The sequence below is a fragment of the Mycobacterium sp. pV006 genome (assembly GCF_041287115.1).
Classification (GTDB): Bacteria; Actinomycetota; Actinomycetes; order Mycobacteriales; family Mycobacteriaceae; genus Mycobacterium.
Genome location: NZ_JBGGKT010000004.1, coordinates 114918 through 341344, shown reverse-complemented (window position 1 = coordinate 341344; position 226427 = coordinate 114918). Strand labels below are relative to the sequence as shown.

Sequence of the window (226427 nt, the reverse complement as noted above, 5' to 3'; positions counted from 1 at the left end):
CCTGCCCGCAACACCGGCACCAGCAGCGGCGGGTTGGCCAGCCGCGCGCCGGCGGTCTCCACCAACGGCGTACGCACCGACACGATGTCGACCGGCAACTCGCGCGTCGCCTCGTAGACGAGCATCAAGGTCAGGTCGCGCAATGCCGCGCGGAACGCCGCGTTGTCGGTGCGCTCGTCACGCAGCGTCGTCAGCCGCGCTGCGGCCAAAGGGTGGTCGACCACGCGGACATCCATGACTGCCGACCTTAACGGGAACCGGGACGAGGGTCGCAGCGTCCTAACGATATGTCTGCGCGCTTGATCGTCGATCCCGACCTCGTCCGCGGTTACGGCACGGCCTCGTCCGGTCAGGCCGTCGACCTGCACGACGTCGCCCGCCGATTGTCGGGCCTCGGCAGCGGTTGCGGCGACACGTTGGGCCCCGTCGGGGCGGGGTTCCTCGCAGCATTGACACGGGCGGCGGCCGACGAGGCCACCGCGCTCACCGCACTGAGCGGCGCACTGACCGGAGCGCACGGCGCCGCCCACGCCGCCGCCGCGGCGTACGAGAGCAGTGACGCGGCCGCCGGCACGCACCTCGCCGGGTTCTGGTGATGCCGACCCCGCTCGTCACCGCGCTGTCGGCACCTATCCGGCGGGTACAGTCCCTGGTCGGGCCGGGTTGGTCGGGCGACCCCGCCGCCGACCCGGGTGCGGTGCTCGGCGGTGTGCGCACGATGCTCACCGACATCGCCGACGACGCCCAGCGCGCCTGGCGGGACGTCGACGCCGGTTGGTCGGGCGGCGGGGCGCAGGCGGCGGCGCAGTTCGCCGCCTCCACCGCGGCCGCGCTGGACGGGGCTGCTGAACGGGCGGGCCGGTTGGGTGCCACCGCGGATCGCGCCGCCGCCGCGGTGGCAGGGGCGCGTCGTCGATTGCAGGACCTCATCGAGGAGTTCGAGGCGACCGCGAGCGCGCTAGAACCCAGGCTCGACTCGCCGGGGGTCGCCAAACAACTGCTGGCCGCGGCGCGTGATGCGCTGGCCCGTGCCATCGCGATCGTCGAGGAACTGCAGACCGAACTCGACGCGCAGACCTCAGCGGTCTCGGCGACCGCTGCGCCTCCGAGCGCGGCGACCACCCCGGCGAGCTGGCCCGGTGCGGCAGGCATGGGCGGTGGCGGTGCTCCGATGGGATCGCCCGGCGGGGGCGTGCCGCCGGCGTCCGGCGGTGGGCTCGCCGAGCTCGCCTCCCTCGTCCGGCCCGACGGTCTCGACACCCCCGAGGCCGCGGAGTTCGGCGACGGCGTGGCTGTTCGCCTGCCCGACGGCACCGTGGTGACGGCGCCCAACCCCGTCGCCGCCGCGGCGGTCCGTCACGCGTTGACCCAGCTCGGCGTGCCGTATCAATGGGGCGGCACCACGCCGGGGGTCGGGCTGGACTGCAGCGGCCTGACCCAGTGGGCGTACGGCCAAGCCGGTCTGGGCATCCCCCGGCTGGCCCAGGAGCAGGACATCGGCGCGGCAATCAGCGCGGCCGACGTCCGTCCCGGCGACCTCGCCGTATGGGATGGACACGTCGCCATGATCGTCGGGAACAACACCATGATCGAGGCCGGCGACCCGGTCCAGCTGTCCCCGATCCGGACCGCCAATCTCGGGCAGGGATTCCAGGGATTCTGGCGGCCGACGGCGTAATAGTTTGCCCGGCGAAGGCGCGCCCGGCGCGAAATCACAACCGTGAAGTTTGCCGGCGGCAATCGGTGCCGCGCGGACGGCGAGTCAAACATCCGCCTATAACCGCCCTACCATGAGGTTCGCCGCGCGGAGACCCGACTCCGCACGAGATCCCCCGCCGGGGGGAGTTTGTCTGATCAGCGGCATGGACATACTTACAGCGAACTTTCGTGAGCTGGGGAGGGCCATGGACCAGCGTGACGCCACAAGCGGACGTCTGCTGATCGATGCCAGAGACGCGGATCAGGCCGAAGAACAGATCACAGCGACCTTCGGGACCTTCCGCGTCAGGACGATGACTCCCAGCCGCGACACCCGTATCCGCGTCTGGCGCACCTACGCGGGGTCGCTCGGCGTGGACGACGTCGAATACACCTACGACGTCACCTACGACATGGATCCGCCCGACGAGATCCTGTTGTGCCGGGTCGTCGGCGGAGTATTCGAGGAGACACATCGCGGGCAGCCGACTCGCCGACACGGCCCCGGGTCCGCCGTCGCGTTCGGCGCCATCCCGCACCCGCTGGTCGGTCGCCTCGACAAGGCCCGCTACCACATGATCGGCGTCCCCAGACGAGCGCTCTCGCAGGTCGCGGGCGATCATCCGGACTGCGACGCGGTACGGCTGACCAGCACCGCGCCGGTGTCGGCCAGCGCCAACCAGCACCTGATCGACGTCGTCGACCACATCCGCCACGGCCTGGTGAGCAATCCGACCGCCGCGCAACAGCCCCTGGTCATCAGCACGCTCGAGCAGTACCTGGCGGCCAGCATGCTCGCCGCGTTTCCGCACACCCGGGCCTGTGCCGTGAGCGAAGCCAACGACCACGACAAGGTGCGCCGAGCGATCGCCTTCATCGACGACAACGCCCACCGCGCCATCTCGATGGCGGATGTGGCCCATGCGGCCCGCACCTCGGCGGCCACTCTGGACACGGCAATCCGCAGACATCTCGGCTGTTCCCCGATGCAGCACCTGCGCCAGGTCCGACTGGCCCGCGCGCACGAGGACCTCGTGGCGGCCGACCCGACCACGACCTCCGTCGCCGACATCGCGCGGAAGTGGGGATTCTGGCGGCTGAGCTCGTTCAGCGCGCACTACCGCCGCGAGTACCGAAACACCCCCGAAAGCACCCTGGAACGCTAGGCGCGCCGGTCAGTTGCCGGACGCCGTGGCCTCGATCGTTAGGCTGTGCGCCATGGCTGACATCGTGCCGATCGGGCTGAGGCTGACCAAGGGCGACGTGTACACGTTGTGGGCGCCGCGGTGGCGCGCCGACGGTGACGAGTGGGAGGCGTTCCTGGGCAAGGACGAGGACCTCTACGTGTTCGACTCGGTCGCCGACCTGGTCGCGTTCGTGCGCACCAACACCGACAACGACCTGGCCGATCACCCCGCCTGGGAGAAGCTGACGACGCAGAACGCGCACCGGCTGTCCCCGACCGAAGAGCACACCCACGACCTGGCGGCCTTCGAGGAGATCTTGTCGGCGAAGCCCACCGAGGAAGGCGTGCGCACACTGCACGGCTCGCTGGCGGTGGTGTCGTCGATCGGTTCGGTGTGCGAGCTGCCCGCGGTCACGAAGTTCTTCAACGGCAACCCGGTGCTGGGCACCGTCGGTGGCGGGGTCGAGGCGTTCGGCGGCCGGGCCGGACGCAAGCGCTGGGCCGAGATCGAGAAGATCATCGCCCGCGGCTGGGACAACGTCGTGGCAGCGATCGACGAGATCGTCACCACGCCGGAGGTCGACGCCGCCGCCGTGCGCCAGGCGCAGGAGGAACTCGACGGCCCGGCGCCCGAGCCCGAGGACGACTTCGACGACGTGGTGATCGACGACATCGTCGACACCGACGAGGAATCCGCCGAACTCGCCGCTGCCGCCGAGCAGAAGGTGCTGGGCAGCGACGAGGACTTCTGGGCGCGCGTCGGCATCGACCCGGTGCGAATCATGACCAGCGCCGGCTCGTACTTCACGCTGCGCTGCTACCTCAACGACCAGCCGATCTTCTTGGGCCGCAACGGCCGCATCAGCGTCTTCGGCTCGGAGCGCACGCTGGCGCGCTACCTGGCCGACGAGCACGATCACGACCTGTCCGATCTGGCCACCTACGACGACATCCGCACGGCGGCCACCGATGGGTCGTTGCGCGTCGACGTCACCGACGACAACGTCTACGTGCTCACCGACATCGCCGACGACCTCGCCGACGGGCCCGACACGCTCGACCGCGACCAGCTCGAGCTGGCGGTGGAGCTGCTGCGTGACATCGGCGACTACGCCGAAGACCCCAGCGTCGCGGCCAAGTTGTCCGCCGACGCACCGCTGGGTCACGTAATCGCCTACGCGCTGGACCCCGCGTCGGTGTCGCGGCCGAACCCGCCCTACGCGCAGGCCGTCACCGAGTGGGAGTCGCTGGAGCGCTTCGTGGAGTCCCGCCTGCGCCAGGAGTAGGCCTCTCCGACTCCGTTGCGCGAGCGCGCGTGTTTGTTGGTAGACACGCCGCTTCGCGTCAGCAGTTTCGTCGCCCTCGACGGGCGCGAGCGCGCGCAAAGCGCCCACGAAAGGCGGCGCGTCGGGGCGCAGACACGCTCCCTCGCGCTACAGGGTGAGGTGGCCACTCAGCCGATCAGGACGGCGTAGCGGGGCTTGATGACCTCGTCGATGATGGCCAGGCGCTCAGGGAACGGGATGAACGCCGACTTCATGGCGTTGATGGTGAACCGCTCCAGGTCACTCCAGCCGTAGCCGAACGCCTCGACCAGTCGCAGCATCTCCTGGCTCATCGTGGTGTCGCTGATCAACCGGTTGTCGGTGTTGACGGTGACCCGGAACCGCAGCCGAGCCAGCAGGTCGAACGGATGGTGGGCGATGTCGGGTACCGCGCCGGTCTGCACGTTGGAGCTCGGGCACATCTCGAACGGAATCCGCTTGTCCCGCAACAGAGAAGCCAGCCGTCCCAGCTGGGGGGTGCCGTCGGCGTCGGCGGTGATGTCGTCGACGATGCGCACGCCGTGGCCGAGTCGGTCGGCGCCGCAGTACGCGATGGCTTCGTGGATCGACGGCAGCCCGAATGCCTCACCGGCGTGAATGGTGAAGCGGGCGTTGTTGCTGCGCATGTACTCGAATGCGTCGAGGTGGCGGGTCGGCGGGTGCCCGGCCTCGGCGCCGGCGATGTCGAAGCCCACCACGCCCTGGTCGCGGAATCGCACCGCCAGCGCGGCGATTTCGCGGGAGCGCGCGGCGTGCCGCATCGCGGTCACCAGGCACCGCACGGTGATGGAGCGTCCGTCGGCCGCCGCGGCCTTCTCGCCCGCGGCGAACCCGGCCAGGACGGCGTCGACCACGGCGTCCAACGACAGCCCACCGTCGATGTGCAGTTCGGGTGCAAACCGCACCTCGGCGTAGACGACGTTGTCGGCGGCCAAGTCTTCGACGCATTCGTAGGCGACGCGGTGCAGCGCGTCGGCGGTCTGCATCACCCCGACGGTGTGCGCGAACGGCTCGAGGTAGCGCTCCAAAGATCCGCTGTGTGCCGCGGTGCGGAAGAACGTCGCCAGGTCGTCGACGTTGTCGGCGGGTAACGCGTCATAGCCGGTCTCCTCGGCCAACTCCAGCACGGTGGCCGGGCGCAGCCCGCCGTCGAGATGGTCGTGGAGCAGGGCCTTGGGAGCCTTGCCGATGGTCTCCAGGGTCAACGGGGTCGTCACGTCGAAACCTCCTCACTCACTGATTCGGTCGATGATGAGCGGCCGTGACGGCGGAGCGTGGTCGCCGACGGCCCAGGCGCCGTCGAGCTCCGACAGTGCCGCACCGAATCGCTGCGGCGTGTCGGTGTAGAGGGTGAATAGCGGCTCGCCGGCCGCTACGGGTTCGCCCGGTCGGCGGTGGATGTGCAGTCCGGCGCCGTACTGCACGCGCTGGCCCGGCTCGGAACGGCCCGCTCCGAGCCGCCACACGGCCAGCCCCACCGCCATCGCATCGATGTCTTCCATGGTGCCATCTCGCGGGGCGAGGACGGTTTCGCTGTGCGCGCCCACCGGCAGCGGCTGCTCCAGGTCACCTCCCTGCGCGGCGATCAGACGCCGGAACGCGTCCATGGCCGTCCCGTCGCGCAGCGTCTCGGCCGGGTCCACGGCGTCGAGTCCGGCCGCGTCGAGCATCTCGCGGGCCAGCGTCACCGTCAGCTCCACCACGTCGGACGGGCCGCCGCCCGCGAGCACCTCCAGCGATTCGGCGACCTCGACCGCGTTGCCCACGGCGCGGCCCAGGGGGACGCTCATGTCGGTGAGCACGGCGCGGGTCTGTACGCCGTGGGCGGTGCCGAGATCGACCATGGTGCGGGCCAGCTCGCGGGCCTCGGCCTCGGACTTCAGGAATGCTCCCGAGCCGACCTTGGTGTCGAGCACCAGCGCGCCGACGCCCTCGGCGATCTTCTTGCTCATCACCGAGCTCGCGATCAGGGGCAGCGACTCGGTGGTGGCGGTGACGTCGCGCAGGGCGTAGATCTTGCGGTCGGCGGGGGCCAGGTCGCCGGCGGCGAAGATCGCCGCCCCGATGTCGGAGAGTTGTTGACGGATCTCCGATCTGGATAGCTCCGCGGTGAATCCGGGGATGGCCTCCAATTTGTCGAGGGTGCCGCCGGTGTGGCCGAGTCCGCGTCCCGCGGCCTGCGGGACCGCTCCCCCGCATGCCATCACCACGGGTATCAGCGGGATGGTGATCTTGTCGCCGACGCCGCCGGTGGAGTGTTTGTCCACCAACCTCAAGGCTCGCCCGTCGCGGCCCAGGTCGCTGAAGTCGAACCGGTCCCCGGAGGCGATCATCGCCGCGGTCCACCGCGCGATCTCCGCGCTCGTCATGCCGCGCAGGAAGATCGCCATCAGCAGCGCGGACATCTGAGCTTCGGCGATGCGGTCGTGGGTGTAGGCGTCGATCACCCAGTCGATGGCGGCGTCGGAGAGGATGCCGCCGTCGCGTTTGGTCCGGATGACGGTGGGCGCGTCGAACGGCCCGTTGGACAGGGTCGCGTCGAACGGCCCATCAGGCGGGGTCGCGTCGAACGGCCCGTCAGATGTGGCGTGGGTCACGGTGTTTCCCGACGATCTGCGCGCGCGAGGTCGTCGGGACCGAACGCATCGGGTAGCAGGTCCCCCAGGCGGCGCGGGCCCGCCGGATGGTCGATCAGGAGGTCTGGTCCGCCGTGCTCATAGAGCACCTGGCGACAGCGTCCACAGGGCATCAGCACCTGCGCGTCGGGCCCCACACAAGCCAGCGCGACCAGGCGTCCGCCGCCGGTCGAAAACAGGGCGCAGACCACTGCGCACTCGGCACAGAGACCTAGGCCATATGAGACATTTTCCACATTGCATCCGGTCACGATTCGGTCATCGTCGACCAGCGCCGCCGCCCCCACCCGGAACCCTGAGTACGGCGCGTAGGCATGTCCAGAGACATCGATCGCCTTGCGGCGCAACACATCCCAGTCGACATCGCGGGTCATCTCACACCGTCCGAATCGCGTCTGAATCCATTCCGCACACCCCGTCACACAACCCGGACTCTGGATAGGGCACCCTAACTTCGCCCTGCTTACCGGGCCATTCGGCTCCACGCTAGTTCGTTCGGCAGTACAAAGGGGATTAGAGTCGCCCCGAGGTTTTTTGGGGCTGCGGTCCAGCACGCCGTGCCCCACGCGTCCACCGATGGCGTTGGAGGTCACATGAGTACGGCGACATCAGCTGATACCGGCATACCGGCGCCGCGATCCAAACAGCGACGCCGGACGCTGTATCGCGGTGACCCCGCCATGTGGTCGTGGGTGCTGCACCGGATCTCGGGTGCGACGATCTTCTTCTTCCTGTTCGTCCACGTGCTCGACACCGCCCTGGTGCGGGTCAGCCCGCAGGCTTACAACGAGATCATCGAGACCTACAAGACGCCGATCGTCGGGCTGATGGAGATCGGCCTCGTCGGCGCGGTCCTCTTCCATGCCCTCAACGGCATCCGGGTGATCCTGATCGACTTCTGGTCCGAAGGCCCGCGCTACCAGCGCCAGATGCTCTGGGTGGTGGCCGGGGTCTTCCTCACCGTCCTGATCGCCTCCGTCGGCGTCATCGGCATGCACATGTGGGAGCGTTTCCTATGACCGCACCGGCAGCAGACAACAAGCGGGGCCCGGAGGCCCCGGTGCTGCAGCGCAGCCACGACCGGCCGCCCGGCCTGGACAACCCCCGCGCGCCCCGTCGGGCCGGCGGCATGCCCAACTTCGAGAAGTACGCATGGTTGTTCATGCGGTTCTCCGGGATCGTGCTGGTCTTCCTGGCGCTCGGACACCTGTTCATCATGTTGATGTGGGAGAACGGCGTGTACCGCATCGACTTCAACTATGTGGCCGAGCGCTGGTCGTCGCCGTTCTGGCAGACCTGGGACCTGCTCCTGCTGTGGCTGGCCCAGCTGCACGGCGGTAACGGGATGCGCACGATCATCGCCGACTACACCCGCAAAGACTCCACGAAGTTCTGGCTCAACGCGCTGCTGGCGCTGTCGATGATCTTCACGCTGGTGCTGGGCACCTACGTGCTGCTGACCTTCGACGCCACCATCAGCTGAGGTTTGCAGGGAGAGCACTGATGATTCACGAACATCGCTACGACGTCGTCATTGTCGGCGCCGGCGGCGCCGGGATGCGGGCGGCCGTGGAAGCCGGACCGCGGGTGCGCACCGCTGTGCTGACCAAGCTCTACCCGACGCGGTCGCACACCGGCGCAGCCCAGGGCGGCATGTGCGCGGCCCTGGCCAACGTCGAGGAAGACAACTGGGAGTGGCACACCTTCGACACCGTCAAGGGCGGCGACTACCTGGCCGACCAGGACGCCGTCGAGATCATGGCCAAAGAGGCCATCGATGCGGTGCTCGACCTCGAGAAGATGGGGATGCCGTTCAACCGCACCCCCGAGGGCCGCATCGACCAGCGCCGTTTCGGCGGGCACACCCGCGACCACGGCAAGGCCCCGGTGCGCCGTGCGTGCTACGCCGCCGACCGCACCGGGCACATGATCCTGCAGACGCTGTACCAGAACTGTGTGAAGCACGACGTCGAGTTCTTCAACGAGTTCTACGCGCTCGACATCACGCTGACCGAGACCGCCGGCGGTCCGGTCGCCACCGGGGTCGTCGCCTACGAGCTGGCCACCGGCGACATCCACGTCTTCCACGCCAAGGCGATCGTCTTCGCCACCGGCGGGTCGGGCCGGATGTACAAGACCACCTCCAACGCCCACACGCTGACCGGTGACGGGCTGGGCATCATCTTCCGCAAGGGACTTCCCCTGGAGGACATGGAGTTCCACCAGTTCCACCCGACGGGTCTCGCCGGCCTGGGCATCCTGATCTCCGAGGCGGTGCGCGGCGAGGGTGGCCGGCTGCTCAACGGCGAGGGTGAACGCTTCATGGAGCGGTACGCGCCGACGATCGTCGACCTGGCACCGCGCGACATCATCGCGCGCTCGATGGTGCTCGAGGTCCTCGAGGGCCGCGGCGCCGGCCCGAACAAGGACTACGTCTACATCGACGTCCGCCACCTCGGCGAGGACGTGCTCGAGGCCAAGCTGCCCGACATCACCGAGTTCGCCCGCACCTACCTGGGTGTCGACCCGGTCAAGGAACTCGTGCCCGTGTATCCGACCTGCCACTACGTCATGGGCGGCATCCCCACGACGGTCAACGGGCAGGTGCTGTCGGACAACACGACGATCGTCCCGGGCCTCTACGCCGCCGGCGAGTGCGCCTGTGTGTCGGTGCACGGCGCCAACCGGCTGGGCACCAACTCGCTGCTCGACATCAACGTGTTCGGCCGCCGCGCCGGCATCGCCGCCGCGAACTACGCGCTCGGACATGACTTCGTCGAGCTGCCGGAGAACCCGGCGGGCATGGTGACCGGCTGGGTGAGCGACATCCTGGGCGAGCACGGCCACGAGCGCGTCGCCGACATCCGCGGCGCGCTGCAGCAGTCGATGGACAACAACGCCGCGGTGTTCCGCACCGAGGAGACACTCAAGCAGGCGCTGACCGACATCCACGCACTCAAGGAGTGCTACTCCCGAATCACGGTGCAGGACAAGGGCAAGCGCTACAACAGCGACCTGCTCGAGGCGATCGAGCTGGGCTTCCTGCTCGAGCTGGCCGAGGTGACGGTCGTGGGTGCGTTGAACCGCAAGGAATCCCGCGGCGGCCACGCCCGCGAGGACTACCCCAACCGCGACGACACCAACTACATGCGTCACACCATGGCCTACAAGCAGGGTTCGGACCTGTTGAGTGACATCCGCCTGGACTACAAGCCCGTCGTCATGACGCGTTACGAGCCGATGGAACGGAAGTACTGATGAGCGCGCCTGTTCTGGACAAGCAAGACACCCCGCCCGTGCCCGAGGGCGCGGTGATGGTGACGCTGAAGATCGCCCGCTTCAACCCCGAGGATCCGGATTCGGCCGGCTGGCAGAGCTTCCGGGTGCCGTGCCTGCCGACCGACCGGCTGCTGAACCTGCTGCACTACGTCAAGTGGTACCTCGACGGCACGTTGACGTTCCGCCGGTCCTGCGCGCACGGCGTGTGCGGCTCGGATGCCATGCGGATCAACGGCGTCAACCGGTTGGCGTGCAAGGTGCTGATGCGCGACATGCTGCCGAAGAACCCGAACAAGCAGTTGACCATCACCATCGAGCCGATCCGCGGGCTGCCCGTGGAGAAGGACCTCGTGGTGGACATGGAGCCGTTCTTCGACGCGTACAAGGCGATCAAGCCGTACCTGATTACCTCGGGCAACGAGCCGACGCGCGAACGCATCCAGAGCCAGACCGACCGCGCGCGCTACGACGACACCACCAAGTGCATCCTGTGCGCCTGCTGCACCACGTCGTGCCCGGTGTACTGGAGCGAAGGGTCGTACTTCGGTCCCGCGGCGATCGTCAACGCCCACCGCTTCATCTTCGACTCGCGCGACGAGGCGGCGGCCGAGCGCCTGGACATCCTCAACGACGTCGACGGGGTGTGGCGCTGCCGCACCACCTTCAACTGCACCGAGGCGTGCCCGCGTGGCATCCAGGTGACCAAGGCGATCCAGGAGGTCAAGCGCGCGTTGATGTTCGCGCGCTGAGCATCCCTGCGCCGAGATGCACTTTCGGCGGGGTCAGGCGGTTTCGTCCGCTTTCTCGGGTTCGTCCGCTTTCTCGGGTTCGTCCGTGTTCTCGGGTTCGTCCGTGTTCTCGCCGGCCCGGATGCTGACCTGCTCGAAGTAGTACCGCAAGACGACCGCCGCCGCGGCTACCACCGGTACCGCCAGGAAGGCGCCGATCACGCCGAACGTGGTGGCGCCCAGTGTCACGGCGAGCAGGACGATGACCGCGTGCAGCTTCATCGACCGCGACTGCAGCCACGGCTGCAGGACGTTACCTTCGAGTTGTTGCACCGCCAGGATGATGCCCAGGATTATCAACGCGTTGACCGGGCCGTTGGCCACCAGGGCCACGAGCACGGCCAAGCCGCCGGCGACGAAAGCACCGACAATCGGCACGAAACCACCGATGAACGTGATGATCGCCAACGCGTAAGCCAGCGGCACACCCATGATGACCAACCCGATGCCGATCAGCACGGCGTCGACGAGGCTGACCAAAGCCTGGGTGCGGATGAATCCGCCGAGGGTCTTCCACACCCGTTCCAACACCTCGGCCACGTGCGGCGCGGCCGGCATGCCCACGGTGCGACGCAGCCAGGGCAGGAACGCCGAGCCGTCTTTGAGGAAGAAGAACGTCACCACCACGGTGGTGAAGAACGTGACAAGCGCCGACGTCGCCGCGCCCACACCGGTGAATACACCCGACGCGATCTGCGCGCTGCTGGAATTCAGCGTATCGGTGATCGCTGCGACAGCGGAATCCAGTTGCGCTTCGCTGATATTCAGAGGCGGACCGTCGAGCCAGTCGCGCACCTTCACCACACCTGCGCTGGCCTGCTGGGCCAACTCGGTGGATTGTTCGACGATCGCCGGGGCCACGGCGGCGATCAAGCCCGCGATGACACCGGCTGCGATCACCAGAGCCAGCAGGACCGCGGGGGCCGGTGGCACCCCTCTGCTGCGTAGCCAGCGCACCGGCGGCCACAGCACCGTGCACAGGATCAGCGCCAGCAGTATCGGCAGCAGGATCACCCAGGTCTTGCCGATCACCCATGCCAGCACCCAGAGCCCCGCGGCCACCGCAATCGATTGCAGGGCGACGGTTGCGCTCGCTGTGAGGTGCTCGCGGTAGATGGAACCACGGCTCGGGCCAGACTCGGTCTCGTCCACCGCCCTTTTCTACCCGTCTTCGCCCAGATTGCATCCAGCGCGTCGAAAACACGCAGTTGACGCGCGTGGAATGCGATTTCGGCGGGTCAGGAGCGCAGCTCGTAGAGGCGCTCGGCGTAGGCCAGGTCGTCACGCCACAGGCGGGTGGCCGCCTGACTCATCAGCGGACGGATCAACGGTGCGGCGACCAGCCCCTTCCCGAAATGCGGCCGGTCGGAATGCGCCACTACGGCCTCCACCACCGCCGAGCGTGCGCGACCGTCGCGGCCCACCCCGATCGGGGTGGCGTGGGTTTCCACCACACTCCCCTTGCCCTCGCCGTCGACGATGCGCATCACCACGGTGCGCGGGGTGGGCGCAGTGAACTCGGCGACGACAGGAACGCCGAGGCGACCCATCCGGAACGTCACCTCGACGACGAACTTGTCTTCGTCGTCGGGCATGTCGTCTTCGGCCGGGGGTGCGCTGAGCACCCGCAATTGGGTGAACGAGTACGGATGAAACCACGCTCCGTGCCACGGATCGAGACGGTTGGCGACGATGTCCTGCGGTTCGCACACCCCTTCGAGCCGGGTGACTGCGGCCAGTGACGGTTGCGGTGGACGCGACATCGCGGGTGGCTCGTCGGTGGGTTCCTGCCCGCCGACATCGTCGAGACGCACCCAGCACAGCACGCCGTCGTCGAAGGCGGGCAGCGGTTTCCAGGCGCCGTGGCGCTGCTCACCGAGGCGCAGCCCATGCCAGGGGCAGACCAGGGTGCCGCACTCCACCGGAGCTTGCGCGAGGTCGGCGCCGAGGTGCGGGCAGGCACGCGGAGCGACCAGCAGCTTCCCGTCGGCACCGCGCCACGCCACCAGTTCGCGGCCGCCGACCGAGGTACCGAGAGCCTTGGTGGTGATCGAGGAGCTTGCCGCGAAAGTGAACCAGTTGCCACCCGGCCGGCGCTGGGCGCGCTGCAGCGCCGAGCGAATCACCGCCGGGTTGGCGTCCTGGTAGGAGGGAGTCTGCGCCGACCAATCGACCGACGGGATGACTTGAAACGGAATCGCTTTCGCGAGCCGCTTACGCCATTGACTCACCGGCGCTCACCACCGAGCGCGGCCAGCCGCCGCAGAAAAGACGACCGGCCTTGGTTGGGCACGGTGTACAGGGCGTGCCCGGCCAGTCCGAAACCGGAGAGCAGTTCGTTGGCCGCGGTCCAGCCGGTGGTCGCGGCGCGTTCCATCAGTGCCACGGGAAGGTCGATCCGGATACCGTCACCGGCGAGTTTGACGCGCGGATCCGGGGTGGCCACCGTCGGCCGGTTCGCGAAGTCGCCGGGTGCGAATCGGGGGCAGTCCTGGCGGCGAAGAACCCGCTGATCGATGATCTTCGCGTCGGCGGTTTCGGGATAGATCTCCTGCATCCGCTTGATCAGCCCCGTGATGACGGTGTCATCGGTGTCGGCGACCGAGTACGCGTGCAGCTCGACCACAGAGCCTCCCGTGCGGGCCGCCCAGTCGGCTGCTTCACGTTCGTAGCGTTCCAGCACGCTGATATTGTCCAACGGCTCACGGCCCCCTGTCCCGACAAACTCGGCACGATCTGGTCGCACCGGCCGGTCCAGCCACACCCGCAGCACCACAAAGGGAGGCGCCATCCCCATCCCCTCAACCCGGTCCCGCCACGGGCCATCCCCCAGCGCGGGTGACTCCGCGACCACGCTCTGCAGCCCGCCGACGTCGGTGGCCAGCACCGCACCATCGGCGACGATCTCGCCGGCCGAGCTGTGCACCGTGACCTGTTCCCCCGTCGTCAACGCGTGCGCCTCCACACCTGTGTGGAAGCGGACGCCCAGCGCGGCCAGGTACTCGCGCAGCGGATTCCACAGCGCCACATCGAAGTTCGCGTTCGCGACATCGAAGACCAGCCCTTCGCTGGAACCCAGGAAGTAGATGTGGAACATCGTCACCAGCTCACCTGCCGACAGCTTGTCCGGACGGGAGAAGAAGCTGCGCGCGAACACCTCGAACGCGAGATGCCGTGCCGCTTCCGGGAACCGGATGTCGCGCAGGAACGTCGCCGCGTCGCGGTGGTCGAGTTGCTCGTAGGTTTCGGGAACCGACACCGTCGCCAGCGGTGCGGCGGCCTTGGCGTCCATGCGGACCATGTCGCGCAACCGGAACGTCGGGCTGCGCAGCGCGAAAGCGAGCGCGTTCAGCGGCGGGGTCTGCGGGAGTCCCTTGAAGGTGTCGCGGCGGCCCTCGCCGTCGATCAGCGGATAGTCGTCGACCGGCGTGAGCGCCGACAGGGTCGGATCGCTGCGCTGCAGCAGCGCCCGCAGGTTGTAGTACTGGCGAAAGAAGGCGTGGAATCCGCGGTTCATCGCCGTGGTGGAACCGTCGGCCAACGTGTCCGACCAGCCGCCGACGCGTCCACCCAGATACTCGCAGCGCTCCACGACGTCGACGCCGACGCCGCGTTCGGCCAGCCCGGTCGCCGCGGCCAGCCCGGCGATCCCCCCACCGACCACCACCACGCGAGGCTGCGTGCCGTCCGCGGGCACCGAGGTCATCCCGGGTTGTCCCGGCCAGCGCTGCCGACGTCGGTCAGTCATCGCACAATCCCCTTGCCTTCCTTGATGTCAGACACTTCCGAAGCGGATCCTGTTCGCCCAGGCCTTCCCGAGACCGGCGACCGCGACGGCCAGCCGGCGCGGCTTGCCGACCGTCGCCCGCCGGCCGAAGATCTCAAAGTCGATGGCCTCGATGCGGTCCAGAATCTCCGAGTACAACGTCAGCGCCGCTGCAACGCACGGCCGTGAGCACGGCGCCAGCACGTCGATCCCCGGGCGCGCGTCGTCGTACACCTTGCGCGTGATCGCGTGCTGCTCGGCCAGCGCCGTCCGGACGCGGGCATCGACCCGGCCCTCCCGCTGACACCATTGCAACCTGTCGCGGTCCACGCCGTGGGCAGCCAGTTCGTCGGCCGGGAGATAGACCCGCCCCCGGTCCAGATCCTCGTCGATGTCCCGCAGAAAGTTGGTCAGCTGGAACGCCTTTCCCAGCGCAGCAGCATACGTCGCGGCCTCCTCGCGCGGACCGACCGTGCCCAGCACGGGAAGCATCTGCAGACCGATGACCTCAGCCGACCCGTACATGTAGCGCTCCAACGACTTCCGGTCAGGATAATCGGTGACGGTGAGATCCATCCGCATCGATGCCAGGAAGTCGTCAAACAGATCCCAGCTGATGTCGTACTTGCGGGCCGTGTCCACCACCGCGGTCAACGTCGGGTGGTCGGCGGGCTCGTGCTGAACGAGGCTGGCGAACAACCGTTTCGACAACTGTTGCAGCTCGTCGGCGCGCTGCTCGACGTCACGGTCGTCGAAATCGTCGAGGATGTCGTCGGCGCCGCGAGCGAACCCGTAGAGCGCATGCACTGCCGGGCGCTGTCGTGGTGTCAGCAGCCGCGTCGCCAAGAAGAACGTCTTCCCATGCGCCGCGTTGACTTCGCGGCAGTGCCGGTAGGCCTCGCGTAGTGACGGTTCCCGGACACCGGCCGCGTCGAGCTCTGAGCTGATCATCAACGGTGGACCTCCGTGTGCGAGCGGACAGCGGTGAGCCCGGTGATCCGGTCGGCGGCGAGCCGGCCGGACAGAATCGCGGTCGGCACACCGACCCCGGGCACGGTCGAGGAGCCCGCCAACACGACGTTGTCGATGCCGCGGACGGTGTTGGCCGGACGGAACGGTCCGGTCTGAGAGAAAGTGTGTGCCAACGCGAATGGGCTACCGGCCGCCATTCCCTGTCGCCCCCAGTCGGCTGGATTGACCACATGCAGGATCTCGGCGTCGTCACCGACACCGGGCATCCGGGCGCGCACCGCGTCGAGCATCTGCTCGGTGTACTGTGCGCCCGTCACGTCCCAGTCGACCGTGCCCACGTCGGTGTTGGGGGCCGGTGCCAGCACATAGAGCAAGTCGCGTCCGGCGGGGGCCAGCGACGGGTCGCCGGCGGTGGGACGCGTCACCAGCAGCGACGGATCCCGCATCACCCGTCCGTCGTCGATGATGTCGCGGAACGTGTCCTTCCAGGCGTCGCCGAACAGGATGGTGTGATGACCCGCCCGGTCCCCGACCGCTGCGCATCCGACGTGCGCGACGACGGCCGACGGTGCCGCTTTGATCTTCAGCGGTCGACGCGGGGTGCGGCGCAGCAGCCGGTAGGTGTCGGGCAGCTCGGTGGTCAGCACCACGGTGTCGGCGTCGTACCGTTCCCCGGTTGCGGTGCGCACACCGCTGACGCGGGAGCCGCTGAACTCGAGCTCGGAAACCGGTGCGTCGTAGACGAAGTCGACCCCAGTGCGGGCCGCGGCTGCGGCCATCGCGTCAGGTAGGGCCCGCATACCACCCTGCGGGAAATAGACCCCGGCGACGGTGTCCATGTAGGCGATCACCGCGTACACGGCCAGCGCGCTCTGCGGCGGCACCCCGGCATAGAGCGCCTGGAAGGTGAACACCCGCAGCAGTCGCTCGTCCTGGATGAATCGGCGCACCACGGGTTCCCAACGCCGGAACGCGCCGAGCGCCACCAGCTTCGCCAGCTGGGGGGTCAGCAGCGAGAGCGGGGAGTCGAAGTTGTTGGCGATGAAGCCGTCGAACTCCGTGTGGTAGAGCTGCGTGAGCCATTCCCGCAGCCGTAGGTACCCGTCGGCTTCCGCGCGGCCGGCGAATCGTTCGATCTCGGTGGCCATCGCTGCCCCGTCGGTGTGCACCGCGAGTTCACTGCCGTCGGCGAACTTCGCACGGTAGGCGGGGTGAACCTGCTGCAGGGCAAGGTAATCGGAGAGGGAGCCGCCGACGGCGGCGAATGCCTCGTCGATGATGTCGGGCATGGTCAGCACCGTGGGCCCGGTGTCGATGCGGTAGCCGTTGATGTCGGCGCGGCCGACGCGGCCGCCGGGGTGGCTTCCGCGTTCCAAGACGGTGACGCGGCGTCCGCGGCCGGCCAGCTGCATCGCCGCCGACAGACCCGAGAGTCCCGCACCGACGACGACGACGCGGTCGGTCTTTCCGGTGACGGTGCGCATCACGCCGCCCGCTGGGTGCAGGCGACGGCCATCTCGGCCAGCGCGGCCCGGGGCAGACCCGGGATGTCGACCTGATCGAGGAACGCCATCGCGCGCCGGTGCCGTTCGGCGATCTGCTCCTCGATCCACTGCACCGCGCCGCTGGCGACTATCAGCGTCCGCCAGCGCTCGATGGCCGCGGCGTCGAGCTCGGTCGCGCTCATCAGGTCGGCGAGCTGGCCGCGCAACCCGGGACCGGCCAACTCGTAGGCGGCGACGATGACGCTGGTGGCCTTGCCCGCCTCCATGTCGGTGTGCGCGGACTTTCCGGTCATCGAGGGGCTGCCGAACACGCCCAGGATGTCGTCGCGCAGTTGGAACGCCTCACCGATCGCCGCTCCGTAGCCGGACAACGCCAGCAGCACGTCCGGGTCACAACCGGCCATCGCGGCACCCATCTCGAGCGGACGCCGCACCGTGTAGTTACCCGACTTACGCCGCAGCACGTCGAACACCTCGTCGAGGGTCGGGAACGCGTGGGCACTGTTGACCAGGTCGGCGAACTGGCCGATGGCAAGTTCGACACGCATGTCGTCATAGCGCGCCCACACCCGTGACAACGCCTCGTCTCCGATGCCGCTGGTGCGCAGCATCTGCGCGGCCCACACCAGGCACAGGTCTCCGAGGAGGATCGCCGCCGATTCACCGAACCGCTCCGCCGAGCCGCCCAGCCGGTGCTCGCGGTGCCAGCGGGTGAACACCACATGCGCCGCCGGCCGTGCCCGCCGCAATGGGGAGGCGTCCATCACGTCGTCCTGGATCAGGGCGAAGGCGTGCAGCAATTCGAGGCTGGCCGACGCGCGCAGCGCTGCGTCGTCCTCGGCGGCGCCGCACAGCCACCCGAGATACATGTAGGTGGAGCGCACATACTTGCCGCCCTCGACGAAGTCGCTCAGCAGCCCGGGTGCGACGTCGACGTGGGCGTCGCCAAGCCGCTCGACACAACCGTGGTGGACGAAGTCGAGGAGATGGCTGCGCACCGCCGACCGCACGTCGTCGCGCCAGACCGCCAGCGCCGGGGCGTCGGCCTCCGGCCACCGGTTGGGAGCGGCGACTGCCGCTCGCGTCCACTCACCGCTGTTCAAAGGCTGCTCCTTCTGGTCGCGCCGCCCGTGGGCAGTCCCTCGTGTCTGCCCTGTCTTCGGAGCGACCGGCGCAGCGGATGGGTTGAACTTCCAGACCGTCTTGCGCTGGTCATGTCACGCCCGGACCGCTCCGATCAAGCGCGCTCCTATCGAGGGCGCTCAAGGGGGCGCATACCCACTTCGGTGGGTTTTGCACGTCGGGAGTCGGTGCACACCCGCCGCGCGCGAAAGTGCCCTCACGGTCGCGTCGAGACCCCGGTGACGACGCTGCGTGCACGCTCGCGCCGCGGTGTCGGCCATCTCATTCGGGCGCAGCCCCCGCGTCTCAGACATAGCAACATCCCGCCCCGCGACATCCACGTCAGCAAACATCTAATTGATCTTGATTAGGCGTTTGCCGATCCCGCGCGAATTGCAGTCTGAGCCGTAAATTACCGCCAGTACTGCGTTTTCCAGCACCTACCCTCGAACGGCACTGGTACCCGGTTTCAAATTTCATCAGCAAATCCGGATGCCATTACCTAGCATCGGTTCGGCCAGTTCGGCCAACATCTTCTATAGGGAGACCGCTGTGGGTTATGCGAGGTACGTCGGACACATCGGCGCGTTGGCGGTCCTGCTCGGGATCGGCACCGCCATCGCCGGCCCGCCGCAGCGGAAACCTCGTCGAGCCAACCCCGCCGCTCGACGTCCTCGGAGTCCCCGGCCGGCGAATCATCTGATCGCACAATCTCCGACGCAGCCGACGACGAGGGTGCTCGAGTCCCCGACCATGAGGACCAATCGACCGACGACCTCGACCAAGAGCTGGCCGAGGACCTGGACGATGCACTCGAGGAGGGGCTCGACAGTGACGAGGGCGTCGGCGACAGCGATCCCGAGGTGGAAACCGACGAAGCCGGCGATGTCGAACCTCGCGATCAGGACGTCCTCGACCCGGGAACCACGGATGACGACGTCACCGGCACCGGGGGCTCCCGCAGCGAAACAACCGCCACCCCGGACCACGCCGAGGAGCCCGCGCCGACGCGCGAAGACCCGGGAGCCGACGACAGCGCCGCGGTCAGCGCTGCCCTGTCCGCGGAGAAATCCCCGACGCCGGTGTCGCGGAACGAATCACCGCCGGCCGCCACCGTCGCCGTGACTGGCGCCGACTCCTCACCCGGTGCTCCCGCCCCGGCCCCACTGGTGCGGCAGCCGATCACGCCGATCGGCGCACTGATCGGTGCCCCCTTCGCGCTGATCAACATCGCCGTCGACGCGCTCAACATGCTGTTCACACCGCAACCCACCACACCTGGCGACCCGCCGATCCTCTGGGGTGTGCTGGCTTTCGTGCAACGCGAGATCCAGCGGACGTTCTTCAACAGCTCACCGCACGCGGTCGCGGACAGCGCAACCACCAGCGAGGACGCGCCGACCACGATCTCGGTGCTGGACAACGACACCGACCTGAACAGCGATGTGCTGACGATCAAGGAGTACACGCAGCCCGTCAACGGCACAGTCGTCCTCAACGCTGATGGCACCTTCGTGTACACCCCGAACGCCGACTTCAACGGAATCGACACCTTCACCTACACCGTCTCCGACGCCGCGAGTCCCTGGCATGTCCACAACCTGGTGAGCGTGCTGTTCCACGGCACGCACGCGTCGAAAACCACAGTCACCGTCACGGTGAGCGCCGTCAACGACGCCCCCACGATGAACCCGGACAGACCCGAAACCGATGCAGTCACCGGCGTGGTGAGGGCAGCTCTGCACGCCGAAGACGTCGACGGCGACCCCCTGACCTACGAACTCAGCACGCCGTCCCACGGCACGGTCACCGTGATCGACGGCGCATTCGTCTACACCCCGACACCAGAGGCCCGGTCGGCAGCCGCCCAGGGCGGAGCTGCGACGGACACCTTCACCATCACCGTCAGCGACGGCAACGGCGGTGCGGTGAGCCAGGATTTCACCGTCGCGGTCACCCCGAACATCGACAACATCACGATCGAAATGCGCTGGGCCGCAACGCCACGTGATCTGGACTCGCACCTGTTGGGTCCCGGCGTCGACGGGGTCCGGCCGTTCCACATCTACTACGCCAACAGAAACATCCATCAAGCCGACGGCACGCTGGCAGTCGATCTCGCCGCCGACGATCGGGACGGATTCGGACCCGAGTTGACCACGATCTACACGCGCACGCCGGGCGACTACCTCTTCTACGTCTACCAGTGGAGCAACGACGCCGAACTGTGGACCTCCGAAGCCACCGTCACAGTGCGCGACTCGGTCAGCGGAATCAACTCGACGTTCACCGTCTCCGACCAGGTGACCAACCGCTACTGGTCGGTGTTCACCCTCACCATCTCCGACACCGGCCTGGCGACAGTCACTGCTGTCGACACGTACGGCGATGTTGCGCCCACCCTGCCGTCTTCGGCGCCGGTCGCACTCTGACCGGGCGTCAGCGTTTCGCGAAAACCGTGCGGTGCCAGTCCTTCTCCGCCACCCCGGTGATGTCGCTCATCACGTGCTTGATCGACAGGTACTCCTCGAGTGAGTACTGACTCATGTCCTTGCCGAAGCCGGACGCGCCGAACCCGCCGTGGGGCATCTCGGAGATGATCGGGATGTGGTCGTTGATCCACACGCAGCCGGCGTGAATCTCGCGCGACGCGCGCTGGGCGCGGTACACATCGCGGGTCCAGGCCGAGGCCGCCAGCCCGTACTGAGTGTCGTTGGCCTGCCGCAGCGCATCGTCGTCGTCGACGAACGGGCGCACCGTCAGCACGGGCCCGAAGATCTCGTCACGCCACACTTCCGAGGACTCGGCCACGTCGGCGATCACCGTCGGCCGGTAGAAGAAGCCGGGTCCGTCGGACGCCACCCCGCCACAAACGATCCGGCCGCCCTCTCCCGGCGCCCGCGCCACCATGCCGGCGACCTTGTTCCGGTGTGCGGCCGAAATCAGCGGTCCCAGATCGGTATCCGGATCCTGCGGATCACCGACGACGATCGCCGAAAATAGCTCGGCCACCCCGGCGACGAAGTCGTCGTACAGATCCGCGGCGACGATCGCGCGCGTGGCCGCGGTGCAGTCCTGCCCGGTGTTGATCAGCGCACCGGCGACCGCGCCCTGGATGGCCGCGTCGAGGTCGGCGTCGTCGAAGACCACGAACGGCGCCTTGCCGCCGAGCTCGAGCTGCGTCCGGTGCCCGTGCACCGCGGCGGCGGCCATCACGCGACGGCCCACCGGCGTGGACCCGGTGAACGTCACCATGTCGACGTCGGCGTGCCCGGCCAGCGCGGCACCGACGTCGCTGCCGGACCCCGTCACCACGTTGAGCACCCCGGGCGGCAATCCCGCCTCCGACGCCAGCCGCGCCAACGTCAACGTGGTCAGTGGCGTGATCTCGGCGGGTTTGATCACCACGCTGCATCCAGCAGCCAACGCGGGCAACACCTTCCACACCGCCATCTGCAACGGGTAGTTCCACGGCGTGATGGTTGCCACTACCCCGACGGCCTCGCGGCGGATCGAGGACGTGTGATCACCGGAGTACTCCGCGGACGCCTTGCCTTCGAGATGTCGTGCGGCTCCGGCGAAGAACTCGATGTTGTCCACGCTGCCGGGTACGTCGAACTCTTCTGCCAGCCGCACCGGCTTGCCGCACTGGGCCACCTCTTCGGCCACCAACTCGTCGGACGCCTCGTCGGCCAGCCGGGCCAGTTTGGCCAGCACCGCGGAACGCTCCGCCGGCGTCGCGCTGGCCCATCCGGCGAAGGCCGCACGCGCCGAGGCCACCGCACGATCCACGTCGCCGGGATGCGCCAGCGCGTACTCCGCAACAGTCTGGCCGTCGGCGGGGTTGATCACCGCGTGCGTCGGACCGGCCGTGGATACCGGTGCGCCGTCGATCCAACTGCTTGCCATACCCATGGGCCCACGCTATATCGACGCGTCTATCTCGGCTACGCATTACGCGACCGCCAGAGCGGTATACGCCTGATTTCATGGTTGTGGTTGCCTGCTACGACGGATTCCGTGCACAATCTCTGAATGGCCAACCCCGGGGTCCCGCACGCCGTCGGCCCGGTGTCTTTCCGGGTGAACACCTCCCGACCCGGCGCTGCGTTCCCGCTCGACGACCTGTCCAAGGCGATCATCGAGAAACTCCAGCAGGACGGTCGACGCTCCTACGCCGGCATCGGCAAGGCCGTCGGGCTGTCCGAGGCCGCCGTGCGGCAACGCGTGCAGCGGATGGTCGACGCGGGGGTGATGCAGATCGTCGCCGTCACCGATCCCATGCAACTCGGGTTCGCCCGGCAGGCGATGATCGGGATCAAGTGCACCGGCGACACCACCGTGATCGCCGAGAAGCTGGCCCGGATCGACGCCGTCGATTACGTGGTGCTGACCGCCGGGTCCTTCGACGCGATCGCCGAAGTGGTCTGTGAGGACGACGACCATCTGCTCGAGCTGCTGAACACCCAGATCCGTGCCCTACCGGGAGTGATATCCACAGAGACCCTGGTCTATCTGAAACTTGTCAAGCAGCAATACAACTGGGGCACCCGATGAGCATCGTTTCCGAAACGCCCGACACGTCGGCCTCCGATTTGTCGGCCAAGGCCAACCGGCACCTGTGGGGCCATTTCGCCCGCCACGGAGCCGGGATCACCCCGCCGATCATCACCCGCGGCGAGGGCGTACACATCTGGGATGACAAGGGCCGCAAGTACATCGACGGCCTGTCCGGATTGTTCGTGGTCCAAGTCGGCCACGGCCGCCGCGAGCTCGCCGAAGCCGCCGCCAAACAAGCCGAACAGCTGGCGTTCTTCCCGTTGTGGTCCTATGCCACCCCGACCGCGGTCGAACTCGCCGAACGCATCGCCGGCTATGCACCCGGTGACCTCAACCGGGTGTTCTTCACCACGGGAGGCGGCGAAGCCGTCGAAAGCGCATGGAAACTGGCCAAGCAGTTCTTCAAGCTGACCGGGAAACCCGGTAAGCACAAGGTGGTTTCGCGGGCGATCGCCTACCACGGCACCCCTCAGGGCGCGCTGTCGATCACCGGGATCCCGGCGTTCAAGGCCCCGTTCGAACCGCTGGTGCCGGGCGGGTTCCGCGCGCCCAACACCAACTTCTACCGCGCTCCGGAACCGTATGCGCACGACGAGAAGGTCTTCGGCGAGTACTGCGCCAACCGCATCGCCGAGGCCATCGAGTTCGAAGGACCGGACACCGTCGCCGCGGTGTTCCTCGAGCCCGTGCAGAACGCCGGCGGTTGCTTCCCGCCTCCCCCCGGCTATTTCGAACGCGTCCGCGAGATCTGCGACGAGTACGACGTGCTGATGGTCTCCGACGAGGTGATCTGCGCATTCGGCCGCATCGGGTCGATGTTCGCGTGTGACGACTTCAACTACACGCCGGACATCATCACCTGCGCGAAGGGGCTGACGTCGGGCTATTCCCCGATCGGCGCGATGATCGCCCACGACCGGTTGTTCGAACCGTTCAACGACGGCGCCACGGTGTTCGGTCACGGGTACACGTTCGGCGGGCATCCGGTGTCGTCGGCGGTGGCGCTGGCCAACCTCGACATCTTCGAACGCGAGGGCCTCAACGACCACGTCAAGGAGATGGCGCCGGCATTCCGGGCGACACTCGAGAAGCTCTACGACCTGCCGATCGTCGGCGATGTGCGCGGCGAGGGTTTCTTCTACGGCATCGAGCTGGTCAAGGACAAGGCGACCAAAGAGACGTTCGACGACGAGGAGTCCGAACGACTGCTGCGCGGATTCCTGACGCCCGCACTGTGGGACGCCGGTCTGTACTGCCGCGCCGACGACCGCGGGGACCCGGTCGTGCAGCTGGCCCCACCGCTGATCAGTGGTCAGGCAGAGTTCGACGCGATCTACGACGTACTGCGCGGGGTGCTCACCGAGGCGTCACAGCGCCTGTAGCCGGTGTTTGCCGGGACTGCCGCGGGCGTGACCGATTCAGCGATTCTGGCGCGTGGGATGCGAGCTCGGCGAGGCGCCACCGGAGGCAGCCATCCTCGACAGGTAGGCCGGGTGGCGCTTCATCGCCTCGTCGAACCGGGCCCGACGGCGCGCGCAGTGCGATTGCATGTCGATGACGGTGGCGCCAGCGTTGTCTGTAGTCATGTCGTCGACCTTCCGGACGGGTGACTCTCAGCATGCGGGGCATACCTGAGGATTGGCGCGGGAATCGCCATGCGCTTGCTGAGAAGTGCCCAAGCTCACACCCGCGCAAACATCAGGAACTTTGCAGAGTCAGCACGCTGATGTCGGCCGGCGCACCCACCCGCAGCGGCGGTCCCCAGAAACCGGCGCCGCGGGTCACGTAGAGCTGGGTGTCGCGCACCGTCGACAGCCCGGCCAGCGCGGGCTGCGCCAGATCGACGGCATAGTGGAACGGCCACATCTGGCCGCCGTGGGTGTGCCCGGAGATCTGCAGATCCACGCCGCGATCGGCCGCCTCGCCGACCTGCACGGGCTGGTGCGCCAGCAGGACGGTCGGGCTGTCGCCGCTCACACCGCGCAGCGCCCTCTGCAGGTCGGGCGGATCCGAATGCTCCCGCCCGGCCAGGTCATTGACGCCCGCCAGGTCGAACGACGCAGGACCGCGCGAGATCCGGGTGTGCTCGTTGCGCAGCAGCTGCATCCCGAGCCGCTCGAGCTCGCGCAACCACTCCGCGGTGTCCTCGACGAAGTACTCATGGTTGCCGGTGACGAAGAACGTGCCCTCGCGGGACACGAGATCGCGCAGCGGCGCGGCGGCAGATCCCAGTTCTGCCACCGTGCCGTCGACCAGATCGCCGACCACCGCGACGAGATCAGGCTCGGTCTCGTTGATCATCCGGACGAGCCGTTCGGTGTGCGCGCGGCCGAGCAGTGGACCGAGGTGGATGTCGGAGACCACCGCGATGCGGAAGCCGTCGAACGCCGGATTCAGGCGCGGCAACCGCACCGGGACGCGCAGCGTCTGCGGCGGACCCAACGCGTTGACCAGGCCGGTGCCCACCAATCCCGCCGTCGCGGTGCCTGCCGCGACCGCGGCCACCCGGGAGAGGAAGACCCGGCGGTCCGGTGATTCCGGCTCTTCCGGCGGCCGGCGCCTGTGCCACAGCCGGCGCGCCAGGCGCACCGGTTCGAGCGCCAGCAGCGTCAGGAACAGGTACGCCACCACGCCGAACCACAGATAGCCCGGCCAGGCCAGCCAACGCGATGCGGTGACGTCCACGGCCCGCGGCACGATCAGCGCTGCGAACAACAACACCAGCAGCCCGACGAGCAGCAACGAACAGTAGATGCGGATCCGCCCCGGTGCGGTGGTGTCCTTGACCATTCGGTTCCACACGTAGAGGTGCATGAGGCCGAGGATCGATCCGAGAATCACGATGAACATGGGTCATCACAGCCTAGAGGCGCCGAGATTGCTCCCAGCGTGGGCATACCACGCGTTTGACGCGCGTGGAATGCGATTTCGGCGGGAGGGCCGGGACGCCGCGTGGCTCCCCGGAATCACCCCGCGGATCGCCTAATCTGCGCACACGATGGGCACTTTCCGGAGGATCGCCACCCGCGCGGCGGCGCTGCTGGCCGCACCGATGACCGCGGCGCTGCTGACCACCGCGCCGACCGCGATCGCCGACCCCGGCGCTGCGCCGGATGCGTGTCTGTACCGGGAGACCACACCACCGGCGGTCGACGCCTCCGAGGTGCCCAAGCCCGGCGATCCGCCTCCGGCCCCGATCCCGGTGCCGGCCGAACCCATGGGCGGCGAAGCGCTGGCCGGGTGCGGCGTGATCACCGCACCCGGGACACCGCCTGCGCCCGCGGAGGTTTCGGCCGAAGCGTGGCTGTTGGCCGACCTCGACAGCGGTGACGTCATCGCCGCCCGCGACCCGCACGGCCGGCACCGTCCGGCGAGCGTCATCAAGGTGCTCACCGCGATGCAGGCCATCCGGGATCTGCCGCTGCACAAGGTCGTGCCCGGCACCGCCGAGGACGCTGCCCAGGAGGGCACCAAGGTCGGTGTCGGCGAGGGCGGCTTCTACTCGATCAACGACCTGCTCCACGGCCTGCTGATGTACTCCGGCAACGACGCCGCGTTCGCCCTGGCCCGCCAGATGGGCGGCATGGAGGCCGCACTGGGCAAGCTCAACGGGCTGGCGCACAAACTCGGCGCCCAGGACACCCGGGTGGCGACCCCGTCCGGGCTGGACGGACCCGGAATGAGTACGTCGGCCTACGACGTCGGGCTGTTCTACCGGTACGCCTGGCACAACCCGGTGTTCAGCAACATCGTCGCCACCCGTTCGTTCACCTTCCCCGGCCGCGGCGAAGGCACCTACCCCATCGAGAACGACAACAGGCTGCTCCAGCACTATCCGGGTGCGCTCGGCGGTAAGACGGGCTTCACCGACGACGCCGGGCAGACCTTCGTGGGCGCGGCCGAGCGAGACGGTCGACGACTGGTCGCGGTACTGCTGCGCGGTACCCGCCAACCGATCGCGCCGTGGGAGCAGGCAGCGCGCCTGCTCGACTACGGATTCTCGGTGCCGCCGGGAACCAAGGTCGGCACCCTTGTCGACCCCGACCCTTCGCTGGGGGGACCCGTCGCCGAGGAGACCGCGGCCACCACGACCAAGGCGAACGCGGTGCTCACCGACGTCGACGCCATGCCCGTGCGTGTCGGCGTGGGCGTGATCGGATCGATCATCGTGTTCAGTTTGATCATGGGCGCACGAGCGCTCAACCGCCGTCCGCATCGCGGCTGACGGGTCGGCGCTTCAGGCGCGAAAGACCCGACGCCGTCACCGCACCGACCAGAGCGGCTGCGGCTGCCTGCCACGGCGCGAGACCGGGACGGGTGATCGGGCGGTTGCGGATGACCGCCGGGGCCGGCGCGGGTACCGGCGCCTCCCGCATGTTCTCCGGCATCGTGGCGGCCCACGCGGTGGCGAACAAGATCAGACGACTCGTGATGTAGGCGAACACCATCAGACCCAGCACCGGTCCGAACGTCGCACCCGCAGGACCGGTCACCACCGACCGCAGGTAGATCGCGGCCACCAACTTGAAGATCTCGAAGCCGACCGCGGCGATCAGCCCCGCCCGCACACTGCTGCGGAAACTCACCGACTCGCGGGGCAGCCGGGCGATCAGGAACGTGAACAGCAGCCACGACACCAACAGCGACACCACCGCGGATACCACCCGCAGCACCAGCGTCAACCCCGGAGCGTCGGCCAAACCGAACCACTCCAACACGTTTCGCATCACCGACATGTTGGCCAGCGCGGTCAGCGACAGCGTCAGCACGATCGCGACGAACACCGACAACAGCGCCAACAGGTCGGAGATCTTCGTGCGCACGAAGCCCGACCGGTCGTCACGGAACAGACCCCACATCTGACTCAGGGCCTCGCGAAGATTGGCCATTCACCCCAACCCGGCCCACGCCGCGGTGGCCAAGCCGATCAGACCGACCGAGGCGCGGGAATCGATCGCCGAGTCCATCAGCTCGACGAGTTGCTGGCCCATGTCACCACTGACCGCTGCGCGGATCCGGTCCTGCAGACCGGCCTCCAGTTCGGGCTGGCTGGCCAGCACGAAACCGCCGGCGGCGTAGAAGTCGCCCTTGGAGTCGGTGTAACGCTGCTGGGCGCGCATCACGTGGTCGAACCACGGCATCCGGGCCCGCCACCGGTCGATGAGCCCCGGCTTGTCGCCGGTTTCGGACGGATCCTCCGGGGTGGCCATCCGTCCTCCTCGCTGGCTAGTCCGTCACGCGCGCTCGCGGTGCCAAGAACCCTAGCCGGTCATATACCCTGCGCAACGTCTGTCCAGACACTTCGCGTGCCCGCGCAGCACCCGCAGCCAGCACACTCTCCAATTCGGCGGGGTCGCCGAGCAACTCGTCGACCCGGCTCTTGATCGGCGTGACGAACTCGACCACCGCCTCGGCGGTCTCCTTCTTCAGGTCGCCGTACCCGCGGCCCGCGTAGCCCTCGACCAGGGCGTCGATACCGACACCGGTGACGGCCGACTGGATGGTCAGCAGGTTGGAGATGCCGGGCTTGGCGTCGGGATCGAACCGAATCTCGCGTTCGCTGTCGGTCACCGCCGATCGAATCTTCTTGGCCGTCTTGGCCGGATCGTCGAGCAGGCTGATCAGGCCCGCGTCGGTGGCCGCGGACTTGCTCATCTTGGCGGTGGGATCGGCGAGGTCGTAGATTTTGGCGGTGGCCTTCGGGATCATCGCCTCGGGCACCACGAACGTCTCGGGGAAACGGCTGTTGATGCGTTGGGCCACGTCGCGCGCCAGCTCGAGGTGCTGCCGCTGGTCCTCGCCGACCGGCACCAGTTCGGTGTCGTAGAGCAGGACGTCGGCGGCCATCAGGACCGGGTAGGTGAACAAGCCCACCGTGGTGGCGTCGGCGCCCTGTTTCTGCGACTTGTCCTTGAACTGCGTCATCCGCGACGCCTGACCGAATCCCGTGAAACAGCCCAGGACCCAGGCCAATTCGGCGTGCGCCGGAACGTGGCTCTGTACGAACACCGTCGCCCGGGCGGGATCCACACCCAGGGCGAGGTACTGCGCGGCGGTGGCCAGGGTGCGGCGGCGCAGCGTCTCGGGGTCCTGGGAGACGGTGATCGCGTGCAGGTCCACCACGCAGAAGTACGCGTCGTTGTCGTCCTGCAGAGCCACCCATTGGGCCACCGCGCCCAGTGCGTTGCCGAGGTGCAGGGAATCCGAGGTGGGTTGCGCGCCGGAGAACACGACGGGCCGGGTTGTCTCGCTCATGGTGACATCCAGTTTTTCATGCGCCGTTTTCTAGCTGCCGCCGTACTCGACGGTGACCGGGCAGTGATCCGACCAGCGCAGCTCGTAGGCCTTGGGGCGCTCGGTACGCACCGAAACCACCCGCGCGGCCAAACCCGGTGTGGCCAACTGGTAGTCGATGCGCCAGCCGGCGTCGTTGTCGAACGCCTTGCCGCGCCAGGACCACCACGCGTACGGACCGGCCTCGTCGGGATGGGCCCGGCGCACCACGTCGACCCAGCCCGCGGCCAACAGGTCCGACACCCACTGCCGCTCCTGAGGCAGGAACCCGGACTTCTTGAGGTTGCCCTTCCAGTTCTTGATGTCGTTCTCGGTGTGGGCGATGTTCCAGTCTCCGCAGAGCACTGCGTCCCGTCCGCCGGCGACCGCGACTGTCATCAGCTCGGCCATTCGGGCACCGAGGGCGGTCATGAACCGCTCCTTCTCCACCTGCCGCTCGGTGTCGGCCTCGCCGGTGGGGACGTACACGCTGCCCACCGTGACACCCGCGGTGTCGACTTCCAGGTAGCGACCGTGCAGTGCGAATTCGTCGTCATCGCAACCGATCCGGACGGCATCGAATGGTGTACGGGACAGCACCGCGACACCGTTGCGGCCCTTGATGTGCGGTGCCGCCGAGGCCAGGTGCCACCCGTCGGCCAGCGCGGGAGCCAACGCATCGGCCAACTGTTCGTCGTCGGCGCGGGTCTCCTGCAGACACACCACATCGGCCACGGTGTCGTCCAGCCACGCCAGGAGACCGAGGTTCTCCGCGGAGCGCTGCTTGACGGCGGCCCGGACGCCGTTGACGTTGACGGTGCTCACCGTGATCGCACTCATGAGGCCCGACCCTAGAACACCCCATTCTTGCGGTACCGCCGGTATCACCTTACTGTCGGCCGCATGGCTGAACGCGAACCGATCCACAGCGGTTCGGGAGAACCGATCCTGCTGCTGCACCCGTTCCTGTGCTCCCAGAACGTGTGGCGCAAGGTTGCCGCGCAGCTGACCGACACCGGCCGCTTCGAGGTGTACGCCCCGACGATGGTCGGCCACCACGGCGGACGCCGCTCCGACACCTGGCTGCTCGACACACACATCCTCGTCGACGACATCGAGCGCCGCATGGACGAACTGGGCTGGAAGACCGCCCACATCGTCGGCAACTCGCTGGGCGGCTGGGTCGGCTTCGAGCTCGAACGCCGCGGCCGCGCCCGCACCATGACGGCGATCGGGCCGGCCGGCGGCTGGTCGCAGCATTCGCTGACCAAGTACGAGACCGTGCTCAAGTTCATCCTCGGTGGTCCCGTGCTGATCGCGGCCCGTCTGGTCGGCCCGCGCATCCTCAAGCTGCCCGGCGCGCGGCGCCTGGCGACGCTGCCGGTCAGCGGCCCGGCCGACGGCCCGGATGACGAGGACCTGCACGACCTGGTCATCGACGCCACCCACTGCAGCGCCTACCTGCAGCTCCTGGTCAAGACGCTGCGGCTGCCCGGCCTGCTCGAGCTGGCCAACCTGAGCGCCCCTACCCAGCTGGTGTTCTGCGAGAAGGACCGCGTGTTCCCGACCCCGCGCGGCAACCGGTACTTCCTGCAGCACTGCCCGTCGGACACCAAGGTGGTCCGCCTCGACGGCTACGGACACATCCCGATGCTCGAGGCCCCGGGCGTGATCGCCGATCTGATCACCTCGTTCGTCGACGAGCACACGACGCCGAACACCAGCGCAGCCGGCCACTGAAAATCCTCTGACCTGCGCCGACGCCGACCCACTGGCAGGGTTCGGAGGTCGTGCGATAACCTTCGAGTCGGTCATGAGCGCCAGCGTCAAGCCCCGGCTCGCTGGCCGGCAACCCTCCACTCGCGGTGGGGTGCCCCGGGTGATGACCAGGTTGAGTAGCCGCCCACGGCTATAAGGCAAGCGCGGGTCCGCCATGAAACGGGCCCCCAGTTTCATGGAGGAGCGCCCTGATGACGCAACCCGATCCCAGCTCCAACTGGGCATTCGAGACCAAGCAGGTCCACGCCGGGCAGACCCCGGACGCCACCACCAACGCGCGGGCGTTGCCCATCTACCAGACCACCAGCTACGCCTTCCGCGACACCGATCACGCGGCGGCGCTGTTCGGTCTGGCCGAGACGGGCAACATCTACACCCGCATCATGAACCCGACGACCGATGTCGTCGAGCAGCGCATCGCGGCGCTGGAAGGTGGGGTGGCCGCCCTGTTCCTGTCGTCCGGCCAGGCGGCCGAGACGCTGGCGATCCTGAACGTGGCCGGCGTCGGTGACCACGTGGTGTCCTCACCGCGGCTCTACGGCGGCACCTACAACCTCTTCCACTACACGCTGCCCAAGCTCGGCATCGAGGTCAGCTTCGTCGATAATCCCGACGACCCCGACTCCTGGCGTGCTGCGGCCCGGCCCACCACCAAGGCGTTCTTCGCCGAGTCGATCTCCAACCCGCAGATCGACGTGCTCGACATCCCGACCGTCTCCGGCGTCGCCCACGAGGTCGGCGTGCCGTTGATCGTCGACAACACCATCGCGACCCCGTACCTGATCCAACCGCTGAGCCACGGCGCCGACATCGTCGTCCACTCGGCCACCAAGTACCTCGGCGGCCACGGCACCGCGATCGCCGGAGTGATCGTCGACGGCGGCACCTTCGACTGGACCAACGGCCGTTTCCCGGGCTTCACCGAGCCCGACCCCTCCTACAACGGCGTGGTCTTCGCCGAGTTGGGGCCCCCCGCCTACGCACTCAAAGCGCGGGTGCAGTTGCTGCGGGACATCGGCGCGTCGGCGTCCCCCTTCAACGCGTTCCTCATCGCCCAGGGCCTGGAGACGTTGAGCCTGCGCATGGAACGCCACGTCGCCAACGCCGAGCGGGTGGCGACCTTCCTGCACGACCACCCCGCGGTGCTGTCGGTGAACTACGCGGGGCTGCCGTCCTCGCCGTGGCACGATCTGGCAAAGAAGTTGGCGCCCAAGGGAACCGGCGCGGTACTGGCGTTCGAATTGGCCGGTGGCGTGGAAGCGGGCAAGGCGTTCGTCAACGCGCTGACACTGCACAGCCACGTCGCCAACATCGGTGACGTGCGCTCGCTGGTGATCCACCCCGCCTCGACCACGCATGCGCAGCTGTCCCCCGAGGAGCAGCTGTCCAGCGGTGTCACGCCGGGACTGGTGCGCCTGGCGGTCGGCATCGAAGGCATCGACGACATCATCGCGGACCTCGAGCAGGGTTTCGCCGCGGCCGGACCGCTTCTCGGCGGTTCCGACACCGCGGCGTCGTCCTGAGAGGCGTGTGACGTGACAATTGTGGACGTGATCACCGAGCGCGCGACGCTGCCTCCGGAAGGCGAGGTCGGCGTCGTCGACATCGGCGCACTGACCCTGGAGAACGGCACCGTCCTCGAGGACGTGTCGATCGCGGTACAACGCTGGGGTGAGCTCTCCCCCAACCGGGACAACGTCGTCGTCGTGCTGCACGCACTGACCGGCGACTCGCACATCACCGGCCCGGCCGGTCCGGACCACCCGACCCCGGGATGGTGGGACGGCATCGCCGGACCGGGTGCCCCCATCGACACCGACCGCTGGTGCGCGATCTCGACCAACGCGCTGGGCGGCTGCCGCGGCTCCACCGGGCCGAGTTCGCCGGCCCCGGACGGAAAGCCTTACGGCTCACGGTTTCCCGTCATCTCGATCCGCGACCAGGTGGCCGCCGACATCGCCGTGCTGGAACGGCTCGGCATCTCCGAGGTGGCCGCGGTGATGGGCGGGTCGATGGGCGGCGCCCGCGCACTGGAGTGGATCGTCACGCATCCGCAGCGGGTGCGCGCGGCGCTGGTGCTCGCCGTCGGCGCGCGCGCCACAGCCGACCAGATCGGCACCCAGAGCACCCAGGTGGCCGCGATCAAGGCCGACCCGAACTGGCTCGGCGGGGATTATCACGGCTCCGGGGACAGCCCCGGCGCGGGACTTCAGATCGCCCGGCGCATCGCGCATCTCACCTATCGCGGCGAGGAGGAACTCGACGAGCGCTTCGCCAACGCGACCCAGGGCGACGAGGACCCCTGCTCCGGAGGGCGCTACGCGGTCCAGAGCTATCTCGAGCATCAGGGCCGGAAGTTGTTGCAGCGCTTCGATGCCGGCACCTATGTCGCTCTGACCGACGCGTTGTCCAACCATGACGTCGGGCGTGGACGCGGCGGCGTCGAGGCGGCACTGCGGTCCTGCCCGGTCCCGACCGTCGTCGGCGGCATCACCTCCGACCGGCTCTACCCCCTGCGGTTGCAGGCCGAACTCGCCGAGCTGCTACCCGCCTGCGACGGTCTGGATGTCGTGGATTCCAAGTACGGGCACGATGGTTTCCTGCTCGAGTTCGACGCGGTGGGTCAGCTGATCCGGCGCACGTTGGACCTGGCATCGCGGTGAACGAACGCTCGCTGTCGTTCGGCGCCGAGGCCGCGGCGTACGAGCGCGGACGACCGTCCTACCCGCCGGAGGCCATCGACTGGCTGCTGCCGCAAGGGGCGCGCGACGTCCTGGACCTCGGCGCGGGGACCGGCAAGCTGACCACCCGCCTCGTCGAGCGTGGTCTCGGCGTGGTGGCCGTCGACCCCATCCCCGAGATGCTCGAGGTGCTCAGTTCGTCGCTGCCCGAGATCCCGGCGCTACTGGGGACCGCCGAGGACATCCCGCTGCCCGACGCCAGCGTCGACGCGGTGCTGGTGGCCCAGGCTTGGCACTGGTTCGACCCGCAACGCGCGATCAAAGAGGTCGCACGGGTGCTGCGGCCCGGCGGGCGGCTCGGGTTGGTGTGGAACAACCGCGACGAACGTCTGGGCTGGGTCAAGGATCTGGGCGACATCATCGGACACGAGGTCGATCCGTTCAGCCAGACCGTGGACCTGCCCGCGCCGTTCACCGCGATCGAGCGCCATCAGGTGGAGTGGACCAACTACCTGACCCCGCAGGCGTTGATCGACCTGGTCGCCTCGCGCAGCTACTGCATCACCTCGCCGGAGCGGGTGCGCACCCGCACCCTCGAGCAGGTGCGCGAACTGCTGGCCACCCATCCGGCACTCGCCCAGAACAGTGGCTTGGCGTTGCCGTATATCACGGTGTGTATCCGCGCGACGCTGGGTTGAGCCTGTTCGCTCGCGAGAGTGCACTCACGGTCGCGATAGCGGGCCTTTCACAACCGTGCGTGCACTTTCGCCAGCGCGGGGGTCAGCCAACGCGAAGAGCCGTGCCCAGTGCGCCGCCGTGAGGTCCTTGGGCAGAGCGCCCGCGAGCCCCTCTCGGCGAAGCCACGACGTGACGCCGGGACGGCTCCGGCGTCCACACACCGCCGACAAGATGGGTACCAGACCGCGTCCCCTGCCGGTGAACACCGCATGCACGAAACCTTGATACCGATCGCGATCCCGCCGGTGCACCAACGGATCCGCGCGACGCGCCATGACCATCAGCCCGCCGTCGACCGTGGGCCGCGGACGGAATGCCGACGCCGGCACCCGGCACTCGAGGCGGAAGTCGACCCAGGGCCACCACTGCGCGGTCATCATCGTCGCACCGCCGATCCCGGCACGGCGCCGCGCGACCTCCCACTGCACCAGCAGCACCGCGTCGGTCCAGTGCGGCGCGTGCAGCAGGCGACGCAGCATGGCGGTGGTCAAGTGGAAAGGCAGGTTGCCGACGACGACGTAGGGGTGCCGCGGCAGGTGCCAGCGCAGGACGTCGCCCTCGACGATCGATGTCGACGGCTTGGCGCGAGCCTGCAACCACCGGACATGGCGCGGGTCGATCTCGACCGCGGTGAGCGGACGGTCGAGATCCTGCAACGAGAACGTGAGAGCGCCGCGGCCGGGACCGATTTCAACGATAGGGCCGGACGTGGCGGCGACCAAGCCGACGATGCGGTCGCGGGTCGCGGGGTCGATGAGGAAATTCTGGCCGTGCTCGTGCCGGCCATCGCTGTAGATGGGCATGAGGAAGCTCCGCGGGATCGGCTGACGGGACGATCGACGCGGCGGAGCGCGGTAGAGGAGTGCGGTCCGCCGCTAGCTGCGGCGGATCCGCATCACTGCGATGTTGAAGTCACCCACGCCGCCATCGTGGCCGATCGAATGTCGCGGATCCACTGAATTTCTCGCGAGCGTGCGCTCAGGGTCGAAATCGCGGCGTTTTCACAACCCTGGATGCACTTTCGCGAGAGCGACGCTCAGCTGGTGCCCAACGGGTCGATGGTCCACGCGATGTAGAACATCGCGGCGCTGACCGACGCCGTGGTCACGAAATCCACGGTGCGCGACCGCACCGCCAGCAGGCCGGCCCGCTCGTCGGGCAGGGCCAATCGCAGCCCGGCCGCGACGGCCACACCGACGGCCATCACCAACGCCCCGCGTCGCCAGAAGCCCGCCGCCACCAGGGCGAAGGCCGCCAGCAGGAGCAGCGCGACGACCAGGATCGGCCACTGCGCAGCGCAGACCCTGCGGACGAACTGGCTGACGGTCACAACCCGGCCAGCACCTCGGCGCGCTCGACCACGTTGGTCAGCAGGAAGGCCCGCGTCAGCGGTCCGACCCCGCCCGGGTTCGGCGACACATGGCCGGCGACGTCCCACACGTCGGGCGCCACGTCGCCGACGAGCTTGCCGTTCTCGTCGCGGCTGACCCCGACGTCGACGACAGCCGCACCCGGGCGGACCATCTCGGCGGTCACCATGTGCGGCACCCCGGCCGCCGCCACGATGATGTCGGCCTCACGGGTGATCTGCGGCAGATGCCGGGTGGCGGTGTGGCACAACGTGACCGTGGCGTTCTCGGAACGACGGGTCAGCAACAGCCCGAGCGGTCGGCCGACGGTGACGCCGCGACCGATCACCACCACATGGGCGCCGGCGATCTCGACGCCGAAGCGGCGCAGCAGGTGCACGATGCCACGCGGCGTGCACGGCAGCGGGGCCGGCTCGTTGAGGACCAGCCGGCCGAGGTTGGTCGGATGCAGACCGTCGGCGTCCTTGCCCGGATCGACGCGCTCCAGTGCGGCGTTCTCGTTCAGATGCTTGGGCAGCGGCAATTGCACGATGTAGCCCGTGCAGTCCGGATTGGTGTTGAGCTCATCGATCGTGGCCTCCAGATCGGCCTGCGTGATGTCGCCCGGCAGGTCCCGGCGGATGGAGGTGATGCCCACCTTCGCGCAGTCGGAGTGCTTGCCGCGCACGTAGGCCTGCGATCCCGGATCGTCGCCGACGAGCACGGTGCCCAGCCCGGGCGTACGCCCGGCATGCACGAGACGCGCGACGCGCTCCTTGAGGTCGACGAAGATCTCGTCACGCGTGGTCTTACCGTCCAAAGTGATCGCACCCACGGGGTTCATTCTGACAGCAGGCATGGGAAGCTCTCGTTATGACAGCCCCGCACGATGTTTTCGCTCCTGCCAAGCTCGGGCCGTTGACTCTGCGCAACCGGATCATCAAAGCCGCGACGTTCGAGGCGGCGACCCCGAACGCGGTGGTCACCGACGACCTGATCACCTATCACCGGCTGCCCGCCGCCGGCGGGGTCGGCATGACCACGGTCGCCTACTGCGCGGTGGCCCCGGGTGGCCGCACCGATGGATGGCAGATCTGGATGCGTCCCGAAGCGGTGCCCGGGCTGCGGCGGCTCACCGACGCGATCCACAACGAGGGCGCGGCGATCAGCGCCCAGATCGGGCACGCCGGGCCGGTGGCCAACGCCCGCACCAACAAGGCGCGCGCCCTGGCGCCGATCCGCTTCTTCAATCCGCTGTCTATGCGGTTCGCGAAGAAGGCCACCCGCGCCGACATCGAAGAGGTGACCGAGCAGCATGCCAACGCCGCGCGGCTGGCCATCGAGTCCGGGTTCGACGCGGTGGAGATCCACCTCGGCCACAATTACCTCGCCAGTTCGTTCCTGTCGCCGCTGATCAACCGGCGCACCGACGAGTTCGGGGGCTCGCTGGAGAACCGCGCCAAGGTGGCCCGCGGCGTGGTCCGCGCCGTGCGCCGCGCGGTCGGCGACCGGATCGCGGTGACGGCGAAGATGAACATGTCCGACGGCGTGCCCGGCGGCATCACCTTGGAGGAATCGCTGCAGACCGCCAAGTGGCTGGAAGAGGACGGCGGACTGGACGCGCTGGAGCTCACGGCGGGCAGCTCGCTGCTCAACCCGATGTTCCTGTTCCGTGGCGGCGCCCCGGTCAAGGAGTTCTCGAAGGCGTTCAAGCCGCCGCTGTCGTGGGGGATCCGCATGACCGGCAAGAAGTTCATGCGCGAGTACCCGTACCACGAGGCCTACCTGATGCGCGATGCGAAGAAGTTCCGCGACGAGCTGACCATGCCGTTGATCCTGCTCGGCGGCATCACCAACCGCCAGACCATGGACAAGGCGATGGCCGAGGGGTTCGACTTCGTCGCGATGGGGCGCGCGCTGCTGGCCGAACCCGACCTGCTCAACCGCATCCAGGCCGACTCCACGGTCCAGTCCATCTGCGACCACTGCAACCTGTGTATGCCGACGATCTACAGCCACACCTACTGCGTGCGCACCGGGTCGCCGGGCACACAACCGGTCAATTCGGGGCGATGAGCGCCCGCGCGCAGTCCTCGACGATCTCGTCGGCGCGGGCCGGCACCGTCTGACGCGGACGTGCGCGTCGCACCATCGCCAACGGCACGTCGATCAGCGCGGCGCTGACCCGGTTGACATCCTCGCCGAGTTCGCCGAAGCACTTACGGATCCTGCGCTGCAACCGTTTCCGCCGGTTGACCAGGGTGTCCGGCCAGTCGCCGAGTTCGAGCTGCGCCGGCCCGGTCAGCAACACCTGAGCCTCGGCCGGGTGCTCCCGGCACCAGGCCAGCACGTGCCGGGCACCGTCGATGCAGCGTTGTCGCGCGTCGCCGGAATCGCCGAGCGCGACGAACAGATCGGTGTAGAAGCGTTCCTCGGTGCGCATCCAGAGTTCTCCGCAGAGCGCGGCCCGCGACGGGAAGCGGTGATACACCGAACCGCTGGGCGCACCGCATGCCCGCGCGACCGCCGACATCGTGACCGCCGCGGGGCCGTCGCCGGCGAGCAGTCCCGCAGCGGCGTCAAGCAGGTCATCGACGGAATATCGGGCAGGCCGCGGCATTGCTCCACCCTAAAGTAGAGATTGATCTCTAAAATGCGGATCTTCGACCGGCAGACCCCCGAACGCCTGCGATCCGGGAACCGATTCCCCTTGGTCACAGCATGTTTGACCACTCCGCGCACTGGTCCACATCACGGGCGTGTCGCAATTCGGGCGACAACTCGATAACGGTGCGGCAACAGATCACCGCCGAGGCGGGGAGCGCCGGGCCCCTGTAGCCGGCTACCGATAGAGTTGCCGACGATGTTTAATGTCGCCGCCGGAGCGGCTCCGTGACCCGCCCAGGATCCCCCGCGCTGACGGTTCGGTACGACGGATCCACCCGCACCTTCGCGGCCGGCAACGACGTCGTCGTCGGCCGCGATCTGCGCGCCGACGTCCGGATCGCCCACCCCCTGATCTCGCGCGCCCACCTGGTGCTGCGTTCCGAGCAGGGCCGGTGGATCGCCATCGACAACGGCAGCCTCAACGGCATGTACCTCAACGGTCGTCGGGTGCCTGCGGCCGACATCACCGACGGCCAGCAGCTCTACCTCGGCAACCCCGACGGGCCGCGGCTGACCTTCGAGGTCGGCCGCCATCAGGGTTCGGCCGGCACCCCGCCGACGACCGCGGTCCCGGTGCCGGCCCGCAGTGCGTCCTGGCCCAGTCAGCCCACCCACACACGGCCGGCGCCGCCGCGGCCTCCGCAGCCGGCCCACGGGTACCCCCCGACCGGCCCGATCAGCCATCCGCCCAGCGTGCCGCCGCGCCCGCCGCGGCCCGCGCCGACGCCGATCAGCTCACCCGACCTGGAATCGGCCACGGTCATGGGTCCGGCCGCGGCACCACGGTCCGGGGACGGCAACCTCGCGACGAGCATGCTGCGGATCCTGCGCCCCGGCCGACCGGCCGAGGCGCCGGCCGGTGCGATCAAGATCGGTCGTGCCAGTGACAACGACATCGTCATCCCCGACGTGCTGGCCTCCCGCCACCACGCCACGCTGGTGCCCACGCCCGGCGGTCCCGGCGCCGCGGAGATCCGCGACAACCGCAGCATCAACGGCACATTCGTCAACGGTGTGCGCGTCGAGGTCGCGACGCTGTCCGACGGAGACACCGTCACCATCGGCAACGTCGACCTCGTCTTCCGGGGCGGCACGCTGGTCCGGCGCACCGAGACCGCCGCCGACACCGCCACCGGCGGCCTCGAGGTGCACGGCATCACCTGGACCATCGAGAACAACAAGACGCTGCTCGACAACATCTCCATGTCCGCGCGTCCGGGCACGCTGACGGCGATCATCGGGCCGTCGGGCGCCGGCAAGTCGACGTTCGCGCGGCTGGTCGCGGGCTACACGCACCCGACCACCGGACAGGTCGCGTTCGAGGGCCACAACGTGCACGCCGAGTACGCGTCGCTGCGTTCCCGAATCGGCATGGTCCCCCAGGACGACGTCGTGCACGGCCAGCTGACCGTGCGACAAGCCCTCATGTACGCCGCGGAACTGCGGCTGCCGCCGGACACCACCAAGGCCGACCGCGAACAGGTCGTCCATGAGGTGCTCGAGGAACTCGAGATGACCAAGCACCTCGACACCCGCGTCGACAAGCTCTCCGGCGGCCAGCGCAAACGCGCGTCGGTCGCCCTGGAGCTGCTGACCGGCCCGTCCCTGCTGATCCTCGACGAGCCGACCTCGGGTCTGGATCCCGCACTCGACCGCCAGGTCATGACGATGCTGCGGCAGCTCGCCGACGCCGGCCGCGTCGTGCTGGTGGTCACCCACTCGCTGACCTACCTCGACGTGTGCGATCAGGTCCTGCTGTTGGCGCCCGGCGGCAAGACCGCGTTCTACGGTCCGCCGGAGCAGATCGGCCCGTCGATGGGCACCACCAACTGGGCAGACATCTTCAGCTCGGTGGCCGGCGACCCCGACGGGGCGCATCAGCGCTATCTCACCCAGCACGGCCCGCCACCGCCGGTCCCCGCCGCGCAGACGCCGGCCGATCTCGGCACGCCCACCAGAACCAGCCTGACGCGGCAGCTGTCGACGATCGCACGGCGCCAGATCAGGCTGGTGGTGTCCGATCGCGGCTACTTCGCGTTCCTGATGATGCTTCCGTTCATCATGGGCGTGCTGTCGTTGTCGGTGCCCGGCGACGTCGGGTTCGGAGTGCCGGTGCCGGCCATCCAGGGCGGCGCGGCACCCAACGAACCGGGTCAGATCCTGGTGATGCTCAACGTCGGCGCCATCTTCATGGGCACCGCCTTGACCATCCGCGCGCTGATCGGCGAACGCGCCATCTTCCGGCGCGAACAGGCCGTCGGATTGTCCACCTCGGCCTACCTGTTGGCGAAGGTGGCGGTCTTCACCGTCTTCGCCGTCATCCAGTCCGCGATCGTCACGGTCATCGCGATCCTCGGGAAGGGCTTCGGCCCCGGCGCGGTGGAGCGGGGGGCGGTGTTCGGCAGCCCCAGCTTCGAGTTGTTCGTCGACATCGCGGTCACCTGCGTGGCCGCGGCGATGGTCGGGTTGGCGCTCTCGGCGCTGGCCCGCTCCGCCGAGCAGATCATGCCGCTCCTGGTCGTGGCGATCATGAGCCAGCTGGTGTTCTCCGGCGGCATGATCCCGGTGACCGACCGGGTCGTGCTCGACCAGATGTCGTGGGTGACGCCGGCGCGGTGGGGGTTCGCCGCGTCCGCGTCGACGGTCGATCTGATCCGGCTGGTGCCGGGTCCGCTCACCCCGCAGGACCGGCACTGGGAGCACACGTCCGGAGCCTGGTTGTTCGACATGGCGATGCTGGCGCTGATCAGCGTGTTCTATCTGGCGTTCGTGCGCTGGCGGATCCGCCTCAACGCATCCTGAGCCGGGGCCGCAATCGGCGGGGGCACCAATTTGTCGAAATCTTTCGGCATGATGTGCCAGATTTCGTAAGCTCGGCGCACGCGCCGAAGGGGGGTAGCGGGGCTGTGTCTGACGACGACGCACACGACAGGGCGCTCAACGCTGCGCTCGAGGAGTTGCAACAGTGGGGGGTCGAGCGGTTCAGCGTCGAAGGTGTGGCGCACCGCGGGCACCTCGACACGGCCTACCTACGCGAACATTGGGGTTCGGAGAGCGGACTGATCGTCGAGGCGCTGGCCAGCTACTCCCAGCGGATGATCTCGCCTCCCGACACCGGGTCCCTGCACGGCGACCTGACCGAACTGGCGCTGTCGCTGGCGAACTACCTCAACGACCCCGTCGGCCGCCGGATCGCCCGGATGTTCGTGATCGACAGCAAGACCCAGGCCGCCGACATGCACACCCGGTCCGCGTTCTACGCGATGCGCCGCGAGGTGATCGAGGTGATGTTCCGACGTGCGGCAGAGCGCGGGGAGTTGCGGGAGGACGTCAAACCTGTGGTCGCACTGCAGTTGTTGACGTCGCCCCTACACACCTTCGCGCTCTACCGCGACGGCCCGGTCGACCCGGCCTACTGCCGTATGGTCGCCGACCTGGTCACCCGGGCCATCTCCGTCTAGTCCAGCAGCCAATCGTTGGGCGAGAAGAGTTCGCAGTGCACCCGCTCGGCGGTGATGCCCTTGCCCAGCAGCTGCGCCCGCACCGCGTGCACGAAACCGTTGCCGCCGCACAGGTACACCTGCACGTCGTCGGCGATGTCGACGTCGGCGACGTTCATCAGGCCCGCGTGGGCACCGTCGGTCCCGGCGGTCAGGCCGTCCTCGTACCAGACGTCCAGCGTGGCGTTCGGCAGTTGCTCGACGAGCTCGAACTGCCGCTCGCGTAGCGGGTGGCTCTGGTCGCTGCGGTCGGCGTGCAGCACCTGCACCCGGGCCTGCGGCGCACGCGCCGCGAGGTGCTCCAGGAAGCCGATCATCGGCGTGATCCCGATACCGGCCGAGATCAGCACCAGCGGCGCGGCACCGTCCGGGGCAGGCAGGTCACCGAACGGGACGGTGACGTCGAGGACGTCGCCGACGCAGACGTTGGCGGCGATCCAGTTCGACACCTCACCGGCGGGCTGGTCCCCCACCGCGGCGACCGGCCGGACGGCGAACGTCAGCTCTCCGTTCCCGGCGACGTTGACCAGGCTGTACTGACGCAGCTGTCGAGCACCGTCGGTCATCGTCACACCGACCGAAACATACTGTCCGGGCAGGAAATCCGGGAAGGGCTGACCCGACGGCACGACGGTGATCAGCACCGCGCCGGACGGATCGTCCACGCGGGCCTTCACCCGCGCCCGGCGGTAGACGTCACCGTCGGACACCCCCGCGGCCCGGTACAGATCGCGCTCCAGCGCGATCAGCGTGTCGGCCATGATCCAGTACACCCGGTCCCAGGCCGCGGCCACATCGGCGGTCACGGTCTCGGCACCCAGCACGGTCACGATCGCGGCGAACAGGTGCTCGTGCACGATCGAGTACTGGTCGGCGGTGATGCCCAGGGAGGCGTGCTTGTGACCGATGCGCGAGAGCAGTTCGGCCGGGTGCGGCAACTCGGGATCGACGAGGTGCGTCGCGAACGTCGCGATCGATGCCGCCAGGGCGCGCTGCTGGGCGCCTTGGGCCTGATTGCCGCGATTGAACAGGTTGCGCAGCAGCTCCGGATGGGCGGCGAACATCCCGCGGTAGAACTCGGTGGTGATCTCGTCGATGTGCGCCCCGATCAGTGGCAGCGTCGCGGACACCACCTCGGCATGTGCGGGCTCCAACTCCACGGGAGTGGCGATGACGGTCATCAGGGGTTCCTTTCCATTGGCGGGGTAGAGCTCGGGGAATTCAGGGGCAGCAACGCCAACGCCGGGCTACGCGCCAGGTCGACGACGGTGTGCCGGTCCAGCTCGCGGTAGAACGCCTCCTTGGCGTCGGCCAGCGCGTGACGCAGCCGGCAGGCGGCCACCAGCGGGCACGGGTCGGGACCGCCGCACTCGATGACCTCGCGGTCTCCTTCGAGGCGACGAACCAGCCAACCGACCGACGCGTTGCGACCGGCGTCGGTGAGCGTCAGCCCTCCGGCCCGGCCCCGACGCGCCGAGACCATGCCTAGCTCGACGAGCCGGGACACGGCCTTGGCGACGTGGTTCTCCGATGCGGCGGCCCCGGCGGCGATCGACCTCGTGGTGATGCGTTGTCCGGCCGACTCCCCGGCGGCCAGCAGCATCATGGCGCGGAGGCCGAGGTCGGTGAACCGGGTGAGCTGCACAAACAGAACGCTAGTAATTGCGCATCGCGGATGCGACTTTTGCGGCTGTGGGGTCTAACACCTCATCGGGTGCGGTTTTTCAACCAGCCTTTTTGGGTTTTCAAGTACCCGAAATGTCGAGCGCATGGGCTGCGGCGAACGCCAGTGCCTGCCCCACGTCGACCTTGGCGCCGCGCACCCGCGCGGTGGTCCACAGCGATGCGTCCACCCGTGCGCCGCGCAGATCGGCCTCGTCGAAGCGCGCGTCGGTGACCCGCGCACCGGTCAGGTCCGCGCCCGCGAGAACCGCCTGGCGAAGGTCGGCGCCGACGAGGTTGGTCTCGCGGAACCGGCACCCCGACACGTCGGCCTTGCGCAGATCCGCTCCGCCGAGGGATGCGAGCGTGAAATCCACCTCGACCAGCGTCAACGGCCGCAACCGACAATCGGTGAACGTCGAACCGAGAAAGGTGCAGTGCCGGAACACGCTGTGCCACAGAGTGGTCCGCCGGAACGTGCAATTGCGAAATGCCGACCCCGAGTGCTCGGACTCCGAGAAGTCGGCACCGGAGAAATCACACTCGGTGAACACCACGCGCTCGGTGCGAAGACGGCTGAGGTCCTCGTCGCGGAAATCGTGACCGGTGTACTCGCGGTCAGTCTGGACGGGGTCCACTGCCTGTCAACCACTTCGCCGGGACGTACACACCGACCGTGATGCCGGACTCGGGCTTCCCGGCGACGGTGCTGCGCAGCCGCACCACGAAACCGTGCAGGGCTGCCAGCCGTCCGACGACGAAGAAACCCATGTGGCGGGCGGTGTACGGGTTGACCTCTCCCCCGGCCTGCAACCGCGTGTTGGTGACCCGCACATCGGATTCGGTCATGCCACTGCCGGTGTCGCTGACCTCGACCACCAGTCCGCCGTTGTTGGTGTGCACCGCCGACACCCGGACCTGTGACTGCGGTGGCGAGTACCGCAACGCGTTGTCGAGAAGTTCGGCGAGGATGTGCATCAGGTCGCCGGCGACCCGGCCGGCCACCATGGTCTCGGGCAGCCCGACGACCACGCGATCGAACTCCTCGACCTCGGCCGCCGCCGCGCGCACCAGTGCCGTCAACGCCACCGGGTCGTCCTGTTCGCGCGGAATCCGTGCGCCGGCCAGGACCAGCAGATTCGCGGCGTTACGCCGCATGCGGGCCGCGAGGTGGTCGACGCGACGCAGATCGGCACGTCGGTCGGGGTCGGGTTCCGCGCGCAGCAATTCGTCGAGTAGGCCCCGCTGTTCGTCGATCAGCGCCCGGTTGCGCCGCGACAGGGTCTCGAACATGTCGGTGACCTGCACCTGTAGACGGGCCTGCTGACCGGCCAGGGTCACCGCCTGCTCGTGAAGTTCACTGACCGCTTGGGCGACCTGGCCGATCTCCTCGGAGGTGTGCGGCGGGATGGGCTGCACCGTCGGGGTTTTCCCGCCGGCGCGGACCTGCTCGAGTTGGCGGGCGAGGTCCTCGCGTGCCACCTTCAGCGCGCTGTCCCGCAGCAGATGCAGCGGGCGCACCAGCGACCGCGCGACCAGCGCCACGACCAGCAGGGTGACCAGGATGGCGGCGCCGACCACGACGGCGTCGCGCACGGTTTCGGCGTCGGATTCGGCGGCGGTCAGCCCCTCGTAGATCCGTAGCCCGCCCAGCACAACGGCCAACAGCAGAGGAACGCTGACGATGGCGAGCACCTTGGCCCGTACCGGCCAGTTGGACAGCATGATGAACTTCCTGCAGGACAAACCGCCCGGGCGGGGCGAACGACTCGACGAGTATGTCAGGTCCGCGGCAGCAGCCTGCGGTAGCGTAGGAACCACGCGCGACACCGAAGCCCAGCTCAGGAGGTAGCAGTGACGAGTCCGACCGGCCCGAACACACCCATCGGCGGACAGGAGTCGGCCGACCGCCGCGTCATCGCGTCATTCGCGAAGTACGTGGACGCTCAACGCCTCGTGGATCGGATGTCCGACGACGGCTTCCCGGTCGAGCACGTCCGGATCATCGGGGACGGTCTACGCACCGTCGAACAGATCACCGGGCGCGTCAACAAGGGCCGGGCCGCGCTGGCCGGCGCGGCCAGCGGCGCGTGGTTCGGCCTGTTCGTCGGCCTGCTGCTGGCGATCTTCACGGTGGGACCGGCGTGGATCGTGACGATTCTGGTGACGCTGGTGATCGGCACCTTCTGGGGTGCGGTGTTCGGCTTCGTCGCGCACCTGGCCACCGGCGGGCAACGGGACTTCTCCAGCGTGCAGTCGCTGGAGGCCCAGCGTTACGACGTCTGCGTGTCCACCGAGTACGCGCAGCAGGCGCAGCGCTACGTCACCGCGGGCTGAGCGCGGCGCAGGATCGCCACCAGGAAGTCGGCGTCGTCGGTGAACGGGCGCAGATCCCACGTCGACAACAGCAGATCCGGCGTCAGGCCGGCGGCGGCGACGTCGTCGAAGAACTCGGAGAACGGGTAGTCGCGGCCGGCGCCGAAACCGATGACGGCGCGCCCGTCGTCGGCCAGATGCGCGCCCAGCCGGGTCAGCACCGCGACCCGGGTGCTCGGCGCCAGGAACGTCATGACGTTGCCGGCCGACACGATCACGTCGAACGGCTCTGGCAGGCCGCGGGCCGGCAGGTCCAGCTCGGCCAGATCACCGACCAGCCAGCGCGGTCCCGGATGGTCCTGCTCGGCGGCTTCGATCAGCGCCGGGTCGACGTCGACGCCGACCACGTCGTGACCTTGGGTGGCCAGGTAGCCGCCGATGCGTCCGGGGCCGCACCCGGCGTCGAGGATGCGCGACCCGCGCGGCACCATCGCGTCGACGAGGCGGGCTTCGCCGACCAGGTCGGCGCCGTCGCGCGCCATCGCCCGGAATCGTTCGATGTACCACTGCGAATGCCCGGGATCGGCTTCGACCTTGCGCATCCACTGGCTCTGCTCGACCATGCGAGCATTGTCCCCTGTGTTCAAGGTGATGTTCTATTCGCCGCGGATCGCGCCCAATACCGGCAACGCGATCCGGATGGTCGCCGGCAGCGGATGCGAGTTGCATCTGGTCGAACCGCTGGGCTTCGACCTGTCCGAGCCGAAGCTGCGTCGCGCAGGGCTGGACTATCACGACCTCGCGTCGGTGTTCGTGCATCCCGACCTGCCGACCGCGTGGGCGGCGGTGACGCCGGCGCGGGTCTATGCGTTCACCGCGCACGCCGGGACGTCGTTCGCCGACGTCGCGTATCAACCGGGTGATGTCCTGCTGTTCGGACCCGAGCCCACCGGGCTCGACACCGAGACGCTGGCCGACCCGCACGTCACCGCGCAGGTGCGCATCCCGATGATCAGCGGACGCCGCTCACTGAACCTGTCCAACGCCGCGGCCGTTGCGGTCTACGAGGCGTGGCGTCAGCACGGCTACGCCGGCGGAGTGTGAGGACTTACCAGCTGTTCCAGTGGGTCACCTGCTCGGCGGGTAGCCGCTTGGCCTTCTTGAAGTCGGTGCCCTTGGTGTAGGCGATCGGGAAAAGGCCGGCCTGGCTGTAGTTGTCGTACGGGATTCCCAGGATCTCGGCGGCCTGGCGCTCCCCGTCGCCGAGCAGATGCAGCGTGGTCCACGCCGAGCCCAGGCCACGCGAGCGCAGCGCCAGCATGAAACTCCACACCGCCGGCAGCAGCGAACCCCAGTAGCCGGCGCTCTGACCTGAGGGGGTCTCGGTGGGCTTGCCCTCCAGGCACGGGATCAGCATCACCGGTACCTCGTGGAAATGGTCGTTGAGATAACGCGCGGAGTCCTCGACGCGGGGCCGCTGTTCGTCGCGGATGTCACCGGTGGTCGGCTTCTCCAGGTTCAGGTACGGGGTCGCGTTGGTGCGGTAGATCTCGGCCAGCGCCTGCTTTTTCTGCGGGTCCTCGACGAACACCCATTGCCAGCCCTGGTTGTTGGAGCCGGTCGGCGCCTGCAGCGCGATGTCGAGGCACTCCATCAGAACCTCGCGTGGCACCGGCTTGTCGAAGTCGAGTCGCTTGCGCACCGAACGGGTGGTGGTCAGCACTTCGTCTGCAGTCAGGTTCAGCGTCATTTTTCCGACATTACCTGCGCTTGGTGTTCCCTTGTCCCGCGAGCGCGCGTGTTTGTCCGTCGACACACCGGCAAAATATGACAGTTTGCGAACGTTCGCTGGGAATCGAAACATGTGCTGGCACAACTTGTATCGGCGAGCGAGCTCAAACTGTCGGTGGATCGCGGCGTGTCGGGGCGCAAACGCGCGCGCTCGCTAAAACAACCGGGGGTGGGTGAGAAACCGGCGGGCCCGGGGTATCCGTCGGTGTGCTGAACATCAAAGAAGTTGTCTCACAAGGACTGGAGTTCGCCGGCTCGGTCGTCGGGTTGCGTTGGGGTACCGAGGAGCCCCGGTTCACCGTGCTCGACACCGTCGACCGCGATGGGGTCCGCATCGAGATCCGCCGGTATGCCGACCGCATCGCCGCCGAGACCACGGTGTCGGCCGACGAGGACACCGCCCGCACCATCGGGTTCCGGCGGCTGGCCAACTACATCTTCGGTGGCAACGACGGCGGCAACCGGATCGCGATGACCGCTCCGGTCACCCAGCGCTCGGGTCAGAAGATCGCGATGACCGCGCCGGTGACCCAACAGGCCGACGGCGGACCGTCGACGATCCGCTTCTTCATGCCCTCGAAGTGGACGATGGACACCCTGCCCACCCCCGACGACGAGCGGGTCACGCTGGTCGAGGTGCCCGGCGAGACCGTGGCGGTGCTGCGGTTCACCGGTGATCGCAGTCCGGCCGAGGTGGCCCGCCGGTCGAACCAGCTACGCGAGGCCTTGCGCGGCAGCGGTTACGAGCTGACCGGTGAGCCGATGGCCTGGTTCTACGACCCGCCTTTCACGCTGCCGTTCCGTCGCCGCAACGAGGTCGTCGGGGTGGTGACGAGCACGCGCTGACGCGCGACGAGAGCGCGCAAAATGCTGTCGTGGCCCGGCGCGCCGACCCGCAGACGCGCGCGCTCGCGGTGCAACTCGGCGGTGCAACTCGCCGGTGCAAGGCGGCTAGCGGAAGTCGCGCGACTTCGAGGCCACCTGCATCCGCAGCGGGCCCAGGCGGTCGGCGACCACGGTCACCGCGCCGGTGGCGTTCTGCACCACACCGCGCACCACCAGCGCCGACGCGGTCTGCGCGAGCTTTCGGTGCCGAGACCACACCCCCGGGGTGCACAGCACGTTGACCATCCCGGTCTCGTCCTCGAGGTTGACGAACGTCACTCCCTGGGCGGTGGCCGGTCGCTGGCGATGGGTCACCGCGCCGGCCACCAGCACCCGGGTGCCGTCGGGAACGGACAGCAGCCGGTCGGCGGGCACCACCCCCATCGCCGCCAGATCCTCGCGCAGGAACTGCGTCGGGAAGCGGTCGGGTGACACCCCGGTGGCCCACACGTCGGCCACGGTCAACTCCAACTCGCTCATACCGGGCAACGCCGGGACATGCGACGAGCTGCCGACGCCGGGCAGCCGGTCCGGCCGCTCGGACGCCGCCGCTCCCGCAGCCCACAACCCCTCGCGGCGGGTGATGCCGAAGCAACCCAGCGCCCCCGCGGTGGCCAGCGCCTCGGTCTGCGGCACCGTCAGCTGCACCCGAGCGGTCAGGTCGAGCAGAGAGGTGTACTCCCCGTGTGCTTTTCGTTCCTCGACCAGCCGTTCGGCCAGGTCGGTACCGATGTGGCGGACGCTGCCCAGCCCCAGCCGCACGTCCAGACCGTCGTTCTCCAGGGTGGCGTAGGACAGGCTGGCGTTGACGTCCGGGCCGTGCACGGTCACCCCGTGGCGGCGTGCGTCGGCGACCAGCGACTGCGGTGAGTAGAACCCCATCGGCTGCGCCCGCAGCAGCGCGGCGCAGAACGCCGCCGGATGGTGCAGCTTGAACCACGACGAGTAGAACACCAGCGACGCGAAGCTCAGCGAATGGCTCTCCGGGAAACCGAAATTGGCGAACGCCTCCAGTTTCTCGTAGATCCGTTCGGCCACCTCGCCGGTGATGCCGTGCAACTCGGCCATCCCCTGGAAGAACCGGTTGCGCAGCCGGCGCATCTTCTCCGTCGAGCGCTTGGAGCCCATCGCGCGGCGCAGCTGGTCGGCCTCGACCGCGGAGAACCCGGCGCAGTCCACGGCGACCTGCATCAGCTGTTCCTGAAACAGCGGCACCCCCAACGTTTTCCGGAGCGCCGGCTCCATCGACGGATGCTCGTAGGTGACGGCCTCCTCCCCGTTGCGACGCTTGATGTACGGGTGCACCGAGCCGCCCTGGATCGGCCCCGGGCGGATCAGCGCGACCTCGACCACCAGGTCGTAGAACACCCGCGGCTTCAACCGGGGCAGCGTGGCCATCTGCGCGCGGGACTCCACCTGGAACACCCCGACCGAATCCGCGCGCTGCAGCATCTCGTACACCGCGGGTTCGGACAGGTCCAGTTTGGCCAGATCGACCTCGATGCCCTTGTGCTCGCGCACCAGGTCGATGGCGTAGTGCAGCGCCGAGAGCATGCCCAGACCCAGCATGTCGAACTTCACCAAACCGATTGCCGCGCAGTCGTCTTTGTCCCACTGCAGCACACTGCGGTTCTCCATGCGCGCCCACTCCACCGGGCACACGTCGGCGATGGGCCGGTCACAGATCACCATGCCGCCGGAATGGATTCCCATGTGGCGGGGCAGGTTCGAGATCTGTTGGGCCAGTTCGATGACCTGTTCGGGGATCCCCTCGGTATGGGTCGCATCGGTCAGCCGGCCCCACTGGCTGAACTGTTTGCTCCACGCGTCCTGCTGCCCTTGCGAATACCCCAGCGCGCGCGCCATGTCACGCACCGCGCTGCGTCCGCGGTAGGTGATCACGTTGGCGACCTGGGCGGCGTACTCGCGGCCGTAGCGCTGGTAGACGTATTGGATGGCCTTCTCGCGCAGGTCGGATTCGATGTCGATGTCGATGTCGGGTGGCCCGTCGCGCGCCGGTGACAGGAACCGTTCGAACAGCAGCTCGTTGGCCACCGGGTCGACGTTGGTGACCTTCAGTGCGTAGCAGACCGCGGAGTTGGCCGCCGAGCCTCGGCCCTGCGACAGGATGTTGTTCTCCCGGCAGAACCGGGTGATGTCGTGCACCACCAGGAAGTAGCCCGGGAAGTTCAGTTGTTCGATGATCCGCAGCTCGTGCTCGATCTGCGCGTACGCCCGGGGCGCATGTGCGGGCGGCCCGTAGCGTTCCCGAGCCCCGGTCATCACCAGATGCCGCAGCCAGCTGTTCTCGGTGTGCCCGGCGGGCACCTCGAACGGCGGCAGCTGCGGGGCGATCAGCGACAGCGCGAACGCGCACTGCTCGCCGAGGTCGGCGGCTGCGGTGACCACCTGCGGGCAGTGCGCGAACAGCCGCGCCATCTCGTCTCCCGAGCGCAGATGCGCACCCCCGAGTGGGGCGAGGTACCCGGCGGCCTCGTCGATCGAGTTGCGGGCCCGGATCGCCGCCATGGCCGCGGCCAGCCGCCCCCTGCTCGGTTCGGCGAAGTGCGCGGCGGTGGTGGCCACCACGGTCAACCCGAACCGGGCCGCCAACCCCGCCAGAACGGCGTTGCGTTCGTCGTCGAGCGGATGGCCGTGCCGGGTGAGCTCCACGGTGACGCGGTCGCGGCCGAACCGGTCCACCAGGTCGGCCAACGCCTTCTCGGCGGCTTCTGCGCCGCCCCGCTCGAGCGCCTGACGGACGTGTCCCTTGCGGCACCCGGTGAGGATCTGCCAGTGCCCGCCGGCCGCCTCGGTCAGCGCGTCGTAGTCGTAACGCAGCACCCCTTTCTCGCCGCCGGCCAGGTGCGCTGCCGCCAGCTGCCGCGACAGCCGCCGATAACCTTCCGGCCCGCGGGCCAGCACCAGCAGGTGCGGCCCAGGCGGATCGGGATCCTCGGTGCGGCTGCCTCCGCCCAGTGACAGCTCGGCGCCGAACACCGTGGCCATGTCCAGCTCCCGGGCCGCTTCGGCGAACCGCACCACCCCGTAGAGACCGTCGTGGTCGGTCAGGGCGATCGCCTTCAGGCCCAGCCGCGCGGCCTCCTCCACCAGCTCCTCAGGCGTGCTGGCGCCGTCGAGGAAGCTGTACGCCGAATGGGCGTGCAACTCGGCGTACGGCACCGTCGAGCCCTGCCGGGGCCCGTCCACCGGTTCGTACCGGCCACGTTTCCGCGACCAGGCGGGACTGTCCCCGCCGTCGCCGATCGGTTCGCGCTGGGAATCTATCGGCCAGCCGGCCCGGCGCGGCTTGCCCGTCAGCACCCGCTCCATTTCGCCCCAGCTCGGTGGGCCCGTGTGCCAACTCACCCACCTAGGATATCGAACATGTGTTCGACAAGGGAAGCGTCAGGCGCTGTGGTCCTCGTCGGGCCAGCCGCCCCCATCGTCGCCGTTGCCGTCCCCGTCCTCCAGGTTCGGCCGCAGCACGTAGCGCACCTGATTACCGCCGGCCATGCGCGCCTGCTCGATGGCCTGGGTCGCGATCCCGATGAGCTTGTCGAGCACCTCGTCGGGCGGCTCGGCGGCCAGCGGCGGCAGCGGCGTGCACACCACACCGATGCTGGCGGTCAGCTTCTGCGGCGTCGCGGCGATGGCGCCGCGAATCCGCTCGACCAGCGGAGAGGCATCAGCGGTGGTGAACGAGTCGGCGACCAGGAAGTCGTCGTCGGAGACGTGCGCGACGATCGCGTTGTGGCGCACCGTCTCCCGCAGCGCCTGGCCGACCGTCACCCGCGCACGGTTCCCGCCGCGCGAGCCCGACAGCCCGAGCAACAGCGAGAAGCTGTCGATGTTGACGGCCACCACCACGAGGTACTTGTCGTCGCTGCGACTGCGCGAGGCCAGCAACGTGGCCACATCCCGGTAGAACGCATCGCGGTGCCGCAACCCGGTGAGCTGTTCGATGTCGGCGTGATCGGCGTCGGGTTCGACCAGTCTGACCACCAACCGGAACGAATACGCGACGAACATGTTGACCAGCACCACGAACACCGCCGCGGTCAGCGCCAGCGCCAGGTGGTCTTCGGCCAGACGCAGGAACAGCACCACGGTCACCGCGCCCAAAACCACCCAGGCGACGGCCAACAGCCTCGCCGTGTGGAAGGACACGACGTAGACGCTGATCAGCACGAAGACCGTCAAGCTGAGGAAGCCGAACAGCGGATCGGTCGCGCTCAGGGCCGTGGTCGCGACGACGACGCACCCCACACCCGCGCACACCAACGACTGCAGACGGTTGGGCCAGCGGTCCCTCAACCACATGCCCGCCGACCCGAACGCGGCTACCGCCACGACCCCCGCGAAGATCTTCGACGGCAGAGTCGGCGAGGCCTGACCGCTGTAGATGAGCGCCAGCGGTACCAGCCCGAACAGCGCCAGACTGGCGGCGATCAGCCGACTTCCGGTGGTCTGCATGCCACGGGCAGCCAGGGCCGCAGTGAACCAGTAGTACTGATCGGTACGCCAAAGCTCTGGCCGGACGATGTCGGCCACCGAATCGCGCAAACGGTCCATCTCTCGCCTATCCCCGGTCAAGGCATCACCAGGCCAGATCAACGGGCCCCGACTCTGCCGAAGGCTACCAGCCCAGCAAAGACTTCTCGGCAGTTCAGCCGACGAACTCCGCTTCGCCGTCGTCAAGAACCAGCCGCGCGTCGCCGTCGCCCCGCGGGTCGAGGGCCTCGGTTCGGAAAACGGCACGACCCGCACCCGTCCGCCAGATCGAAGTCCGCAGCGTATCCCCGGGAAAGACGGGTGCGCTGAACCGGGCCGCGACCGTGGTCACCTTGGTGGCATCCCCGCCGCCCAGTTCCGAGACCAACGCCCGCCCCGCGACGCCGTAGGTGCACAGGCCATGCAGGATCGGCTTCGGGAATCCCGCCAGCGCAGCGAACCACGGGTCGCTGTGCAGCGGGTTGCGATCCCCGGACAGCCGGTAGATGAGGGCCTGGTCCTCGCGGGTGGGCAACTCGACCGTGGCGTCGGGGGTGCGCTCGGGGATCTCCGGGGCTGCCGGCCGTTGTCCCGGCTGCCCGCCGAACCCGCCCTCGCCGCGGATCACCAACGTGGTCAGGGTCTCGGCCAGTGTCTGGCCGGACTCGGGATCGGTGCCGGTGCCCTTGAGCATCACGACGGCGTTCTTGCCGGGTCCCTTGTCCTGGATGTCGGCCACCTCGGCCACGACGCTGAGCCGACCGGCGGGTGGCAACGGGGCATGCACCCGGATGCTCTGCGAACCGTGCAGCAACCGACTGAAGTCGAAGCTGCCGATCATCGTGGCCGCGGCGAACGGCGAGCACGCGATCACGGCGTAGGTGGGCAGCACCTGCTGGGCGACGTCGTGGCTGTTCTCCGTCGTCAGCGCGAGATCCTCGATGCCCGCGCCGACCCCGAGCGCGTAGAGCAGGGTGTCGCGGTCGGTCCACTCGAACAGTTGCGGCTCGGTCTGGGCGCCGATGGCGTGGGGATCGATGGGCATGCGCGTGAGAGTAGCGCCCTGCACCGGCTCCCTCTAGGAGGCGACCATGTCATCCCAGTTGGTCGACAGATATTCCAGAAACCGCGGCCCGACCAATTCGGCGACCAGGTGCTCGGCCGGCACCGGATGGGAGACGGCCCGAAAACCGGGATCGGACAGGACCCGCCGGGCGAAGTCGTGATGCAGAATTCCCGCCGTCCCGATCAACACGAAATCAGCTCCCCGAGACAGACATTCGCGCGCGGTGGCGCCGGTGAAGATCTTTCCTGCCACGCCGACGCGGGTGTCACCGCGGGGAAGGTCGGTGAACAGGTCGATGAGCTGATCGCCGGTGTAGCCGGGCTCGTGCGGCTCCTTGAACACATCCCACAGGGATAGATCCAGGTAGTCGAGCAGGCCGGACGCGAGCACCTCCTCGGCCAGCGCGCGCGACTCGTCCAGCACGATGCCGTACCGCTCGGGCGACAATCGAAGTCCCAGTTGGAAGTCCGCCGACGTCGCCGCGCGGATCCCGGCGACGATCTCGTGGATGACGCGGAACCGGTTCTCCCGTGATCCGCCATACCGGTCGGTGCGCTGGTTGTTGCGGCCGTCCAGGAACTGCGCGAGCAGGTAGCCGTGCGCGCCGTGGATCTCGGCACCGTCGAAACCGGCCTTCTCGGCGCGGACCGCCGCCTCGACGAAATCCTGGACCACCTGTTCGACGCCCGCGGTGGTGAGCGCGGTCGCGCCTCGCCGCGGGTCGTCCCACACCCCGACGACGGGCCGCCCGGTCAACGCCGTTTCGGCGCGGCGCCCACCGTGTTGCAACTGGATCACCGAGACCGCGCCGCCCGCGCGCAGTCCGGCAGCGAGGCGGCGCAGACCGGGGAGGTGGTCGTCGTCGCTGATGCCCAGCTGGCCCGGAAAGGTTCGCCCGGCCGGTTCGACATACGCCGCGGCGGTCATCACCATGCCGAATCCGCCGCGGGCGCGCGCGACCAGCCAATCGTACTCGTCGTCGTGGACCGACCCGTCGACGTTGCTCTGGAGATTGGTCAGCGGTGCCAGCGCCAGTCTGTTGGCCCAGCTCGGCCCGTGTGCGAAGTCCAGCGAATCGGATAAGTCGGTCACGGGGCACATGCTCTCAGGGGCGCGCTCGATCGGATGATGGGGGCGACGGTTGACCTTTGTCCGACAACGCGTGAGCATGGCAGGAATGCGCTATGTCGTGACCGGCGGTACCGGATTCATCGGCCGTCACCTGGTCTCTCGGCTGCTGACCCTGCCGGACACCGAAACCGTCCACGTCCTGGTTCGCCGCGGCTCGCTGAGCCGGTTCGAACGACTGGCCCGGGACTGGGATGACCGGGTCGAGGCCCTCGTCGGCGACCTGACCGCCCGGGAGTTCGGCCTCTCCGCGGACACCCTGGAGCTCGTCGGAACAGTGGACCATGTCGTGCACTGCGCGGCGGTCTACGACCTGACCGCCCCGGCGCGAAAACACCGGGAGGCCAACGTCGACGGCACCCGCACGGTCATCGCGCTGGCACAGCGCTGGAACGCCACGCTGCACCACGTGTCGTCGATCGCGGTGGCCGGCACCCATCGAGGGGTCTTCACCGAGGACCACTTCGACGTCGGGCAGAAGCTGCCGACCCCGTACCACCGCACCAAGTTCGAAGCCGAGCAGTTGGTCCGGTCGACGACGGATCTGAGGTTCCGGATTTACCGACCGGCCATCGTCGTCGGTGACTCCCGAACCGGGGAGATGGACAAGGTCGACGGGCCGTACTACTTCTTTGGACTGCTGGCCAGGATGGCTGCGCTGCCGCGCGTCACACCGATGTTCGTTCCCGACGCGGGCCGCACCAACATCGTCCCGGTCGACTATGTCGTCGACGCGCTGACCGCGTTGATGCGCCGTCCCGGCCACGACGGGCAGACCTTCCATCTGACCGCCCCGGAGTCGATCAGCCTGCGCGAGATCTACCGCGGCGTCGCCCCCGCCGCCGGGTTGCCGCCGGTGGTCGGTTCGCTGCCGCGGGCGGTGACCACCCCGGTGCTGCGGGCCCGGGGACCGGCCAAGGCGATGCGCAACGTCGCGGCCACCCAGCTCGGGGTGCCCGGAGAAGTCCTCGACGTGGTCGAGCTCGCCCCGACGTTCACGTGCGACCGCACCACAGAAGCGTTGCGCGACACCGATATCCGGGTGCCGGACTTCGCGTCCTACGCTCCCCGACTGTGGCGGTACTGGGCCGAGCACCTCGACCCCGACCGGGCCCGCCGCGACGATCCGGCCGGACCGCTGGTGGGCAAGCACGTGATCATCACCGGCGCGTCCAGCGGGATCGGCAGGTCCTCGGCCGTCGCCGTCGCCGCACGGGGCGCCACGGTGTTCGCGCTGGCCCGCGACGGGCAGGCACTCGACGAGCTGATCGCCGAGATCCGCGCCGCCGGCGGCGACGCGCACGCGTTCACGTGCGACGTGACCGACTCCGAGACCGTCGAGCACACCGTCAAGGACATCCTGGGCCGGTTCGGCCACGTCGACTACCTGGTGAACAACGCCGGCCGGTCGATTCGCCGCTCGGTCTACTCCTCGACCGATCGTCTGCACGACTACGAGCGGGTGATGGCGGTCAACTACTTCGGCGCGGTGCGCATGGTGCTGGCGCTGCTCCCGCACTGGCGCGAACGCCGATTCGGTCATGTGGTCAACGTGTCCTCGGCGGGCGCGCAGGCACACAACCCGCGCTACAGCGCCTACATCCCGAGCAAGGCGGCGCTGGACGCGTTCGCCCATGTGGTCGGCGCCGAAACCCTGTCCGACCACATCACGTTCACCACGATCCACATGCCGCTGGTGGCCACCCCGATGATCGAACCGTCCGGGCGGTTGAACCCGGCCCCGGCGATCTCGCCCGAGCACGCGGCGGCGATGGTGGTGCGCGCGCTGGTCGAGAAGCCGGTGCGCATCGACACCCCGATCGGCACGTTCGCCGACTTCGGCACCTATCTGACCCCGAAGCTCGCGCGTCGCTTCCTGCATCAGCTGTCACTGGGCTATCCCGACTCTCCGGCGGCCCGCGGCGAGATCGAGGACCAAGCGGACCGGCCGCAGACCCCGCCGCCTGCCCGCCCGAGCCTCACTGTGCCGGCGCTGCGGATCCCGCGCCCGGTCAAGCGGGCGGTGCGGCTGCTGCCCGGCGTGCATTGGTGAGCGCGGGACGGCACCCCGTCTTCGTCGACGTCGACACCGGGGTGGACGACGCGATGGCGCTGGTGTACCTGTTCGGCAGTCCGGAAGCCGACGTGGTCGGCATCGCTTCGACCGCGGGCAACGTTGGTGTGCACCAGGTTTGCGAGAACAACCTGGGGCTGCTGCAGCTGTGCGGGCGGACCGACGTGCCGGTGTCGAAGGGCTCGGAGAGCCCGTTGAGCACGCCGTTGCGCACCGCTGAGGACACCCACGGCCCGCAGGGTCTCGGGTATGCGCAGTTGCCCGCCCCTACGGCGGAGCTGACGACCTACGATGCGGCGCAGGCCTGGGTGCGCGCCGCCCGCGCGTATCCCGGTGAACTCGTTGCGACGGCAGTCGGTCCGTTGACCAACCTGGCGCTGGCGTTGCGCATCGAGCCCGAACTGCCGCGGTTGATCAAACGGCTGGTGATCATGGGCGGCGCGTTCGACTACCGCGGCAACACCACCCCGGTGGCCGAATGGAACGTCAGCGTCGACCCCGAAGCCGCCGCCGAGGTGTTCGCGGGATTCTCCGACGCAGACGAGCCGCCGATCGTGTTGGGCCTCAACCTGACCGAGAACGTCATGATGACCCCGGAGCTGATGAGTGCGCTGGCCGATGCCGCCGGAGCGTCGTCGTCGCCGATGTCCGAGCACGACGAGCGAGGAACCCGGTCGACCGCGAGCCACCCGTTGATCCGGGTGCTCGAGGACGCGATGCGGTTCTACTTCGAGTTCCATCACGACTGCGGCGAGGGCTATCTGGCGCATCTGCACGACCCGTTGGCTGCGGCGGTGGCGTTGGACCCGGAGCTGGTGACCTGCCGGGCCGCCCCGGTGGACGTCGAGTTGACCGGCACCCTGACCCGCGGCATGACGATCGCCGACTGGAGCCGACGATGGGGCCGGGAACCCAACGCGCGCATCGGGGTTGCGGTGGACCCGCGCGTGTTCTTCGACCGGTTCATCGCGCGGGTGGGTGGGTTCGCCGCGCAGCTGCCTCACTCGTAGGCCCCCTCGAGGTACCAATGGCGCTGCCGGTAACACAGCAGCAGCGCCTGCGGAGGGTCGGCGCCGACGAGGACCTGTACGCGTGCCGCTCGGCCGCCCTTTGCCTGCGAGGGGTCCCACCACCGTTCGTCGACCGGCCACGGGCCTGCCCACCAGGACACCCGGCCCGAGCGTCCCGGCGCGGTCAACCGGAACGGGTCGGCGGAGAACAATCCCCGCGCCGTGACCCGCACCGGCGCCCCCTCGGCATCGAAGACCTCGATCGGGTCGTCGAGCAGCACCGCCGGGGACGGTTCAGGCAGTTGACCGGGCCACGGCTGACGCGGATCGGCCTGGGGCGCAAGCTCATCGCCGAGTGCGGTGAAGGTGATGCGTTCGGCGGGGCCGCGGCCTCCGCTGAGCACCGGGACCCGCACGGCGTCCGGGCCGAGCAGCCCCTGAACCCGCACCAGCGCACGCCGCGCCCGCAGCCGGTCCTCCTCGCCGAGCCCGCCCCACAGCGGCAGCTGCAGGGCCTCGGCCGACACCACCTCGACCGGACGCAGCCGCAACACCGTGATCGGCGCCCCGGGCCGGTCCTGCGGGTTGCGCCGGTTCAGCCAGCCGTCGAGCTGCCAGCGCACCCGGTCGGCGGTGGCGTCCTCGGTCAGCGGCTCGGCGCACCGCCACACCCGTTCCAGCTCCCGCCCGTCGGCGGTGACGGCGTGGATGGCCAGGCGGGTGCAGCCCACCCCGGCCGCGGCCAGACTGCGGTGCAGGATGCCGGCCAGCGACCGTCCCGCGAACGCCGCCGCATCCACCCGGTCGATGGGCGGATCGCACTCCAGCACCGCGTCGAGGTCCTCCTCCGGTTCCCGCCCCGACGGACCTCGGGCGGACTCACCGCAGGCCACCCGGTGCGCGATCACCGCGTCGGCGCCGAACCGGGACGCGACATCGCTTCGGGACAGCGCCGCGAACTGCCCCAGCGTGCGGATACCGAGGCGCCACAACAGGTCTGAGAGGTCTTCCCTGGAGGCGGACGACAGGCTGGGTTCGGTGGCCAGCTGGCGGATCGACAACGGCGCCAGGAACTCCGCGTCGCCGCCGGCCGTGATGATGCGGCCGGCCCGCGCGGCGAACACCGCTGTGGGCAGCTGGTCGGCGATGCCGACCTGGCATTCGGCGCCGGCCGCGGCGACCGCGTCGACCAGACGTTCGGCGGCAAGCTGCTCGGAACCGAAGTATCGGGCGGCCCCGCGCACCGTCAGCACCAGCAGCCCGGGGCGCAGCACCTCGGCGCGCGGAACCAGTTCGTCGACCGCCGCGGTCACGCGCTCGAAGTGCCGGGCATCGCGGGTGTGGTCGGCGGTGACCACGTGCAATTCCGGGCAGCGGGCCTGCGCCTCCCGCCGGCGCAGCCCGCGGCGGACCCCGACCGCGCGTGCGGCCGCCGAACAGGCGATGACGCGGTTGGCCAACGTGACCGCCACCGGGACGGTAGGGGGCAGCTCCGCGGCAGCCGCCGCGGCGACCGCCGGCCAGTCCATGCACCACAACGCGAGGACCCTGCTCTGCGCCATCGGCCGCTCAGCTGCCCACGACGCGGGCCGGACCCGCGAGACGTCCCCGCGCACGCGTGGTCAACCGCACCCGGCTGATCCGACCGCACCCGGGAATGGGCTGTCCGCCACGGCCGCCGGTGATCTCGTAGCCACTGACCCGGGCCTCCAATCGGGCGGAGGCTCCCTGCCAGTCCCCGTCGGCGACCAGCAGAGTGCACCCGCGCTGGCGGGCGCGGGCGACCAATGCCCGGGCCCGCGTGGCCGGTACGCACCGGCCACCCAACCCGAGCACCACCAGGTCCATGCCGTCCATCAGCACGGCAGCCACCTCGACCGGGTCGGCCCCCGGTTCGGGGATGACCGCGATGCGACTGAGATCGGCCCCCATCTCGACGGCGGCCAGGAGGCCGACGTCGGGTTGGCCGATGATCGCGACGTGCCCGCCCGCGGCGGTGACCGCAGCCACGAGGCCCAGTTGCAGAGAGCGGGCCCCCGACACGACGGCGACAGTGCCGCGCGGCAACGATGCCGGAAGCACCTCCGCCAGCGGTTCCGGTAGAGAATCGGGGTCCGCCAGCAAAGTTTCCGAGACAGGCGCAGGGTCTGCCGACGGTTCGATGGGCCGCCGGCCCACACCCACCTTGCCGGACACCGACGCCATCTGCTTGCGCAGCTGTTCGACCTGTTCAGCGCGTTTGATCGGACAGCGGTTCAGCGCTTTTGCAGTGGTCACAGCAGCACCTTTCACCTCACCCGAATCATCTGTTATCGAAAATTTGTTCGATGTCGCCAGTAAACACCTGCCCTCCGACAGACGTCAACCAGAATCACGACGCCATCACCGAAATGTGACATTGACAAATGTCATCATTGAGAGTTGTATCCGGGCATGGCCATCGACATGGACGCGATGTTGGCGAAGATCAAGGACCGGCAGTGGGCACTGGCCGACATCGACTGGGACGCCCCGGGCGCCGAACGCATCACCGACGAACAACGCCCCAAGCTCAAGGCCTTCATGGCCGACCTGTGCTGGATCGAGAACATCGGCGCCCGCGGATTCGCGGCGCTGGCCAAGAAGGCACCGACACCGACCATCGCCGAGATCTACCGCTACTTTCACGCCGAGGAACAACGGCACGCCAATGCCGAACTGGCACTGATGAAGCGGTGGGGCATGCTCGACGAGGTGACCGAAGGCGGGCGGCCCGCAATGCCCGAACCCAACGTCAACATCCGGCTTGCGATGGACTGGCTGGACACCTACGCCGACGACATGTCGCTGTCCATCCTGGGCACGGTCATCCCGATGCTCGAGGTCGCCCTCGACGGCGCCCTGCTGAAGTTCCTCCTCGAGGAGGTCGACGACCCCGTCTGCCACCAGGTGTTCGAGAAGATCAACAACGACGAATCCCGGCATATCGCCGTGGATTTCGCGGTGCTCGACATGATCGGCCACGCCGACCTGCGCCGGTTGGCCATCGAGTTCGTCGGCAATGTCGCCACCCCCGGCCTGATCATCGGCGCGGTGATGTACATCCCGCTGCTCAACCGCCTCCGCAACGAGATCGTCGCCATGGGCCTGGAACCGGAGCGCCTCTACAACGCCGTCAAACGGTTCGGCGCGCTGGGCGAACGCGGTGAACACACCCACCGGGTTCCGACCTACCGGGTGCTCAAACGCCACGCGGCGATGGTCGTCAACCCCCACCACCCGTATCACCTGCTGGCCAACTCGATGGTGTGGATGTCCGAACGCTATCCTCGGTCGTTGCTGCGGCCCATCCCCAGCTGGTTCAAGGAGCTCACCCACGAGCCGGCGGCCTGAGACATGGCCGGCGGCAAGCGTGTTCACGACACCCTGATCGTCGGTGCCGGCCTGAGCGGGCTCGGCAGCGCGATCAGACTCCGGGAGTCCGGGATCACCGACCTGGTGATCGTCGAGCGCAGCGACCGGGTGGGTGGCACCTGGCGCGACACCACCTATCCCGGTGCGGCCTGCGATATTCCGTCACTGCTGTACTCGTTCTCGTTCGCCCCGAACCCGAACTGGTCCCGGACCTATCCGTCGGCGGCGGAGATCTACGACTACATCGAAAACCTCACCGACGCGTACGGATTGCGTCCGCTGATCCGATTCGGCACCGAGATCACCGGACTGGACTTCGACGAGCGCACCGGGGTGTGGACCGCGAAGACCGGTCGCCGCAGAACCATCCGTGCCCGCACCGTGGTGCTGGCCACCGGACCGCTGGCCGACCACACCTGGCCGGACATCCGCGGCATCGACACCTTCACCGGACACAAGATCCACAGCGCCGCTTGGGATCACGACTACGATTTCTCCGGAAAGCGGGTCGCGGTGATCGGCACCGGCGCCAGCGCCGTGCAGATCGTTCCCGAACTGGTCAAGAGCGCACAATTCGTCAAGGTGTTCCAGCGGACACCCGGTTGGGTGTTGCCGCGTATCGACGCGCCACTGCCCGCGCCGGCCCGCGCGCTGTTCGCCAAAGTCCCGTTCACCCAGGACCTTCTGCGCCAGGCGCTGTACTGGGGTCACGAAGCGGGCGCCGCGGGACTGGTGTGGGACACCCCCATCAGTCGGCTGTTCGCCGAAGTCGGCAAGGCCCACCTCCGCGCCCAGGTCAAAGATCCGTGGCTGCGCCGCCAACTCACCCCGGACTTCACCCCGGGATGCAAGCGCACCCTCGTCTCCGGCGACTACTACCCTGCGCTGCAACGGGACAACTGCAAACTGATCACCTGGCCCATCGCCACCCTCAGTCCGGCAGGGATCCGCACCAGCGACGGCATCGAGCACCATCTCGACGCCATCGTGTTCGCCACCGGATACGACGTACACCTGACCGGGCCGCCGTTCCCGGTCACCGGGATCGGCGGTCGCTCGCTGCAGCAGGACTGGGCCCACCACGCCGAGGCCTACAAGAGCATCAACGTCCACGGCTACCCGAACCTGTTCGTCCTGACCGGGCCGAACTCCGGGCCCGGCCACAACTCGCTGCTGGTCTATGTGGAAGCGCAGATCGCCTACACCGTCACCGCGATCACCACGCTGCTGCACCGAGATCTGCGCTACCTCGACGTGCGCGCCGAGGCGCAACGCCGGTACAACGACCGACTGCAGACCGACCTGGCGAAGACGACGTTCATGTCGGGCTGCCGCAGTTGGTATCTCACCGCCGACGGACACAATGCGGCGATGTATCCCGGGTTGGCCACCCAGTATCGTCGACAGATGCTCGACTTCCGATCCGAGGACTACACCGCGGTGGCCCGAGACGCACGCGCGCGTGCGACGTCGACGGCCTGAGATGTCCGGACCGATCCAGACCATCCTGCGGCGCATCCGCCGCGGTTCGCGCGACGTCGTCGAAAACGCGGTGTCCCAACTGTTCGACGCCGCGGTACAACCGCACGGCTCCGCCGATTCCGGCGAGTACCGCATCGACGAACTCGCCCGGCTGGCCGGCACCACCACCCGCAACATCCGCGTCTACCGGGACCGTGGTCTGCTGCACCCGCCGCTGCGGGTCGGCCGCATCGCGCTGTTCAACGACACCCATCTGACGCGGCTGCGGCTGATCACGTCGCTGTTGGACCGCGGCTACAACATCGCCCACGTCAAGGAGATGCTCTCGGCGTGGGAACAGGGCAAGGACCTCGGCGACATGCTCGGCCTCGAGTCGGCGATCGCGGGCAGCTGGGCCACCGAGAAACCACAGCGCATGTCGTTGAGCGCGGCCCAGCAGCGGATCGACGACCCCGCCGGGTTCGACCGCCTGGTGTCCCTCGGCATCATCCGTGTCGACGACGCCGGCTCCGCCACGATCGTGCGTCCCACGCTGGTGGAGGCGTTCACCGAGATCCGGGAGCACGGCGTGGCCCTGGACAAGCTCATCGATCTGCACGAGCAGGTCACCCCGCTGCTCGATCAGATCAGCGCGATCCTGGTCCAGGCCGGCCTCGAGGAAGTCATCGACAAGATCAATCCCGGAGCCGCGGTTCCCGACGACGTCGAAGTCGCCGAGCTGATCACCACTTTGGTGCGTTTCCGCACCCAGGCCGTCACCGCCGTCGGCGCCACGCTGGCGTTCTCCGTCGAGTCGGCCGTCGAGACGGTGGTCGCGCAGTTGCTCGGTGACCTGATCGAAAAGCAGTCCGCGGCAGGCGAATAGGCCGCGTTACTCCCACTCGATGGTGCCCGGCGGCTTGCTGGTGATGTCGAGTACCACGCGGTTGACTTCCCGCACCTCGTTGGTGATACGCGTCGAGATCCGTTCCAGCACTTCGTAGGGCACCCGGGTCCAGTCCGCGGTCATCGCGTCCTCACTGGAAACCGGTCGCAGCACGATCGGGTGACCGTAGGTCCGTCCGTCGCCCTGCACCCCGACGGAACGGACGTCGGCGAGCAGTACCACCGGGCACTGCCAGATCTGGTGATCCAGACCCGCTGCGGTCAGCTCCTCACGGGCGATCGCATCGGCGCGACGCAACGTCTCGAGCCGGTCGGCGGTGACCTCACCGACGATCCGGATCCCCAGTCCCGGCCCCGGGAACGGTTGCCGCGCAACGATTTCCTCCGGAAGTCCGAGCTCACGCCCCACGGCGCGCACCTCGTCTTTGAACAACAGCCGCAACGGTTCGACGAGGGTGAACTTCAGGTCGGCGGGCAGGCCGCCGACGTTGTGGTGGCTCTTGATGTTCGCGGTGCCCGATCCGCCACCGGATTCGACGACGTCGGGGTACAGCGTGCCCTGCACCAGGAATTCCACGTCGCCGCCGGACACGTCGACGGCGTCGCGCACGGCACCTTCGAACGCCCGGATGAACTCGCGTCCGATGATCTTGCGTTTACCTTCGGGGTTGGTCACCCCCGACAGCGCCTCGAGGAAGCGGTCGGCCACGTCGACGGTGACCAGCTTCGCGCCGGTGGCCGAGACGAAGTCACGCTGCACCTGCGCCCGCTCCCCCGACCGCAGGAGCCCGTGATCGACGAACACACACGTCAGGCGGTCGCCGATGGCGCGCTGCACCAACGCGGCCGCCACGGCAGAGTCGACACCGCCGGAGAGCCCGCAGATCGCGCGGCCGTCCCCGATCTGGGCACGCACCTGTTCGATGAGCGCGTCGGCGATGTTGGCCGGCGTCCAGGTGGCGTCGATCCCGGCGAACTCGTGCAGGAAACGGCTGAGCACCTGCTGACCGTGCGGGCTGTGCATCACCTCGGGGTGGTACTGCACGCCGGCCAGTCGCCGGTCGCGGTTCTCGAACGCCGCGACCGGGGCACCGGAACTGGTGGCCACCACGTCGAAGCCGGCCGGCGCCTCGGTGACCGCGTCGCCGTGGCTCATCCACACCGGCTGCGTCTCGGGGAGATCCGAATGCAGTTGTCCGCCGGTGACTCTGAGTTCGGTGCGGCCGTACTCACTGGTACCGGTCTGGGCGACCGTGCCGCCGAGCGCCTGTGCCATGGCCTGGAATCCGTAGCAGATCCCGAACACCGGGATGTCGAGATCGAACACCGCGGGATCCAGTTGCGGCGCGCCGTCGGCGTACACGCTGGCCGGCCCGCCGGAGAGCACGAGGGCGCGGGGGTTGCGCGCCTTGATCTCGTCGATTCCCGCCGTGTGCGGGACGACCTCGGAGAAGACCCGCGCTTCCCGGACGCGACGGGCGATCAGCTGGGCGTATTGCGCGCCGAAGTCGACAACCAGGACGGGGCGGGGGGTTGCAGCATCCACCCGGTCAGTTTAGTGAGGAGGCGATGTGTGTGGTCACCGGTGCGCCCACGACCCGGGCCGGCCGTCACCCCCCGAAGACGGCTGTCGCACCAGCGGTGACGCTCCCGGTGATTACATCCCCCGACGCAGCAACGGTATCGGCCCTACACCCAGGCCGTCTGTCACCCGAACGTACGAACCCGCCTCACAGATCGTTGAGGCTCAGGATCCCGTCCTCGATAGCCCGTGCCAGCAGCGCCGACTTGGTCGGCGCGGGCCGGCCCACACTCGCATACTTCGCCCGCGCGCGCTGCAGGTGGGTACGCACCGTGGTCGGCGCGATGAACAGGCGTTTGGCGACGAGTTCTTTGCTCTCGGTCTGGAACCACGCCACCAGAACCTGTTTCTCCCGCTCGGTCAACTTGATGCGGCCCAGCGTGGTGTCGTTCAACAGCGCCTTGCCCATCCGGGGCCCGACATACGGGGTGCCGGAGTGGGCGGCGTGCACCGCCTCGATGAGGTGCAACTTGCCTTCGGACTTGGTCAGATAGGTCACCGCGCCCAGCTCCAGGCACGTCAGGATCACCTCGTCGGCGGTGATGTGGCTGTACACGATCACCCGGGTGTCGCCGTCGCAGAGCCGCCGCAACGCGTCGAAGTCGGGCCGGTTGCCCTCGATCTGCAGATCCAGCAGCACCACATCGGCGGTGACATCGGCGTCGGCGAGGAACTGCGCGGGTCCCGGATAGCTGCCGACCACCTCGATCGGCGGATCGGCGTCGGCGCACCAGGCCTGCACACCGGCGTGCACCACGTCGTGATCGTCGATGATCACGATGCGGACCGTTTCCCCCCGCGCCATTCCCCACCCTCCCCAAACGGACATCCCGGTGTCGTCGCGCGTATTCAACCGCAGTCGGCACCGGCCCGCGACCGTTATCCCACCACACGTGACACGTGTCTCGGCAAAGTCGGAGACTCCGCGTCCCGATGTGATTGTGTTGCTACGAACTGCCGTTTCGTCGCTTCGCCTGTCGCCACTCCCCGTCGTCAGCGACGGGATAACGTATCGCCGAGGGAGCATCGACGACGGCGGGGGGACCGTGGCGACGTACGGCACGACCGATGCGTTCGGACGGCAGATGTCGGCGCGCGCAGCCACGGTCGGATTGCTGATGCGCAACTCGGTCAACGTGGGTGTGTCGTTGATCGCGCTGGCCGACCCGGGTTCCGGCGCCTCGCCCTTCGGGCGGGTGCTGCTGGCGGTGCTCGCGGCGTGGTCTGCCTATCGGCTCTGCACCCGGTCCCGGGCCGCCGGATGGTTGGCCGTGGATTACGTGTTGGTGCTGGCGATCTGCGCGAGTCTGCCGTTGTTGGTGGCCGACCCGGGATTTCACCTGTCCAACAGCGCTCCCCAGGCGATCGCCGGGACCGCGGTGGTGAGCATCTCGGTATCGGTGGCCCCGCGCGTGAGCTTGGTGCTGACCCTCGGTGTCGCGGCGTGCTACGCCGTCGGCACCGCAGGCGTGACCGGTTGGCAGGACGTCTCGTCGGTGACCGCGCTGTACTACTTCGCGTTGCAGTGGGCGACGGCGTCGGTGATCCGCCTCATGCTCCTGGGCGTGGCCACGACGGTGGATCAGGTACGCACCGACCGCGAGAACGCCGACCTCGCTCGGCAGGTCAACGACGCGGTCCGCGACTACGAGCACGAACAGGTCGCCCTGCTGCACGACACCGCGGCCTCCACGCTGCTCATGGTCGGACACGGCACGGCCCTGGACCCCCAGCGAGTGGCGGCACAGGCCCGCCGCGATCTGGCCCTGCTCCGCGAGAAGACGTGGGCGGCGCCGCCACCCTGGGTCAATCTCGTCGGCGCGTTGCGGCAATGCGCCGAACATCTCACGACTCCGGTGGAATTCGACGGACACGACCGGCTCTGGCTGCCGGGGCGCACGGCGCAACCGGTGATCGCGGCCGCCCGCGAGGTGATGACCAACGTGGACCGCCACGCCGGCGCCGACCGGCTGCGGATCACGGTGTCGGACACCATGGTCCGCCTGAGTGACGACGGCCGCGGGTTCGACGCCGACGCGCCCTCGTCCCGGCACGGGTTGCGCGAATCGGTGCTGGGCCGGATGCAACGATCGGGCGGTCACGCACGGATCACCTCCCGGCCGCAGCGCGGAACGACCGTGGAACTCTCCTGGCTCACCCAGCAACCCGACGATCGGCGCGGTGAGACCGACGCGCTGGTCGTGCCGGCCCGTACCCGGTACGGGTTGGCGCTGACGGCCTACGCGGTGATCAACCTGCTGGTCACCGTGCCGCCGGCCGCGGCGGCCACGTCCCCGGGTCTCAACACCGCCCTCGGCATCCTGGCCGCGGTGGCCGCATCGGCCGCGGTTCCGTCGATCGTATGGGGCCGAACGCGTTTGATCGGGCCGGCCGCGGCCGCTCTGCTGGTCGTCGCCGTCGTCCAACCGTTGTCGGTGCACGGCGGCTCGGTCCTCGGATATGCCCACTGGGCCCAGAGTGGGATCGGCTGGTGCGTGCTGCCGCTGTTGCTGTCCCTCCCCGTCCGGATGGGCGCGGCCATCCTGGTGGGGTACTGGGTGGTCGGCAATGCGGTGGTGCTGTGGCAGGACCCGACGGGGGCGGCGCTGGTCAACATCGGGTTGGGCACCGCGAGCATCCTCGGAGTCCAGCTGTTCGCGCTGGTGTTCAACGACCTGATGCGTCAGGCCGCCACGGCCGCCCAGTCCGAGACCCGGGCCCATCACGACATCCTGGCCCGCGAACGCGTGGCCGCGGCCCTGCGTGTCGAATACCAGCGCCGCTACGCCGACATCGTCGATCGCGTGGTTCCGCTGCTGGAGTCGTTGGCGTGCGCGCAGGTGATCGACGCGGACACCCGATCGCGCGCGCGGGCCGAATGCCGCCGTCTGCGAGCGTTGTTCGAGCAGACCGGTACCTTCGCCCATCCGCTGATGCAGGCGATCCGTCCCCTCGTCGATGCGGCCGAAGGCCGCGACATCGACGTGACGGTCGACGTCATCGGGTCGCTGCCCGACGTGGACGACACGCACATCGACGCGGTGACAGCCGCTGTGGCGGGCCTTCTCGACCACGCCGAAAGCCGTGCGCGCGTGGTGGTGTCATGCACCGGGCAGGTACTGGAGGTCAGCGTCGTCTGCGACCGCGGCACCGCCACCGACGATCATCTCCACGACGGCGCCGATATGGTGGTCGACGAAGATCACGTGTGGTGCCTGATCCGCCGGCCACTGGAACCCCGACCCGCCGGTCAGCCCGCCGACGTGGCGGATTCGATCGGCAGGTGACGCAGCGCCCCGGGTGCGTCGGCGGGCACCACCGGGTGCGCCGGCGGGACAGGCGCCAGACGCCGGTAGGGCTCGCCCTGCGCGGGCCGCAGATCCTGCTCACCCTTGTTCGGCCACAGCGACGCGGCCCGTTCGGCCTGCGCGGTGATCGAAAGCGACGGATTCACACCGAGATTGGCCGAGATCGCCGCACCGTCGACCACCGACAGCGTCGGGTAGTTGTACACCCGGTGATACGGGTCGATGACGCCGGTCTCGGCGCTGTCACCGATGGCCGCGCCGCCGAGGAAGTGCGCGGTCAACGGAATGTTGAACAACTCTCCCCACGTGCCGCCGGCCACGCCGTCGATCTTCTTGGCGATCCGGCGGGTCACCTCGTTGCCGACCGGGATCCACGACGGATTCGGCTCACCGTGGCCCTGGGTGCTGCGGTAGCGGCGGAAACCCAGCCGGGTGCGCTGAGTGAATGTGGTGATCGAGTTGTCGAGGTTCTGCATCACCAGCGCGATCATGGTGCGCTCGCTCCAACGGCGCGGGTTGAGCAGGCGCAGTGTGCCTTTCGGATCCTCGCGCGCAATGTGGAAGATCTGGCGCCAGCGGGGCACGTCGGTGCCCTCGGGTCCGGCGCCGTCGGTCATCAGGGTCTGCAGCAGCCCCATGGCGTTGGATCCCTTGCCGTAGCGCACCGGCTCGACGTGGGTGTCCGAGGTCGGGTGGATCGACGAGGTGATCGCCACCCCGCGGGTCAGGTCGAGGTCGTCACCCACCTTCAGCCGGCCTGCGCCGACGATCGACTCCGAGTTGGTCCGGGTGAGCACCCCGAGCCGGTCCGAGATGTCGGGCAGGCGACCCGTATCGCGCATCTTGAACAGCAGCTTCTGGGTGCCGTAGGTGCCGGCGGCAAGGACGACGTGCTGGGCGGTGAACGTGGGCCGGTGCCGGCGTAGCAGGCTGCCGGTGCGCACGGTGCGCACCTGCCAGACGCCGTCGGCGCGTTCGCTGAAGTCGGTGACCGTGGTCATCGCCAGCACCTGCGCCCCGGCGCTCTCGGCCAGCGCGAGGTAGTTCTTCAGCAGGGTGTTCTTCGCACCGAAGCGGCACCCCGTCATGCACGATCCGCACTCGATGCAGCCGGTGCGGGCCGGTCCAGCACCGCCGAAGTACGGGTCGGGCACCGTCTTGCCGGGAGTCTTGGTTCCGTCGGGACCGAAGAACACCCCGACGGGGGTGGGCACCCACGTGTGGCCGACGCCCATGTCCTCGGCGACCTCCTTGAGAACACGGTCGGCGTCGGTGAACGTGGGGTTGGTGACCACGCCGAGCATCCGCTGCGCCTGGTCGTAGTGCGGCAGCAACTCGTCGCGCCAGTTGGTGATGTCGCGCCACTGCGGATCGTTGAAGAACGGGTCGGACGGCACATAGAGCGTGTTGGCGTAGTTCAGCGAACCGCCGCCGACGCCCGCTCCGGCGAGGATCATCACGTTGTCGAGCAGGTGGATGCGTTGGATGCCGTACATCCCGAACTGCGGCGCCCACAGGAACTTGCGCAGATCCCACGACGTCTTGGCGAACTCGTGGTCGGCGAAACGCTGCCCGGCCTCCAGCACGAGCACGCGGTAGCCCTTCTCGGTGAGCCGCAACGCGGTCACACTCCCGCCGAACCCCGAGCCGATGACGATGACGTCGTAGTCAGTCTTCATCTGACCAGTATGAACTTACCGCCGGGTAACTTGCCACTGCCTTGGGCGAACTCACCAGACGATAGGGTCGGGCACTGTGGTCAACGGAATGACGACGCGTGAGGCCAAGCGGCTGCAGACCCGCGAGCGACTGCTCGGCGCCGCGATCGCGGAGTTCAAACGCGCGGGCATGGCCGAGGCGGACGTCGCCACGATCGTGTCGGCCGCCGGGGTGGCCCACGGCACCTTCTTCTTCCACTTCCCCACCAAGGAACACGTGCTGCTCGAACTCGAGCACCGCGAGGAGGCGCGGATCGCCAAACGGTTCGCGACCTTCACCAAGACCACCGATGACCTGCCCGCGGCGCTGCAGGAGGCGGTGCGCCTGATCCTCGGCCTGGAGCGCCGACTCGGTGTGGTGTTGTTCAAAGACTTTCTGGCGCTGCATTTCTCACCCACCCGACCACCGACCGCCGTGAGCGGCGACAACGGGGAAAGCGACGATCATCCGCTGATCGTGCTGGTCGCCGAGCAGATCGAGCAGGCCCGGCAGCGCGGTGAGATCGGCGAAGACGTCACGCCGATGAACAGCGCGATCTACTTCCTGCTGGGGCTCTACGCGCTGCTGATCACCGTCGACGACTCACAGGCCCGCAAGAGACTGATCGACGACTACCTGGTCCGCACGCTGCGCAGCCTGCAGCCGGCGGTCAACTCCCGACGGTGAGCCCGACCTTCTGGAACTCCTTGAGGTCGCAGTAGCCGGCCTTGGCCATCGAGCGGCGCAGCCCGCCGACGAGGTTCAGGGACCCGAACGGGTCGTCGGACGGACCGTTGAGCACCTGGTCGAGCGACGGGCGCTCCCCCGCGGCGATCTGCAGCAGCGCCCCGCGTGGCAGCGACGGGTGCGCCGCGGCCGCCGGCCAGAACCAGCCGCCGCCGAGCGCCTCGGCCGCCGAGGCCAGCGGGGTGCCGAGCACGACGGCGTCGGCGCCGCACGCGATGGCCTTGGCCAGGTCACCCGAGGTGTGCATGTCTCCGTCGGCGAGCACGTGCACGTAGCGGCCGCCGGTCTCGTCGAGGTACTCGCGCCGCGCCGCGGCCGCGTCGGCGATCGCGGTGGCCATCGGCACGCTGATGCCCAGCACCTCGTCCGACGTCGTCGCCCCCTCGGTCGAGCCGTAGCCGACGATGACGCCGGCCGCGCCGGTGCGCATCAGGTGCAGCGCGGTGCGGTGGTCCAGCACGCCGCCGGCGACGACCGGGATGTCGAGTTCGGAGATGAACGTCTTGAGGTTGAGCGGCTCGCTGTTCTGCGCCACCCGCTCGGCGGAGATGATGGTGCCCTGGATGACCAGCAGCTCCACCCCCGCCGACACCAGCGCGGGGGTCAGGGCACGCGCGTTCTGCGGGCTGACGCGCACCGCGGTGGTGACGCCGGCCTCGCGGATACGCGCGACCGCGGCGCCCAGCAGTTCGGGATCCAGCGGCGCGGCGTGCAGCTGCTGCAGCAGCCGGGTGGACGCCGACGGGTCGGCGTCATTCTCGGCGGCGGCGACGACCTGGGCGATCTTGTCCTCGACATCGGCGTGGCGGCCGATCAGACCTTCGCCGTTGAGCACCCCGAGTCCACCCAGGCGGCCCATCTCGATGGCGAACTCGACGGAGACCAGCGCGTCGGTCGGATGGGCGACCACCGGGATCTCGAACCGGTACGCGTCGAGCTGCCACGCCGTCGACACGTCCTTCGAGGAACGGGTCCGCCGGGACGGGACGATGTTGATGTCGTCGAGTTCGTAAGTGCGGCGGGCGGTTCTGCCCATGCCGATTTCCACCATGTCGCGCATTCGTCGCTCCCCTTCAGCCCCGCAAGACCCTAGCGGGTGTAGTAGTTGGGGGCCTCCACGGTCATCGTGATGTCGTGGGGATGGCTTTCCTTGAGACCGGCCGCGGTGATCTGGACGAACTGCGCCTGCTGCAGCGCCTCGATGGTCGGTGAGCCCGTGTAGCCCATCGCGGCGCGCAGTCCGCCGACGAGCTGGTGGATGACCGTCGACAACGGGCCCCGGTAGGGAACCCGGCCCTCGATGCCCTCGGGGACCAGCTTGTCCTCGGAGAGCACGTCGTCCTGGAAGTAGCGGTCCTTGGAGTACGAGCCGCGCAGGTTGCCGGCGGCGCCGCGACCCTGCATCGCGCCCAGCGACCCCATGCCGCGATAGCTCTTGAACTGCTTGCCGTTGACGAAGATCAACTCGCCCGGAGATTCGGCGGTGCCGGCCAACAGCGACCCCAGCATCGCGGTGGACGCGCCAGCGGCCAGCGCCTTGGCGATGTCGCCGGAGTACTGCAGTCCGCCGTCGGCGATCACCGGCACGCCGTACGGCTTGCACGCCGCAACGGCCTCCAGGATCGCGGTGATCTGCGGGGCACCGACCCCGGCGACCACCCGGGTGGTGCAGATCGACCCGGGCCCCACCCCGACCTTGACGGCGTCCGCACCGGCCTCGACCAGGGCGAGTGCGGCCGCGCGGGTCGCGACGTTGCCGCCGACGACGTCGACGCGGTCCCCCACGGCCTTCTTCAAGCGGTGCACCATGTCCAACACACCGCGGTTGTGGGCGTGGGCGGTGTCGACGATCAGGACGTCCACCCCGGCATCGGTGAGCATCATCGCGCGCGACCACGCGTCCTCACCGACGCCCACGGCCGCGCCGACCAGCAGTCGACCGTCAGAGTCCTTGGTGGACAGCGGGAACTGCTCGGTCTTGACGAAGTCCTTGACCGTGATCAGGCCGGTGAGCTTGCCGTGGCCGTCGACGATCGGCAGCTTCTCGATCTTGTGACGGCGCAGCAGCCCCAGCGCGGCCTCGGCGGACACCCCTTCCTGCGCGGTGATCAGCGGCGCCTTGGTCATCACCTCGGCGACCCGCTTGTTCTGGTCGACCTCGAAGCGCATGTCGCGATTGGTGATGATCCCGACGAGCTGGTCGTCGGCGTCGACGACCGGCAGACCCGAGATCCGGAACCGGGCACACATCGCGTCGACCTCGGCCAGGGTGTTGTCCGGTGAGCAGGTGACCGGGTCGGTGACCATGCCGGCTTCGGAGCGCTTGACCGTCTCGACCTGGCCGGCCTGCTCGGCGGCGGGCAGGTTGCGGTGCAGCACGCCCATGCCGCCGGCGCGGGCCATCGCGATGGCCATCCGCGACTCGGTGACCGTGTCCATCGCCGAACTGACCAGCGGGACCTTCAGCCGGACCCGACGGGTCAACTGGCTCGAGGTGTCCGCCGTGGCCGGGATCACATCGGAAGCGGCGGGCAGCAGCAGCACGTCGTCGAACGTGAGCCCGAGCATCGCGACCTTGGTGGGATCATCGCCGCCCGTGGACACCGGAACGGCGATGGGGATGCTGCTTTCGGCGATCGACATCGGGGAAGCCTTCCAGAGACAGTGCAGCAGGCCCATATGCGACCTGAAGCCACATCTTATCGGCTGTGCGGCCGCCGTTCGGGGTGACCACGGCGTGCCGGGCGTGCGCTGGCCTATGTGCGAGGGGCTGCGTAGTCTTGATGGCGTGCGAGACCACCTGCCACCAGGCCTGCCGCCTGATCCGTTCGCCGACGACCCGAGCGATCCCTCGGCCGCTCTCGACGCCCTGGAGCCCGGTCAGCCGCTGGATCCGCAGGAGCGGATCGCCGTCGAAGCCGACCTGGCCGATCTCGCGGTCTACGAAGCATTGTTGGCGCACAAGGGAATTCGCGGCCTCGTCGTCTGCTGTGACGAATGCCAGCAGGACCACTACCACGACTGGGACATGCTGCGGGCCAACCTGCTGCAGCTGTTGGTCGACGGCACCGTGCGGCCCCACGAACCGGCGTATGACCCGGAACCGGACGCCTACGTCACCTGGGACTACTGCCGCGGGTACGCCGACGCCTCACTCAACGAAGCCGCATCGGAGTCCGACGGCTACCGCTGATCCCGCTCGGGTCAGCCCTCCCCTTCCGGCACCACCGTGGTCGTGGTGGTCGGCGCCACCGCCGATGTCGGTGACGGCGCAACCTCCTCCTCGACAACAGTGGTGGTCGGCGCCGGTGTGGTCGCCGTGGGCTGCGGTGTCGGGGTCGGTGTCGGTGTCGTGACCGCCGCCCTGCTCGTCGCCGAGGTGGGTGCCGGTGTCGCGCTCGTCGGTGACGGCGGCGGCGCGCTCGTCGCCGCAGAGGACTGCTCGACCACCGTCGACGTGGGAGCCTGCGCGGCCGACGAGGTCGGTGCCGGAGTCGACGACGGAGCCGCCACCGAGGTGGTAGGCGAGGGCGCAGCCGACGAGGTCGGCGTGGCTTGTGACGGTGCCGTGGTCTCCGACGACGGGGCCGGGGTTTCCGACGGTGCCGTGGTCTCCCCGGGTTCGGTCGTCGTCGACGGTTCGGCGGTCTCCGCCGGCTCGCTGGTCACGGTGGTCGCCGGCACCTCCGAGGGCGCGGTGACCGACACGGCGTCCGGGTCGACCACCACGGGAACGTCGGGGAACGTGGGCAGCGGGGCACCCGGCGGCACGGTGGCCGCAGGGTCTTGCGCCTCGACCTTGACCGTGAGCTCCTGCCACTGCGTGACGAGTTCTTCCCTGGTCTCGGCGTCGCCGACCGTCGCGACGGTGGTGGTGACCGCCTCCAGCTTGGCCTTGGCGCCGTCCCAGTCGCCCTGCTCGATGAGCTGAGCGACCTGCTGCATCTCGGTCTGGGCAGCCAGCGTCACCGCGTCGTCGCGGACCGAGGGGCCCTGGTCGCCGAAGAACATCGTGCGCATCCCGTAGAGCGCGTCACCCGGACCGGAGCCGGCGACGACCGCGCCGAAACCGCCCAGGCAGAGCACCGCCGCGGCGGCCGAACCGACCACGGCCAGCGACAGCCGTCGCCGCCGGCCCGGCGAAGTGGTCTTGTTCAGGGCGGCGACAGCGTCGTCGAGGGACAGCACGGTCCCGACCGGGGTCTGGCGCACATCGTCGCGCCAGCCCCCCAGCAGCTGCGCCAGCTCGGCTTCTTCACGGTCGGTGGCGTACACGGGCTGCTGCCCGGCCAGCGCATCGAGGAACTGGTCGGTGCGGTGGATGTCGTTGAGCGACGGGTCGCCCCCGTTGGCGCCGAAACGTCCGAAGTCAGGCATAGTCGCGTCCCGTCGTCGCGATCTCCGACTTCAACCGCGCCAGCGCGCGGTGCTGGGCGACGCGGACAGCGCCCGCGGTGCTCCCGACGGCCTCGGCCGTCTCCTCCGCACTCATCCCGACCACGACACGCAGGATCAGGATCTCGCGCTGCTTCTCCGGCAGGATCTGCAGCAACGCGTTCATGCGGGCCGCGGACTCGGAGTCGATGGCCATCTGCTCGGGCCCCGCCTCACCGGAGTAACGCTCCGGGACGACGTCCATCGGGTCGGACTTGTTCCGAGCGGCCGCCCGATGTGCGTCGGCAACCTTATGCGCTGCGATGCCGTACACGAAGGCCAGAAACGGTCGTCCCTGATCCTTGTAACGCGGCAGCGCCGTGATGGCAGCCAAGCACACCTCCTGAGCAACGTCATCAGCTGAGAGACCGCTGCGCTCCGCGGTTCCCACCCGCGCCCGGCAGTACCGGACGACGAGGGGGCGGATGGTCTTCAGCACCTCCTGGAGGGCGTCTCGACTGCCGTTTACCGCCGCAGCGACGACATCATCGAGACGTTCTCCCGAAATTGTCATCGTGCGAGGTTTCTCCAGCGTTACTGCGGGACACACTCGTCCCGGAGGCGAGGTGGCTGTGTCGGTCGGCACCAGATCGGTGCCGGCTCAGCTAAACAATAACGACCGTAATGCCCGCAACCTCGTTACCGTGGGCGCCACACGCCGCCCCATCTGGTCACGGAGGTTGCGGCCCGGTCACGAATCGTCGTGACCTGCGCCTCGGTGTACTCATTGCTACCGATGTCGGCCAGCAGACTCGCCACCGCCCACTGCAGCGGCACCAACCCCGAGTCGTCGGTGTCGGCCAGGACGGCGTCGCCCACTTTCCGCGAGCTCTCCAGGTCCCCGGCGCTGCAGTGCGCCGCGGCCAGAACGACCCGGGACTTGACGTCGTGGCGCACCGACCCCGTGGTCCCGGCGAGTTCCACCGCGTGCTGCGCGAAGGTCACCGCCCGGGCGCCGTCACCGCGGAACATCGCCAGCTCGGCCGACACCCACGCCAGCCGCACCGGCAGTCGTGCGACATCGGATTCCCCCACGATCTCGGCGGCGCGCGCCAACGCACGTTCGGAGGCGTCGAACCGTCCGACCCCGAGCGCGTCGGCCGCCAATCCCACCAGGGCGTCGCCGGCTGCCTCCCCCTCCCCGCCGGAGAGGGCCCACGCACGCCCATCGAATCCGCGCGCGACGTCGTGCCAGCCGAGTTGACGAACGAACGACGCGCGGGTGCTGTGGGCCAGCGAGGCCAGCGGTCCGTGGGGCGCCCACCGCAGGAGGGTGGCCAGGTCGGTCAGGGCGCTGCTGTAACGACCCTGCCCGGCCGCCGCCACCGCCCGCAACCAGTGCTCGTGCGCGGTGCGCGCGGCCGGAAGCGGCCATGTTCCCGGTGTACGGCCGAACGCCGCGTCAGTGAGAACGGCGGTGTCGGCGGTACTCATCGGGTCGCGACGCTATCAGTCCCCGAGAATTTCGCGATACGTCAGTTAACAATTCGTGGAGCCCGTGTTACAGCAGTGTTGACGACTATTCACCCGCCCTCGTCGACCCACCTGACGCATGTCGAATTGAACAGCGGAAACAGTTTCACGGCGACCTCGTGGATCAGCCGTCCTAGCACTGAACTCGACGCGCAAACTTCGCAATGATGAACGTGAGGTAAATTTTCTGCCTGCGGATATGCGGTTACGCACACACCCACGGTATTGACGGAAAATCCGAAGCCCTTCTACGTTGTGTGCACGAGTGGTCATCGGCGACTGTGCTCGGTTTTCATCTTCAACTCACGCGTTAATTGCGTACGCGAAATGGGTGGACAGAGAGGGGATTTCCCATGCCACAGCCGCAGGAACTGCCGGGCCCGAATGCCGATGTGTGGGATTGGCAGATGCACGGCGTTTGCCGGGGTGTCGATTCCTCGATGTTCTTCCATCCCGACGGGGAACGCGGACGTGCCCGCGCCCAGCGCGAGATGCGCGCCAAGGAGATGTGCCGGCAATGCCCGGTGATCACGCAGTGCCGCAGCCACGCACTGTCGGTGGGTGAGCCCTACGGAATCTGGGGCGGGCTGAGCGAGTCCGAACGGGAACTGCTGCTCAAGCGGGGACTCCGCCGCAGCGCCTGAGTCGGGTGCGGGATCAACATGGGCACTTCGCCACGGTATCGGCGGTACTGGTCGCCGAGCGTGGCGATCAGGTCGCGTTCCTCGAACCTCAGCGCCACCAAGATGTAGGCCGTGCTTGCGGCCGCGAACAGCAGGTGGCCCGCCGTCATGGTCGGCGCGGCCCAGAACGCGACGACGAACCCGAGCATCAACGGGTGGCGCACCAACCGGTACAGCAGTGGCGTCCGAAAATGGTTCTCACCGTGGGGCTTTCCTGACCGCCACGTGTCGAACACCTGCCGCAGACCGAACAGTTCGAAATGGCTGAGCATGAAGGTCGACGCCACGACCGTCACCCAGCCGGCCGCGGCGACCACCCAGATCGCCGCCCGCACTGCGGGCGGGCCGACATGCCACACCGTCGCATCCAGCGTGCGCCACTGCCAGAACAACAGGCCCAGCAGAGCGCTGGACACCAGCACATAGGTACTGCGTTCGATCGCCGGTGACACGATCCTGGTCCACCGCTTCTTGAACCCGGGGCGGGCCATCACGCTGTGCGGAATGGCGAAAGCACCCAACAGGCCGAGGTTGACGACGATCGCTTCGGCCACCGAGGAATCGATGCCGTGATCCACGGTGCGGGGCACCCCGATACCGGTCACGAATCCGATGGCGTACAGGAAGACAACGAGAAAGGCTGCATAGCAGAGGATTCCGTAGATGAGGGCCGCTGCGCGGCCGATGGTTGTGGACATGTCAGTTCACCAGTCCGTTCTGCAGGGCGTACATGCTGGCGCCGATGCGGTTGGACACGCCGATCTTGCTGTAGGTCCGTTCCACATGGTTGCGCGCCGTCTTCTCCGAGATCACCAGGGTCGCGGCGATCTCCTTGTTGGATGCGCCACGCGCAACCAGGCGCAGCACATCGATCTCGCGGGGGGTCAACCCGCCCGGTCGGGACCGGGCGCGCGCCGTGGGCCGGCCCGCGGCCGACAGCCCTGCGTTCGCGGCGGTCTCGTCGACTTCCCCTGCCCGGACCCGCTCGGTGAGGCGGTGCGCGGCCCCCTCGGCCGTCAGCGCCGCCCGGTAGGGTCGGGGTTCCAGTGCCGCCTGGTAGCTCACGGCGGCGGCGAGGATCCGGTCGGACATGCCCAGCGCCGGCCCCGCCAACCCGCGCGGGTATCCGGAACCGTTCAGGCATTCGTGGTGGTTGCCCGCCAGTTCGGCCACGTCGGCCAAACCTCTTGTCCGGCTGAGGATCCGCACCGTCAGGTAGGGATGCAGCCGGACGTGCTCGAATTCGCCGGCGGTCAGCGCCGACGCCTTGGACCACACCCTGTTCGACACCCCGATGCGGCCCAGGTCGTGCACGTGGCCGGCGCGACGCAGTGTCGTGACCGCGTCCTCATCCAGTCCGGCGGCGACCGCGGCACCGGCGGCCAGCTCCGCGACGGCACCGGAATGACCAAGGGTGAAGGGGCATTTCAGGTCGACGAACTCGCCGAGGGCCTGTAGCAACGCGTCGAGTGCCGGACCGGTGAGGTGGTCGTGCCGGTCCGGTGACTCGTGCAGTGCGACGTCCCAACTGTCACCGGCGCCCGGCCCCGCCAGGATCTGCTCGGCGCCGTCGAGGAAGACATCGGCGACCGCGGGGTCGAACTGCCCGCCCCGTCGGGCTCGGACCATCGCGAGGGCGCCGGGTAACCCGAGTGTCCGATGGTGCACCTCCACCATGTCCGACAGCTGCGCGACCCGGATCGCGATCGGCAGGTCGTCGCCCGCCGCACCGTGGGGCAACCCGCTGCCGTCGAAGCGTTCGAACGTGAATCCCAGCGCGTGCTGGACGTCGGCGTCCAGGCCCATCCGGTCGGCCAGCAACGCCGCCGAAGCGCAGTGCGAACGGATCAGGCGGATCAGCTGGGCCCGGGCGCCGGTCAGCAACGAAGCGACCGTGAGCAGACGCCGGGACAACGGCTGTCCCCGAACGATATTGGTGAGGATGAACCGGTAATACGGCAGACCCGACCAGTCGACGGCGTAGGAGTCGCGGCGCACCGCGATGTCGTCGCCGAACCATCCGGCGTACTCGTGGGAATCGGCATGGCAGCCGATCCACATGAGCAACGCGGTGTAGTAGACGCAGTCCCGCTGCGCCCGGGTGAGCCCCAGCCGGTCGGCGATCCTGGTGCCGATCAGCGCAGAGCGCAGCATGTGTTCGGCGGGCTGACCCAAGCCGAGGTCCACGGCCACCGACAGGGCCGCGAGCAACTCGGCCCTCGTCGGGCCTGCCGCGTTCATCGGTTCGAGTGTGCGCCTCGAAGCGGCCGTGGACATGTCAAGTCGCCAGATCGGCCGCGCTGCGGTGCCGTGTCGGGTCGAACGCGTCGAAGCGACCCTGGGCCACCACCGCCAGGCCCCGCTGCGGCGCCCGGAAGTCGCCGAGGCGTGCCTGATCCGGCAGCGGCGCCACCGTCCCGAGGTCCTGGCCCCGAAGCTGCGCACGGCTGGCACGAACCGCCCACATCCGCCGCGGCGCGATGCGGAAATGCTGGCCGTTGGGCATGGTTCCGGCCAGGCGCACCTGTCCGGCACCCAACACGGTGCCGGCGACACGTCCGATGGCGCCCAACGCACCCGTCCTCGTCCAGACCCCGTCGGGCAGCCGCGTGGCGACTGCGGTCATCAGGCGCGTCGATGCGGTGTTCTGCAGTTCGACAGTCCAGTCCAGGATGTCGGGGATCGTGATCGCCAGCGTGTAATCGCCGGTCCAGGTGAGCTCGATCGGGCACTCGACCGCGCCGTTGGACGTGGCCGAACTGAAGTAGCGGGCACAGCTGTGTTCGGCAGGGGTGGTGGCGTAGAACGTCCACGCACCACCGGGGTCTCGGTGCCAGACCGAGCGGTACCCGGCCGCGCCGGGAACGAACGACGCGGCCGGGAAGTCGCGGTACGCCAAATAGTGCCCACTGGCGAAGGGCAAGCCCATCACCCCGAAGCCGGTGACGGTCTCGTCGGGTCCGGTGGGCAGTATCGGCGCGTCAGCGACGTCGGTGGCAGCAGAGCGGGGGGTGTGATCGGTATTCATGACCCCAGCGTGGCGGTCACGAACCCCCTCTCACATGAGGCGGATGCCTCAACTTCGAATCAGTCGCGGCGAGCCAGTTCCCGCAGCACCGACTCGGTTGCCGCCCAGTCCATGCACTTGTCGGTGACCGACTGCCCGTAGGTCAACGGCTGCGCCTCGGGTGCCTGCGCTCCGGCGACCAGGAAGCTCTCCAGCATCACCCCGCTGACCGGGAGACCGTCGCGCACCATCTGCGCCACCTCGCCGGCCACCACCGCCTGACGGACGTGGTCCTTGCCGGAATTGGCGTGGCTGCAGTCGATCACGACGCGGGCCGGCAGACCCGCGTCCGCCAGTTTGGCGGCCGTCGCGGTGACGGCTTCGGCGGCGTAGTTGGGGCCGTCGGTGCCGCCGCGCAGAATCACGTGGCAGTCCTCGTTGCCCTCGGTGTTCACCACCGCGCCGCGGCCCATGTCGTCCATACCGAAGAAGACATGTTCTGCGGCAGCGGCTTTCACGCCGTCCACGGCGACCTGGATGTTGCCGTCGGTGCCGTTCTTGAAGCCCACGGGCATCGACAACCCCGACGCGAGCTGCCGGTGCACCTGCGACTCGGTGGTGCGTGCTCCGATCGCACCCCACGCGACGGCGTCGGCGATGTACTGCGGGCTGTTGGGTTCGAGGAACTCACAACCGACCGGCAGGCCGATGTCGATGATGTCGAGGAGCAGTTGACGCGCGATCCGCAGGCCGCGGGCGACGTCGAAGGTGTTGTCCATCCCCGGGTCATTGATCAGACCCTTCCAGCCGACCGTGGTGCGCGGCTTCTCGAAGTACACGCGCATGACGATCTTGAGGCGGTCGCCGAGTTCGTCGGCCACCTTGACCAGCCGGCTCGCGTAGTCCAGCGCGGCGGCCGGGTCGTGCACCGAGCACGGGCCCACCACGACGAGCAGCCGGTCGTCGCGGCCGGCGAGGATGTCGGCGATCTCGTCGCGGTCCCGCGCGACCCGCTCGGCCCGACGGGCGCCCAGCGGGAACTCGGTGAGGACGTCGTGCGGGCTGGGAATCTCGGTGAATCGCCGGATGCGCCGGTCCGAGGTGGCGGGCGGGGTGGCGATCTGCGCCAGATTCATGGTTGAGGTGCCTTCCTGATGACGGGCACCTGCCTCTCCGGTGCCCTTTAATGGCGAAAGGCAGCGACCTGTTGGTCACTGCCTGGGCTCCGGGTGGATGCGTGCTTAGTGCTGCGCTTTATCGGCTCCGCCCGGAGCCTTGATAAAGCGCCAATACATGGCACACATACCGACGGTCACGGCGACAGGCTATACCGAGCCGCGATCGTCGGCAAAATCGGCTGCCGAATCGGTCGGTTTCGTCGGCCCGACAAGGGTCTAATCGACAAGGTATGAGTGAAGCACCGGACAACCCCGCAGACGATCCCGGCAACGAGGCGGAACCGCGGCAGCGGTGGCTGTCGGCCGTGCAGGCCGACGCGCGCACCGACGCGCGTCATCACGCCGCCGCCGAGGTGATCGCCCACGAACCGGAAGTGCCGGCCGAACACACCGAGGCCGCCGAGGAGCTGGTGCGGATGGGTCTGGCCTGGCGCAACGAGCTCGACGGGGTGCTGTCCTACACGCCGATCGACCCCGCCGGGAAGCCGGGTTAGTCACATCAGCCCGTCGCGCCACAGACATCAACGTTCTGCACGGAATGTGCGAGTAACTGCCTGCAAAACGTGAATAGCTGAGACGGCTGAGACGAAAGGCCAACGCAGAACCCTTCATACCGGACGTTCGCGTCCTACCATCAGCGACACCAGTCGCACGACCCAAGGGGACGCCATGAAGGCTCTGAGGCTGACGAACTGGAAGAGCGAGCCGGAGTTCGTCGAGGTGCCCAAACCCACGCCCGGTCCGGGCCAGGTCGTCGTGAAGATCGGCGGGGCGGGCGCTTGCCACTCTGACCTGCACCTGATGCACGACTTCGACGGCGGGATGATGCCGTGGACACCGCCGTTCACCCTCGGACACGAGAACGCCGGCTGGGTGGACTCGGTCGGCGAGGGCGTCGTGTCCGTGGCCGAGGGCGACGCGGTCGCGGTGTACGGGCCGTGGGGGTGTGGGCGGTGTGAGCGGTGTGCGCTCAGCGCGGAGAACTACTGCGAGGACCCGCTCTCGGCGCCGGTGCTCGGCGGCGGCGGTGGGCTCGGCATGGACGGCGGCATGGCCGAGTATCTGCTGGTGCCGGCGGCGAGGTCGCTGGTGCGGCTGCCGGAGTCACTCGATCCGGCGACCGCGGCGGCGCTGACCGATGCCGGCCTGACCCCCTATCACGCCATCCGCCGGTCGTGGCCGAAGATGACGCCCACCTCGACCGTCGTGGTGATCGGCGTCGGTGGCCTCGGCCATCTGGCAGTGCAGCTGGTCAAAGCGACGACCGCGGCCCGGGTGATCGCCGTGGACAGCCGGCAGGACGCGCTCGATCTGGCCACCCGGATGGGCGCCGACGACGTGGTGCTCTCCGGTGACCAGTCCGCCGGGGCGATCCGGGAGCTCACCGGCGGCCGCGGCGCCGACGTGCTCCTGGATTTCGTCGGCGCCGAGCAGACCATCGACCTCGCGCGGGCGGCGGCACGACCCTTGGGTGACGTGACGATCGTGGGTATCGGTGGCGGGTCGGTGCCGCTGTCGTTCTTCTCCCAGCCCTACGAGGTGAGCATCCAGACGACCTACTGGGGATCGCGGGTGGAACTCGCCGAGCTGATGACTCTGGCAGCCCGCGGACTGGTGCACGTCGAGTCGACGATCTATTCGCTCGACGATGCTGCGCAGGCGTACCGCGACCTGGCCGAGGGAAAGGTGCGCGGACGCGCCGTCGTGGTGCCGTGAGCCGCCTACCGACTACCTGACGGGACGCGCCACATGGCGTAGATGACCGGCGAATCAGCGACCGTCAGCTCACGCTGTGTCTCAAATCCGTGGCGTTCGTACAACCGTTCATTCTCCGGACACGACGCTTCGAGGTACGCGGGAGCCTCCTCGCGATCGGCTTGGGGAAGCACCGCGGCCAGCAGACTGCCGCCGATTCCGCGACCTTGCGCGTCCGGTTCGACACCCATGAACAGCAAGTGCCAGCAGGGGTCTGCGGGATGGTTGTCGTCGAGCATGGCGAACAGCTGCGCCATCCGCGCCGACGACGCGGCATCCCCGGCACTGTCGATCAGCTCGCCGTTGAACGCCTCGGCCTTCTCAGCAGGTACCAGCGTCCTGTCCGGCGGAACCCACAGTGCCGCACCGGCACCCGCGCCGGCGACGTACACGCCGCCATGGATCCAGCACGCCTCGACCAGCCGCGAGTAGAAGACCGTTGCGCTCCGGCGGCGCCGGGCATCGTCGGGGACCACCCATCGGTAGATCCGGTCATCGAAAAAGGCGCCGCACAACGCCGAGACGGCCTGCGACCGCTCGTCCGGCTGTGCGCGGTGGGCATTCATTACGTCCGGTCCGGCCATGACGACCTCCCACAGACAAACCGTTGACCCCTCGATCCAAACAAAGCCGCGGACCGCTGACAAGATCCGCTGGCCGCCTGATCGAGAACACCTCCGGCTCAAACGGAACCGCGGACGACGGTCTGCGACATCGAAGCGCCCCCGGTCCGAAGGATCCGGGGGCGCTTCGTGGTCGGCAGAACCGCCGAGAATCAAATGCAGACGAAGCCGCTGACGTTTCCAGTGGGGCTGGTCGCCGAGATGCACGCGTCGACGCCGCGCACGACGTCACCGCCGCGCCACTTCGCGTGACGGGGTCCCTTGCCGGGGTGCTTCCAGTCGTGATGGTGGTGGGGCTTCTCGGCGAAGCCCACGCCCGGACCGACCGGCGCGGCGCCCGCTGCGCTCGCCCCCACGAGGCTTCCCGCACCCAGCCCCAAGGCCAGGACCGTTCCTGCAACAACGTGGTTCAGCTTCATGAATTCCTCTCTCGTGACACTGCGACCCTACTGAACAAGCGCACCGACAGACCAGAACCTGCCGGTGATGGCGATGTAGGTGCAGGTGGCGCCCCTGCGGATATCGAACGTGTTTATGCCCTCAGGGCGATCCCGAGCCCGGCACTTCCACGCGTGCCTGCATCATTCGTCCTGCAGATTCGCCTTTCACCAGGCCCTCTTGACTGGTCTCATCGACCACCATGTACAGCGTGCGCCCGTCGGATCCGCCAAGCGCCGGTGCGACAGCCCAGCCACCGTCGATCACAACACGATGTGTGATGGTTCCGCCTGCAATGACTCTGAGGAACTCACCGGTGTCGTAGCAGCCCACCCACACACCGCCCTCAACGTCGACGCAGAGGCCGTCAGGATGCCGGTCCTCACCGAGGTCGGCGAATACGCCTGGGGAGCCCAGACTTCCGTTGTCTTCGATCGCAAACGCAAGAATGCGCGACCCGTACGTCTCGCTGACAACGAGGGTCGACCTGCCGGGCAGGAATGCTAGACCGTTCGGAACGGTGAGACCGGTCGCCACAACCTGCACTGCTCCCCCAGAGTCGAGAAGGCCGATCGCGCACTCCCTTGCTGTCCCGCCTGTTTGATACAGGTCGACATATCCACGACCGTCGGGGGCGACGACCAGGTCGTTCGTTGACCACGCAAGGTCGCTGACGTCGTACGTCGCTGCAATCTTCCGCTGCGCGTCGACGTGGTAGATCTTGGGCGCGAAGAGGGCGGACACCACGAGCGTCCCGTCGGGCAGCCAGCCCAATCCGGATGCGTGCTCGACCTCGGCCTCCACCACAAGATCACCAGCATCCCCTACCGAGTACACCCGGCCTGCCGGTCCATCGGTGAACCACAGCCGGTCGTTGTGCCATCGCGGACCTTCGCCGTAGACGAAGCCATCGATGAATGGCGTCGGCTCAACGTCTCTGACAGCGATCACGTCTCACATGCTCCTCCGATGGAAGCCGGTGAGCCACCGTTTTCACGTGGATCTGCTGATGTGCCGACTACGTACGCACATCACCAATTTCGCGGCTTACTCCGCGCCGGGCACGGTCCATCACTCGCCGGTGAACGCTTCTGACGCGAGGCCGAAGATCCGCACGTCGGCGGACTTGCCCTTCAGTGCGTGCGTCCCCCGGTCCACGAGTCCCGGTCGAGCAGTGAGCGCGTCGACGGTGTTCTGGGTGAGGAGGACGGTGTCACCGGTGGTCTTGGTGAGTTGTTCGACGCGGGCGGCGACGTTGACGGCGTCACCGATCAGTGTGAATTCCAGCTTGCCCGCTGCGCCGATGGTGCCCGCGATCACCTCACCTGTGTTGATCCCGATCCCGATCCGCACCGCTGCACCGAATTGTCGCGCAACACGGTGCTGAATCGCGACGGCGACATTCACCGCGGCATCGGCTGAGGGAGCCCCACCATGAGTAGGCCCGCAGGCCTCCGGCGGACCTCTATGGGGGAGCTTGTCCGACGCGATGAGCGGGGCATCAAAGAGGGCAATGAGGCTGCAATCCTCCAGGCACGTGCATTATCTCTGCGTGATGGCGGCGAAGACAACGACGAAGGCTACAAGCCCGCGGAGGCCTATGTGCCCCAGTACGAGTCCTGCGATTGCATGCCCATCGTCGCCCTCTCGCGTGCGCCGGAGTTGAGACCGCGCTAGGTGGCCTAAAGGTATCGCCAGTACAGGTACTACGAATCCCAAGATGAGCGCAACGACCCGTTAGAATCTGGACAGCTGGTACAGCTGCTTGCCGGATTTTGAATAGACCGTCGCCGCGTCGGCGCCATTGAATTCGACGAGATACGTTGCCGAATTCGGTCCCTGCGTGACCGACAATCTGTAGCGGCCGGACGAGTCCGGCTTGCTCGACAGCTGGCACGTCATCGCCCCGCCGATATCCAACGGCTCTCCGGTGCTGCTCACGTAGTAGAAGCCTCGGCAGCGGCCATCCTCATTGAAAGTCTTGGTAGAGGTGCCATCTGAGGGTTCCCACGCGCCGTACAGCGAATCGCTGGTGCCTCGCTGCTCCGCCTCTACCTCCTGCAGCCGGCTGATGACTGGGTAAGTATCGACTTCTCCGCCCCCGCAGGCTGTCTCGAGCATTGTCATGAGCCCTAGGCCACCGGCGAGCGCCAGGATACGCCCACGAGCTACGTAGCTGTAACTCATCTGATTGCTGCCGAACCTGTCGTCGTCACGCGACCCAGAACTGCCATCCAGGCGGCGCAGGCGGCCACGACGGATCCGGCTGCCAGTCCGCGTCCGGTGTCCAGCCCGCAGGCGGCGTGGGCCAGTTCGGCGGCGGATTGAACCGCTTACCCCTGTGCGCGTCGAGGTTCGCAGCACCGGTCGCTGCTGAGCGCTGGCCATATTGCCGGGTCCCCGCGCCGGTGTCCATCTTGTCGTCCACCGCAGCCTTGAGGCGGCTCGCCGCCGCCGCTGATGCGCCGCGAACTCGTTGTTCGAATGCCTTGGCTTTCTCGGGATTCTGCTTTCGGAACTTGTGATACCACCATCCGCCAAGACCGGCGATCACCAGCAGCCACACAGGCCCGTAGAAGAAGGAAAACTTGAATCCTCGCCCCCCTCGACGCGCCATGATCTCCGTCGACTGCGAAATGTCGACTTGTTCGGCCAGTCCGTGGATGGTCCGCAGTGCTTCAAGAGTCATCGACATAACGCCCCCGTTCTCGCTGCTGTAACGACACGTCATCTTGACACTTCATCACTTTGCTAATCTGAACATTCTTGTCGTCCGAACATACGAAGATTGCCTAGCGACGTTAGTAATCGCGAGGCCAAACAAAACACCCCCGGCCCAACGGACCGGGGGTGTTTCGCGGATTGACTAGTGAGCGTGGCCGTGATGGTGGCCGTGCCCGTGATCTTCTTCCTCGGCCGGCTTGTCGACGACCGCGGTCTCGGTGGTCAGCACCATGCGGGCCACCGACGCGGCGTTGACGACCGCGGAGCGGGTGACCTTCACGGGGTCGATGACACCGTCGGCGATGAGGTCGCCGTACTCCAGGGTCGCGGCGTTGAAGCCCTGACCCGCGGGAAGGTCGGCCACCTTGCTCACCACGACCGCGCCGTCGAGGCCGGCGTTGGTGGCGATCCAGTACAGCGGCGACGACAACGCCTGCGAGAACACGTCGACACCGAGCGCCTCGTCACCCGACAGGGTCTCGCGCAACTTGGCCAGAGCGCCGCGGGCCTGCACCAGCGCCGCTCCACCACCGACCACGATGCCCTCTTCGACCGCGGCCTTGGCGGCGGCGACGGCGTCCTCGACGGCTTCCTTGCGCTTCTTCAGATCCGTCTCGGTGGCCGCACCGACCTTGAGGACCGCGACGCCGCCGGCCAGCTTGGCCAACCGCTCTTCGAGCTTCTCGCGGTCCCAGTCGGAGTCGCTGGCCTCGGCCTCGGCACGCAGCTGGGACTTGCGGGCCTCGATGGCGTCCTGGGTGCCGCCGCCGTCGACGATGACGGTGTTGTCCTTGTCGACGACGACGCGCCGCGCGGTGCCGAGCACCTCGAGGCCCACCTCGCGCAGCACCAGGCCGACGTCGGGGTTGACCACCTGACCGCCGGTGACGATGGCGAGATCCTCCAGGAAGGCCTTGCGACGATCCCCGAAGAACGGCGCCTTGACCGCGACGGCCTTGAGCGTCTTGCGGATGGCGTTGACCACCAGCGTCGAGAGCGCTTCGCCCTCAACGTCCTCGGCGACGATCAGCAGCGGCTTGCCGGCTTCGGCGACCTTCTCCAGCAGCGGGAGCAGGTCGGGCAGGGAGCTGATCTTCTCGCGGTGCAGCAGCACCAGCGCGTCCTCGAGCACCGCTTCCTGGGTGTCGAAGTCGGTGACGAAGTACGCCGACAGGAAGCCCTTGTCGAATCCGACGCCCTCGGTGATCTCGAGCTCGGTGTCCAGCGTCGAGGACTCCTCGACGGTGACCACACCGTCGGTGCCGACCTTGGTCATGGCCTCGCCGACCAGCTCGCCGACCTGAGCGTCGCGCGAGGACACGGTGGCGACCTGAGCGATCGCCTTCTTGTCGTCGACGGGCGTGGCGGCCGACAGCAGCGCCTCGGACACCGCGTCGGCGGCCTTGGCGATGCCGGCGCCGAGTGCGATCGGGTTGGCGCCCGCGGCGACGTTACGCAGGCCGGCCTTGATCATGGCCTGGGCCAGCACGGTGGCCGTGGTGGTGCCGTCACCGGCGATGTCGTTGGTCTTGGTCGCCACCGACTTCACCAGCTGGGCGCCGAGGTTCTCGAACGGATCTTCCAGGTCGATGTCGCGCGCGATCGTCACGCCGTCGTTGGTGACCGTCGGGCCACCCCACGACTTGGACAGCACCACGAAACGACCCCGGGGACCGAGCGTGATCTTGACCGCATCAGCGAGCTTGTCGACACCCGCCTCCATGGCGCGACGCGCGGTCTCGTTGAACTCAATCTGCTTGCTCATAAGAGTCTGTGTGTCTTTCCTACTAGACGCGCACCGCCCCGGACGTCACCGCGAGCAGCGGGAAGTCCGGGGCGGAGTCACGATCGCTTACTTGGAGACGACAGCCAGCACGTCGCGGGCCGACAGGATCAGGTACTCCTCGCCGTTGTACTTGATCTCGGTGCCGCCGTACTTGCTGTAGATGACGACGTCGCCCTCCGACACGTCCAGGGGAATCCGCTTCTCGCCGTCCTCATCCCAGCGGCCGGGGCCAACTGCGACGACGGTGCCTTCCTGCGGCTTCTCCTTGGCGGTGTCGGGGATGACCAGACCGGAAGCGGTCGTGGTCTCGGCCTCATTGGCCTGAACGAGGATCTTGTCCTCGAGTGGCTTGATGTTCACGCTCGCCACGATGGAGCCCCTTCACTTTCGCTGATGTAGGTGTGTTCTTGGCGGTCGGTGTCCGCCCACGCGCCGTCGTCGCGGGTGTCGACACACGGGTGGACCGACTGCCACCTAGCACTCTATACACGAGAGTGCTAGCACTCAAGGTCGGGATGCGACATCGGCGGTGTCGCCACGGTGCCCGCGGTTTGCCTGCATGATCGAGGGGGCAACCTTCAGCGGCGCGGCGACAGGAGGCCACATGAAGCGCTGCATCCTCGCGATCCTGGTTACGGTGCTGATGGGCGGCGGTCTGGTGACCACGGCGCCGCCGGCCGCGGCCGGTTGCCACTACGGCGGCCAGTTCCTCAGCAAGTGCGACGGCCCGGTGCAGGCCGACGGCTCCTGGCAGCGCTGCGTCGGGACCACCCGGTATGTCCCGCGGGGCTTCAGCTCGCATCTCGTACCGGTGAAGCAGTGCGTCGTCATGGGTCCCGGTCGTCCGGTCGCGGACCCGGCAGTGGCCGACCCGCCCTGGCACATCCCCGGGTGAGCCGTTACCCGAACCGGCGCGGGTCGATCAGCAGGTGGTCGGACACGTCGCCGAGCATCTCGATGTCGACGTGACGGTCGGTGAAGTACCAGCCGTCCCGGTCCCGGGCGAAGGTGTCGCGGTAGCGGCCGACGACGATCGGTTGCAGGGGCACCGTGTCGGTGGCCTGCACCACGCAGAACGTCGAGCGCGCCTCTGCGGCATCGCCGTCGACGTCGACGATCGGGTTGAGCACCAGGTGGCGGGTGCGAGGGGTGTAGCCGTGGTCCGGGAACCGGCGTGTGGTGGCGGTGAACAGACCGGCGATGTCCTCGGCGCCGGCCACACCCATGAACCGGCCCCGGCCCAGCAGCCGACCGACTCCGGGGAAGTCACCGGCGTCGATCAACTCGGCGTACCGGTACAGCAGTTCGGTGACGGCGAGTTTGTCCGCCGTCTGCGCGTTCACGCGACCTGGCCCTGTACCACGGGCAGTCCGGGGTCGCTGGCCGCGTCCAGCGGGGACGGCGTCGCTCCGGCAGCGATCAGGTGCGCGGCGAACGACGCGATCATCGCGCCGTTGTCGGTGCACAGCCGCGGCCGCGGGATCCGCAGGGTCACACCTGCTTCCGCACAACGCTGTCCGGCGAGTTCCCGCAACCGGGAGTTCGCCGCGACCCCGCCGGCGATCAGCAGCGTCGAGACACCCAACTGCTCACAGGCGCGCAACGCCTTACGGGTCAGCACGTCGGCCACCGCTTCCTGGAAACCGGCGGCCACGTCGGCCTGAGATGCCTCCGGGTGGCCCTCCACGTACCGCGCCACCGCGGTCTTCAGGCCCGAGAAGCTGAACGCGTACGGATCGTCGCGCGGTCCGGTCATGCCGCGCGGGAACACGATCGCGTCGCGATCGCCCTCGCGGGCGAGTTCGTCGAGCACCCGCCCACCGGGATAGCCGAGTCCGAGCAGCCGGGCCACCTTGTCGTAGGCCTCCCCGGCCGCGTCGTCGACCGTCGACCCCAACTCGACGATCGGCTCCCCGAGCGAGCGCACGTGCAGCAGGTTCGTGTGGCCACCCGACACCAGCAAGCCGATGCTCTCCGGCAGCGGACCGTGGTCGAACACGTCGGCGGCCAGGTGCCCACCGAGGTGGTTGACACCGTAGAACGGCACCCCCCACGCCGCCGAATACGCTTTGGCTGCAGCCACTCCCACCAGCAGCGCACCGGCCAGTCCGGGGCCGATGGTGGCGGCCACGACGTCGGGCCGCTCGATGTCCGCCGCGGCCAGCGCACGGCGCATGGTCGGGCCGAGGGCTTCCAGGTGGGCGCGCGACGCGATCTCGGGAACCACGCCGCCGAACCGTGCGTGCTCGTCCACACTGGAGGCCACCTCGTCGGCCAACAGGGTGACGGTGCCATCGTCACCGAGCTCGGCGATGCCGACACCGGTTTCGTCGCAGGAGCTTTCGATCGCGAGGATGATCATTGCCGTTCCCGTTTCATCGTGTAGGCGTCGGCGCCGCTGACGCGGTAGTAGCGCTTGCGCAGCCCGACCTTCTCGAAGCCGGCGCTCTCGTAGAGCGCGATCGCCGCCTCGTTGTCGGTGCGCACCTCGAGGAAAACGGTGGCGCCGTCGGCATAGTCGAGAAGCCCGTCGAGCAGCTGCCGGCCGATGCCTTTGCCCTGGTAGACGGGGTCCACCGCGATGGTGTGGATCTCGTATTCGAAGGGCTTGAGACGGCCCAGCCGGGCGATGCCCGCATAACCGACCAGCTTGTCGTCGACTCGCGCGGCGACGTAGTGGTTGTGTTTGGCGGCCAGTTCGGCCAAGAACGCCCGCTCGGGCCAGGGGTCGTCCCCGTCGAATAGTTGCGCCTCGAGTTCGGCGCAGCGCGCCGCGTCGCTCGGGGTCAGCGGTCCGTACTGCGCGCTCATCGCGGCGCCGCCTGCGGCTTGGCGTCCGGGCGACGCAGGTACAGCGGCACCAACGGCTCCGGTTGGCCGTCCCAGTCCGCCACTGCGGCAACCAGACCGGCGGCGGTCGGGTACACCGCGGGCAGCTGTTCGAGCTCGAAAAGCCGGACATGGTCCGGAGATCCGGCCACCGCGTGTGCACCGGGCGGCACCTCGGACGGGGCGTCGACCGCGGGTCCGTCGATGCGCACGCCGTCGCGGTAGCGCGCCCAGTACACCTCGCGGCGTCGCGCATCGGTCACGACGAGCACCTCCCCCGTGCTGCCCGCCGCGATCGCGTCCAGGCTGCACACCCCGCGCACCGGAATTCCCAACGCGTGCCCGAAGGCCGCGGCGGTGGCCATCCCGACCCGCAGACCGGTGAACGGTCCGGGTCCGCAGCCCACCACCACGGCGTCGAGCTGGTCGGCGGACACCTGCGCCTCACGCAGTGCGGCAACGATGTTCGGGGTGAGACGCTCGGCGTGTGCGCGAGCGTCGACGGTCACCTGTTCGTTGAGCACAGTCACGCCGTCGTCGCGCATCCGCACCACGCCGGCGGTCACCGCCGGCGTCGCGGTGTCGAGGGCCAAGACCAGACGGTTCACGGGCGACTCCACTGCCAGATCGCGGTGCGCACATCGGTGTCGGCGCCGCGTTCGAGACGAATGTCGAGGTGGCTGTCGGACAACCGCTCGGCCACCCCTTCACCCCACTCCACCACCACCACGGCGTCGTCGAGATCGGTGTCGAGGTCGAGGGAGTCGAGTTCGGCGAGCAGGTCGACCGATTCCTGGTCCAACAGGCGGTAGAGGTCGACGTGCACCATCGCCGGGGCGCCGGGACGTCGGGCGCGGTGCACCCGAGCCAGCACGAACGTCGGCGAGATGACCGGACCGTCCACGTCGAGGGCCGCAGCGATTCCCTTGGCCAGCACGGTCTTCCCGGCACCGAGCGGTCCCGACAGCACGACGACGTCGCCGGCGCGCAGCGAAGCGCCGAGGCGCGCACCGAGTGCGAGGGTGTCCTCGGCGGTGCGCAGCTCTGCAGTGCCCGCGGAATCAGTCACGTGACCACACCCGCTCGCGCACCCGCCGGGTCAGCGCCACCAGCTTCGACGGCGTCGCCCGCTCGACCAACCGCACCAGCGCCTCGTCGATGACATCCGGGCGTTCCAACTGCACGAGATGGCCCGCGCCACCGACAACCAGCAATTCCGACTTCTCCATCTCCCGCGCCATCCGCTGGGAATACTCCAGCGGAGTCAGCATGTCGCGGTCACCGCAGGCCACCAGCGTCGGGATCTTGCTCAACGTCTCCAAACCCGCTGTCTCGTCATGGACTTCGAGCGCGTGCAGGAACTCGACGAGCGTGGTGATCGACGTGCCGTTCATCATCTTCTCCGAGAACGCCACAACGCTCGGGCTGATCGCGTCGTCGCCGTAGGACGCTGCGCGCAGGATCGGGCCGATCACCATGCGTGCGGCACCGCGGCCCTGGTGCACCGCACCCGGGGCGTACCGCGCGGCGAAGCGCACCGCCTCCAGGGCCGGGTTGTTGAGGATCTCCCCCAGCGGGGAACGCGAAACCCCTTCGGCTGCAGACGCGATCAGCGCCGCACCGACGATCCGGGTCGGGTATCGCTGCGGGTACTGCCGGGCGTGCGAGAGCACGGTCATCCCGCCCATCGAGTGCCCGACCAACACCACCGGCCCGCGCGGCGCCATCACCGCCAGCACGCTCTCGAGGTCCTGGCCGAGCTGCTCGATGGTGTAGGTGTCCGGCGGCGCATTGCCGGAGGCGCCGTGGCCGCGCTGGTCGTAGAACACCATCCGGACCTGGGATCCCCACTGTTCGGTCAGGCGTGCGCGCTGGAAATGGAACGAACCCATCCGCAGACAGAAGCCGTGGGCGAACACCACGGTCAGCGGCGCGTCGGTGGGTCCGCTCTCGCGGACGGCCAGCGGCACACCGTCGGCGGTGGTGACCACACAACTGCGGTCGGCGTCGAGCAGCTCGAAGTCCTCGTTGTGGTAAGGGTCATCGTCGGTGACGCGGCGGCGCAGCGAGCGTGCCGCCGTCACGCCCGCCGCCGAGCCGACCGCAGCCAACCCGGCCAGCCCGGCCAGCCATCCGGCGCGCGCGTTCACCGAGTCCCGCCTCCGCGGTAGCTGCGTCCGATGCGGCCGCGCGGGCTCGTCACCACCTCGTAGTTGATGGTGCCCAGCATCTCGGCCCAGTCCTGGGCGGTCGGCTCACCGTGGTCGCCGGGCCCGAACAGGATCGCGTCGTCACCGTCGGCGACGTCGACCGGGCCGGGCCCGAGGTCGACGACGAACTGGTCCATGCAGACCCGTCCCACGTTGGGGTAGCGGCGCCCGTTGATCGCCACCTCGAGCCGGTTGCTCAACGTGCGGAACACGCCGTCGGCGTAGCCGGCGGGGATCAGCGCCAGCGTGGTGTCGCGCGGCGCGACCCAGGTGTGACCGTAGGACACACCATCGCCGGCTCGAATCGAGCGGACTTGCGCCACCGGGCATTTCACCGTCATCGCCGGACGCAGACCCATGGTCCCGCGCTCAGGGATCGGCGTGAGCCCGTAGACCGCGATGCCGGGCCGCACCATGTCGAAGGCCAGGTCGGGTCGGGTGAGCGCCGCCGGCGAATTGCTCAGGTGCACCACCTCGTAACCCACGCCACGCGAACGGCCCAGCGCTGCCATCTCCGTCAACCGCTGCGCCTGCACGGCGTTGAACGGATGGTCGGGCTCGTCGCCGTGGGCCAGGTGCGACATCAAACCGCGCACGCGGACCGCCCCGTCGGCACCGGCCCGGCTCAGCATCTCGAGCACCGCCGGGTAGTCCGCGGGTGCGACGCCGTTACGGCTCAACCCGGTGTCCACCTTGACCGTCAGCTGCGCGGTGCGGCCGGTCCGGGCGACCGCGTCGAGCACCTCGTCGACCTGGCGCGGCGACGACACCGCGATCTGCACGTCGGCGAGCAGCGCCGGCCCGAAGTCGGTGCCGGGTGGGTGCAGCCAGGCCAGGATCGGGGCGGTGATGCCGTCGCGGCGCAGTGCCAGCGCCTCGGCGACCGTGGCGACACCCAATTCGGCCGCACCGGCGGCGAGTGCCGCGGCGCCCACCTTGGTGGCGCCGTGGCCGTAGCCGTCGGCCTTGACCACCGCCATCACCGCTGCTGACCCGGCTTTTTCGCGGAGCACGCCGATGTTGTGGGCGACCGCGTCGAGGTCGATCGACGCGGTGCAGCCCACAGCGGAATCGCTTCTGGTCGTGGTCACCGCCCACGATTGTCCCAGAACGGCCGATCAGTGCGCGAAATGCTCCTCGTCGGAGAACCCGCCGATGCCGACCTGCTCGAGTTTGTCGAGCACCTTGACGATGTCGTCGCGCAGGGCTCGCGCCAGGTTGGCCGAGAAACCCTCCCGGACGACGACCCGCAGCACCGCGACGTCGGTGGCGTCGTCGGGCATCGTGTACGCGGGCACCTGCCATCCGAAGCTGCGCAGCATCGCCGAGACGTCGAACACGGTGTACTTGGTGCCCTCGACCAGCTTGAACGCCACCACGGGGATGGCCGCGCCGTCGGTGATCACCTCGAACACCGGCATCCCGTTGAGCTCGCGGGCCAACCATTGGGCCGTGTCGGACAGGGTGTGCATGACCTTGGTGTAGCCGTCGCGGCCCAGGCGCAGGAAGTTGTAGTACTGACCGACCACCTGGTTGCCGGGCCGCGAGAAGTTCAGGGTGAAGGTCGGCATGTCCCCGCCCAGGTAGTTGACCCGGAACACCAGTTCCTCGGGCAGGTGCTCAGCGTTGCGCCACACCACGAACCCGATGCCGGGATAGGTGAGCCCGTACTTGTGGCCGCTGACGTTGATCGACACCACCCGCGGCAGGCGGAAGTCCCACACCAGGTCCGGGTGCAGGAACGGCACCACGAAGCCACCGCTGGCGGCGTCGACATGCACCGGGATGTCCAGACCGCGGTCGGCGGCGAGCTTGTCCAGCGCAGCGCAGATCTCGCCGACCGGTTCGAGTTCGCCGGTGAACGTGGTGCCCAGGATCGCCACGACGCCGATGGTGTCCTCGTCGACGGCGTCGAGCACCTGCTCGGGGGTGATGACGTACCGACCTTCCTCCATCGGCAGGTAGCGGGCCTCGACGTCGAAGTAGCGGCAGAACTTCTCCCACACCACCTGCACGTTGGAACCCATCACCAGGTTCGGGGTGCGGCCCTTCCAGTCCTCGTTGCGGGCGCGCCAGCGCCACTTCATCGCCAGCCCGGCGAGCATGACGGCCTCGCTGGAGCCGACCGTCGAGACCCCGATGGCGGTGGACGGGTCGTCGTCGCGCAGGTCCTCGGCGTGGAACAGGTCGGCGACCATGCACACGCAGCGCTGCTCGATCGCGGCGGTGACGGGGTACTCGTCTTTGTCGATCATGTTCTTGTCGAACGTCTCCGACATGAGCTGGCCCGCCTCGGGGTCCATCCACGTGGTCACGAACGTGGCGAGGTTCAGCCGCGAGCTGCCGTCGAGCATCAGCTCGTCGTGGATGAAGCGGTAGGTCTGCTCGGGCTCCATCGACTCGTCGGGCAGGCGCAGCGCCGGCAGCGGCGACGTGGACAGCCGTCCGGTGTAAGCAGGGGTCAGCGACGAATGACGAGAAACGTTGGGCATGGGCTCCTTTCTAGAGGATGGAGCCCACCGCCGTCCGCAGATGCGCCAGGATGCCCGCCGCCGACGTCGGCGCCGCGCCCGGACCGGGATCATTCGCCGACGCCTCGGCCGCGCGGGAATGCACGAAGGCCGCCGCCGCGGCGGCCTCCCCGGGCGGCAGTCCGGCGGCCAGCAGCGCGCCGATGACACCGGACAACACGTCACCCGAACCGGCGGTCGCGGCCCACGACGAGCCCGCGACGTTGAGGTAGACGGGCCCGGAGTCCGGTTCGGCGATGACGGTGACGTTGCCTTTGAGCAGCACGGTGACGCCCAGCCGGTCGGCCAGTCGGCGCGTGTCGGCGATGCGGTCGGGCCCCGGTCTGGAACCGGCCAGCCGAGCGAACTCCCCCGCGTGCGGCGTCAGCACCGTGGGTGCGCGGCGGCCCTCGACGAGTTCGGGATGAGCGGCCAGGATGGTCAGTCCGTCGGCGTCGACGATCACCGGAAGGTCGGTCTCCAACGCGAAACACAGTGCCGCGGCCCCGGTTTCGTCGGTTCCCAGGCCGGGGCCGACCACCCAGGCCTGCACGCGGCCCGCGGTGGTGAAGCTGGGCGTGGCGATCACCTCGGGCCAGCGCGCGAGGACCTGCTGCCCGGCGGTGCCGGCGTAGCGGACCATGCCCGAGGTGGCGGCCACCGCCGCGCCGGTGCACAGGACCGCCGCGCCGGGGTAGGTGTCGGAGCCGGCCATCACGCCGGTGACGCCCTGGGTGTATTTGTCGTCGGTCGGCACGGGGACCGGCCAGCGGGCTGCGACGTCGTCGGCCTCGAAGCCGCGGAGGTCACTCGGCGGCAGGTCCAGGCCGATGTCGACGAGCTCGACGCGTCCGCATTGTCCCAGCGCGTTTACGGGTTTGAGACCGCCGAACGTGACGGTCAGCTCCGGGGTGACGTGCGGACCGTCGGCGGCGCCGGTGTGGACGTCGACGCCGCTGGGCAGGTCGACGGCGACGACCGGGATGCCGGCGCGCGACACCGTCTCGAACACCTCGGCCGCGTTCGGACGCAGCGGCCCGGACCCGGAGATGCCGACGATGCCGTCGATCACCAGATCGCTTGTGGTGGGCACAGTCTCGACGATGCGGCCACCGGATCTCCGGAACGCCGCGAGTGCCTGTCGGTGTGCGCGTTCGGGATTGAGCAGGACCGCTGTGGCCCGGGCGCCGCGCCTTTGCAGGAATGTCGCGGCCCACAGCGCGTCTCCGCCGTTGTCGCCGCTGCCGACGACCGCGCACACGGTCCTGCCCGACGTGCTGCCGAGTTCCCGGATGATCGCGATCGCCAGCCCGAAGGCCGCGCGGCGCATCAACCCACCGTCGGGCAGCGCCGCCAACAGCGGGGCCTCGGCGTCGCGGATCTGTTCGGCGCTGTAGTAGTACCGCATCGCTGTAAGGCTACGTGGGTACTTCTCCCCCATGACGCAACTCGCAGACGAGCTTCTCGCGCTCGAGCACGCAGGCTGGAAGTCGCTGTGCGACGGCACCGGCGACACGTTCTACGGCGAGCTGATGACCGACGACGCGGTCATGGTGCTGGCCAACGGCATGGTGATGGACCGCGCGACAGTGGCCGCGTCGCTGGGACAGTCACCACCGTGGCAGCGCTACGAGATCGGCGATGTGCGGGTGATCCCGATTGCCGACGACGCGGCCGCGCTGGTGTACACCGGTACCGCGTGGCGGAACGGGCAGGCCGACCCGTTCGTGGCGGCGATGTCCTCGGTGTATCGACGCGCCGGGGACAGCTGGAAGCTCGTGTTGTACCAACAGTCACCGAGCAGCTGAGGTCAGACCGTCGACTGCCGGCCCCCTCGGGCGTCCTCCAGTGTCGGATACAGATCGATGATCTGGTCGACACACATCAACCGCATCGGACGACTGGTCGCGGGTCCCTCGGCGACCACGCGCAGGGACAGTCCCGCAGGCTCGATGAGACGGTGGGTCTCCACGAGGACGCTGATTCCTGCCGAAGACAGGAACTCGACATCGGTGAGATCGACGATCAGCAACGTGGCACCGCCGGCGAGCGCGACATCGAGCTGGGTCGCCAGGGTCGGTGCGGTCAGCACGTCGAGATCCCCGGCGACCTGCAGCACCAGGGCCGCTCCGTCGTCTCGCGGGCTGACCGTGCAGCGCCCACTGCGCCGGTGTCCATCGTGGTTCAATTTCGATTCCCGACCTTCGCGCGGCGACGGGCGCACGACGGCGCAGCCTTCCGCGGTAGACACGGGGTGTCCGACGCTGTCAGTGCAGGTCACACCCCGGGGTCGCACCATGCTCGCTGAGCGAAGCCATGACATCGGCGACCATTGCTGCCATAGCTTTCATAGTTTTCTTATCGAACGCACAACCAGGTTCGTTACGTGCCCGCGTTCAGCGGTCTGCCGCGTCCCAGAACGCGAGGACCCGCTGTTCGATCTGGTCGGCAAACTCACCGTTGAGCGCATGGGAGGCGTCGGCGAACACCTCCACCTCGACCGCAGGCACCGTGTCCCGGGCGTGGCGGGCAGCCGTGCGCGCGTCGAGCATGACGCTGCGCCCGCCGAGGAAAGTCAGTACCGGCATGCTCAGTGACCGCAGCTGGTCGTCGGTGATCCGTACCGGCGCGGGCAGCCGCAGCACGAAGTCGGTCATCGCCGCGTCGATGAGCCGCGCCTCGGGTAACGCGGTGTCGAGGTCGATACCCCCGGAGAGCCAGCTCAGGAACCACCTGCGCAACCGCGCCGGGACGCCGGGCAGCACCAGCAGCGCAGAGAGCACCAGGGTGCGCGCCGGGATCGGGGCGAAAGTGAACACCGGTTCCAGCAGGGCCAGCGAGGCGACCCGGCCCGGGAACCGCACCGCGTGGTTGGTCGCGGCCCAGCCGCCGATGGACACCCCCATCAGATGCGCGCGGTCCAGGTGCAGGCCCGCCAGGGTCTCCTCCAACCATCGCGCTTGATCGTGGGCGTCGGTGATCGGCCGGGTCTGCACGCTCAGCCCGGCCTCGCCGAGCAGATCGAGGCAGTAGACGCGGCGTCGCACCGTCAGCCCGGCAAGGTTGGCGCGCCACATCGGCGTCGCCGCGCTGCGACCCGGCAGCAACACCACCGGTGTCGAATCATGGTCGGCACCAAAGCAGTAGGCGCGCACCCGGCCGAAGGATGTGACGATGTCGGTCTCGGCGTCGGGGGCGGGCAGCTCGGCCATGCCGGCGCGGTACGCGGCGAGATAGTGCTCCCGGCGCCCCTCGACGAAGTGGCCCAGTTGACGCGCCACTACTCGACGGTGACCGACTTCGCGAGGTTGCGCGGTTTGTCGACGTCGTAGCCGCGGGCCTGGGCCACACCGGCAGCGAAGAACTGCAGCGGAATGGTCGACAGCAGCGGCTGGAACAACGTTGACACCGCAGGGATCTCGATCAGGTGATCGGCATACGGACGCACCGTGTCATCGCCCTCCTCGGCGATGACGATGGTGATCGCGCCGCGGGCCTGGATCTCCCGGATGTTGCTGAGCAGCTTGGCGTGCAGCACCGCGGCGTTCTTCGGCGAGGGCATCACCACGATCACCGGCAGGTCGTCCTCGATCAGCGCGATCGGGCCGTGCTTGAGTTCCCCGGCGGCGAAACCCTCGGCATGCATGTAGGCCAGCTCTTTGAGCTTGAGCGCGCCCTCCAGCGCCACCGGGTAGCCGACGTGGCGCCCGAGGAACAACACCGTCGGCGACTTCGCGAACCGGTGCGCGAGGTCCTGGACCGGATCGGCGGTCGCAATCACGCGGGCGATGAGGTCCGGCATGGCCTCCAGATCGTGGTACTCGCGGGCCACCTCGTCGGGGTACTTGGTGCCACGAGCCTGCGCGAGGGCAAGTCCGACAAGGTAATTCGCCGCGATCTGCGCCAGGAACGTCTTGGTGGACGCGACGCCGATCTCCGGACCCGCGCGGGTGTAGAGCACCGCGTCGCATTCACGCGGGATCTGGCTGCCGTTGGTGTTGCACACCGCCAGCACCTTGGCCTTCTGATCCTTGGCGTGGCGGACGGCTTCGAGGGTGTCGGCGGTCTCGCCGGACTGCGAGATGGCCACCACCAGCGTGTGGCTGTCCAGGACCGGGTCGCGGTAGCGGAACTCGCTGGCCAGCTCGACCTCGACGGGCAGCCGGGTCCAGTGTTCGATCGCGTACTTGGCCAGCAGCCCGGAGTGATACGCCGTGCCGCAGGCCACCACGAAGACCTTGTCGATCTCGCGCAGCTCCTGATCGGAGAGCCGCTGCTCGTCGAGCACGATGCGGTTGTCGGCGAAATGCCCCAGCAGAGTGTCCGACACCGCGGCGGGCTGCTCGGCGATCTCCTTGAGCATGAAATACTCGTAGCCGCCCTTCTCGGCGGCCGAGACGTCCCAGTCGATGTGGAAGGTGCGGTAGTCGGTGCCCGGGACGGCGACGTTGCCTTCGAAGTCGGTGATCCGGTACCCGTCGGCGGTGACCACCACCGCCTGGTTCTGTCCCAGCTCGACGGCGTCGCGGGTGTGCTCGATGAACGCCGCGACATCGGAACCGACGAACATCTCGCCGTCCCCGACGCCGAGCACCAGCGGGGTGCTGCGTCGCGCGGCGACGATCGTGCCGGGCTCGTCGGCGTGGGCGAACACCAGCGTGAAGTGGCCCTCCAGGCGCCGCAGCACCGCCAGCACCGCGCCCGGGAAGTCACCGGCATGCTCGCCGTCGGTGTACTCGCGGGCCACCAGGTGCACCGCGACCTCGGTGTCGGTGTCACTGGAGAACTCCACGCCCGCGTTCTCGAGCTCGGCGCGCAGCGCGGCGAAGTTCTCGATGATGCCGTTGTGGACCACCGCCACCTTGCCCTCGGCGTCCCGGTGCGGATGGGCGTTGCGGTCGGTGGGACGACCGTGGGTGGCCCACCGCGTGTGGCCCAGACCGGCCGTCCCGGCCAGGTTGCCCGCCCCGGTCTCGGCGAGCGCCGATTCCAGGTTGGCCAGCCGCCCTGCCCGGCGACTGACGGTCAGACCTCCGTGGCCGTCGAGCAACGCAACACCGGCCGAGTCGTAGCCTCGGTACTCCATGCGGCGCAGCGCGTCGACGACGATGTCGCAGGCACCCCGGTGCCCGACGTAGCCGACGATTCCGCACATAGGCCCCTAGGGTACGGCAGGACGCATATTCCGCCCGGTGGGTTACGGTCTTCGGGTGGCCCGCACGAAGAAGCTGTTTTCGGCGTTGACGCGCCGTGGCCCGCACCGCGTTCTGCGCGGTGACCTGGCCTTTGCCGGGGTCCCGGGGGTGGTCTACACCCCGGCCGAGGGCAAGAATCTGCCTGGTGTGGCGTTCGGCCACGATTGGGTCACATCCACCCACCGCTACCACGACACGCTCGATCACCTGGCCTCGTGGGGCATCGTGGCCGCCGCACCGCGAACCGAGACCGGGCTGGCGCCCTCGGTGCTGAACCTGGCCTACGACCTGGGCACGACGCTCGACATCATCACCGGGGTGCGGTTGGGCGGCGGCGACATCAGCGTGCACCCGGGCAAGCTCGGCGTGGCCGGGCACGGTTTCGGCGCGTCGGCGGCGGTGTTCGCCGCAGCCGGGATGCCCGATCGGATCAAGGCGGTCTTCGCGGCCTACCCCACGGTGACCAGCCCGCCGGCTGTCCAGCCGGCCGGGTCGCTGAAGGTCCCCGGCGTGATCCTGGCCGATCCCGGTGACCCCATGTCGCTGCGGTCGAACGCCACCGAGCTGGCGCGCGCGTGGAAGACCGCGACGCTGCGCTCGACCCGCAAGCTGGAGGCCGGCGGTCTGGTCGAGGGACGGCGGCTGGCCACCGTGGTGGGTCTGCCCGGCGCGGACAAGAAGACCCAGCGCACCGTGCGTGCGCTGATGGCCGGCTATCTGCTGTTCTCACTCGCCGGCGACAAGACCTATAAGGACTTCGCCGACGCCGACGTCGACCTGCCGAAGGCGTCGGTGCTCGATCCGTTCGCCGAGGACCCGGTGGACCTGGAGAACAAGGTCGTCGCGCTGCTCAAGCCGTGACGGGCCCGGGTCAGACCGGCGGGTCGTCGGGCCGGAGCAGGAGCCGGTCGAACAGATCGGTCATCCGATCCATCTCGGTGACTTCGGTACTGGCTGCAGCCTGGGCGAAACCGTCGACGATGGCGCTGATCACCGCAGCCACCTCCGACGGCTGCAGATCGGAAGGAATCAGTCCGCGCTGTTGTCCCGCAGCCACCGCAGTGGACAGCACGTCCGCCATTCGATCCGCCTGCCGGGCGAACGCCTCGCCGAGTTCCGGATGGCGACGCGCATCGATGGGAGCGGTGGCCACAAACCCGGCCAGTTCAGGTGCCTCGTGGTTGATCCGCATGGCCTCGGCCAGGAGCGCCTGCAGCAAGCCCTGGATTGAATGCGCGCCGGCCAGCGCCTCCGCAGAACGGGTGACGATCCGGCCGTAGACGTACGCACACACCGCGTCGAACAGATTGCTCTTCGATCCGAAGTGGTAGTACACCGATCCGGCGGTTACCCCGGCGATCTCGGCGATCAGGTTGTTGGTGGCCGGACCGTAGCCGTATTGCGCGAAGCAGCGGCATGCGGCGTCCAGCACACGCTCGCGAGTGTCGATGCTGACCGCACCGGCCGGCCGGCCGGGCCCCATCCGGGGCGGCCGAGGGGTGGAACCGGCCGTCAGATCCCTCATGTCCCCATCATGACGCAGAGTGCGGCGCGGCGACGGAATCGCTGATCAGGGGCCATCCCGGAGCGACGGTGCCCTGTGCCCGCCGAGCTGACACCCACCCAACGCCGATTTCCCCACCAACTGGTTGGGTGCTATACCTTGACGATGCGTACGGGTGCATTCCTCAGCTATGCCGGCGGGTTCCTCGAGGCTGTCGACGAGGTGGTAGAGATGGAGCGACTCGGCGTCGACATCGCCCTGGTGGCCGAGGCGTACTCGTTCGACGCGATCAGCCAACTCGGCTTCCTGGCCGCCCGCACCTCCCGGATCGAGCTCGGCACCGGCGTCGTGCCGATCTACACGCGCACCCCGGCGCTGATGGCGATGACCGCAGCCGGCGTGGACTACGTCTCCGACGGCCGGTTCCGTCTCGGTCTGGGCACATCCGGCCCCCAGGTGGTGGAGGGCTTCCACGGGGTGCCCTTCGACGCACCCCTGGGTCGCACCCGCGAGGTCGTGGAGATCTGTCGCCAGGTGTGGCGCCGGGAGCGCTTGACCTACGACGGCAAGCATTATCAGCTGCCGCTGCCCGCCGACCGCGGCACGGGCCTGGGCAAGCCGCTGAAGTTGATCAATCATCCTGTGCGGGAACAGATCCCGATCACCATCGCCGCGCTGGGTCCGAAGAACGTCGAGCTCACCGCCGAGATCGCCGAGGGCTGGCAACCGGTGTTCTTCTACCCCGAGATGGCCGACGAGGTGTGGGGTGACGCGCTGCGCGCCGGCGCCGCCAGACGCGACCCGACCCTGGGGCCGCTCGATGTGATGGTCAGCGCGACGCTGGCCATCGGGGACGATGTCGAGGACCGGTTGGCCTGGGCGAAGCCGCAATTGGCGCTCTACATCGGCGGGATGGGTGCCCGCGGTCGCAACTTCTACCACGCGCTGGCCACCCGCTACGGCTTCGGCGAGGTGGCCGACCACCTGCAGGACCTCTATCTGGCGGGCAAGAAGGCCGAGGCCATCGACGCCGTGCCCGACGAGTTGGTGCGCAAGGTCTCGCTGATCGGCCCGAAATCCTATGTCCAGGAGCGGCTCGCCGCGTTCGCCGAGGCCGGTGTCACCACGATGCTGGTGCATCCGATGGGTGTCGACGCCACCGAACGGCTGCGGTTCGTCGAGGAACTGCAGGGCCTGCTGCCCTGACCGGTCAGGCCGAGATGCCGCCGGTGAGGATCGCCGCGAGCTCCCGGTAGGCCGCGGCGTCGTCGAGCCCGGTGCTCTGCCGTACGGCCCGCTGCTGGATGCGCACCATCGCAGTCGCGGCGAGGTCGGCGGCGAACGCCGCGTGCACATCGCGGAACTCGCCCGCCGCGACGCCGTCGGCGATGAGCTCCTGCACCCGGCCGGCGGCGATCCTGGTGTTGCGCTCGTAGGTCTGCCGCGCGGGCGCGAAAGCGTCGAGGTCGGCCATGAACTGATCCGACGCGCGGTGCAACGCGGCGCCGACCGCGGTGAGATAGGCGGTGATGCGTTCCCGCGCTCCGTCGACCGCGGCGACACGGGCTTCCACGAAGTCGGTCGCGGTCCGGAAGAAGTGCACGGTGGCTGCCTGGACAAGTTGTTCCTTGCTGGCCGCCAGGGTGTAGAGCGTCGATTTCGAACACCGCAGTCGCGCCGCGATGTCGTCGAGAGTCAGGTGGGCGAAGCCTTCGGCGAGGAACAAGTCGACCAGCGCGTCGAAAAGCTCGGTGCGGCGGCGAGTGGCGAACGCAGGCTTGGCCATAGCCAAATAGTACTGTCAATCGTCCTGTAGTACTGTTCCGAGTATGGCTGTCGACCGTCTGCTGCCCACCGACGAGGCCCACGCGCTCGTCGACCTCGCCCGCGACATCTCCGACAAGGTGCTCGATCCGATCGTCGACCGTCACGAGAAGGACGAGACCTACCCCGAGGGCGTGTTCGCCACCCTCGGCGAGGCCGGGCTGCTGAGCCTGCCCTACCCGGAGGAATGGGGCGGGGGCGGTCAACCGTACGAGGTGTACCTGCAGGTGCTCGAGGAGATCGCCGCACGGTGGGCCTCCGTCGCGGTCGCGGTCAGCGTGCACAGCCTTTCGTGTCACCCGCTGATGAGCTTCGGCACCGACGAGCAACGGCAACGTTGGCTGCCCGACATGCTCGGCGGCTCGACCATCGGCGCCTACAGTCTCTCCGAACCACAGGCCGGCTCCGACGCCGCGGCACTGAGCTGCAAGGCCACCCCGGCTGACGACGGCTACCGCATCAACGGCGCGAAAGCGTGGATCACCCACGGCGGCATCGCCGACTTCTACAACCTGTTCGCCCGCACCGGCGAAGGTTCACAGGGAATCTCGTGCTTCCTGGTACCCCGCGACCTCGCCGGTCTGACCTTCGGCAAACCTGAGGAGAAGATGGGTCTGCACGCGGTGCCGACCACCACGGCGCACTACGACAACGCACACATCGAGGCCGAGCGCCGGATCGGAACAGAAGGTCAGGGTCTGCAGATCGCGTTCAGCGCACTGGATTCCGGCCGGCTGGGCATCGCCGCGGTCGCCGTCGGCCTGGCGCAGGCCGCTCTGGACGAGGCCGTGTCCTACAGCCAGGAGCGGACCACGTTCGGCCGCAAGATCATCGACCACCAGGGCCTGGCGTTCCTGCTGGCCGACATGGCTGCTGCCGTCGACTCCGCGCGGGCGACCTATCTGGACGCCGCACGCCGCCGCGACGCCGGTCTCGAATACTCCCGCCACGCATCGGTCGCCAAGCTGACCGCGACCGACGCCGCCATGAAGGTCACCACCGACGCGGTCCAGGTCCTCGGCGGGGCGGGCTACACGCGCGACTACCGCGTGGAGCGCTACATGCGAGAAGCCAAGATCATGCAGATCTTCGAAGGCACCAATCAGATCCAGCGGTTGGTGATCAGCCGGCACCTCGCTCGCCGCTGAGTCCGCACCGCTCTCCCAGGGTCGCCGCCACCACGCCGAACGCGAAATACAACGGCACCAGAAATGGTGCCACGCCGAACAATTGGTCGCAGTCCGGTCCGTAGGCGAACACCCCGGCGCCCGCCAGGGCGATCTCCACGACCGGGCCGACGAGCGCCGCGATAGCGCCGCACACCGCGCCCCGACCGTCGCCGACGACACACCACACGATCACCGCAGCCGCGGCGATCAACGCGGTCACCGGCACCACCGGCGCGCTGTGCAGCACGGCCGTGGCGGCGTACATCCCGACCACCGATGCCACCCCGCCCACCACGTGCCGCATGCTGACCGTGGAGCGCGGCGCCGGAAGACGCAGGCGGATCTCGGCCAGCGCAGCGGTTGCGGCTCCGACCAGCAGAGGGAACCACAGCGGGCTGCTCCACAGGAACGGCACGGCGTCGGTGTGATAGACGGTCGTGCCCGTGACCACATGGCTGTGGTCGCCGAGCAGCGCAGCCGCACCGCCGAGGACGAACAAGAACGCGACCTGCCACATCCGCAGTCTCACGAGAGCGCACGCTACCCCGCCGGTTCACCGACCTGCGGGACCTCGCCTTCGGCGATCTCGCACGGCGTCTGCTCGGCCGCGGCCGGCTCCGCGGGCGGGAGCGGCTGCACCGGCGGCGCGGGCTCGGTTACCGACGGCGCGGCTTCCGGCGCGGGGGTCGCGGCCGCGTCGAGCGCCACGTCTGCGTCCGCGGGCGCACAGTCCTCGGCGGGCGGCGGTCCCGCATCGGCGGGCGCGATCAGTTCGTCACCGGTTTCCGCACCGGCCTCGGGGTCCGGGTCTTCGTCGGATTCCGCCTCGTCGTCGGCTTCCGGGTCGTCGAGGTCTGGTTCGTCTGGGTCCACCTCGCCGAGCTCAGGCTGATCGAGGTCCGGCGGCTCGAGGTCGGGGGCGTCGAAACCGCCGGATCCACCACCCAACAGGCCGCGCAACGTGTCGGAGAACTGCTGCCCCAGCCCCGACAGCCCGCCTCCGAAGTCCCCGCCGGGAGAACCCAGCGCGCTCGGCGGCGGCGCGGCAGCCGGCATGGGTGCGGGCGGTGGCGGTGGCAGGGGCGTCTCGGCCGGCGGCCCGGACAACTCGGCCGGCGGCGCGGACGACGGGGCCACCCCGAGAGGCGGGGCCGCAGCGGCCGGGACCACAGGCGCAGCCGCCGCTGAAACCGGCGCGGGCGACGGCGCCGCTGCCATCGTGACCGGCGCCGCGGGCGGCGGTGCCGCAGCGGCACTGCCCGCCGCTGCCGGCTCGGCACAGACGCGCTCCTCGACGCAGGCGGCCGCGACGGTGGGACCCAACTCGCCGGGTACGGCGAAGGAGGGAATCCTCCCGGAGGCCACTTCCGCCGTGACGGCCCGGTAGGTGTCACCGATCGCGGCCGTCGTGTCGCGTAGCGTCGTCAGCACTTCGGCCTGGATCACGTTCTCCGCGAACGGTTTCACGGCGTGCTCCACCACCTCGACAGCCGCGGCGCGGTCACCACCACCGGTGGTCAGGGCGGCCGCGGCGGACAGCCACCGCTCCCGGCTGTCCGCGGTGCGTCCCTCGACCTCGACGACGGCACCCACCTTCGCGTCGACCAGGCCCCACAGGACCTCGACCGCTTCGGTCAGCGCGTCGGCCGCGGCGCGGACCGCCGCAGTGACATCGGCCGATGCCGCACCGTGGCCGCGCAGGAACTCCAGGCAGGCCTGCGCGCCCGATCCGCTCCAGGCCGCCGGCAGCGCGCCGAGTTGGCGATCCTGCACGGCCGACGCCGCGTGACAGGCCGAGGTCACGGCTCCCAGGGCCGCTGCGTCCCCGGCCAGCACCGCCAGGTCCATCCCGTCCTCGCTGGAATACCAGTTCCGCAGTTGTCCGACGTGCAGGGTCAGGTCGGGGTGGCCGTAACCGACCTGCCGCGCGGCCCACAGATACTGCTCGAGATTGGCGATCGCGGGTTGGCCGTCTGCCAATCGCCCTGCGACATCCATGTTTTCGGCCATCAACCCAGCCGCTCGCGAGCCGCGAGGTCAGCGTGCCGGTAGCGGTCGGCACCGGCGTGCAACACTGCGGCGATCTCGGCGGCGGCACGTGACCACTCGCGCAGCCCGACGGTCAACCCGTGCAGCGCGTCCCGTAACGCATCACCGTGCGCCGCGTAGGCCTGTCCGGCCGTCGCGCCTCCGAACGTCAGCGCGCTCATGTGGTTTCGCAGCGCGGCATCGATGAGCGACGACGCCGCTTCGTACTCGCGCGCGACCGCATGCACGGCCGCGACGTCGACATGCGCCGCGTCGGTCGTCCCCATGTCTGTTAGGACGCCGAGGACGCGCCGACGGTTCCCGTCAGATCAGCTCTGCGCGCTGACCGAGTCCGCGACCCGCACCGCCATCTGGCGCGCGGTGTCCTCGTCGGCCGCTTCGACCATCACCCGGACCACCTGTTCGGTTCCGGAGGGCCGCAACAGGATCCGTCCGGTATCACCGAGCTCGGCTTCGACCGCGGCCACCGCGCTACGCACCGACGGTGCGTCGGCAACCGTGGCCTTGTCGGAGACCGCCACGTTGATCAGCACCTGCGGCAGCGTCTGCATCGGGGCCGCGAGATCGGCGAGGCTGCGGCCGGTCTGGGCCATCCGCGCCATCAGCCGCAACCCGGTCACGATCCCGTCGCCGGTGGTGCCGAAGGCGGGCAGCACGATGTGGCCGGACTGCTCTCCGCCGAGTGCGAACCGGCCCGCCCGCAACTCCTCGAGCACGTAGCGGTCACCCACACCGGTGGTGCGGACATCGATTCCCGCGCCGCGCATCGCCAGATGAAGGCCCATGTTGCTCATCACGGTGGCGACCAGGGTGTCGTCGACGAGCTCGCCCGCTTCCTGCATCGCCAGCGCCAGGACCACCATGATGGCGTCGCCGTCGACGACACGGCCGTGCGCGTCCACGGCCAGGCAGCGGTCGGCGTCACCGTCGTGAGCCAACCCGAGGTCGGCTCCGTAGGAGACCACCGCCGAGCGCAGCGCGTCCATGTGCGTCGACCCGCAGCCGTCGTTGATGTTCAGCCCGTCGGGCTCGGCGTGGATCGGGATCACATTCGCCCCGGCCGCGCGGTAGGCACGCGGGGCCGCCTCGAACGCCGCGCCGTGCGCGCAGTCGACGACCACGGTCAGCGTGTCCAGCCGGGTGGTCGCCGCTTTGCCGACGTGGCGCAGATAACGCTCCAGCGCATCGTCGGCCGTGACGACCCGGCCGATCCCGGCGCCGGTGGGGCGTTGCCCCGGGCCCTGATGGACCAATTCCTCGATCCGGTCCTCGGTGTCGTCGTCGAGCTTGTGCCCCCCGGGACCGAAAATCTTGATGCCGTTGTCGGGCATGGGGTTGTGCGAGGCGGAGATCATCACTCCGAAGTCGGCGTCATAGGCGCTGGTCAGGTATGCCACGGCCGGGGTCGGCAGCACACCGACGCGCAGCGCCTCCACCCCTTCGCTGGTCACCCCGGCGATCACCGCGGCTTCGAGCATCTCCCCGCTGGCCCGCGGGTCGCGGCCGATGACCGCCGTCCGGCGGTGCGAGCCGCCGGTTCTGCTGAGGCGCTGCGCCGCGGCCGCGCCGAGAGCCATCGCCAACTCGGCAGTGAGGTCCTGGTTGGCGACTCCGCGCACACCGTCGGTGCCGAACAGTCGAGCCATCCTGACAACTTCTCACACCGACCGGCGGCTCACCTAACCGGCGACACGGCAGGAAAGGGCCGTCGCCGGATCGATACGGCGCCGTGACGAGTGCGGGCGGGCGCTACTCCTGCGCGCTGAACGGCTCGTCTGCCGTGCCCTCACCCGGGATTGCGGGCGTGTCGGCCGGCTCGGCTTCCTCTTCCTCACCCGGGATGGGCGGGATCTCCATCTCGGCAGGAGGGGCGGGTGTCGGCTCGGGCGGGGCGCTCTCCTGGGCCACGTTCTGGGTGATCAGGATGTCGCCCTGGGCGCCCGTGGTGCACAGGGTCTGCTGTCCGCCTTCGACGTCGACCTGCTGGGCCACGGCGAGCACCGCGGCGGGATCGCCACCGCACAACTCCGTCACGGCGGCGACGGCCGCGTCGAGCGCGACGCTGTCCAGGGTCGTGGTGCCGCCGGCGACGACGGACACCAGATTGTCGGGACCGGCCGGTGGGTCCTCCGGCTGCGCGTGGGCCACCGCCACGGCGGACGCCACGAGCAGTCCGCCGACCGAGGTCCCCGCAACGACGCTTCTGATCACTGTCCTCAGCTCAGGCATGGGTGACTCCCTTCGGTTACGGGGCGTGGAGTACCCACTGCGTCGAAAACGACTCACCGCCCGCATCCGGTGCGGATGCGGGCGGTGAGCACTGGCTGGTTATCCGGCGGTGCCGGGCGAGGTGGTCCCGTCCTCGACGGTCCCGGAGCCCTCGTTGGCACCCTCGGTGCCCTCGGTGGCGCCCTCGGCGCTACCGGTCTCGGACTCGGCCGAGCCGGTCGTGCCTTCACCGGAGCCGTCGGTCGTGCTCGGCTGCTCCTGGGTGCTGCTGACGTTCTGCGTCAGCACCAGGTCGCCACCGGGCAGTCCCGCGCACACGGTCTGGGCGACGCTCTCGCTGTCGACCTGCTGGGCGAGCGCCCCGACTTCCTCGGGGGCGGTGCCACACAGCGCACCGGCGGTCACGGCCGCGGCGTCGGCGGGCACGCCACGCAGGATCGTGACGTCACCGACGGCGATGTCGACCAGGCCGTCGGGGGTCGGAACGGCGGGTTGCGCGCCGGCCATGCCGACACCGGCGGTGAAGAGCATGCCTCCACCGAGGAGGGCGCCTGCTGCGGCGGTCTTCACAAAGCTCATGTGTAACTCCTTTTCAGTCACGAAGCCTCGGCCCAATTCCGGCGAGATGACTGACTCGCCTACGGGGGCAGAAGCGGCCTGCCGACGCCGCGACGGACGCCCGGGCTTCGCTTTCGAGGCTTGCAAGCCCGCGTCGCAGGATGCAACCACGCCCCCACTCACGGCACGCAGACCGTGAGCCCGGCTGATTAACTCGTTCGCCGACACTCCTGGACATCCGCGGATGGCGCTTAACCAGGACGCCGCAGAATTGCCGGTGTGTTCCAGGCCACACCAGCCCCAAACGACAGACGCCCGGCCATCCGCGGTGCGGATGCCGGGCGTCGGCCGGTGAAGATCAGCGCTTGCTGTACTGAGGCGCCTTGCGGGCCTTCTTGAGGCCGTACTTCTTGCGCTCGATGGCGCGCGGGTCGCGGGTCAGGAAGCCCGCCTTCTTCAGCGCGGGCCGGTCCTCGGGCTGCACCAGGATCAGTGCACGGGCGATCGCCAGGCGCAGCGCGCCGGCCTGCCCGGACGGGCCACCGCCGTCGAGGTGGGCGTAGATGTCGAACTGCTCGAGGCGGTCGACCGTCACCAGCGGAGCCTTGATGAGCTGCTGGTGCACCTTGTTGGGGAAGTAGTTCTCCAGGGTGCGACCGTCGAGGTTGAACTGTCCGGTGCCCGGAACCAGGCGGACGCGGACGACGGCTTCCTTGCGGCGGCCGACGGTCTGGATCGGACGGTCGATCAGGACCGGTTCCTGCGGCTCGAGCGAGTACGGGGCGTCGGTCTCGACGACTTCGGTCTCGACGGCTCCGGTCTCGACATCGGTGTAGTCGGCTTCGGTCACTGGGCCACCTGCTTGATCTCGTACGGAATCGGCTGCTGGGCGGTGTGCGGGTGCTCGGCACCGGCGTACACCCGCAGCTTCTTCTGCACCTGACGGCCGAGCTTGTTCTTGGGCAGCATGCCGATGATGGCCTTCTCGACCACCCGATCGGGGTGCTTCTCCATCAGCTCGCCGATGCTGCGCCTGCGCAGACCGCCGGGATACCCCGAGTGACGGTAGGCGAACTTGTTCTGCAGCTTGTCGCCGCTGATGGCGACCTTGTCTGCGTTGATGACGATGACGAAGTCACCGCCGTCGACATTGGGCGTGAATGTCGGCTTGTGCTTGCCGCGCAGCAGGGTGGCAGCTGCGACGGCGAGCCGGCCGAGCACCACGTCGGTGGCGTCGATGACGTACCACGAGCGCGTGGTGTCACCCGCCTTCGGCGTGTACGTAGGCACAGCGCATACCTCTCTATATGGGGGATCCCGGAGACCCGGGGGCCGGTCTGGCGTGCGCATCGAAGAGATAGCCTCGGCGACCGGCAGGGACCCGAGGTTCCGGCTAGCGGCGCACGCCAACGAGGCAGCTTACCTACACGCGTCGGCGCAGGTCAAAACGCACTCAGCGTCCGCATCAGAAGAAGCCTTGCGCCTTGTCGCTGTAGCTGACCAGCAGGTTCTTGGTCTGCTGGTAGTGGTCGAGCATCATCTTGTGGTTCTCCCGGCCCACGCCGGACTGCTTGTACCCGCCGAACGCCGCGTGCGCCGGGTACTGGTGGTAGCAGTTGGTCCACACCCGCCCGGCCTTGATGTCGCGGCCGGCCCGGTAGGCGGTGTTGCCGTCGCGGGTCCAGACGCCGGCGCCCAGCCCGTAGAGGGTGTCGTTGGCGATGCTGATGGCTTCGTCGTAGTCGCGGAACGACGTGACAGCCACGACCGGCCCGAAGATCTCCTCCTGGAACACGCGCATCTTGTTGTTGCCGGTGAAAATCGTTGGCGCCACGTAATATCCGCCGTTCAGATCACCGCCGAGGTCGGCCCGTTCGCCACCGGTGACCACCTGGGCACCTTCGTTGCGGCCGATCTCGATGTAGGACAGGATCTTCTCGAGTTGGTCGGTGGAGGCCTGCGCGCCGATCATCGTCTCGGAGTCCAGCGGATCGCCCTGGCGGACCGCCTTCGTGCGGATGGCGGCCAACTCCAGGAACTCGTCGAAGATGTCGGCCTGGATGAGCGACCGGGACGGACAGGTGCAGACCTCGCCCTGGTTGAGGGCGAACATGGTGAAGCCCTCCAGCGCCTTGTCCTGGTAGCTGTCGTGGGCGGCGAGCACATCGTTGAAGAAGATGTTGGGGCTCTTGCCGCCCAATTCCAGCGTGACCGGGATCAGGTTCTGCGAGGCGTAGCCCATGATCAGCCGCCCCGTCGAGGTCTCGCCGGTGAACGCGATCTTGGCGATACGGTTGCTCGACGCGAGCGGCTTACCGGCTTCGAGCCCGAACCCGTTGACGACGTTGACGACACCGGCCGGCAGCAGATCGCCGATCAACTCCATCAGATAGAGGATCGAGGCCGGGGTCTGCTCGGCCGGTTTGAGGACGACGGCGTTGCCGGCGGCCAGCGCGGGCGCGAGCTTCCAGGTGGCCATCAGGATCGGGAAGTTCCACGGGATGATCTGGCCGACGACACCGAGCGGTTCCTGGAAGTGATACGCGACGGTGTCGGCATCGATCTCGCTGATCGAGCCCTCCTGCGCGCGGATGGCGGCCGCGAAGTAGCGGAAGTGGTCGACGGCCAGCGGGATGTCGGCGTTGAGCGTCTCGCGGATGGGCTTGCCGTTGTCCCACGATTCGGCCAGCGCGATCGATTCGAGGTTGGCTTCGATGCGGTCGGCGATCTTGTTCAGCACCCCCGCGCGCTCGGCGGCGGTGGTCTTGCCCCAGGCCGGCGCGGCGGCGTGCGCGGCGTCGAGCGCCTTCTCGATGTCGGCCTCGTCGGAGCGCGCGACCTCGCAGAACGGCTGCCCCGTGACCGGGGTGGGGTTCTCGAAATAGCGCCCGGCGGCAGGGGCGACCCACTGTCCGCCGATGAAGTTGTCGTAGCGATCCTTGAACGACATCAGCGAGCCGTCGGTACCGGGACGGGCGTACACGGTCATGGTGGATCTCCTGCTCTGTTGCCGATCTCGATGTGTTGTGCGTCACTCAACCTACGCTCAGGGGGTGACCCGCGACGAGCCCCGACGGACCCCGCGCCAGCGCCGCGCCCGGGAAACGGTGGACACCCTGGTCGAGGCCGCGGCGCAGGTGTTCTCGCGGGAGGGAATGAGCGCCACGACCAACCGCATCGCCGCGCGTGCCGGCCTGTCCATCGGGACGCTATACCAGTACTTCCCGGACAAGTCCGCGCTGTTGCGGGCGGTGGCGGCGCGCCACGTCCGCGAGGCCGACCGCCGCCTCACCGCGGTGTTCGACCGGCTGCGCGAGGAGCAGCCACCGTTCGACACGACGATGCGCACGCTGCTGGAGACGGTCGTCGAGTTGCACCGCGACCGGCCGCGGCTGCACGCGCTGCTGCACCGGATGGTGCCGGTGGATGCCGACGAGATGGCCGAACTCCAGGCGTTCGAGGACCGCATCTGCGAGGAGGTGGCGTTCCACCTGAAGCGGTGTGACCGTGGCGGTGAGGATCCCGAGTTGACCGCGCGCACGCTGGTGCACGCCCTCGACGCGCAACTGCACCGCGTCCAGACCCGCCACGGATTCGACGCCGAGGCACTGGCCCGCCTCCTCAACCGGCTGGCTCCACCACCTGCCTGAGCAGTGTCCGCAGCGCGTCGCGCAGCTGGGTGAGCCCGGGCTCCTCGATCGGGAAATGCCCGCAGCGGTCCAGCATGACCAGCCTGGTGGGCGCCGAAATACGTTCCAGGAAGCGGACGCTCAGCTCGGGCGGGGTCCAGGTGTCGGCGGCCGGCGCCACCAACGTCACCGGTGGGCCGACATAGGTCTGCGGCGCGGTGTGCCGGAACGACATCCAGCTGGACAGGAACCCGACCGGGACGCTGACGCCCCCGCCGCGCGGGTCGCGCGCACACAGCTGCGACAACCGCTCGTCGGTGCTCATCTGCGACATATTCGCCAGCCAGCGAATCGGAAGCCGCACCCGGCCGAGCATGGACGCTGCGGTGCGCAGCACCACCGGCGCCGGCCGGCCCAGCCACGGGAACCGGGTCGCCGCGGCACGCGCGGCCGGGTCGGTCAGATCGAGCAGGCACGTAGCGGCCACCGCCGCGACCTGCCCGGTCCGGGCGGCCACCTCATAGGCCAGCATCCCGCCCATGCTGGCGCCGAACAGGATCAGCGGCCGCGGATCGGCGGCGCGTTCGGCGCGCACCAGGTCGCACAGCAGGTCGACCCAGTCGTCGTAACGCACCCCGCCGGGATCGCTGACCTCGGTGTCGCCGTAGAGCGGCAGGTCCGGCGACAGCACGTCGACGCCCTCGCCGGCGGCGACGGTGGAGAACGGCCACAGCGCGCCGCTGTACCCGCCGCCGCCGTGGATCACCATGACCCGCGCGGCCGCCTCGGGGACCACCGCCCGGGCGATGTGCACACGGTGGGCGCCCCAGCGCCACCACGTCGAGACCGGATCGGCGATGTCGGTCCGATAGGCCGGCGGCAGGAAGGCCGCATAGTCTGCGATGTTCATTTCTTCATCGTCGAACCGGCCGCGCGCGTTGACAACTCGCGTTCGGATGCGGGGTCTGCGCTGGTCACCGGTGTGTGGTGCAGGGTTGCTCAGGTTTTCGCCTCCAGTACTGCGCGGCCCCGGCCGGCTCCCCTCCGGTCCGGGGCCGCGCAGGCTCTGGTGGGGCGGGTTCACCCGCCCCAGGCTCGGGCGGCGCGCCGGTCGGTGGCGGCCACGTCGTCGGCTCCGTCACGCACCGCGTTGCCGAGGCTGACGAGGATCTCGTTCAGCGCGGCCGCCGCCTGCTCCCAGCGTGCCTGCTCGACCCGGTAAGCCTCGGCGGCCTCACGGGTCCAGGTCGCCTGCAGCGGTGCGATCTGCGCGCGCAGGTCGTCGAGCGCCGCGTTGAACCGGGCCGTGGTGGTGTGGATTTCCTGGCGCACCGTGTACTCGATGGCGCCGAAGTCGTAGGACAGGGTGGGGTCCATCTCGTCCTCCTTACAGCCCGGCTGCCACGGAATCGATACGCTGCGAATGGGATTCGCCGACGGTCCGCAGCACGCGTTCGTTGTCCCGGATGGTCTCGGCGATCCGGGCCAGCGCGGCGTGCAGCCTGACCGACTCGCCGTTCCAGCGCTCGACGACCTCGCGGAAGCGCACCGCGGCCACCCCGCCCCACACCGAGGACGGCACGCTGCTCATCGCCGCGATGAACGAATTCAGCATGGCGCGCAGCTCGTCGTTGCGCGCGTCGGTTCTGCCGGCGACCGCGACCATGAGGTCCAGATCGGTGGCCAGTGCCGATGTTTCGGGCGGTGGGGGTACGGCGGGTGTCGACATCGGCAGGTCCTTTCGCGGCAGCTTTTCTCGGAGTTGTTGTTAGGACGTCGCGGCGCGGCGATCGGTTCCGCTCAATCGAAGACCCGCGCCGATTCGACGGCCCGGGTGCAGATGTGCTGCAGCGCGGCGGCGTCGGCCGGGGCGCTCTGGCAACCGATCGCGATGGCCGTGGTGTCGTCGGTGACCACCGCCCACCGGGTGTGGCTGTCGGCGCGGACCTCGCGATAGGTCACCGCCGCGCGGTCGCCGACGCGCCCGTTCGGTCGGAAGTCCACGAACACTCCGGGCGCCTCGGCGTCCAGGGCGGACTGCAAGGTCGCGGCGGGCCCGTCGGGTGTCGTGAGCCGCGACTGCGTCAGGTGCAGGGCCGCCGGTGCGGCCGGGTCGCTGACCTGGACCCGCGCCGACCCCGGTCCGGCGGTCACCCGTTCGACGGTCCAGTGCGCGGGCACCTGCATCCCGACGCCGCTCTCGATCAGCCACACCGCGTCCTCGTCGGTCGGGGCCGGGTTCGGTTGCAGCGCCCAGCCGAGGCCCACCGCGGTGACCACGCCCAGCCCTGCCGCGACACGTCGACGCGGCGGTCCGCGGCGGACGGCCCGCTCCGGAGACCCGGACGGGAGCTGCGGGTGTCCCGCATACCCGATGCGTATCCCGGCGCCGCTCAAGTCGGTCAGTACTTCGCGCGGCAGGGGTGTGACACCGGCGGGCAGGTCGACCAGCACCTCGGGGACACCGCCCAGATGGCCGATCAGGTCCAGCGCGTGCCGGTCGAGCACCGCGGGTTCGTCCGCACCGTGCGCGATCAGGACGAGCTCGTCGGCGACCTCGATGACTGTCGCGTCAGTGCCCACAGTGAGCAGTTCGAGCCGGGTGTGTGTCGCGACCTGGCGGTCGAGGGCGGCCGTCACCGCGACCGCTCGGGTGTCCGGCCACCAGCTCGGCAGCACGAACGCCACGTCCTGCCCCGGCTGGTCACCGATCGCCACCTTCAGGACGTCACGCCAGAGATCGGTGACGGCGACGAGCCGGTCGTCGAGCAGCGCGAGGTCGTCGTCGACGCAGTCGATCGCCACGGCCACCCACTCGCTCGGCGGATCTCGGTGTCCGCGAACGGTATTCGGACCCACCTCGACGAGCACGGTCACTGCGGGTCCACCCACGCGGTCTGGATCAGCTCGTCTCTGCGGCCGCGTACGGTCAGCGTTCCCCGGCCGGGAGGTTGCGGCGTCGCCCGGATCCCGCCGAACAGCACCCCTTCGTCGGGGTGCGCGCTCAGCAGCAGTCCACTGCAGCCCATGTCGCGCAGCCTGGCCAGCACCGGGTCGAACAGTGCCCGCGCCGCACCGCCGGACCGCCGGGCGACGATCACCCGCAACCCGATGTCCTTGGCGTGCGGCAGGAAGTCGGCGAGCGGGGTCAGCGGGTTACCCGTCGCGCCGGCGACCAGGTCGTAGTCGTCGATCACCAAGTAGATGTCGGGACCCGACCACCAGGAGCGGTCCCGCAGCTGCTGCTGGGTGACGTGCTCGTCGGGCAGGCGGGCGGTGAGCTGCTGCTGCAGCACTGCCATCCGGGCGCTCAGTGCCACCCCGGAGACCGAATAGCTGCCCAGGTGCGCGGATTCGACGACGCCGAGCAGCGTGCGCCGGTAGTCCACGAGCTCCAGCTGGACGTGCGCGGCGGAGCGGGTGCGGGTCAGTTGGGTGCACAGTGTGCGCAGCAGCGCGGTCTTGCCGCACTCGGTGTCGCCGAGGACCAGCAGGTGCGGATGATCGTCTAAATCGACGCGGACCGGTCGCAGGTCACCTTCCCCGACGCCGAGGACGAGCCCACCGGCTGTGACCCCGTCGGCCACGGCGTCGAGGCGAACCTGGAGTGGCAGGAGTTCGACCGGCGGCGCGGACGGTGTGGTGGCCTCGTGGCGCGGCACCACCCCGTCGGGCACAGCGATCGCGAATTCCCGCCCGGTGCGGGTGATTCCGTGCCCGGCCGCCAGGTCGGGGAGTTCCCGCGCCCTGCGACGGTCCATCTCGGACTCCGCGGGGTCACCCAGTCGCAGCTCGATGCGGGTGCCGAGCTGGTCTTTGAGCGCCGGTCGCAGGTCCGCCCAGCGCGCCGCCGCGAGCATGACGTGGACGCCGTAGGACAGACCCTGTCCGGCCACTGCGGTGATCGCGGCCTCCAGGTGCTCGAACTGCTCGCGCAGGCTCGCCCAGCCGTCGACGACCAGGAACACCTCGCCGAACGGATCTTCGGCGACGGCCCGGTACTCCGACATGCTGCTTACACCCAGTTCGCGGAAGGCCGCCGCCCGGCGGTGGATCACGGCCTCGACGGTCGCCACGGTGCGGCGGCACAGTTCGGCGTCGGCGCGACCGGCGACCGTGCCGACATGGGGCACACCACGCAGCAGGCTCAGGGCGCCACCACCGAAGTCCAGGCAGTAGAACTGCACCTGTGTGGCGTCGTGGGTGGCGGCCAACGCGCAGATCACCGTGCGCAACGTCGTCGACTTACCCGCCTGCGGGCCACCGACCACGACGAGATTGCCTGCCGCGCCGGACAAGTCGACGATCAGGGGTTCGTAGCGCTGCTCGAACGGGCAGTCCACCACTCCGATCGGAACGCGCAGCACGGAGGCATGGTCGAGCAGGACATCCAGCCGCGGCGCACGCCGCAGCGGGGGAAGCCACACGGGGTGCGCCGCCGGTCCGGTGCTCGCGAAGCGGTGCAGGACGATCTCCAGCAGTGGCATGCTCGGGCTGTCCGGCCGGTGATCGGTCACGGGTGCGACGACGCGCGTGAACCTCTCGACCGTCGCGCGGCCCGGATCGGTGTCTCTGCGCTGCGGTAGGGCGTGAGTTCCGGAGACGTACGCGGTCTGGAATCGGGTGAGCTGCCCGTCGGCGGTTCGCAGATAGGCCGCGCCGGGGGCGGCGGGTAGATGGTAGGCGTCGGGAACCCCCAGGACGGCCCGGGAGTCGGCCGCGGAGAACGTCTTGAGGCACACCCGGTAGGACAGGTGGGTTTCCAGGCCGCGCAGCCGGCCTTCGTCGAGGCGCTGGCTGGCCAGCAGCAGATGCATGCCCAGCGAGCGGCCCAGCCGTCCGATCGCCACGAACAGGTCGGCGAAGTCAGGGTGGGCGCTCAGGAGCTCGGAGAACTCGTCGACGACGATGAACAACGCGGGCAGCGGGGCGAGGTCAACGCCGCGTGCGCGGGCCTGCCGGTAGGCGGTCAGATCGGTGAAGTTGCCTGCCGCGCGCAGTAGCTCCTGGCGGCGGGTGACCTCGCCGGCGAGCGCGTGGCGCATGCGTGCGACCAGGTGGGCCTCGTCGGCCAGGTTGGTGATCACCGCCGCGACATGGCGGGCCTGTTCGAGACCCAGAAACGTCGCGCCGCCCTTGAAGTCGACGAGCACCAGGTTCAGCTCCTCGGAGCTGTGAGCGGCGATCATGCCCAGCGTCAGAGTTCGAAGGAACTCGGACTTGCCCGATCCGGTCGCTCCGACGCACAGGCCGTGCGGACCCATCCCGCCGGCCGCCGCCTCCTTGATGTCGAGCGTGACCACGGTTCCGTCGTCGGCCACCCCGACCGGCACCCGCAACCGGTCGGCGCCGCCGCGCCTGCCCCGATACGTCGCGACATCGACACCGTCGAGATCATCGATGTCGTTCAGCGCCAACCAATCCCGCGGGTCATCCGCTGCCGGGCGCACCTCGGTCCGACCCAACCTGCGCGCACAGCTGATCGCGTCGATCTCGGCCATCTCGTCGGCGACGACCTCGCAGGGACGACCGTCGGCGAGCACACGGACCGGGTCGTGCGCCGCGCCCGGGGTCAGAACGATCAGGGTGCAGTTGCACTCCGGCGGCGGCGGTTCGGCGTGGTCGACGACGACAACCCGATGCGCAGTCGGTGGCATCGACGTGTGGGGCAGCCACTTCAGCCAATCCCAGTCCGATTGGGCGTCACCGCCGGCACACACCTCGATCCCGACCGCGTCGGCGCGGTGGTGCACGGCGATCTGACAGATGATCGCGCGGGCGCAGGCCCGGCACGCGTCGTGATCCCCCGTGAGCTCGATACGCCGGAGCGCGGCGAGGTCCACGGTGACCGGGGCGTCGGACACGTCGGTGAAGGCGCGGCCGAGTCGGCGTACCGCGGTGCTGGTGACGGGATCGGCGGTGTCGTCGTCGGAGATCGGGGGAAGCACCACCTCCACGGCCGCGGGTACGGTACCGAGTCCCATCCGGACACAACAGAAGTCGTCGTCGCCGATACTGCGCGTGGCCGAGCTGCCGATCCACAGGACCGTGGGGTCGGGGTGTCGTTCATGGAGGCGCCGATGCTGAGCCTCGGCGGCGGTGACCAGGCTGCGCTCGACACCGCCCAGATACCGCAGGTACTCGGCGCGGCGCCGATCGAGTTCGGCCGTGCCGCCGCCGGCACGCATACCGTAGACGAGCGACCCGAGCACCGAGAACACCATCATCGCCGGGAACATCAGGCCCATCGGCGTGCGGGTGGCCCCCGTGCTGAGGTACCACGCACCCATCCCCAGCATGGCGGCCAGCATCACCACGGGCATGAACTTGACCAGCGGCGGCACCGGCGGGGATTCGGGCACGTCGGGCGGCGCATCGACGACGAGTCGCGCAGCAGTGGAGTTGTCCACAGTTGAGTAGACGCACGGCAGCGCATGGGCGTTCCATCCACAGGCCACCGACTTGGTGTGTCGGCCGGTCGGTCTCGGGGATACGTTGGCCGCATGCGTGATTCGCTGCTTCGGCTGACGGTGTGCGCACCCGGTTCGGGCGCGCCCGCAGTCGATGTCACGGTGCCGGCCGACTGCCCGGTCGGAACCCTGCTCCCCGATCTCGTCGACATCGTCATCGGGCCGGCGTCGGCGGAGGTGCGGCGGCGGTGGTACCTGAGTCGGCTGACCGGCGGCCGGCTGGACAACTCGAACGGCTTGCGGGACAACGGTGTCGCCGACGGTGACATCGTGATCCTCGACGTCACCGGTGTGCCCGCGCCGCGGCGCTCGTCGGTGGACGCGGCAGCCGCTGTGGCCGCCGCCGTGGCGCCGGGGACGCCGCGCCCGGAACCCTGGCGCGACGGCGCCGGGTTGGTCGTGCTGGCCGTGGTGGCCGCGGTGCTGGTGTGGCCGAACGACGCCGGCGCATCCCTGTGGTGTGCGGCGGGGTTGTCAGCGGTCGCGGCGGTCATTGTGGTGATTGACCGCCGCTGCCCCCTGCCGCACACCCTCGGGGCGGGTGCGGTCGTATGCGCTTCCGCAACAGGCTATCTCGCAGCTTCCGGGATGCCGTGGACCGTGGCGGTGACGTTCGCCGCGACGGCCGGCACCGCGATGTCGATCCTGTTGGCCCGCGCCCTGTCCTCGGTGACGCAGGTGGCGCTGGCGGCAGCGGGCGTGGTGGCGTTGGTGACGGCGGCGGTCGGCACCTCGACGTCTCTGCCGGTGGGTCGGTGTGGCGCTGTGCTGACGATCTGTGCGGTGGCGGCGCTGACGATGGCGCCGCGCGTGGTGATCGGTGCGTGCGGTTTGTCCCCGGCTCGTGTGACCGTGGATCCGGGCCGGGCGGTGTCGGCGCATCGGTTGCAGCGAGGCATCGTCGTGGGGAGCGCGGCGACCGTCGGCCTCGGGTGCGTTGGCTCGGTGGCAGACGGCTCGGTGGCCGGTGTCGCCGTGGCTGCCGTGACGGGTCTGGCGGTGTCGTTGCGCGCCCGTCATCACCGGGATTCGGTGCAGCGCCTGGCGTGTGCGGGCAGCGGTCTGGCTGCGGGTCTGGCCGCCTGGGTCGGCGCCACGGTTCTGTGGCCGGCCCAGTTGCCCTGGCTCGTGGTCGGCGCGGCCGTGGCCGGCGTGGGATCGGCCTACCACGCCCACCGCAGCGCCGAACTCAGTCCAGTGGTGCGCCAGGGCGGGCAGATACTCGAGTGTGCCGCGCTGGCAGCGTTGGTTCCGCTCGCGTTGTGGGTCACCGGCCTCTACGGCTGGGCCCGCGGCCTGGGGTTGTCGTGAGCCTCCGAACGCTGTGGCTTCTCGGGATCACTGCGGTGCTGGCCGGCGCGCCGGCAGGCGTGGCCGGTGCGATCACGCCGCCGCCGATCGACGACCGACGGTTACCGCCGGCCGGGGTGCCCGGACCGCCGCGTCCCACGGTGCGTCACGACGACTGCGTGACAGTGCCGGCAGCGACCGGCACCGCTGCGCATCCACCCTTCCGGGACCGGGATCGGGTGTGGGCGTTGACCCGTGGAGCCGGTCAGACCGTCGCGGTGATCGACACCGGAGTGGCCCGGCACCGCCGCCTGCCACACCTGATCCCAGGTGGGGACTATGTCTGGCAGCAGGACGGTACCGCCGACTGCGACGGTCACGGTACGGCGGTCGCCGGGATCATCGCTGCCAGCGCCGAACCCGACTTCGCCGGAATAGCCCCGGACGCCTCCATACTGGCAATCCGCCAGTCCAGCAACAGGTTCCGCGCTGTCGACGATCCGGGACAGTCGGGTTTCGGTGATGTCGACACCCTGGCTGCCGCCGTCCGGACCGCTGCCGATCTCGGAGCGGGGGTCATCAACATCTCGTCGGTCGCGTGTCTGCCGGTCGACGCGGATCTCGACGACCGCGCGCTCGGGGCTGCCCTCGCCTACGCCGTGGATGTCAAGAACGTCGTGGTGGTCAGCGCCGCCGGCAATGTCGGAGGTCCCGGCCAGTGCCCGGAGCAGAACCCGCGCGAGGCCGCCGCAGCCGACGAGGTGGCCGTGGTGGTCAGCCCCGCCTGGTACGACGACCACGTCCTGACCGTGGGTTCGGTCGGCGTGGACGGTGTCGCATCGCCGTTCAGCCTGCCGGGGCCCTGGGTGGATGTGGCCGCACCCGGTGAGGCGGTCACGTCGCTGGCCGCGGCGACCGACGGACTCGTCGACACCTCCGTGACCGGTGATCCGCTGTCGGGCACCAGCTACGCGGCACCCGTGGTCAGTGCGGTCGCGGCGCTCATCCGTTCCCGGTTTCCCGAGCTGACCGCCCGCCAGGTGATGTCGCGCATCGAAGAGACCGCGCAGCATCCGGCGGGCGGCTGGGACCCGACGGTGGGTCACGGGGTGGTGGACGTGCTCGCCGCGGTGTCCGGCCCGGCCGCGGTCGGCGAGCCCCCGCGTGCCGCACCCGTGACGACGGTGGCGCAACCGGACCCGACAGACGGGAGCCCGGCTGCGGTGTCGCCGGGACGGGCCGCGGTGATCTGCCTCGGTCTCGTCGGTGGCGTCGCGGTGGTGGTCGCGGCGTCCGGACGACTACGCGGGGCCGTCGCGCGGGACTGACGCCGCGCTGCGACTGAGCTCGGGCCCCCGCGGCAGCGCCGACAGGATCGGCCACGGAGCCGGCACGGCGGCATCGGTCAGGCCCAGCCGGGTCGCGGCGTCGTCGTCGGCGACACCGAACACCACGCCGGAGTCGTCGACGAGGAACTGCGGGCCGGAGCCGCTCCCGATGCCGGTGACTCCCACGCTGCGCACCCAGACGCTGCGTCCCGCCGGGACCGCCACGGCGTCCACGGCAGGACCGTCGTCGTCGGCCTGCACCAGCGGTATCGGCGGAGTGGACGAGGGCAGCGCGTCGCCGTGCAGCACCGCGGGTGGACCGTCGGTCTGCCACCGGACACAGAGCGCCCGAGTCTGCGCGACGCCCGCCTCGTCGGGATGGGTGTGCACCGGCAGTGTGGTCCGCACCGGGGTCCGGCCGACGGCGTCGGGGGTCAGCGCCGGGATCCGGTGGTCGGTGTGCGCGCCGCTGTAGCGGATCAGGTCGGCGGTGACCGAGCCGATACGCTGCACACCGTCGGCCAGCACCACATAGTGGTCTGGACCGTCGGCACCGGGTACCGCCACCACGGTTCCCACGGTGAGATCGCCGAGTGCGGGCGGTCCCGGCGTGCCGGCGGCCGGGATCGATGGCGGTGTGATGGCCGGCGCCTCGGGGAGCGCGGCCAGCAGGGTCGGAGAGACCTCGCGCGGGGTGACCCCGTCGAGTTTCAGGGCGCGTACTACCGCAGGCAGGCGCAGGTCCACCCGGGAGCGCTGCCCACCGTGGAGCAGATAGGTGGCGGTGGCGTCTCCGCGGACGGCGACCAAAGCACCGCCGCGCGTTGCGAACTCGCGGTCGCTGAGGGCGCCCACCAGCACGGTGGTGACACCGCGCTGGTCGTCGCATACCGTCCAGTGCGCCTCGGCCGGCGGCAGCGGCCTCCCGAGATGTGTGGGCGCCGAGGGTATTCCGAGTGCCGGCCCCCGTTCGGCACGGTCGACGGCCTGGCGGGACACCTTCACGGGATCGTCGGTGGATCCGGTCACCAGACGGGCCGAGGCGAGGTTGGGCACCGGATGCAGGATCGCGTCCACCGACACGTAGAGCGACGCGGTTTCGGGTACCACGATGATCGGCGCACCGTCGACCGCCGGAGCGGGCCGCAGCACGCTCATCGCCACGCACACCGCGACCACCAGGGCCGCGGCGACGATGCCGCCGGAGAGCGAAAGTCCCTGCGCGCGAAGCGGATCATCGAGCATGCGCGTGTCGGCGCGCACCAGTGCGTGGCGCATGCGTCGCGCCAAGAATCGGTGCCCGCTGACCTGCAGGCGAGTGATCTGCCCGGCCATCACCACCCCTGCCCCAGCCTAAGGGCGCAGCGTGGCAGCCGGTTTCACTTCTTTGCGCGGCGCTCCCGGTAGGCCGCGACATGCTGGCGGTTGCCGCAGTTGCCGGTGTCGCAGAACTTGCCCGAGCGGTTACGGGACAGATCCACGAGCACAGCGGTACAGTCCGGCGCCGCGCACACCTTGAGCCGGCGCAGTTCCCCCGCCCGGATCACGTCGGCCAGCGCCATCGCCATCTCCGCGCCCATCCGCTGCCACAGCGGGTCGTGCACCGAGGCCAGGTGCAGGTGCCACTCGGGCATCTCCGGATGGCGGGTGAGCCACGGTGCGGCACGGGTGTCGGAGAGCAGCGCGTTGACCTGTTCGACCACTCGCACCTCGTCGTCGGCGACGTCCCAGATCCGCCCCAATCGTTCGCGCAGTTGACGCACCGCGCGCAGTTCCGCGTCGTCGTGGTCGCGCCGTCCGGTCCAGCCGTGCCGGTCCAGGTAGGTGTCGAGCGCGGGCTGATCGACGAGTTCCTCACCGTCGACGCGGTCGCTGTTGACCAGCTCACTGATGGCCCGCAGGGTGAGCTCGGTGTCATGACTGAAAAGCATTTGACCCCTTACTCCCCGCAGCGGTACCGTCATGAACGAAATTCATTTTACTCATGACACATTCGTGTGGAGTTCCGGAGGTCGATGGTGTCTGCGTTGGATGCGGCCGCGGCAGCGGCGCGGGCAGACAACGATCGGTTCCGGTCGGGTCTGTTGTTCGCGATCGGGTCGGCGTTCGCCTTCGGGTGTTCGGGACCGTTCGGCAAGTCCCTGATGCTCGCCGGGTGGAGTCCGACCGCCGCGGTCACGGCCCGGCTCGCGGGCGGGGCGCTTGTGATGGCGCTGTTCGCCGCCGTCGCGCATCCGGGCTGGTGGCGCGAAGCGCGGCACCACCTGCGCGTCATCGTCCTCTACGGGTTGGTGCCGATCGCGGGCGCGCAGCTGTTCTATTTCAACGCCGTGGAGCACCTGCCCGTCGGTGTGGCCCTGCTGCTCGAGTACACCGCCCCGGTCCTGGTGGTCGCGTGGCTGTGGGCCACCACCCGACAGGCGCCCACCGCGATGACGCTGGGCGGCGTCGCCCTGGCCATCACCGGGATCATGCTGGTCCTGGGGGTGGTCGGGCCGGACGGGTTCACCACCGCGCAGATCAACCTCGTCGGGGTCGCCTTCGGGCTGGCCGCTGCGGTGTGCGCGGCGTGCTACTTCCTGATGTCCGATCGGGCCGGCGCACACCGGCCCGACGAGACACCGTTGCACCCGATCACGCTGGCCACCGGCGGCCTGGCGGTCGGCGCCGCCGCTGTCGCGGCGCTGGGGCTGGTCGGCATCATGCCGCTGACCTTCACCTCGGCCGACACCGAGCTCGCGGGCCTGACCGTCTCGCCGGTGGTACCGGTCCTCGCACTGGCGGTGATCCCGACCGCCATCGCCTACACCCTGGGCATCATCGGCATCGCCCGCCTGCGCCCGCGGTTCGCGTCGCTGGTCGGGCTGTCCGAGGTGATGTTCGCGGTATTGGCCGCCTGGATGCTGCTGGGCGAGGCGATCGCTCCGCTGCAGGCCCTCGGCGGCGCGATCGTGCTGATCGGCCTGGGGCTGGCCCGCTACGGCGACCGCGTCCCTACTCCGGCAACCACACTCAATTAGTGCGGCTAGATACGTTACGGTGTCTTGTGCTCTCCGATCGACTGAGCCGCCGGGTTGCGACGGCGGCAGCTGCAGTAGCGGTACCCGTGGCCGCCGCCCTCGTCATGCCGGTGCCGGCCGCGTCGGCCCAACCGTGCCCCGACGTGGAAGTGGTCTTTGCTCGCGGCACCAGCGAACCGCCCGGTCCCGGCCGCGTCGGGCACGCCCTGGCCGACGCGCTGCGCAACCGTCTCGGCGGTCGCACCGTCGGGATCTACGGGGTGAACTACCCGGCCAGCTACGACTTCCTCAACACCGCCAGCGGCGCGATCGACGCCACCGCACGCATCTCGTCGATGGCCGCGCAGTGCCCGAACACGAGCATCGTGCTGGGCGGTTATTCGCAGGGCGCCGCGGTCGTCGACATGCTCGCCGGGGTGCCGCCGCTGGGTAACCGCATCGGCAACATCGGGTCGGCTCCGCCGCTGCCGGGTGGGCTCAACGGCAACGTCGCGGCGGTCGCGGTGTTCGGCAACCCCGCAGCGAAATTCGGCAACCCCGTCTCTTCGACCGGCGCCTTCGCCGGTAAGGCGATCGACGTGTGCGCCGACGGCGATCCGATTTGCTCGGGCGGCCGAAATCCGTTCGCGCACACGAACTACGAAGGCCCGGTGTTCATCGACCCGGCCGCCGGTTTCGTCGCCGGCCGGGTCTGAGTTCTTGGCGGACAGGATGATTGGAAATGCAGGACGTTGAAACTGTTCGGCGCGGGTCCTCTGCGATCGCTATGATCGACGGGGTGACTCACAGCCCCAAGGATCGCCTGCGTCTGCGCCGAACCAGTCGTGCGCTCTCGGCGATGGTCGCCGCGGTACTGGCCACCCTCGCCCTGTTCGGTCCGACCCCGGTCGCCGCCGCCCAGGCGTGCCCGGAAGCGGAACTCATCTTCGCTCGCGGGCGCGTCGAGTCCCCCGGCGCGGGACAGATCGGCAACGCGCTGATCTCGGCCCTGCGGCAGAAGACCGGTAAGAACATCGCGCTGTATGCCGTGAAGTACCCGGCCGACACCGAGATCGACGTCGGCGCCAACGACATGAGCGCCCGCATCCAGCACATGGCGGCCACGTGCCCCGACACCCGCCTGGTGCTCGGCGGCTATTCACTGGGCGCCGCGGTCACCGACGTCGTGCTGGCGGTTCCGATCGCGGCGTTCGGCTTCAAGAACCCGTTGCCGGCCGGTGTCGATCGGCACATCGCCGCGGTGGCGTTGTTCGGCAACGGCATCGCGTGGGTGGGTCCGATCTCGAACTTCAACCCGCTCTACGCGGAGCGCACCATCGAGCTCTGCCACGGGGACGATCCGATCTGCAACCCGACCGATCCCAACAACTGGCAGGACTACTGGCCCGACCATCTGGCGCCGGCTTACATCCGCGCCGGAATGGTCAACCAGGCCGCGGATTTCGTCGCCGGCCGGATCTGATCAGCCGACCTCGTCTGGGCTGCGCAGGTCACGGGTGATCACGGTGCGGGCGGCCAGCTCGGCATCCGGCGGATAATCGACTCCCACCAGGGTCAGGCCGCGCGCCGGTGCCGCGGCGAAATCGCTGGAGCGCGCTGACGCGGTGAGCAGGTCACGCAACCACGCCGCGTCGCGGCGGTGTTCGCCCACCGCGAGCAGCGCACCGACCAGCGACCGCACCATGTTCCAGCAGAACGCGTCCGCGCTGACGTGCACCTCGACCTGGTCTCCCTCGCGCACGCAGTCGAGTCGCTGCAACTCGCGAATCGTGGTGGCCCCCACACGATGCCGGCAGAACGCGGCGAAATCGTGCAGCCCCACCAACTGCCGGCCGGCGGCGGCCATCGCCTCGACATCCACCTCGCGCGGCCACGGCGTCACGAAACGGGCGTCCCGCGGCCGCACTCCGTAGGGCGCGGTGGACAGCCGGTAGATGTAGTGGCGACGCAGCGCCGAGAACCGGGCATCGAATCCCGGTGCGGCGCGGACGATGTCGAGAACCCGGACATCCTGGGTCAACATGCGCCCCAAACGGCGCACCAACGGCGCGAACTCGGCGTCGCCGGGCCGCGCCGATCGCGGATACGCGCGGGCGAGTGACTGTTCGGGCACGTCGATGTGCGCGACCTGCGCGTCGGCGTGCACCCCGGAATCGGTACGCCCGGCCGCGCGGGTGACGATCGGCGTGCCGAACACCGTCGTCAGCGCGTCATCCAGGGCTCCGGCTACCGTTCGTTGGCCGGCCTGGGTCGCCCAACCCGCGAAATCCGTGCCGTCGTAGGCGATGTCGAGGCGCAAACGAACAAGCCCGCCACCGGTTACGGTGACGGGCTCGTCCATGGGATGACTACTTGTCGTCAGTCTTCTCGTCCTCGGCAGCCGGAGTCTCCTCGACGGGTGACTCGGAAACCTCTTCGGCCGTGGGGCCTTCGGCGGCTTCCGGCTCGATCGCAGCCTGCGGGGCGGCCGCGGCGGCCGCCTTCTGCGCCGCGTCGGCACGACGCGCACGGTTGGCCTCCGACGTCACGGTCTTCTCCCGCACCAGCTCGATGACCGCCATCGGGGCGTTGTCGCCCTTGCGGTTCTCGACCTTGATGATGCGGGTGTAGCCGCCGTTGCGGTCGGCGAAGAACGGCCCGATCTCGGCGAACAGGACGTGCACGACGTCCTTGTCGCGGATCTTCTTCATCACCTCACGCCGGTTATGCAGCGTGCCCTTCTTCGCGTGGGTGATGAGCTTCTCCGCGTAGGGCCGCAGCGCCCGCGCCTTGGGCTCGGTGGTCTTGATGCGGCCGTGCTCGAACAGCGCGGTGGCCAGATTGGCCAGCAGCGCCTTCTGGTGCGACGACGATCCGCCGAGGCGAGGACCCTTGGTGGGCTTGGGCATTGCGACTATCTCCTAGATGGGGCCGACCCCCGTATCAGGTAGGGCCGGGACGGAAAAACTGGTTAGAGCTGCTCGGTCTCGGCGTAGTCCTGGTTGTCGTCCAGGTCGTAGCCGGCGTCGCTGTTCCAGGTGCCGGTGGCGGCGTCGTAACCGGCGACCTCGGACGGATCGAAGCTGGCCGGGCTGTCCTTGAGCGACAGACCCAGCTGGTGCAGCTTGATCTTCACCTCGTCGATGGACTTCTGGCCGAAGTTACGGATGTCCAGCAGATCGGACTCCGTGCGGGCGACCAGCTCGCCGACGGTGTGCACACCCTCGCGCTTGAGGCAGTTGTAGGACCGCACGGTGAGGTCCAGGTCGTCGATCGGCAACGCGAACGACGCGATGTGATCGGCCTCGGCCGGCGACGGACCGATCTCGATGCCCTCGGCCTCGACGTTGAGTTCCCGTGCCAGACCGAACAATTCGACCAGGGTCTTACCGGCCGACGCCAGCGCGTCGCGCGGGCTGATGCTGTTCTTGGTCTCGACGTCGAGGATCAGCTTGTCGAAGTCGGTGCGCTGCTCGACGCGGGTGGCCTCCACCTTGTAGGTGACCTTGAGCACCGGCGAGTAGATCGAATCGACGGGGATACGGCCGATCTCGGCTCCGGAGGCCTTGTTCTGCACGGCCGGCACGTAACCGCGGCCCCGCTCGACGACGAGCTCGACCTCGAGCTTGCCCTTGTCGTTGAGGGTGGCGATGTGCATGTCCGGGTTGTGCACCGTGACACCGGCCGGCGGGACGATGTCACCCGCGGTGACCTCACCGGGCCCCTGCTTGCGCAGGTACATCGTGACCGGCTCGTCCTCCTCGGAGGACACGACGAGCGCCTTGAGGTTCAGGATGATGTCGGTGACGTCTTCCTTGACCCCCGGGACGGTGGTGAACTCGTGCAGCACACCGTCGATGCGGATGCTGGTGACGGCCGCGCCGGGGATCGACGACAGCAGCGTGCGACGCAGCGAATTACCGAGGGTGTAACCGAAACCCGGCTCCAGCGGTTCGATGACGAACTGCGACCGGTTCTCGGCGATGACCTCTTCGCTCAGGGTGGGGCGCTGAGAAATCAGCATGGTGTTTCTTTCCTTTCGACGTCCGCCATATGACGTCTTTCGGGGGGGTGCTCGGGGGGCGGAGCCCCCCGAGGGTTTACTTCGAGTAGAGCTCGACGATGAGCTGCTCGGTGAGCGGCACGTCGATCTGCGCGCGCTCGGGCAGCTGGTGCACCAGGATCCGCTGGCGCTCCCCGACGACCTGCAGCCACGACGGAATCGGGCGGTCACCGGCAGTCTGCCGGGAGAGCTCGAACGGCAGCGTGTTGAGCGACTTCTCCTTGATATCGATGATGTCGTACTGCGACACCCGATAGCTGGGGACGTCGACCTTCACGCCGTTGACGGTGAAGTGGCCGTGGCTGACGAGCTGGCGGGCCATGCGGCGGGTGCGGGCCAGACCTGCGCGGTAGACCACGTTGTCCAGCCGGCTCTCGAGGATGCGCAGCAGGTTGTCACCGGTCTTGCCGGGCTGCCGGTTGGCCTCTTCGTAGTAGCGACGGAACTGCTTCTCCATGACGCCATAGGTGAAGCGGGCCTTCTGCTTCTCCTGGAGCTGCAGACGGTATTCGCTCTCCTTGATCCGCGCGCGGCCGTGCTGGCCGGGCGGGTAGGGGCGCTTCTCGAACGACTGATCACCACCGACGAGGTCGACGCCCAGACGGCGCGACTTGCGGGTGACGGGTCCGGTGTAACGAGCCATGTTTCCAAATCCTCCCTAGACCCGGCGCCGCTTCGGCGGACGGCAACCGTTGTGCGGCTGCGGCGTGACGTCGGCGATCGCGCCGACCTCGAGGCCGGCGGCCTGCAACGAGCGGATGGCGGTCTCGCGGCCCGAACCCGGGCCCTTGACGAAGACGTCGACCTTCTTCACGCCGTGCTCCTGCGCCTTGCGGGCGGCGTTCTCGGCGGCCAGCTGCGCGGCGAACGGGGTGGACTTACGCGACCCCTTGAAGCCGACATGTCCCGACGACGCCCAGGCGATGACATTGCCCTGCGGGTCGGTGATCGACACGATGGTGTTGTTGAACGTGCTCTTGATGTGGGCGGCGCCGTGCGGGACGTTCTTCTTTTCCCGACGACGCGTCTTCTGGCCCTTCTTGGGGGCGCCCTTCTTTGCCTGTGCCATCAGGGTTTACCTGGCCTTCTTCTTGCCGGCGATGGTGCGCTTGGGGCCCTTGCGGGTACGCGCATTGGTCTTGGTCCGCTGGCCGCGCACCGGCAGACCGCGGCGGTGCCGCAGACCCTGGTAGCAGCCGATCTCGATCTTGCGGCGGATGTCGGCCTGCACCTCGCGGCGCAGATCACCTTCCACCTTGAGGTTGCCCTCGATGTAGTCGCGCAGCTGCGTGACCTGATCGTCGGTCAGATCTTTGGTGCGCTGATCCCGGCTGATGCCGGTGGCGTCCAGGATCTCCTGGGAGCGGGTACGGCCGATGCCGTAGATATAGGTCAGGGCGATCTCCATGCGCTTGTCGCGCGGCAGATCGACGCCCATGAGACGTGCCATCAGGCAGTGTTCCTTCTTCTCGTACGGAGGTGTCGTTCCCAGTCCGTTCCCGCGTCATGAGCGGGGTCCGGCCTCCGTTCCGGACGTGTATGAACGGCGTATCCGTTCACTGGCACTGGGAGGTCTGCATTCAGTTGTGTTTGCGATCCGACGTGGTCGGCCAGGTCCTTGCGGAAACCCTGACTAACCTTGTCTCTGCTTGTGGCGCGGATCGGAGCAGATCACCATGACCCGCCCATGCCGGCGGATCACCCTGCACTTGTCGCAGATGGGCTTGACGCTCGGGTTCACCTTCACGGCTCGTTCGATCCTTCTCTAGCTCTGCGGGGATGACTTACTTGTAGCGGTACACGATGCGGCCACGGGACAGGTCGTAGGGAGAGAGCTCCACCACGACGCGGTCCTCGGGGAGGATGCGGATGTAGTGCTGCCGCATCTTGCCGCTGATGTGAGCGAGGACCTTGTGTCCGTTCTCCAGCTCAATGCGAAACATCGCATTGGGCAGGGGTTCGACAACGCGACCCTCGACCTCGATGGCACCGTCTTTCTTGGCCATACTGTGTAACGATCCTTAGCTTTTCGTTTCGTATCGGCTTTGCTGGCCTCTTCAGCGCAGCCCGAGTCCGACTTGAGAACGTGGGCCGGATCCGGGGAATTCCCGAGCCGGTGAGGCGGGGAATCCTGTCAGGGCACGCAGGAAGTCGGCGCGGCAGCCGCACCGTTGATCCATGGTACTCGCCCGGCGGCCATGCCCAAAATCGTCGAACCTGCAGCTAGCCCGCGACCAGACCCGACTGCACCAACGCCGCGGTCACGAAGCGGTGCACGGGCCGGGACTGAAAGAACCCGGCGTGGCCGCCGCGGTACCACTCGATGTCGGGCCGTCCCCAGTGTTCCCACAGCCGGACGACCTGCTCGCGCGGGTGCACGACCTGGTCGGCCATACCGGCGTAGATGAACCGCCCCTCGGGCGGCACCCGCGGGGTCATCGACAGCGGGGAGATCATCCGCGACAGCGGCGCGGCCAGCTCGAGCGTGGCCCAGCGCGGGTCGTCCTGCGACAGACCGGAGTGCCGGCCCAGCAGGTCGATCAGGTCGGCCACCGGCACCCCGAGGACCGCGCAGGTCAGATCCCGGTCGAGGCTGGCCACCAGCGCGGCGATGAATCCACCCAGCGACAGTCCGTACACCCCGATCTGGGCCCCGGGCTGCTCGGCGCGGATCCACGACAGCAGGCCGCGGACGTCCCACACCGACTGCGCGGTGGCGTGGATGTCGTCGAGGACGTCCTCGCCGGGGAACACGGCCGCCTTCGGCAGTTCGCGTGACCGCGGGCCGTGCATCGGCAGCACCGGCAGCACGACGTTGAGCCCCAGTTCCTCGTGCAGGTACCAGGCCCGGAAGATCGCCAGGTCGATGCCGGCGTGGCCCATCTCGGTGCCATGGATGCACACCAGCCACGGACGGGGCTCGGCATGCCGCAGCATCAGCCCGTAGCCACGCTGGTTGGACTGGTAGCCCAGCCACCGGTCCCCACCCGGCTCCCCGGGCAGCGGACGGTAGCTGCTCTCCCAGCGCAGACGCGAATAGGAGCGATTGCGCCGCCGGATCGGGACGACCTCGACATCGGTCAGCGGGTCCGGCTCGGCAAAGAACTTCTCCGGATCGTCGAGGAAACCGCGCTCGCCGTAGAACTCGAGTGCGGCGACGACCTCCTCGTGGATCCGCGCGAACGCCGTGGGGTCGCTGAGGGGCCGTCGCGCCCGCAGACCGAGCAGGACGACCTCGTCGCGCAACGCTTCCGCGGCCAACGCCACGGTCGGCCGGGCGATCGGCATGTCCTGTTCGCGGCGGCCGAGATAGTCGCGCCAGGATCGGGCGTAGTAGTTGCCGGTTCGGGTCAGCGGTCGCACGGCGCTGCGCAACGGCGCTGCCCCTGGCAACCGTTCGACAACGGACCGGCGGGCTTGCCGGTCGGCGCCGGATTCGTTGAGAACCATACTCTCCAGGCTAGCCCGTCTAACTAGCTGCGACAGGGCCGTTGGTCACCAATCGGCCGGGGTGATCGGGTTTCGCAGACGGGTCCGGCGATACTGCGTAGGACGGCACGAGCATAGGAGTCCCGATGGCCCCGGCCGAGATCACGAACGTAGTCGTCGGCGTCGACGGCTCTCCCGAATCCCGGCCGCCCCTGCAGTGGGCGGCGCGGGAGGCACGGTTGCGCGGCACCGGGCTGACCGTCATCCACGCGGCCATGCCACCGGTCGGCGCCTGGCCGGTGGGCGCGGCCCCGGTCGGACTGATGGAGTGGCAGCGGCAGATGGGCGAGGAACTTCTCGCCGACGCGACGCAGGCCGCGCGCGCCCTGACCGCCGAGGCCGTGCCGGTGACCGCCGAGTTCGCCGTGACCAACCCCACCGGTGCATTGGTGGAGGCGTCCCGTACCGCGGCGCTGGTGGTGGTCGGCTCCCGCGGACGCGGACGTCTGGCCCGCACGATCCTCGGCAGCACCAGTACCGGCCTGGTCCACGGTGCGCACTGCCCCGTGGTCGTGGTGCCGGCCGAGCCGTCGGTGGTCGCCGACGACGCGCCGGTCCTGTTGGGTTTCGACGGGTCGCCGGCCGGTGAGCCCGCCGTCGACGCCGCGTTCGACGCCGCGACGCGCCGAGGGGTACCGCTGGTGGCACTGCACGCCTGGTGGTCGCCGGGCTCGTTCGACATGCCTGGCTTCGACTGGGAGGAACTGCGCCCCGGCGTCGAACAGGAGGCTGTCCAGCGGCTCGCCCCGTGGCGGCGCCGGTTCCCCGACGTCACCGTCGAGACGGTCGTCGTCGCCGATCAGCCCGCGCGCCACCTCGTCGAGCGGGCGGAATCGGCGCAGTTGGTCGTCGTGGGTAGCCGGGGCCACGGTGCAGTGGCCGGCGCGCTACTGGGTTCGGTCAGCAGTGCGGTCGTGCAGGCCGCTGCGGCACCGGTGATGGTGGTGCGGGAGAACTAACCGGAGCCGCGCACCACGATGACCGGGGCGCATGCCCCTTGGGCGACGGCGTTGCTGACGGATCCGAGCAGCAGCCCGGTGAAACCGCCTCGGCCGTGGCTCCCGACGACGACCAGCTGCGCGCGCCGGGATTCCTCCACCAGCCGGTGTGCCGGGTCGTCCGGTACGACGACACGCTCCACCGCCACGTCGGGATAGCGCTCCCCCCACCCCGCGAGGCGCTGGGCGAGTTGCGCGTCGGCCTCGGCCGCCAACTCCTTGGCGGGCACATCCAGCTGGAAGTCGGGCATGTCGAGCCACGTGTGCACGGCGACCAGCCCGACGCCGCGACGGGAGGCCTGGTCGAAGGCCAGGGCGATGGCGCCCTCCGACGCCGGGGAGGCGTCGACTCCCACCACCACCGGGGCGGCGGGATTCTCGTCGGCCTCGTCGTGGATCACCGCGACCGGGCACCGGGCGTGGTGCAGCAGGGTCGTGGTGGTCGAGCCCAGCAGCAGGCGTTTCAGTTTCCCGAGACCGCGGCAGCCGACCACGATCAGATCGGCGTGTTCGGAGACCTCGACCAGCGCCTGCTTCACGCCGCCGGTCAGCGAGCGCCGCTGCACCGTCACTCGCGGGTGATCCCGCAGTTCCTCGGCGGCCAGGCCGGCGGCGTGCTCGAGGATCTCCGCCGAGCGACGGTCCAGCGCATCGAAGAAGGCCGGGGTGACGGGTACGTCCAGCCACGGACCCATCTCCTCCGCGGGTTGGACGTGGACCAGGGTCAACGGCACGTCGCGCCGGCAGGCCTCCCGGGCCGCCCACCGCACCGCGCGGCGCGCCGGTGCGGATCCGTCGACCGCGACGACGACGCCGGCGTACGTCTCCTCGCTCACGGTCCGTCTCCTGCCGGGGTGATCAGCCCGTAGTCGCCGTCGAAGCGCCGGTACAGCACGGCGGCGCGGCCCTGCGCGGCGTCGAGGAAAAACAAGAACGGGTGTCCGAGCAGCGCCAGACGTTCGACGGCGTCCTGCTCCCGCAGACACGGCAGGGGGTGCCCGCTGAGGGTGACCGGCTTCTCGTACGGGGCCAGCTCGTGGGCCAGATCCGGTGAGACCAACGCCAGCCGGTAGCCGGTCGGCTCGGCGCGGTAGACCACGGCCGCGCTGTTGGAGCCCCGTTCGGTGAACAGGTGGAAGTCGTAGTCGAGCAGTTCCATCTCGGTCACCGCTTCGTCGACGGTGCACGGGGTCATGGCATACGACTTGCGGCGCCGGATCCTCGGTTCGTCTGCTGCCGCACCGAACGACCGCGGGCCGCGTTCACCGTGCCGCCACGGCGGCGCCGCGTCCGGGCCTCTCGGCGCCTCCCGGCGTTCGGCCAGGTGGTCGAGCCGGCGGCGCAGTCGCGCTTCGAGGGTGTCCACCGCCTCCCGCGCGGTGGCCGCCTCGACCTGGGCGCGGACCGGTTGCCCGCCGGCCTCCAGGTTCGCCTGGGCCAGCACCGGTCGCTCGGCGCCCGGCTCGTGACCTCGGGTGAGCCGCACCCGCGCGTAGGTGACGGGCCGCCGGGCCACCCGGGCGAGACGACCGATCCTGGCTTGTGCGTATTCGGTGATGCCGGGGAATTCGCCGTGAGTGGTGACGTCGACATCCACCGGCCGGCCTGCCTCCACAGAATTGCTCATGATTCATTGGTAGCCCAGGCACGTCGCGCGGGGTAAGGGCCGAAGGTCCTGTATGGACAACCAGCGCATACTTGGTGCGATGACAGGACCTGCACCCCGAGCCCGCAAGCCGGTGATCTTGACGGTGGACGACGACCCCGCGGTCTCGCGCGCGGTCGCCCGGGACCTGCGCCGCCGGTACGGCGAGCAGTACCGCGTCATGCGCGCCGAATCGGGACCGGACGCGCTGCTGACCCTCAACGAACTCAAGCTGCGCGGCGAGACGGTGTCGGTGTTCGTCGCCGACTACCGGATGCCGCAGATGAGCGGGATCGAGTTCCTCGAGGCCGCGATGGACATCTTCCCGATGGCGCGCCGCGTGCTGCTGACCGCCTACGCCGATACCCACGCCGCGATCGACGCGATCAACGTCGTCGACCTCGACCACTATCTGCTCAAGCCCTGGGATCCGCCGCAGGAGAAGCTCTACCCCGTCATCGACCACCTGCTCGACGTGTGGCGCTCCAGCGGGGAGCGGGCCATCCCGCACACCAAGGTGATCGGACACCCCTGGAGTGCGCGCTCCTCGGAGGTGCGCGAATTCCTCGCGCGGAACCGCCTGTACTACACCTGGTTTCGTTCGGACGAACCCAAGGGCAGCCGGCTGCTGGAAGCGGCCGGCTGCGACGGTCTGACGTTGCCGGTGGTGGTCACCGAACAGGGCGAGACGCTCGTCGCCCCCACCGATGCGGAACTTGCTGCCACCCTTGGCCTTTCGACGACTCCCGCGGGCGACTTCTACGACCTGGTGGTCGTCGGCGGCGGCCCGGCCGGGCTGGCGGCGGCGGTGTACGGCGCCTCCGAAGGCCTCAAGACGGTGCTGATCGAACGCACCGCGACCGGCGGGCAGGCCGGGCAGAGCTCACGCATCGAGAACTACCTCGGGTTCCCCGACGGACTGTCCGGCGCGCAGCTCGCCGACCGTGCCCGCCGACAGGCCGAGAAGTTCGACGCCGAGCTGATCACCGCCGCGTCGGTCACCCGGCTCGAGGTCGACGGCAGCGCCCGCACGGTGCATCTCTCCGACGGGCGCACCATCGGCACCCGCGCGGTGATCCTGGCGATGGGTGTGGAATACCGGCAGCTGCCCGCCGAAGGGTGCGCGGATCTGACCGGGGCCGGGGTCTACTACGGCGCGACGGCGTCGGTGGCCGCCGACTGCGAGGACGACGAGGTCTACGTGATCGGTGGCGCGAACTCCGCCGGCCAGGCCGCGATGCACCTGTCGCGCACCGCCCGGTCGGTGACCATCGTCAGTCGCCGCCCGCTCGAGGAGTCCATGTCGCACTACCTCGTCCAGCAGATCCGGGCGACCGACAACATCGTCGAATGCCCGAACACCGTCGTGGGCGCGGTCCGGGGCAACGGCCACCTGGAACGGGTCTGTCTGGAAGACCTGCGCACCGGCGAACGACGCGAGGTGTCCTGCGGCCGCATGTTCATCTTCATCGGCGCCGAGCCGCGCACGGAGTGGCTCGACGGCGTGGTGGTCCGCGACGACCACGGGTTCATTCTGGCCGGACCCGACCTGCGTGACGTCAGCGGCTGGACCCTCGACCGTCCGCCGCACCACCTCGAGTCAAGCGTGCCGGGCGTGTTCGTCGCCGGAGACGTGCGTTCCGAGTCCGCCAAGCGCGTGGCCGCGGCCGTGGGCGAAGGATCGATGGCCGTGATGCTGGTGCACCGCTACCTGGCCGAGGCCTAGACCGAAGGAGGGATCACCATGGGCGAGAAGTGCCTTCCTGAGGAGCTGCGCACCCTGTTCCTGTTCGAGGCGCTCACCGACGAGCAACTCCAGACGTTGTGCGCCAACGGTCACATCCAGACCTTCGAGCCCGGCCCGATCGTCACCGAGGGGGACCCGGCGACATGCCTGTACGTGCTCATCGAGGGTGAGCTGGTGATGTCGAAGCGGTCGGGCGGCGTGCAGATCGAGACTGGCCGCACGTCCCAGCGAGGCGTCTACTGCGGGGCATGGTCGGCCTACATCCCGGCCGAGCGGCACCTCTACGAAGCGTCGGTGCGGGTGACCCGGCCGTCGCGGTTCTTCGTCCTCGACGCGACGGCGTTCGCGACCTTCATGCGCACCGAGTTCCCGATGGCGGTGCACCTGCTCGAGGGCCACATGATCGGCGGTCAACGACAGCGCCAGCTGCTCGGGCAGCGCGAGAAGCTGCTGGCGCTGGGCCAGTTGTCGGCCGGCCTGACCCACCAACTCAACAATCCGGCCGGGGCGACCGCGCGCGCCGTCGCCGACTTACGCGAGAGCGTGGGCAAGATGCGCCACAAACTCGCGATGCTCGCCGACGGCCAGTTCACGCCGGCAGCCTTGAAGGTGCTGGTACGCGTCCAGGACGACGTGGCCGAGCACGTGGCCAAGTCGCGCTCGCAGCAGCTGACCGCGATGGAGACCTCCGACCGGGAAGACCAGATCGGCGACTGGCTGGAGTCCCACGGCATCGACGCCGCATGGGATTACGCGCCGACGTTCGTCGAGGCCGGCTTGGATGTCGACTGGCTGGAACGGGTGGAGGCCTCGATCGCCGATGTGGATTGTTCGGCGACGCTGCCCGGCGCGATCGGCTGGCTGAAATACACCATCGACAACGAACTGCTGATGAACCAGATCGCCGAAGCGAGCAAGCGCATCTCGGCGCTGCTGGCCGGCGCCAAGCAGTACTCGCAGATGGATCGGGCGCCCTACCAGCCGGCCGATGTGCACGAGCTGCTGCACAGCACCCTGATGATGTTCGGCGGCAAGATCGGCAAGGACAGCCCGATCAAGCTGGTCAAGGACTACGACAGCTCGCTTCCCGAACTGCTGTGCTATCCCGGTGACCTCAACCAGGTGTGGACCAACCTGGTGGACAACGCAATCCAGGCGATGGGCGGAGAGGGCACACTGACCGTGCGCACCATGCGCTCGACCGACCAGGGGGTGCGCGTCGAGATCTGTGACGACGGCCCCGGCATCCCCGCCGACATCATCGACCGCATCTTCACGCCGTTCTTCACGACGAAGCCGTTCGGCGAGGGCACCGGCCTCGGCCTGGACCTGGCGTGGCGCATCGTCGTCGAGAAGCACCAGGGCAACCTGTCGGTCGAGTCGAAGCCCGGCGACACCCGGTTCATCGTGTGGCTGCCGCTGGAGGCACCGGGCCCGGTGAGCGTCGAATGACCAGCATGTTGAACCTGGGCACGTTCGGATCCTTCGGCCACCACGTCACTGCGCGTCGCGACCGGCATGAACCTGACGAACTACGTCAACAACTGGAAACGTCTCGGATTCGACGATCAAGACGTCGCAAAACCGGGTAGTGACCGGTTGGTGGACGCCGTCGTGGCGTACGGCACGCCCGAGCAGATCGCGGCGCGGTTGACCGAACATCTCGATGCCGGCGCCGACCACGTGCCCGTCCAGGTGCTCTGCGCACCTGACAAGCTGGTGCCGACGCTCGCCGAACTGGTCGGGCCGCTGGGACTGACGAGCTCGACCACTGGTTGATCAGGACTGAAGGGACATCGATGACCGACAGCGAAGGCGTATCGCTGAAACCCGGGCTGGGACGTTTCGGGGTGTGGACTGCCGGCCCCGTCACCCCGGAGCAGGCCACCGAGATCGAGAAGCTGGGTTACGGCACGGTCTGGGTCGGCGGGTCGCCCGCGGCGGACCTGTCGTTCGTCGAACCGATTCTCGAGGCCACCGACAACCTGCAGGTCGCGACCGGCATCGTCAACATCTGGACCGCCGACGCGCGCGAGGTGGCCGAGTCCTACCACCGCATCGAAAAGGCCTTCCCGGGCCGCTTCGTCCTCGGCGTCGGCGTCGGCCACCCCGAGCACACCGAGCAGTACGCGACCCCGTACAAGGCGCTGGGCGACTACCTGGACATCCTCGACTCCGCCAAGGTCCCGACCAGTAGGCGGGTGATCGCCGCACTCGGCCCGAAGGTCCTGCAGATGGCCGCGCAGCGCAGCGCGGGCGCACACCCGTACCTGACCACCCCGGTGCACACGGGGCAGGCGCGCGAGCTGGTAGGCCCGACCGTGCTGTTGGCGCCCGAGCACAAGGTCGTGCTGACCACCGACAGTGAGAAGGCCCGCGAGATCGGCAGGGGCGCCGTCGACTTCTATCTGGACCTGTCGAACTACCGCAACAACTGGAAGCGCCTCGGCTTCACCGACGAGGATCTCGAACATCCCGGCACCGACCGCTTCATCGACGCCGTCGTCGCCCACGGCACCCCGGATGACATCGCCGCGCGGCTGATCGAGCATCTGCAGGCCGGGGCCGACCACGTCGCCATCCAGGTGCTGGGCGGCGCCGACGAACTGCTGTCCACCCTCGAGGAGCTCGCCGGGCCGCTGGGCACCACCGGCTGACCGCCCGCGAAGTAGGGTTCCCCCATGCGATTGCTGGTTACCGGCGGCGCGGGATTCATCGGTGCGAACTTCGTACATGCGACGGTCCGCGACCGCCCCGACGTCGGCGTGACGGTGCTGGACTCGCTCACCTACGCGGGCAGTGAGGAGTCGCTGGCGCCGGTGGCCGACCGTATCCGACTGGTCCCCGGCGACGTGACCGACGCCTCGCTGGTCGAGCAGTTGGTCGGCGAGTCCGACGCCGTCGTGCACTTCGCCGCCGAGACGCACGTCGACAACGCGTTGGCCGACCCGCAGCCGTTCGTGGCCTCCAACGTCGTCGGCACCTTCACCGTGCTGGAGGCCGTGCGCCGCCACGGGGTCCGCCTGCACCACATCTCCACCGACGAGGTGTACGGCGATCTGCCGCTGGGCGAGCCGATTCGGTTCACCGAGGCGACGCCGTACAACCCGTCGAGTCCGTACTCGGCGACCAAGGCGGCGTCGGACATGCTGGTGCGCGCGTGGGTGCGCTCCTACGGCGTGGCCGCGACGATTTCGAACTGCTCCAACAACTACGGCCCCTACCAGCACGTGGAGAAGTTCATCCCGCGTCAGATCACCAACGTGCTGACCGGACGCCGGCCCAAGCTCTACGGCGCCGGCGCCAACGTGCGCGACTGGATCCACGTCGACGACCACAACAGCGCGGTGTGGCGCATCCTGACCGACGGGCAGATCGGTCGCACCTATCTGATCGGCGCCGACGGCGAACGCGACAACCTGACCGTGCTGCGCACCATCCTGCGCCTGATGGGCCGCGCTGAGGACGACTTCGAACACGTCACCGACCGCGCCGGCCATGATCTGCGCTACGCGATCGACCCGACACCGCTGCGCACCGAATTGGGTTGGACGCCGACGCACACCGACTTCGAATCCGGGCTGCGCCAGACCATCGACTGGTACCGCGCCAACGAGGCATGGTGGGCGCCGATCAAGGAGCGCGTCGAGGCGGCCTACGCGGAGCGCGGCCAGTGACCGCCCGCGAGTTGTCGGTGCCCGGGGCGTGGGAGTTGACGCCGGTGGTGCACACCGATGACCGGGGCTCGTTCCACGAGTGGTTCACCGACACCGAGTTCACCGGGATCACCCGGCATCCGCTGGACCTGCGGCAGGCCAACTGCTCGGTGTCGCGGGCCGGGGTGCTGCGCGGCGTGCACTTCGCGCAACTGCCGCCGGGGCAGGCCAAGTACGTGACCTGCACCCGCGGCGCCGTCCTGGACGTGGTCGTCGACATCCGCGTCGGCTCCCCCACATTCGGGCAGTGGGACAGCGTCCTGCTCGACGACCGCGCCCACCGCTCGATCTACCTCTCCGAGGGGCTCGGGCACGCCTTCCTCGCCCTGGAGGATCGGTCCACAGTGACCTACCTGTGCTCGGCGCCGTACAACCCCGACCGCGAACACACCGTCAGTCCGGTCGACCCGGCACTGGCGATCGACTGGCGCTTCGACGGGGAACTGCTGCTCTCCGACCGGGACCGGGATGCGCCGACCCTCGACGAGGCGCGCACCGCGGGTCTGCTCCCCACTTGGGAAGAGACGCGGGCCTTCATCGAGCAGCTCCGTCACGAGGCCGCGTCGCCCGGGTCGTCGGCGTAGAGCAGCATCCGCTCCGGGTGATGCAGATCGTTCACCCTGGCCTGTCCGGTGTCCAGACTCGGCGGCGGAATCCATTCGGTGCGACCGTCATCGCGCTGCACGGTCGTCCAGCCGGTGTTCTCGATCATCAGGTTGTCGGACCTGCACGCCAGCGTCAGATCGTCGATGTTCGTCTGTCCGCCGCGCTTCCAGTCCTCTCGGCCGTGGTGGGCCTGGCAACGGTACCCGCATGCGTCGCATCCCGGCCGTGTGCAGCCGCGATACTTGGCGTGCAACATGATTCGCTGCGCTGCACTGGCACACCGCTTGGTCCGTCCGAGGTATAAGGCCTGCTCGGTGTGGTCGTCGAACACCGCCAGATAGTGATGGGCGTGGGCGGCCATGCGGATCAGATCACGCATCGGCAGCAGTGATCCACCACCGGTGACTGCCTGTCCCGCACCGGATTCCAGCTCGCGCAGCGTGGTCGACACGATGACCGTCACGGGTAGCCCGTTGAGCTGACCGAGTTTCCCGGAGCACAGCAGCATCCGACCCACCGCGAGCAGCGCATCGTGATTACGTTGCACCTGCGACCGCCCATCTTTGGCTGCTGTCCCATCGGCCGGATCACCGGTGACGGCGGGTGTTTCGTCGTCGGGATTGCACATGCCGGGTGCGGCGAACTTCGCGAACAGCACCTCGAACACCGCCCTGGCCTCCGGCGTGAGTTCCCCACTGATCCGGCTCATGCCGTCCGGACGCTGGGGTCCGAGGTGCACGCCGCGCTTGCGGGCCCGCTCGGCGTCGCTGAAGTCGCCGTCCGGGTGTAGATACGCGAGGAGCCGGTTCGCGGCCTTGCGGAGTCCGTCCGGTCCTTGGCGTTCGGCGATTCGGGCAAGCGTCCGCTCCGCCTCGACGCGGGTCTCGGCGTCGACCGCGTCGGGGAGGGTCGCGAAGAACTGCCGGATCACCTTGATGTGCTCGGCACCGATCCGACCGCGACGTTGGGCTTCGGCGGTGTGTTCCAAGACCGGCGCCAGCGCTTCGCCGGTCATCGCCGTCCGCGACCCCAGGTCGGCCGCGGCATCGATGCGCTGACGCGCCTCCGACGCACTGATCCGCAACCGGAACGCCATCAGCTTCGGCCACGACGTGGCGCCGAGTTGCAAGGGGTTGGCCTCGGCCGCCAACCGGTTGACGACGCGGTGCACCAGCACCGGCGCGCGCCGCGAATCCGCCTCCAGCGCGTCCATCACCTCGAGCAATTCGGTGTGACTCGACGCGGTCAGGTCCAACGCGTTCACGGCGTCCCGCGCGGCCTTCAGTGCCGCAAGAGCCGAAGCGACCGGACCATTCATATCTCGAACACTAGTTCGATTTACTGGGTGCCGGGGTGCGAAACTGCAGGTGGACGCCAGCCTGTGGAGGAATTCGGAATTGGGGATAACCGACCCGAACAAACCCTTGCGGTCGCCCGCGACGAATTACTAGGATATCCAAGTATCGACGCGGAAGAAGGCTTTGGCATGACCACACGCATCCCCCACTTCATCGACGGCAAGCGCAGCGATCTCGCGTCCACGCGCACCGCCGACGTACTGAACCCGAGCACCGGCCAGGTGCAGGCCCAGGTCCTGCTGGCCAGCGCCGCCGACGTCGGCACCGCAGTGGCCTCGGCCGTCGAAGCGCAGAAGGAGTGGGCGGCGTGGAACCCGCAGCGTCGCGCCCGCGTGATGATGCGGTTCATCGAGCTGGTCAACGCGAACGTCGACGAGCTGGCCGAGCTGCTGTCCCTCGAGCACGGCAAGACCGTCGCCGACTCCAAGGGCGACATCCAGCGCGGCATCGAGGTCATCGAGTTCTCGATCGGTATTCCCCACCTGCTCAAGGGCGAGTACACCGAGGGCGCAGGCACCGGCATCGACGTGTACTCGATGCGTCAGCCGCTCGGCGTGGTCGCCGGCATCACCCCGTTCAACTTCCCCGCGATGATCCCGCTCTGGAAGGCCGGCCCCGCCCTGGCATGCGGGAACGCGTTCATCCTCAAGCCTTCTGAGCGCGACCCCTCGGTCCCGGTCCGGCTCGCAGAACTGTTCCTCGAGGCGGGTCTGCCCGCCGGTGTCTTCCAGGTGGTGCACGGCGACAAGGAAGCCGTGGATGCGATCCTGACGCACCCCGACATCCAGGCGGTCGGCTTCGTCGGCAGCTCGGACATCGCGCAGTACATCTACGCCAACGCCGCAGCCAACGGGAAGCGCTCGCAGTGCTTCGGCGGCGCCAAGAACCACATGATCGTGATGCCCGACGCCGACCTCGACCAGGCCGTCGACGCGCTGATCGGCGCCGGATACGGCAGCGCCGGTGAGCGGTGCATGGCCATCAGCGTCGCGGTCCCGGTCGGCGAAGAGACCGCGAACCGTCTGCGCGCCCGGCTCGTGGAGCGCGTCAAGGAACTGCGCGTCGGCCACAGCCTCGACCCCAAGGCCGACTACGGCCCGCTGGTCACCGAGGCCGCACTCAATCGCGTCAAGGACTACATCGCCCAGGGTGTCGAAGCCGGCGCCGAACTGGTGGTCGACGGACGCGAGCGCGCTTCGGACGAGCTGACTTTCGATGATCAGAGCCTCGAGGGTGGCTACTTCATCGGCCCCACCCTGTTCGATCACGTCACCACCGACATGTCGATCTACACCGATGAGATCTTCGGGCCCGTGCTGTGCATCGTGCGCGCGGCCGACTACGACGAGGCGCTGCGGCTGCCCACCGAACACGAGTACGGCAACGGGGTGGCGATCTTCACCCGCGACGGGGACGCAGCGCGCGACTTCGTGGCCAAGGTCCAGGTCGGCATGGTCGGCGTCAACGTGCCGATCCCGGTGCCGGTGTCCTACCACACGTTCGGCGGCTGGAAGCGGTCCGGCTTCGGCGATCTCAACCAGCACGGCCCGCACTCGATCCTGTTCTACACCAAGACCAAGACCGTGACCCAGCGGTGGCCCTCGGGCGTCAAGGACGGCGCCGAGTTCGTCATCCCCACCATGAAGTAGCAAGCGATATGGACTATTTCGGCCTCGACGAGGACGAGCGCGTCATCGCCGAGACGGCCGCCGCGTTCGCCGAGAAGCGCCTCGCGCCGCACGCCCTGGAGTGGGACGAGACGCACCACTTCCCCACCGACGTGCTGCGCGAGGCCGCCGAACTCGGCATGGCGGCCATCTACTGTCGCGAGGACGCCGGGGGCAGCGGGCTGCGCCGCATCGACGCGGTACGCATCTTCGAGAAGCTCGCGACCGCGGATCCGACGGTGGCGGCGTTCCTGTCCATCCACAACATGTGCGCGTGGATGGTCGACAGCTTCGGCACCGAGGAACAGCGCAAGGAGTGGGTGCCGCGGCTGGCGTCGATGGACGCCATCGCCAGCTACTGTCTGACCGAGCCGGGTGCCGGATCGGACGCGAGTGCGTTGCGCACCAAAGCCGTTCGGTCGGGGGATGACTACATCCTCGACGGGGTCAAGCAGTTCATCTCCGGCGCCGGGTCCTCCGACGTCTACGTGGTGATGGCCCGCACCGGCGACGACGGACCGAAAGGTATCTCGACGTTCGTCGTCGACAAGGACACACCCGGTCTGAGCTTCGGCACCGACGAGCAGAAGATGGGCTGGAACGCCCAACCCACCAAACAGGTGATCTTCGAGGGCGCGCGGGTCCCCGCCGACGCGATGCTCGGTGGGCCCGACGGTCAGAGTGCCGGCTTCGGCATCGCGATGAAGGGGCTCAACGGCGGTCGCATCAACATCGCGGCCTGCTCACTGGGCGGTGCGCAGAGCGCCTACGAGAAGGCCGGGGCGTATCTGGCCGACCGGCACGCGTTCGGCGGTTCGCTGCTCGACGAGCCCACCATCCGGTTCACCCTGGCCGACATGGCCACCGCGCTGGAGACCTCGCGGGTGTTGTTGTGGCGCGCCGCAACCGCTCTCGACGCCGACCATCCCGACAAGGTCGAGCTGTGCGCGATGGCCAAGCGTTACGTCACCGACGCGTGCTTCGAGGTGGCCGACCAGGCGCTGCAGTTGCACGGCGGCTACGGCTATCTGCGGGAGTACGGCCTGGAGAAGATCGTCCGCGATCTGCGGGTGCATCGGATCCTGGAAGGCACCAACGAAATCATGCGCGTGGTGATCGGGCGGGCAGCCGCTGGTAAAGCCCGCGCATCCTGACAACCGACGGGGATAACAGATGACGACGATCGCGTTCCTGGGCCTGGGCAACATGGGCGGCCCGATGGCGGCGAACCTGGTGGGCGCCGGCCACGAGGTGCACGCCTTCGACCTGGTCGCCGAGCTGAAGGAGGCGGCAAAAGCCAAGGGCGCAAAGGTCTTCGACACCGGCGCCGCCGCGGTCGCCGACGCCGACGTGGTCATCACGTCGCTACCCAACGGCAACATCGTCAAGTCGGTGTACGACGAGGTGGTGCCGGCGGCCAAGTCCGGAGCGCTGCTGATCGACACCTCCACGATCTCCGTCGACGACGCCCGCGCCATCCACGCCCAGGCCACCGACCGGGGGCTGGCCCAGATCGACGCACCCGTCTCCGGCGGCATCAAGGGCGCCACGGCGGGCACGCTGGCGTTCATGGTCGGCGGTGAAGACGAGGCCTTCGAGCGGGCCAAGCCGGTGCTGGAACCCATGGCGGGCAAGATCATCCACTGCGGCGCGTCCGGCGCGGGCCAGGCCGCCAAGCTGTGCAACAACATGGTGCTCGCGGTGCAGCAGATCGCGATCGGCGAGGCCTTCGTGCTGGCCGAGAAGCTCGGCCTGCCGGCGCAGTCGCTGTTCGACGTGATCACCGGCGCCACGGGCAACTGCTGGGCGGTGCACACCAATTGCCCGGTGCCCGGCCCTGTCCCGACGTCGCCGGCCAACAACGATTTCAAGCCGGGATTCGCGGCCGCGCTGATGAACAAGGACCTCGGCCTGGCGATGGCCGCGGTGGAATCGACGGGCAGCCGAGCGCCGCTGGGCTCACATGCCGCCGAGATCTACGCGGAGTTCGTCAAAGACCACGCCGACAAGGACTTCAGCGCGGTGATCGAACTGCTGCGGGGCGCATGACCGTCTCGATCAGCATCCGGCGCAACCACTTCCGGTAGGCCTGCTCACTCCACCTGCCGCGGTCGACGATCTTGAGATAGGTCTCGACGTCGGCGAGCAGCGCTGCGGTCTCGACGAGCTCGTCGAACGGGAGATCCTCGCGCAGCCAACCCTGTTCGCGGAACACCACCAGGACGCGGCGAACCTGCCGTTTGATGCCGGCCAGTAGTTCCTCGAGGTAGCGGTCCAGAGTGGCGTCCATCGCCGCACCGGTGAACAACGCCCGCGCGGTGTGGGCTGAGCGCCTGTGTAACTCCACCTGCATCGACACCACGAACTCGGCTGCCGCCACCGGGTCGTCGATCTGTGCCAACCGCTCCCCGACGTCGCCGTCGAGGATGTTCCGGTCGCCGCTTCGCCCGAACGCGCTGTACTCGACCGCCGCGATCATCAACGCGGCTTTCGGTCCGTGGGTCTGCACGGTCTCGACCGACACCCCGGCCTCGGACGCGATCTTGGCCAGTGTGGTGCGCGCATATCCGTTCTCGGCGAAGAGCCGCGCCGCGGCCGAAACGACGGCATGCCGGGTCTGCTCGGCTTGCTGGCGTCGGAGCTCGGACCGGTAGCGGCGCGTCGATTCGTCCGGATCGGATATTGACCTGTATGCCATGGTACTGAATACTACCTGCCGGTATTCAAATCTCCGAAGGAGCCACCGTGGCCTCGATCCTGATCGCCAGCGTGCCGATCCACGGCCACGTCACACCGCTGCTGGCCGTCGCCCGTCACCTCGTCGCCCGCGGCGACGACGTCCGCTTCCTCACCGGCTCCCGGTTCGCCGAGGCCGTGACCGACACCGGCGCCCGGCACATCGCCCTCCGCGGCGACGCCGACTACGACGACCGCGTGGACCCCGACGTCCGGTTCCCCCAACGCGCCGCGTTGCACGGCGTCAACGCCGTCGCGTTCGACATCGAGCACATGTTCGTGCGTCCCGTCCCGGCGCAGGTCGAAGCCGTGCTCGCGGCACACGCCGAGCAAGCCGTCGACGTGCTGCTCGTGGAACCGACCTTCGCGGCCGCCTCGTTCCTGCTGGGCTATCCGTCATCCACGCGACCGCCGATCGTCTACTGCGGGGTGCTGCCGATGTCGATGTCGAGCCCGGACGTCGCACCGTTCGGGCTCGGGCTGGCACCCGCGCGGTGGGGCAACCGCGCCCGCAACGCGGTGCTGGAGCGGATGACGCGGCGCGTGCTGCGCGGGGCCACCGACCTGAGCAACGAGATCCACCGGCAGCTGCACGGCACCGACCTGCCGTTCTCCGTGATGGACGGGTTGCGCCACGCCGACGCGGTCGTCCAGTTCACCGTGCCGTCGTTCGAATATTCGCGCTCGGACCTACCGTCGCACGTGCACTTCGCGGGACCGTTGTCGGCCAGCGGGTCGCAGGCGCCGCTACCGCCGTGGTGGGGCGACCTCGACGGCACCCGCAGGATCGTGCACGTCACGCAGGGCACCATCGCCAACAAGGACTACACCCAGCTGATCGTCCCGACCGCGCGTGCGCTCGCCGACGACGACGTCCTGGTCGTGGTCTCCACAGGCGGCCGACCGTTGGACACGCTGCCGGCTCTGCCGGCCAACGTGCGCGCCGCCGGATACCTGCCGTACGACGAATTGCTGCCGCGCACCGATGTTTTCGTCACCAACGGCGGATACGGAGGCGTGCAGTACGCGCTGCGCTACGGCGTGCCGATCGTGGCCACGGGCGGGAAAGAGGACAAGCCCGAGGTCGGCGCCCGCGTGGCATGGTCCGGGGTCGGCGTGCAGATCCGCCGCGAGCGCCCCGCAGTCCCTGCCCTGCGTCGCGCGGTGCGGCGCGTGCTGGAAGACCCGAGTTACCGCGGCGCGGCGCGCCGTATGGCGAACGAGATGGCGGCAAGCAGCGGATACCAGGTGCTCACCGGCGTCATCGACGACGTCAGCCGGCGACGCGCTCAGGCCGCCGTGATCGAGTGTGACTGATTCCAGGTGTCACGCACCTGCTGACAATCGGCCAGGTGCAACGGCGCGCGGCCGTCGTCGTCGGCGACGAGCACCGTGGGCACCCCGGCCGCCGTCGCAGCGCGCTGACTCGCCGGAGACCCCGCGAACACAAGCGAGTCGTTCGGCGTCACGCCCAGCTCGGCCAGGGCGTGCTGATACAGATCCCCGTCCTGGGCGTCGTCGGCGGTGACCACGGCCGAAACCACACCGTCGCCGATCAGCTGACGCACCAGCGGCTCCACCCAGGTGTGGCTTCCCGTGCTCACCACGGCCACCGCGACACCCGCGCCGAGCGCCTCGGTGATCAGCTCGGCGATGTCGGGGCGGGGCGCCACATCGGCGTCGAGGATCGTCTCGGCGAGAATCATCGCCTTGGTCGCGCAGATCTCGTCGACGAGCAACTCGGCCAGCACGTCGCATTCGCAGCGGACGCCGCGTTTGCGCAGTTCGGCGGCAACCCGGGTGCGTTCGTCGGACAGCACGCGGAGCTGGCGGTAGCGCTGTACGGACCAGGTGATGTCCAGGCCGAGTTCGGCGAACGCCGCGTTGAACGCGGGCAGGTGCCCGGCCAGGTCGATGTCGGCGAGGGCGTCGAGGTCGACGACCACCGCGCGCAGCGGAACCATGTTCGCGTCACTGGGCCGCGGCCAGTCCCACCAGAACCGGCCGGCCCGCCACGCTTTCCCGTCGATAGGCTGCATGCACAGATGGTGGCGCAGATCACATCTGCTCCGCCTCCCCCATTAGGGGGATTCGCCGCGCCATCTTGCCCGGCGCCGGGCGGGCGCGCCCCTAGAGTTGGGTCATGGCCGACGCTGCCCCGGTGCGAATCGTGCTGGTGGACGACCACGAGATGGTCATCGAAGGGCTCAAGGCGATGCTGGCCGCATTCGGCAGCCGCGTCACCGTGGTGGGTCAGGCCGTCGGCGCCGACCACGTGTTCGACGTGGTGACCGAACACGATCCCGACATCGTGCTGTGCGACGTGCGCATGCAGGGGTCCAGCGGGCTGGACGTCTGCGCCCAACTGCGCGCCCGCGACCCGGGGCGCAAGGTCGTGATGTTGTCGGTGTACGACGACGAGCAGTACTTGTTCCAGGCGTTGCGGGTCGGCGCGGCGGGTTACCTGCTCAAGAGCATCAGCAGCGAGGAACTCGTCCGTCAGCTCGAACTCGCCCACGGCGGCGCCACCGCGATCGATCCCGGCATGGCCGCGCGCGCCGTCGACACCGCCGCGCGATTGCAGCGCGACGAATTCTGGCCCGGCGCCCGCCAGGGGCTGACCCAGCGGGAGAGCGAGATCCTGGCCCTGGTGGTCAACGGGCTGTCCAACCGCGCCATCGCGGCGAAGTTGATCATCGGCGAGGAGACCGTCAAGACCCACCTGAGCTCGATCTACCGCAAGCTCGGGGTCAGCGACCGCACCGGCGCGGTGGCCACCGCGCTGCGGGAAGGCATCTACCAATGAGCTCGTCCGCCCGCGCCGTCCTGACCGCAGACCGGGAGTTGGCGCTGCTGCGCGAACTCATCCAAGCGGCCTCCAGCGGGCCCGGAGTGGAGCCCCTGGCCGCAGCCGCGGCCCGGATGATCACGGCGTCCACCGACAGTGACGTGTGCTTCGTCCACGTCCTCGACGACACCGAGCGATCGCTGACCCTGGCCGGCGCCACTCCGCCGTTCGACTCCGAGGTCGGCAAGATCCGGCTGCCGCTCGGGCACGGCATCTCGGGATGGGTCGCCAGCAACCGCAAACCGGTGGTGATCCTGCGGGACAAGGAGTCCGATCCGCGGTATCTGCCGTTTCAGTCGCTGCGCGGCCGCGACTTCACCTCCATGGTGTCGGTGCCGATGGAGACCGCCCCGGGAGGCCTGGTGGGAGTGCTCAATGTGCACACCGTCGCCGAGCGCGATTTCGGTGACCGCGACGTCGAGCTGCTGTTGGTGATCGGCCGGCTGATTGCCGGGGCGATGCACCAGGCGCGTCTGCACCGGCAGCTCGCGGCCCGCGAACGCGCGCACGAGAACTTCGTCGAGCAGGTGATCGAGGCGCAGGAACTGGAGCGCCGCCGGCTGGCCGGCGACATCCACGACGGCATCTCCCAGCGGCTGGTCACGCTGTCCTACCGTCTGGATGCCGCGGCCCAGGCGCTCGACGACCGGGCCGCGTTGACCGAGCAGCTCGAACGGGCCCGCGACCTCGCCGATCTGACGCTGCAGGAGGCGCGGGCCGCGATCAGCGGGCTGCGCCCACCGGTGCTCGACGACCTGGGGCTGTCCGGCGGTCTGGCCAGCCTGGCCCGGTCGATCCCCCAGATCGGGATCGAGGTCGACCTCGCCGACACCCGGCTGCCCGACCACATCGAGCTCGCGCTGTATCGCATCGCCCAGGAGTGCCTGCAGAACGTCGTCAAACACGCCGGGGCCAGTTCGACGCGGTTGACGTTCCGTGTAGACGGTGACGTCGCGCGGCTGGAGATCGCCGACGACGGCGTCGGTTTCGACACCTTCGAGCACCCGCTGGGTGCCGACGAGATGGGCGGCTACGGTCTGTTGTCGATGGCTGAGCGGGCGGAGATCGTGGGGGGACGGCTCAACATCCGGTCGCGTCCGGGCGCCGGCACCACCGTGACCGCGACCGTTCCCGTTCCTGCGGCGGCACCCCGGTGACCGAAACCCACCACACATTCGAGGTCGACAAGCACGCCGATGTCGTCCACGTCCTCGACCACCCCGGCGAGTTCTCCAACGTCGTGTCCCAGCGGCATGTCTCGGTGCCCAACGGCATGGATCCCCCGCAGCACACGGTCTTTCGCGCCGTCGTCGACCGCTACTTCACCGCCGACCGGATGACCGCTTTCGAACCGACCCTGCGCGCGATCACCGCGGAGCTGGCGGCCGCGCTGCCGCGCGATGACGAGTTCGACTTCGTCGAGACGTTCGCCGAGCCCTACGCGGGCAGCGCGCAATGCGCCTTCATGGGCTGGCCCGACTCCCTGCGGGAACCGCTGCGCCGCTGGATCAAGAGCAACCACGCCGCCGTGCACGCCCAGGACCGGGAGGCGATGTCGGCGGTGGCGTTGGAGTTCGACGGCCATATCCGTGAGCAACTCGACGCGCGGCGGGGCCCGGATGCGCCGGCCGACGTCACCACCGATCTGCTGGGCGAGGTCGTCGAGGGTCGGCCGCTGCGCGACGACGAGATCGTCTCGATCGTGCGGAACTGGACCGTCGGTGAGCTCGGCACCATCGCCGCCGGCGTCGGCATCCTCGCGCACTTCCTGGCCGCCCACCCCGAGGTGCAGGACCGGCTCCGCGCCGACCCGACGCTGATCGAACCCGCCTGCGACGAGATCCTGCGCCTGCACGCCCCGCTGATCACCAACCGGCGGCGCACCACGCACGAGGTCACGCTCAGCGACGTCCGCATTCCCGCCGATGCGCCCGTGACGGTGGTCTGGGCGGAGGCCAACCGCGACCCGGACGCATTCGACGCCGCCGACGAGTTCCGGCTCGGGCGCGACCCGTCGCGCAACCTGCTGTACGGGCGCGGTATCCACGTCTGCCCCGGGGCGCCCCTGGCGCGCATGGAGTTCCGGATCGTGCTCGAGGAGCTGTTCGCCGCAACGCGGCACATTTCGCCCGGCGGGCGGGCCGTCGCCGCCAGGTATCCCGCCGCGGGATTCTCGGAGCTGACCCTGCGACTGAGTTGAGGGATCAGAAGTCGCCGGCGTTGCGGCGCAGCGTCTGGATCGACGCCGTCAGCGCCCGCGACTCGGCGTCGGACATGCCGATGTCGGCGAAGACGTCGTTGTTCAGCGTGACGGTGGCGTCCTCGACCGTCGACCGACCCAGGTCGGTGATCTGCACCAGCGTGGTGCGTCCGTCGGTCGGGTGCGGCAGCCGCTCGACCAGCCCGTCGGCCTCCAACCGCCGGATCGCGTGCGTGACGCTGGTGACGTGGACCTGCAGCCGGTCGGAGGCCTTGGTGATCGGCAGGGCGCCGGTGCGGCTGAACGCCAGCAGCCGCAGCAGTTCGTAGCGGGAGAAACTCAGATCGTAGGGCCGCAACGCGTTCTCCACGCGGGCCAACAGAATCTGGTGGGCCCGCATCACCGAGGTCACCGCGACCATCCCGTCGGCGACGTCACCCCACCCGCTGCTCTCCCAGTTGGCGCGCGCGACCGCGATCGGGTCCCGGTTGGTCACAACGTCAGGATGCGCGGTCCGTCGTCGGTGACCGCGACGGTGTGTTCCCAGTGCGCGGCACGCGAGCCGTCGGCGGTCACCACGGTCCACTCGTCGTCGAGCACCACGGTGCGCTTGGTGCCCAGCGTCAGCATCGGCTCGATGGCCAGCACCGAACCCGGCGCCAGATACGGGCCGCGTCCCGGCGAGCCTTCATTGGGCAGGAACGGGTCCATGTGCATCTCGCGGCCGATGCCGTGCCCGCCGTAGCCGGCGACGATGCCGAACGAGCGGGCATGCCGCTTCTCCGCCGCCCGGGTGCCGCACTCGATGGCGTGCGAGACGTCGGTGAGCCGGTTGCCGGGAATCATCGCCGCGATACCGGCCTCCATGGACTCGCGGGTGGCGTCCGACAGCGCCTGATCGTCGGATCGGGCCGCGCAGACGCTGAACGTGAAGGCGGAGTCGCCGTGCCAGCCGTCGAGAATGGCACCGCAGTCGATCGACACCAGATCGCTCTCGGCGAGGATCTCCTCGGCCGTCGGGATGCCGTGTACGACGCGGTCATTGACCGAGGCGCAGATCGTCGCCGGGAATCCGTGGTAGCCGAGGAACGACGGGATCCCGCCGCCGTCGCGGATGACGGATTCGGCGACGGCGTCGAGCTCTTTGGTGCTGACCCCGGGCGCGGCGGCCGCGCGCACGGCCTTCAGCGCCGCCGCGACCAGGGCGCCCGCCGCGGCCATCGCGTCGAGCTCGCCCGCGGTGCGCTGGGGAACGACCTTGCGGGTGCGCAAGCCGGGGAGCGACACCATCTAGCGGCCGAGCGCCTTGAGCGCGCGTTCGAACACCGCGTCGAGTTCACCGACGGCGTCGACGGTGGTCACCGTGTCGCGGTAGTAGTCCAGCAGCGGCGCGGTCTCGTCGCGGTAGACCTTGAACCGGTTGCGGATGACGTCCTCGGTGTCGTCCTCACGACCGCGGCCCTTCAGCCGGGTGACCAATTCCTCCTCGGGCACCCGGAACTCCAGCACCGCGTCCAGCGACAGGTTGCGCTTCTCGAGCATCCCGTCGAGCGCCTTGGCCTGCTCCACCGAGCGCGGGAAGCCGTCGAGGATGAAGCCCTGGGCGGCGTCCTCGTCGTCGAGCCGGTCGTCGACGAGCGCGTTGGTCAGCGTCGCGGGGACCAGGTCGCCGGCGTCGAGGTACTTCTTGGCCTCCAGGCCCAGCTCGGTGCCGTTGGTGATGTTGAACCGGAACAGGTCACCGGTCGAGACGTGGGGAACACCGAGCTTCTCGGCCAGCTTCGCAGCCTGCGTTCCCTTGCCCGCCCCGGGCGGCCCCAACAACACGATTCTCACTTGAGGAACCCTTCATAGTTGCGCTGCATCAGCTGGCTTTCGATTTGCTTGATGGTGTCCAGACCGACGCCGATCATGATGAGCACCGCGACACCGCCGAACGGCAGGTTCTGCAACGTCGCGCCGCTGCCCATCTGCAGGAACAGGTTCGGCAGCACGGCCACCACACCCAGGTAGATCGAGCCGGGCAGCGTGATGCGGCTCAGCACGAACCTCAGGTAGTCGGCGGTGGCCTTACCGGGCCGGATACCGGGGATGAAGCCGCCGTACTTCTTCATCTCGTCGGCGCGTTCGTCCGGGTTGAACGAGATCGACACGTAGAAGTACGTGAAGAACACGATCAGACCGAAGTAGATGCCGATGTAGATCGGGTCGGCGGGGTTGGTCAGGTTCTCCGCGACGAACGTCTGCCACCAGCTGGTGTTGGTGCCGTCGCCCGCGCTGGCCACCAACTGGCTGATCAGATGCGGGATGTAGATCAGCGACGACGCGAAGATGACCGGGATGACGCCGGCCTGGTTGACCTTCAGCGGCAGGTAGGTCGACGTGCCGCCGTACATGCGACGACCGACCATGCGCTTGGCGTACTGCACCGGGATGCGGCGCTGACCCTGCTCGACGAACACCACGGCCACCAGGATGGCCAGGGCCGCGACGCAGACCATGGTGAAGACCAGCCCACCGCGGTCCTCCAGGATCATGTTGCCCTCGACCGGGATGCGGGCCGCGATACCGGCGAAGATCAGCAGGGACATGCCGTTGCCGATGCCGCGCTCGGTGACCAGCTCGCCCATCCACATCACCAGCGCCGCGCCGGCGGTCATGACCAGCACGATCACGACGAGGGTGAAGATGTTGAGGCCCTCGCTCTGGCCTTCGATGATGTCGAGGGTGCAGCCCTGCAGCAGCCCGCCGTTGGCCGCGAGGGCGACGATGCTGGTGGCCTGGAGGATGGCCAATGCGATCGACAGATAACGCGTGTACTGCGTCATCTTGGCCTGGCCGGCCTGCCCCTCTTTACGGAGCTGCTCGAACCGCGGGATCACCACGGTGAGCAGCTGCACGATGATGCTGGCCGTGATGTAGGGCATCACGCCGACCGCGAACACCGTCAACTGCAGCAGTGCGCCGCCGGAGAACAGGTTGATGAGCGAATAGATCTGTCCCGACTCGCCACCGCTGACATCGGCGATGCACTTCTGGATGTTGGGATAGTTCACGCCCGGGGACGGGATCGCTGCGCCGACACGGTAGAGGATCACGATGCCGAGGGTGAACAGGATCTTGTTCCTCAGATCGGCTGTCCGCAGAGATGAGATGAAAGCCGAGAGCACTCTTTCCTCCTGCACGGCCGAGTCGTCGATCGCGGCGTGCTCATGTGGCTGGCGTGACCAGCGTTGGGCGTTAAGTCGTGCGCGCGACGGCACGAGCAGGCATAAGGCCTGCGCAAGTCACGCGTTCAAACAGTCTACGAGACTAACAGTTGACGTCCTGTTGCCCCGAATCAGAAGCGTACAGTCGTGGGAGCTTCTTAAGTTAGCTAATTAGTTGGGAGGGCGGGAGTCACCATGGCACGCAGCGATCGCGACACCTGGGATCTGGCGTCGAGCGTCGGGGCCACCGCGACGTCGGTCGCCTCGACGAGGGCGTTCGCCAGCCGCGGGCCCGACGCTCTGATCGACGACCCGTACGCCGCCATTCTGGTCGAGGCCGTCGGGTTGCCGCACTTCATCAAGGTGGCGCGCGGGGAGATCGACTTCGACTCCGATCCGCTGTTCGGCGCCCAACTGATGCGGGAGCAGATCGCGGTGCGCACCCGGTTCTTCGACGACTTCTTCACCGCCGCCACCGCCGACGGCATCACCCAGGCCGTCATCCTGGCCTCCGGCCTGGACACGCGCGCCTACCGCCTGCAGTGGCCGGCGGGCACGACCGTCTACGAGATCGACCAGCCCAGCGTGATCGAGTTCAAGACCCGCGTGCTCGCCGAGGCGGGTGCGACGCCGGCCGCCGAGCGGCGCACCGTGGGGATCGATCTGCGCGACGACTGGGCCACCGCCCTACGCGACAGTGGTTTCGACGACACCGCACCGACGGCGTGGATCGCCGAAGGCCTGCTGATCTACCTGCCGCCGGACGCCCAGGACCGGCTGCTCGACCACATCACCGAGCTCAGTGCGCCCGGCAGCCGGCTGGCCACCGAGCACATGGACGCCCAGGCGCTCACCGGCGACTGGGCCAAGGCCATGACCGACCGGGCCCGCAGGCACGGCAGCGACGTCAACCTCGAGGAACTGTTCTACAACGGCCCGCGCACCTCGGCCGCCGAGCACCTGCGGGGCCAGGGCTGGCAGACCGACATCCTGCCCACCGCGGCGGCCTACGCCGTCAACGGATTCGAGCCGCCGAAGAACGATCTGATGGCGATGATCGGCGATTCCGGCTACCTCACCGCCCGGCTGGGCTGACGCCGTGGCACGCAACGAGGACGACACCTGGGACCTGGCCTCCAGCGTGGGCGCCACGGCCACGATGGTCGCCGCCGCCCGCGCGATGGCCGGCGCGGACCCCGATCCGCTGATCGACGACCCGTTCGCCGAGCCGTTGGTGCGCGCGGTGGGGCTGGACTTCTTCGTCAAGATGCTCGACGGCGAACTCGATCTGTCGCTGTTCCCCGACATGTCCGCCGAGCGGGTGCAGGCCATGATCGACGGGATGGCGGTGCGCACCCGCTTCTTCGACGACAGCATGCTCGATTCGGCCCGGTCCGGTATCCGCCAGGTGGTGATCCTGGCCGCCGGCCTGGATGCGCGCGCCTACCGGCTGGACTGGCCGGCCGGCACGGTGGTCTACGAACTCGACCAGCCCCGCGTCGTCGACTTCAAGTCGCAGACACTGGCCGATCTGGGCGCCCAGCCGCGCGCGACCCGGCGCACGGTGGCCGTCGATCTGCGCCAGGACTGGCCGAAAGCGCTGTCCGACAACGGTTTCGACCCGTCGGCGCCCACCGCGTGGTTGGCTGAGGGCCTGCTGATCTATCTGCCGTCCGACGCCCAGGACCTGCTGTTCGACCGGGTCACCGCGCTGTCCGCGCCCGGCTCCACGGTGTCCACCGAATACGTGCCGGGCATCGTCGACTTCGACGCCGAGAAGGCGCGCGCCCTGGCACAACCGCTGCGGCAGCACGGCCTGGACCTGGACATGTCCACGCTGGTCTACGCCGGCGAGCGCAGCCACGTCGTCGACTACCTGGGCGGTCTCGGCTGGCAGGTGACAGCCACACCACGCGAGGAGTTGTTCGCGCGCTACGGGCGCACCCTGCTCGCCGACGCCGCCGCCCAGGACCCGCTGGGCGGGCAGATCATCTACGTCAGAGGCGAGTTGGGCCCAGCCACAACGCGTTGACCCCGGTCAGGGACCGCTGCGTGTGGTCGACCACATCGGTCACCGAGCGCAGCGCCAACACCCCCAGGGCGTCGGCCAGCGTGGCCGCCGGTTGTGACGACGGTTTGGGCCGCAGCACGTCGAGCAGCGACGACCCCGGCAGGTGGATGACCGCGACCTTGGTGTCCTCGTCGATCCCGGCCAGCGCCTTGGCGCGCCGGATCGCGGTGTGCAGTCCGCCGAGCTCGTCGACCAGGCCGCGGGCGTGCGCGTCGGCGCCGGTCCACACGCGCCCGCGCGCCACCCGGTCGACGTCCTCGACGCTCATCTTGCGGCCGTCGGCCACCCGGGCCACGAAGTCGGTGTAGAACAGGTCGGCCTCGGCTTCGACGTGGGCCTGCTGTTCCGCGGTGAACGGCGCGTCGACCGACCAGGCGTCGGCGTTAGCGTTGGTGCGCACGGTGTCCGAGCCCACCCCGAGGCGGTCCTTGAGTCCGCGGGCCACCAGTTTCCCGGTGACCACGCCGATCGAGCCGGTCAATGTCGCCGGATTGGCCACGATGGCGTCGGCGGCCATCGACACGTAGTAGCCGCCGGAGGCGGCCACCGCGCCCATCGACGCCACCACCGGAGTCCCGCGTTCCCGGGTGCGTGCGACTTCCCGCCAGATGGTCTCCGAACCGGTCACCGAGCCGCCGGGGCTGTCGACGCGCAGCACGATCGCGGCGACGTCGTCGTCGGCGGCGGCTTCGCGCAGCGCCGCGGCGATGGTGTCCCCGCCGGCCGCCGAACTGCCCATCGGTGAGAGCTGGCGGCCGCCGCGGCCGCTGACGATCGGCCCGGACAGCGTCACCACCGCGATCTTCGGGCGACTCTTGAGGCCCGGCACGCTCGGCTTCTTGGCGCGCGCGTAACGCGACAGGTACAGGCGCGGCGGCGCGTCGTCGGCGTCGGCGTCCTCGACGTCGGCGATGTGGGCATAGGCCTCGTCGCGGAAGCCGATGCGGTCGATCAGGCCGGCGGCCACCGCGTCGTCGCGCAGCAGCGGTGCGCGGTCGGCCAGCGCGTCCAGCGCGGCAACGTCGATCTTGCGGGAGGCGGCCACGGCTTCCCAGACCTGGGCGCGCAGGCTGTTCACCAGGGCTGCGTCGGCCTCGCGGTGCGCCTCGGTGTAGCCGTGTTCGGTGAACAGGTTGGCCGCGGACTTGTACTCGCCGCGCGCGACGAACTGTGCCTCCACACCGAGCTTGTCCAGGGCGTCGCGCAGGAACAGCGCGCTGGTGGCGAACCCGACCAGCCCGACCGTGCCCGACGGCTGCATCCACACCTCGCCGAACGCCGAGGCCAGGTAGTAGGACAGGGTGCCGGGATAGGTCTCGGCCCACGCCAGCGACGGCTTGCGCGCGGTGAACGCGGCGACGGCCTCGCGCAGCTCCTGCACCGGGCCGGGCGGGGCTGCGGTGATCTGCACCCGCGCGATCAGGCCGGCCACCCGCGGATCCTCGGCGGCCCGGTAGATCGCGTCCACGGCCTCGCGCAGCAACAGGGGTCGTCCGGCACCGTTGAGAATCGCGAGAGGGTCGAACCCGACCGTCTCGGGCGGCACGCTCTGCAGGTCGAGTTCGAGGATGGCGCCGGCCGGCACGCCCTGGTGGCGGGCGGTGTCGACCTTGCGGACCAACTGACGGACGTCGTCGAAACCCGGCATCCCGGACAGCAGAGTGAGCATCAACCGAGCCTACCGACGGCCCGCGACAGGTCAGCGACCGACGAAACGCCCGTACTGCGGGCAGTACGCGCTGACCGACACCCGCATCAGCGCGGTGGCCTTGTCGCGTTCCAGACCGGAGTTCTGCAGGGTGGTCCGCACACCCCGCACCACCGGCACCGGGTTGACGTTGCCGGCCAGACCGGAGGTGAGCATGTCGCAGACCTGACGCCCGACGGCGGGGACGTCGTCGATGCGGGTGGTGTCGATGCCGAGCCCGGACACCGCGTCGGTGAACCGCGCGTCGTCGGGCTGGGCAGCCGCCGGCGCGGCCGTACCCACCGCCGCCAGGACGGCGACGGCCATCGTCGCGATCGTGGTGCGACGGTAGCGAATCATGGTTGCTCCTCGGTGATTTCCCCCGCGCAGTCTAATCGCCGGCGGCGCCGCGCGCGTTACGAGCACAGGCACGCAGAAAGCCCCTGCCGAGGCAGGGGCTTCTGTGTGGCGCTTGGTGTTACAGCTCGGTGGCGCTGCCGCCGGCGGCGGTGATCGCCTCGCGGGCACTGCCGCTGAACTTGTGCGCGGTCACGTCGACCTTGGCGGTCAGTTTGCCGTCGCCGAGCACCTTCACGAGCGTGTTCTTGCGGACCAGGCCCTTGGCCACCAGCTCGTCGACACCGACGGTGCCCCCTTCCGGGAACGCCTTGGCGATGTCGCCGACATTGACCACCGCATACTCGGTGCGGAACCGGTTGCGGAAGCCCTTCAGCTTGGGCAGCCGCATGTGGATCGGCATCTGGCCACCCTCGAAGGTCACCGGCACGTTCTTGCGCGCCTTGGTGCCCTTGGTGCCGCGGCCGGCGGTCTTGCCCTTGGAGCCCTCACCGCGACCGACGCGCGTCTTGGCGGTCTTCTCGCCGGGCGCGGGCCGCAGGTCGTGCAGCTTGATCGTCATGTTCTAGACCTCCTCAACCGTGACCAGATGGTGCACGGTCTTGATCAGTCCGCGGGTCTGCGGGTTGTCCTCGCGGACCACGGACTGGCGGATCTTGCGCAGGCCCAGGGTGCGCAGCGTCTCGCGCTGCTTCCACCGCGCGCCGATGGTGCTGCGCACCTGGGTGATCTTGAGCTCTGCCATCAGTTACGCCGTTCCCTCACGCGCGGCGCTGGCGGCCAGGGCCTCCGCTTCGCGGCGGGCCTTGAGCATGCCGGCGGGCGCTACATCCTCGATCGGCAGGCCGCGGCGAGCCGCGACCTCTTCGGGGCGCTGCAACATCTTCAGCGCGGCCACGGTCGCGTGCACCACGTTGATCGCGTTGTCGCTGCCCAGCGACTTGGCCAGGATGTCGTGCACCCCGGCGCACTCCAGCACCGCACGCGCAGCACCGCCGGCGATCACACCGGTACCCGGGCTGGCGGGGCGCAGCAGCACCACACCGGCCGCCGCCTCACCCTGCACGGGATGGGTGATGGTGCCGCCGATCAGCGGAACCCGGAAGAAGTTCTTGCGAGCTTCCTCGACACCCTTGGCGATCGCGGCGGGCACCTCTTTGGCCTTGCCGTAGCCGACGCCGACCATGCTCTTGCCGTCGCCGACGATCACCAGCGCGGTGAAGCTGAATCGGCGACCACCCTTGACCACCTTGGAGACGCGGTTGATCGACACCACGCGCTCGAGGTAGTTGCTCTTCTCACGGTCGTCACGACCACCGCGGCCACCGCGGTCGTCGCGGCGTCCCCGGCCCCTGCCGTCGCGGCCGTCGCTCGACGGCCCGCCGGCTCCCACAGCCTGCTCGGCCATCATGCTTTCCTTCCGGTTCGGTTCATGTCGGTCTTCATCAGAACTTCAGCCCGCCTTCGCGTGCGGCATCGGCCAGCGCGGCGATCCGTCCGCCGTAGGTGTACCCGCCGCGGTCGAAGACGACCTCCTCGATGCCGGCCGCCTTGGCGCGCTCGGCGATGAGCTGACCGACCCGGGTGCCGGCGGCCTTCTTGTCGCCGTCGATCGCCCGGACGTCGGCCTCGGTGGACGAGGCCGCCGCCAGCGTCACACCCTGCGAGTCGTCGACGAGCTGCACGTGGATGTGCCGCGACGAGCGGTTGACCACCAGGCGCGGACGCTCGGCGGTGCCGACGACCTTCTTGCGCAGGCGGGCGTGGCGACGCAGCCGCGAGGTGCGACGCGTCTCGGAGATGTTCTTGCCGACCGGCTTGTATCCGGCGTCTTGAGTCTTGGTAGCCATCTACTACTTACCTGTCTTTCCGACCTTGCGGCGGATCTGCTCGCCCTCGTAGCGGATCCCCTTGCCCTTGTAGGGGTCGCTCTTGCGCAGGCGGCGGATGTTGGCCGCGATCTGGCCGACCTTCTGCTTGTCGATTCCCGAGATCGAGAACTTGGTGGGCGACTCGACCGTGAAGGTGACGCCCTCCGGAGCCTTGATCAGCACGGGGTGGCTGTAGCCCAGCGCGAACTCCAGGTCGCTGCCCTTGGCCACCACGCGGTAACCGACGCCGAAGATCTCCATCTTCAGCGTGTAGCCCTCGGTCACGCCGGTCACCAGGTTGGCGATCAGCGTGCGCGACAGGCCGTGCAACGACCGGTTGCGACGCTCGTCGTTGGGACGGCTGACCAGGATGGCGCCGTCGTCGTCACGCGAGACCTCGATCGGCTCGGCGACGTCGAGAGTCAGCGTGCCCTTGGGGCCCTTGACCGCCACGTTCTGTCCGTTGATGGTCACGTCGACCCCGTTGGGGACGGCGACCGGCTGCTTTCCAATGCGAGACATGTTCTAGCCCTCCCTCACCACACGTACGCGAGGACCTCGCCGCCGACGCCCTCGCGGGCCGCCTGGCGGTCAGTCCTCAGACCGGACGACGTGGAAATGATCGCCACACCCAGCCCGCCGAGCACGCGCGGCAGGTTGGTGGACTTCGCGTAGACGCGCAGGCCGGGCTTGGACACCCGGCGCAGGCCCGCGATGCTGCGTTCCCGGCTGGGGCCGTACTTCAACTGCACGACGAGGGACTTGCCCACGCGGGCGTCCTCGGTGCGGTAGTCGCTGATGTAGCCCTCGCGCTTGAGGATCTCGGCGATGTTGGCCTTGATCTTGCTGTGCGGCAGGGTCACTTCGTCGTGGTACGCCGAGTTGGCGTTGCGCAGACGTGTCAAGAAGTCTGCGATCGGATCCGTCATGGTCATGACAGCCGGTTCACCTTTCTCGCGGCGGTTCCCGCTCCCACGGGCCTACCGCAACTGTTTCGTTGGGTCTGTAGGTCGCCGGCTGCTACCAGCTGGACTTCTGCACGCCGGGCAGCTCGCCCGCGTGCGCCATCTCGCGCAGGCAGATGCGGCACAGCCCGAACTTGCGGTACACCGAGTGGGGCCGGCCGCACTTGTTGCAGCGCGTGTAGCCACGCACCTTGAACTTCGGCTTCTTGTTGGCCTTGTTGATCAGAGCTTTCTTTGCCATCTGCTCACTTCTCCTTGAACGGGAAGCCCAGCGCCCGCAGCAGCGCCCGTCCCTCGTCGTCGTTCGTCGCCGAGGTGACGACGGTGATGTCCATGCCGCGGGGGCGGTCGATGCTGTCGACGTCGATCTCGTGGAACACCGACTGCTCGGTCAGCCCGAACGTGTAGTTGCCGGTGCCGTCGAACTGCTTGGGGTTCAGGCCGCGGAAGTCGCGGATACGCGGCAGCGAGATCGAGATGAGCCGGTCCAGGAACTCCCACATCCGGTCGCCGCGCAGGGTCACCCGCGCTCCGATCGGCATGCCCTCACGCAGCTTGAACTGCGCGATGGACTTGCGGGCCCGGCGGATCTCCGGCTTCTGGCCGGTGATCAGGGTCAGGTCGTTGACGGCGCCGTTGATCAGCTTGGCGTCGCGGGCGGCGTCGCCGACACCCATGTTCACGACGACCTTCACCACACCCGGGATCTGCATGACGTTGGCGTAGCCGAACTCCTTCTGCAGGGTCTCGCGGATCTCTTCGCGATAGCGCTGCTTCAGGCGCGGCAGGCTCTTGGTTTCGGTGCTGGTCATCTCAGATGTCCTTGCCATTGGTCTTGGCGACGCGGACCTTCTTGCCGGTCTCGGCGTCGATGCGGTAGCCGACGCGGGTGGGCTTACCGTCGGAGTCGAGCAGCATCACGTTGGAGACGGCGATCGGCGCCTCCTGCGTGACGATGCCGCCGGAGGAGGCACCACGCTCGTTGGCCGACTGCGCGGTGTGCTTCTTGATCCGGTTCACGCCCTCGACGAGGACCTTCTCGCGATCGGGGTAGGCCACCAGGACCTTGCCCTTGGCACCCTTGTCCTTGCCGGAGATCACCAGCACGGTGTCGCCCTTGCGGACCTTCATCTACAACACCTCCGGGGCAAGCGAGACGATCTTCATGAAGCGCTTCTCGCGCAGCTCACGACCGACGGGCCCGAAGATGCGGGTCCCGCGCGGGTCGTTGTCGTTCTTGATGATGACGGCGGCGTTCTCGTCGAACTTGATGTAGCTGCCGTCGGCGCGGCGGCGCTCCTTGACGGTGCGCACCACGACCGCCTTGACGACGTCGCCGCGCTTGACGTTGCCGCCGGGGATGGCGTCCTTGACAGTCGCCACGATGACATCCCCGATGCCGGCGTAGCGCCGCGACGAACCGCCGAGCACGCGGATGCACAAGATCTCCTTGGCGCCCGTGTTGTCGGCGACCTTGAGCCGCGATTCCTGCTGAATCACTAGATCTCCTGACCTGGTTACTGTGTGCACGCAGGATTACCGACCCTGACGTGCGCGGTCTTGTCACCAAAAGGCACGCGGGGCCCATCGCGAGATCGGCCGAGGTCTGCCTAAGGCAACCCGTACATACTAGGTGAGCTCGGCGAATGCGCCAAATCCCCGTTTGCGCCGGTCAGGCGCCGGTGTGTGTCAGTCCCGGGCGTAGGCGCGGGCGAACTGGCGTTCGAGGTCCACATACGGCGCGCCCGAGACGTTCACGTCGACCCGGGTGATGGTGCCGCCGCGCAGCGGGAACGGCGGGGTGTAGGCCCGCGACACCGGCGAACCGGAGTTGCGTCCGACGCTGAGACTGACGCTCGCCAGCCCGAACGTCACCGGCATGGTCTGCATGTCGGCGTACGTGGCGACCTCCGCGCCGTCGATGTACAGCGCGGCCGCGCCCAGCGGCGTGTGGCTGTTCTCCACCGTGCCGGTGCGGGTGTAGGCGAACCCCAGCGTGTGGGGCCCTGCGCCGACCGGACGCGCCGACGTCAACGTCTGCTCGATCTCGCCGAGGAAGTTGTAGGTGAAGTGCAGGTGCCCGTCGGCCAGGTACATCACGTACCCGCCGTGGGCGCCGCCGTGCTTGACGACGACACCGGCCGCATCGTCGTCGAGGGTGACGTCGGCCAGGATCGCGAAGGAGCGCCCACGCAACTCCACCGCCGCGCCGCCGCCCAGATCGGCGGTGCCCGGGTAGTAGGTGTAGGAGTCGCGTTCCCCCGCCAGGTGCGGGCGCCAGCGCATCATGGTCTCCATCACGCTGAGATCCGACAGCGGCAGACCCTGATACTTCGCGGCCTCGGCGAACCACAGGTCCACCATCTCGGCGAGCTTGTCGGGATGCTCGGCGGCCAGATCGCGACACTGACTGCGGTCGTTCTCGATGTGGTAGAGCTCCCAGCGGTCGGCATCGAAATGCGACCAACCCGACGGCGACGCCGGGTGCACGGCGTTGGCGAACCACCCCTTGTGCCAGATCCCGCGGGTGCCCAGCATGGTGTAGAACTGCGTGTCCTTGCCCGTGGGGGCGCTCGGATTGTCCAGTGCCACTTTGAAGCTCACGCCGTCGAGCGGTTTCTGCGCCACTCCGCGCACCGTGGCCGGCGGGGTGATCTCGAGCAGGTCGTACACCGTGGGGGTGATGTCGGCGACGTTGACGTAGTTGTCGCGCACCTCGCCGTGGGCCTTGATTCCGTTGGGCCAGGAGATGATCGCGGGATCGGCGATGCCGCCCTCGTGGGAGGCGTATCGCTTGTAGAGCTTGTACGGCGTGTTGAACGCCATCGCCCAACCGATCGGATAGTGCGGGAAGGTCTCCGGACTGCCGAGTACGTCGAACGAGCGCATGCTCTCTTCGACGCTGTCGATGTAGCCGTTGAAGAACTTGCCCTCGTTGACCGTGCCGTTGGGCCCGCCCTCACCGCTGGCGCCGTTGTCGGAGATCACCACGATGACGGTGTTGTCGAGCTGCCTGGTCTCCTCGAGATGGTCGAGCACGCGGCCCAATTGGGCGTCGGTGTAGGACAGGAACCCGGCGAACACCTCGGCCATGCGGGCGAACAACCGCTTCTCGTCGTCGTCGAGGGAATCCCAGGGCCGCACCGTGTCCTGCTCCGGCCACGGTTGGCCGTCCGGACCGGTGACGTCGGAATACGGGTTCAGCGACGACAGTTCGGTGTCCGGGGGGACCAGGCCCATCCGCTTCTGGTTCTCCAGCACGATCTCGCGGTAACGCTCGTAGCCCATGTCGAACTTTCCGGCATACCGGTCGGCCCACTCCTTGAAGACGTGGTGCGGGGCATGCCCGGCGCCGGGGCACACGTAGGCGAACCAGGGTTTGTCGGGCGCGATGACCTTGGCGTCGCGGACGAATTCGATGGTCTTGTCGGCCAGATCCTTCGACAGGTGGTAGCCGTCTTCCGGGCCGGCCGGAGGGGCCACCGGGTGGTTGTCGTAGACGAGGTCGGGATACCACTGGTCGGTCTCCCCGCCCAGAAACCCGTAGAAGCGCTCGAATCCGCGCGACAACGGCCAATGCCGTTTACTCGCAGCCAGATTCGACTCCTCGATCGGCGTCAGGTGCCACTTGCCCAGGCAGTAGGTGTTGTATCCGTTCTCGGCCAACACTTCTGACAGCAGCGCGGTGTCGAACGGGATGCGGCCGTTGCAGTTCGGGAAACCGTCGGTGAACTCCTCGATGGTGGCCATCCCGACGGTGGTGGCGTTGCGTCCGGTCAGCAGCGAGGCCCGCGTCGGCGAGCACAGCGCGGTGGTGTGGAACTGCGAAAGCCGCACCCCGCGTTCGGCGATGCGGCTCATGGTGGGCATCTCGACCAGCCCGCCGAAGCAGTCCCACGTCGCGATCCCGATGTCGTCCCACACGAGGTAGAGCACGTTGGGCGAGTCCGGTGGTGCCGTCGGAGCGGCGAACGGGCCCCAATCCGGTTCGGAGTCACGGATGTCGAGCTCGATCTTGCCGTTGAAACCCGCGGTCATGCCCGGGAGGTTACACGGTGAACGAAAAAACCCCGCCGCCTTGAGGGCATGCGGGGTCGTTTCGGTACTTCGGTGTTACTTGGCCTTCTCGAGGACCTCGACCAGTCGCCAGCGCTTGGTGGCCGACAGCGGGCGGGTCTCCATCAGCGAGACGCGGTCGCCGACACCGGCGGCCTCGTTCTCGTCGTGGGCCTTGACCTTGGTGGTGGTCCGGATGATCTTGCCGTAGAGCGGGTGGCTCTTACGGGACTCCAGCTCGACCACGATGGTCTTCTGCATCTTGTCGGAGACGACGTAACCGATCGCGGTCTTGCGACGGCCGCGCGGCTTCTCCGTGCGGGGCGTGTACTTGGGCCCCTTCTGATCGCTGTCTGCCATTACGAATCCTCACCTCCGGGTCCGGCGGCCAGACCCAACTCGCGTTCGCGCAGCACGGTGTAGACCCGTGCGATTTCCTGCCGGACCGTGCGCAGCCGGCGGTTGTTGGCAAGCTGGCCGGTCGCCATCTGGAAGCGCAGGTTGAACAGCTCTTCCTTGGACTCGCGCAGCTTCTCGGTCAGTTCGTCGTCGGTGAGCTCACGCAGTTCACCGGGCGAGGTGCCCACTGCCATCAGAACTGCTCCTCTCTGGTGACGATGCGTGCCTTGATCGGCAGCTTGTGGATCGCACGCGTCAGCGCGGCGCGGGCGATCTCCTCGTTCGGGTAGCTGAGCTCGAAGAGCACGCGACCCGGCTTGACGTTGGCGACCCACCACTCCGGCGAACCCTTACCGGAACCCATGCGGGTCTCGGCGGGCTTCTTGGTCAGCGGACGGTCCGGGAAGATGTTGATCCACACCTTGCCGCCACGCTTGATGTGCCGGTTGATGGCGATACGAGCGGACTCGATCTGCCGGTTGGTGATGTAGGCGTGCTCGAGCGCCTGGATGCCGTAGTCGCCGAAGCTCACCGACGTGCCGCCGCTGGCGAGGCCACGCTGCTTGGGGTGGTGCTGCTTGCGGTGCTTGACCTTGCGAGGGATCAGCATGCTAGCTCTCCGTATTCTCGGTCGCGCCGGCGGCGGCCTCGGTGCCCTGGGTCGCTTCCGCGACGGCAGGAGCCTCGGCAGCACGCCCGGCGTCAGTGCTGGTGGCCGTGGTGCCCGACGCACCGCTGCGACGCGGGCGGGTGCCCGACGGACGCTCACGGCGCGGACGGTCCGCGGCGGGGGCGGCGGCGAGCTCACGCTTGCCACCGACGATGTCGCCCTTGTAGATCCAGACCTTCACGCCGATGCGGCCGAAGGTGGTCCTCGCCTCGTAGAGGCCGTAGTCGATGTCCGCGCGCAGCGTGTGCAGCGGGACGCGACCTTCGCGGTAGAACTCCGAGCGGCTCATCTCGGCGCCGCCGAGGCGGCCCGAGCACTGCACCCGGATGCCCTTGACGTTGGGCTGACGCATCGCCGACTGGATGGCCTTGCGCATCGCGCGGCGGAACGCCACACGGTTGCTCAGCTGCTCGGCCACACCCTGGGCGACCAGCTGGGCCACCGACTCGGGGTTCTTGACCTCGAGGATGTTCAGCTGGACCTGCTTGCCGGTCAGCTTCTCCAGGTCGGCGCGGATGCGGTCGGCCTCGGTGCCGCGACGGCCGATCACGATGCCCGGACGCGCGGTGTGGATGTCCACCCGGACGCGGTCACGCGTGCGCTCGATCTCGACGTCGGCGATACCGGCCCGCTCCAGGCCGGTGGCCAGCAGCTTGCGGATCGCGACATCTTCCTTGATGTAGTCGGCGTACTGCTTGTCGGCATACCAACGGGACTTCCAGTCGGTGGTGATGCCGAGGCGGAAGCCGTGCGGATTGATCTTCTGGCCCACTACTCCGAGCCTCCCTTCGTCTCGGACTTGGCAGAAGCAGCCTTGCTGGCCTGCGCGCGACGCGAGCGGGCGGCCGACGCCGAAGCGCCACGGGCGGAGCGGCTCGGCCGGCTCTCCACGATCACCGTGATGTGGCTGGTGCGCTTGCGGATCCGGAAGGCGCGGCCCTGGGCGCGCGGACGGATGCGCTTGGCGGTGGGGCCCTCGTCGGCGTGGATGGTCGCGACCACCAGCGTCGACGGGTCGAGACCCTCGTTGTTCTGCGCGTTGGCCGCGGCGCTGGCGATCACCTTGGCGACCGGCTCGCTGGCGGCCTGCGGCGCCCACCGCAGGATGTCGAGAGCTTCCTCGACGCTCTTGCCGCGGACCAGGTCGATGACCCGGCGGGCTTTGGTCGCCGAGACGCGCACGTAGCGCGCCCTGGCCGACGCTGACGGGTATTCAATCGCTGTAGTCATCGCCTCTTGCTCTTCCGGTCATCCTTGATGTGACCCTTGAAGGTGCGGGTGGGAGCGAACTCGCCCAGCTTGTGCCCGACCATCGCCTCGGTGACGAACACCGGGACATGCTTGCGACCGTCGTGGACGGCGAAGGTGTGACCGATGAAGTCCGGGATGATGGTCGACCGGCGAGACCAGGTCTTGATGACCTGCTTGGTGTTCTTCTCGTTCTGGACGTCGACCTTCTTGAGCAGATGGTCGTCGACGAACGGGCCCTTCTTCAGGCTGCGTGGCATCTGTGGCTCCTACCTAGCGCTTCTTGCCGGTGCGCCGGCGTCGGACGATGAGCTTGTCGCTCGGCTTGTTGGGCTTGCGGGTGCGACCCTCGGGCTTGCCCCACGGGCTGACCGGGTGACGACCACCGGAGGTCTTGCCCTCGCCGCCACCGTGCGGGTGGTCGACCGGGTTCATCACGACGCCACGGACGCTGGGGCGCTTGCCCTTCCAGCGCATGCGGCCGGCCTTGCCCCAGTTGATGTTCGCCTGCTCGGCGTTGCCGACCTCGCCGACGGTGGCGCGGCAGCGCACGTCGACGCGGCGGATCTCACCGGAGGGCATACGCAGCGAGGCGTAGGTGCCTTCCTTGCCGAGCAGCTGGATGCTGACGCCGGCGGAGCGGGCCAGCTTGGCGCCGCCACCGGGACGCAGTTCCACGGCGTGGATGACCGTACCGGCCGGGATGTTGCGCAGCGGCAGGTTGTTGCCGGGCTTGATGTCGGCGTTGGGGCCGGCCTCGACGATCATGCCCTGCTTCAGACCCTCGGGCGCGATGATGTAGCGCTTCTCGCCGTCCAGGTAGTGCAGCAGCGCGATGTTCGCGGTGCGGTTGGGGTCGTACTCGATGTGCGCGACCTTGGCGTTGACGCCGTCCTTGTCGTGGCGACGGAAGTCGATCACCCGGTAGGCGCGCTTGTGGCCGCCGCCCTTGTGCCGGGTGGTGATCCGGCCGTGCGCGTTGCGGCCGCCCTTGCCGTGCAGCGGGCGCACCAGCGACTTCTCCGGGTGGTCACGTGTGATCTCGGAGAAGTCGGAGACGCTGGCACCGCGGCGACCGGGGGTCGTCGGCTTGTACTTGCGAATTGCCATGATTCCCTTGAATCCCTCTGCCGGACTACGCCGGCGCTCCGAACAGGTCGATGGACTTGCTACCGGCGGCCAGCGTCACGATGGCGCGTTTGGTGTCCTTGCGCTTGCCGTACCCGGTGCGGGTGCGCTTGCGCTTGCCCTGGCGGTTGGCGGTGTTCACCGAGGCGACCTTGACGTTGAAGATCTTCTCGATGGCGATCTTGATCTGCGTCTTGTTCGAGTCGGGGTGCACGATGAACGTGTACACGTTGTCCTCGATCAGTCCGTAGGACTTCTCGGAGATCACCGGCGCCAGGATGATGTCGCGGGGGTCGGTCACGGTGGCCATCAGGCGGAAACCTCCTGCTGCTGCTTGGTGCCCGCCTCGATGTAAGCGTTCAGAGCCTCGACGCTGAACACCACGTCGTCTGCCTTGAGCACGTCGTAGGTGTTGAGCTGGTCCGGCGAGATGACGTGCACGCCGGGCAGATTGCGCACGCTCAGGGTGCTGGCCTCGTCGGCGCGGCCGATGACGACCAGGATCTGCTTGCGGTCGGTCAGGCTGCCCAGGAACGCCTTGGCGCTCTTGGTCGACGGGGTCTGGCCCTCGACGAGCTCGGTGACCGCGTGGATGCGGCCGTTGCGGGCCCGGTCGGTCAGCGCACCGCGCAGCGCGGCACGGATCATCTTCTTCGGGGTCCGCTCGCTGTAGTCGCGGGGCTTGGGGCCGTGCACGGTGCCACCACCGGCGAACTGCGGCGCGCGGGTCGAGCCCTGGCGGGCGCGGCCGGTGCCCTTCTGGCGGTACGGCTTCTTGCCGCCGCCGCGGACCTCGCCACGGGTCTTGGTGGAGTGCGTGCCCTGCCGGGCGGCCGCCAGCTGGGCGGTGACCACCTGGTGCATCAACGCGATGTTCGGTTCGACGTCGAACAGCTCGGCGGGCAGCTCGATAGAGCCGTCCGTCTTGCCGCCGGGCGTCCGTACCTCAAGTTTCAGAGTCATGCCTTCTCGCCTCGCTTGATTGCGCTGCGGACCATCACCAGTCCACCGTTGCGTCCCGGGATCGCGCCCTTGATCAACAGCACGCCGTTCTCGGCGTCGACCTTGTGCACCTTCAGGTTCTGGGTAGTCACCCGGTCGTTGCCCATGCGGCCCGACATCCGGGTGCCCTTGAAGACGCGACCCGGGGTGGCGCAGCCACCGATCGAACCGGGCCGGCGGTGCACGGCCTGCGTGCCGTGGCTGGCGCCCTGGCCTTTGAAGCCGTGCCGCTTCATGGTGCCGGCGAAGCCCTTGCCCTTGCTGGTGCCGGTCACGTCGACGTAGCTGCCGTCGGCGAAGATCTCGGCGGTCAGCTCCTGGCCGACCTCGTAGTCGGCCACCGCGGACTCGTCGTCGAGCCGCAGCTCGGCGAGGTGACGACGCGGGTTCACACCAGCGGCGGCGTACTGCCCCGAAACCGGCTTGTTGACCTTGCGCGGGCTGATCTCGCCGTAGGCGAGCTGCACGGCGCTGTAACCGTCGCGCTCCGCGGTGCGGATGCGCGTCACGACGTTGGGCCCGGCCTTGACGACCGTCACCGGCACGACCTTGTTGTTCTCGTCGAACACCTGCGTCATGCCCAGCTTGGTGCCCAAAATGCCTTTACGTGCCATTTTTGTGGGTCTCCTACTGGATGTTGACGTCGACGCTGGCCGGCAGATCGATGCGCATCAAGGCGTCCACCGTCTTCGGCGTGGGGTCGAGGATGTCGATGAGCCGCTTGTGGGTGCGCATCTCGAAGTGCTCGCGCGAGTCCTTGTACTTGTGCGGCGAGCGGATGACGCAGTACACGTTCTTCTCGGTCGGCAGCGGCACCGGGCCGACCACGCTGGCGCCCGTGCGGGTGACCGTCTCCACGATCTTGCGCGCCGAGGCGTCGATCGCCTCATGGTCGTAGGCCTTGAGCCTGATGCGGATCTTCTGTCCCGCCACGCTTCTCCTACCTCACTACTAAGTGGCCCCACGCCGTCGGGAGATCCCGCGGCCCTGCTGGGCCTGGCTGTGCCGCCGCTGTTTACCTGTCTGTGGTTCACCGGTCCCCGCGGTCGGGTGTGTCGCCCGTACGCACGCTCGAACACGATGAAGTTCGTCGCGATCGAGGTTGGGGACCGGAAGCGCCCCGAGGGGCGCCGGTCGCATGCCCGTGCCGGATCGGCGTCAGAGGACGTCGTCCCGGCTCAAGGCAACCCGAACAGTATGCCTGACATCGTGCTCTCAACCAAATCCCTGGTCAACCGCCCGCACGCCAGAACTCGCACTGATGATTCTGCCCGAAACCGGTGTCGACGCGGTTGCCGTCCGGATGCAGCGTCATCCAGTCGGCCGGCGTTCCGGGCGCCACCGCGGGCCATTCCGGGCCCGGTTCTCCGGTGCGCACGAATGCACTCCAGTACCCGATCATCTGGTCGCTGAGCTTCTGTTGGGCCGGCGAGAGTTCGGGGGCTCCCCCGACGTCGAAGAGGTAGCGCACATCCAGGGAGTGGCTGGCTCCCACGTCGAACGGCAGCGTGGTCAGCGGTTCGGGCGCCGGGGCGTCGCGGTCGGCGAACTCGTAGGCATAGACCGGCGCGTACCGGGCGAGGTCGGCGGCCAGCCCGTCGGCGACGCACGCGAACAGCGCATCGGTGACCGCGGCCGAGTAGGCCAGCGCGACGTCGCCGTAGCGGTCCACCGGGTATCGCGCGGCGACGGCGTCGGCGCGGTCACCGAACGCCTCGACCAGCAGCGGGTGGTAGCGCTCGGCGCCGTACCGCTCCCCCTCGGTCAGGTAGCGCAGTCCGGCGAACAGCGTGAACTCGTCGCTGGTGGTGCCGATCAGGACCGGGACGCGCGCGGCGGCGCCGTCGGCGGCGCCGGTCAGGGGATCCTCAGGCAGCGTCGCCGAGCCGGTCACCGGTCCCGACAGCCGGGCGCCGGCGATCCGGCTGGTCCAGACCGGCTCACGCAGGGCGTCCACCCGCAGGCCGCGCAGGCAGGCGGCCGCGGTGTCGGCGTCCGGGCAGCCGGCCGCGGCGGCGTAGGCGATTCCGGCGCGTTCGGCTTCGGGCAGCGCGGCCTGGGCGCCGCACGGTCCGCTCATGATGACGGCGCGGTGGAACAGGCCGTTCGAGTCCGGCGCGACCAGGTGGTCGCACACCGACATCGCCCCGGCGGACTCGCCGGCGATCGTCACCCGGCCGGGGTCGCCGCCGAACGCGGCGATGTTGTCGCGGACCCACCGCAGAGCGGCCTGCTGGTCGGCCAGGCCGTAGTTGCCGACGGCGTCGTCCGGGCCGAGCGCGGGGTGGGCGAGGAAGCCGAGCGCGCCGAGTCGGTAGTTGACGGTGACCACGGCGATGTTGCCGCGTTCGGCGAGCCAGGCGGAGTCGAACATCGCGCCGCCGCCGTTGACGAAGCTGCCGCCGTGGAACCACACCATGACCGCGGCGGGCTCCTCGGAGGGCGCCGGCGTCCACACGTTCAGGGTGAGGCAGTCCTCGTCGGTCTGCCGGCCGAACTCCGGTTCCCCGCCGGGGGCCTGGATGCATCGGGGCCCGGGGTGATCCGCGTCCCGCAGGCCCGCCCAGGGCGGCGCGGGTTGCGGCGACGCGAACCGCAGCGGCCCGACGGGCGGGGCCGCGTACGGGATGCCCCAGAAGACGCGGTGGCCGGGTTCGTCGACGCCGCGCACCGCGCCGGCCGCGGTGTGGACCACGGCCGGGTCGGACGGGTCCGGCCCCGTGTTCGTCCCGTCCGGTCGGCTGCAGGCGGCGACGAGGAGCAACACGGTCAGCGCGGCCAGCGCTCGGGTCGGCACGACGTCCGACAGTAGTGCGCTATCGTGGACTTGACACCTGTCAAGTCAATGCAAGCGAGGCGCCGTGAGCACGCTCATCTCCGACCCGGCCGGTCGGCTGCTGGCCGATCCGAAGGCCTACACCGACGAGGCGCGCCTGCACGCCGCACTCGCCCATCTCCGGGCGAACGCCCCGGCCTGCCACGTCGAGGTGCCCAAGTACCGACCCTTCTGGGCCGTCACCAAACACGCGGACATCATGGCGATCGAGCGCGACAACGAGTTGTGGATCAACGAACCGCGGCCGATGCTGATCCCCGCGGCGACCGAAGACCTGGCTCAGGCCAACCTCGCAGCCGGCGGCGGGCTGCGCACGCTGATCCACATGGACGACCCGCTGCACCGCGACATCCGAAAGATCGGCGCGGACTGGTTCCGACCCAAGGCGATGCGCGCGCTGAAGACCCGGGTCGACGAGCTGGCCAGGATCTACGTCGACAAGATGGTCGAGGTCGGACCGGAGTGCAATTTCGTGCAGGAGGTCGCAGTCAACTTCCCGCTGTACGTGATCCTGTCGCTGCTGGGCCTGCCCGAATCGGACTTCGGGCGCATGCTCAAGCTGACCCAGGAGATGTTCGGCGGCGACGACGACGAGTTCGGCCGCGGCGACAAGAGCCCGCAGGAGTTGCACGAGGTCATCACCGACTTCTTCCGCTACTTCACCGCGCTGACCGCCCAAAGACGGGCCCACCCGACCGATGACCTGGCCTCGGCGATCGCCAACGCCAAGATCGACGGCGAGTACCTCAACGACGTGGACTGTCTGTCGTACTACGTGATCGTGGCCACCGCCGGTCACGACACCACCAGCGCGGCGATCTCGGGCGGACTGCTGGCGCTGATCGAGAACCAGGACCAGCTCGCACGCCTGAAGGCCCAGCCGGAGCTGATGGGGACCGCGGTCGAGGAGATGATCCGCTGGACCACGCCGGTCAAGGAGTTCATGCGCACCGCCACCGCCGACACCGAGGTGCGCGGCGTGCCGATCTCCGAGGGCGAGTCGGTGCTGCTGTCCTATGTGTCGGCCAATCGTGACGAGGACGTTTTCGACGAACCGTTCCGCTTCGATGTCGGCCGCGACCCGAACAAGCACCTGTCGTTCGGTTACGGCGTGCACTTCTGCCTCGGCGCGGCGCTGGCCCGGATGGAGATCAACAGCTTCTTCACCGAACTGGTCCCCCGGCTGGAATCCATGGAGCTGGCCGGCGAACCGGAGTTCCTGGCCACCACGTTCGTGGGCGGTCTCAAACACCTTCCGATCCGCTACCGACTGCGCTGACATGTGACACCTGCGCCACCCGCGCTGGACAAGTGGCCCCGATCACATAGACTGTCTTTGACACCCGTCAAGTACAGCGTTGTGTGAGGAGTTCCATGAGTACGTCGGCAATCGAAATGGACGTGGACGAAGCGGCGAAGGTGTTCGCCGATCCGAAGGCCTATGCCGACGACGACCGACTGCACACTGCCCTGACGTACCTGCGCAAGAACAACCCCGTCGCCTACGTCGACCACGACCCGTACCGCCCGTTCTGGGCGATCACCAAGCACGCCGACATCATGGACATCGAGCGGGCCAACGATCTGTGGTTGTCCAACCCGCGGCCGCTGCTGGCCACCGCCGAGGCCGACGACCTGGCCAAGGCGCAGCAGGAGATGGGCCTCGGACTGCGCACGCTCATCCACATGGACGACCCGCTGCACCGTAAGGTCCGCGCCATCGGCGCCGACTGGTTCCGACCCAAGGCCATGCGCGACCTGAAGGTGCGCGTCGACGAGCTCGCCAAACGCTACGTGGACCAGATGCGCGACATCGGGCCGGAGTGCGACTTCGTCACCGACATCGCGGTCAACTTCCCGCTGTACGTGATCATGTCCCTGCTCGGCCTGCCCGAGTCGGACTTCCCACGCATGCTGATGCTGACCCAGGAGCTGTTCGGCGGTGACGATGACGAGTACAAGCGCGGCACCACCCCCGAAGAGCAGATGGCGGTCCTGACCGACTTCTTCAACTACTTCTCCGCCCTGACCGCCTCGCGCCGGGAGAACCCGACCGAAGACCTCGCCTCGGCCATTGCCAACGGCAAGGTCGACGGTGAGCTCATGAGCGACATGGACACGCTGTCCTATTACGTGATCGTCGCCAGCGCCGGCCACGACACCACCAGTCACGCCATGTCCGGCGGGTTGCGGGCGCTGATCGAGAACCCCGACCAAATGGCGCGCCTGAAGAGCGACCCGGGGCTGATGGGCACCGCGGTCGAGGAGATCATCCGCTGGACCACGCCGGTCAAGGAGTTCATGCGGACCGCGGCCGAGGACACCGAGGTGCGCGGCGTGCCGATCAAGGCCGGCGAGTCGGTCTATCTGGCCTACGTGTCGGGCAACCGCGACGAAGAGGTGTTCGACGAGCCGTTCCGCTTCGACGTCGGCCGCGACCCGAACAAGCACGTGGCCTTCGGGTACGGCGTGCACTTCTGCCTCGGCGCTGCACTGGCCCGGATGGAGATAAACAGCCTGTTCACCGAGTTGCTGCCGCGGCTGGACTCGATCGAGCTCGCCGGGAAGCCCGAGCTGTCGGCCACCACCTTCGTCGGCGGCCTCAAGCACCTGCCGGTGCGCTACTCACTGCGCTGAGGCACCTTGGCGTAGGTGGTCAGGAAGCTGTCGACGGCGGCCACGGCCACCGCCCGGTAGTCGAAGTCGGTCAGCGTGCTGATGCGACCGAAGGCCAGCGGCCCGACCAGCAGCGCCAGGGCAATGCTGCGATCGATGGGACGTAGCTGCTCGACGGCGTCGGCACTGTCGAAGACGGTGTCGAACGGCGCCGAGTAGAGCTCGACGATCCGTTCGCGCAGCGAACTGACCTGGGCACCGACGGCACCGGGGAAGTCGCTGATGTCGGGGCCGAGGGAGAGCCACGCCATCGCCGTCAGGGTGGTCGGCGCCTCGGCGATCGAATCGGCCCAGCCCAGCACGATCGCCTCGAGCCGTTCGCGCAGCGTTCCGGTCTCCGGCGGCATCGGCGGGGGCGCGATCAGGCTGGTGAAAGCCGCCGCGACCAGATCGTTGCCGCTCGGGAAGTGCCGATAGAGCGTGGCACGCGCGACGTTGGCCTGCCGCGTGACCGCGTCGATGGTGACCGCCCCGGGACCACCCGTGCGCAGCAACGCGGTAGCCGCCTCCAGTAGCCGTGCCCGGGACCGCGCGGGACGCGGATCGCCGCTCATCGCTCCTCCCGCCGTTGTTTCCGGAGGCCGCCCAGCGGGAACCTGCACAAGACTGTCGGTCTTGCAACGAGACTGTTAGTCTCGTTTAACCCTTTTGAGACCAACAGTCTTGAAACCTCCTGCTGGAAGAGACGTCATGGTCGCACTCACTGAATCCGTCAAGGATATCGACGCCGGGCCCGCCGCCCTGACCAAACGCGGCCGGGTCTGGCTGCTCGTCGTCGCCAGCTTCGCCGTGCTGTTGGTCATCTCGTCGATGGTGGCGCTCAACGCCGCGCTGCCCGACATGGCGCTGCAGACCTCGGCGACCCAGGCCGAACTCACCTGGATCGTCGACGGCTACACGCTGGCGCTGGCCTGCCTGCTGCTCCCGGCCGGCGCCCTCGGCGACCGCTACGGCCGCCGCGGCGCCCTTCTGGTGGGCCTGGCCATTTTCGGGGTGGCGTCGTTCGCGCCGACGATGCTCGACGACCCGACCCAGATCATCGTGGCGCGCGCCGCCGCCGGTGTCGGCGCGGCGTTCATCATGCCCGCCACCCTGTCGCTGCTGACCGCGGCGTTCCCGAAGTCGGAGCGCAACAAGGCCGTCGGCATCTGGGCCGGCGTTGCCGGTTCCGGTGCGATCGTCGGGTTCCTCGGCACCGGATTGTTCCTGCAGTTCTATTCGTGGCAGTCGATCTTCTACGCCTTCGCCGCCGCCGCTCTGCTGATGTTCCTCGCGACGCTGACGATCGGGTCCTCCCGCGACGAGACCGCGACCCCGATCGACTGGGTCGGTGGCGGCCTGATCGCGACCGCGATCGCGGTCTTCGTGCTGGGTATCGTCGAAGCCCCGGTGCGCGGCTGGACCGACCCGATCGTGCTCGGTTGCCTCATCGCGGGCCCGGCACTTGCCGCCGTCTTCGCGTTGGTGCAATTGCGCCGCGCACACCCGCTGCTGGACGTCCGGCTGTTCCGGCGTCCCGATTTCGCGACCGGCGCGGTGGGGATCACCTTCATCTTCATGGCCAACTTCGGGTTCTTCTATCTCGCGATGCAGCACATGCAGCTGGTGATGGGATACACCCCGCTGCAGACCGCCTTCGCGCTGTCGCCGTTGGCATTCCCCGTACTGGTGCTGGGCTTCACCCTGCACCTCTACCTGCCGAAAGTGGGGCTGCGCTTCGCGGTCACCGTCGGGCTGCTGTTGATCGCGCTCGGCCTGTACCTGATGCGTTCCCTCGACGGGTCCTCCACCTTCACCGACCTGATGTGGCCCATGCTGGTCATGGCATCGGGCATCGGGTTCTGCACCGCCCCGACGACATCGGCGATCATGAACGCCACCCCCGACGAGAAGCAGGGCGTAGCCTCGGCGGTCAACGACGCGACCCGCGAGATCGGAGCCGCTGTGGGCATCGCGGTCGCCGGGTCGATTCTGGCCGCGCTCTATCACTCCTCACTGGCCCCGCGCCTGGCCGCCTTCCCCGACGAGATTCGTTCCAGCGCAACGGATTCGCTGGCCTACGCGCTGTCGGTAGCTGAACGGATGGGACCGCAGGGTGCGGAACTGACCCGGCTCGCCGAAGACGCGTTCCTGCACTCGATGAACCAGGCGCTGCTGGTGCTCTCGGTGGCCACCCTGGCCGGCGCATTGTTCGTGGCGCTCTGGTCACCCGGGCGCGACGGTAGGCAATGGGCGTTCCTGCGCCGGGGCTCACGCGAAGAATTCCGCAGCCCGGTGGCCGAGCATGACGATGGTCGCGTGGGGGCCGCGGCTGGGGATGCCCGGCAGGATCGAGCCGTCGACGACTGACAGCCCGGTCACGCCGAACACCCGGGCACGGGTGTCCACCACGGCACCGGGGTCACCGTCACAGCCCATCCGCGCGGTTCCGCACAGGTGCTGCGAGGTGGCCCACGCCGGCTCCCCGGACACGGCCGCACCGGCCAGCTCGCGCGCCAGTTCGGTTGCGGTGCGCAGTGTTTGGACATCAGCCGGCGAACTGTCGTAGCGGTGCTCGATGATCAGACCCGCTGGATCGATCCGGATCTGCCCGCGGGAGTGGGGCCGCATCAGCGTCACACCGAGATGCGGGTGGTCCACCGGCCCGGCCGCCCCGCCCACCATGGTTCCGAATCCCGCTGTGTAGGGCCGGATCTCGACACCGTCGCCGGTGGTCAGGATCGCCTCGAGCGGCGGCACACCCTGCGTCGGCGTCCACGCCACCGGCAACACCCACTCGGGATGATCGACGGTGGCCACGCCGACGGGCAGGTCGGCGACGACGTCGATGCCGTTCGTCCGCAGCATCTCGTGCGGACCGACCCCGGACGTCATCAGCAGGCGGGCGGTCTCGATCGCGCCGGCACACAGCACGACGTGGTCGGCACGCAGTTCGGTCGCGCCATCGGGTCCGTGGACTCCCACACCGACCACGGTGGTGCCGCGCCAGCGCAGCCGCTCGACACGGGTGTCGGTCAACACCGACAGGTTCCGCCGACCGAGAACGGGCTGCAGGAACGCACCGCCCGGCCCGAGCCGCTGCCCGTCGTGGATGTTCAGCGGCACCGCCCCCACCCCGGCATCCGGTAGCGGTAGTTCGGCGGTGGCGCCGTTGAGATCGTCGATCCACGCGTGTCCGGTCTCCTGTGCCGCGTCCACGAAAGCTGCGGTGGCACCGTCGAATCGGGCCACCCGACGAATCCGGATCGGGCCCGCCCGGCCGTGGACGTCGGTGTCGAAGTCCAGGTCGTTCTCGATGGCACGAAAATGCGGCAGAACGTCGTCCCACGTCCACCCCGGCAGCCCCCAGCCGTCGAAGTCCGACGGCAACCCCCGGCAGAAGTAGCCGCCGTTGACTGCGCCGGAACCGCCGACCACAGCGCCGCGCATGATCTCCGCGGTCCGTCGGGGCCGATCGGTCAGCACCGTCGGGTAGCGCCGGACCACAGCACTGTCCGGCCCGATCGGCAGCCGCAGCCCGTCGGCGATCTGCTCGGCAACGTGCGCATCGGCTGCGCTCGACCCTTCCTCCACGACGGTGACGGTGCACCGTTCGTCGGCGGAAAGCCGCTCTGCCAGTACCGAACCCGCGCTGCCGGCACCGACGATCAGGACATCGGTCATCGAGGCCTAGCGCCGGATCTGCGGTTTGAGTGCACCGGTGTGCCGCTCGCGGATGACCCCGCCCCACAGGCCCAGCCCGTAGGCGATGTCGTCGAGCCGCTTGAGCACCAGATAGGTCAGCACGCCGACTCGTTCGGCGTCTTCGTCGGCGCGGCCCGTGCGGACCAGCCAGTCGCACACCCCGTCGAGCACCGCGGCGACCAGTACCACGCGGCGGCATCGCCGGGACAGCGCGGCGGCCAGCAGGGCCAGCGGCCAGTAGTGCCGGCAGATCGCCGCGGTCAGCTGCGTGGCGCCCGACCACATGGCCTGCGCGGTGACGGCGATGACCTCCATCGGTTCGGTCGGCACACCGGACAGCGTCTTGGCGATTCGGCGGCCGCTGAACATCGCCACCAGGAACGAGGCGACGTAACCGAGGGCCGAGCCCAGCGCGGCCAGCACCCAGGCTGCCAGTGTGGGTGCCGAGATCACCATCGGCGCGGTCTTGCCGGGATGACGGACGGCCAGCGGTGCCGCGGCACTTCCGTAGAACGCTTTGCGGGCAAACCACTTCCGCAGATCGGTGCGGTGGTCGTGGGCCACGGTGGCGATCGGCTCGTAACGCAGCCGCGCTCCCGCCTCGTTGAGCCGCCAGCACAAATCGACGTCCTCACCGGAGGTCAGCGTCTCGTCGAACCCGCCGATGTCACGCAGGGCCGAGCAGCGGCAGATGATCGCCGCGCTGGGGACGTATGACACCGACCCGTACGGCACGACGGGCGCTTCGCGGTGGCCGAGGTCCAGCGACGAGCGGACAGCCTCGTAGCGCGCCACCACGCCCTCGGAGTTGTTCAGCGCGACGATGCGCGGAGCCACCAGCGCGACCGCCGGATCGCAGAAATGGCCCAGCAGGGCTTCCAGCCAACCGCGCCGGGGCACCACGTCGGAGTCCAGGAACGCCACGAAATCGGTGTCGCACGCCGCCAGGCCGGTGTTGCGGGCGGCGGCCGGCCCCCGGCTGTGCGGGTGGCGCAGCACCCGGACGTCGCAGTGCATGGCCTCGAAGTCGGCGTCCGACAGCGGTTCGGCCGACCCGTCGTCGACGACGATCACGCGCGGTCCCTTCAGCGCGGACACCAGGCGCAACACACCGAAGTGGTTGTCCTTCACCGGGATCACCACGGTCACGTCGCGGTGCGACGGGCCGCTGAGCGGCCGCGGGTGGGCCACGGTGGCGTCGAGCAGCGTCCGGGCCAGTTGGGCGCTGACCGCGTCGTGCACCTCCAGCCGACCGCCGTGCAGCATGGTCTGCGCCGCAGGCGCGAGCCGCAGCAGACGCGTCGGTGAACCGCCGAGCAACGCCGCGCCCTCCCCGAGCACGCGAACTCGCCGGTCCACCTGGACGGCGAATCCATCCGGCAGACGCGGGCCGGTCATGTCAGCATCCCCCCACTGTCAGGCCGCCAGCGTGACACGCGCACCCAGCACGCGTCCACCATCTCGGCGAGGATTCTGCTCCCTTCCTCCTCGGTGGCCGTCGTGGGGTCCCCCAGCACGCCGATCGGGCTGACCGCGGCCACACCGCCCGCCCGCAGCGCCGGCATGAGCTTCTCGAGCCGTTCCGCGTTGCCGGGGACCGCGTCGGGCATGCGCACCACCGTGGGCGCGACGTGCAGCAGCACAGAGGTCTCGGTGTGCCCGGCGTGCGCGTCGGCGTCGCGGGACACACACGAACACCACGCGGCGTCGCGTCCCTCCGAGCGCAGCAGCGCGGTCGCGTCGCGCAACGCGGCGACGTTGCCGCCGTGGCCGTTGACGAACAGCAGCCGCGAGGCCCAGCGGCATGCCGAGCGGCCGAACTCCACCAGCAGGTCGGTCAGCGCCGTGGTGCCGATGGAGACGGTGCCGGCGAACCCTTCGTGTTCTCCGCTGGCGCCGTAACTGATCGCGGGCGCGACCTGCCACAACCGGCCGTCGGCGGCGCGCAACCGCCCGATCAGGACGTCGGCGACCGCCGAGGCGATCCGGGTGTCGGTGTCCAGGGGCAAGTGCGGCCCGTGTTGCTCGATGGAGCCGACCGGAACGATCAGGGCAGGAGACGTGTCGTGTAGCTGCCGCGAGGTCGAGTTCCCGAGCTCGATGGGGAAAGCCACGCGACGATGGTAGGCCGAATTCACCTGTTGCGCGCCAGTTGTTGGTTCACCGGGGCACAGGAATTTCCGCGCGGTTCACCCGCGCCCCCTGCGCCCCGTTGGCACCAGGGGCGTCAGACGCCCAGGGTGCGGGTGAAGCCTTCCGGAACCAGCACGTCGTCCCGGCTCAACTCGTGGATCGAGGACTTGCCCAGCCCCATCAACGCCGAGTCGATACCACCGCGCAGGATGTCCAGCACGTTCTCCACACCGGCCTGTCCGTTGGCCGCCAGACCCCACAGGTACGCCCGGCCGATCATGACCGCACGGGCACCCAGGGCGACGGCCTTGACGACATCGCTGCCGCGCCGGATGCCGCCGTCGAGCAACACCTCGATCTGGTCGCCCACGGCGTCGGCGATGGCGGGCAGGCACCGGATCGCCGCCGGGGTGCCGTCGAGGTTGTTGCCGCCGTGGTTGGACACGGTGATGGCCGAAACACCGGCATCCACAGCACGTTTGGCGTCGTCGACACGCACGGTGCCCTTGAGCAGGAACGGACCGCCCCACTGCTCCCGCAACCAGGCGACGTCCTCCCAGGTGGGCGGCGGGGTGCCCATCCACTGTCCGTAGGCCTCGAAGAACGGGGGTCCGGGTTCGCCGCGGCGGGCCTGGTTGGGTACGCGCAGGTCCGGCGGCCGCAAGGTCTTGGCGAAGCTGAAGAACCAGCGGGGCTTGGTGATGACCTCCGGCGACATCCGGATCATCGTCTTGAGGTCCATCTTCTCCGGGATCTTCGGGCTGCCCCAGTCCCGGCCGTGCGCGAAGCTCCAGTCGGTGGTCAGGATCAGCCCCTTGGCGCCGGCCTCACGGGCCCGTTCCATACGCGCGAGGATCTCGTCGCGGCTGCCCAACCAGTAGATCTGGAAGAAGATCTTGTCGTTGACCGCGGTCACTTCTTCCATCGGCTTGCTGGCGAACGACGACAGACCCATGGCGGTCCCACGCGCCGCTGCGGCGCGGGCGACGGCGACCTCACCCTCGGGGTCGATGGCCTGCACGCCGGTCGGCGAGATGATGACGGGCAGCGAAATGTCCTGTCCCATCACCGTTGTCGCCATCTCGCGCTTCTCGGTGGCACCGATGACGTGCGGGGCGAAGCCGAGTTCGGCGAAGGATTCGACGTTGTCGGTGACCGTGACGCCCTTCTCGCTGGCGGAGATCAACGACGAGTAGGCAGACTTCGGGAGCCGCTTTTTCGCCCGCTGCTGGGCGATGGCGACGGTTTCGAACCAGGTATCACGTGCCATGAGTGGTCACACAGGACTTTCGTTACAGAACTTTTTCGGAGGGGCGCTCAGCAGGGTGAGCGGGATCGGGCCCTTGGGTTTGCGACCACCCGAACGCGAGTGATCCACGCTGGGCTTGGGCTTGTCGCGGTCGAGTGCGAGCGCCGGTTCCCCGTAGCCCTGCACACACTCGGGATCGGGTCCGTCCATCGGCAGGCCGGTGAAGAACTTGGCAGCCATGCATCCGCCGCGGCACGCGTCGTAGTGGTTGCACCCGGTGCAGGCACCCGCCGACTGCGGCTCGCGAAGTTCGCGGAACAGTTCGGAGTGCTTCCACACGGTGTCGAAACCGCCGTCGCGCAACACGTTTCCGGCGAGGAACTTGTCGTGGATGGCGAACGGGCAGGCGTAGACGTCGCCGACCGGGTCGATCAGGCACACCACGCGGCCCGCGCCACAGAGGTTCAGCCCGGCCAGCGCGCCGGGCTCCCCCAGACCGGAGAGGTGGAAGAACGAGTCGCCGGTGAGCACCCGCTCGCCGTGGGCCACCAGCCAGTTGTAGAGCTGAACCTGCTGGGCGGAGGTGGGGTGCAGCTCGTCCCAGACGTCGGCGCCACGACCAGACGGGCGCAGCCGCGTGATCCGCAGGGTGGCACCGTAGGAGTCGGCCAGCGCCTTGAAATCGTCGAGCTGGTCGACGTTGTGACGCGTGACCACCACGGAGATCTTGGCGTCTTTGAAGCCGGCGTCGCGCAGGTTTTCCAGCGCGCGCACCGCCATCGCGAACGAACCCGGACCGCGCACGGCGTCGTTGACCTCGGCGGTGGCGCCGTCCAGCGAGATCTGGACGTCGACGTAGTCACTGGCGGCCAGCTTGGCCGCGACCTCGGGCGTGATGCGCACACCGTTGGTGGAGAACTTCACGCCGACGTGGTGCTCGGTGGCGTAGTCGACCAGCTCCCAGAAGTCGCTGCGCACGGTGGGCTCTCCGCCGCCGATGTTGACGTAGAACACCTGCATACGTTCGAGCTCGTCGATGATGTCCTTGCACTGCTGCGTGCTCAGTTCCCGCGGGTCACGCTTGCCCGAGCTGGACAGGCAGTGCACACACGACAGGTTGCACGCATACGTCAGCTCCCAGGTCAGGCAGATCGGCGCGTCCAGACCACGCTCGAACTGATCGACCAGCCGGGGTACCGGTGCAGTGACAGTCATCGATCCTCTTCCGCAACAAGCATTTTGGACTGGGCAAGGACTCCCAGTGCGTGGAGGTAGGGCGCCTGGGCGTCGTCGTCGACACCGGCGGCGCGGCAGGCGGACCGAACGTCGGGGTGATCACCCAGCGAGTTGATCACCTCGACGATCGTCCGGTTCTTCAGGAACGACAGCTTGCGGGTCCCGAAGTGGTAGAGCAGCGCGCCGAACGGCTCGGGACGGACCGCCACCTGCGGATGCAACCGCCAGCGTCGGCCCGCATCGAAAGTGCTCGGCGCAACCATGCTCAGTAGACCCCGCACATCCCGTCGATCGAAACTTCCTCGACCAGGCTCTCGGTCACCAGTTCGCCGCTCTGGGCGGTCTGATTCTGATCCATCACCATCACCTTTCTCATTGGGCAGGGTCTCGACAATTGTGACGTAGGCCGCTAACAATATGGCATCGGGTGCCTAAACGGAAGAGGGGGTTCGCGATGAGCGTCGCAAAGGCGCGCGTGGGTCGCCGCCGATCCACGAGCTGGGAACACATCAGCGACGTAGCGATCGATCTGTTCACCACGCGCGGGTTCGACGACGTCAGCGTCGACGACGTCGCCGCGGCCGCCGGCATCGCGCGCCGGACCCTGTTCCGCTACTACCCGTCGAAGAACGCACTGCCGTGGGGAGACTTCGACGCCCACCTCGAGCACATGAGGGTCCTGCTCACGCAGGCTGATCCCGACGTGCCGATCCGCGACGCACTGCGCACAGCCCTGCTGGCGTTCAACGACTTCGACGACACCGAGCGCCATCGGCAGCGTATGCGGTTGATCCTGGAAACCGAGGCGTTGCAGGCGTATTCGATGACGATGTACGCCGGCTGGCGCAGCACGATCGCCGAGTTCGTGGCCGGTCGGCTGGGTGTCGAGGCGACCGCGCTGATGCCCCAGACCGTGGCGTGGACGATGTTGGCGGTGTCCCTGTCGGCCTACGAACAGTGGCTGGCCGACGAGTCGGTGGCGCTGGAGGCGGCATTGGGCGACGCGTTCGACATCTTGGCCTCGGGTTTGTCCGGTCTGGAAATTGGGGTGTCGGAGATCGGGGCCTGACGGCGACGATAAGGGTGTGAGCGCCCAAACCCTGCTCGCGCTGTACGACGAGGCCCTACCCGCGGTGTACGGGTACTTCGTCCGGCGCTGCGGTGACCGGGGAACGGCAGAGGACCTGACGTCGGAGACCTTCCTCGCGGCGATGGACGCCGCCCGCAAACCCTCGCCGCCCCAGCTGAGCGTGCCCTGGCTGATCGGCGTGGCACGGCACAAGTTGGCCGACCACTACCGCCGCGCACGGATCCCCATACCGGTGGCCGAGGTCCCCGAACCGGCCGAACCCGTCGACGACTGGGACGTCCAGCTGGATCGCATCGTCGCCGAACAGGTGCTGGCCCGGCTTCCCGAACAGCACCGAATCGTCTTGGCGCTGCGGTATCTCGACGACTGCAGCGTCGGCGAGTGCGCGGACCTCATCGGTCGCACCGTCCAGGCCACCGAGGCCCTTCTCGTGCGAGCCCGCCGGGCGTTTCGCGCGCACTACCCGCAACCGGAAGGAGGTCTGCCGTGACCGGACACGATCCGCTCGACGCGCTGCGCGGCGGCGACTCCCCCGTGGCGCCGGACCCCGGGTTCGCACGCCGACTGCGGGCCCGCCTCGAAGCGGCCGCCGAGCTCTTCGAGAACCAACCCGACCGAACCCGAGGAGTCACGATGAGTGGTACCGACAGCGCGCTGGCCGAACTGTCCCGATCGACACAGACACCGGTCCCCTACCTGACCGTTCCCGACGCCCGCGCCGCCATCTCCTGGTACCGCGACGTCTTCGGTGCCGACCTGGTGGGCGACCCGTTCGAGATGGACGACGGCCGGATCGGGCACGCGGAGCTGTCGCTGTCCGGTGGGATCGTCTACCTGGCCGACGAGTATCCCGAGATCGGCCTGAGAGCACCGCTGCGACAGTCGGTTTCGGTGAGCCTGATGTTGCCGGTCACCGACACCGACGCGACGCTGCGCCGAGCCGGCGACTTGGGCGCGCAGATCCAGCGCGAACCCTACGAGTCCCACGGCACCCGCAACGCCGCGATCATCGACCCCTTCGGGCACCGCTGGATGCTGACGGGACCGGTGACCGGGGCCGTCGTCCCCATTCAGCACGGCGACGTCGGCTACGTGGCGGTGGCCACCCCCGACATCGAGCGCGCCATTGCGTTCTACGGATCGGTGCTCGGCTGGATGGTGGATGCCCGGACGCAGACGGTGACCAATGTCGGTCAGCGCATCCGCATCGTGTCCGGACCGAACACGTTGGTCTGTGGCTACGCGGTGACCGACGTCGCTGGCGCCCGCGACAGCATCGTGGCCGCCGGCGGGACCGTCGGTTCGCCGGAGAGTCTCGAGTTCGGCGATGTCCTGCACGCAACCGATTCGCAGGGTCTGCCGTTCGCCGTGTACGCCCCGGCAGCGGGTGAGCCGCGGCCGCTTCTCAACGGTGGCGGCCCCGCCGAATTGTCCTACATCACCTACCAGGTGCCGGATTCGGCTGTGTTCAAGGCGTTTTACAGCGGTCTGCTGTTCTGGACCTTCGAACCGGGCCGTGTCGAGGACGGCTGGGGCGTGCTCGACACCCACCCGATGGCCGGCGTCGCCGGCGGGTCAGATCGGCCGGTGGTCGTGCCGATGTGGACCGTCGAGGACATCGACGCTGCGGTGGCACGCGTCCGCGAGGCGGGTGGCACCGTGGTCGAGGAACCGTCGCAGCAGTCGTACGGCAAGTCCGCACTGTGCGCCGACGACCAAGGCGCGCGGTTCTATCTCGGGCAGCTTTAGAAGGGCGGCGGGTCCGCTCCATAGTCGGGCTCGCGTTCGGGCTGCCGCGTCGGCTCGGATTGTGCCCGCAGTCGTTCGCGCTCGAGGGCCCGCCACGCAGCGTTGCGCGCGCGTTCGGCTTTGATGCGCGCCGCAGTCTCGGCGGCGTGGGTGCGTCGCCGTCGCGGCATCTTCTGGGTCCGTAACAGACCCGGCGGCGGTTGCGTCAGCGGTGGGAGGGTCGCAGTCGTGGTGTCCCAGTCCGGGAAGTACAGGCGGCTGGCCGGCATCGTGCGATAGGTGTTGCCGTCCGGGGTGGTCCAGATAACCTCGCCGTCGGGTGACTGCGCATCCGAGTAGCCATCCCAGAAAGTCTTCGCTAGGTGGTGATTTCGGCATTTGCAGTTGAGATTCGAGGCATGCGTCGGCCCGAACGGCCACGGCACGACGTGGTCGATGTCGCAATGCTCGGCGGGCACGGTGCAGCCCGGGTATCGGCAGAACATGTCGCGGGCGCGGACGAACGCGGCCAACTTGGCCGACGGCCGGTAGTGCGGCTCGGGGTCGGGGCCGGGCACCCACAGCGGCTTGATCACCGCACCGTTGCGGATGGCCTCTGCCAGCGCCGGGATCGGTAACACCCGGCCTTTGGAGCGGACCGCGATGCCGGACTTGCGTTTCGGCTCCGCCGGTTTCGCGTCCGGCTCGGCCTTCGGTTCGGCCTTCGTTGCCGCCGGCTTCTGACCCTCGGTCCGCTTCTCCTGCTGTTCACGATCCTGCGCAGCGATCAGATCCTGGGCAGCGTCCACGGCGCCCTGATCGGCGATCACCTGGATGACGACGCTCGAGGAGACCGGTCCGGGTGCCGGACAATCGGGCGAGTCGCATCGGCACGCCAGGTGATCCATACCGTGCGCGATCGCACCGGCCGCGTCGGAGCGGCGTTCCGAGGCGCCCCGGGGATCGTCATCGCACAGACCCTTGAGCAGTGCGTCGATGCGCGCCTTGAACGCCTCGCCGTCGCCGGCGGTCACCTTGCCCCAGATCGATACCAGTTCGTTCGGGTCGTCACAGGCACCGATGCGGAAATCTCGCGTCTTGACGACCTCTTTGGCTCGGCGCACCGCGTCGGGGTCATAGCGTTCGATCACCGCCTCGATCGCACCGGCCAGCTTGGCATCCGAGAGCGGTCCCCACTTGATGGCGCGCTCGGCGAGTACCCCGTCTACGATCGCGATCAACAGGTCGTCTTCGATCAAGCATGTGCGCCAGCTGATTTCCGACACCAGCCGCGGACTGAGGGAGCCGGCGAAGAACAGTGCGGCGATCTTGGGCAGACGGTCGCGCAGCGCGACCGCGATCCGCATCTGGCCGGACGCCCGCCGTTGCCCCACCGACAGCGCCGCGCCGACTCGCGCGGCCGCGTTCTTCCACGGGTTGAACGCCCAGTCGCCGCGCTCGTCGTCTTCGTCGACGGTGCGGTGGACGAACTCGGCGATCGCGGCGTAGCGCCGCGCGCTGGCTTGGTTCTCCTCGCGCGCGGCCTGCTCGATGGCAGCGACCAACGCCTCGTCAGGCAGATCGGCCAGCACCTTGTCGAACATACATTCGACTCTAGTAGCGGCGGGACCTACCCGTCAGCAGCAATTCGCCCCCTGTGGATAACTATCCGATCAGGTCGGAGATCTGTGCGCCCTGGGCGATCTTGTTGCGCGTCTTCATGACCTTGCCCGGGAAACCGCCGCCGACCACACCGACCACCACGCCGTCGCGCTCGTAGTAGGCCAGGAACTTGCGGCCGTCGTCCTCGACGATGTGGACGGTGTCGGTGGCCTCCGGCTCACCGAGTGCCTGGATCTTGACGTCGTACTGGTCGCTCCAGAAGTAGGGCACCGTCACCGCCGACGCGGGCTGCTGGCCCAGCATCGTCGGCACCAGCACGCGCGCCTGGTCGGCGACGTTGCTCCAGTGCTCGACGCGGACCTGCCCACCGACGTGGTCCCGCCAGGACGCCACGTCGCCGATGGCCCAGACGTGCGGCGCGCTCGCCCGGCCGGCGTCATCGCACACCACACCGTTGTCGACGGCAATCCCGCTGCCCTCGAGCCAGTCGGTGTTCGGACGCGATCCGATGCCGACGATCACGACGTCGGCGTCGAGCTCGGCACCGTCGCTGAGCGTGACCTTGCGGACGCGGTCGTCGCCCTCCACGCCGGCTACCCCGACACCGCAGCGCACGTCGACACCCTCGGCTCGGTGCAGCCGCGTGATCAGCGCACCGATCTGCTCACCGAGCACCGACGCCAGCGGGGCGGGCTGCGGTTCCACCAGCACCACTTCCACGCCGAGCTTCCGGAAACTCGCGGCCACCTCGCAGCCGATGAACCCGGCACCGATCACCACGGCGCGCCGGGCGGCCTCGGCGTCCTTGCGCAGCGCGATGCTCTCGTCGAGGTTGCGCAGCACGTGGATGCCGGCCAGGTCCGGGAATGACGGGATGCGTTTGGGCACAAGGCCGGTCGCGATGACGAGTTCGTCGTAGGGCAGCTGGGTGCCGTCGGCGAGCGTCAGCGTCTGGGCATCGGTGTCGACTGCGCGGGCACCGTTGCCGAGCAGCACGGTGATGTCGTTCTCTTCGTAGAACTCCGCCGGTTTGAGTGTGACGTCATCGGTTTCGGCGCGCAGCACTTCCTTCGACAGCGGTGGCCGGTCGTACGGAAGGTGGTCCTCGTCGCTGACGATGGTCACCGGCCCGGTGTACTCGGAACGACGCAGTTGCTCGGCTGTGCGCGCCGCCGCCAGTCCGCCGCCCACGATGACGACACCGTTCTGGTCGCTGCGCCCCTCTGAAGTGCTCACGTGGGCTTTTTACACGATCGGCACGCGCGTCGGTGCGCCACCCCACCGTTGAGCGCTCAGCACCAACGGGTGCGGGGTCAGTACTTCATCACGCCGCGGTCGACGGCGATCTGAGAGCCCGAGACGGTCATCGATCCGTCGCCCGCCAGCCAGGAGACCACATCGGCGACTTCCTCCACCGACATGAACTCCTGCAGACCCGGCTTTCCGTCGCGGGCCACCGGCTTGAAGGGCATCGGCGCGAAGCTGTGCAGGTAGGTCGGGTGCTTGCCGAAGATCTCGGCCATCGCCTCGGGTTCGATCATCGGGGTGTTGATCGAGTACGGGTGAATCGAGTTGACCCGGATGCCGAACTCCCCCGCCTCGAGCGCCAGGGCGTTGGTCAACGCGACCAGGCCGTGCTTGGACGCGGCGTAGTGCGCGTTGCCCGGGGTGGCCTTCAACCCGGCCGAGGAACTGACGATGATGATCGAGCCGCCGTTGCCGGCCTCGATCATCGCCGGGACCGCGGCCTTGATGGTGCGCCAGGTGCCGTTGAGGTTGACGTCGATGACGTCGTCCCACTGTGACTCCGACATCTCCCAGATGCGGCCCCAGCTGAGGATGCCCGCGTTGGCGACGACGATGTCGAGACGGCCGAACTGCTCGATGCCGGCGGCGACGATGTCCTGCTGCGCGGCCAAGTCGCGGATGTCCAGTTCGCGCGCCAGGATCTTGCGGCCGGTCTGCTCGACCAGCGCGACGGTCTCGGCCAGGTCATCCGGCGTGGGCATCGGGTAGGTGACGGTGTCCGACACCGGTTTGCAGACGTCGATCGCAATGATGTCGGCGCCGTCATTGGCCAACCGGACCGCATGCGCGCGGCCCTGACCGCGGGCGGCGCCGGTGATCAGCGCGACGCGGCCTTCCAGTGGTGCACCAGTGCTCACCGGCACAGGCTAACAGCAGAAATAGAACGCGTTCTAGGAACTTGTCCCATCCACCGGGTCACGAATGATGGGGCACGTCATGCAGTGGCCGCCACCGCGACCGCGCCCGAGTTCGGCTCCGACGATCGTGATCACCTCGATCCCCGCCTTGCGCAGCAACGAATTCGTGTGCGTGTTGCGGTCGTAGGCGAACACGACGCCCGGTTCCACAGCCGCCAGATTGTTGCCGCTGTCCCACTGCTGGCGCTCCGCGTCGTATCGGGATCCCCCCGTCTCCACCACCCGCAGTTCGGGCAGCCCCAGCGCAGCCGCCACGACCTCCAGGAACGGCTTGGTGTCCTCGATGACGTCGACGCCGATGCTGCTGTCGCTGGGGACGAGGGTGAAAGGGACGATGCCGTCGACGATCGCCGGATAGATGGTGACGACGTCGCGATCGGCGAACGTGAACACCGTGTCCAGGTGCATCGCCGAACGCAGCTTCGGCATGCCCGCGACGATCACCTTCTCGGCCGCCCCATCGGCGAACAGTCCCGCGGCGACCTGGGTGATGGCCTGACGCGAGGTGCGCTCGCTCATGCCGATCAGGACCACGCCGTCGCCGGGGACCAACACGTCGCCACCCTCGATGGTCGACAGCCCCCACGAGCGCTCCGGGTCGCCCCACCAGACCGTCGACCCGACGAAGTCCGGATGGAACTCGTAGATCGCCTTCATCAACAACGTCTCGTCGTGGCGGGCCGGCCAGTACAGCGGGTTGAGGGTAAGGCCGCCGTAGATCCAGCACGTGGTGTCCCGGGTGTAGAGGGTGTTCGGCAGCGGCGGCATCAGATATTCGGTGACGCCGTTGTCTTCGCGCGCCAAGGCCCGATATCCCGACCCGAGATCGGGGGGCAGGTCCAGGATCGACATCCCGCCGATCAGCAGCTCGGTCAAGTCGCGCGCCGACAGCGAGTCCAGAAATCCGCGCGTCTCGTCGACCAGGCCCAGCCCCACCTCGTCGGCGACGATCTTGCGGTCCAGCAGCCAGGTCCGAGCCTCGGAAATCTCCATGGTCTCGGCGAGCAGGTCGTGCAACTCGACGACCTCGACGCCGCGGTCGCGCATCTTGTCGACGAAGTCGAAATGGTCGCGCCGTGCGTTCTGCACCCACAGGACATCATCGAAGAGCAGATCGTCACAGTTGCTCGGGGTCAGTCGTTCATGGGCGAGGCCAGGGGAACACACCAGGACCTTACGGAGTTTCCCGACCTCGGAATGCACTCCGTAGGTGGCGGACGTATGCGGCACGTCTACTCCTCTCCTGCACTAGATTTCGATCGCACCGGTGGCCAGTGACACCACCCCGGCGACGGCGCCGATCAGGATCACGATGAACAACACGGCCTCTGCTGGACGGAACACCCGCAACGACCGTTCCCGGCGCGCTCTGATGTAGAGCGCGGCGGCAGGGGCATAGAGGATGCACGACAACAGAAGCTTGTCCATCCCGGCGGCATAGAGCAGGAACAGCGTGTAAAGCGTTGCGACAGCGGCAATGACCATGTCCGGGACAAGTGATCTGCCGTCGCCATAGGTTTCTCGCGTGGCCGTCAGCTTCAATGCGTAGGCCGCCGCCAGCAGGTACGGGATGAGCGCCAGTGCCGCCGTCAGGTCGAGCATGAAATCCAAGGCATCCGCGGCGAACAGCAGGGAGACCAGAAGCAGCGAGACCAGGCAGGCAGCCATGACCAGCGCGGCGACCGGCGCGCCGCGCTTGTTGGTACGCGCCAAGAACCGCGGCATGTCATCCGATTTGGCGGGAATGTAGAGCACTTCGGCCGCCATCAGCGTCCACGCCAGGTACGCCCCCAGCACCGAGACGATCACCCCGGCTCTGATGAAGACCGAACCCCAATGCCCGACAACGGATTCCAGGACCGCCGCCATGGACGGCTGACTCACCTGCGCGAGCTCGTCCTGCGGCATCACGCCATACGACACCAACGTGACCAAAGCGAACACACTGAGCACGCCGAGAAAGCCCATCACAGTGGCGCGGCCGACGTCCTCACGCCGACGGGCCATCCGCGAATACACACTGGCGCCCTCGATACCGAGGAAGACGAACACCGTGATCAGCATCGTGCCCGTGGCCTGATCCCACAGCGACGCGAACGAGTATCCGTCGGCGCCCCAGAAGTTGTCCGCGAAGACGTCGGCCTGGAACGCGATGGCCGTGATGACGATGAACATCAGAATCGGGATGACCTTGGCGATGGTCACGATGTAGTTGATGACCGCCGCGTCCTTGACCCCGCGCATGACCAGCAGCGCGAACGCCCACACCCCGATGGCCGAGATCGCGACGGCCAGCACCGTGTCCCCGGCGCCGAAGGCGGGAATCAGCGCACTCATGGTCGCAGTGATCAGCACCCAGTACGACGTATTGCCCGCGCACGCCGACGCCCAGTACCCGATCGCCGAGTTGAACCCGACGTAGTCGCCGAAACCCGCCTTGGCGTAGGCGAAGATGCCGGCGTCCAGTTGTGGTTTGCGGGTGGCCAGGCGCTGGAAGACGAAGGCCAGCATCAGCATTCCGCTGCCCGCGATGGTCCACGCGATGATCGCCCCGAGCACCCCGGTCTCGGTTCCGAACCTGCGCGGAAGAAGGAACACCCCCGAACCGATCATCGACCCGACGACCATCGCCGTCAGGGTCGGCAGGGACCTTCTGGCCGGTCTGCTCGGTATCCGCCGCGGTAGAGGTCATATCGCCTCGTGGACATGGTCGTGGTAGGCGTCGGTGCGTTCGGCGTCCGCCCTAGACCCTAGACCACATGTGGCGGGCACATCAGAGTTCGGCGATGATGTCCGCGCGCTTGGCGGCGTACTCGGCGTCGGTGATCGACCCGGTGGCGCGCAGCGTCTCGAGGCGCTGCAACCGTTCCGCGGTCGTCGGCTCAGACGGTGCAGCGACCCCGCCTGACACCGGAGCGGCAGGCTGAGACGCCGCAGCATGGCGCACGATCGCCTGCACCTGCTGGCGTGCCGCGGGATTGGACCGGAGGTCAACGATGCTGTCCACTCCGATGCCGTGTGATTTGAGAACCTGCAGAATCTCCATCAGCGGTTCGGTCTGGCCCGTCAGATCGTAGGTGCGATCGTCCTCAGCCACGGTGAACGTCGCGGGCATCATGCCGCTGACCAGAGCGCTTCGCTCCCAATCGATCTGGTAGTCGTTGGTGGCCGGATCGACGAGCACCGCCAGCCGCCTGCTGGTGATCATCGGCAGCCGGCTCACCGACGCGACAACGCTGTCCTGTGTGGCGAACGGCGTGATACCCGGACCTGACACCTGCAGGTCGAGCTTGACCAACGGCTGGTCGTTGATGCGGGTGTTGGTGTCGTGGATGCCGGTCACTTGGGCCAGCGCGAGCACACCCACTGCTTCCAGCTCGGCGGTCCTGGCCTCCTTACGGGCACGGAAGCCCGTGAGCGCCAGCGCGATCAGCACGTCGGCCGCGGTGACGAGCAAGCCCGTCCAGAACATCCACCCCAGCAGCGGGTCGGCGCCGCTGGCGAAGAAGATGACCAGGAAGATCGGGCCGACAATTCCGCACAGCAGCACGAAGAGCTGCGTTCGGACGTAGTGCCAGAACAGCGACATGGGCAGCATTATCGCTGCGCGAGCCGCTCCTCGCCGGGGTTCGGTCAGCCGGCCGCGATGGCCACCGGCGCCGACGGTGCGACGGCCGTGGCACCGAGGCGGGAGGTCACCAGCTGATACAGCGGGATCGTCCAGGAATCCATCGACGCGACGTTGCGGGCGTAGCTGGTGTGCACGGCGACCGCAGCCGGGTTCATCTCGTCCTCGGCGTCCGGGTCGTAATCGCACACCGCGTCGCCGAGATCGCACACACTGATCGTGCGCATTCCCATCGTCACCGGCAGCGGTTGCGGCGCGCGGGCCAGGATGGGCCAGTCCTGAGCGACGCCCTTCCCGGCTCCGGGCACCGAGGCAGCCGAACCGACATTGATCGTCGGATCCTGCGGCAGGCGGTCACCGTCGGCGACCAACAGTGCGGCGGCCAGGTTGGGGCTGGCGTCGAGTGCATGGAGGTTGCGGTGCACCACCATCGCGCCCTGCGAGTAGCCGGCCAGCACGACCTGCGTGGTGGGGCACTGCGCAACAAAGGTCTGATACTGCTGTGCGAGCGCGGCGGTCCCGGCGTCCACGCTGCTCATGAAGTTCGCCCAGTCCAGGATTCCGCCGTCCTCGGGAACCGGCGTCGCAGGATAGGCGACCGCTTCGGCGGTGATGGTGCGGCCGTCCTGCTGCACCAGCCGCGCCAGATCGCGGTAGGACTTGTAGACGACGCGACCCATGCCGCCGTCGGCGGACACGTCGCCGGCGCGTTCACCGGAGCCGGCGGCGCCGATCACATGGACGTCGGGACAGGCGGGTTGGGCCGACGCGACGCCGGCTCCGAATCCGGCGATGGCGGCGGCGCCGACGGCAGCGGCGAGCGCCGCGAGGCCATTCTTGCGATGAGACACTTCACTTCACTTCCCGGCCGACCCCTCGACGACCGTCGGGTGGTACATCGCACCGTCTTAATGGTGTGTTACAGCGTTGCCACCGGCGTGACCGTGATGCAGGGTAGGGATCGATGCCGGACATGCTGATTGCCCACAACCCGGAGGAAGGTACGACGTTGCCGTACCTGATCTGGCTCCCGTTGGGCGCCGGCGGTGTCACCCTGAAAGCCAGGGAGACGTGGCCGCGGACCAACAAGGTGTACTGCCACCGGCTGGAGCAGTGGCCCGACGGCGCCGACATCATCGAACGGCTGCCCGTCCGCTCCATCAGCAGGCGCGGCGCTGCCATCGATCTGGTACTCGAACGCGGACGCGAGAATCGCTCCCAGTTCGTCCTGACCCGCGCCCGCGGCCGCGAAATGGTTTTCTGGCAGTCGCGCCGCACCGCCAAACAAGCGCGGCCCAACGTCGCACTGCCTACCGCGCGTGCGCATGGCCGCACGCTGGAGATCGTGGTGGACAGCCACGAGCGGTACGGCTACAAGTTCAGCGACCAGCAAGCCGACACCCTGCGCCGCGCACTGCCGGCCGGCGATTACGCCGTCTACAGCGGCGACGTACTGGTCGCCTCAGCGGAACGCAAGAGCATCGAAGACCTGTCTGCCGGGTTGCTGTCCGGAAAGCTCACCTACCAGCTGGCCGATCTGGCGGCCCTGCCGCGCGCCGTCGTGGTCGTCGAAGCGGGGTACTCGCGGTTGTTCAAGCTCGAGCACGTCAGCAGCTCCGTCGTGGCCGAGGCACTGGCCGAAGCGCAGGCACGCTTCCCGTCGGTGCCCATCGTGTTCGTCGAGACGCGCGTACTGGCGCAGGAGTGGATCTACCGCTGGCTCGGCGCGTGCCTGCACGAACACGAGCTACACACGGCCACGCCCGACTTCCGAACTGAGCCCCAACCGGGTCCACAGGTCTCGGTCAGCAACAGCGACATCCGGCTCTGGGCACGAGAACGGGGCTTGCCCGTCGGCGATCGCGGCAAGATTCCGGCAGGAATCGTCGAGCAGTTTCTCGCGGACCAACACAGGTAGCACAACGAAAGCGGCGCCCACCCGAAGGTGAGCGCCGCTTCGCGGTACTGAGTCAGATCATCACTTGATGATCTTGGTGACCCGGCCGGCGCCGACGGTACGGCCGCCCTCGCGGATCGCGAAGCGCAGGCCCTCGTCCATGGCGACGGGCTGGATCAGCTTGACGGAGATGTCGGTGTTGTCACCGGGCATCACCATCTCGGTGCCCTCGGGCAGGGTCACGACGCCGGTCACGTCCGTGGTCCGGAAGTAGAACTGCGGACGGTAGTTGTTGAAGAACGGCGTGTGGCGGCCACCCTCGTCCTTGGACAGGATGTAGACGCTGCCCTCGAACTCGGTGTGCGGCGTGGTGGTGCCGGGCTTGACCACGACCTGGCCGCGCTCGACGTCCTCACGCTTGATGCCGCGCAGCAGCAGACCGACGTTGTCGCCGGCCTGGCCCTGATCGAGCAGCTTGCGGAACATCTCGACACCGGTGACGGTGGTCTTGGTGGTCTCCTCGCGGATGCCGACGATCTCGACTTCCTCGTTCACGTTGACCACGCCGCGCTCCACACGACCGGTGACCACGGTGCCGCGGCCGGTGATGGTGAAGACGTCCTCGACGGGCATCAGGAACGGCTTGTCGGTCTCACGGACCGGATCCGGGATGGAGTCGTCGACGGCCTGCATGAGGTCCTCGATCGACTTGACCCACTTCGGGTCACCCTCGAGCGCCTTGAGCGCCGAGATCGGGATGACCGGAGCGTTCTCGTCGAACTCCTGCGAGGCCAGCAGTTCACGGACCTCCATCTCGACGAGCTCGATGAGCTCCTCGTCGTCGACCATGTCGGCCTTGTTCAGCGCGACCAGGATGTAGGGCACGCCGACCTGGCGGGCGAGCAGCACGTGCTCGCGGGTCTGCGGCATCGGGCCGTCAGTGGCGGCGACCACCAGGATCGCGCCGTCCATCTGGGCGGCACCGGTGATCATGTTCTTGATGTAGTCAGCGTGACCGGGGGCGTCCACGTGGGCGTAGTGCCGCTTGTCGGTCTGGTACTCCACGTGGGAGATGTTGATCGTGATACCGCGCTGACGCTCTTCGGGCGCATTGTCGATCTGGTCGAATGCGCGCGACTCGTTCAACTCGGGGAATTTGTCGTGCAGAACCTTGGTGATCGCTGCAGTCGTGGTGGTCTTGCCGTGGTCAACGTGACCGATGGTCCCGATGTTGACGTGCGGCTTCGTCCGCTCGAACTTCGCCTTCGCCACTGTGGTGTCCTCCTGGACTGTGTTGGTGCTTTGGTTAAAGCAGTTTTGGTTTCTTCAGTTGTGGTCCCGAAGGACCGCCGACCTACTGGCCGGTGGCCTTCGCTGACTCAGTCTTCTCGCCTCCGGATCAGCTCCGAGCCTCAGGCCTGGCGGCCTTCGATTCTCACTGACCCGTCGCCTTCGCGATGATCTCCTTCGACACGTTCGCCGGAACCTCGGCGTACGAGTCGAACACCATGGAGTAGTTCGCTCGGCCCTGGGTCTTCGACCGAAGGTCGCCGACGTAGCCGAACATCTCCGACAGCGGAACCTGCGCCTTGACGACGCGTGCACCGCTCCGCTCCTCCATGGCCTGGATCTGACCACGGCGGGAGTTCAGGTCGCCGATCACCTCACCCATGTAGTCCTCGGGCGTGGTGACCTCGACGGCCATGATGGGCTCCAGGATGACCGGCTGCGCGGCCTGCGCCGCCTTCTTCAGCACCTGGGACCCGGCCACCTTGAACGCCATTTCCGACGAGTCGACCTCGTGGAAAGCGCCGTCCAGCAGCGTGACCTTCAGGTTCACCAGCGGATAGCCGGCCAGCACGCCGTATTGCATGGCGTCCTGGGCGCCGGCATCCACCGACGGGATGTACTCGCGCGGGATGCGGCCGCCGGTGACCTTGCTCTCGAACTCGTAGGTGGCGCCGTCCTCGCCGGTGAACGGCTCGAGGTCGATGAGCACCTTCGCGAACTGGCCGGAGCCACCCGTCTGCTTCTTGTGGGTGAACTCGACCTTCTCGACCTTGCGCTTGATCGTCTCGCGGTAGGCCACCTGGGGCTTGCCGACGTTGGCCTCGACCTTGAACTCGCGACGCATGCGGTCCACCAGGATGTCCAGGTGCAGCTCGCCCATGCCGCCGATGACGGTCTGGCCGGTCTCCTGGTCCAGGTGCACCTTGAAGGTCGGATCCTCTTCGGCGAGCTTCTGGATCGCGGTGCCCAGCTTCTCCTGGTCACTCTTGGTCTTGGGCTCGATGGCCACCTCGATCACCGGATCCGGGAAGGTCATCGACTCGAGCACGATCTGCTCGTTGGCGTCGGAGAGGGTGTCACCGGTGGTGGTGTCCTTCAGCCCGATCACGGCGTAGATGTGACCCGCGCTGGCCCGCTCGACCGGGTTCTCCTTGTTGGCGTGCATCTGGAACAGCTTGCCCAGCCGCTCCTTCTTGCCCTTCGTGGAGTTCACGACCTGCGAGCCGGACTCGACGGTGCCCGAGTACACCCGGACGTAGGTCAGCTTGCCGAAGAACGGGTGCACCGCGATCTTGAACGCCAGCGCCGAGAACGGCTCGTCGGTCGACGGCCTGCGGGTGATGACCTCGTCCTCCTTGTTGGGGACGTGGCCCTGCACGTTCTCGACGTCCAGCGGCGAGGGCAGGTAGTCGATGACGGCGTCGAGCATGGGCTGTACGCCCTTGTTCTTGAACGCGCTGCCGCACAGCACCGGGTACAGCTCGCTGGCCACGGTCAGCTTGCGGATCGCGCCCTTGATCTCGTCGACCGTGAGCTCTTCGCCACCGAAGTACTTCTCCAGCAGCTCCTCGTCGGTCTCGGCGACCGTCTCGAGCAGCTTGGTGCGGTACTCGTCGGCCTGCTCGGCGAGCTCGGCCGGGATGTCCTCGACCTCGTACTTCTCACCGAGGGCGGTCTCGCCGCGCCACACCTTGGCCTTCATCTCGACCAGGTCGATGATGCCGATGAAGTCGTTCTCCGCGCCGATCGGCAGCTGGATGACCAGCGGCTTGGCGCCCAGGCGCTCCTCGATGGTGCGCACGGTGAAGTAGAAGTCCGCGCCCAGCTTGTCCATCTTGTTGACGAAGCAGATACGCGGGACGTCGTACTTGTCGGCCTGCCGCCACACCTGCTCGGACTGCGGCTCCACGCCCTCTTTGCCGTCGAACACGGCCACGGCGCCGTCGAGGACGCGCAGCGAGCGCTCCACCTCGACGGTGAAGTCGACGTGCCCGGGGGTGTCGATGATGTTGATCTGGTTGTCGTTCCAGAAGCAGGTCACCGCGGCCGAGGTGATCGTGATGCCGCGCTCCTGCTCCTGCTCCATCCAGTCGGTGGTCGACGCACCGTCGTGCGTCTCACCGATCTTGTAGTTGACGCCCGTGTAGTACAGGATGCGCTCGGTCGTCGTCGTCTTGCCGGCATCGATGTGCGCCATGATGCCGATGTTGCGGACCCGGTTCAGGTCGGTAAGCACGTCCTTCTGTGCCACAGAAGTCTTCTCTTTCGCTTGGTAGTTTGCTGTTCATTCGCCGGCGCCGCCGGCGGCCGTCACCAGCGGTAGTGCGCGAAGGCCCGGTTCGCTTCGGCCATCTTGTGGGTGTCCTCGCGTCGTTTGACGGCGGCACCCAGGCCGTTGCTGGCGTCGAGGATCTCGTTGGCCAGGCGCTCGATCATGGTCTTCTCGCGACGCTGCTTGGAGAAACTCACCAGCCAGCGCAGGGCCAGCGTGGTCGACCGGTCCGGCCGGACCTCGACGGGAACCTGGTAGGTCGCACCACCGACGCGACGGCTGCGGACCTCGAGGGCGGGCTTGACGTTGTCCATGGCGCGCTTGAGCGTCACCACGGGGTCGGTGCCGGTCTTCTCACGGGCCTGTTCGAGCGCACCGTAAACAATGCGCTCGGCCAGTGATTTCTTCCCGTCCAGCAGAACTTTGTTGACCAGCTGGGTGACCAGCTGCGACCCGTAGACCGGATCGTTGACCAACGGACGCTTGGGCGCGGGTCCCTTGCGCGGCATCAGCTCTTCTCCTTCTTCGCGCCGTAACGGCTGCGGGCCTGCTTGCGGTTCTTCACACCCTGGGTGTCCAGGGACCCGCGGATGATCTTGTAGCGCACACCGGGCAGGTCCTTCACACGACCGCCGCGCACCAGCACCATCGAGTGCTCCTGCAGGTTGTGGCCCTCGCCCGGGATGTAGGCGGTGACCTCGACCGCGCTGGTCAGCCGCACACGCGCGACCTTGCGAAGCGCCGAGTTCGGCTTCTTCGGGGTCGTCGTGTAGACGCGGGTGCACACGCCGCGACGCTGCGGGCTGCCCTTGAGGGCCGCGGTCTTCACCTTGGCGATCTTGTCGCGGCGACCCTTACGGACCAGCTGGTTGATGGTTGGCATGTACCGGCTTTCTGTGTTGCTTGGTTCTTCTGAAGTTCTCTGTCCTGCAGTTTCGTCCCCACCGCTTACCCCGCGGCCGGGCGTGTCGCATGCGGCCAGCCGCGCATCCCGGGGCAATTCCCGAGCCATCTGCGACGGAGGACATGCAAATTGGGCCCGGAGTGCAGGCTTTGCTCGTGGGTCAGGAGAACCGCAAGCGCCCTATCTGCCAGGCACGACGGTCCACAATACCAGGGTGGCCGACCTCGACAAAACCCGCTGACCTGCGTCTCTTTGCCTCCGGTGCGTCATCTGGACCGCATCCCGGCGGCCAGACGCATCACCATGTCGGTGAACACGGCGTCGGTGTCGATGCCGGCCATCACGCCGGTCATCTCCAACAGGACGAACCCGTGCATGGCCGACCAGAACTCCAGCGCGGCGTAGAACGCCGCCTCCTGGGACAGGCCGTAGGCCGACAGCACCGCGATGACGGGCGCCGCCGCGGCGTGGGTGGCCTCGGTGAACTCGGGGTCGTCGCCGCCGAGCGGCATCCGGGTGAACGCCGAGTACCGGCCCGGGTGGTGGTGGGCGTAGCTGCGGTAGGCACTGGCCATGACCACCACGGCGTCGTCTGGCGAACGGCCTTCGGCGACGTTGGTGAGCATGCCGATGATGTCGCCGACGACGCGCATCCGGACCGTGCGGCGCAGGTCCTCGAGGCTGTGCACGTGGTTGTACAGCGACGGGCCCTTGGTGCCGAGCTGATTGGCCAGCGCATTGATGGTCAGCGCGTCCCAGCCCTCCCGGTCCAGGAACGTCAGCGCGGCGTTGACGATGCTGTCGCGGCTGAGTTTGGCGGACCGCAGCGGCCGAGTCGCCATGCGCGTCCCCCTCATTCCTCGTCCTGACCGGCCCGGAACCGGACCAGCGAGAAACTCTAGTTCACCCGCTGTTGGGACAGCTGAGCGAGACGTTCGACCACCGAGCACAGATCGGGCAACGTCGCCGCGTTCAGCGTCTGGATCGACCAGGTGATGACGTCGGGCCCCTTGGCCACGTAAATACTGCACGCGGAGTTGTCGTAGGCCTTGAAGCCGGGGTTCCCGTCCACCGACAGCTCGACCAGGGTGCGGCCGGCCTTGGCTTCGAGGTCGCGCTCGGTGTCCATGTCGCTGCCGCGGTACCACCAGGTGGAGATCCCCATGCCGATGCCCACGTTGCCGATCACCGTGGCCTCCTGCCAGAAGCATCCGGCGTCGGAGACCACCGCCTGCTCGTACATCGACGTCCCGACCGCGTCGTCAATGTCGGCGTCGGTGACCCCGTTGCAGTCCCGGCTGTCGAAGCCGGGCCCGGACGGCACGTCGGACTCGGGCGGCGGCGCGGCGCCGGCGCAGCCGGCGAGCGTGAAGACAGCGGCCGTGGCCAACGTCGCGACGACGCGCACGTCACATGTCCGAGCGCAGCGTCGCCGACAACAGCTTCTCGGCCTCGACGCACGGGTCGCCGGCGTCGCTGCCGCGGTACTGCACCCACCAGCTGAGCACGCCCGAACCGGCGGCCGCCGTGGCCGAGCATGCCGCGCCGGTGACGTCCCGGCGGGCGGCGAACGCGGGGCGCCGTTCGATGTCGATGTCGGTGACGACGGCGCCGCGCCGCTCCGCCAGCGACCGTTCCCGATCCAACTCGCCGGTCTCGAACCACGAATAGGTCACGTCGACGAGCGCGTCGCCCCGGGAGGCGACGTACTGGCACACCGCACCGCTGAACGGCCGCGTGAGTTCGTCGGCCCGCAACGTCGCCTGCACGGTCGAGTCGTCGAGCAGCCCGCAGTTGTCGTCGACGTAGCCGAAGCTGCGGTCGGGGTCGGAGCCGTCGGCACGGTGAGCGGTGCCCTCGACGGTCTGCGCGCAGGCAGTCAGGCCGGCCGCGGTGACCACCACCGCGGCTACCGCACCGCCGACACCTCGTCGCATCATCACCGCTCACGCTACCCAGAGGCTCTGGCTCCGGCACCTCGTGCCGTCGTAGGCTCTCACCATGGAGTCGACGTCTGCGGGACGGTTGCTGGGCGCGTGCGCACTCACGGTGGCAGTGGGCTGCCTGGCCGTCCCGCCGGCGTCGGCTGTCAACGGGGATACCCACATCACCGGCGTCGGTCTCGTGCAGACCATCGAGTGCAACAACGCCACGGTCTTCGTCAACGGCGCCAACAATCAGGTCAACGTCCTCGGCAACTGCTGGGCGGTGACGGTGCAGGGGTCCTACAACACCGTCGTGGCCGACCACGTCATCAACGACATCACCGTCTACGGGTTCAACCAGACCGTGCTCTACAAGGCCGGCGATCCGGTGGTGTGGGACCGCGGACGCGAACTCGGGATGACGAACGTGATCAACCGGGTACCCGCCTGACCATGGATGCCCGTCGGTTCGCCACAGCAGGGTTGACGTCGCTGACACTGCTCGCGGCCGGCTGCGGCGCGACCAGCGAGGACACCAACACCCCGACGGCGACGGCCGGCTCGTCCGGCGCGCAGGTCGAGATCGGCAACACCATCAACTACGGCTCGTTCGGCACCACCACCGAGATCGACTGCGCCGACGGGAAGTCGCTCAACGTCGGCGGGTCCAACAACACGCTGACCGTGGTCGGCACATGCTCGAACGTCAACATCGGCGGCTCGGACAACAAGATCACCCTCGAGCGGGTGGACAGCGGACTGGCGGTGGTCGGGCTGAACAACACCGTCACCTACCGCGACGGGGAGCCCGAGATCAACGACACCGGCAACAACAACAGCATCAGCAAGGGCTAGGCCGGGGCGCCGTGGCGGCCGGCGCCGCCGGCGAACCGGGCCGCTCCGGCCAGCGACTCCTCGGCGACCTTCGACAGGCTGCCGAACTCACGGTCCATGGCCTCGGCCTCCGATGACCCCCACTGCCCGATGGCCGACATCCGGTCGGCGCGCAGACACTGCTGCGGCAGCGCCGCCAGCTGCGCGGCCAGTTCCTCGGCCCGCTCGCGGGCCTCGCCGTTCGGGACGACGCGGTTGACCAACCCGATCGCGGCCGCCTCCTCGGCGCGCACCTCGCGGCCGGTCAGGATCAGGTCCATCGCGCGGCTGTGCCCGATCAGCCGCGGCAGCCGCACCGTGCCGCCGTCGATCAGCGGCACTCCCCACCGCCGGCAAAACACCCCCAGCACCGCGTCCTGCTCGACGACGCGCAGATCGCACCACAGCGCGAGCTCCAGGCCGCCGGCGACGGCGAATCCGCTGATCGCGGCGATCACCGGCTTGGACAACACCATTCGGGTCGGCCCCATCGGGCCCGGTCCGGTGCGGTGCACCGGGTTGGAATCGGCAGTGCCGAAGGCTTTCAGGTCCGCACCTGCGCAGAACGTGCCGTTGTCGCCCCACAGCACCGCGACGGACGCCGACTCGTCGCGGTCGAACTCGTCGAACGCGGCGTACAGCGCTGCGGCAGCCGGACCGTTGACCGCGTTGCGGGCTTCGGGCCGGTTCATGATCACCGTCGTGACCGGGCCGTTCTTCTCGACTCGCACGCCACCGCTCACGTCGCCTCCACCAGTCGCAGGTCGTCTCGTCGCGCCACCAGTTCGGCGGCGAAATCCTGATATGCGGTGCGCAACCGCTCGCCGGGCCACGCCCGCGGCAGCAGTTCGTCGGGCAGCACCGGATCGGTCAGCAGATGCCGCACGATCGCCGCAGCCACCAGGAAACGGGCGGGGACATCGCGCGCGTCGGTCATCGCGGCCAGGAGCTGGGTGCCGCGGTCGGTCCAGTCCGGCAGATTCCACAGTTTCGCAGCCAGTTCGGCGGGGTCGTCGTCGCGGACGCTCAGCACGCGTACGTGCGCGGCGATGTCGTCGTCGAGTTCGATCGCCAGATTGTCCGGGCGCAGCCAGAGTCCTTCGCGCAGCTCACCGAAGCGCTTGGCCGCCAACGTGTTCCGCAGGGTGGCGCGGGTGCGGGCGTCGGCGCCGACACTGGTGATCGCCAGTGCCGTCCATGTGCCGTCCCAGGGCCGGCGGCGCGGGTCGAGTGCGTCGTCCTGGCGGCGCTGCCGCGCCAGCAGCCGGTCGGAGAGGCGGTAGCCGTCGTCGGAGCGAACCAGGTCGCCGGTGGCGACCATCCGGGTCAGCGCGACCCGGACCGTCGACTCCCGCAGTCCGAAATCGGCTGTGAGAGCGATCAATTCGGCTGCAGTGGCCCAGGCGGGATGCGCGCCGAGCAGCACGCTGAGAACCACCGAGCGCGCCGTCATCCGCACAAGTTCAACCCTTCACGAGCGCGCGTTCGAGGATCGGCGCCAGGTCCAGTCCCGTCGGCAACGTGCCGTACGCACCGCCCCACTGCCCACCGAGCCGGGTGGCCAGGAACGCCTCGGCCACCGCGGGATGCCCGTGCCGAACCAGCAGCGCACCCTGCAACGCCAGCGCGATGTCCTCGGTGACCTTGCGGGCGCGGTACTGGATGGATTCGAGGTCGGCCAGTTGCGGACGTAGCGCCTGGACGTGCGCGTCGAGGCGCGTGTCATGCCCTGCGGCGGTGCCCAGTTCGTCGAACAGCACGTCGACACACTCCGGGCGGGTGGCCATGGCGCGCAACGTGTCCAGCGCGCTGACGTTGCCCGACCCCTCCCAGATCCCCATCAGGGGCGCCTCACGGTACAGCCGCGGCATGCCGGAATCCTCGACGTAGCCGTTGCCGCCCAGACACTCCATGGCCTCGCCGGCGTGCGGGGTCGCGCGCTTGCACACCCAGTACTTGGCCGCGGCCAGTCCGATACGGCGCAGCAGGGTCTCGCGTTCGTCGCCCCGTACGGCGCGGTCAGTGGCGCCGGCCATCCGCATCGCGAGCATCGTCGCCGCCTCCGCTTCGACCGCGAGGTCGGCGAGCACGTTGCGCATCAGCGGCTGGTCGAGCAGATACGCGCCGAACGCGCTGCGGTGCTGCGCGTGGTGAATGGCGCGCATCAGACCGTTGCGCATGCTCGTCGCGCTGCCCAGGGTGCAGTCCAGCCGGGTCAGGTTGACCATCTCGATGATGGTGGGCACGCCGCGGCCTTCTTCGCCGACCAGCCACGCGGTCGCGCCGTCGTACTCGACCTCGCTGGAGGCGTTGGCGTGGTTGCCGAGCTTGTCCTTCAAGCGCTGCAGGAACATCCGGTTGCGGGTGCCGTCGGGCAGCACCCGCGGCAGCAGGAAGCAGGACAGACCACCGGGCGCCTGCGCGAGCACCAGGAAGATGTCGCACATCGGCGCCGAGGTGAACCACTTGTGCCCGGTCAGCCGGTAGCTGCCGTCACCGACGGGCACCGCCTCGGTGGTGCCCGCGCGGACATCGGAGCCGCCCTGCTTCTCGGTCATCGACATGCCGGCGGTGATTCCGGGCTTGGCGGTGGCCGGCTTGAGCTCCGGGTCGTAGACGCGGCTGGTCAGCAGCGGCTCGTAGACCGCGGCCAGCTCGGGGTTGTGGCGCAGCGCCGGCACCACCGCATACGTCATCGAGATCGGGCAGACGTGCCCCGGCTCGGGCGTCCACACCGACATCTTGGCCGCCCGCACCACATGCGCACCGGCACGGTCGTCGGCCCACGGCGCGGCGTGCAGGCCATGCCCGATCGCCGTCGACATGAGTTCGTGGTAGGCGGGGTCGTACTCGACCTCGTCGATGCGGTGCCCGTAACGGTCATGAGTGTGCAGCACCGGCCGGTTGCGGTCGGCCAGCTCACCCCAGCGCTGCGCGCGGGTGCTGCCCCCCAGTGCACCTACTTTGTGGACCTCGTCGACACCCCATTCACCGCCTTCGCGGATCAGCGCCTCGGCGAGCACCGGCGACGCGGCCGGGTTGAAGTCCTCCAGCGGCGGGACCTGATTGGTGACGACGTGGGTGTCCATACCCCACTGTTACATCTTGTCGACGGTTGCACAAGATTCTGTAATGGCACCCTTGCGCCGTCTTCGCCGACGCTCATAACGGTTGAGGAGCATCACCGCGACCGCCGCGAAGGCCCACCCCAGCAGGATGTCGACGACGTAGTGCTCGGCGGTGTAGACCAGCGTGAACGCCATGATCAGCACGTAGGCGACCAGCAGTGGCCGCCAGCCCCGATGCACGCGGTGCCACAGGAACGCCGCGATCGCCGCGGTCATGCCGGCGTGCAGCGACGGGATGGCCGCAACCAGGTTGACGCTGGCCTGGCCCTGGTCGAGCAGCGCCGTCGCCGAATGCAGGTTCAGCTTTCCCCACCCACGGCCGACGATCCGCTCGATCCACGGATTCGCACCGTCCTGATGCGTCTGCATCGCGCCGAGGATGCCGCCGTCGGGCACTCCCCGCGCCGACCGGAACATGCACTTCGGGTCGGACGGACCGCCTTCGACGTCGGCGGCGGTGCAGCGGGCGGCCGCCCACGGCGGCGCGGCCGGCACCAGGACGTAGACGATCAGCGCCGCGAAATTCAGCCCGACGAACAGGCGGACGAACGCCTTCCACTCCTCGCGGTTACGCAGCCACAGCACCGCGGCCACCACGTAGGGAAGGATGAAGAACGACATGTAGACGGAGCTGATCACCACCTCCCACCACGGCGGCGTCGGCTCCTTGAGCCGCTCCTGCAGCCACACCGTCGGCATGACGCCGAAGAACATCCAGCGGTCCGCGTCGGCCTGCCAGTGCCACAGCGTCGGCCGCCCGACCATGGTGGCCGCGCCGCGGCTCAGGTCATAGGCGATCAGGACCAGCGCGAACGGCAGCCAGTCCCGGATGACGTAGAGCATCCGTCGGCCCTGCCCGATGCTCGCCGCCAGCAGGCCGGTCGCAATGTAGAGCAACAGCAGTTCGCGGTTGAACGCCAGCCCGTCGGTGATGGTCCGGTGGGTGACCACCGCGGCCCACGCGATCAGCGCCGCCCAGCGCAGCAGCCGCAGCCAACGCGCGCGCCGGTCGACGAGGAGTTCGGCCTCATTGACGACGTGCGTCGGCGTGAGAGACGCCTCGTCAATGGACACCCAACGGCCTTTCGTCGTGGGAGCGGGGAGTTTCCCGGGCGTAAGCCTAATTAACCTCCCGGCCGGATTGCGTTCACGGGTGGTTTGGCTACCGAAGTGTGACCTGCCGAGGTCAGCGCACGTGCTCGCGCAGGAACGCGATGTCGTCCTTGCGGCCCTCGTCGGAGGTCTCGCAGATGACCGGTGCATCTGCTGCCTCCACTACCGCGACCAGCAGTTGCGGGTCGATCTGCCCGGAGCCGAAGTTGGCGTGCCGGTCGGCGCCGGAGCCGGCCGCGTCGCGGGAGTCGTTGCAGTGCACCAGGTCGATGCGGCCGGTGATGGCCTTGATGCGCTCGACCGCGTCGATCAGCGCCTCGCCGGCCGCCCACGCGTGGCAGGTGTCCAGGCAGAAGCCGATGCCCTTGTCGCCGATGTGGTCCCACAGCCGGGCGATGGTGTCGAAGTGGCGGGCCATGGCGTGGTCGCCGCCGGCGGTGTTCTCCAGGTACACCGGCACGTCGGTCTCCAGGTAGTCGAGTGCCTTGACCCAGCGTTCGAAGCCGGCCTCCATGTCCTTGTCGTCGGCGTGTCCGCCGTGCACGATCACCGCAGCGGCGCCCACGTCGGCCGCGGCGTCGCAGGTGTCCTGCAGGATCTTGCGGCTCGGGATGCGGACCCGGTTGTTCGCCGACGCGACGTTGATCAGGTACGGGGCGTGCACATAGATCGGGATCGGCGACGCCTTCAGTATCTCGGCGTCCTCCCGAGGCTTGGGCTTCTTCCAGCTCTGCGGGTCACCGAGGAAGAACTGCACGACGTCGGCGCCGTCGGCCTGGGCAGCGGCAAGAGGATCGTCACCGTGGACGTGGGAACCAATCAGCACGCCGCCGAGTCTAGTAAGTGCCTCCGACGCGTCAGGTCTGTGTGAGGAGCAGGAAGGTCAGGTACGCCGCGTAAGCCGAGACCATCAGACCGCCCTCCAGGCGACTGACCCGACGTCCAGTGATGAAGATCGGGATGCAGACCAGCGCTACGGCAACCATGATCGGCAGGTCGATGTCCACCAGACTGGACGGCAGCAGTAGGCCCTGCGCCGGGACCAGGCACGTGATGCCGAGGATCAGCAGGATGTTGTAGATGCTGCTGCCGATCAGGTTGCCGATCGCGATGTCGCGGTCGCCGCGGATGGTGGAGACCAACGTCGTCACCAGCTCGGGCGCGGAGGTGCCGACGGCCACCACCGTCAGACCGATCAGCGCGTCGGAGACCCCGAACTGGCGGGCCATCCCGACGGCACCGTCGACCAGCCAGTCGGCGCCGACCACCAGGACCGCGATGCCGCCGAGGGTCATCGCGACATACACCGCCGTCCGGTGCCGCCGCATGGTGACGACGCCCATCGCGTCGGTCGAGAACTCGGTCACCAGCTCAGCGGCGAACTCCTCGACCACCTCGCGTGATTCGGTGCGCGCCGACCGGATCACCGCCACGGTGTAGACGACCGCGCACACCACCAACACGGCGCCATCGAGGCGGCTGAGCACGCCGTCGGCCGCCAGCGCCCACAGCAGCAGCGCCGCGGCGGCCATTATCGGCAGTTCGAACCGGATCGTGCGCGACTGCAGCATCAGCGGTACCAGCAGCGCGCTGAGCCCCAGGATCAGCAGTACATTGACGACGTTCGTGCCGGCGATGTTGCCGACTGCCAGCGCGCCGCTGCCGTCTGCGGCAGCCACCACACCCACGGCCAGCTCGGGCATGCTGGTGCCGATCGACACCACGGTCAGGCCGATCACGATGGGGCTGATCCCGAGCCGTACCGCCACCTCGGCGCCCCCGCGAACCATGACCTCGGCGCCGGCGATCACCAGCGCCAGGCCGCCGAGGAACCACAGGAGGTCGGTCGTCATCACCGTCGAATCCTGCCGAACTCCTCCCGCGAGCAGACGCGTAGACCCCCAATTTCGGCCTCTGCAGGGGGCTTACGTGTCTGCTCACCCGGCCAGAGCTGGGCGTTCCAGGTGCCGCGCGATGCGCGCGACCAATTCCTCGGGTCGACGGCGCACGTCGTCGACGACCATCGGGACCGTCGTCCACCCGCATTCCTGGAGACGGGCGGCCTTGAGCTTGTCGTGCTTCCACCCCTCCGGTGAGGCATGCCATTCGATGCTGTCGTACTCGGCGACGACTCCGTACTCCGGCCACGCGAAGTCCACCCGCCACAACTGCTCGTGGAAGTCGACGATCTCGTATTGCAGTTCTGCCGGCGGCAGACCGCCGTCGATGAAGACCAGTCGTGCCTCGCTCTCCATCGGGGACTCTGCGCGCCCGTCGGCATGGACGAGAAGTTCACGGACGGCGACGATGCCGCGTCGCCGCTTCTGTTCGTCGACTGCCGACTGCAGGCCGTCGGCACCGCACGTACCGCTGCGCAGCGCCGCGTCGAGCACCGCCAGGATGCGTGGACGCCGTAAGGTCCGGGCGATCTCCACCGCCGTCCATGCCGGTGCGGTGGCGAGCCGACCGCCGACGACCTTCAGCCGTCCCCCGCGAGCAGACGCAAAAACCCCCAAAACCCGAAGGTTCTGGGGGCTTTCGCGGACTGTTCGCGCTGGAAAGGCGAACGCTACCGGTAGTCGCTGTAGCCGTAATCGTCCAGCGGCACCGCAGCACCGGTGGCCTGGCCGAAGTCCGGGCTGTAGTACTGATCCTCGTAGGACGGGATCGTGTACGCCGCAGCACGGGCCTCTTCGGTGGGCTGCACCTGGATGTTGCGGTAGCGGTTGATACCGGTACCAGCCGGGATCAGCTTGCCGATGATCACGTTCTCCTTCAGACCCTGCAGCTTGTCGCTGCGGCAGTTGATCGCCGCATCGGTCAGCACGCGCGTGGTCTCCTGGAACGACGCCGCCGACAGCCACGAATCGGTGGCCAACGACGCCTTGGTGATACCCATCAGTACCGGACGCCCGGCCGCGGGCTCGCCACCCTCGGCCACGACGCGACGGTTCTCGGTCTCGAACTCACCACGTTCGGTCAGCGAGCCGGGCAGGAACTCCGTCGCACCCGAGTCGATGATCGTGACGCGACGCAGCATCTGCCGGACGATGACCTCGATGTGCTTGTCGTGGATCGACACACCCTGGGCGCGGTACACCTCCTGAACCTCCTTGACGAGGTGGATCTGCACCTCGCGGGGACCCTGGACGCGCAGCACCTCGTGCGGGTCGGCCGAGCCTTCCAGCAGCTGCTGGCCCACCTCGACGTGGTCGCCGTCGGCGAGCAGACGCTCGGTGCCGTCCTCGTGCTTGTACACCTTCAGGCGCTGACGACGCGACAGCTTGTCGTACACGACCTCCTCGCCCCCGTCGTCGGGAACGATGGTGATCTTGTAGAACTTGTCGCTCTCCTCGAGGCGCACGCGCCCGGAGACGTCGGCGATCGGAGCACGGTTGCGCGGGATACGCGCCTCGAACAGCTCCTGCACACGGGGCAGACCACCGACGATGTCGGCGCCACCGGTGACACCACCCTGGTGGAACGTACGCATGGTCAGCTGCGTGCCGGGCTCACCGATGGACTGCGCGGCGACGATGCCGACGGCCTCACCGATGTCGACCAGCTTGCCGGTCGCCATCGAGCGGCCGTAGCACATGGCGCACACGCCGGTACCCGTGGTGCAGGTCAGCACGGAGCGGACCTTCACCTCGGTGATGCCGGCGGCCAGTAGCGCGTCGATCGCCGGGTCACCCAGGTCGTGGCCACGCTCGACGACGACGTTGCCGTCCGCGTCGACCGCGTCCTGCGCCAACGTCCGGGCGTAGGCCGACGTCTCGATGTGCTGATCGCGCACCAGCGTGCCGTCGTCCGCCTTCTCGGCGAGCGTGACGGTGATACCGCGCTCGGTCTCGCAGTCGGTCTCGCGGACGATGACGTCCTGCGAAACGTCCACCAGACGACGGGTCAGGTAACCCGAGTCGGCAGTACGCAGCGCGGTGTCGGCCAGACCCTTGCGGGCACCGTGGGTGTTGATGAAGTACTCCAGCACCGTCAGGCCCTCACGGAACGAGGACTTGATCGGACGCGGGATGAACTCACCCTTCGGGTTGGTCACCAGACCCTTCATGCCGGCCAGGGTGCGCGTCTGGGTGAAGTTACCCGTGGCACCGGACTTCACGATCGTGATGATCGGGTTGTCCTCCGGGTAGAAGTCCTCCAGCGCCTTGCCGACCTCTTCGGTGGCGTCCTGCCAGATCTTGACCAGGGCCTCGTTGCGCTCGTCGTGGTTGAGCGCACCGCGCTGGTACTTCTTCTCGATGCCGTCGGCCTCGGATTCGTACCGTTCCAGGATCTCCTGCTTCTGCGGCGGCACCAGCACGTCGGCCATCGACACGGTGACACCCGAGCGGGTGGCCCAGTAGAAGCCGGCGTCCTTGAGCTTGTCCACGGTCTGCGCCACGACGATCATCGGGAAGCGCTCCGCGAGATCGTTGATGATGCGGGCCTGCACCTTCTTGTGCATCTGCTCGTTGACGAACGGATACCCGTAGGGCAGCAGCTCGTTGAACATGACCCGGCCCAGCGTCGTCTCCGCCGTCCACGGCTGACCGAAGCTCCAGCCCTCCGGGAACAGTTCGGCCTCGACGTCGGCCGGCGGACGCTGCTGCGTCAGCCGGACGCGGATCTTGGCGCGCACACTCAGCGCTCCGCGGTCCATCGCCATGATGGCCTCGGCCGGCGAGCTGTACACACCGGACTCCGGGGTGTCCTTCGCAGCCGCGGTGTACTCGCCCTTGTCGCCCTCGACCATGGTGGTCAGGTAGTACAGGCCGGTCACCATGTCCAGACGCGGCATGGCCAGCGGACGGCCCGATGCCGGCGACAGGATGTTGTTCGAGGACAGCATCAGGATGCGGGCCTCGGCCTGCGCCTCCGCGGACAGCGGAAGGTGCACGGCCATCTGGTCACCGTCGAAGTCGGCGTTGAACGCCTCACACACCAGCGGGTGCAGCTGGATGGCCTTGCCCTCGACCAGCTGCGGCTCGAAGGCCTGGATGCCCAGGCGGTGCAGCGTGGGCGCACGGTTGAGCAGCACCGGGTGCTCGGCGATGACCTCTTCGAGGACGTCCCACACCTGTGGACGCTGCCGCTCCACCATGCGCTTGGCGCTCTTGATGTTCTGCGCGTGGTTCAGGTCGACCAGACGCTTCATCACGAACGGCTTGAACAGCTCCAGCGCCATCAGCTTGGGCAGGCCGCACTGGTGCAGCTTGAGCTGCGGGCCGACGACGATCACGGAACGACCCGAGTAGTCGACGCGCTTACCGAGCAGGTTCTGCCGGAAGCGGCCCTGCTTGCCCTTGAGCAGATCCGACAGCGACTTGAGCGGACGGTTGCCCGGCCCGGTGACCGGGCGGCCGCGGCGGCCGTTGTCGAACAACGCGTCCACCGACTCCTGAAGCATGCGCTTCTCGTTGTTGACGATGATCTCGGGAGCGCCGAGGTCGATCAGTCGCTTGAGGCGGTTGTTGCGGTTGATGACGCGCCGGTACAGGTCGTTCAGGTCGGAGGTGGCGAAACGGCCACCGTCGAGCTGGACCATCGGGCGCAGCTCCGGCGGGATCACCGGAACGGCGTCGAGCACCATGCCCATCGGCGAGTTCGACGACTGCTGGAACGCCGCGACGACCTTGAGTCGCTTGAGCGCGCGCAGCTTCTTCTGCCCCTTGCCGTTGCGGATGGTGTCGCGCAGCGAATCGGCCTCGGCGTCGATGTCGAAGTTCTCGATGAGCTTCTTGATCGACTCGGCACCCATGGCGCCCTCGAAGTACTCGCCGTAGCGGTCCTGCAGCTCGCGGTAGAGCAACTCGTCGACGATCAGCTGCTTGGGCGCCAGCTTGGTGAACGTCGTCCAGATCTCCTCGAGCCGGTCGAGCTCACGCTGGGCGCGGTCGCGCAGCTGACGCATCTCGCGCTCGCCGCCGTCACGCACCTTGCGCTTGACGTCGGACTTGGCGCCCTCTTCCTCGAGCTCCTTCATGTCGGCCTCGAGCTTCTGGGCCCGGGCCTCCAGGTCGGCGTCGCGCTGATCCTCGATCGCCTTGCGCTCGACGGCCATCTCGGCCTCCAGCGTGGAGAGCTCGTTGTGACGCATCTCGTCGTCGACGGCGGTGATCACGTAGGCCGCGAAGTAGATGATCTTCTCGAGATCCTTCGGGGCCAGGTCGAGCAGGTACCCCAGCCGCGACGGGACGCCCTTGAAGTACCAAATGTGGGTGACGGGTGCGGCCAGTTCGATGTGGCCCATCCGCTCACGGCGCACCTTGGCGCGAGTGACCTCGACGCCGCAGCGCTCACAGATGATGCCCTTGAAGCGGACGCGCTTGTACTTGCCGCAGTAGCACTCCCAGTCGCGAGTCGGTCCGAAGATCTTCTCGCAGAACAGGCCGTCCTTCTCCGGCTTCAGCGTGCGGTAGTTGATGGTCTCCGGCTTCTTGACCTCGCCGTAGGACCAGTTGCGGATGTCGTCCGCGGTGGCCAGGCCGATGCGGAGTTCATCGAAGAAGTTGACGTCGAGCACGTAACTCCCTTTCCCCTTGCGGGTGTTGAAACTTCAGATAGGGACGACTGTTAGGCGAGATCCTCGACGGACGCCGACTCGTTGCGCGACAGGTTGATTCCCAGGTTCGCGGCAGCGCGCTCCAGGTCCTCGTCGTCACCGTCACGCATTTCGATGGCCGCACCGTCCGAAGACAGCACCTCGACGTTGAGGCACAGCGACTGCAGCTCCTTGAGAAGCACCTTGAACGACTCCGGGATGCCCGGCTCGGGGATGTTCTCGCCCTTGACGATCGCCTCGTAGACCTTGACGCGGCCGACGGTGTCGTCGGACTTGATCGTCAAAAGCTCCTGCAGCGTGTAGGCCGCACCGTAGGCCTGCATGGCCCAGCACTCCATCTCACCGAAGCGCTGACCACCGAACTGCGCCTTACCGCCCAGCGGCTGCTGGGTGATCATCGAGTACGGGCCGGTGGAGCGGGCGTGGATCTTGTCGTCGACCAGGTGGTGCAGCTTCAGGATGTACATGTAGCCCACCGTCACCGGGTACGGGAACGGTTCACCACTGCGGCCGTCGTAGAGCACCGCCTTGCCGTCGGCGTTGACCATGGTCTCGCCGTCGCGGTTGGGCAGCGTCGACCCGAGCAGACCCTGCAGCTCACCTTCCTGCGCACCGTCGAACACCGGCGTCGCCACCAGGCTGTTCGGCTCCGCGGAGTGCAGCTCCTCGGGCAGGTTGGTCGCCCACTCGGCGCCGTCTGCGACGTTGATGTTCCAGCCGGCCTTGGCCACCCACCCGAGGTGGGTTTCCAGGATCTGACCGATGTTCATACGACGCGGCACACCGTGGGTGTTCAGGATGATGTCCACCGGGGTGCCGTCCGGCAGGAACGGCATGTCCTCGACGGGCAGGATCTTGCCGATGACGCCCTTGTTGCCATGGCGTCCGGCGAGCTTGTCACCGTCGGAGATCTTGCGCTTCTGCGCGACGTAGACGCGGACCAGCTCGTTGACGCCGGCCGGCAGCTCGTCGTCGTCCTCGCGGGAGAACACCCGGATGCCGATGACCTTGCCGGACTCACCGTGCGGCACCTTCAGCGACGTGTCGCGGACCTCGCGCGCCTTCTCACCGAAGATCGCGCGGAGCAGCCGCTCCTCCGGGGTCAGCTCGGTCTCGCCCTTCGGGGTGACCTTGCCGACCAGGATGTCGCCGTCGCGGACCTCGGCGCCGATGCGGACGATGCCGCGCTCGTCGAGGTCGGCGAGCACCTCATCGGAGACGTTCGGGATATCCCGGGTGATCTCCTCGGCGCCCAGCTTGGTGTCGCGGGCGTCGATCTCGTGCTCTTCGATGTGGATCGAGGTGAGCACGTCCTCCTCAACCAGACGGTTGGAGAGGATGATCGCGTCCTCGTAGTTGTGGCCCTCCCACGGCATGATCGCGACGAGCAGGTTCTTGCCCAGCGCCATCTCACCGTTCTCGGTGCACGGCCCGTCGGCGATGACCTGCCCCGCCTCGACCCGCTGGCCGGCGTCGACGATCGGACGCTGGTTGGCGCAGGTGCCGTGATTGGAGCGGGCGAACTTGCGCATCCGATAGGTGTGCCGGGTGCCGTCGTCGGCCATCACGGTGACGTAGTCCGCGCTGACCTCTTCGATGACGCCGGCCTTGTCGGCGACGACGACGTCACCGGCGTCGATCGCGGCGCGCAGCTCCATTCCGGTGCCGACCAGCGGGGCCTCGCTGCGAACCAGCGGAACCGCCTGACGCTGCATGTTGGCACCCATCAGGGCACGGTTGGCGTCGTCGTGCTCGAGGAAGGGGATCATCGCCGTCGCGACCGACACCATCTGGCGCGGCGAGACGTCCATGAAGTCGACCTCGGAGCTGGAGACGTACTCGACCTCGCCGCCCTTACGGCGGACCAGGACGCGCTCCTCTTCGAACCGACCGCCTGCGTCGGTCGGCGAGTTGGCCTGCGCGACGATGTAGCGGTCCTCTTCGTCGGCGGTCAGGTACTGGATCTCGTCGGTGACCACACCGTCGACGACCTTGCGGTACGGCGTCTCGATGAACCCGAACGGGTTGACCCGGGCGTACACCGACAGCGAACCGATCAGACCGATGTTCGGACCCTCGGGGGTCTCGATCGGGCACATGCGGCCGTAGTGGCTGGGGTGCACGTCGCGGACCTCGAGGCCGGCGCGCTCACGGGACAGACCGCCGGGGCCCAGCGCCGACAGACGACGCTTGTGGGTCAGACCCGACAGCGGGTTGTTCTGGTCCATGAACTGCGACAGCTGGCTGGTGCCGAAGAACTCCTTGATCGCCGCCACGACAGGACGGATGTTGATCAGGGTCTGCGGAGTGATCGCCTCGACGTCCTGGGTGGTCATGCGCTCACGCACGACGCGTTCCATGCGGGACAGGCCGACCCGGATCTGGTTCTGGATCAGCTCGCCCACGGTGCGCAGACGACGGTTGCCGAAGTGGTCGATGTCGTCGACCTCGACGGGGACCTCGACGCCGCCGGGAACCGTCATGACCGAGTCGCCCTGGTGCAGCCGCACGAGGTACTCGATGGTCGCGACGATGTCCTCTTCGGTCAGCGTGGTGGTGGCGATGGGCTGACCGGCGTTGAGGCCGAGCTTCTTGTTGACCTTGTAGCGACCCACGCGGGCGAGGTCGTAGCGCTTCTCCTTGAAGAACAGGTTCTCCAGCAGGGTCTGCGCGGACTCCTTGGTGGGCGGCTCGCCCGGACGCAGCTTGCGGTAGATGTCGAGCAGCGCCTCGTCGGTGCCGGCGGTGTTGTCCTTCTCCAGCGTGCTCATCATGATCTCGGAGAAGCCGAACCGCTCGGTGATCTGCTCGTTGGTCCAGCCCAGCGCCTTGAGCAGCACGGTGACGGGCTGGCGGCGCTTGCGGTCGATGCGCACACCGACGGTGTCGCGCTTGTCGACGTCGAACTCCAGCCACGCACCGCGGCCGGGGATCACCTTGACGCTGTGCAGGGTCTTCTCGGTGGACTTGTCGATGGACTCGTCGAAGTACACACCGGGCGAACGCACCAGCTGGGACACCACGACACGCTCGGTGCCGTTGATGATGAAGGTGCCCTTCTCGGTCATCATCGGGAAGTCACCCATGAAGACCGTCTGGCTCTTGATCTCACCGGTGTTGTTGTTGATGAACTCCGCGGTGACGAACAGCGGAGCCGCGTACGTCATGTCCTTGTCTTTGCACTCGTCGACCGGTGCCTTGACTTCGTCGAAGCGCGGATCGGAGAAGGACAACGACATCGAGCCGGAGAAGTCCTCGATCGGGCTGAGCTCCTCGAGCACCTCCTGCAGGCCACCGCGAGGCTCTACGTCACCACGGTCGACGGCGCGCTGGAACCACTCCTCCGAGCCGATCAGCCATTCGAACGATTCGGTCTGAACGTCGAGAAGCCCGGGAACCTCGAGGGGCTCACGGAGCTTCGCGAAGGAAATTCGGTTTGGCGCTCCGGGAACGGAGCTATTAGTAGTAGCAGTCTGTGACTCGATCTGGCGGGACCCTGCCAAGATGCATCCTTCCAGCACCTCATGCGACGTTCGTGAAGCCCAGGTGCCGACGTGCACCGGACCGTTCGCCGCGAATCTGCGTCGGTTCGGCCGGCTTCACCAGCCTGTCCGGACACAAGGCACGCGTCTAGATCTCTGAGAAACCCTCAGAGAACCGCGTGCGAAGCGGGTCTTGGAAAACCGGAGTGGGCAGGATGCAGCCAGCGCAACGTCCAACGATAGCGCAGGACGCGTCATTCCTCAACATCCGGATGCGTCCCGGTCTCGCTGCGGCGCGTGGCCGGTCAGGCGCTGGCTGGCCATCTCAACCCGTGCAAACATGCTGGGCAATAGATTGGCCCGGTTTCGCCCTGCCGTCAAGAGATAACGCGGTGTTTGTGCATGCATTTTCGCCGACGTGTTCGATCCGCGACGGCGTTGGGGCGACGAGACGCTCAGACCAGGACCGGACGGCCGCGGGCCACCAAGCCCGCCAGGGGGTCGGGCAGTCCCTCGCAGGCCGGCGCACCCGGGCTGAACAAGCACGCGATCACCTGGTGCAAAGCGCTCAACGGCACGGTGTCGACGGAGAGCACCTCGACCGATTGACGCCACCAGCCGATCAGGATGTCCAGCGAGGAGCCGGGCTCGCCGTAGTACTTGGCGGTGTGGGTGCCCTTGAGCATGTCGTTGATCCAGCCGGAGGCCATCAACTCGCTGGTCGCGACGGTCCACGGCCTCGAGAACCCGGTGGCCAGATAGGTCAGGAACTGCACCGTCGGGCTGGCGCTCTGCATGCCGTCGGAATGCTTGCCTCCATCGACCTGGATTCCGGTGAACGCGTCCGGCCGGGCCTGAGCCAGATAGAAGCTGGCTTCGCCGTAGATGTTCCAGTTGTCGGGTTCGGCGGCCAGGTTGTAGACGGGTATCGACGTCGGAATCTTGGCCAGCGAGGCCGCGAGGGTTCCGAAGAACGCGGCGCCGTCGAGCATCACGACGCCGGCGAGATCGTCGGCGCCGCCGCGTTCGACCAGATAGCCGGCCGCACCGACCGCCGTACCCCCGCCTGCGGAGTGGCCCGCGAACACGACGCGTTCCGGTAGCCGACCGCCGAAACCGGCGAGCTTGGCCGAGGCCTTCAGCGCGGCGCGGTCCCCGGTGAACAGGTCGGCGATGGCCCGGTAGGTGTGCGGGAGCATCAGCGGATAGTTCTCGACGTCGAGCGGATTCCAGGTCAGGGTCGGCACCACGACGATGCTGTTGGTCTTCTCGGCGAGGTAGGCCGCCGTGGCGCTGTAGAACGAACCGGTGGCCAGGAAGCCGTGCTGGAAGTAGATCAACCCGGTCGGCGCCTTGAAGCCGGGCGGGAAGTACCAGTCCGCCCGCACCTCGACGCCGTCGCCGAGGACCAGGCTCGACTTCTCAGCGCGCACCCAGCTGCCGAACGGCGCGCGCAGCGGGCCGGCGAAGAACTCCATCGTCCGGGTGTAGAGGTTGTAGGCCGCGGTGGCGATGTCGTTGAGGACGTTGAAGGCCTTGACCAGGTCGTCGGCGACGCCGAGCCAGGGGTTCTCGACTGCGGCGGCCTTCATGACCGACGCCGCCTCCTGTGCGCCCAGATCGGTCTCCATGCTCTGCACGTAGGTGCTCGCTGGCGGATGGTCCTCGGCGTCGGCACTCTGCTTGCTCGACGGGACCGGCTCGGTGGGCGAGACGGGCGCACTCGCAGGAGCGGGTTCGCCGCCCGGTGCCGGTGTCGTGTCAGTGGCTTCGTCGCCGGCGACCACGCCGGTGTCGTCAGGTGCCGGAACGTCGACCTCGACAGGTGACTGCACGTCCGGCGTGACCTCATCCTCGGCTTCGGTCTCGTCCTCGTGGTCCTCGAGGCGTACGAGCAGCGCGCGCCGTTCTTCGACGCGCTCGGCCCGAGCCGCGGCGCGCTCGGCCCGGGATTCGCTGCGGTCGGCGCGAGTGGAGGCCTCTCGGAATTCGCCGCGGTCGCTCGACCCATCGGTCTGGGCGTCGCCGGCCCGCTCCGACGACGTGCCACTGCCCGCCGTGGAGCGCGGGCCCGCATCCGTGGCCGACCGCGCACTCGAGTCGCTCGAAGACCCGTCCTCGGCCGCCGCTACGCCTGCCCCGGCGAGCACCGCTGCCGACATCCCACCGGCCAGGACTCCCGCACCGAACAGGACACGATAGCGGTCGTTCATGGGGGCTCTCCTGCATACTCGGCGGCCGAATGGTGCATGGTCGTGCGATTCTGGCAAACTTTATAACCACTGCCGTTAATTTCGCAACCCCCGGACACGGAACAGCGCAATCAGTCGCAAAACGCCATGATTGCGCAGCTAGAACAAGCGTAAGAATTGACGTTCTGGAAGGTACTTCGCCAAAGGGCTATTATCGTTTTCAAGTTGACATCCGTCAGAGCGGAATCAGCAACGTCTGCCTCTCACGCACCAGTCGTCGCACGCCGTGGTGGCCCTGAACGACGCCCCGAACACGACAAAACCGGGTCCGGACCTGGCGGTCCGAACCCGGCTTCTGGAGGGTGGATCTAGCTGGTCAGCGGTCTCCCGCCACGGGGATGCGCCCGGTCGGGGCGTCGTCCTCGGCGGACTGCTGACGTGTGGTGCTTTCGTCGGGATAGTCGCGCACCGGGTACTGCTGGGTGCCCTCGAGGTCGGCGCGGATGGCTTCCTGGGCGGCCGGCGGCAGCGTGTGCATGATCTCGCGGACGCGGGCCTGGCGGCGGCCGACAGCCTTGCGTTCCGGCATGCCCGGGGTGGCCTGGATCTGCGGGGGCACGCCCTCGATCTCCTCGACGCCACCGTCGTGGTGGCCGGCGTCGATCATGGCCTGCTCCTCGGCCATCGTCGACTCGTCCTTCTCCTCGGACATACCGATCGGGCCGATACGCCGACCGTTGAGGAACTGCTTGACCACCGGCTCATCGCTGGTCAGCAACACCTCGCGGGGACCGAACATCACCAGGTGCTTGCGGAACAACATGCCCATGTTGTCCGGCACGGTGCGCGCGATGTTGATGTTGTGCGTCACGATCAGGATCGTGCAGTCGATCTGCGCGTTGATGTCGATCAGCAGCTGCGACAGGTAGGCGGTACGGACCGGGTCCAGACCGGAGTCCGGCTCGTCGCAGAGGATGATCTGCGGATCCAGCACCAGCGACCGCGCCAGGCCGGCACGCTTGCGCATACCGCCGGAGATCTCGCCGGGGAACTTGTTCTCGTCCCCGCCCAGACCGACCAGGTCGAGCTTCTCCATGACGATCTTGCGGATCTCGCTCTCCTTCTTCTTCGTGTGCTCACGAAGAGGGAAAGCGGTGTTGTCGTACAGGCTCATCGAGCCGAACAGTGCGCCGTCCTGGAACATCACGCCGAACAGCGTGCGGATCTCGTAGAGCTCCTTGGCCGAACACTCGATGATGTTGGTGCCGTCGACGATGATCTTGCCGCGCTCCGGACGCAGCAGGCCGATCAACGACTTCAGGAAGACCGACTTACCGGTACCGGACGGCCCGAGCAGAACGCTGACCTCGCCTGCGGGGAGGTCGAACGTGACGTCCTCCCAGATTCGCTGGGCTCCGAAGGACTTGGTCAGCCCCTCAATCTGAATGCCAATGCCCACGCGGATTCCTCTCCAGTCCCGGATTCCCTGCCACAGGTTTCCCGTCTGTGGCTTGAGTCACTGTAACCTACCGCCCTTCGCCGCCACACTCGGTCCGCCGAAGACGGCTGTGGGGCCGATCCGTCACCGGACCGGCCCCACAGTTGACGATGTCTGCCTTACTTGACGGTGACCGTCGCGCCGGCAGCCTCGAGCTTGCTCTTGGCCTCGTCGGCGGCTTCCTTGTTGACCTTCTCCAGCAGCGGCTTGGGAGCGCCGTCGACCAGGTCCTTGGCCTCCTTGAGGCCCAGGCCGGAGACGATCTCGCGGACGACCTTGATGACGCCGATCTTCTTGTCGCCGGCGGACTCGAGGATGACGTCGAACTCCGACTGCTCCTCAGCGGCCTCGGCGGGGGCACCACCGGCGGCGGGGCCGGCAGCGGCCACGGCGACGGGGGCGGCGGCGGTGACCTCGAAGGTCTCCTCGAACTTCTTGACGAACTCGGACAGCTCCAGCAGCGTCAGCTCCTTGAAGGCGTCGAGCAGTTCATCGGTGGACAGCTTGGCCATGATGGTCCTTCCTGATTCTTACTTCGTAAGTTGGGGGTGTTGGGGCGAGCGACCTATGCGGCCTCTTCGCCTTCCTTCTTCTCTTGCAGCGCGGCAGCCAGACGCGCGACCTGCGACGCCGGAGCGTTGAACAGACCGGCGGCCTTGGACAGATTCGCCTTCATCGCGCCGGCCATCTTGGCCAGCAGCACCTCGCGGGACTCGAGGTCCGCGATGCGGTTGACCTCGTCGACGGACAGCGCACGGCCGTCCATGTAGCCGCCCTTGATGACCAGCGCCTTGTTGTCCTTGGCGAAGGTCTTGATCGCCTTGGCGGCGTCGACGGCCTCGCCCTTGACGAACGCGATCGCGGTGGGACCGACGAACAGGTCGTCGAGACCCTCGATGCCCGCCTCCGCCGCGGCACGCTTGACCAGCGTGTTCTTGGCGACGGTGTAGGTGGCGGAGTCACCGAGCGAACGGCGCAGGTCCTTGAGGTGAGCGACGGTCAGTCCGCGGTACTCGGTGACGAGCGTCGCCGAGGCCTCCTTGAACTGCTCGGCGATGTCGGCAACCGCGGTGGCCTTGTCAGCCTTGGCCATGCATGCCTCCTCGTGGTGGATATTCCGATGTTCCACCCGGGACCGCAGGCTGCCGAGAAGGCCGGAAAACACGAACGCCCCGACGCAGACAGGTCGGGGCGCAGACATACGTACACGTACTAGCCTCGTCCTCCTGCGTGGGCCGCCGGGTCGGAACCCGGACCTTCAACCGATCACTCGGTAACCGACGGTCTTCGGTGGAACCGACACACCATAGCGCGTCGGCCACCGGTCAGCCAAAACGTCGCGCCAGCTCCGCGGCCCCGACCAGGCCCGCGTCTCCCCCGAGTTCTGCCGAGACCACCCGCACCTCGCGGATGAAGTCCAGTCCGGCGTACTGATCCAGCGCCTCGCGCAGCGGCTCGAACAACACCGACCCGGACTGTGCGACACCGCCGCCGACGACGACGACGTCCAGGTCGGCGACCGCCGCCACCGACGCGATCATGCGGGCCAGCGCGTCGGCGCCGCGCCGGAAGGCGCGGACGGCGATGGGCTCACCGGCTCGCGCGGCCTCGGCCAGGACGCGTGCGTCGGCGTCTGCGCCGGCGCGCCAACCCTCGGCGCGGGCCCACCGGACGAGGTTCGGACCCGACGCGACGGTCTCGACACAACCCCGTCCGCCGCACGTGCACGGCGACCCGTCGGGTTCGACGACGACGTGCCCGACGTGGCCCGCGTTGCCGGTGCGCCCGAGCACGGGCCGCCCGTCGAGCACCAGCCCGCCGCCGACCCCGGTCGACACCACGAACCCGAGCACGAACCGCGCGTCGCGCGCGGCCCCGAACCGGTTCTCCCCGAACGCCATGCACACGCCGTCCCCGGCGAGGGTGACCGGCAACCCGGTGGCCTCGGCGACCCGCGCGGTCAGCGGGAAGTCGCGCCAGGCCATGTTGATCGGGCTGACCGTGCCGTGCCGGTGGTCGATCGGGCCGGGCGCGGACACCCCGACCGCGTTGGGCCGGGCCGCATCCCCGACGTCGGCGAGCAGCGCGGCGACTGCGTCCCATATCTGCTCGGCGTCACCAGCGGGCGTCGGGCAGCGTCGGGTACGGAGCAGTGCGCCGTCGGGGCCGACGAGTGCGGCCGCGAGTTTGGTGCCGCCGATGTCGAGG

General features: G+C 68.6%; 225 protein-coding genes, 6 pseudogenes and 1 riboswitch (2 of these 232 cut by a window edge). Of the genes and pseudogenes, 69 read left to right on the top strand and 162 right to left on the bottom strand.

Annotation, left to right across the window (positions count from 1 at the left end; genetic code table 11):
- Positions 1-236 carry the start of a uracil phosphoribosyltransferase gene (gene upp / locus ACAG25_RS09390; protein WP_370488075.1) on the bottom strand. It extends 388 nt beyond the left edge of the window, so the window shows 236 of its 624 coding nt (coding positions 1-236); the start codon lies at positions 234-236; its stop codon lies off the left edge, out of view.
- A 51-nt stretch (positions 237-287) separates the two neighbouring features.
- Between upp and ACAG25_RS09385 the strand changes: the two genes are divergently transcribed.
- From ACAG25_RS09385 to ACAG25_RS09370, 4 genes are all read left to right on the top strand, one after another.
- Positions 288-596, top strand: a complete 309-nt coding sequence (locus tag ACAG25_RS09385) for a type VII secretion target (RefSeq protein ID WP_370488074.1) — start codon at positions 288-290, stop codon at positions 594-596.
- On the top strand, positions 596-1678 hold the full coding sequence (locus tag ACAG25_RS09380) for a C40 family peptidase (protein ID WP_370488073.1): 1083 nt from the start codon (positions 596-598) through the stop codon (positions 1676-1678). The genes ACAG25_RS09385 and ACAG25_RS09380 overlap by 1 nt, the downstream gene beginning before the upstream one ends.
- A gap of 226 nt (positions 1679-1904) precedes the next feature.
- Positions 1905-2864 (top strand): AraC family transcriptional regulator, encoded by a 960-nt coding sequence (locus ACAG25_RS09375; RefSeq protein ID WP_370488072.1) that lies wholly within the window; start codon positions 1905-1907, stop codon positions 2862-2864.
- A gap of 52 nt (positions 2865-2916) precedes the next feature.
- On the top strand, positions 2917-4170 hold the full coding sequence (locus tag ACAG25_RS09370) for a primosomal protein (protein WP_370488071.1): 1254 nt from the start codon (positions 2917-2919) through the stop codon (positions 4168-4170).
- Between the two features lie 167 nt (positions 4171-4337).
- On the opposite strand, the gene ACAG25_RS09365 is transcribed toward ACAG25_RS09370, so the two are convergent.
- From ACAG25_RS09365 to ACAG25_RS09355, 3 genes are all read right to left on the bottom strand, one after another.
- Positions 4338-5426: an adenosine deaminase gene (locus tag ACAG25_RS09365; protein WP_370488070.1), complete on the bottom strand. Its 1089-nt coding sequence runs from the start codon at positions 5424-5426 to the stop codon at positions 4338-4340.
- 12 nt (positions 5427-5438) lie between these two features.
- Entirely contained in the window at positions 5439-6740 is a 1302-nt protein-coding gene (locus ACAG25_RS09360) for a thymidine phosphorylase (protein WP_370488099.1), read from the bottom strand.
- 62 nt (positions 6741-6802) lie between these two features.
- Positions 6803-7219 carry a cytidine deaminase gene (locus ACAG25_RS09355; RefSeq protein ID WP_370488069.1) on the bottom strand — a complete coding sequence of 139 codons (417 nt, stop codon included), beginning with the start codon at positions 7217-7219 and terminating at the stop codon, positions 6803-6805.
- Between the two features lie 219 nt (positions 7220-7438).
- On the opposite strand from ACAG25_RS09355, the gene sdhC reads away from it, so the two are divergent.
- Genes sdhC through ACAG25_RS09335 form a run of 4 tightly spaced genes read left to right on the top strand, consistent with a single transcriptional unit; the run spans position 7439 to position 10873 of the window.
- The gene (gene sdhC / locus ACAG25_RS09350; protein WP_370488068.1) at positions 7439-7864 is read left to right on the top strand and encodes a succinate dehydrogenase, cytochrome b556 subunit; all 426 of its coding nucleotides are present in this window, start codon (positions 7439-7441) and stop codon (positions 7862-7864) included.
- A complete protein-coding gene (locus ACAG25_RS09345) occupies positions 7861-8328 on the top strand; it encodes a succinate dehydrogenase hydrophobic membrane anchor subunit (protein WP_370488067.1) in 468 nt (155 codons plus the stop codon). The genes sdhC and ACAG25_RS09345 overlap by 4 nt, the downstream gene beginning before the upstream one ends.
- A 20-nt stretch (positions 8329-8348) precedes the next feature.
- Positions 8349-10103, top strand: a complete 1755-nt coding sequence (sdhA, locus tag ACAG25_RS09340) for a succinate dehydrogenase flavoprotein subunit (protein WP_370488066.1) — start codon at positions 8349-8351, stop codon at positions 10101-10103.
- A complete protein-coding gene (locus ACAG25_RS09335; RefSeq protein ID WP_370488065.1) occupies positions 10103-10873 on the top strand; it encodes a succinate dehydrogenase iron-sulfur subunit in 771 nt (256 codons plus the stop codon). The genes sdhA and ACAG25_RS09335 overlap by 1 nt, the downstream gene beginning before the upstream one ends.
- A 33-nt stretch (positions 10874-10906) precedes the next feature.
- Here the strand turns inward: ACAG25_RS09335 and ACAG25_RS09330 are convergent, their stop codons facing one another.
- From ACAG25_RS09330 to ACAG25_RS09305, 6 genes are all read right to left on the bottom strand, one after another.
- Positions 10907-12064, bottom strand: a complete 1158-nt coding sequence (locus tag ACAG25_RS09330; protein WP_370488064.1) for an AI-2E family transporter — start codon at positions 12062-12064, stop codon at positions 10907-10909.
- Positions 12065-12150: 86 nt separating this feature from the next.
- Positions 12151-13143, bottom strand: a complete 993-nt coding sequence (locus ACAG25_RS09325; RefSeq protein ID WP_370488062.1) for a DUF5914 domain-containing protein — start codon at positions 13141-13143, stop codon at positions 12151-12153.
- Positions 13140-14660, bottom strand: a complete 1521-nt coding sequence (locus tag ACAG25_RS09320) for an FAD-dependent oxidoreductase (RefSeq protein WP_370488061.1) — start codon at positions 14658-14660, stop codon at positions 13140-13142. Before ACAG25_RS09320 ends, ACAG25_RS09325 begins: the two co-directional genes overlap by 4 nt.
- A gap of 27 nt (positions 14661-14687) precedes the next feature.
- A complete protein-coding gene (locus ACAG25_RS09315) occupies positions 14688-15629 on the bottom strand; it encodes a phytoene/squalene synthase family protein (RefSeq protein WP_370488060.1) in 942 nt (313 codons plus the stop codon).
- A complete protein-coding gene (gene crtI / locus ACAG25_RS09310) occupies positions 15629-17134 on the bottom strand; it encodes a phytoene desaturase family protein (protein ID WP_370488058.1) in 1506 nt (501 codons plus the stop codon). The genes ACAG25_RS09315 and crtI overlap by 1 nt, the downstream gene beginning before the upstream one ends.
- The gene (locus ACAG25_RS09305; RefSeq protein ID WP_370488098.1) at positions 17134-18186 is read right to left on the bottom strand and encodes a polyprenyl synthetase family protein; all 1053 of its coding nucleotides are present in this window, start codon (positions 18184-18186) and stop codon (positions 17134-17136) included. Before ACAG25_RS09305 ends, crtI begins: the two co-directional genes overlap by 1 nt.
- A 954-nt stretch (positions 18187-19140) precedes the next feature.
- On the opposite strand from ACAG25_RS09305, the gene ACAG25_RS09300 reads away from it, so the two are divergent.
- A complete protein-coding gene (locus ACAG25_RS09300) occupies positions 19141-20709 on the top strand; it encodes an Ig-like domain-containing protein (RefSeq protein WP_370488057.1) in 1569 nt (522 codons plus the stop codon).
- 7 nt (positions 20710-20716) lie between these two features.
- Here ACAG25_RS09300 and ACAG25_RS09295 read toward each other — a convergent pair whose 3' ends face one another.
- A complete protein-coding gene (locus tag ACAG25_RS09295) occupies positions 20717-22192 on the bottom strand; it encodes a gamma-aminobutyraldehyde dehydrogenase (RefSeq protein ID WP_370488056.1) in 1476 nt (491 codons plus the stop codon).
- A 120-nt stretch (positions 22193-22312) separates the two neighbouring features.
- Here ACAG25_RS09295 and ACAG25_RS09290 point away from each other — a divergent pair, with 120 nt between their 5' ends.
- Both ACAG25_RS09290 and ACAG25_RS09285 read left to right on the top strand, forming a co-directional pair.
- The gene (locus tag ACAG25_RS09290; RefSeq protein ID WP_370488055.1) at positions 22313-22834 is read left to right on the top strand and encodes an Lrp/AsnC family transcriptional regulator; all 522 of its coding nucleotides are present in this window, start codon (positions 22313-22315) and stop codon (positions 22832-22834) included.
- Positions 22831-24219: an aspartate aminotransferase family protein gene (locus ACAG25_RS09285; RefSeq protein ID WP_370488054.1), complete on the top strand. Its 1389-nt coding sequence runs from the start codon at positions 22831-22833 to the stop codon at positions 24217-24219. The genes ACAG25_RS09290 and ACAG25_RS09285 overlap by 4 nt, the downstream gene beginning before the upstream one ends.
- A 36-nt stretch (positions 24220-24255) precedes the next feature.
- Here the strand turns inward: ACAG25_RS09285 and ACAG25_RS09280 are convergent, their stop codons facing one another.
- Both ACAG25_RS09280 and ACAG25_RS09275 read right to left on the bottom strand, forming a co-directional pair.
- On the bottom strand, positions 24256-24423 hold the full coding sequence (locus ACAG25_RS09280) for a hypothetical protein (RefSeq protein ID WP_370488053.1): 168 nt from the start codon (positions 24421-24423) through the stop codon (positions 24256-24258).
- Between the two features lie 112 nt (positions 24424-24535).
- Positions 24536-25687 (bottom strand): metallophosphoesterase, encoded by a 1152-nt coding sequence (locus tag ACAG25_RS09275; RefSeq protein WP_370488052.1) that lies wholly within the window; start codon positions 25685-25687, stop codon positions 24536-24538.
- 148 nt (positions 25688-25835) lie between these two features.
- On the opposite strand from ACAG25_RS09275, the gene ACAG25_RS09270 reads away from it, so the two are divergent.
- Positions 25836-27062 (top strand): D-alanyl-D-alanine carboxypeptidase family protein, encoded by a 1227-nt coding sequence (locus ACAG25_RS09270; protein ID WP_370488051.1) that lies wholly within the window; start codon positions 25836-25838, stop codon positions 27060-27062.
- Here the strand turns inward: ACAG25_RS09270 and ACAG25_RS09265 are convergent.
- From ACAG25_RS09265 to ACAG25_RS09255, 3 genes and pseudogenes are all read right to left on the bottom strand, one after another.
- A pseudogene (locus ACAG25_RS09265) lies at positions 27037-28047 on the bottom strand (YhjD/YihY/BrkB family envelope integrity protein). The gene ACAG25_RS09270 and the pseudogene ACAG25_RS09265 sit on opposite strands and share 26 nt — an antisense overlap.
- 16 nt (positions 28048-28063) lie before the next feature.
- The gene (gene trpS / locus ACAG25_RS09260) at positions 28064-29092 is read right to left on the bottom strand and encodes a tryptophan--tRNA ligase (protein WP_370488050.1); all 1029 of its coding nucleotides are present in this window, start codon (positions 29090-29092) and stop codon (positions 28064-28066) included.
- A 30-nt stretch (positions 29093-29122) separates the two neighbouring features.
- Positions 29123-29950: an exodeoxyribonuclease III gene (locus tag ACAG25_RS09255; protein ID WP_370488049.1), complete on the bottom strand. Its 828-nt coding sequence runs from the start codon at positions 29948-29950 to the stop codon at positions 29123-29125.
- 63 nt (positions 29951-30013) lie between these two features.
- Here ACAG25_RS09255 and ACAG25_RS09250 point away from each other — a divergent pair, with 63 nt between their 5' ends.
- The 4 genes from ACAG25_RS09250 to ACAG25_RS09235 all read left to right on the top strand — a co-directional run bounded on the left by ACAG25_RS09250 (position 30014) and on the right by ACAG25_RS09235 (position 34268).
- A complete protein-coding gene (locus ACAG25_RS09250) occupies positions 30014-30850 on the top strand; it encodes an alpha/beta fold hydrolase (protein WP_370488047.1) in 837 nt (278 codons plus the stop codon).
- A gap of 69 nt (positions 30851-30919) precedes the next feature.
- Positions 30920-31039: riboswitch (SAM riboswitch) on the top strand.
- Between the two features lie 41 nt (positions 31040-31080).
- Positions 31081-32412, top strand: a complete 1332-nt coding sequence (locus ACAG25_RS09245; RefSeq protein WP_370488046.1) for a bifunctional o-acetylhomoserine/o-acetylserine sulfhydrylase — start codon at positions 31081-31083, stop codon at positions 32410-32412.
- Positions 32413-32424: 12 nt separating this feature from the next.
- Entirely contained in the window at positions 32425-33552 is a 1128-nt protein-coding gene (locus ACAG25_RS09240; RefSeq protein ID WP_370488045.1) for a homoserine O-acetyltransferase, read from the top strand.
- Positions 33543-34268 (top strand): class I SAM-dependent methyltransferase, encoded by a 726-nt coding sequence (locus ACAG25_RS09235; protein ID WP_370488097.1) that lies wholly within the window; start codon positions 33543-33545, stop codon positions 34266-34268. Before ACAG25_RS09240 ends, ACAG25_RS09235 begins: the two co-directional genes overlap by 10 nt.
- A gap of 24 nt (positions 34269-34292) precedes the next feature.
- On the opposite strand, the gene erm is transcribed toward ACAG25_RS09235, so the two are convergent.
- The 3 genes from erm to ACAG25_RS09220 all read right to left on the bottom strand — a co-directional run bounded on the left by erm (position 34293) and on the right by ACAG25_RS09220 (position 36492).
- Positions 34293-35111 (bottom strand): 23S ribosomal RNA methyltransferase Erm, encoded by an 819-nt coding sequence (gene erm, locus ACAG25_RS09230; RefSeq protein WP_370488044.1) that lies wholly within the window; start codon positions 35109-35111, stop codon positions 34293-34295.
- Positions 35112-35344: 233 nt separating this feature from the next.
- Positions 35345-35638, bottom strand: coding sequence for a DUF3017 domain-containing protein (locus ACAG25_RS09225; protein WP_370488043.1), 294 nt, complete (start codon positions 35636-35638; stop codon positions 35345-35347).
- Positions 35635-36492 carry a bifunctional methylenetetrahydrofolate dehydrogenase/methenyltetrahydrofolate cyclohydrolase gene (locus ACAG25_RS09220; protein WP_370488042.1) on the bottom strand — a complete coding sequence of 286 codons (858 nt, stop codon included), beginning with the start codon at positions 36490-36492 and terminating at the stop codon, positions 35635-35637. Before ACAG25_RS09220 ends, ACAG25_RS09225 begins: the two co-directional genes overlap by 4 nt.
- A 38-nt stretch (positions 36493-36530) precedes the next feature.
- Here ACAG25_RS09220 and ACAG25_RS09215 point away from each other — a divergent pair, with 38 nt between their 5' ends.
- Positions 36531-37733, top strand: coding sequence for an NADH:flavin oxidoreductase (locus tag ACAG25_RS09215; RefSeq protein WP_370488041.1), 1203 nt, complete (start codon positions 36531-36533; stop codon positions 37731-37733).
- Here ACAG25_RS09215 and ACAG25_RS09210 read toward each other — a convergent pair.
- Positions 37717-38277, bottom strand: a complete 561-nt coding sequence (locus tag ACAG25_RS09210; RefSeq protein ID WP_370488040.1) for a TetR/AcrR family transcriptional regulator — start codon at positions 38275-38277, stop codon at positions 37717-37719. The genes ACAG25_RS09215 and ACAG25_RS09210 overlap by 17 nt on opposite strands.
- A gap of 272 nt (positions 38278-38549) precedes the next feature.
- Here ACAG25_RS09210 and ACAG25_RS09205 point away from each other — a divergent pair, with 272 nt between their 5' ends.
- A complete protein-coding gene (locus ACAG25_RS09205; protein ID WP_370488039.1) occupies positions 38550-41126 on the top strand; it encodes an FHA domain-containing protein in 2577 nt (858 codons plus the stop codon).
- A 104-nt stretch (positions 41127-41230) separates the two neighbouring features.
- The gene (locus ACAG25_RS09200) at positions 41231-41785 is read left to right on the top strand and encodes a TetR-like C-terminal domain-containing protein (RefSeq protein ID WP_370488038.1); all 555 of its coding nucleotides are present in this window, start codon (positions 41231-41233) and stop codon (positions 41783-41785) included.
- Here ACAG25_RS09200 and ACAG25_RS09195 read toward each other — a convergent pair.
- From ACAG25_RS09195 to ACAG25_RS09180, 4 genes and pseudogenes are all read right to left on the bottom strand, one after another.
- Positions 41782-43005, bottom strand: a complete 1224-nt coding sequence (locus ACAG25_RS09195) for a globin domain-containing protein (protein ID WP_370488037.1) — start codon at positions 43003-43005, stop codon at positions 41782-41784. The two genes, ACAG25_RS09200 and ACAG25_RS09195, sit on opposite strands and share 4 nt — an antisense overlap.
- Positions 43005-43469, bottom strand: coding sequence for an Rrf2 family transcriptional regulator (locus ACAG25_RS09190; RefSeq protein ID WP_370488036.1), 465 nt, complete (start codon positions 43467-43469; stop codon positions 43005-43007). Before ACAG25_RS09190 ends, ACAG25_RS09195 begins: the two co-directional genes overlap by 1 nt.
- Positions 43470-43569: 100 nt before the next feature.
- Complete coding sequence (locus ACAG25_RS09185) at positions 43570-44124, bottom strand: pentapeptide repeat-containing protein (RefSeq protein ID WP_370488035.1); 555 nt, start codon at positions 44122-44124, stop codon at positions 43570-43572.
- Positions 44117-45094 (bottom strand): annotated as a pseudogene (locus ACAG25_RS09180) (ATP-binding protein); the annotation flags it as partial. The pseudogene ACAG25_RS09180 and the gene ACAG25_RS09185, both read right to left, overlap by 8 nt.
- Before the next feature lie 246 nt (positions 45095-45340).
- Between ACAG25_RS09180 and ACAG25_RS09175 the strand changes: the two are divergent.
- Positions 45341-45823 carry a general stress protein gene (locus ACAG25_RS09175; RefSeq protein WP_370488034.1) on the top strand — a complete coding sequence of 161 codons (483 nt, stop codon included), beginning with the start codon at positions 45341-45343 and terminating at the stop codon, positions 45821-45823.
- Here the strand turns inward: ACAG25_RS09175 and ACAG25_RS09170 are convergent.
- Entirely contained in the window at positions 45805-46425 is a 621-nt protein-coding gene (locus ACAG25_RS09170; protein ID WP_370488033.1) for a class I SAM-dependent methyltransferase, read from the bottom strand. The genes ACAG25_RS09175 and ACAG25_RS09170 overlap by 19 nt on opposite strands.
- Before the next feature lie 28 nt (positions 46426-46453).
- Between ACAG25_RS09170 and ACAG25_RS09165 the strand changes: the two genes are divergently transcribed.
- Positions 46454-46906 carry a tRNA (cytidine(34)-2'-O)-methyltransferase gene (locus ACAG25_RS09165; protein WP_370488096.1) on the top strand — a complete coding sequence of 151 codons (453 nt, stop codon included), beginning with the start codon at positions 46454-46456 and terminating at the stop codon, positions 46904-46906.
- A gap of 4 nt (positions 46907-46910) precedes the next feature.
- On the opposite strand, the gene ACAG25_RS09160 is transcribed toward ACAG25_RS09165, so the two are convergent.
- Positions 46911-47552, bottom strand: a complete 642-nt coding sequence (locus ACAG25_RS09160) for a nitroreductase family protein (protein ID WP_370488032.1) — start codon at positions 47550-47552, stop codon at positions 46911-46913.
- Positions 47553-47803: 251 nt separating this feature from the next.
- Here ACAG25_RS09160 and ACAG25_RS09155 point away from each other — a divergent pair, with 251 nt between their 5' ends.
- A complete protein-coding gene (locus tag ACAG25_RS09155; RefSeq protein WP_370488095.1) occupies positions 47804-48439 on the top strand; it encodes a heme-binding protein in 636 nt (211 codons plus the stop codon).
- 105 nt (positions 48440-48544) lie between these two features.
- On the opposite strand, the gene ACAG25_RS09150 is transcribed toward ACAG25_RS09155, so the two are convergent.
- The 4 genes from ACAG25_RS09150 to ACAG25_RS09135 all read right to left on the bottom strand — a co-directional run bounded on the left by ACAG25_RS09150 (position 48545) and on the right by ACAG25_RS09135 (position 55130).
- Positions 48545-51847: an error-prone DNA polymerase gene (locus ACAG25_RS09150; RefSeq protein ID WP_370488031.1), complete on the bottom strand. Its 3303-nt coding sequence runs from the start codon at positions 51845-51847 to the stop codon at positions 48545-48547.
- Between the two features lie 39 nt (positions 51848-51886).
- Positions 51887-53053: a diguanylate cyclase domain-containing protein gene (locus tag ACAG25_RS09145; protein ID WP_370488030.1), complete on the bottom strand. Its 1167-nt coding sequence runs from the start codon at positions 53051-53053 to the stop codon at positions 51887-51889.
- Between the two features lie 94 nt (positions 53054-53147).
- Complete coding sequence (locus ACAG25_RS09140) at positions 53148-54017, bottom strand: MaoC/PaaZ C-terminal domain-containing protein (protein ID WP_370488029.1); 870 nt, start codon at positions 54015-54017, stop codon at positions 53148-53150.
- Between the two features lie 33 nt (positions 54018-54050).
- A complete protein-coding gene (locus ACAG25_RS09135) occupies positions 54051-55130 on the bottom strand; it encodes an NADH:flavin oxidoreductase (RefSeq protein ID WP_370488028.1) in 1080 nt (359 codons plus the stop codon).
- Between the two features lie 85 nt (positions 55131-55215).
- Between ACAG25_RS09135 and ACAG25_RS09130 the strand changes: the two genes are divergently transcribed.
- Positions 55216-57219 carry an SDR family oxidoreductase gene (locus ACAG25_RS09130; protein ID WP_370488027.1) on the top strand — a complete coding sequence of 668 codons (2004 nt, stop codon included), beginning with the start codon at positions 55216-55218 and terminating at the stop codon, positions 57217-57219.
- Complete coding sequence (locus ACAG25_RS09125) at positions 57216-58250, top strand: nucleoside hydrolase (RefSeq protein WP_370488026.1); 1035 nt, start codon at positions 57216-57218, stop codon at positions 58248-58250. Before ACAG25_RS09130 ends, ACAG25_RS09125 begins: the two co-directional genes overlap by 4 nt.
- On the opposite strand, the gene ACAG25_RS09120 is transcribed toward ACAG25_RS09125, so the two are convergent.
- Together ACAG25_RS09120 and ACAG25_RS09115 are read right to left on the bottom strand one after the other, a co-directional pair.
- Complete coding sequence (locus tag ACAG25_RS09120) at positions 58241-59812, bottom strand: DNA polymerase Y family protein (RefSeq protein ID WP_370488025.1); 1572 nt, start codon at positions 59810-59812, stop codon at positions 58241-58243. The two genes, ACAG25_RS09125 and ACAG25_RS09120, sit on opposite strands and share 10 nt — an antisense overlap.
- 7 nt (positions 59813-59819) lie before the next feature.
- Positions 59820-60527 (bottom strand): hypothetical protein, encoded by a 708-nt coding sequence (locus tag ACAG25_RS09115; protein WP_370488024.1) that lies wholly within the window; start codon positions 60525-60527, stop codon positions 59820-59822.
- A gap of 156 nt (positions 60528-60683) precedes the next feature.
- Here ACAG25_RS09115 and ACAG25_RS09110 point away from each other — a divergent pair, with 156 nt between their 5' ends.
- Genes ACAG25_RS09110 through ACAG25_RS09100 form a run of 3 tightly spaced genes read left to right on the top strand, consistent with a single transcriptional unit; the run spans position 60684 to position 63990 of the window.
- The gene (locus ACAG25_RS09110; RefSeq protein WP_370488023.1) at positions 60684-61622 is read left to right on the top strand and encodes a ferritin-like domain-containing protein; all 939 of its coding nucleotides are present in this window, start codon (positions 60684-60686) and stop codon (positions 61620-61622) included.
- Positions 61623-61625: 3 nt separating this feature from the next.
- Positions 61626-63125 (top strand): flavin-containing monooxygenase, encoded by a 1500-nt coding sequence (locus ACAG25_RS09105; RefSeq protein ID WP_370488022.1) that lies wholly within the window; start codon positions 61626-61628, stop codon positions 63123-63125.
- Position 63126: 1 nt separating this feature from the next.
- The gene (locus ACAG25_RS09100) at positions 63127-63990 is read left to right on the top strand and encodes a MerR family transcriptional regulator (protein ID WP_370488021.1); all 864 of its coding nucleotides are present in this window, start codon (positions 63127-63129) and stop codon (positions 63988-63990) included.
- A gap of 6 nt (positions 63991-63996) precedes the next feature.
- Here the strand turns inward: ACAG25_RS09100 and guaA are convergent, their stop codons facing one another.
- Positions 63997-65556: a glutamine-hydrolyzing GMP synthase gene (gene guaA, locus ACAG25_RS09095; protein ID WP_370488020.1), complete on the bottom strand. Its 1560-nt coding sequence runs from the start codon at positions 65554-65556 to the stop codon at positions 63997-63999.
- A 184-nt stretch (positions 65557-65740) separates the two neighbouring features.
- The gene (locus tag ACAG25_RS09090; protein ID WP_370488019.1) at positions 65741-66397 is read right to left on the bottom strand and encodes a response regulator; all 657 of its coding nucleotides are present in this window, start codon (positions 66395-66397) and stop codon (positions 65741-65743) included.
- Positions 66398-66638: 241 nt separating this feature from the next.
- On the opposite strand from ACAG25_RS09090, the gene ACAG25_RS09085 reads away from it, so the two are divergent.
- Positions 66639-68879 (top strand): sensor histidine kinase, encoded by a 2241-nt coding sequence (locus ACAG25_RS09085; RefSeq protein ID WP_370488018.1) that lies wholly within the window; start codon positions 66639-66641, stop codon positions 68877-68879.
- Here ACAG25_RS09085 and ACAG25_RS09080 read toward each other — a convergent pair.
- Positions 68843-70579 (bottom strand): FAD-dependent oxidoreductase, encoded by a 1737-nt coding sequence (locus ACAG25_RS09080; protein WP_370488017.1) that lies wholly within the window; start codon positions 70577-70579, stop codon positions 68843-68845. The genes ACAG25_RS09085 and ACAG25_RS09080 overlap by 37 nt on opposite strands.
- Positions 70580-70667: 88 nt before the next feature.
- Between ACAG25_RS09080 and ACAG25_RS09075 the strand changes: the two genes are divergently transcribed.
- Positions 70668-71285, top strand: coding sequence for a TetR family transcriptional regulator (locus ACAG25_RS09075; RefSeq protein WP_370488016.1), 618 nt, complete (start codon positions 70668-70670; stop codon positions 71283-71285).
- On the opposite strand, the gene ACAG25_RS09070 is transcribed toward ACAG25_RS09075, so the two are convergent.
- Together ACAG25_RS09070 and guaB are read right to left on the bottom strand one after the other, a co-directional pair.
- Positions 71269-72396: a GuaB3 family IMP dehydrogenase-related protein gene (locus ACAG25_RS09070; RefSeq protein WP_370488094.1), complete on the bottom strand. Its 1128-nt coding sequence runs from the start codon at positions 72394-72396 to the stop codon at positions 71269-71271. The genes ACAG25_RS09075 and ACAG25_RS09070 overlap by 17 nt on opposite strands.
- Before the next feature lie 38 nt (positions 72397-72434).
- The gene (gene guaB / locus ACAG25_RS09065) at positions 72435-73988 is read right to left on the bottom strand and encodes an IMP dehydrogenase (protein WP_370488015.1); all 1554 of its coding nucleotides are present in this window, start codon (positions 73986-73988) and stop codon (positions 72435-72437) included.
- 145 nt (positions 73989-74133) lie between these two features.
- Between guaB and ACAG25_RS09060 the strand changes: the two genes are divergently transcribed.
- A complete protein-coding gene (locus tag ACAG25_RS09060; RefSeq protein WP_152515842.1) occupies positions 74134-74538 on the top strand; it encodes a DUF5319 domain-containing protein in 405 nt (134 codons plus the stop codon).
- An 11-nt stretch (positions 74539-74549) separates the two neighbouring features.
- Here the strand turns inward: ACAG25_RS09060 and ACAG25_RS09055 are convergent, their stop codons facing one another.
- The 3 genes from ACAG25_RS09055 to ACAG25_RS09045 all read right to left on the bottom strand — a co-directional run bounded on the left by ACAG25_RS09055 (position 74550) and on the right by ACAG25_RS09045 (position 77213).
- A complete protein-coding gene (locus tag ACAG25_RS09055; protein WP_370488014.1) occupies positions 74550-75722 on the bottom strand; it encodes an anti-sigma-D factor RsdA in 1173 nt (390 codons plus the stop codon).
- Complete coding sequence (locus ACAG25_RS09050) at positions 75715-76293, bottom strand: sigma-70 family RNA polymerase sigma factor (protein WP_370488013.1); 579 nt, start codon at positions 76291-76293, stop codon at positions 75715-75717. The genes ACAG25_RS09055 and ACAG25_RS09050 overlap by 8 nt, the downstream gene beginning before the upstream one ends.
- Before the next feature lie 125 nt (positions 76294-76418).
- Positions 76419-77213: a hypothetical protein gene (locus ACAG25_RS09045; protein ID WP_370488012.1), complete on the bottom strand. Its 795-nt coding sequence runs from the start codon at positions 77211-77213 to the stop codon at positions 76419-76421.
- 392 nt (positions 77214-77605) lie between these two features.
- Between ACAG25_RS09045 and ACAG25_RS09040 the strand changes: the two genes are divergently transcribed.
- A complete protein-coding gene (locus ACAG25_RS09040) occupies positions 77606-77896 on the top strand; it encodes a WhiB family transcriptional regulator (RefSeq protein WP_370488011.1) in 291 nt (96 codons plus the stop codon).
- On the opposite strand, the gene mddA is transcribed toward ACAG25_RS09040, so the two are convergent.
- Genes mddA through ACAG25_RS09020 form a run of 4 tightly spaced genes read right to left on the bottom strand, consistent with a single transcriptional unit; the run spans position 77821 to position 82078 of the window.
- Positions 77821-78633, bottom strand: coding sequence for a methanethiol S-methyltransferase (mddA, locus tag ACAG25_RS09035; RefSeq protein ID WP_370488010.1), 813 nt, complete (start codon positions 78631-78633; stop codon positions 77821-77823). The two genes, ACAG25_RS09040 and mddA, sit on opposite strands and share 76 nt — an antisense overlap.
- Position 78634: 1 nt before the next feature.
- Complete coding sequence (locus ACAG25_RS09030; RefSeq protein ID WP_370488009.1) at positions 78635-80176, bottom strand: HD domain-containing phosphohydrolase; 1542 nt, start codon at positions 80174-80176, stop codon at positions 78635-78637.
- Between the two features lie 37 nt (positions 80177-80213).
- The gene (locus ACAG25_RS09025) at positions 80214-80963 is read right to left on the bottom strand and encodes a hypothetical protein (RefSeq protein WP_370488008.1); all 750 of its coding nucleotides are present in this window, start codon (positions 80961-80963) and stop codon (positions 80214-80216) included.
- 59 nt (positions 80964-81022) lie between these two features.
- Positions 81023-82078, bottom strand: a complete 1056-nt coding sequence (locus tag ACAG25_RS09020; protein ID WP_370488007.1) for a 3-deoxy-7-phosphoheptulonate synthase — start codon at positions 82076-82078, stop codon at positions 81023-81025.
- 272 nt (positions 82079-82350) lie between these two features.
- On the opposite strand from ACAG25_RS09020, the gene ACAG25_RS09015 reads away from it, so the two are divergent.
- The gene (locus tag ACAG25_RS09015; RefSeq protein ID WP_370488006.1) at positions 82351-82614 is read left to right on the top strand and encodes a hypothetical protein; all 264 of its coding nucleotides are present in this window, start codon (positions 82351-82353) and stop codon (positions 82612-82614) included.
- A gap of 175 nt (positions 82615-82789) precedes the next feature.
- Complete coding sequence (locus ACAG25_RS09010; protein ID WP_370488005.1) at positions 82790-83836, top strand: NAD(P)-dependent alcohol dehydrogenase; 1047 nt, start codon at positions 82790-82792, stop codon at positions 83834-83836.
- 5 nt (positions 83837-83841) lie between these two features.
- Here the strand turns inward: ACAG25_RS09010 and ACAG25_RS09005 are convergent, their stop codons facing one another.
- From ACAG25_RS09005 to groES, 9 genes and pseudogenes are all read right to left on the bottom strand, one after another.
- Positions 83842-84459, bottom strand: a complete 618-nt coding sequence (locus ACAG25_RS09005) for a GNAT family N-acetyltransferase (RefSeq protein WP_370488004.1) — start codon at positions 84457-84459, stop codon at positions 83842-83844.
- A gap of 191 nt (positions 84460-84650) precedes the next feature.
- On the bottom strand, positions 84651-84917 hold the full coding sequence (locus ACAG25_RS09000) for a hypothetical protein (protein ID WP_370488003.1): 267 nt from the start codon (positions 84915-84917) through the stop codon (positions 84651-84653).
- A gap of 121 nt (positions 84918-85038) precedes the next feature.
- Positions 85039-85887 (bottom strand): SMP-30/gluconolactonase/LRE family protein, encoded by an 849-nt coding sequence (locus ACAG25_RS08995; protein ID WP_370488002.1) that lies wholly within the window; start codon positions 85885-85887, stop codon positions 85039-85041.
- Positions 85888-86007: 120 nt separating this feature from the next.
- Positions 86008-86364, bottom strand: a pseudogene (locus ACAG25_RS08990) (adenylate/guanylate cyclase domain-containing protein); the annotation flags it as partial.
- 114 nt (positions 86365-86478) lie between these two features.
- Positions 86479-86655, bottom strand: a complete 177-nt coding sequence (locus ACAG25_RS08985) for a DUF4190 domain-containing protein (protein ID WP_370488001.1) — start codon at positions 86653-86655, stop codon at positions 86479-86481.
- A gap of 18 nt (positions 86656-86673) precedes the next feature.
- On the bottom strand, positions 86674-87063 hold the full coding sequence (locus tag ACAG25_RS08980) for a hypothetical protein (protein WP_370488000.1): 390 nt from the start codon (positions 87061-87063) through the stop codon (positions 86674-86676).
- A gap of 85 nt (positions 87064-87148) precedes the next feature.
- A complete protein-coding gene (locus ACAG25_RS08975; RefSeq protein ID WP_370487999.1) occupies positions 87149-87667 on the bottom strand; it encodes a hypothetical protein in 519 nt (172 codons plus the stop codon).
- 135 nt (positions 87668-87802) lie between these two features.
- Entirely contained in the window at positions 87803-89425 is a 1623-nt protein-coding gene (gene groL / locus ACAG25_RS08970; RefSeq protein WP_370487997.1) for a chaperonin GroEL, read from the bottom strand.
- Between the two features lie 87 nt (positions 89426-89512).
- Positions 89513-89815: a co-chaperone GroES gene (groES, locus tag ACAG25_RS08965; RefSeq protein ID WP_003929249.1), complete on the bottom strand. Its 303-nt coding sequence runs from the start codon at positions 89813-89815 to the stop codon at positions 89513-89515.
- Between the two features lie 235 nt (positions 89816-90050).
- Between groES and ACAG25_RS08960 the strand changes: the two genes are divergently transcribed.
- Positions 90051-90341, top strand: a complete 291-nt coding sequence (locus tag ACAG25_RS08960) for a hypothetical protein (protein WP_370488093.1) — start codon at positions 90051-90053, stop codon at positions 90339-90341.
- Between the two features lie 4 nt (positions 90342-90345).
- On the opposite strand, the gene ACAG25_RS08955 is transcribed toward ACAG25_RS08960, so the two are convergent.
- From ACAG25_RS08955 to ACAG25_RS08915, 9 genes are read right to left on the bottom strand one after another with little or no spacing between them, the layout of a single operon-like run.
- The gene (locus ACAG25_RS08955; protein WP_370487996.1) at positions 90346-90789 is read right to left on the bottom strand and encodes a nuclear transport factor 2 family protein; all 444 of its coding nucleotides are present in this window, start codon (positions 90787-90789) and stop codon (positions 90346-90348) included.
- Positions 90786-91808: a tRNA (adenosine(37)-N6)-threonylcarbamoyltransferase complex transferase subunit TsaD gene (gene tsaD / locus ACAG25_RS08950; protein WP_370487995.1), complete on the bottom strand. Its 1023-nt coding sequence runs from the start codon at positions 91806-91808 to the stop codon at positions 90786-90788. Before tsaD ends, ACAG25_RS08955 begins: the two co-directional genes overlap by 4 nt.
- On the bottom strand, positions 91805-92257 hold the full coding sequence (gene rimI / locus ACAG25_RS08945) for a ribosomal protein S18-alanine N-acetyltransferase (protein WP_370487994.1): 453 nt from the start codon (positions 92255-92257) through the stop codon (positions 91805-91807). The genes tsaD and rimI overlap by 4 nt, the downstream gene beginning before the upstream one ends.
- Positions 92254-92883 carry a tRNA (adenosine(37)-N6)-threonylcarbamoyltransferase complex dimerization subunit type 1 TsaB gene (tsaB, locus tag ACAG25_RS08940; protein WP_370487993.1) on the bottom strand — a complete coding sequence of 210 codons (630 nt, stop codon included), beginning with the start codon at positions 92881-92883 and terminating at the stop codon, positions 92254-92256. Before tsaB ends, rimI begins: the two co-directional genes overlap by 4 nt.
- Positions 92880-93344 carry a tRNA (adenosine(37)-N6)-threonylcarbamoyltransferase complex ATPase subunit type 1 TsaE gene (tsaE, locus tag ACAG25_RS08935; protein WP_370487992.1) on the bottom strand — a complete coding sequence of 155 codons (465 nt, stop codon included), beginning with the start codon at positions 93342-93344 and terminating at the stop codon, positions 92880-92882. The genes tsaB and tsaE overlap by 4 nt, the downstream gene beginning before the upstream one ends.
- Positions 93337-94425, bottom strand: coding sequence for an alpha/beta fold hydrolase (locus tag ACAG25_RS08930; RefSeq protein WP_370487991.1), 1089 nt, complete (start codon positions 94423-94425; stop codon positions 93337-93339). The genes tsaE and ACAG25_RS08930 overlap by 8 nt, the downstream gene beginning before the upstream one ends.
- A complete protein-coding gene (alr, locus tag ACAG25_RS08925; RefSeq protein WP_370487990.1) occupies positions 94422-95576 on the bottom strand; it encodes an alanine racemase in 1155 nt (384 codons plus the stop codon). Before alr ends, ACAG25_RS08930 begins: the two co-directional genes overlap by 4 nt.
- A gap of 27 nt (positions 95577-95603) precedes the next feature.
- Positions 95604-96977 carry a glutamate decarboxylase gene (locus ACAG25_RS08920; RefSeq protein WP_370487988.1) on the bottom strand — a complete coding sequence of 458 codons (1374 nt, stop codon included), beginning with the start codon at positions 96975-96977 and terminating at the stop codon, positions 95604-95606.
- Positions 96978-96987: 10 nt separating this feature from the next.
- Complete coding sequence (locus ACAG25_RS08915) at positions 96988-98403, bottom strand: NAD(P)H-hydrate dehydratase (protein ID WP_370487987.1); 1416 nt, start codon at positions 98401-98403, stop codon at positions 96988-96990.
- 31 nt (positions 98404-98434) lie between these two features.
- Here ACAG25_RS08915 and ACAG25_RS08910 point away from each other — a divergent pair, with 31 nt between their 5' ends.
- Positions 98435-98803 (top strand): nuclear transport factor 2 family protein, encoded by a 369-nt coding sequence (locus ACAG25_RS08910; RefSeq protein WP_370487986.1) that lies wholly within the window; start codon positions 98435-98437, stop codon positions 98801-98803.
- Between the two features lie 2 nt (positions 98804-98805).
- Here ACAG25_RS08910 and ACAG25_RS08905 read toward each other — a convergent pair whose 3' ends face one another.
- The 3 genes from ACAG25_RS08905 to glmS all read right to left on the bottom strand — a co-directional run bounded on the left by ACAG25_RS08905 (position 98806) and on the right by glmS (position 102150).
- Complete coding sequence (locus tag ACAG25_RS08905; protein ID WP_370487984.1) at positions 98806-99183, bottom strand: STAS domain-containing protein; 378 nt, start codon at positions 99181-99183, stop codon at positions 98806-98808.
- Positions 99184-99391: 208 nt separating this feature from the next.
- Positions 99392-100276 (bottom strand): alpha/beta fold hydrolase, encoded by an 885-nt coding sequence (locus tag ACAG25_RS08900; RefSeq protein WP_370487983.1) that lies wholly within the window; start codon positions 100274-100276, stop codon positions 99392-99394.
- Positions 100276-102150: a glutamine--fructose-6-phosphate transaminase (isomerizing) gene (gene glmS, locus ACAG25_RS08895; protein WP_370487982.1), complete on the bottom strand. Its 1875-nt coding sequence runs from the start codon at positions 102148-102150 to the stop codon at positions 100276-100278. The genes ACAG25_RS08900 and glmS overlap by 1 nt, the downstream gene beginning before the upstream one ends.
- 55 nt (positions 102151-102205) lie before the next feature.
- On the opposite strand from glmS, the gene ACAG25_RS08890 reads away from it, so the two are divergent.
- Positions 102206-103051 carry a hypothetical protein gene (locus tag ACAG25_RS08890; RefSeq protein ID WP_370487981.1) on the top strand — a complete coding sequence of 282 codons (846 nt, stop codon included), beginning with the start codon at positions 102206-102208 and terminating at the stop codon, positions 103049-103051.
- A gap of 10 nt (positions 103052-103061) precedes the next feature.
- Here ACAG25_RS08890 and ACAG25_RS08885 read toward each other — a convergent pair whose 3' ends face one another.
- The gene (locus ACAG25_RS08885; protein ID WP_370487980.1) at positions 103062-103715 is read right to left on the bottom strand and encodes a TetR/AcrR family transcriptional regulator; all 654 of its coding nucleotides are present in this window, start codon (positions 103713-103715) and stop codon (positions 103062-103064) included.
- Between the two features lie 144 nt (positions 103716-103859).
- On the opposite strand from ACAG25_RS08885, the gene ACAG25_RS08880 reads away from it, so the two are divergent.
- Entirely contained in the window at positions 103860-104900 is a 1041-nt protein-coding gene (locus tag ACAG25_RS08880) for an LLM class F420-dependent oxidoreductase (protein WP_370487979.1), read from the top strand.
- Positions 104901-104904: 4 nt separating this feature from the next.
- Here the strand turns inward: ACAG25_RS08880 and ACAG25_RS08875 are convergent, their stop codons facing one another.
- Positions 104905-105480, bottom strand: a complete 576-nt coding sequence (locus tag ACAG25_RS08875) for a TetR/AcrR family transcriptional regulator (RefSeq protein ID WP_370487978.1) — start codon at positions 105478-105480, stop codon at positions 104905-104907.
- Between the two features lie 43 nt (positions 105481-105523).
- On the opposite strand from ACAG25_RS08875, the gene ACAG25_RS08870 reads away from it, so the two are divergent.
- Positions 105524-106666 carry an acyl-CoA dehydrogenase family protein gene (locus tag ACAG25_RS08870; protein WP_370487977.1) on the top strand — a complete coding sequence of 381 codons (1143 nt, stop codon included), beginning with the start codon at positions 105524-105526 and terminating at the stop codon, positions 106664-106666.
- On the opposite strand, the gene ACAG25_RS08865 is transcribed toward ACAG25_RS08870, so the two are convergent.
- From ACAG25_RS08865 to adh, 9 genes are all read right to left on the bottom strand, one after another.
- Complete coding sequence (locus ACAG25_RS08865; protein ID WP_370487976.1) at positions 106641-107216, bottom strand: hypothetical protein; 576 nt, start codon at positions 107214-107216, stop codon at positions 106641-106643. The two genes, ACAG25_RS08870 and ACAG25_RS08865, sit on opposite strands and share 26 nt — an antisense overlap.
- Before the next feature lie 11 nt (positions 107217-107227).
- Positions 107228-108697: a hypothetical protein gene (locus ACAG25_RS08860; protein ID WP_370487975.1), complete on the bottom strand. Its 1470-nt coding sequence runs from the start codon at positions 108695-108697 to the stop codon at positions 107228-107230.
- Positions 108697-109002, bottom strand: coding sequence for a type VII secretion target (locus ACAG25_RS08855; protein WP_370487974.1), 306 nt, complete (start codon positions 109000-109002; stop codon positions 108697-108699). Before ACAG25_RS08855 ends, ACAG25_RS08860 begins: the two co-directional genes overlap by 1 nt.
- Before the next feature lie 42 nt (positions 109003-109044).
- Complete coding sequence (gene glmM / locus ACAG25_RS08850) at positions 109045-110382, bottom strand: phosphoglucosamine mutase (protein ID WP_370487973.1); 1338 nt, start codon at positions 110380-110382, stop codon at positions 109045-109047.
- 103 nt (positions 110383-110485) lie between these two features.
- Positions 110486-110965, bottom strand: coding sequence for a hypothetical protein (locus tag ACAG25_RS08845; protein WP_370487972.1), 480 nt, complete (start codon positions 110963-110965; stop codon positions 110486-110488).
- 99 nt (positions 110966-111064) lie between these two features.
- Positions 111065-111544, bottom strand: a complete 480-nt coding sequence (locus tag ACAG25_RS08840) for a hypothetical protein (protein WP_370487971.1) — start codon at positions 111542-111544, stop codon at positions 111065-111067.
- A gap of 337 nt (positions 111545-111881) precedes the next feature.
- Entirely contained in the window at positions 111882-112373 is a 492-nt protein-coding gene (gene rpsI / locus ACAG25_RS08835; protein ID WP_370487970.1) for a 30S ribosomal protein S9, read from the bottom strand.
- Positions 112370-112813 carry a 50S ribosomal protein L13 gene (gene rplM / locus ACAG25_RS08830; RefSeq protein WP_370487969.1) on the bottom strand — a complete coding sequence of 148 codons (444 nt, stop codon included), beginning with the start codon at positions 112811-112813 and terminating at the stop codon, positions 112370-112372. The genes rpsI and rplM overlap by 4 nt, the downstream gene beginning before the upstream one ends.
- Before the next feature lie 175 nt (positions 112814-112988).
- The gene (gene adh / locus ACAG25_RS08825) at positions 112989-114512 is read right to left on the bottom strand and encodes an aldehyde dehydrogenase (RefSeq protein ID WP_370487968.1); all 1524 of its coding nucleotides are present in this window, start codon (positions 114510-114512) and stop codon (positions 112989-112991) included.
- Positions 114513-114630: 118 nt separating this feature from the next.
- Between adh and ACAG25_RS08820 the strand changes: the two genes are divergently transcribed.
- Positions 114631-115173, top strand: coding sequence for a TetR/AcrR family transcriptional regulator (locus ACAG25_RS08820; RefSeq protein WP_370488092.1), 543 nt, complete (start codon positions 114631-114633; stop codon positions 115171-115173).
- Here the strand turns inward: ACAG25_RS08820 and ACAG25_RS08815 are convergent.
- From ACAG25_RS08815 to eccCa, 5 genes are all read right to left on the bottom strand, one after another.
- Positions 115145-116062 carry an alpha/beta hydrolase gene (locus ACAG25_RS08815; RefSeq protein ID WP_370487967.1) on the bottom strand — a complete coding sequence of 306 codons (918 nt, stop codon included), beginning with the start codon at positions 116060-116062 and terminating at the stop codon, positions 115145-115147. The two genes, ACAG25_RS08820 and ACAG25_RS08815, sit on opposite strands and share 29 nt — an antisense overlap.
- Before the next feature lie 170 nt (positions 116063-116232).
- Positions 116233-116529 (bottom strand): WXG100 family type VII secretion target, encoded by a 297-nt coding sequence (locus ACAG25_RS08810; protein ID WP_370487966.1) that lies wholly within the window; start codon positions 116527-116529, stop codon positions 116233-116235.
- Positions 116530-116539: 10 nt separating this feature from the next.
- The gene (locus ACAG25_RS08805; RefSeq protein ID WP_370487965.1) at positions 116540-116881 is read right to left on the bottom strand and encodes a WXG100 family type VII secretion target; all 342 of its coding nucleotides are present in this window, start codon (positions 116879-116881) and stop codon (positions 116540-116542) included.
- 71 nt (positions 116882-116952) lie between these two features.
- On the bottom strand, positions 116953-118044 hold the full coding sequence (locus tag ACAG25_RS08800) for a type VII secretion-associated protein (RefSeq protein ID WP_370487964.1): 1092 nt from the start codon (positions 118042-118044) through the stop codon (positions 116953-116955).
- The gene (gene eccCa / locus ACAG25_RS08795) at positions 118026-121475 is read right to left on the bottom strand and encodes a type VII secretion protein EccCa (RefSeq protein WP_370488091.1); all 3450 of its coding nucleotides are present in this window, start codon (positions 121473-121475) and stop codon (positions 118026-118028) included. Before eccCa ends, ACAG25_RS08800 begins: the two co-directional genes overlap by 19 nt.
- Positions 121476-121655: 180 nt before the next feature.
- Here eccCa and eccD point away from each other — a divergent pair, with 180 nt between their 5' ends.
- Both eccD and mycP read left to right on the top strand, forming a co-directional pair.
- The gene (gene eccD / locus ACAG25_RS08790) at positions 121656-122933 is read left to right on the top strand and encodes a type VII secretion integral membrane protein EccD (protein WP_370487963.1); all 1278 of its coding nucleotides are present in this window, start codon (positions 121656-121658) and stop codon (positions 122931-122933) included.
- The gene (gene mycP / locus ACAG25_RS08785) at positions 122930-124240 is read left to right on the top strand and encodes a type VII secretion-associated serine protease mycosin (RefSeq protein WP_370487962.1); all 1311 of its coding nucleotides are present in this window, start codon (positions 122930-122932) and stop codon (positions 124238-124240) included. The genes eccD and mycP overlap by 4 nt, the downstream gene beginning before the upstream one ends.
- Here the strand turns inward: mycP and eccB are convergent.
- Positions 124214-125575, bottom strand: a complete 1362-nt coding sequence (gene eccB, locus ACAG25_RS08780) for a type VII secretion protein EccB (protein WP_370487961.1) — start codon at positions 125573-125575, stop codon at positions 124214-124216. The genes mycP and eccB overlap by 27 nt on opposite strands.
- 44 nt (positions 125576-125619) lie before the next feature.
- A complete protein-coding gene (locus tag ACAG25_RS08775; RefSeq protein ID WP_370487960.1) occupies positions 125620-126171 on the bottom strand; it encodes a CGNR zinc finger domain-containing protein in 552 nt (183 codons plus the stop codon).
- An 84-nt stretch (positions 126172-126255) separates the two neighbouring features.
- On the opposite strand from ACAG25_RS08775, the gene ACAG25_RS08770 reads away from it, so the two are divergent.
- From ACAG25_RS08770 to ACAG25_RS08760, 3 genes are all read left to right on the top strand, one after another.
- Positions 126256-127260, top strand: a complete 1005-nt coding sequence (locus tag ACAG25_RS08770; RefSeq protein WP_370487959.1) for a DMT family transporter — start codon at positions 126256-126258, stop codon at positions 127258-127260.
- Between the two features lie 26 nt (positions 127261-127286).
- Positions 127287-127955 (top strand): cutinase family protein, encoded by a 669-nt coding sequence (locus tag ACAG25_RS08765; protein WP_370487958.1) that lies wholly within the window; start codon positions 127287-127289, stop codon positions 127953-127955.
- A 143-nt stretch (positions 127956-128098) separates the two neighbouring features.
- Positions 128099-128722 carry a cutinase family protein gene (locus ACAG25_RS08760; protein WP_370488090.1) on the top strand — a complete coding sequence of 208 codons (624 nt, stop codon included), beginning with the start codon at positions 128099-128101 and terminating at the stop codon, positions 128720-128722.
- On the opposite strand, the gene truA is transcribed toward ACAG25_RS08760, so the two are convergent.
- The 9 genes from truA to ACAG25_RS08715 all read right to left on the bottom strand — a co-directional run bounded on the left by truA (position 128723) and on the right by ACAG25_RS08715 (position 134752).
- Entirely contained in the window at positions 128723-129601 is an 879-nt protein-coding gene (gene truA, locus ACAG25_RS08755) for a tRNA pseudouridine(38-40) synthase TruA (protein WP_370487957.1), read from the bottom strand.
- Positions 129602-129608: 7 nt separating this feature from the next.
- Positions 129609-130148 (bottom strand): 50S ribosomal protein L17, encoded by a 540-nt coding sequence (gene rplQ / locus ACAG25_RS08750; RefSeq protein ID WP_370487955.1) that lies wholly within the window; start codon positions 130146-130148, stop codon positions 129609-129611.
- 62 nt (positions 130149-130210) lie between these two features.
- On the bottom strand, positions 130211-131263 hold the full coding sequence (locus tag ACAG25_RS08745; RefSeq protein ID WP_370487954.1) for a DNA-directed RNA polymerase subunit alpha: 1053 nt from the start codon (positions 131261-131263) through the stop codon (positions 130211-130213).
- A 76-nt stretch (positions 131264-131339) separates the two neighbouring features.
- Entirely contained in the window at positions 131340-131945 is a 606-nt protein-coding gene (rpsD, locus tag ACAG25_RS08740) for a 30S ribosomal protein S4 (protein WP_370487953.1), read from the bottom strand.
- Positions 131946-131960: 15 nt separating this feature from the next.
- Entirely contained in the window at positions 131961-132371 is a 411-nt protein-coding gene (gene rpsK, locus ACAG25_RS08735) for a 30S ribosomal protein S11 (protein WP_011895801.1), read from the bottom strand.
- 6 nt (positions 132372-132377) lie between these two features.
- Positions 132378-132752, bottom strand: a complete 375-nt coding sequence (gene rpsM, locus ACAG25_RS08730) for a 30S ribosomal protein S13 (protein WP_090588189.1) — start codon at positions 132750-132752, stop codon at positions 132378-132380.
- Positions 132753-132935: 183 nt separating this feature from the next.
- Entirely contained in the window at positions 132936-133049 is a 114-nt protein-coding gene (rpmJ, locus tag ACAG25_RS08725) for a 50S ribosomal protein L36 (protein ID WP_003879483.1), read from the bottom strand.
- Between the two features lie 37 nt (positions 133050-133086).
- Positions 133087-133308: a translation initiation factor IF-1 gene (infA, locus tag ACAG25_RS08720; RefSeq protein ID WP_003418601.1), complete on the bottom strand. Its 222-nt coding sequence runs from the start codon at positions 133306-133308 to the stop codon at positions 133087-133089.
- 217 nt (positions 133309-133525) lie between these two features.
- The gene (locus ACAG25_RS08715) at positions 133526-134752 is read right to left on the bottom strand and encodes an alpha/beta hydrolase family protein (RefSeq protein WP_370487952.1); all 1227 of its coding nucleotides are present in this window, start codon (positions 134750-134752) and stop codon (positions 133526-133528) included.
- Between the two features lie 125 nt (positions 134753-134877).
- Between ACAG25_RS08715 and ACAG25_RS08710 the strand changes: the two genes are divergently transcribed.
- On the top strand, positions 134878-135750 hold the full coding sequence (locus ACAG25_RS08710) for a universal stress protein (RefSeq protein ID WP_370487951.1): 873 nt from the start codon (positions 134878-134880) through the stop codon (positions 135748-135750).
- Here the strand turns inward: ACAG25_RS08710 and ACAG25_RS08705 are convergent.
- Both ACAG25_RS08705 and ACAG25_RS08700 read right to left on the bottom strand, forming a co-directional pair.
- Positions 135747-136625 (bottom strand): universal stress protein, encoded by an 879-nt coding sequence (locus ACAG25_RS08705; protein WP_370487949.1) that lies wholly within the window; start codon positions 136623-136625, stop codon positions 135747-135749. The two genes, ACAG25_RS08710 and ACAG25_RS08705, sit on opposite strands and share 4 nt — an antisense overlap.
- Entirely contained in the window at positions 136622-137416 is a 795-nt protein-coding gene (locus ACAG25_RS08700) for an HPF/RaiA family ribosome-associated protein (RefSeq protein ID WP_370487948.1), read from the bottom strand. The genes ACAG25_RS08705 and ACAG25_RS08700 overlap by 4 nt, the downstream gene beginning before the upstream one ends.
- A 79-nt stretch (positions 137417-137495) precedes the next feature.
- Here ACAG25_RS08700 and ACAG25_RS08695 point away from each other — a divergent pair, with 79 nt between their 5' ends.
- The 6 genes and pseudogenes from ACAG25_RS08695 (at position 137496) to ACAG25_RS08670 (ending at position 143481) form a co-directional block, all read left to right on the top strand.
- Positions 137496-139160, top strand: a complete 1665-nt coding sequence (locus ACAG25_RS08695) for an FAD-dependent oxidoreductase (RefSeq protein WP_370487947.1) — start codon at positions 137496-137498, stop codon at positions 139158-139160.
- An 18-nt stretch (positions 139161-139178) separates the two neighbouring features.
- Positions 139179-140633 carry an ATP-binding protein gene (locus ACAG25_RS08690; protein WP_370487946.1) on the top strand — a complete coding sequence of 485 codons (1455 nt, stop codon included), beginning with the start codon at positions 139179-139181 and terminating at the stop codon, positions 140631-140633.
- 66 nt (positions 140634-140699) lie between these two features.
- Positions 140700-140960: pseudogene (locus tag ACAG25_RS08685) on the top strand (LLM class F420-dependent oxidoreductase); the annotation flags it as partial.
- 20 nt (positions 140961-140980) lie between these two features.
- Positions 140981-141838 (top strand): LLM class F420-dependent oxidoreductase, encoded by an 858-nt coding sequence (locus ACAG25_RS08680; RefSeq protein WP_370487945.1) that lies wholly within the window; start codon positions 140981-140983, stop codon positions 141836-141838.
- A 24-nt stretch (positions 141839-141862) separates the two neighbouring features.
- The gene (gene rfbB / locus ACAG25_RS08675; protein ID WP_370487944.1) at positions 141863-142858 is read left to right on the top strand and encodes a dTDP-glucose 4,6-dehydratase; all 996 of its coding nucleotides are present in this window, start codon (positions 141863-141865) and stop codon (positions 142856-142858) included.
- Positions 142855-143481 carry a dTDP-4-dehydrorhamnose 3,5-epimerase family protein gene (locus ACAG25_RS08670; protein WP_370487943.1) on the top strand — a complete coding sequence of 209 codons (627 nt, stop codon included), beginning with the start codon at positions 142855-142857 and terminating at the stop codon, positions 143479-143481. Before rfbB ends, ACAG25_RS08670 begins: the two co-directional genes overlap by 4 nt.
- Here ACAG25_RS08670 and ACAG25_RS08665 read toward each other — a convergent pair.
- Positions 143448-144821, bottom strand: coding sequence for an HNH endonuclease signature motif containing protein (locus ACAG25_RS08665; protein WP_370487942.1), 1374 nt, complete (start codon positions 144819-144821; stop codon positions 143448-143450). The two genes, ACAG25_RS08670 and ACAG25_RS08665, sit on opposite strands and share 34 nt — an antisense overlap.
- Before the next feature lie 168 nt (positions 144822-144989).
- On the opposite strand from ACAG25_RS08665, the gene ACAG25_RS08660 reads away from it, so the two are divergent.
- The 3 genes from ACAG25_RS08660 to mmsB are packed head-to-tail and all read left to right on the top strand — an operon-like array spanning position 144990 to position 148577.
- A complete protein-coding gene (locus tag ACAG25_RS08660) occupies positions 144990-146510 on the top strand; it encodes a CoA-acylating methylmalonate-semialdehyde dehydrogenase (RefSeq protein ID WP_370487941.1) in 1521 nt (506 codons plus the stop codon).
- An 8-nt stretch (positions 146511-146518) separates the two neighbouring features.
- A complete protein-coding gene (locus tag ACAG25_RS08655; RefSeq protein ID WP_370487940.1) occupies positions 146519-147682 on the top strand; it encodes an acyl-CoA dehydrogenase family protein in 1164 nt (387 codons plus the stop codon).
- A 19-nt stretch (positions 147683-147701) separates the two neighbouring features.
- On the top strand, positions 147702-148577 hold the full coding sequence (gene mmsB, locus ACAG25_RS08650; protein WP_370487939.1) for a 3-hydroxyisobutyrate dehydrogenase: 876 nt from the start codon (positions 147702-147704) through the stop codon (positions 148575-148577).
- On the opposite strand, the gene ACAG25_RS08645 is transcribed toward mmsB, so the two are convergent.
- Complete coding sequence (locus ACAG25_RS08645) at positions 148543-149226, bottom strand: TetR/AcrR family transcriptional regulator (RefSeq protein WP_370487938.1); 684 nt, start codon at positions 149224-149226, stop codon at positions 148543-148545. The two genes, mmsB and ACAG25_RS08645, sit on opposite strands and share 35 nt — an antisense overlap.
- 47 nt (positions 149227-149273) lie before the next feature.
- On the opposite strand from ACAG25_RS08645, the gene ACAG25_RS08640 reads away from it, so the two are divergent.
- A complete protein-coding gene (locus ACAG25_RS08640) occupies positions 149274-150581 on the top strand; it encodes a glycosyltransferase (protein ID WP_370487937.1) in 1308 nt (435 codons plus the stop codon).
- On the opposite strand, the gene ACAG25_RS08635 is transcribed toward ACAG25_RS08640, so the two are convergent.
- The gene (locus ACAG25_RS08635; RefSeq protein WP_370487936.1) at positions 150554-151303 is read right to left on the bottom strand and encodes an HAD family hydrolase; all 750 of its coding nucleotides are present in this window, start codon (positions 151301-151303) and stop codon (positions 150554-150556) included. The genes ACAG25_RS08640 and ACAG25_RS08635 overlap by 28 nt on opposite strands.
- 104 nt (positions 151304-151407) lie before the next feature.
- Here ACAG25_RS08635 and ACAG25_RS08630 point away from each other — a divergent pair, with 104 nt between their 5' ends.
- From ACAG25_RS08630 to ACAG25_RS08620, 3 genes are read left to right on the top strand one after another with little or no spacing between them, the layout of a single operon-like run.
- Positions 151408-152070: a response regulator gene (locus ACAG25_RS08630; RefSeq protein WP_370487935.1), complete on the top strand. Its 663-nt coding sequence runs from the start codon at positions 151408-151410 to the stop codon at positions 152068-152070.
- Positions 152067-153269, top strand: a complete 1203-nt coding sequence (locus ACAG25_RS08625; protein WP_370487934.1) for a GAF domain-containing protein — start codon at positions 152067-152069, stop codon at positions 153267-153269. The genes ACAG25_RS08630 and ACAG25_RS08625 overlap by 4 nt, the downstream gene beginning before the upstream one ends.
- Positions 153266-154312: a cytochrome P450 gene (locus ACAG25_RS08620; protein ID WP_370487933.1), complete on the top strand. Its 1047-nt coding sequence runs from the start codon at positions 153266-153268 to the stop codon at positions 154310-154312. Before ACAG25_RS08625 ends, ACAG25_RS08620 begins: the two co-directional genes overlap by 4 nt.
- A 4-nt stretch (positions 154313-154316) precedes the next feature.
- Here the strand turns inward: ACAG25_RS08620 and ACAG25_RS08615 are convergent, their stop codons facing one another.
- From ACAG25_RS08615 to secY, 4 genes are read right to left on the bottom strand one after another with little or no spacing between them, the layout of a single operon-like run.
- The gene (locus ACAG25_RS08615; protein ID WP_370487932.1) at positions 154317-154808 is read right to left on the bottom strand and encodes a MarR family transcriptional regulator; all 492 of its coding nucleotides are present in this window, start codon (positions 154806-154808) and stop codon (positions 154317-154319) included.
- A complete protein-coding gene (gene map / locus ACAG25_RS08610) occupies positions 154805-155602 on the bottom strand; it encodes a type I methionyl aminopeptidase (RefSeq protein ID WP_370487931.1) in 798 nt (265 codons plus the stop codon). Before map ends, ACAG25_RS08615 begins: the two co-directional genes overlap by 4 nt.
- Complete coding sequence (locus ACAG25_RS08605) at positions 155603-156148, bottom strand: adenylate kinase (RefSeq protein ID WP_370487930.1); 546 nt, start codon at positions 156146-156148, stop codon at positions 155603-155605. It lies immediately after the preceding gene.
- Complete coding sequence (gene secY / locus ACAG25_RS08600; RefSeq protein WP_370487929.1) at positions 156145-157482, bottom strand: preprotein translocase subunit SecY; 1338 nt, start codon at positions 157480-157482, stop codon at positions 156145-156147. The genes ACAG25_RS08605 and secY overlap by 4 nt, the downstream gene beginning before the upstream one ends.
- Positions 157483-157716: 234 nt before the next feature.
- On the opposite strand from secY, the gene ACAG25_RS08595 reads away from it, so the two are divergent.
- Both ACAG25_RS08595 and ACAG25_RS08590 read left to right on the top strand, forming a co-directional pair.
- Positions 157717-158616 carry a class I SAM-dependent methyltransferase gene (locus ACAG25_RS08595; protein WP_370487928.1) on the top strand — a complete coding sequence of 300 codons (900 nt, stop codon included), beginning with the start codon at positions 157717-157719 and terminating at the stop codon, positions 158614-158616.
- A 4-nt stretch (positions 158617-158620) separates the two neighbouring features.
- On the top strand, positions 158621-159553 hold the full coding sequence (locus ACAG25_RS08590) for a class I SAM-dependent methyltransferase (protein ID WP_370487927.1): 933 nt from the start codon (positions 158621-158623) through the stop codon (positions 159551-159553).
- Here ACAG25_RS08590 and sppA read toward each other — a convergent pair.
- The 25 genes and pseudogenes from sppA to ACAG25_RS08465 all read right to left on the bottom strand — a co-directional run bounded on the left by sppA (position 159519) and on the right by ACAG25_RS08465 (position 175772).
- Positions 159519-161261 carry a signal peptide peptidase SppA gene (gene sppA, locus ACAG25_RS08585; protein ID WP_370487926.1) on the bottom strand — a complete coding sequence of 581 codons (1743 nt, stop codon included), beginning with the start codon at positions 161259-161261 and terminating at the stop codon, positions 159519-159521. The two genes, ACAG25_RS08590 and sppA, sit on opposite strands and share 35 nt — an antisense overlap.
- Positions 161262-161291: 30 nt before the next feature.
- Positions 161292-161639: a DUF732 domain-containing protein gene (locus ACAG25_RS08580; protein ID WP_370487925.1), complete on the bottom strand. Its 348-nt coding sequence runs from the start codon at positions 161637-161639 to the stop codon at positions 161292-161294.
- A 118-nt stretch (positions 161640-161757) separates the two neighbouring features.
- Positions 161758-162198: a 50S ribosomal protein L15 gene (gene rplO, locus ACAG25_RS08575; RefSeq protein WP_370487924.1), complete on the bottom strand. Its 441-nt coding sequence runs from the start codon at positions 162196-162198 to the stop codon at positions 161758-161760.
- Between the two features lie 3 nt (positions 162199-162201).
- Positions 162202-162381 carry a 50S ribosomal protein L30 gene (gene rpmD / locus ACAG25_RS08570; protein ID WP_014814261.1) on the bottom strand — a complete coding sequence of 60 codons (180 nt, stop codon included), beginning with the start codon at positions 162379-162381 and terminating at the stop codon, positions 162202-162204.
- 3 nt (positions 162382-162384) lie between these two features.
- A complete protein-coding gene (rpsE, locus tag ACAG25_RS08565) occupies positions 162385-163044 on the bottom strand; it encodes a 30S ribosomal protein S5 (RefSeq protein ID WP_370487923.1) in 660 nt (219 codons plus the stop codon).
- Positions 163045-163081: 37 nt separating this feature from the next.
- The gene (gene rplR / locus ACAG25_RS08560; RefSeq protein ID WP_370487922.1) at positions 163082-163486 is read right to left on the bottom strand and encodes a 50S ribosomal protein L18; all 405 of its coding nucleotides are present in this window, start codon (positions 163484-163486) and stop codon (positions 163082-163084) included.
- A 3-nt stretch (positions 163487-163489) separates the two neighbouring features.
- Positions 163490-164029: a 50S ribosomal protein L6 gene (gene rplF, locus ACAG25_RS08555; protein ID WP_370487921.1), complete on the bottom strand. Its 540-nt coding sequence runs from the start codon at positions 164027-164029 to the stop codon at positions 163490-163492.
- A 14-nt stretch (positions 164030-164043) separates the two neighbouring features.
- Positions 164044-164442, bottom strand: coding sequence for a 30S ribosomal protein S8 (gene rpsH, locus ACAG25_RS08550; protein ID WP_098002479.1), 399 nt, complete (start codon positions 164440-164442; stop codon positions 164044-164046).
- Between the two features lie 85 nt (positions 164443-164527).
- Positions 164528-164713: a type Z 30S ribosomal protein S14 gene (locus ACAG25_RS08545; protein WP_126335172.1), complete on the bottom strand. Its 186-nt coding sequence runs from the start codon at positions 164711-164713 to the stop codon at positions 164528-164530.
- Positions 164714-164717: 4 nt separating this feature from the next.
- Complete coding sequence (gene rplE / locus ACAG25_RS08540; protein WP_370487920.1) at positions 164718-165284, bottom strand: 50S ribosomal protein L5; 567 nt, start codon at positions 165282-165284, stop codon at positions 164718-164720.
- A 1-nt stretch (position 165285) separates the two neighbouring features.
- Positions 165286-165603 carry a 50S ribosomal protein L24 gene (gene rplX / locus ACAG25_RS08535; protein WP_370487919.1) on the bottom strand — a complete coding sequence of 106 codons (318 nt, stop codon included), beginning with the start codon at positions 165601-165603 and terminating at the stop codon, positions 165286-165288.
- Positions 165604-165972 carry a 50S ribosomal protein L14 gene (gene rplN, locus ACAG25_RS08530; protein WP_014814254.1) on the bottom strand — a complete coding sequence of 123 codons (369 nt, stop codon included), beginning with the start codon at positions 165970-165972 and terminating at the stop codon, positions 165604-165606.
- Positions 165973-166161: 189 nt separating this feature from the next.
- Complete coding sequence (locus ACAG25_RS08525; RefSeq protein WP_370487918.1) at positions 166162-168510, bottom strand: arylsulfatase; 2349 nt, start codon at positions 168508-168510, stop codon at positions 166162-166164.
- Between the two features lie 75 nt (positions 168511-168585).
- The gene (gene rpsQ, locus ACAG25_RS08520; RefSeq protein ID WP_370487917.1) at positions 168586-168888 is read right to left on the bottom strand and encodes a 30S ribosomal protein S17; all 303 of its coding nucleotides are present in this window, start codon (positions 168886-168888) and stop codon (positions 168586-168588) included.
- On the bottom strand, positions 168888-169121 hold the full coding sequence (gene rpmC, locus ACAG25_RS08515; protein WP_370487916.1) for a 50S ribosomal protein L29: 234 nt from the start codon (positions 169119-169121) through the stop codon (positions 168888-168890). The genes rpsQ and rpmC overlap by 1 nt, the downstream gene beginning before the upstream one ends.
- Complete coding sequence (gene rplP / locus ACAG25_RS08510) at positions 169121-169537, bottom strand: 50S ribosomal protein L16 (RefSeq protein WP_370487915.1); 417 nt, start codon at positions 169535-169537, stop codon at positions 169121-169123. Before rplP ends, rpmC begins: the two co-directional genes overlap by 1 nt.
- A gap of 1 nt (position 169538) precedes the next feature.
- A complete protein-coding gene (gene rpsC / locus ACAG25_RS08505; RefSeq protein WP_370487914.1) occupies positions 169539-170369 on the bottom strand; it encodes a 30S ribosomal protein S3 in 831 nt (276 codons plus the stop codon).
- Positions 170370-170386: 17 nt separating this feature from the next.
- Positions 170387-170827 (bottom strand): annotated as a pseudogene (rplV, locus tag ACAG25_RS08500) (50S ribosomal protein L22); the annotation flags it as partial.
- A complete protein-coding gene (gene rpsS / locus ACAG25_RS08495; RefSeq protein ID WP_003892827.1) occupies positions 170824-171105 on the bottom strand; it encodes a 30S ribosomal protein S19 in 282 nt (93 codons plus the stop codon). The pseudogene rplV and the gene rpsS, both read right to left, overlap by 4 nt.
- A gap of 13 nt (positions 171106-171118) precedes the next feature.
- Positions 171119-171955 (bottom strand): 50S ribosomal protein L2, encoded by an 837-nt coding sequence (gene rplB / locus ACAG25_RS08490; RefSeq protein ID WP_370487913.1) that lies wholly within the window; start codon positions 171953-171955, stop codon positions 171119-171121.
- A 25-nt stretch (positions 171956-171980) separates the two neighbouring features.
- Entirely contained in the window at positions 171981-172283 is a 303-nt protein-coding gene (rplW, locus tag ACAG25_RS08485; RefSeq protein ID WP_370487912.1) for a 50S ribosomal protein L23, read from the bottom strand.
- Positions 172283-172936 carry a 50S ribosomal protein L4 gene (gene rplD, locus ACAG25_RS08480; RefSeq protein WP_370487911.1) on the bottom strand — a complete coding sequence of 218 codons (654 nt, stop codon included), beginning with the start codon at positions 172934-172936 and terminating at the stop codon, positions 172283-172285. Before rplD ends, rplW begins: the two co-directional genes overlap by 1 nt.
- Positions 172933-173589, bottom strand: coding sequence for a 50S ribosomal protein L3 (gene rplC, locus ACAG25_RS08475; protein ID WP_370487910.1), 657 nt, complete (start codon positions 173587-173589; stop codon positions 172933-172935). The genes rplD and rplC overlap by 4 nt, the downstream gene beginning before the upstream one ends.
- Before the next feature lie 13 nt (positions 173590-173602).
- Positions 173603-173908, bottom strand: a complete 306-nt coding sequence (gene rpsJ, locus ACAG25_RS08470; RefSeq protein WP_003883485.1) for a 30S ribosomal protein S10 — start codon at positions 173906-173908, stop codon at positions 173603-173605.
- A 298-nt stretch (positions 173909-174206) separates the two neighbouring features.
- The gene (locus ACAG25_RS08465) at positions 174207-175772 is read right to left on the bottom strand and encodes a carboxylesterase/lipase family protein (protein ID WP_370487909.1); all 1566 of its coding nucleotides are present in this window, start codon (positions 175770-175772) and stop codon (positions 174207-174209) included.
- Positions 175773-175836: 64 nt separating this feature from the next.
- Here ACAG25_RS08465 and ACAG25_RS08460 point away from each other — a divergent pair, with 64 nt between their 5' ends.
- Both ACAG25_RS08460 and ACAG25_RS08455 read left to right on the top strand, forming a co-directional pair.
- Positions 175837-177090, top strand: coding sequence for a cytochrome P450 (locus ACAG25_RS08460; RefSeq protein ID WP_370487908.1), 1254 nt, complete (start codon positions 175837-175839; stop codon positions 177088-177090).
- Positions 177091-177185: 95 nt separating this feature from the next.
- Positions 177186-178448 carry a cytochrome P450 gene (locus ACAG25_RS08455; protein WP_370487907.1) on the top strand — a complete coding sequence of 421 codons (1263 nt, stop codon included), beginning with the start codon at positions 177186-177188 and terminating at the stop codon, positions 178446-178448.
- Here the strand turns inward: ACAG25_RS08455 and ACAG25_RS08450 are convergent.
- On the bottom strand, positions 178433-179041 hold the full coding sequence (locus tag ACAG25_RS08450) for a TetR/AcrR family transcriptional regulator (RefSeq protein WP_370487906.1): 609 nt from the start codon (positions 179039-179041) through the stop codon (positions 178433-178435). The genes ACAG25_RS08455 and ACAG25_RS08450 overlap by 16 nt on opposite strands.
- A 136-nt stretch (positions 179042-179177) precedes the next feature.
- Here ACAG25_RS08450 and ACAG25_RS08445 point away from each other — a divergent pair, with 136 nt between their 5' ends.
- Positions 179178-180836 carry an MFS transporter gene (locus ACAG25_RS08445; protein WP_370487905.1) on the top strand — a complete coding sequence of 553 codons (1659 nt, stop codon included), beginning with the start codon at positions 179178-179180 and terminating at the stop codon, positions 180834-180836.
- Here ACAG25_RS08445 and mftG read toward each other — a convergent pair.
- The 7 genes from mftG to mftA all read right to left on the bottom strand — a co-directional run bounded on the left by mftG (position 180738) and on the right by mftA (position 187147).
- Positions 180738-182150 (bottom strand): mycofactocin system GMC family oxidoreductase MftG, encoded by a 1413-nt coding sequence (gene mftG / locus ACAG25_RS08440; protein WP_370487904.1) that lies wholly within the window; start codon positions 182148-182150, stop codon positions 180738-180740. The genes ACAG25_RS08445 and mftG overlap by 99 nt on opposite strands.
- Positions 182151-182156: 6 nt before the next feature.
- Entirely contained in the window at positions 182157-183569 is a 1413-nt protein-coding gene (gene mftF / locus ACAG25_RS08435; protein WP_370487903.1) for a mycofactocin biosynthesis glycosyltransferase MftF, read from the bottom strand.
- A complete protein-coding gene (gene mftE, locus ACAG25_RS08430; protein ID WP_370487902.1) occupies positions 183566-184309 on the bottom strand; it encodes a mycofactocin biosynthesis peptidyl-dipeptidase MftE in 744 nt (247 codons plus the stop codon). Before mftE ends, mftF begins: the two co-directional genes overlap by 4 nt.
- An 89-nt stretch (positions 184310-184398) precedes the next feature.
- Complete coding sequence (gene mftD / locus ACAG25_RS08425) at positions 184399-185574, bottom strand: pre-mycofactocin synthase MftD (protein ID WP_370487901.1); 1176 nt, start codon at positions 185572-185574, stop codon at positions 184399-184401.
- Between the two features lie 6 nt (positions 185575-185580).
- Complete coding sequence (gene mftC / locus ACAG25_RS08420) at positions 185581-186768, bottom strand: mycofactocin radical SAM maturase (RefSeq protein ID WP_370487900.1); 1188 nt, start codon at positions 186766-186768, stop codon at positions 185581-185583.
- Positions 186765-187052 carry a mycofactocin biosynthesis chaperone MftB gene (mftB, locus tag ACAG25_RS08415; protein ID WP_370487898.1) on the bottom strand — a complete coding sequence of 96 codons (288 nt, stop codon included), beginning with the start codon at positions 187050-187052 and terminating at the stop codon, positions 186765-186767. The genes mftC and mftB overlap by 4 nt, the downstream gene beginning before the upstream one ends.
- Before the next feature lie 2 nt (positions 187053-187054).
- Positions 187055-187147, bottom strand: coding sequence for a mycofactocin precursor MftA (mftA, locus tag ACAG25_RS08410; RefSeq protein WP_370487897.1), 93 nt, complete (start codon positions 187145-187147; stop codon positions 187055-187057).
- A 96-nt stretch (positions 187148-187243) separates the two neighbouring features.
- On the opposite strand from mftA, the gene mftR reads away from it, so the two are divergent.
- From mftR to ACAG25_RS08395, 3 genes are read left to right on the top strand one after another with little or no spacing between them, the layout of a single operon-like run.
- Positions 187244-187858 (top strand): mycofactocin system transcriptional regulator, encoded by a 615-nt coding sequence (mftR, locus tag ACAG25_RS08405; protein WP_370487896.1) that lies wholly within the window; start codon positions 187244-187246, stop codon positions 187856-187858.
- Between the two features lie 16 nt (positions 187859-187874).
- Positions 187875-188369 (top strand): RNA polymerase sigma factor, encoded by a 495-nt coding sequence (locus ACAG25_RS08400; protein ID WP_370487895.1) that lies wholly within the window; start codon positions 187875-187877, stop codon positions 188367-188369.
- Positions 188366-189628: a VOC family protein gene (locus ACAG25_RS08395; protein WP_370487894.1), complete on the top strand. Its 1263-nt coding sequence runs from the start codon at positions 188366-188368 to the stop codon at positions 189626-189628. Before ACAG25_RS08400 ends, ACAG25_RS08395 begins: the two co-directional genes overlap by 4 nt.
- On the opposite strand, the gene ACAG25_RS08390 is transcribed toward ACAG25_RS08395, so the two are convergent.
- The 7 genes from ACAG25_RS08390 to ACAG25_RS08360 all read right to left on the bottom strand — a co-directional run bounded on the left by ACAG25_RS08390 (position 189625) and on the right by ACAG25_RS08360 (position 197934).
- On the bottom strand, positions 189625-191211 hold the full coding sequence (locus ACAG25_RS08390) for a DUF222 domain-containing protein (protein ID WP_370487893.1): 1587 nt from the start codon (positions 191209-191211) through the stop codon (positions 189625-189627). The two genes, ACAG25_RS08395 and ACAG25_RS08390, sit on opposite strands and share 4 nt — an antisense overlap.
- 61 nt (positions 191212-191272) lie before the next feature.
- Complete coding sequence (locus tag ACAG25_RS08385; protein ID WP_370487892.1) at positions 191273-192466, bottom strand: NAD(P)/FAD-dependent oxidoreductase; 1194 nt, start codon at positions 192464-192466, stop codon at positions 191273-191275.
- 77 nt (positions 192467-192543) lie between these two features.
- Positions 192544-193377 carry a mycofactocin-coupled SDR family oxidoreductase gene (locus ACAG25_RS08380; protein ID WP_370488089.1) on the bottom strand — a complete coding sequence of 278 codons (834 nt, stop codon included), beginning with the start codon at positions 193375-193377 and terminating at the stop codon, positions 192544-192546.
- A 51-nt stretch (positions 193378-193428) separates the two neighbouring features.
- Positions 193429-194685 carry an arginine deiminase gene (gene arcA, locus ACAG25_RS08375; RefSeq protein WP_370487890.1) on the bottom strand — a complete coding sequence of 419 codons (1257 nt, stop codon included), beginning with the start codon at positions 194683-194685 and terminating at the stop codon, positions 193429-193431.
- A gap of 18 nt (positions 194686-194703) precedes the next feature.
- Positions 194704-196083 (bottom strand): basic amino acid/polyamine antiporter, encoded by a 1380-nt coding sequence (locus tag ACAG25_RS08370; protein WP_370487889.1) that lies wholly within the window; start codon positions 196081-196083, stop codon positions 194704-194706.
- 145 nt (positions 196084-196228) lie between these two features.
- Complete coding sequence (locus ACAG25_RS08365; RefSeq protein WP_370487888.1) at positions 196229-197044, bottom strand: SHOCT domain-containing protein; 816 nt, start codon at positions 197042-197044, stop codon at positions 196229-196231.
- A gap of 44 nt (positions 197045-197088) precedes the next feature.
- On the bottom strand, positions 197089-197934 hold the full coding sequence (locus tag ACAG25_RS08360) for a cutinase family protein (protein ID WP_370487886.1): 846 nt from the start codon (positions 197932-197934) through the stop codon (positions 197089-197091).
- Between the two features lie 113 nt (positions 197935-198047).
- Between ACAG25_RS08360 and ACAG25_RS08355 the strand changes: the two genes are divergently transcribed.
- Positions 198048-199001, top strand: a complete 954-nt coding sequence (locus tag ACAG25_RS08355; protein ID WP_370487885.1) for an ERCC4 domain-containing protein — start codon at positions 198048-198050, stop codon at positions 198999-199001.
- Between the two features lie 60 nt (positions 199002-199061).
- Here ACAG25_RS08355 and tuf read toward each other — a convergent pair whose 3' ends face one another.
- From tuf to ACAG25_RS08320, 7 genes are all read right to left on the bottom strand, one after another.
- Complete coding sequence (gene tuf, locus ACAG25_RS08350) at positions 199062-200252, bottom strand: elongation factor Tu (RefSeq protein ID WP_370487884.1); 1191 nt, start codon at positions 200250-200252, stop codon at positions 199062-199064.
- 163 nt (positions 200253-200415) lie between these two features.
- Positions 200416-202521, bottom strand: a complete 2106-nt coding sequence (fusA, locus tag ACAG25_RS08345; protein ID WP_370487882.1) for an elongation factor G — start codon at positions 202519-202521, stop codon at positions 200416-200418.
- Positions 202522-202580: 59 nt separating this feature from the next.
- Positions 202581-203051, bottom strand: a complete 471-nt coding sequence (gene rpsG, locus ACAG25_RS08340) for a 30S ribosomal protein S7 (protein WP_059015889.1) — start codon at positions 203049-203051, stop codon at positions 202581-202583.
- On the bottom strand, positions 203051-203425 hold the full coding sequence (gene rpsL / locus ACAG25_RS08335; RefSeq protein ID WP_003929602.1) for a 30S ribosomal protein S12: 375 nt from the start codon (positions 203423-203425) through the stop codon (positions 203051-203053). The genes rpsG and rpsL overlap by 1 nt, the downstream gene beginning before the upstream one ends.
- A gap of 287 nt (positions 203426-203712) precedes the next feature.
- Positions 203713-204288 carry a TetR/AcrR family transcriptional regulator gene (locus ACAG25_RS08330; RefSeq protein ID WP_370487881.1) on the bottom strand — a complete coding sequence of 192 codons (576 nt, stop codon included), beginning with the start codon at positions 204286-204288 and terminating at the stop codon, positions 203713-203715.
- Between the two features lie 56 nt (positions 204289-204344).
- Positions 204345-204854, bottom strand: a complete 510-nt coding sequence (locus ACAG25_RS08325) for a DUF3558 domain-containing protein (RefSeq protein WP_370487880.1) — start codon at positions 204852-204854, stop codon at positions 204345-204347.
- 1 nt (position 204855) lies between these two features.
- Positions 204856-205383, bottom strand: a complete 528-nt coding sequence (locus ACAG25_RS08320) for a DUF3558 domain-containing protein (RefSeq protein WP_370488088.1) — start codon at positions 205381-205383, stop codon at positions 204856-204858.
- Between the two features lie 64 nt (positions 205384-205447).
- Between ACAG25_RS08320 and ACAG25_RS08315 the strand changes: the two genes are divergently transcribed.
- Complete coding sequence (locus ACAG25_RS08315; protein WP_370487879.1) at positions 205448-205822, top strand: DUF3060 domain-containing protein; 375 nt, start codon at positions 205448-205450, stop codon at positions 205820-205822.
- 2 nt (positions 205823-205824) lie between these two features.
- A complete protein-coding gene (locus tag ACAG25_RS08310) occupies positions 205825-206226 on the top strand; it encodes a DUF3060 domain-containing protein (protein ID WP_370487878.1) in 402 nt (133 codons plus the stop codon).
- On the opposite strand, the gene ACAG25_RS08305 is transcribed toward ACAG25_RS08310, so the two are convergent.
- The 14 genes and pseudogenes from ACAG25_RS08305 to ACAG25_RS08240 all read right to left on the bottom strand — a co-directional run.
- The gene (locus ACAG25_RS08305) at positions 206223-206987 is read right to left on the bottom strand and encodes a crotonase/enoyl-CoA hydratase family protein (protein WP_370487877.1); all 765 of its coding nucleotides are present in this window, start codon (positions 206985-206987) and stop codon (positions 206223-206225) included. The genes ACAG25_RS08310 and ACAG25_RS08305 overlap by 4 nt on opposite strands.
- A complete protein-coding gene (locus ACAG25_RS08300; protein WP_370487876.1) occupies positions 206984-207697 on the bottom strand; it encodes a PaaX family transcriptional regulator C-terminal domain-containing protein in 714 nt (237 codons plus the stop codon). Before ACAG25_RS08300 ends, ACAG25_RS08305 begins: the two co-directional genes overlap by 4 nt.
- Before the next feature lie 10 nt (positions 207698-207707).
- A complete protein-coding gene (locus ACAG25_RS08295) occupies positions 207708-209333 on the bottom strand; it encodes an acyl-CoA dehydrogenase family protein (protein ID WP_370487875.1) in 1626 nt (541 codons plus the stop codon).
- A 9-nt stretch (positions 209334-209342) separates the two neighbouring features.
- On the bottom strand, positions 209343-210440 hold the full coding sequence (locus tag ACAG25_RS08290; protein ID WP_370488087.1) for a phosphatase PAP2 family protein: 1098 nt from the start codon (positions 210438-210440) through the stop codon (positions 209343-209345).
- Between the two features lie 118 nt (positions 210441-210558).
- Complete coding sequence (locus ACAG25_RS08285; protein WP_370487874.1) at positions 210559-211311, bottom strand: deoxyribonuclease IV; 753 nt, start codon at positions 211309-211311, stop codon at positions 210559-210561.
- Between the two features lie 31 nt (positions 211312-211342).
- A complete protein-coding gene (locus tag ACAG25_RS08280) occupies positions 211343-212338 on the bottom strand; it encodes a calcium/sodium antiporter (protein ID WP_370487873.1) in 996 nt (331 codons plus the stop codon).
- A gap of 84 nt (positions 212339-212422) precedes the next feature.
- A pseudogene (locus tag ACAG25_RS08275) lies at positions 212423-212977 on the bottom strand (hypothetical protein); the annotation flags it as partial.
- A gap of 77 nt (positions 212978-213054) precedes the next feature.
- Positions 213055-217008: a DNA-directed RNA polymerase subunit beta' gene (locus ACAG25_RS08270; RefSeq protein WP_370487872.1), complete on the bottom strand. Its 3954-nt coding sequence runs from the start codon at positions 217006-217008 to the stop codon at positions 213055-213057.
- Between the two features lie 50 nt (positions 217009-217058).
- Positions 217059-220568 (bottom strand): DNA-directed RNA polymerase subunit beta, encoded by a 3510-nt coding sequence (locus ACAG25_RS08265; protein ID WP_370487871.1) that lies wholly within the window; start codon positions 220566-220568, stop codon positions 217059-217061.
- A 416-nt stretch (positions 220569-220984) separates the two neighbouring features.
- Complete coding sequence (locus ACAG25_RS08260; protein ID WP_370487870.1) at positions 220985-222742, bottom strand: alpha/beta hydrolase; 1758 nt, start codon at positions 222740-222742, stop codon at positions 220985-220987.
- 355 nt (positions 222743-223097) lie between these two features.
- A complete protein-coding gene (locus tag ACAG25_RS08255) occupies positions 223098-224180 on the bottom strand; it encodes an ABC transporter ATP-binding protein (RefSeq protein ID WP_370487869.1) in 1083 nt (360 codons plus the stop codon).
- Between the two features lie 158 nt (positions 224181-224338).
- Entirely contained in the window at positions 224339-224731 is a 393-nt protein-coding gene (gene rplL / locus ACAG25_RS08250) for a 50S ribosomal protein L7/L12 (RefSeq protein ID WP_370487868.1), read from the bottom strand.
- A gap of 53 nt (positions 224732-224784) precedes the next feature.
- A complete protein-coding gene (gene rplJ, locus ACAG25_RS08245) occupies positions 224785-225312 on the bottom strand; it encodes a 50S ribosomal protein L10 (protein WP_370487867.1) in 528 nt (175 codons plus the stop codon).
- 232 nt (positions 225313-225544) lie between these two features.
- Positions 225545-226427: the 3' portion of an ROK family protein gene (locus ACAG25_RS08240; protein ID WP_370487866.1), read on the bottom strand. Its footprint extends 20 nt past the window's final position; only the last 883 of its 903 coding nucleotides appear in the window; its start codon lies beyond the right edge, outside the window — the gene reads right to left on this strand; the stop codon is at positions 225545-225547.

Excerpts from the sequence above, each read along its gene's own strand:
- ACAG25_RS09385 (WP_370488074.1), top strand. The coding sequence starts at position 288 with ATGTCTGCGCGCTTGATCGTCGATCCCGACCTCGTCCGCGGTTACGGC.
- ACAG25_RS09380 (WP_370488073.1), top strand. The coding sequence starts at position 596 with ATGCCGACCCCGCTCGTCACCGCGCTGTCGGCACCTATCCGGCGGGTA.
- ACAG25_RS09375 (WP_370488072.1), top strand. The coding sequence starts at position 1,905 with ATGGACCAGCGTGACGCCACAAGCGGACGTCTGCTGATCGATGCCAGA.
- ACAG25_RS09370 (WP_370488071.1), top strand. The coding sequence starts at position 2,917 with ATGGCTGACATCGTGCCGATCGGGCTGAGGCTGACCAAGGGCGACGTG.
- ACAG25_RS09355 (WP_370488069.1), bottom strand. The coding sequence starts at position 7,219 with ATGACCCGCGATGTCGACTGGGATGTGTTGCGCCGCAAGGCGATCGAT.
- sdhC (WP_370488068.1), top strand. The coding sequence starts at position 7,439 with ATGAGTACGGCGACATCAGCTGATACCGGCATACCGGCGCCGCGATCC.
- ACAG25_RS09345 (WP_370488067.1), top strand. The coding sequence starts at position 7,861 with ATGACCGCACCGGCAGCAGACAACAAGCGGGGCCCGGAGGCCCCGGTG.
- sdhA (WP_370488066.1), top strand. The coding sequence starts at position 8,349 with ATGATTCACGAACATCGCTACGACGTCGTCATTGTCGGCGCCGGCGGC.
- ACAG25_RS09335 (WP_370488065.1), top strand. The coding sequence starts at position 10,103 with ATGAGCGCGCCTGTTCTGGACAAGCAAGACACCCCGCCCGTGCCCGAG.
- ACAG25_RS09320 (WP_370488061.1), bottom strand. The coding sequence starts at position 14,660 with ATGACTGACCGACGTCGGCAGCGCTGGCCGGGACAACCCGGGATGACC.
- ACAG25_RS09315 (WP_370488060.1), bottom strand. The coding sequence starts at position 15,629 with ATGATCAGCTCAGAGCTCGACGCGGCCGGTGTCCGGGAACCGTCACTA.
- crtI (WP_370488058.1), bottom strand. The coding sequence starts at position 17,134 with ATGCGCACCGTCACCGGAAAGACCGACCGCGTCGTCGTCGTCGGTGCG.
- ACAG25_RS09295 (WP_370488056.1), bottom strand. The coding sequence starts at position 22,192 with ATGGGTATGGCAAGCAGTTGGATCGACGGCGCACCGGTATCCACGGCC.
- ACAG25_RS09290 (WP_370488055.1), top strand. The coding sequence starts at position 22,313 with ATGGCCAACCCCGGGGTCCCGCACGCCGTCGGCCCGGTGTCTTTCCGG.
- ACAG25_RS09285 (WP_370488054.1), top strand. The coding sequence starts at position 22,831 with ATGAGCATCGTTTCCGAAACGCCCGACACGTCGGCCTCCGATTTGTCG.
- ACAG25_RS09280 (WP_370488053.1), bottom strand. The coding sequence starts at position 24,423 with ATGACTACAGACAACGCTGGCGCCACCGTCATCGACATGCAATCGCAC.
- ACAG25_RS09275 (WP_370488052.1), bottom strand. The coding sequence starts at position 25,687 with ATGTTCATCGTGATTCTCGGATCGATCCTCGGCCTCATGCACCTCTAC.
- ACAG25_RS09270 (WP_370488051.1), top strand. The coding sequence starts at position 25,836 with ATGGGCACTTTCCGGAGGATCGCCACCCGCGCGGCGGCGCTGCTGGCC.
- trpS (WP_370488050.1), bottom strand. The coding sequence starts at position 29,092 with ATGAGCGAGACAACCCGGCCCGTCGTGTTCTCCGGCGCGCAACCCACC.
- ACAG25_RS09255 (WP_370488049.1), bottom strand. The coding sequence starts at position 29,950 with ATGAGTGCGATCACGGTGAGCACCGTCAACGTCAACGGCGTCCGGGCC.
- ACAG25_RS09250 (WP_370488047.1), top strand. The coding sequence starts at position 30,014 with ATGGCTGAACGCGAACCGATCCACAGCGGTTCGGGAGAACCGATCCTG.
- ACAG25_RS09245 (WP_370488046.1), top strand. The coding sequence starts at position 31,081 with ATGACGCAACCCGATCCCAGCTCCAACTGGGCATTCGAGACCAAGCAG.
- erm (WP_370488044.1), bottom strand. The coding sequence starts at position 35,111 with ATGCCCATCTACAGCGATGGCCGGCACGAGCACGGCCAGAATTTCCTC.
- ACAG25_RS09215 (WP_370488041.1), top strand. The coding sequence starts at position 36,531 with ATGACAGCCCCGCACGATGTTTTCGCTCCTGCCAAGCTCGGGCCGTTG.
- ACAG25_RS09210 (WP_370488040.1), bottom strand. The coding sequence starts at position 38,277 with ATGCCGCGGCCTGCCCGATATTCCGTCGATGACCTGCTTGACGCCGCT.
- ACAG25_RS09195 (WP_370488037.1), bottom strand. The coding sequence starts at position 43,005 with ATGACCGTCATCGCCACTCCCGTGGAGTTGGAGCCCGCACATGCCGAG.
- ACAG25_RS09170 (WP_370488033.1), bottom strand. The coding sequence starts at position 46,425 with ATGGTCGAGCAGAGCCAGTGGATGCGCAAGGTCGAAGCCGATCCCGGG.
- ACAG25_RS09165 (WP_370488096.1), top strand. The coding sequence starts at position 46,454 with ATGTTCTATTCGCCGCGGATCGCGCCCAATACCGGCAACGCGATCCGG.
- ACAG25_RS09160 (WP_370488032.1), bottom strand. The coding sequence starts at position 47,552 with ATGACGCTGAACCTGACTGCAGACGAAGTGCTGACCACCACCCGTTCG.
- ACAG25_RS09145 (WP_370488030.1), bottom strand. The coding sequence starts at position 53,053 with ATGGACCGTTTGCGCGATTCGGTGGCCGACATCGTCCGGCCAGAGCTT.
- ACAG25_RS09140 (WP_370488029.1), bottom strand. The coding sequence starts at position 54,017 with ATGCCCATCGATCCCCACGCCATCGGCGCCCAGACCGAGCCGCAACTG.
- ACAG25_RS09130 (WP_370488027.1), top strand. The coding sequence starts at position 55,216 with ATGCGCTATGTCGTGACCGGCGGTACCGGATTCATCGGCCGTCACCTG.
- ACAG25_RS09120 (WP_370488025.1), bottom strand. The coding sequence starts at position 59,812 with ATGGCGCAGAGCAGGGTCCTCGCGTTGTGGTGCATGGACTGGCCGGCG.
- ACAG25_RS09110 (WP_370488023.1), top strand. The coding sequence starts at position 60,684 with ATGGCCATCGACATGGACGCGATGTTGGCGAAGATCAAGGACCGGCAG.
- ACAG25_RS09105 (WP_370488022.1), top strand. The coding sequence starts at position 61,626 with ATGGCCGGCGGCAAGCGTGTTCACGACACCCTGATCGTCGGTGCCGGC.
- ACAG25_RS09100 (WP_370488021.1), top strand. The coding sequence starts at position 63,127 with ATGTCCGGACCGATCCAGACCATCCTGCGGCGCATCCGCCGCGGTTCG.
- ACAG25_RS09090 (WP_370488019.1), bottom strand. The coding sequence starts at position 66,397 with ATGGCGCGGGGGGAAACGGTCCGCATCGTGATCATCGACGATCACGAC.
- ACAG25_RS09080 (WP_370488017.1), bottom strand. The coding sequence starts at position 70,579 with ATGAAGACTGACTACGACGTCATCGTCATCGGCTCGGGGTTCGGCGGG.
- ACAG25_RS09075 (WP_370488016.1), top strand. The coding sequence starts at position 70,668 with ATGACGACGCGTGAGGCCAAGCGGCTGCAGACCCGCGAGCGACTGCTC.
- ACAG25_RS09070 (WP_370488094.1), bottom strand. The coding sequence starts at position 72,396 with ATGGTGGAAATCGGCATGGGCAGAACCGCCCGCCGCACTTACGAACTC.
- guaB (WP_370488015.1), bottom strand. The coding sequence starts at position 73,988 with ATGTCGATCGCCGAAAGCAGCATCCCCATCGCCGTTCCGGTGTCCACG.
- ACAG25_RS09055 (WP_370488014.1), bottom strand. The coding sequence starts at position 75,722 with ATGCCTGACTTCGGACGTTTCGGCGCCAACGGGGGCGACCCGTCGCTC.
- ACAG25_RS09050 (WP_370488013.1), bottom strand. The coding sequence starts at position 76,293 with ATGACAATTTCGGGAGAACGTCTCGATGATGTCGTCGCTGCGGCGGTA.
- ACAG25_RS09045 (WP_370488012.1), bottom strand. The coding sequence starts at position 77,213 with ATGAGTACCGCCGACACCGCCGTTCTCACTGACGCGGCGTTCGGCCGT.
- ACAG25_RS09040 (WP_370488011.1), top strand. The coding sequence starts at position 77,606 with ATGCCACAGCCGCAGGAACTGCCGGGCCCGAATGCCGATGTGTGGGAT.
- mddA (WP_370488010.1), bottom strand. The coding sequence starts at position 78,633 with ATGTCCACAACCATCGGCCGCGCAGCGGCCCTCATCTACGGAATCCTC.
- ACAG25_RS09030 (WP_370488009.1), bottom strand. The coding sequence starts at position 80,176 with ATGAACGCGGCAGGCCCGACGAGGGCCGAGTTGCTCGCGGCCCTGTCG.
- ACAG25_RS09025 (WP_370488008.1), bottom strand. The coding sequence starts at position 80,963 with ATGAATACCGATCACACCCCCCGCTCTGCTGCCACCGACGTCGCTGAC.
- ACAG25_RS09020 (WP_370488007.1), bottom strand. The coding sequence starts at position 82,078 with ATGAATCTGGCGCAGATCGCCACCCCGCCCGCCACCTCGGACCGGCGC.
- ACAG25_RS09015 (WP_370488006.1), top strand. The coding sequence starts at position 82,351 with ATGAGTGAAGCACCGGACAACCCCGCAGACGATCCCGGCAACGAGGCG.
- ACAG25_RS09010 (WP_370488005.1), top strand. The coding sequence starts at position 82,790 with ATGAAGGCTCTGAGGCTGACGAACTGGAAGAGCGAGCCGGAGTTCGTC.
- ACAG25_RS09005 (WP_370488004.1), bottom strand. The coding sequence starts at position 84,459 with ATGGCCGGACCGGACGTAATGAATGCCCACCGCGCACAGCCGGACGAG.
- ACAG25_RS09000 (WP_370488003.1), bottom strand. The coding sequence starts at position 84,917 with ATGAAGCTGAACCACGTTGTTGCAGGAACGGTCCTGGCCTTGGGGCTG.
- ACAG25_RS08980 (WP_370488000.1), bottom strand. The coding sequence starts at position 87,063 with ATGACAATGCTCGAGACAGCCTGCGGGGGCGGAGAAGTCGATACTTAC.
- ACAG25_RS08975 (WP_370487999.1), bottom strand. The coding sequence starts at position 87,667 with ATGACGTGTCGTTACAGCAGCGAGAACGGGGGCGTTATGTCGATGACT.
- groL (WP_370487997.1), bottom strand. The coding sequence starts at position 89,425 with ATGAGCAAGCAGATTGAGTTCAACGAGACCGCGCGTCGCGCCATGGAG.
- ACAG25_RS08960 (WP_370488093.1), top strand. The coding sequence starts at position 90,051 with ATGAAGCGCTGCATCCTCGCGATCCTGGTTACGGTGCTGATGGGCGGC.
- tsaD (WP_370487995.1), bottom strand. The coding sequence starts at position 91,808 with ATGATCATCCTCGCGATCGAAAGCTCCTGCGACGAAACCGGTGTCGGC.
- rimI (WP_370487994.1), bottom strand. The coding sequence starts at position 92,257 with ATGAGCGCGCAGTACGGACCGCTGACCCCGAGCGACGCGGCGCGCTGC.
- ACAG25_RS08920 (WP_370487988.1), bottom strand. The coding sequence starts at position 96,977 with ATGCCCAACGTTTCTCGTCATTCGTCGCTGACCCCTGCTTACACCGGA.
- ACAG25_RS08915 (WP_370487987.1), bottom strand. The coding sequence starts at position 98,403 with ATGCGGTACTACTACAGCGCCGAACAGATCCGCGACGCCGAGGCCCCG.
- ACAG25_RS08910 (WP_370487986.1), top strand. The coding sequence starts at position 98,435 with ATGACGCAACTCGCAGACGAGCTTCTCGCGCTCGAGCACGCAGGCTGG.
- glmS (WP_370487982.1), bottom strand. The coding sequence starts at position 102,150 with ATGTGCGGAATCGTCGGCTACGTCGGGCACCGGGGTGCCTGCGACATC.
- ACAG25_RS08885 (WP_370487980.1), bottom strand. The coding sequence starts at position 103,715 with ATGAGGGATCTGACGGCCGGTTCCACCCCTCGGCCGCCCCGGATGGGG.
- ACAG25_RS08880 (WP_370487979.1), top strand. The coding sequence starts at position 103,860 with ATGCGTACGGGTGCATTCCTCAGCTATGCCGGCGGGTTCCTCGAGGCT.
- ACAG25_RS08875 (WP_370487978.1), bottom strand. The coding sequence starts at position 105,480 with ATGGCCAAGCCTGCGTTCGCCACTCGCCGCCGCACCGAGCTTTTCGAC.
- ACAG25_RS08870 (WP_370487977.1), top strand. The coding sequence starts at position 105,524 with ATGGCTGTCGACCGTCTGCTGCCCACCGACGAGGCCCACGCGCTCGTC.
- ACAG25_RS08860 (WP_370487975.1), bottom strand. The coding sequence starts at position 108,697 with ATGGCCGAAAACATGGATGTCGCAGGGCGATTGGCAGACGGCCAACCC.
- ACAG25_RS08855 (WP_370487974.1), bottom strand. The coding sequence starts at position 109,002 with ATGGGGACGACCGACGCGGCGCATGTCGACGTCGCGGCCGTGCATGCG.
- glmM (WP_370487973.1), bottom strand. The coding sequence starts at position 110,382 with ATGGCTCGACTGTTCGGCACCGACGGTGTGCGCGGAGTCGCCAACCAG.
- ACAG25_RS08845 (WP_370487972.1), bottom strand. The coding sequence starts at position 110,965 with ATGCCTGAGCTGAGGACAGTGATCAGAAGCGTCGTTGCGGGGACCTCG.
- ACAG25_RS08840 (WP_370487971.1), bottom strand. The coding sequence starts at position 111,544 with ATGAGCTTTGTGAAGACCGCCGCAGCAGGCGCCCTCCTCGGTGGAGGC.
- adh (WP_370487968.1), bottom strand. The coding sequence starts at position 114,512 with ATGACCGTGTACGCCCGTCCCGGTACCGACGGCTCGCTGATGTCGTTC.
- ACAG25_RS08815 (WP_370487967.1), bottom strand. The coding sequence starts at position 116,062 with ATGAACATCGCAGACTATGCGGCCTTCCTGCCGCCGGCCTATCGGACC.
- ACAG25_RS08810 (WP_370487966.1), bottom strand. The coding sequence starts at position 116,529 with ATGGACCCCACCCTGTCCTACGACTTCGGCGCCATCGAGTACACGGTG.
- ACAG25_RS08805 (WP_370487965.1), bottom strand. The coding sequence starts at position 116,881 with ATGTCGACACCCGCCGTACCCCCACCGCCCGAAACATCGGCACTGGCC.
- eccCa (WP_370488091.1), bottom strand. The coding sequence starts at position 121,475 with ATGCCCGTGGTGATGCTGGCCGCCATGCTGGGGATGGGTGCGTGGTAC.
- eccD (WP_370487963.1), top strand. The coding sequence starts at position 121,656 with ATGCGTGATTCGCTGCTTCGGCTGACGGTGTGCGCACCCGGTTCGGGC.
- eccB (WP_370487961.1), bottom strand. The coding sequence starts at position 125,575 with ATGGCCGGGCAGATCACTCGCCTGCAGGTCAGCGGGCACCGATTCTTG.
- ACAG25_RS08775 (WP_370487960.1), bottom strand. The coding sequence starts at position 126,171 with ATGCTTTTCAGTCATGACACCGAGCTCACCCTGCGGGCCATCAGTGAG.
- ACAG25_RS08770 (WP_370487959.1), top strand. The coding sequence starts at position 126,256 with ATGGTGTCTGCGTTGGATGCGGCCGCGGCAGCGGCGCGGGCAGACAAC.
- ACAG25_RS08760 (WP_370488090.1), top strand. The coding sequence starts at position 128,099 with ATGGTCGCCGCGGTACTGGCCACCCTCGCCCTGTTCGGTCCGACCCCG.
- truA (WP_370487957.1), bottom strand. The coding sequence starts at position 129,601 with ATGGACGAGCCCGTCACCGTAACCGGTGGCGGGCTTGTTCGTTTGCGC.
- rplQ (WP_370487955.1), bottom strand. The coding sequence starts at position 130,148 with ATGCCCAAGCCCACCAAGGGTCCTCGCCTCGGCGGATCGTCGTCGCAC.
- ACAG25_RS08745 (WP_370487954.1), bottom strand. The coding sequence starts at position 131,263 with ATGCTGATTTCTCAGCGCCCCACCCTGAGCGAAGAGGTCATCGCCGAG.
- rpsD (WP_370487953.1), bottom strand. The coding sequence starts at position 131,945 with ATGGCTCGTTACACCGGACCCGTCACCCGCAAGTCGCGCCGTCTGGGC.
- rpsK (WP_011895801.1), bottom strand. The coding sequence starts at position 132,371 with ATGGCACAGGCAAAGAAGGGCGCCCCCAAGAAGGGCCAGAAGACGCGT.
- rpsM (WP_090588189.1), bottom strand. The coding sequence starts at position 132,752 with ATGGCACGTCTCATGGGCGTCGATCTGCCGCGCGACAAGCGCATGGAG.
- infA (WP_003418601.1), bottom strand. The coding sequence starts at position 133,308 with ATGGCCAAGAAAGACGGTGCCATCGAGGTCGAGGGTCGCGTTGTCGAA.
- ACAG25_RS08715 (WP_370487952.1), bottom strand. The coding sequence starts at position 134,752 with ATGGTTCTCAACGAATCCGGCGCCGACCGGCAAGCCCGCCGGTCCGTT.
- ACAG25_RS08710 (WP_370487951.1), top strand. The coding sequence starts at position 134,878 with ATGGCCCCGGCCGAGATCACGAACGTAGTCGTCGGCGTCGACGGCTCT.
- ACAG25_RS08700 (WP_370487948.1), bottom strand. The coding sequence starts at position 137,416 with ATGAGCAATTCTGTGGAGGCAGGCCGGCCGGTGGATGTCGACGTCACC.
- ACAG25_RS08695 (WP_370487947.1), top strand. The coding sequence starts at position 137,496 with ATGACAGGACCTGCACCCCGAGCCCGCAAGCCGGTGATCTTGACGGTG.
- ACAG25_RS08690 (WP_370487946.1), top strand. The coding sequence starts at position 139,179 with ATGGGCGAGAAGTGCCTTCCTGAGGAGCTGCGCACCCTGTTCCTGTTC.
- ACAG25_RS08680 (WP_370487945.1), top strand. The coding sequence starts at position 140,981 with ATGACCGACAGCGAAGGCGTATCGCTGAAACCCGGGCTGGGACGTTTC.
- rfbB (WP_370487944.1), top strand. The coding sequence starts at position 141,863 with ATGCGATTGCTGGTTACCGGCGGCGCGGGATTCATCGGTGCGAACTTC.
- ACAG25_RS08665 (WP_370487942.1), bottom strand. The coding sequence starts at position 144,821 with ATGAATGGTCCGGTCGCTTCGGCTCTTGCGGCACTGAAGGCCGCGCGG.
- ACAG25_RS08660 (WP_370487941.1), top strand. The coding sequence starts at position 144,990 with ATGACCACACGCATCCCCCACTTCATCGACGGCAAGCGCAGCGATCTC.
- ACAG25_RS08655 (WP_370487940.1), top strand. The coding sequence starts at position 146,519 with ATGGACTATTTCGGCCTCGACGAGGACGAGCGCGTCATCGCCGAGACG.
- mmsB (WP_370487939.1), top strand. The coding sequence starts at position 147,702 with ATGACGACGATCGCGTTCCTGGGCCTGGGCAACATGGGCGGCCCGATG.
- ACAG25_RS08645 (WP_370487938.1), bottom strand. The coding sequence starts at position 149,226 with ATGGCATACAGGTCAATATCCGATCCGGACGAATCGACGCGCCGCTAC.
- ACAG25_RS08635 (WP_370487936.1), bottom strand. The coding sequence starts at position 151,303 with ATGCAGCCTATCGACGGGAAAGCGTGGCGGGCCGGCCGGTTCTGGTGG.
- ACAG25_RS08630 (WP_370487935.1), top strand. The coding sequence starts at position 151,408 with ATGGCCGACGCTGCCCCGGTGCGAATCGTGCTGGTGGACGACCACGAG.
- ACAG25_RS08625 (WP_370487934.1), top strand. The coding sequence starts at position 152,067 with ATGAGCTCGTCCGCCCGCGCCGTCCTGACCGCAGACCGGGAGTTGGCG.
- map (WP_370487931.1), bottom strand. The coding sequence starts at position 155,602 with ATGGTGTCGCTCCCCGGCTTGCGCACCCGCAAGGTCGTTCCCCAGCGC.
- ACAG25_RS08595 (WP_370487928.1), top strand. The coding sequence starts at position 157,717 with ATGGCACGCAGCGATCGCGACACCTGGGATCTGGCGTCGAGCGTCGGG.
- sppA (WP_370487926.1), bottom strand. The coding sequence starts at position 161,261 with ATGCTCACTCTGCTGTCCGGGATGCCGGGTTTCGACGACGTCCGTCAG.
- ACAG25_RS08580 (WP_370487925.1), bottom strand. The coding sequence starts at position 161,639 with ATGATTCGCTACCGTCGCACCACGATCGCGACGATGGCCGTCGCCGTC.
- rplO (WP_370487924.1), bottom strand. The coding sequence starts at position 162,198 with ATGACGATCAAGCTGCACGACCTGCGGCCCGCGCCCGGCGAGAAGACC.
- rpmD (WP_014814261.1), bottom strand. The coding sequence starts at position 162,381 with ATGGCAGAGCTCAAGATCACCCAGGTGCGCAGCACCATCGGCGCGCGG.
- rpsE (WP_370487923.1), bottom strand. The coding sequence starts at position 163,044 with ATGGCCGAGCAGGCTGTGGGAGCCGGCGGGCCGTCGAGCGACGGCCGC.
- rplR (WP_370487922.1), bottom strand. The coding sequence starts at position 163,486 with ATGGCTACCAAGACTCAAGACGCCGGATACAAGCCGGTCGGCAAGAAC.
- rplF (WP_370487921.1), bottom strand. The coding sequence starts at position 164,029 with ATGTCTCGCATTGGAAAGCAGCCGGTCGCCGTCCCCAACGGGGTCGAC.
- rpsH (WP_098002479.1), bottom strand. The coding sequence starts at position 164,442 with ATGACCATGACGGATCCGATCGCAGACTTCTTGACACGTCTGCGCAAC.
- ACAG25_RS08545 (WP_126335172.1), bottom strand. The coding sequence starts at position 164,713 with ATGGCAAAGAAAGCTCTGATCAACAAGGCCAACAAGAAGCCGAAGTTC.
- rplE (WP_370487920.1), bottom strand. The coding sequence starts at position 165,284 with ATGACCAGCACCGAAACCAAGAGCCTGCCGCGCCTGAAGCAGCGCTAT.
- rplX (WP_370487919.1), bottom strand. The coding sequence starts at position 165,603 with ATGAAGGTCCGCAAGGGCGACACCGTGCTGGTGATCTCCGGCAAGGAC.
- ACAG25_RS08525 (WP_370487918.1), bottom strand. The coding sequence starts at position 168,510 with ATGACCGCGGGTTTCAACGGCAAGATCGAGCTCGACATCCGTGACTCC.
- rpsQ (WP_370487917.1), bottom strand. The coding sequence starts at position 168,888 with ATGGCAGACAGCGATCAGAAGGGGCCCAAGTACACGCCCCGCACGGAG.
- rpmC (WP_370487916.1), bottom strand. The coding sequence starts at position 169,121 with ATGGCAGTGGGCACCTCGCCCGGTGAACTGCGTGAGCTCACCGACGAC.
- rplP (WP_370487915.1), bottom strand. The coding sequence starts at position 169,537 with ATGCTGATCCCTCGCAAGGTCAAGCACCGCAAGCAGCACCACCCCAAG.
- rpsS (WP_003892827.1), bottom strand. The coding sequence starts at position 171,105 with ATGCCACGCAGCCTGAAGAAGGGCCCGTTCGTCGACGACCATCTGCTC.
- rplB (WP_370487913.1), bottom strand. The coding sequence starts at position 171,955 with ATGGCAATTCGCAAGTACAAGCCGACGACCCCCGGTCGCCGCGGTGCC.
- rplW (WP_370487912.1), bottom strand. The coding sequence starts at position 172,283 with ATGGCCACCGTGACCGACCCCCGCGACATCATCCTGGCGCCGGTGATC.
- rplD (WP_370487911.1), bottom strand. The coding sequence starts at position 172,936 with ATGACTCTGAAACTTGAGGTACGGACGCCCGGCGGCAAGACGGACGGC.
- rplC (WP_370487910.1), bottom strand. The coding sequence starts at position 173,589 with ATGGCACGTAAAGGCATTTTGGGCACCAAGCTGGGCATGACGCAGGTG.
- ACAG25_RS08455 (WP_370487907.1), top strand. The coding sequence starts at position 177,186 with ATGAGTACGTCGGCAATCGAAATGGACGTGGACGAAGCGGCGAAGGTG.
- ACAG25_RS08450 (WP_370487906.1), bottom strand. The coding sequence starts at position 179,041 with ATGAGCGGCGATCCGCGTCCCGCGCGGTCCCGGGCACGGCTACTGGAG.
- ACAG25_RS08445 (WP_370487905.1), top strand. The coding sequence starts at position 179,178 with ATGGTCGCACTCACTGAATCCGTCAAGGATATCGACGCCGGGCCCGCC.
- mftG (WP_370487904.1), bottom strand. The coding sequence starts at position 182,150 with ATGACCGATGTCCTGATCGTCGGTGCCGGCAGCGCGGGTTCGGTACTG.
- mftF (WP_370487903.1), bottom strand. The coding sequence starts at position 183,569 with ATGACCGGCCCGCGTCTGCCGGATGGATTCGCCGTCCAGGTGGACCGG.
- mftD (WP_370487901.1), bottom strand. The coding sequence starts at position 185,574 with ATGGCACGTGATACCTGGTTCGAAACCGTCGCCATCGCCCAGCAGCGG.
- mftC (WP_370487900.1), bottom strand. The coding sequence starts at position 186,768 with ATGACTGTCACTGCACCGGTACCCCGGCTGGTCGATCAGTTCGAGCGT.
- mftB (WP_370487898.1), bottom strand. The coding sequence starts at position 187,052 with ATGGTTGCGCCGAGCACTTTCGATGCGGGCCGACGCTGGCGGTTGCAT.
- mftA (WP_370487897.1), bottom strand. The coding sequence starts at position 187,147 with ATGGATCAGAATCAGACCGCCCAGAGCGGCGAACTGGTGACCGAGAGC.
- mftR (WP_370487896.1), top strand. The coding sequence starts at position 187,244 with ATGAGCGTCGCAAAGGCGCGCGTGGGTCGCCGCCGATCCACGAGCTGG.
- ACAG25_RS08390 (WP_370487893.1), bottom strand. The coding sequence starts at position 191,211 with ATGTTCGACAAGGTGCTGGCCGATCTGCCTGACGAGGCGTTGGTCGCT.
- ACAG25_RS08370 (WP_370487889.1), bottom strand. The coding sequence starts at position 196,083 with ATGGTCGTCGGGTCGATGATCGGTTCGGGGGTGTTCCTTCTTCCGCGC.
- ACAG25_RS08365 (WP_370487888.1), bottom strand. The coding sequence starts at position 197,044 with ATGTCGCTGTTCTGGCACTACGTCCGAACGCAGCTCTTCGTGCTGCTG.
- ACAG25_RS08355 (WP_370487885.1), top strand. The coding sequence starts at position 198,048 with ATGCCGGACATGCTGATTGCCCACAACCCGGAGGAAGGTACGACGTTG.
- rpsG (WP_059015889.1), bottom strand. The coding sequence starts at position 203,051 with ATGCCGCGCAAGGGACCCGCGCCCAAGCGTCCGTTGGTCAACGATCCG.
- rpsL (WP_003929602.1), bottom strand. The coding sequence starts at position 203,425 with ATGCCAACCATCAACCAGCTGGTCCGTAAGGGTCGCCGCGACAAGATC.
- ACAG25_RS08330 (WP_370487881.1), bottom strand. The coding sequence starts at position 204,288 with ATGGCGACTCGGCCGCTGCGGTCCGCCAAACTCAGCCGCGACAGCATC.
- ACAG25_RS08320 (WP_370488088.1), bottom strand. The coding sequence starts at position 205,383 with ATGCGACGAGGTGTCGGCGGTGCGGTAGCCGCGGTGGTGGTCACCGCG.
- ACAG25_RS08315 (WP_370487879.1), top strand. The coding sequence starts at position 205,448 with ATGGAGTCGACGTCTGCGGGACGGTTGCTGGGCGCGTGCGCACTCACG.
- ACAG25_RS08310 (WP_370487878.1), top strand. The coding sequence starts at position 205,825 with ATGGATGCCCGTCGGTTCGCCACAGCAGGGTTGACGTCGCTGACACTG.
- ACAG25_RS08300 (WP_370487876.1), bottom strand. The coding sequence starts at position 207,697 with ATGACGGCGCGCTCGGTGGTTCTCAGCGTGCTGCTCGGCGCGCATCCC.
- ACAG25_RS08295 (WP_370487875.1), bottom strand. The coding sequence starts at position 209,333 with ATGGACACCCACGTCGTCACCAATCAGGTCCCGCCGCTGGAGGACTTC.
- ACAG25_RS08280 (WP_370487873.1), bottom strand. The coding sequence starts at position 212,338 with ATGACGACCGACCTCCTGTGGTTCCTCGGCGGCCTGGCGCTGGTGATC.
- ACAG25_RS08260 (WP_370487870.1), bottom strand. The coding sequence starts at position 222,742 with ATGAACGACCGCTATCGTGTCCTGTTCGGTGCGGGAGTCCTGGCCGGT.
- rplL (WP_370487868.1), bottom strand. The coding sequence starts at position 224,731 with ATGGCCAAGCTGTCCACCGATGAACTGCTCGACGCCTTCAAGGAGCTG.
- rplJ (WP_370487867.1), bottom strand. The coding sequence starts at position 225,312 with ATGGCCAAGGCTGACAAGGCCACCGCGGTTGCCGACATCGCCGAGCAG.